217 protein-coding genes and 1 pseudogene (1 of these 218 cut by a window edge) are annotated in these 230,686 nt (G+C 49.8%); 147 read left to right on the forward strand and 71 right to left on the reverse strand.

Annotation, left to right across the window (positions count from 1 at the left end):
* The first annotated feature begins 667 nt into the window (after positions 1 to 667).
* The 10 genes from GBK04_RS31345 (at position 668) to GBK04_RS28665 (ending at position 10,820) form a co-directional block, all read left to right on the forward strand.
* On the forward strand, positions 668 to 823 hold the full coding sequence (locus GBK04_RS31345) for a hypothetical protein (RefSeq protein ID WP_373331500.1): 156 nt from the start codon (positions 668 to 670) through the stop codon (positions 821 to 823).
* A 45-nt stretch (positions 824 to 868) separates the two neighbouring features.
* Complete coding sequence (locus GBK04_RS28625) at positions 869 to 1,051, forward strand: hypothetical protein (protein WP_152766480.1); 183 nt, start codon at positions 869 to 871, stop codon at positions 1,049 to 1,051.
* Positions 1,039 to 1,302: a hypothetical protein gene (locus GBK04_RS28630; protein ID WP_152766482.1), complete on the forward strand. Its 264-nt coding sequence runs from the start codon at positions 1,039 to 1,041 to the stop codon at positions 1,300 to 1,302. Before GBK04_RS28625 ends, GBK04_RS28630 begins: the two co-directional genes overlap by 13 nt.
* A complete protein-coding gene (locus GBK04_RS28635) occupies positions 1,254 to 1,469 on the forward strand; it encodes a type I restriction endonuclease (RefSeq protein WP_152766484.1) in 216 nt (71 codons plus the stop codon). The genes GBK04_RS28630 and GBK04_RS28635 overlap by 49 nt, the downstream gene beginning before the upstream one ends.
* Before the next feature lie 150 nt (positions 1,470 to 1,619).
* Positions 1,620 to 2,747: an HsdR family type I site-specific deoxyribonuclease gene (locus GBK04_RS28640; RefSeq protein ID WP_373331501.1), complete on the forward strand. Its 1,128-nt coding sequence runs from the start codon at positions 1,620 to 1,622 to the stop codon at positions 2,745 to 2,747.
* Positions 2,648 to 3,667 carry a type I restriction enzyme subunit R domain-containing protein gene (locus GBK04_RS28645; protein ID WP_152766488.1) on the forward strand — a complete coding sequence of 340 codons (1,020 nt, stop codon included), beginning with the start codon at positions 2,648 to 2,650 and terminating at the stop codon, positions 3,665 to 3,667. Before GBK04_RS28640 ends, GBK04_RS28645 begins: the two co-directional genes overlap by 100 nt.
* An 8-nt stretch (positions 3,668 to 3,675) precedes the next feature.
* On the forward strand, positions 3,676 to 4,137 hold the full coding sequence (locus tag GBK04_RS28650; protein ID WP_373331502.1) for a type I restriction enzyme endonuclease domain-containing protein: 462 nt from the start codon (positions 3,676 to 3,678) through the stop codon (positions 4,135 to 4,137).
* A 151-nt stretch (positions 4,138 to 4,288) separates the two neighbouring features.
* Positions 4,289 to 9,292: a hypothetical protein gene (locus GBK04_RS28655; RefSeq protein ID WP_152766492.1), complete on the forward strand. Its 5,004-nt coding sequence runs from the start codon at positions 4,289 to 4,291 to the stop codon at positions 9,290 to 9,292.
* A 193-nt stretch (positions 9,293 to 9,485) separates the two neighbouring features.
* Positions 9,486 to 10,061, forward strand: coding sequence for a recombinase family protein (locus GBK04_RS28660; RefSeq protein WP_152766494.1), 576 nt, complete (start codon positions 9,486 to 9,488; stop codon positions 10,059 to 10,061).
* Between the two features lie 27 nt (positions 10,062 to 10,088).
* On the forward strand, positions 10,089 to 10,820 hold the full coding sequence (locus GBK04_RS28665; RefSeq protein ID WP_152766496.1) for an SOS response-associated peptidase: 732 nt from the start codon (positions 10,089 to 10,091) through the stop codon (positions 10,818 to 10,820).
* Positions 10,821 to 10,849: 29 nt separating this feature from the next.
* On the opposite strand, the gene GBK04_RS31350 is transcribed toward GBK04_RS28665, so the two are convergent.
* Complete coding sequence (locus tag GBK04_RS31350) at positions 10,850 to 11,314, reverse strand: DUF4113 domain-containing protein (protein ID WP_373331570.1); 465 nt, start codon at positions 11,312 to 11,314, stop codon at positions 10,850 to 10,852.
* A gap of 213 nt (positions 11,315 to 11,527) precedes the next feature.
* Between GBK04_RS31350 and GBK04_RS28675 the strand changes: the two genes are divergently transcribed.
* The 4 genes from GBK04_RS28675 (at position 11,528) to GBK04_RS28690 (ending at position 18,837) form a co-directional block, all read left to right on the forward strand.
* On the forward strand, positions 11,528 to 15,694 hold the full coding sequence (locus GBK04_RS28675; protein ID WP_152766500.1) for a hybrid sensor histidine kinase/response regulator transcription factor: 4,167 nt from the start codon (positions 11,528 to 11,530) through the stop codon (positions 15,692 to 15,694).
* 221 nt (positions 15,695 to 15,915) lie between these two features.
* Positions 15,916 to 17,307, forward strand: coding sequence for a serine hydrolase domain-containing protein (locus tag GBK04_RS28680; RefSeq protein ID WP_152766502.1), 1,392 nt, complete (start codon positions 15,916 to 15,918; stop codon positions 17,305 to 17,307).
* A 295-nt stretch (positions 17,308 to 17,602) separates the two neighbouring features.
* Positions 17,603 to 17,788, forward strand: coding sequence for a hypothetical protein (locus tag GBK04_RS28685; protein ID WP_152766504.1), 186 nt, complete (start codon positions 17,603 to 17,605; stop codon positions 17,786 to 17,788).
* Positions 17,789 to 17,820: 32 nt separating this feature from the next.
* Positions 17,821 to 18,837 (forward strand): hypothetical protein, encoded by a 1,017-nt coding sequence (locus tag GBK04_RS28690; RefSeq protein WP_152766506.1) that lies wholly within the window; start codon positions 17,821 to 17,823, stop codon positions 18,835 to 18,837.
* A 37-nt stretch (positions 18,838 to 18,874) separates the two neighbouring features.
* On the opposite strand, the gene GBK04_RS28695 is transcribed toward GBK04_RS28690, so the two are convergent.
* From GBK04_RS28695 to GBK04_RS28705, 3 genes are all read right to left on the reverse strand, one after another.
* Positions 18,875 to 19,285, reverse strand: coding sequence for a RidA family protein (locus tag GBK04_RS28695; RefSeq protein WP_152766508.1), 411 nt, complete (start codon positions 19,283 to 19,285; stop codon positions 18,875 to 18,877).
* A 300-nt stretch (positions 19,286 to 19,585) separates the two neighbouring features.
* Positions 19,586 to 20,269, reverse strand: coding sequence for a GNAT family N-acetyltransferase (locus tag GBK04_RS28700; protein WP_152766510.1), 684 nt, complete (start codon positions 20,267 to 20,269; stop codon positions 19,586 to 19,588).
* Positions 20,270 to 20,284: 15 nt separating this feature from the next.
* On the reverse strand, positions 20,285 to 20,722 hold the full coding sequence (locus tag GBK04_RS28705; RefSeq protein WP_152766512.1) for a winged helix-turn-helix transcriptional regulator: 438 nt from the start codon (positions 20,720 to 20,722) through the stop codon (positions 20,285 to 20,287).
* 130 nt (positions 20,723 to 20,852) lie between these two features.
* Between GBK04_RS28705 and GBK04_RS28710 the strand changes: the two genes are divergently transcribed.
* A complete protein-coding gene (locus GBK04_RS28710) occupies positions 20,853 to 21,596 on the forward strand; it encodes an SDR family oxidoreductase (protein ID WP_152766514.1) in 744 nt (247 codons plus the stop codon).
* Between the two features lie 435 nt (positions 21,597 to 22,031).
* Here the strand turns inward: GBK04_RS28710 and GBK04_RS31355 are convergent, their stop codons facing one another.
* Positions 22,032 to 22,160 (reverse strand): hypothetical protein, encoded by a 129-nt coding sequence (locus GBK04_RS31355; protein ID WP_373331503.1) that lies wholly within the window; start codon positions 22,158 to 22,160, stop codon positions 22,032 to 22,034.
* A gap of 532 nt (positions 22,161 to 22,692) precedes the next feature.
* On the opposite strand from GBK04_RS31355, the gene GBK04_RS28715 reads away from it, so the two are divergent.
* Positions 22,693 to 23,094 carry a transposase gene (locus GBK04_RS28715; protein ID WP_373331504.1) on the forward strand — a complete coding sequence of 134 codons (402 nt, stop codon included), beginning with the start codon at positions 22,693 to 22,695 and terminating at the stop codon, positions 23,092 to 23,094.
* An 83-nt stretch (positions 23,095 to 23,177) separates the two neighbouring features.
* On the opposite strand, the gene GBK04_RS28720 is transcribed toward GBK04_RS28715, so the two are convergent.
* The gene (locus tag GBK04_RS28720) at positions 23,178 to 26,213 is read right to left on the reverse strand and encodes a histidine kinase (RefSeq protein ID WP_152766518.1); all 3,036 of its coding nucleotides are present in this window, start codon (positions 26,211 to 26,213) and stop codon (positions 23,178 to 23,180) included.
* On the reverse strand, positions 26,198 to 26,971 hold the full coding sequence (locus GBK04_RS28725) for a LytR/AlgR family response regulator transcription factor (protein WP_152766520.1): 774 nt from the start codon (positions 26,969 to 26,971) through the stop codon (positions 26,198 to 26,200). The genes GBK04_RS28720 and GBK04_RS28725 overlap by 16 nt, the downstream gene beginning before the upstream one ends.
* Before the next feature lie 278 nt (positions 26,972 to 27,249).
* On the opposite strand from GBK04_RS28725, the gene GBK04_RS28730 reads away from it, so the two are divergent.
* The 13 genes from GBK04_RS28730 to GBK04_RS28790 all read left to right on the forward strand — a co-directional run bounded on the left by GBK04_RS28730 (position 27,250) and on the right by GBK04_RS28790 (position 34,375).
* Positions 27,250 to 27,654, forward strand: a complete 405-nt coding sequence (locus GBK04_RS28730; protein ID WP_152766522.1) for a globin domain-containing protein — start codon at positions 27,250 to 27,252, stop codon at positions 27,652 to 27,654.
* Positions 27,655 to 27,946: 292 nt separating this feature from the next.
* On the forward strand, positions 27,947 to 28,126 hold the full coding sequence (locus tag GBK04_RS28735) for a hypothetical protein (protein ID WP_152766524.1): 180 nt from the start codon (positions 27,947 to 27,949) through the stop codon (positions 28,124 to 28,126).
* Between the two features lie 193 nt (positions 28,127 to 28,319).
* Positions 28,320 to 29,213, forward strand: coding sequence for a CPBP family intramembrane glutamic endopeptidase (locus GBK04_RS28740; protein WP_152766526.1), 894 nt, complete (start codon positions 28,320 to 28,322; stop codon positions 29,211 to 29,213).
* Between the two features lie 47 nt (positions 29,214 to 29,260).
* On the forward strand, positions 29,261 to 29,617 hold the full coding sequence (locus GBK04_RS28745; RefSeq protein WP_152766529.1) for a DUF4406 domain-containing protein: 357 nt from the start codon (positions 29,261 to 29,263) through the stop codon (positions 29,615 to 29,617).
* A 44-nt stretch (positions 29,618 to 29,661) separates the two neighbouring features.
* On the forward strand, positions 29,662 to 30,024 hold the full coding sequence (locus GBK04_RS28750) for a hypothetical protein (protein ID WP_152766531.1): 363 nt from the start codon (positions 29,662 to 29,664) through the stop codon (positions 30,022 to 30,024).
* 12 nt (positions 30,025 to 30,036) lie between these two features.
* A complete protein-coding gene (locus tag GBK04_RS28755) occupies positions 30,037 to 30,657 on the forward strand; it encodes a YqhG/Tai3 family protein (RefSeq protein ID WP_373331505.1) in 621 nt (206 codons plus the stop codon).
* A gap of 2 nt (positions 30,658 to 30,659) precedes the next feature.
* Positions 30,660 to 31,100: a hypothetical protein gene (locus GBK04_RS28760; RefSeq protein WP_373331506.1), complete on the forward strand. Its 441-nt coding sequence runs from the start codon at positions 30,660 to 30,662 to the stop codon at positions 31,098 to 31,100.
* Between the two features lie 61 nt (positions 31,101 to 31,161).
* On the forward strand, positions 31,162 to 31,428 hold the full coding sequence (locus GBK04_RS28765; RefSeq protein WP_152766533.1) for a hypothetical protein: 267 nt from the start codon (positions 31,162 to 31,164) through the stop codon (positions 31,426 to 31,428).
* A 22-nt stretch (positions 31,429 to 31,450) separates the two neighbouring features.
* A complete protein-coding gene (locus GBK04_RS28770) occupies positions 31,451 to 32,569 on the forward strand; it encodes a DKNYY domain-containing protein (protein ID WP_152766535.1) in 1,119 nt (372 codons plus the stop codon).
* On the forward strand, positions 32,566 to 32,865 hold the full coding sequence (locus tag GBK04_RS28775; protein WP_152766537.1) for a hypothetical protein: 300 nt from the start codon (positions 32,566 to 32,568) through the stop codon (positions 32,863 to 32,865). The genes GBK04_RS28770 and GBK04_RS28775 overlap by 4 nt, the downstream gene beginning before the upstream one ends.
* 91 nt (positions 32,866 to 32,956) lie before the next feature.
* Positions 32,957 to 33,523 (forward strand): HI_0983 family protein, encoded by a 567-nt coding sequence (locus GBK04_RS28780; RefSeq protein WP_152766539.1) that lies wholly within the window; start codon positions 32,957 to 32,959, stop codon positions 33,521 to 33,523.
* A gap of 302 nt (positions 33,524 to 33,825) precedes the next feature.
* Complete coding sequence (locus GBK04_RS28785; protein ID WP_152766541.1) at positions 33,826 to 34,032, forward strand: hypothetical protein; 207 nt, start codon at positions 33,826 to 33,828, stop codon at positions 34,030 to 34,032.
* Positions 34,033 to 34,042: 10 nt separating this feature from the next.
* Complete coding sequence (locus GBK04_RS28790) at positions 34,043 to 34,375, forward strand: hypothetical protein (protein ID WP_152766543.1); 333 nt, start codon at positions 34,043 to 34,045, stop codon at positions 34,373 to 34,375.
* On the opposite strand, the gene GBK04_RS28795 is transcribed toward GBK04_RS28790, so the two are convergent.
* Positions 34,367 to 34,801 carry a hypothetical protein gene (locus GBK04_RS28795; protein ID WP_373331507.1) on the reverse strand — a complete coding sequence of 145 codons (435 nt, stop codon included), beginning with the start codon at positions 34,799 to 34,801 and terminating at the stop codon, positions 34,367 to 34,369. The genes GBK04_RS28790 and GBK04_RS28795 overlap by 9 nt on opposite strands.
* A 308-nt stretch (positions 34,802 to 35,109) precedes the next feature.
* On the opposite strand from GBK04_RS28795, the gene GBK04_RS28800 reads away from it, so the two are divergent.
* Positions 35,110 to 35,757, forward strand: a complete 648-nt coding sequence (locus GBK04_RS28800) for an alpha/beta fold hydrolase (RefSeq protein ID WP_373331508.1) — start codon at positions 35,110 to 35,112, stop codon at positions 35,755 to 35,757.
* A 14-nt stretch (positions 35,758 to 35,771) separates the two neighbouring features.
* Here the strand turns inward: GBK04_RS28800 and GBK04_RS31360 are convergent, their stop codons facing one another.
* Positions 35,772 to 35,918, reverse strand: a complete 147-nt coding sequence (locus tag GBK04_RS31360; RefSeq protein WP_373331509.1) for a hypothetical protein — start codon at positions 35,916 to 35,918, stop codon at positions 35,772 to 35,774.
* Positions 35,919 to 35,961: 43 nt separating this feature from the next.
* Here GBK04_RS31360 and GBK04_RS31365 point away from each other — a divergent pair, with 43 nt between their 5' ends.
* The 22 genes and pseudogenes from GBK04_RS31365 (at position 35,962) to GBK04_RS28905 (ending at position 52,332) form a co-directional block, all read left to right on the forward strand.
* Positions 35,962 to 36,093 carry a hypothetical protein gene (locus tag GBK04_RS31365; RefSeq protein WP_373331510.1) on the forward strand — a complete coding sequence of 44 codons (132 nt, stop codon included), beginning with the start codon at positions 35,962 to 35,964 and terminating at the stop codon, positions 36,091 to 36,093.
* Between the two features lie 23 nt (positions 36,094 to 36,116).
* Complete coding sequence (locus tag GBK04_RS28810) at positions 36,117 to 36,350, forward strand: hypothetical protein (protein ID WP_152766547.1); 234 nt, start codon at positions 36,117 to 36,119, stop codon at positions 36,348 to 36,350.
* Between the two features lie 292 nt (positions 36,351 to 36,642).
* The gene (locus tag GBK04_RS28815; protein ID WP_373331511.1) at positions 36,643 to 36,906 is read left to right on the forward strand and encodes a hypothetical protein; all 264 of its coding nucleotides are present in this window, start codon (positions 36,643 to 36,645) and stop codon (positions 36,904 to 36,906) included.
* Positions 36,903 to 37,037 (forward strand): hypothetical protein, encoded by a 135-nt coding sequence (locus GBK04_RS31370; protein ID WP_373331512.1) that lies wholly within the window; start codon positions 36,903 to 36,905, stop codon positions 37,035 to 37,037. The genes GBK04_RS28815 and GBK04_RS31370 overlap by 4 nt, the downstream gene beginning before the upstream one ends.
* Before the next feature lie 71 nt (positions 37,038 to 37,108).
* Entirely contained in the window at positions 37,109 to 37,972 is an 864-nt protein-coding gene (locus GBK04_RS28820; protein ID WP_152766549.1) for a DUF4595 domain-containing protein, read from the forward strand.
* Positions 37,973 to 38,252: 280 nt separating this feature from the next.
* Positions 38,253 to 38,651 carry an inner membrane protein YiaA gene (gene yiaA, locus GBK04_RS28825; RefSeq protein ID WP_152766551.1) on the forward strand — a complete coding sequence of 133 codons (399 nt, stop codon included), beginning with the start codon at positions 38,253 to 38,255 and terminating at the stop codon, positions 38,649 to 38,651.
* 291 nt (positions 38,652 to 38,942) lie between these two features.
* The gene (locus tag GBK04_RS28830) at positions 38,943 to 39,881 is read left to right on the forward strand and encodes a hypothetical protein (RefSeq protein WP_152766553.1); all 939 of its coding nucleotides are present in this window, start codon (positions 38,943 to 38,945) and stop codon (positions 39,879 to 39,881) included.
* A 13-nt stretch (positions 39,882 to 39,894) separates the two neighbouring features.
* Complete coding sequence (locus GBK04_RS28835; protein ID WP_152766555.1) at positions 39,895 to 40,932, forward strand: S41 family peptidase; 1,038 nt, start codon at positions 39,895 to 39,897, stop codon at positions 40,930 to 40,932.
* A gap of 339 nt (positions 40,933 to 41,271) precedes the next feature.
* The gene (locus GBK04_RS28840; protein ID WP_373331513.1) at positions 41,272 to 41,616 is read left to right on the forward strand and encodes an IS110 family transposase; all 345 of its coding nucleotides are present in this window, start codon (positions 41,272 to 41,274) and stop codon (positions 41,614 to 41,616) included.
* The gene (locus GBK04_RS31375; protein WP_373331514.1) at positions 41,609 to 41,734 is read left to right on the forward strand and encodes a hypothetical protein; all 126 of its coding nucleotides are present in this window, start codon (positions 41,609 to 41,611) and stop codon (positions 41,732 to 41,734) included. Before GBK04_RS28840 ends, GBK04_RS31375 begins: the two co-directional genes overlap by 8 nt.
* An 809-nt stretch (positions 41,735 to 42,543) precedes the next feature.
* The gene (locus GBK04_RS28845) at positions 42,544 to 43,128 is read left to right on the forward strand and encodes a Crp/Fnr family transcriptional regulator (protein ID WP_152766557.1); all 585 of its coding nucleotides are present in this window, start codon (positions 42,544 to 42,546) and stop codon (positions 43,126 to 43,128) included.
* Between the two features lie 98 nt (positions 43,129 to 43,226).
* A complete protein-coding gene (locus GBK04_RS28850; protein ID WP_152766559.1) occupies positions 43,227 to 43,655 on the forward strand; it encodes a DUF6326 family protein in 429 nt (142 codons plus the stop codon).
* The gene (locus GBK04_RS28855; protein WP_152766561.1) at positions 43,648 to 44,367 is read left to right on the forward strand and encodes a DUF4386 domain-containing protein; all 720 of its coding nucleotides are present in this window, start codon (positions 43,648 to 43,650) and stop codon (positions 44,365 to 44,367) included. The genes GBK04_RS28850 and GBK04_RS28855 overlap by 8 nt, the downstream gene beginning before the upstream one ends.
* 44 nt (positions 44,368 to 44,411) lie before the next feature.
* A complete protein-coding gene (locus tag GBK04_RS28860) occupies positions 44,412 to 44,864 on the forward strand; it encodes a Crp/Fnr family transcriptional regulator (RefSeq protein ID WP_373331515.1) in 453 nt (150 codons plus the stop codon).
* Positions 44,865 to 45,298: 434 nt separating this feature from the next.
* On the forward strand, positions 45,299 to 46,426 hold the full coding sequence (locus GBK04_RS28865; protein WP_152766563.1) for an AraC family transcriptional regulator: 1,128 nt from the start codon (positions 45,299 to 45,301) through the stop codon (positions 46,424 to 46,426).
* 128 nt (positions 46,427 to 46,554) lie between these two features.
* On the forward strand, positions 46,555 to 47,136 hold the full coding sequence (locus GBK04_RS28870; RefSeq protein ID WP_152766565.1) for a hypothetical protein: 582 nt from the start codon (positions 46,555 to 46,557) through the stop codon (positions 47,134 to 47,136).
* 17 nt (positions 47,137 to 47,153) lie between these two features.
* Complete coding sequence (locus tag GBK04_RS28875; protein ID WP_152766567.1) at positions 47,154 to 48,326, forward strand: serine hydrolase domain-containing protein; 1,173 nt, start codon at positions 47,154 to 47,156, stop codon at positions 48,324 to 48,326.
* 208 nt (positions 48,327 to 48,534) lie between these two features.
* Positions 48,535 to 49,242, forward strand: a complete 708-nt coding sequence (locus GBK04_RS28880) for a DUF4386 domain-containing protein (protein ID WP_152766569.1) — start codon at positions 48,535 to 48,537, stop codon at positions 49,240 to 49,242.
* 181 nt (positions 49,243 to 49,423) lie between these two features.
* Positions 49,424 to 50,404, forward strand: coding sequence for a hypothetical protein (locus tag GBK04_RS28885; RefSeq protein WP_152766571.1), 981 nt, complete (start codon positions 49,424 to 49,426; stop codon positions 50,402 to 50,404).
* A 21-nt stretch (positions 50,405 to 50,425) separates the two neighbouring features.
* Positions 50,426 to 51,433 carry a S1 family serine peptidase gene (locus GBK04_RS28890; RefSeq protein WP_152766574.1) on the forward strand — a complete coding sequence of 336 codons (1,008 nt, stop codon included), beginning with the start codon at positions 50,426 to 50,428 and terminating at the stop codon, positions 51,431 to 51,433.
* 143 nt (positions 51,434 to 51,576) lie between these two features.
* Positions 51,577 to 52,002: pseudogene (locus GBK04_RS31380) on the forward strand (GrpB family protein).
* Between the two features lie 30 nt (positions 52,003 to 52,032).
* Positions 52,033 to 52,332 carry a hypothetical protein gene (locus GBK04_RS28905; RefSeq protein ID WP_152766580.1) on the forward strand — a complete coding sequence of 100 codons (300 nt, stop codon included), beginning with the start codon at positions 52,033 to 52,035 and terminating at the stop codon, positions 52,330 to 52,332.
* On the opposite strand, the gene GBK04_RS28910 is transcribed toward GBK04_RS28905, so the two are convergent.
* Positions 52,329 to 52,916: a Crp/Fnr family transcriptional regulator gene (locus tag GBK04_RS28910; protein WP_152766582.1), complete on the reverse strand. Its 588-nt coding sequence runs from the start codon at positions 52,914 to 52,916 to the stop codon at positions 52,329 to 52,331. The two genes, GBK04_RS28905 and GBK04_RS28910, sit on opposite strands and share 4 nt — an antisense overlap.
* A gap of 669 nt (positions 52,917 to 53,585) precedes the next feature.
* A complete protein-coding gene (locus GBK04_RS31385) occupies positions 53,586 to 53,792 on the reverse strand; it encodes a hypothetical protein (RefSeq protein WP_373331516.1) in 207 nt (68 codons plus the stop codon).
* Positions 53,793 to 54,723: 931 nt separating this feature from the next.
* Here GBK04_RS31385 and GBK04_RS28925 point away from each other — a divergent pair.
* The 6 genes from GBK04_RS28925 (at position 54,724) to GBK04_RS28950 (ending at position 60,745) form a co-directional block, all read left to right on the forward strand.
* A complete protein-coding gene (locus tag GBK04_RS28925; RefSeq protein WP_152766586.1) occupies positions 54,724 to 55,341 on the forward strand; it encodes a hypothetical protein in 618 nt (205 codons plus the stop codon).
* Between the two features lie 249 nt (positions 55,342 to 55,590).
* Entirely contained in the window at positions 55,591 to 55,962 is a 372-nt protein-coding gene (locus GBK04_RS28930; protein ID WP_152766587.1) for a DUF6567 family protein, read from the forward strand.
* An 81-nt stretch (positions 55,963 to 56,043) separates the two neighbouring features.
* Positions 56,044 to 56,673 carry a hypothetical protein gene (locus tag GBK04_RS28935; protein ID WP_152766589.1) on the forward strand — a complete coding sequence of 210 codons (630 nt, stop codon included), beginning with the start codon at positions 56,044 to 56,046 and terminating at the stop codon, positions 56,671 to 56,673.
* Positions 56,674 to 56,972: 299 nt separating this feature from the next.
* The gene (locus tag GBK04_RS28940) at positions 56,973 to 57,188 is read left to right on the forward strand and encodes a hypothetical protein (protein ID WP_152766591.1); all 216 of its coding nucleotides are present in this window, start codon (positions 56,973 to 56,975) and stop codon (positions 57,186 to 57,188) included.
* Between the two features lie 168 nt (positions 57,189 to 57,356).
* The gene (locus tag GBK04_RS28945) at positions 57,357 to 59,729 is read left to right on the forward strand and encodes a TonB-dependent receptor (protein WP_373331517.1); all 2,373 of its coding nucleotides are present in this window, start codon (positions 57,357 to 57,359) and stop codon (positions 59,727 to 59,729) included.
* Positions 59,730 to 59,827: 98 nt separating this feature from the next.
* A complete protein-coding gene (locus GBK04_RS28950) occupies positions 59,828 to 60,745 on the forward strand; it encodes a DUF4249 domain-containing protein (protein WP_152766594.1) in 918 nt (305 codons plus the stop codon).
* A gap of 82 nt (positions 60,746 to 60,827) precedes the next feature.
* Here the strand turns inward: GBK04_RS28950 and GBK04_RS31390 are convergent, their stop codons facing one another.
* Complete coding sequence (locus GBK04_RS31390; RefSeq protein ID WP_373331518.1) at positions 60,828 to 60,980, reverse strand: hypothetical protein; 153 nt, start codon at positions 60,978 to 60,980, stop codon at positions 60,828 to 60,830.
* Between the two features lie 575 nt (positions 60,981 to 61,555).
* Positions 61,556 to 61,879 carry a winged helix-turn-helix transcriptional regulator gene (locus GBK04_RS28955; protein ID WP_152766596.1) on the reverse strand — a complete coding sequence of 108 codons (324 nt, stop codon included), beginning with the start codon at positions 61,877 to 61,879 and terminating at the stop codon, positions 61,556 to 61,558.
* A 127-nt stretch (positions 61,880 to 62,006) separates the two neighbouring features.
* Between GBK04_RS28955 and GBK04_RS28960 the strand changes: the two genes are divergently transcribed.
* Together GBK04_RS28960 and GBK04_RS28970 are read left to right on the forward strand one after the other, a co-directional pair.
* The gene (locus GBK04_RS28960; RefSeq protein WP_152766598.1) at positions 62,007 to 62,861 is read left to right on the forward strand and encodes a CPBP family intramembrane glutamic endopeptidase; all 855 of its coding nucleotides are present in this window, start codon (positions 62,007 to 62,009) and stop codon (positions 62,859 to 62,861) included.
* 685 nt (positions 62,862 to 63,546) lie between these two features.
* Complete coding sequence (locus GBK04_RS28970; RefSeq protein ID WP_152766600.1) at positions 63,547 to 63,912, forward strand: VOC family protein; 366 nt, start codon at positions 63,547 to 63,549, stop codon at positions 63,910 to 63,912.
* 934 nt (positions 63,913 to 64,846) lie between these two features.
* On the opposite strand, the gene GBK04_RS28975 is transcribed toward GBK04_RS28970, so the two are convergent.
* On the reverse strand, positions 64,847 to 65,074 hold the full coding sequence (locus tag GBK04_RS28975; protein WP_152766602.1) for a type II toxin-antitoxin system Phd/YefM family antitoxin: 228 nt from the start codon (positions 65,072 to 65,074) through the stop codon (positions 64,847 to 64,849).
* 265 nt (positions 65,075 to 65,339) lie between these two features.
* On the opposite strand from GBK04_RS28975, the gene GBK04_RS28980 reads away from it, so the two are divergent.
* The 11 genes from GBK04_RS28980 to GBK04_RS29030 all read left to right on the forward strand — a co-directional run bounded on the left by GBK04_RS28980 (position 65,340) and on the right by GBK04_RS29030 (position 75,547).
* Entirely contained in the window at positions 65,340 to 66,017 is a 678-nt protein-coding gene (locus tag GBK04_RS28980) for a recombinase family protein (protein WP_373331519.1), read from the forward strand.
* A gap of 478 nt (positions 66,018 to 66,495) precedes the next feature.
* On the forward strand, positions 66,496 to 67,317 hold the full coding sequence (locus tag GBK04_RS28985) for an alpha/beta fold hydrolase (protein WP_152766604.1): 822 nt from the start codon (positions 66,496 to 66,498) through the stop codon (positions 67,315 to 67,317).
* An 84-nt stretch (positions 67,318 to 67,401) separates the two neighbouring features.
* Positions 67,402 to 68,343, forward strand: coding sequence for a ring-cleaving dioxygenase (locus tag GBK04_RS28990; RefSeq protein WP_152766606.1), 942 nt, complete (start codon positions 67,402 to 67,404; stop codon positions 68,341 to 68,343).
* 11 nt (positions 68,344 to 68,354) lie between these two features.
* Complete coding sequence (locus GBK04_RS28995; protein ID WP_152766608.1) at positions 68,355 to 68,654, forward strand: GNAT family N-acetyltransferase; 300 nt, start codon at positions 68,355 to 68,357, stop codon at positions 68,652 to 68,654.
* A 42-nt stretch (positions 68,655 to 68,696) separates the two neighbouring features.
* Entirely contained in the window at positions 68,697 to 69,317 is a 621-nt protein-coding gene (locus GBK04_RS29000; protein WP_152766610.1) for an alpha/beta hydrolase, read from the forward strand.
* 26 nt (positions 69,318 to 69,343) lie between these two features.
* Complete coding sequence (locus GBK04_RS29005) at positions 69,344 to 69,817, forward strand: Dps family protein (protein ID WP_152766612.1); 474 nt, start codon at positions 69,344 to 69,346, stop codon at positions 69,815 to 69,817.
* A gap of 42 nt (positions 69,818 to 69,859) precedes the next feature.
* Positions 69,860 to 70,831: a quinone oxidoreductase family protein gene (locus GBK04_RS29010; RefSeq protein WP_152766614.1), complete on the forward strand. Its 972-nt coding sequence runs from the start codon at positions 69,860 to 69,862 to the stop codon at positions 70,829 to 70,831.
* Between the two features lie 30 nt (positions 70,832 to 70,861).
* Entirely contained in the window at positions 70,862 to 71,572 is a 711-nt protein-coding gene (locus GBK04_RS29015; protein ID WP_152766616.1) for a pirin family protein, read from the forward strand.
* A gap of 29 nt (positions 71,573 to 71,601) precedes the next feature.
* Entirely contained in the window at positions 71,602 to 72,546 is a 945-nt protein-coding gene (locus tag GBK04_RS29020; RefSeq protein ID WP_152766618.1) for a DUF5996 family protein, read from the forward strand.
* 10 nt (positions 72,547 to 72,556) lie between these two features.
* Positions 72,557 to 73,126, forward strand: a complete 570-nt coding sequence (locus GBK04_RS29025; protein ID WP_152766620.1) for an antibiotic biosynthesis monooxygenase — start codon at positions 72,557 to 72,559, stop codon at positions 73,124 to 73,126.
* 111 nt (positions 73,127 to 73,237) lie between these two features.
* Positions 73,238 to 75,547, forward strand: a complete 2,310-nt coding sequence (locus GBK04_RS29030) for a histidine kinase dimerization/phosphoacceptor domain -containing protein (RefSeq protein ID WP_152766622.1) — start codon at positions 73,238 to 73,240, stop codon at positions 75,545 to 75,547.
* A 68-nt stretch (positions 75,548 to 75,615) separates the two neighbouring features.
* Here the strand turns inward: GBK04_RS29030 and GBK04_RS29035 are convergent, their stop codons facing one another.
* On the reverse strand, positions 75,616 to 78,165 hold the full coding sequence (locus GBK04_RS29035) for a sigma 54-interacting transcriptional regulator (RefSeq protein ID WP_152766624.1): 2,550 nt from the start codon (positions 78,163 to 78,165) through the stop codon (positions 75,616 to 75,618).
* 230 nt (positions 78,166 to 78,395) lie between these two features.
* Here GBK04_RS29035 and GBK04_RS29040 point away from each other — a divergent pair, with 230 nt between their 5' ends.
* The 3 genes from GBK04_RS29040 (at position 78,396) to GBK04_RS31400 (ending at position 80,319) form a co-directional block, all read left to right on the forward strand.
* Positions 78,396 to 79,238 (forward strand): helix-turn-helix domain-containing protein, encoded by an 843-nt coding sequence (locus GBK04_RS29040; RefSeq protein WP_152766626.1) that lies wholly within the window; start codon positions 78,396 to 78,398, stop codon positions 79,236 to 79,238.
* 644 nt (positions 79,239 to 79,882) lie between these two features.
* Positions 79,883 to 80,044, forward strand: a complete 162-nt coding sequence (locus tag GBK04_RS31395; protein ID WP_373331520.1) for a hypothetical protein — start codon at positions 79,883 to 79,885, stop codon at positions 80,042 to 80,044.
* A 164-nt stretch (positions 80,045 to 80,208) separates the two neighbouring features.
* A complete protein-coding gene (locus tag GBK04_RS31400; protein WP_373331521.1) occupies positions 80,209 to 80,319 on the forward strand; it encodes a hypothetical protein in 111 nt (36 codons plus the stop codon).
* Between the two features lie 43 nt (positions 80,320 to 80,362).
* On the opposite strand, the gene GBK04_RS29050 is transcribed toward GBK04_RS31400, so the two are convergent.
* Positions 80,363 to 80,584 (reverse strand): hypothetical protein, encoded by a 222-nt coding sequence (locus tag GBK04_RS29050; protein WP_152766630.1) that lies wholly within the window; start codon positions 80,582 to 80,584, stop codon positions 80,363 to 80,365.
* Positions 80,585 to 80,767: 183 nt separating this feature from the next.
* Between GBK04_RS29050 and treZ the strand changes: the two genes are divergently transcribed.
* The 4 genes from treZ (at position 80,768) to glgX (ending at position 89,230) form a co-directional block, all read left to right on the forward strand.
* Entirely contained in the window at positions 80,768 to 82,618 is a 1,851-nt protein-coding gene (gene treZ / locus GBK04_RS29055; RefSeq protein WP_152766632.1) for a malto-oligosyltrehalose trehalohydrolase, read from the forward strand.
* The gene (locus GBK04_RS31405; RefSeq protein ID WP_373331522.1) at positions 82,611 to 84,275 is read left to right on the forward strand and encodes an alpha-amylase family glycosyl hydrolase; all 1,665 of its coding nucleotides are present in this window, start codon (positions 82,611 to 82,613) and stop codon (positions 84,273 to 84,275) included. Before treZ ends, GBK04_RS31405 begins: the two co-directional genes overlap by 8 nt.
* Complete coding sequence (gene malQ, locus GBK04_RS31410; protein WP_373331523.1) at positions 84,209 to 86,836, forward strand: 4-alpha-glucanotransferase; 2,628 nt, start codon at positions 84,209 to 84,211, stop codon at positions 86,834 to 86,836. The genes GBK04_RS31405 and malQ overlap by 67 nt, the downstream gene beginning before the upstream one ends.
* A 219-nt stretch (positions 86,837 to 87,055) precedes the next feature.
* A complete protein-coding gene (gene glgX, locus GBK04_RS29065; RefSeq protein WP_152766634.1) occupies positions 87,056 to 89,230 on the forward strand; it encodes a glycogen debranching protein GlgX in 2,175 nt (724 codons plus the stop codon).
* Positions 89,231 to 89,527: 297 nt separating this feature from the next.
* Here glgX and GBK04_RS29070 read toward each other — a convergent pair whose 3' ends face one another.
* The 3 genes from GBK04_RS29070 to GBK04_RS29080 form a co-directional block, all read right to left on the reverse strand.
* Positions 89,528 to 90,406 (reverse strand): manganese catalase family protein, encoded by an 879-nt coding sequence (locus GBK04_RS29070; protein WP_152766636.1) that lies wholly within the window; start codon positions 90,404 to 90,406, stop codon positions 89,528 to 89,530.
* Positions 90,407 to 90,904: 498 nt separating this feature from the next.
* A complete protein-coding gene (locus tag GBK04_RS29075) occupies positions 90,905 to 91,387 on the reverse strand; it encodes a hypothetical protein (RefSeq protein WP_152766638.1) in 483 nt (160 codons plus the stop codon).
* A gap of 12 nt (positions 91,388 to 91,399) precedes the next feature.
* On the reverse strand, positions 91,400 to 92,554 hold the full coding sequence (locus GBK04_RS29080) for a zinc-dependent alcohol dehydrogenase (RefSeq protein ID WP_152766640.1): 1,155 nt from the start codon (positions 92,552 to 92,554) through the stop codon (positions 91,400 to 91,402).
* Positions 92,555 to 93,046: 492 nt separating this feature from the next.
* On the opposite strand from GBK04_RS29080, the gene GBK04_RS29085 reads away from it, so the two are divergent.
* The 3 genes from GBK04_RS29085 (at position 93,047) to GBK04_RS29095 (ending at position 95,073) form a co-directional block, all read left to right on the forward strand.
* The gene (locus tag GBK04_RS29085; protein ID WP_373331524.1) at positions 93,047 to 93,298 is read left to right on the forward strand and encodes a hypothetical protein; all 252 of its coding nucleotides are present in this window, start codon (positions 93,047 to 93,049) and stop codon (positions 93,296 to 93,298) included.
* A 176-nt stretch (positions 93,299 to 93,474) separates the two neighbouring features.
* Positions 93,475 to 94,527 carry a branched-chain amino acid aminotransferase gene (locus tag GBK04_RS29090; protein ID WP_152766642.1) on the forward strand — a complete coding sequence of 351 codons (1,053 nt, stop codon included), beginning with the start codon at positions 93,475 to 93,477 and terminating at the stop codon, positions 94,525 to 94,527.
* A gap of 3 nt (positions 94,528 to 94,530) precedes the next feature.
* The gene (locus GBK04_RS29095) at positions 94,531 to 95,073 is read left to right on the forward strand and encodes a YfiT family bacillithiol transferase (RefSeq protein WP_152766644.1); all 543 of its coding nucleotides are present in this window, start codon (positions 94,531 to 94,533) and stop codon (positions 95,071 to 95,073) included.
* A gap of 25 nt (positions 95,074 to 95,098) precedes the next feature.
* On the opposite strand, the gene GBK04_RS29100 is transcribed toward GBK04_RS29095, so the two are convergent.
* Positions 95,099 to 96,535, reverse strand: a complete 1,437-nt coding sequence (locus tag GBK04_RS29100; protein ID WP_152766646.1) for an aminotransferase-like domain-containing protein — start codon at positions 96,533 to 96,535, stop codon at positions 95,099 to 95,101.
* Positions 96,536 to 96,620: 85 nt separating this feature from the next.
* Here GBK04_RS29100 and GBK04_RS29105 point away from each other — a divergent pair, with 85 nt between their 5' ends.
* The 4 genes from GBK04_RS29105 (at position 96,621) to GBK04_RS29120 (ending at position 99,415) form a co-directional block, all read left to right on the forward strand.
* Positions 96,621 to 97,607 carry a ketopantoate reductase family protein gene (locus tag GBK04_RS29105; RefSeq protein WP_373331525.1) on the forward strand — a complete coding sequence of 329 codons (987 nt, stop codon included), beginning with the start codon at positions 96,621 to 96,623 and terminating at the stop codon, positions 97,605 to 97,607.
* Positions 97,604 to 98,347: an SDR family oxidoreductase gene (locus GBK04_RS29110; protein ID WP_152766648.1), complete on the forward strand. Its 744-nt coding sequence runs from the start codon at positions 97,604 to 97,606 to the stop codon at positions 98,345 to 98,347. Before GBK04_RS29105 ends, GBK04_RS29110 begins: the two co-directional genes overlap by 4 nt.
* 194 nt (positions 98,348 to 98,541) lie before the next feature.
* Positions 98,542 to 99,096, forward strand: coding sequence for a DUF1572 family protein (locus GBK04_RS29115; RefSeq protein ID WP_152766649.1), 555 nt, complete (start codon positions 98,542 to 98,544; stop codon positions 99,094 to 99,096).
* A complete protein-coding gene (locus tag GBK04_RS29120; RefSeq protein ID WP_152766651.1) occupies positions 99,086 to 99,415 on the forward strand; it encodes a cupin domain-containing protein in 330 nt (109 codons plus the stop codon). Before GBK04_RS29115 ends, GBK04_RS29120 begins: the two co-directional genes overlap by 11 nt.
* 484 nt (positions 99,416 to 99,899) lie before the next feature.
* Here the strand turns inward: GBK04_RS29120 and GBK04_RS31415 are convergent, their stop codons facing one another.
* The 4 genes from GBK04_RS31415 to GBK04_RS29135 form a co-directional block, all read right to left on the reverse strand.
* Complete coding sequence (locus GBK04_RS31415; RefSeq protein WP_373331526.1) at positions 99,900 to 100,025, reverse strand: site-specific integrase; 126 nt, start codon at positions 100,023 to 100,025, stop codon at positions 99,900 to 99,902.
* Between the two features lie 875 nt (positions 100,026 to 100,900).
* Complete coding sequence (locus GBK04_RS29130; RefSeq protein WP_152766653.1) at positions 100,901 to 103,234, reverse strand: ABC transporter permease; 2,334 nt, start codon at positions 103,232 to 103,234, stop codon at positions 100,901 to 100,903.
* A gap of 223 nt (positions 103,235 to 103,457) precedes the next feature.
* Positions 103,458 to 103,604, reverse strand: a complete 147-nt coding sequence (locus GBK04_RS31420) for a hypothetical protein (protein ID WP_373331527.1) — start codon at positions 103,602 to 103,604, stop codon at positions 103,458 to 103,460.
* A gap of 375 nt (positions 103,605 to 103,979) precedes the next feature.
* Entirely contained in the window at positions 103,980 to 106,361 is a 2,382-nt protein-coding gene (locus tag GBK04_RS29135; protein ID WP_152766655.1) for an ABC transporter permease, read from the reverse strand.
* A gap of 284 nt (positions 106,362 to 106,645) precedes the next feature.
* Between GBK04_RS29135 and GBK04_RS31425 the strand changes: the two genes are divergently transcribed.
* Complete coding sequence (locus GBK04_RS31425) at positions 106,646 to 106,930, forward strand: hypothetical protein (protein WP_373331528.1); 285 nt, start codon at positions 106,646 to 106,648, stop codon at positions 106,928 to 106,930.
* Positions 106,931 to 107,313: 383 nt separating this feature from the next.
* On the opposite strand, the gene GBK04_RS29140 is transcribed toward GBK04_RS31425, so the two are convergent.
* The 3 genes from GBK04_RS29140 to GBK04_RS29150 all read right to left on the reverse strand — a co-directional run bounded on the left by GBK04_RS29140 (position 107,314) and on the right by GBK04_RS29150 (position 109,245).
* Positions 107,314 to 107,679 carry a nuclear transport factor 2 family protein gene (locus GBK04_RS29140; protein WP_152766657.1) on the reverse strand — a complete coding sequence of 122 codons (366 nt, stop codon included), beginning with the start codon at positions 107,677 to 107,679 and terminating at the stop codon, positions 107,314 to 107,316.
* A 495-nt stretch (positions 107,680 to 108,174) separates the two neighbouring features.
* Positions 108,175 to 108,597, reverse strand: a complete 423-nt coding sequence (locus GBK04_RS29145; protein ID WP_152766659.1) for a hypothetical protein — start codon at positions 108,595 to 108,597, stop codon at positions 108,175 to 108,177.
* A gap of 57 nt (positions 108,598 to 108,654) precedes the next feature.
* On the reverse strand, positions 108,655 to 109,245 hold the full coding sequence (locus tag GBK04_RS29150) for a nuclear transport factor 2 family protein (RefSeq protein WP_373331529.1): 591 nt from the start codon (positions 109,243 to 109,245) through the stop codon (positions 108,655 to 108,657).
* A gap of 295 nt (positions 109,246 to 109,540) precedes the next feature.
* Here GBK04_RS29150 and GBK04_RS29160 point away from each other — a divergent pair, with 295 nt between their 5' ends.
* The 6 genes from GBK04_RS29160 to GBK04_RS31435 all read left to right on the forward strand — a co-directional run bounded on the left by GBK04_RS29160 (position 109,541) and on the right by GBK04_RS31435 (position 114,758).
* Positions 109,541 to 110,080: a plasmid pRiA4b ORF-3 family protein gene (locus GBK04_RS29160; RefSeq protein WP_152764891.1), complete on the forward strand. Its 540-nt coding sequence runs from the start codon at positions 109,541 to 109,543 to the stop codon at positions 110,078 to 110,080.
* 142 nt (positions 110,081 to 110,222) lie between these two features.
* Entirely contained in the window at positions 110,223 to 110,372 is a 150-nt protein-coding gene (locus GBK04_RS31430) for a hypothetical protein (protein ID WP_373331366.1), read from the forward strand.
* Between the two features lie 258 nt (positions 110,373 to 110,630).
* Entirely contained in the window at positions 110,631 to 111,155 is a 525-nt protein-coding gene (locus tag GBK04_RS29165; RefSeq protein WP_152766663.1) for a hypothetical protein, read from the forward strand.
* The gene (locus GBK04_RS29170; RefSeq protein WP_152764888.1) at positions 111,103 to 111,633 is read left to right on the forward strand and encodes a hypothetical protein; all 531 of its coding nucleotides are present in this window, start codon (positions 111,103 to 111,105) and stop codon (positions 111,631 to 111,633) included. Before GBK04_RS29165 ends, GBK04_RS29170 begins: the two co-directional genes overlap by 53 nt.
* Positions 111,634 to 111,834: 201 nt before the next feature.
* The gene (locus GBK04_RS29175; RefSeq protein ID WP_373331530.1) at positions 111,835 to 112,728 is read left to right on the forward strand and encodes an RCC1 domain-containing protein; all 894 of its coding nucleotides are present in this window, start codon (positions 111,835 to 111,837) and stop codon (positions 112,726 to 112,728) included.
* The gene (locus GBK04_RS31435) at positions 112,632 to 114,758 is read left to right on the forward strand and encodes an HYR domain-containing protein (RefSeq protein ID WP_373331571.1); all 2,127 of its coding nucleotides are present in this window, start codon (positions 112,632 to 112,634) and stop codon (positions 114,756 to 114,758) included. The genes GBK04_RS29175 and GBK04_RS31435 overlap by 97 nt, the downstream gene beginning before the upstream one ends.
* Before the next feature lie 257 nt (positions 114,759 to 115,015).
* On the opposite strand, the gene GBK04_RS29200 is transcribed toward GBK04_RS31435, so the two are convergent.
* Complete coding sequence (locus tag GBK04_RS29200) at positions 115,016 to 115,252, reverse strand: hypothetical protein (protein ID WP_152766666.1); 237 nt, start codon at positions 115,250 to 115,252, stop codon at positions 115,016 to 115,018.
* A gap of 416 nt (positions 115,253 to 115,668) precedes the next feature.
* Here GBK04_RS29200 and GBK04_RS29205 point away from each other — a divergent pair, with 416 nt between their 5' ends.
* Positions 115,669 to 116,298: a flavin reductase family protein gene (locus tag GBK04_RS29205; RefSeq protein ID WP_373331572.1), complete on the forward strand. Its 630-nt coding sequence runs from the start codon at positions 115,669 to 115,671 to the stop codon at positions 116,296 to 116,298.
* A gap of 339 nt (positions 116,299 to 116,637) precedes the next feature.
* Positions 116,638 to 116,874 (forward strand): hypothetical protein, encoded by a 237-nt coding sequence (locus tag GBK04_RS29210; protein ID WP_152766668.1) that lies wholly within the window; start codon positions 116,638 to 116,640, stop codon positions 116,872 to 116,874.
* 223 nt (positions 116,875 to 117,097) lie between these two features.
* Here GBK04_RS29210 and GBK04_RS29215 read toward each other — a convergent pair whose 3' ends face one another.
* Both GBK04_RS29215 and GBK04_RS29220 read right to left on the reverse strand, forming a co-directional pair.
* The gene (locus GBK04_RS29215; protein ID WP_152766670.1) at positions 117,098 to 118,189 is read right to left on the reverse strand and encodes a T9SS type A sorting domain-containing protein; all 1,092 of its coding nucleotides are present in this window, start codon (positions 118,187 to 118,189) and stop codon (positions 117,098 to 117,100) included.
* Entirely contained in the window at positions 118,111 to 118,977 is an 867-nt protein-coding gene (locus GBK04_RS29220; RefSeq protein ID WP_152766673.1) for a hypothetical protein, read from the reverse strand. Before GBK04_RS29220 ends, GBK04_RS29215 begins: the two co-directional genes overlap by 79 nt.
* On the opposite strand from GBK04_RS29220, the gene GBK04_RS29225 reads away from it, so the two are divergent.
* From GBK04_RS29225 to GBK04_RS29240, 4 genes are all read left to right on the forward strand, one after another.
* On the forward strand, positions 118,963 to 119,271 hold the full coding sequence (locus GBK04_RS29225) for a hypothetical protein (RefSeq protein WP_152766674.1): 309 nt from the start codon (positions 118,963 to 118,965) through the stop codon (positions 119,269 to 119,271). The two genes, GBK04_RS29220 and GBK04_RS29225, sit on opposite strands and share 15 nt — an antisense overlap.
* A 56-nt stretch (positions 119,272 to 119,327) precedes the next feature.
* Positions 119,328 to 119,864, forward strand: coding sequence for an RNA polymerase sigma factor (locus GBK04_RS29230; RefSeq protein ID WP_152766676.1), 537 nt, complete (start codon positions 119,328 to 119,330; stop codon positions 119,862 to 119,864).
* The gene (locus GBK04_RS29235; protein ID WP_152766678.1) at positions 119,845 to 120,639 is read left to right on the forward strand and encodes a hypothetical protein; all 795 of its coding nucleotides are present in this window, start codon (positions 119,845 to 119,847) and stop codon (positions 120,637 to 120,639) included. Before GBK04_RS29230 ends, GBK04_RS29235 begins: the two co-directional genes overlap by 20 nt.
* 291 nt (positions 120,640 to 120,930) lie before the next feature.
* Positions 120,931 to 121,353, forward strand: coding sequence for a hypothetical protein (locus GBK04_RS29240; protein ID WP_152766680.1), 423 nt, complete (start codon positions 120,931 to 120,933; stop codon positions 121,351 to 121,353).
* 171 nt (positions 121,354 to 121,524) lie between these two features.
* On the opposite strand, the gene GBK04_RS29245 is transcribed toward GBK04_RS29240, so the two are convergent.
* Complete coding sequence (locus tag GBK04_RS29245) at positions 121,525 to 121,902, reverse strand: hypothetical protein (protein WP_152766682.1); 378 nt, start codon at positions 121,900 to 121,902, stop codon at positions 121,525 to 121,527.
* A 295-nt stretch (positions 121,903 to 122,197) separates the two neighbouring features.
* Between GBK04_RS29245 and GBK04_RS29250 the strand changes: the two genes are divergently transcribed.
* Positions 122,198 to 123,577 (forward strand): hypothetical protein, encoded by a 1,380-nt coding sequence (locus tag GBK04_RS29250; protein ID WP_152766684.1) that lies wholly within the window; start codon positions 122,198 to 122,200, stop codon positions 123,575 to 123,577.
* Positions 123,578 to 123,693: 116 nt separating this feature from the next.
* Complete coding sequence (locus tag GBK04_RS29255; protein WP_152766685.1) at positions 123,694 to 123,900, forward strand: hypothetical protein; 207 nt, start codon at positions 123,694 to 123,696, stop codon at positions 123,898 to 123,900.
* Between the two features lie 317 nt (positions 123,901 to 124,217).
* Here the strand turns inward: GBK04_RS29255 and GBK04_RS29260 are convergent, their stop codons facing one another.
* The 8 genes from GBK04_RS29260 to GBK04_RS31440 form a co-directional block, all read right to left on the reverse strand.
* Positions 124,218 to 124,871, reverse strand: coding sequence for a hypothetical protein (locus tag GBK04_RS29260; RefSeq protein WP_152766687.1), 654 nt, complete (start codon positions 124,869 to 124,871; stop codon positions 124,218 to 124,220).
* A gap of 671 nt (positions 124,872 to 125,542) precedes the next feature.
* On the reverse strand, positions 125,543 to 125,866 hold the full coding sequence (locus GBK04_RS29270) for a hypothetical protein (protein ID WP_152766691.1): 324 nt from the start codon (positions 125,864 to 125,866) through the stop codon (positions 125,543 to 125,545).
* A 143-nt stretch (positions 125,867 to 126,009) separates the two neighbouring features.
* Positions 126,010 to 126,642 (reverse strand): outer membrane protein, encoded by a 633-nt coding sequence (locus tag GBK04_RS29275; protein WP_152766693.1) that lies wholly within the window; start codon positions 126,640 to 126,642, stop codon positions 126,010 to 126,012.
* A gap of 72 nt (positions 126,643 to 126,714) precedes the next feature.
* The gene (locus GBK04_RS29280; protein ID WP_152766695.1) at positions 126,715 to 127,368 is read right to left on the reverse strand and encodes a hypothetical protein; all 654 of its coding nucleotides are present in this window, start codon (positions 127,366 to 127,368) and stop codon (positions 126,715 to 126,717) included.
* A 339-nt stretch (positions 127,369 to 127,707) separates the two neighbouring features.
* Positions 127,708 to 128,445, reverse strand: a complete 738-nt coding sequence (locus tag GBK04_RS29285; RefSeq protein ID WP_152766969.1) for a beta propeller repeat protein — start codon at positions 128,443 to 128,445, stop codon at positions 127,708 to 127,710.
* A 378-nt stretch (positions 128,446 to 128,823) separates the two neighbouring features.
* A complete protein-coding gene (locus GBK04_RS29290) occupies positions 128,824 to 129,354 on the reverse strand; it encodes a hypothetical protein (RefSeq protein ID WP_152766697.1) in 531 nt (176 codons plus the stop codon).
* A 637-nt stretch (positions 129,355 to 129,991) separates the two neighbouring features.
* Positions 129,992 to 130,990 (reverse strand): serine hydrolase domain-containing protein, encoded by a 999-nt coding sequence (locus GBK04_RS29295; RefSeq protein ID WP_152766699.1) that lies wholly within the window; start codon positions 130,988 to 130,990, stop codon positions 129,992 to 129,994.
* Between the two features lies 1 nt (position 130,991).
* The gene (locus GBK04_RS31440; RefSeq protein ID WP_373331531.1) at positions 130,992 to 131,162 is read right to left on the reverse strand and encodes a hypothetical protein; all 171 of its coding nucleotides are present in this window, start codon (positions 131,160 to 131,162) and stop codon (positions 130,992 to 130,994) included.
* Between the two features lie 741 nt (positions 131,163 to 131,903).
* On the opposite strand from GBK04_RS31440, the gene GBK04_RS31445 reads away from it, so the two are divergent.
* The 6 genes from GBK04_RS31445 to GBK04_RS29315 all read left to right on the forward strand — a co-directional run bounded on the left by GBK04_RS31445 (position 131,904) and on the right by GBK04_RS29315 (position 136,365).
* Positions 131,904 to 132,047, forward strand: coding sequence for a hypothetical protein (locus GBK04_RS31445; protein WP_373331577.1), 144 nt, complete (start codon positions 131,904 to 131,906; stop codon positions 132,045 to 132,047).
* A gap of 56 nt (positions 132,048 to 132,103) precedes the next feature.
* On the forward strand, positions 132,104 to 134,512 hold the full coding sequence (locus tag GBK04_RS29300) for an ABC transporter permease (protein WP_373331532.1): 2,409 nt from the start codon (positions 132,104 to 132,106) through the stop codon (positions 134,510 to 134,512).
* Positions 134,513 to 134,515: 3 nt separating this feature from the next.
* Positions 134,516 to 134,761 carry a permease prefix domain 2-containing transporter gene (locus tag GBK04_RS29305; RefSeq protein WP_152766703.1) on the forward strand — a complete coding sequence of 82 codons (246 nt, stop codon included), beginning with the start codon at positions 134,516 to 134,518 and terminating at the stop codon, positions 134,759 to 134,761.
* A gap of 50 nt (positions 134,762 to 134,811) precedes the next feature.
* Complete coding sequence (locus GBK04_RS31450) at positions 134,812 to 134,982, forward strand: hypothetical protein (RefSeq protein WP_373331533.1); 171 nt, start codon at positions 134,812 to 134,814, stop codon at positions 134,980 to 134,982.
* A gap of 164 nt (positions 134,983 to 135,146) precedes the next feature.
* Positions 135,147 to 135,524, forward strand: coding sequence for a VOC family protein (locus GBK04_RS29310; RefSeq protein WP_152766705.1), 378 nt, complete (start codon positions 135,147 to 135,149; stop codon positions 135,522 to 135,524).
* Entirely contained in the window at positions 135,517 to 136,365 is an 849-nt protein-coding gene (locus GBK04_RS29315; RefSeq protein ID WP_152766707.1) for a helix-hairpin-helix domain-containing protein, read from the forward strand. Before GBK04_RS29310 ends, GBK04_RS29315 begins: the two co-directional genes overlap by 8 nt.
* Positions 136,366 to 136,410: 45 nt before the next feature.
* Here GBK04_RS29315 and GBK04_RS29320 read toward each other — a convergent pair whose 3' ends face one another.
* Entirely contained in the window at positions 136,411 to 136,662 is a 252-nt protein-coding gene (locus GBK04_RS29320) for an integrase core domain-containing protein (protein WP_373331573.1), read from the reverse strand.
* Positions 136,663 to 137,061: 399 nt separating this feature from the next.
* Between GBK04_RS29320 and GBK04_RS29325 the strand changes: the two genes are divergently transcribed.
* Both GBK04_RS29325 and GBK04_RS31455 read left to right on the forward strand, forming a co-directional pair.
* Positions 137,062 to 137,526: a MarR family winged helix-turn-helix transcriptional regulator gene (locus GBK04_RS29325; protein WP_373331534.1), complete on the forward strand. Its 465-nt coding sequence runs from the start codon at positions 137,062 to 137,064 to the stop codon at positions 137,524 to 137,526.
* 175 nt (positions 137,527 to 137,701) lie between these two features.
* Positions 137,702 to 138,700: a VOC family protein gene (locus tag GBK04_RS31455; protein ID WP_373331535.1), complete on the forward strand. Its 999-nt coding sequence runs from the start codon at positions 137,702 to 137,704 to the stop codon at positions 138,698 to 138,700.
* Positions 138,701 to 139,072: 372 nt separating this feature from the next.
* Here GBK04_RS31455 and GBK04_RS31460 read toward each other — a convergent pair whose 3' ends face one another.
* The 16 genes from GBK04_RS31460 to GBK04_RS29405 form a co-directional block, all read right to left on the reverse strand.
* Positions 139,073 to 139,834, reverse strand: coding sequence for a nucleoside hydrolase-like domain-containing protein (locus GBK04_RS31460; protein WP_373331536.1), 762 nt, complete (start codon positions 139,832 to 139,834; stop codon positions 139,073 to 139,075).
* Complete coding sequence (locus tag GBK04_RS31465; protein ID WP_373331537.1) at positions 139,804 to 140,514, reverse strand: DUF1593 domain-containing protein; 711 nt, start codon at positions 140,512 to 140,514, stop codon at positions 139,804 to 139,806. The genes GBK04_RS31460 and GBK04_RS31465 overlap by 31 nt, the downstream gene beginning before the upstream one ends.
* A 28-nt stretch (positions 140,515 to 140,542) precedes the next feature.
* The gene (locus GBK04_RS29340) at positions 140,543 to 141,988 is read right to left on the reverse strand and encodes a DUF1593 domain-containing protein (RefSeq protein ID WP_152766711.1); all 1,446 of its coding nucleotides are present in this window, start codon (positions 141,986 to 141,988) and stop codon (positions 140,543 to 140,545) included.
* Complete coding sequence (locus GBK04_RS29345) at positions 141,981 to 143,003, reverse strand: ABC transporter permease (protein WP_373331538.1); 1,023 nt, start codon at positions 143,001 to 143,003, stop codon at positions 141,981 to 141,983. The genes GBK04_RS29340 and GBK04_RS29345 overlap by 8 nt, the downstream gene beginning before the upstream one ends.
* Positions 142,993 to 144,510 (reverse strand): sugar ABC transporter ATP-binding protein, encoded by a 1,518-nt coding sequence (locus GBK04_RS29350; RefSeq protein WP_152766714.1) that lies wholly within the window; start codon positions 144,508 to 144,510, stop codon positions 142,993 to 142,995. The genes GBK04_RS29345 and GBK04_RS29350 overlap by 11 nt, the downstream gene beginning before the upstream one ends.
* Before the next feature lie 13 nt (positions 144,511 to 144,523).
* Entirely contained in the window at positions 144,524 to 145,153 is a 630-nt protein-coding gene (locus GBK04_RS29355; RefSeq protein WP_152766716.1) for a DUF2291 domain-containing protein, read from the reverse strand.
* Positions 145,154 to 145,218: 65 nt separating this feature from the next.
* Complete coding sequence (locus GBK04_RS29360) at positions 145,219 to 146,175, reverse strand: D-ribose ABC transporter substrate-binding protein (protein WP_152766718.1); 957 nt, start codon at positions 146,173 to 146,175, stop codon at positions 145,219 to 145,221.
* Between the two features lie 59 nt (positions 146,176 to 146,234).
* The gene (locus tag GBK04_RS29365) at positions 146,235 to 147,659 is read right to left on the reverse strand and encodes a DUF1593 domain-containing protein (RefSeq protein ID WP_152766719.1); all 1,425 of its coding nucleotides are present in this window, start codon (positions 147,657 to 147,659) and stop codon (positions 146,235 to 146,237) included.
* Positions 147,660 to 147,717: 58 nt separating this feature from the next.
* Positions 147,718 to 148,671, reverse strand: a complete 954-nt coding sequence (locus tag GBK04_RS29370; protein ID WP_152766721.1) for a transketolase family protein — start codon at positions 148,669 to 148,671, stop codon at positions 147,718 to 147,720.
* Positions 148,672 to 148,784: 113 nt separating this feature from the next.
* Complete coding sequence (locus GBK04_RS29375) at positions 148,785 to 150,167, reverse strand: pectate lyase family protein (RefSeq protein ID WP_152766723.1); 1,383 nt, start codon at positions 150,165 to 150,167, stop codon at positions 148,785 to 148,787.
* Between the two features lie 39 nt (positions 150,168 to 150,206).
* A complete protein-coding gene (locus GBK04_RS29380) occupies positions 150,207 to 151,022 on the reverse strand; it encodes a transketolase (protein WP_152766725.1) in 816 nt (271 codons plus the stop codon).
* Positions 151,023 to 151,067: 45 nt separating this feature from the next.
* Positions 151,068 to 152,495, reverse strand: a complete 1,428-nt coding sequence (locus tag GBK04_RS29385; protein ID WP_373331539.1) for an L-fucose/L-arabinose isomerase family protein — start codon at positions 152,493 to 152,495, stop codon at positions 151,068 to 151,070.
* A gap of 25 nt (positions 152,496 to 152,520) precedes the next feature.
* A complete protein-coding gene (locus GBK04_RS29390; RefSeq protein WP_152766727.1) occupies positions 152,521 to 153,288 on the reverse strand; it encodes a DeoR/GlpR family DNA-binding transcription regulator in 768 nt (255 codons plus the stop codon).
* A 231-nt stretch (positions 153,289 to 153,519) separates the two neighbouring features.
* On the reverse strand, positions 153,520 to 155,553 hold the full coding sequence (locus tag GBK04_RS29395; protein ID WP_152766728.1) for an aceric acid hydrolase: 2,034 nt from the start codon (positions 155,551 to 155,553) through the stop codon (positions 153,520 to 153,522).
* 19 nt (positions 155,554 to 155,572) lie between these two features.
* Positions 155,573 to 156,640, reverse strand: coding sequence for a pectate lyase (pelA, locus tag GBK04_RS29400; protein ID WP_373331540.1), 1,068 nt, complete (start codon positions 156,638 to 156,640; stop codon positions 155,573 to 155,575).
* Between the two features lie 115 nt (positions 156,641 to 156,755).
* Entirely contained in the window at positions 156,756 to 158,240 is a 1,485-nt protein-coding gene (locus tag GBK04_RS29405; protein WP_152766733.1) for an FGGY family carbohydrate kinase, read from the reverse strand.
* 393 nt (positions 158,241 to 158,633) lie between these two features.
* Here GBK04_RS29405 and GBK04_RS29410 point away from each other — a divergent pair, with 393 nt between their 5' ends.
* From GBK04_RS29410 to GBK04_RS29470, 14 genes are all read left to right on the forward strand, one after another.
* Complete coding sequence (locus GBK04_RS29410) at positions 158,634 to 161,681, forward strand: SusC/RagA family TonB-linked outer membrane protein (RefSeq protein WP_373331541.1); 3,048 nt, start codon at positions 158,634 to 158,636, stop codon at positions 161,679 to 161,681.
* Positions 161,682 to 161,701: 20 nt separating this feature from the next.
* Positions 161,702 to 163,351 (forward strand): RagB/SusD family nutrient uptake outer membrane protein, encoded by a 1,650-nt coding sequence (locus tag GBK04_RS29415; protein ID WP_152766737.1) that lies wholly within the window; start codon positions 161,702 to 161,704, stop codon positions 163,349 to 163,351.
* A gap of 323 nt (positions 163,352 to 163,674) precedes the next feature.
* Positions 163,675 to 165,096 (forward strand): glycoside hydrolase family 28 protein, encoded by a 1,422-nt coding sequence (locus tag GBK04_RS29420; RefSeq protein WP_373331542.1) that lies wholly within the window; start codon positions 163,675 to 163,677, stop codon positions 165,094 to 165,096.
* A 60-nt stretch (positions 165,097 to 165,156) separates the two neighbouring features.
* Positions 165,157 to 166,587, forward strand: a complete 1,431-nt coding sequence (locus GBK04_RS29425; protein WP_152766738.1) for a DUF1593 domain-containing protein — start codon at positions 165,157 to 165,159, stop codon at positions 166,585 to 166,587.
* Positions 166,588 to 166,594: 7 nt separating this feature from the next.
* Entirely contained in the window at positions 166,595 to 167,896 is a 1,302-nt protein-coding gene (locus GBK04_RS29430) for a nucleoside hydrolase-like domain-containing protein (RefSeq protein WP_373331543.1), read from the forward strand.
* Positions 167,897 to 168,965: 1,069 nt separating this feature from the next.
* Positions 168,966 to 169,307 (forward strand): DUF6686 family protein, encoded by a 342-nt coding sequence (locus tag GBK04_RS29435; protein WP_152766740.1) that lies wholly within the window; start codon positions 168,966 to 168,968, stop codon positions 169,305 to 169,307.
* Complete coding sequence (locus GBK04_RS29440; RefSeq protein ID WP_152766742.1) at positions 169,307 to 171,454, forward strand: TonB-dependent receptor plug domain-containing protein; 2,148 nt, start codon at positions 169,307 to 169,309, stop codon at positions 171,452 to 171,454. The genes GBK04_RS29435 and GBK04_RS29440 overlap by 1 nt, the downstream gene beginning before the upstream one ends.
* 44 nt (positions 171,455 to 171,498) lie before the next feature.
* The gene (locus GBK04_RS29445) at positions 171,499 to 172,122 is read left to right on the forward strand and encodes an HmuY family protein (protein ID WP_152766744.1); all 624 of its coding nucleotides are present in this window, start codon (positions 171,499 to 171,501) and stop codon (positions 172,120 to 172,122) included.
* A 20-nt stretch (positions 172,123 to 172,142) separates the two neighbouring features.
* The gene (locus GBK04_RS29450) at positions 172,143 to 172,994 is read left to right on the forward strand and encodes a heme/hemin ABC transporter substrate-binding protein (RefSeq protein ID WP_373331544.1); all 852 of its coding nucleotides are present in this window, start codon (positions 172,143 to 172,145) and stop codon (positions 172,992 to 172,994) included.
* 18 nt (positions 172,995 to 173,012) lie between these two features.
* Entirely contained in the window at positions 173,013 to 174,092 is a 1,080-nt protein-coding gene (locus GBK04_RS29455; RefSeq protein ID WP_373331545.1) for a FecCD family ABC transporter permease, read from the forward strand.
* On the forward strand, positions 174,059 to 174,892 hold the full coding sequence (locus tag GBK04_RS29460) for a heme ABC transporter ATP-binding protein (RefSeq protein ID WP_373331546.1): 834 nt from the start codon (positions 174,059 to 174,061) through the stop codon (positions 174,890 to 174,892). The genes GBK04_RS29455 and GBK04_RS29460 overlap by 34 nt, the downstream gene beginning before the upstream one ends.
* Before the next feature lie 12 nt (positions 174,893 to 174,904).
* The gene (locus tag GBK04_RS31470) at positions 174,905 to 175,078 is read left to right on the forward strand and encodes a hypothetical protein (protein ID WP_373331547.1); all 174 of its coding nucleotides are present in this window, start codon (positions 174,905 to 174,907) and stop codon (positions 175,076 to 175,078) included.
* 26 nt (positions 175,079 to 175,104) lie between these two features.
* A complete protein-coding gene (locus tag GBK04_RS29465) occupies positions 175,105 to 175,935 on the forward strand; it encodes a hemin-degrading factor (RefSeq protein WP_373331548.1) in 831 nt (276 codons plus the stop codon).
* 321 nt (positions 175,936 to 176,256) lie between these two features.
* Positions 176,257 to 178,434 (forward strand): TonB-dependent receptor family protein, encoded by a 2,178-nt coding sequence (locus GBK04_RS29470; RefSeq protein WP_152766750.1) that lies wholly within the window; start codon positions 176,257 to 176,259, stop codon positions 178,432 to 178,434.
* Positions 178,435 to 178,781: 347 nt separating this feature from the next.
* Here GBK04_RS29470 and GBK04_RS29475 read toward each other — a convergent pair whose 3' ends face one another.
* The 3 genes from GBK04_RS29475 to GBK04_RS29485 form a co-directional block, all read right to left on the reverse strand.
* Entirely contained in the window at positions 178,782 to 179,699 is a 918-nt protein-coding gene (locus GBK04_RS29475; RefSeq protein ID WP_152766752.1) for a helix-turn-helix domain-containing protein, read from the reverse strand.
* A gap of 217 nt (positions 179,700 to 179,916) precedes the next feature.
* Entirely contained in the window at positions 179,917 to 180,426 is a 510-nt protein-coding gene (locus GBK04_RS29480) for a hypothetical protein (protein WP_152766754.1), read from the reverse strand.
* A gap of 9 nt (positions 180,427 to 180,435) precedes the next feature.
* Complete coding sequence (locus GBK04_RS29485) at positions 180,436 to 181,347, reverse strand: SDR family oxidoreductase (protein WP_152766756.1); 912 nt, start codon at positions 181,345 to 181,347, stop codon at positions 180,436 to 180,438.
* Positions 181,348 to 181,847: 500 nt separating this feature from the next.
* Between GBK04_RS29485 and GBK04_RS29490 the strand changes: the two genes are divergently transcribed.
* Together GBK04_RS29490 and GBK04_RS29495 are read left to right on the forward strand one after the other, a co-directional pair.
* The gene (locus GBK04_RS29490; protein WP_152766758.1) at positions 181,848 to 182,411 is read left to right on the forward strand and encodes a carboxymuconolactone decarboxylase family protein; all 564 of its coding nucleotides are present in this window, start codon (positions 181,848 to 181,850) and stop codon (positions 182,409 to 182,411) included.
* A gap of 53 nt (positions 182,412 to 182,464) precedes the next feature.
* Positions 182,465 to 183,316: a sigma factor-like helix-turn-helix DNA-binding protein gene (locus GBK04_RS29495; RefSeq protein ID WP_152766760.1), complete on the forward strand. Its 852-nt coding sequence runs from the start codon at positions 182,465 to 182,467 to the stop codon at positions 183,314 to 183,316.
* A 158-nt stretch (positions 183,317 to 183,474) separates the two neighbouring features.
* Here the strand turns inward: GBK04_RS29495 and GBK04_RS29500 are convergent, their stop codons facing one another.
* The gene (locus GBK04_RS29500; protein WP_373331549.1) at positions 183,475 to 185,214 is read right to left on the reverse strand and encodes a serine hydrolase; all 1,740 of its coding nucleotides are present in this window, start codon (positions 185,212 to 185,214) and stop codon (positions 183,475 to 183,477) included.
* A gap of 47 nt (positions 185,215 to 185,261) precedes the next feature.
* On the opposite strand from GBK04_RS29500, the gene GBK04_RS29505 reads away from it, so the two are divergent.
* On the forward strand, positions 185,262 to 185,639 hold the full coding sequence (locus GBK04_RS29505; RefSeq protein ID WP_152766764.1) for a hypothetical protein: 378 nt from the start codon (positions 185,262 to 185,264) through the stop codon (positions 185,637 to 185,639).
* A 968-nt stretch (positions 185,640 to 186,607) separates the two neighbouring features.
* Here the strand turns inward: GBK04_RS29505 and GBK04_RS29510 are convergent.
* The 4 genes from GBK04_RS29510 to GBK04_RS29520 all read right to left on the reverse strand — a co-directional run bounded on the left by GBK04_RS29510 (position 186,608) and on the right by GBK04_RS29520 (position 190,507).
* The gene (locus GBK04_RS29510; RefSeq protein ID WP_152766766.1) at positions 186,608 to 188,941 is read right to left on the reverse strand and encodes an ABC transporter permease; all 2,334 of its coding nucleotides are present in this window, start codon (positions 188,939 to 188,941) and stop codon (positions 186,608 to 186,610) included.
* Positions 188,942 to 189,163: 222 nt separating this feature from the next.
* Positions 189,164 to 189,325 carry a hypothetical protein gene (locus GBK04_RS31475; protein WP_373331550.1) on the reverse strand — a complete coding sequence of 54 codons (162 nt, stop codon included), beginning with the start codon at positions 189,323 to 189,325 and terminating at the stop codon, positions 189,164 to 189,166.
* A 381-nt stretch (positions 189,326 to 189,706) separates the two neighbouring features.
* Entirely contained in the window at positions 189,707 to 189,976 is a 270-nt protein-coding gene (locus GBK04_RS29515) for an ABC transporter permease (protein ID WP_373331551.1), read from the reverse strand.
* Between the two features lie 117 nt (positions 189,977 to 190,093).
* On the reverse strand, positions 190,094 to 190,507 hold the full coding sequence (locus tag GBK04_RS29520; RefSeq protein WP_152766770.1) for a hypothetical protein: 414 nt from the start codon (positions 190,505 to 190,507) through the stop codon (positions 190,094 to 190,096).
* 582 nt (positions 190,508 to 191,089) lie between these two features.
* On the opposite strand from GBK04_RS29520, the gene GBK04_RS29525 reads away from it, so the two are divergent.
* Both GBK04_RS29525 and GBK04_RS29530 read left to right on the forward strand, forming a co-directional pair.
* On the forward strand, positions 191,090 to 192,619 hold the full coding sequence (locus tag GBK04_RS29525; RefSeq protein WP_152766772.1) for a sensor histidine kinase: 1,530 nt from the start codon (positions 191,090 to 191,092) through the stop codon (positions 192,617 to 192,619).
* An 84-nt stretch (positions 192,620 to 192,703) separates the two neighbouring features.
* Positions 192,704 to 193,387, forward strand: a complete 684-nt coding sequence (locus GBK04_RS29530) for a LytR/AlgR family response regulator transcription factor (protein ID WP_152766774.1) — start codon at positions 192,704 to 192,706, stop codon at positions 193,385 to 193,387.
* 140 nt (positions 193,388 to 193,527) lie between these two features.
* Here GBK04_RS29530 and GBK04_RS29535 read toward each other — a convergent pair whose 3' ends face one another.
* From GBK04_RS29535 to GBK04_RS29545, 3 genes are read right to left on the reverse strand one after another with little or no spacing between them, the layout of a single operon-like run.
* Positions 193,528 to 194,211, reverse strand: coding sequence for a LytR/AlgR family response regulator transcription factor (locus GBK04_RS29535; RefSeq protein ID WP_152766776.1), 684 nt, complete (start codon positions 194,209 to 194,211; stop codon positions 193,528 to 193,530).
* Positions 194,211 to 195,695 carry a redoxin family protein gene (locus GBK04_RS29540; RefSeq protein WP_152766778.1) on the reverse strand — a complete coding sequence of 495 codons (1,485 nt, stop codon included), beginning with the start codon at positions 195,693 to 195,695 and terminating at the stop codon, positions 194,211 to 194,213. Before GBK04_RS29540 ends, GBK04_RS29535 begins: the two co-directional genes overlap by 1 nt.
* A 15-nt stretch (positions 195,696 to 195,710) precedes the next feature.
* On the reverse strand, positions 195,711 to 196,775 hold the full coding sequence (locus GBK04_RS29545; RefSeq protein WP_152766780.1) for a sensor histidine kinase: 1,065 nt from the start codon (positions 196,773 to 196,775) through the stop codon (positions 195,711 to 195,713).
* 387 nt (positions 196,776 to 197,162) lie between these two features.
* Here GBK04_RS29545 and GBK04_RS29550 point away from each other — a divergent pair, with 387 nt between their 5' ends.
* The gene (locus tag GBK04_RS29550) at positions 197,163 to 197,438 is read left to right on the forward strand and encodes a hypothetical protein (RefSeq protein WP_152766782.1); all 276 of its coding nucleotides are present in this window, start codon (positions 197,163 to 197,165) and stop codon (positions 197,436 to 197,438) included.
* Positions 197,439 to 197,569: 131 nt separating this feature from the next.
* Here the strand turns inward: GBK04_RS29550 and GBK04_RS29555 are convergent, their stop codons facing one another.
* From GBK04_RS29555 to GBK04_RS29565, 3 genes are all read right to left on the reverse strand, one after another.
* Positions 197,570 to 198,667, reverse strand: a complete 1,098-nt coding sequence (locus GBK04_RS29555) for a GAF and PAS domain-containing protein (RefSeq protein ID WP_152766784.1) — start codon at positions 198,665 to 198,667, stop codon at positions 197,570 to 197,572.
* 91 nt (positions 198,668 to 198,758) lie between these two features.
* Positions 198,759 to 199,154 (reverse strand): response regulator, encoded by a 396-nt coding sequence (locus GBK04_RS29560; protein ID WP_373331552.1) that lies wholly within the window; start codon positions 199,152 to 199,154, stop codon positions 198,759 to 198,761.
* An 867-nt stretch (positions 199,155 to 200,021) separates the two neighbouring features.
* Positions 200,022 to 200,753, reverse strand: a complete 732-nt coding sequence (locus GBK04_RS29565; RefSeq protein ID WP_152766788.1) for an IclR family transcriptional regulator — start codon at positions 200,751 to 200,753, stop codon at positions 200,022 to 200,024.
* 240 nt (positions 200,754 to 200,993) lie between these two features.
* Between GBK04_RS29565 and GBK04_RS31480 the strand changes: the two genes are divergently transcribed.
* The 12 genes from GBK04_RS31480 to GBK04_RS29620 all read left to right on the forward strand — a co-directional run bounded on the left by GBK04_RS31480 (position 200,994) and on the right by GBK04_RS29620 (position 219,211).
* A complete protein-coding gene (locus GBK04_RS31480; protein WP_373331553.1) occupies positions 200,994 to 202,832 on the forward strand; it encodes a SusC/RagA family TonB-linked outer membrane protein in 1,839 nt (612 codons plus the stop codon).
* Positions 202,829 to 203,989: a SusC/RagA family TonB-linked outer membrane protein gene (locus tag GBK04_RS31485; protein ID WP_373331554.1), complete on the forward strand. Its 1,161-nt coding sequence runs from the start codon at positions 202,829 to 202,831 to the stop codon at positions 203,987 to 203,989. The genes GBK04_RS31480 and GBK04_RS31485 overlap by 4 nt, the downstream gene beginning before the upstream one ends.
* Before the next feature lie 52 nt (positions 203,990 to 204,041).
* A complete protein-coding gene (locus GBK04_RS29575) occupies positions 204,042 to 205,511 on the forward strand; it encodes a RagB/SusD family nutrient uptake outer membrane protein (protein ID WP_152766790.1) in 1,470 nt (489 codons plus the stop codon).
* A gap of 112 nt (positions 205,512 to 205,623) precedes the next feature.
* On the forward strand, positions 205,624 to 207,531 hold the full coding sequence (locus GBK04_RS29580; protein ID WP_152766792.1) for a hypothetical protein: 1,908 nt from the start codon (positions 205,624 to 205,626) through the stop codon (positions 207,529 to 207,531).
* Positions 207,532 to 207,603: 72 nt separating this feature from the next.
* Positions 207,604 to 208,980, forward strand: a complete 1,377-nt coding sequence (locus GBK04_RS29585; RefSeq protein ID WP_152766794.1) for an endo-1,4-beta-xylanase — start codon at positions 207,604 to 207,606, stop codon at positions 208,978 to 208,980.
* Between the two features lie 78 nt (positions 208,981 to 209,058).
* Complete coding sequence (locus GBK04_RS29590; RefSeq protein ID WP_152766795.1) at positions 209,059 to 210,264, forward strand: enolase C-terminal domain-like protein; 1,206 nt, start codon at positions 209,059 to 209,061, stop codon at positions 210,262 to 210,264.
* 19 nt (positions 210,265 to 210,283) lie between these two features.
* Complete coding sequence (locus GBK04_RS29595; RefSeq protein ID WP_152766797.1) at positions 210,284 to 211,696, forward strand: glycoside hydrolase 5 family protein; 1,413 nt, start codon at positions 210,284 to 210,286, stop codon at positions 211,694 to 211,696.
* The gene (locus tag GBK04_RS29600; RefSeq protein ID WP_152766799.1) at positions 211,696 to 212,478 is read left to right on the forward strand and encodes an SDR family NAD(P)-dependent oxidoreductase; all 783 of its coding nucleotides are present in this window, start codon (positions 211,696 to 211,698) and stop codon (positions 212,476 to 212,478) included. Before GBK04_RS29595 ends, GBK04_RS29600 begins: the two co-directional genes overlap by 1 nt.
* An 83-nt stretch (positions 212,479 to 212,561) precedes the next feature.
* The gene (locus GBK04_RS29605) at positions 212,562 to 215,453 is read left to right on the forward strand and encodes a glycoside hydrolase family 2 protein (protein WP_373331555.1); all 2,892 of its coding nucleotides are present in this window, start codon (positions 212,562 to 212,564) and stop codon (positions 215,451 to 215,453) included.
* A 62-nt stretch (positions 215,454 to 215,515) separates the two neighbouring features.
* The gene (locus GBK04_RS29610; RefSeq protein WP_152766801.1) at positions 215,516 to 216,781 is read left to right on the forward strand and encodes a spinster family MFS transporter; all 1,266 of its coding nucleotides are present in this window, start codon (positions 215,516 to 215,518) and stop codon (positions 216,779 to 216,781) included.
* Positions 216,782 to 216,865: 84 nt separating this feature from the next.
* On the forward strand, positions 216,866 to 217,609 hold the full coding sequence (locus GBK04_RS29615) for an RraA family protein (protein WP_152766803.1): 744 nt from the start codon (positions 216,866 to 216,868) through the stop codon (positions 217,607 to 217,609).
* Positions 217,610 to 218,020: 411 nt separating this feature from the next.
* Positions 218,021 to 219,211, forward strand: coding sequence for a TolB-like translocation protein (locus GBK04_RS29620; protein ID WP_152766804.1), 1,191 nt, complete (start codon positions 218,021 to 218,023; stop codon positions 219,209 to 219,211).
* A gap of 656 nt (positions 219,212 to 219,867) precedes the next feature.
* Here the strand turns inward: GBK04_RS29620 and GBK04_RS29630 are convergent.
* On the reverse strand, positions 219,868 to 220,197 hold the full coding sequence (locus tag GBK04_RS29630) for a recombinase family protein (protein ID WP_373331574.1): 330 nt from the start codon (positions 220,195 to 220,197) through the stop codon (positions 219,868 to 219,870).
* Positions 220,198 to 220,388: 191 nt separating this feature from the next.
* Here GBK04_RS29630 and GBK04_RS29635 point away from each other — a divergent pair, with 191 nt between their 5' ends.
* The 7 genes from GBK04_RS29635 to GBK04_RS29665 all read left to right on the forward strand — a co-directional run.
* A complete protein-coding gene (locus GBK04_RS29635; protein ID WP_152766808.1) occupies positions 220,389 to 220,724 on the forward strand; it encodes a PadR family transcriptional regulator in 336 nt (111 codons plus the stop codon).
* Positions 220,725 to 220,736: 12 nt separating this feature from the next.
* Entirely contained in the window at positions 220,737 to 223,394 is a 2,658-nt protein-coding gene (locus GBK04_RS29640) for an ABC transporter permease (protein WP_373331556.1), read from the forward strand.
* 428 nt (positions 223,395 to 223,822) lie between these two features.
* Entirely contained in the window at positions 223,823 to 224,440 is a 618-nt protein-coding gene (locus GBK04_RS29645) for an RNA polymerase sigma factor (protein ID WP_152766810.1), read from the forward strand.
* Between the two features lie 69 nt (positions 224,441 to 224,509).
* A complete protein-coding gene (locus GBK04_RS29650; RefSeq protein WP_152766811.1) occupies positions 224,510 to 225,547 on the forward strand; it encodes a FecR family protein in 1,038 nt (345 codons plus the stop codon).
* A gap of 70 nt (positions 225,548 to 225,617) precedes the next feature.
* Positions 225,618 to 229,067 carry a SusC/RagA family TonB-linked outer membrane protein gene (locus GBK04_RS29655; RefSeq protein WP_373331557.1) on the forward strand — a complete coding sequence of 1,150 codons (3,450 nt, stop codon included), beginning with the start codon at positions 225,618 to 225,620 and terminating at the stop codon, positions 229,065 to 229,067.
* A gap of 10 nt (positions 229,068 to 229,077) precedes the next feature.
* Positions 229,078 to 230,592 (forward strand): RagB/SusD family nutrient uptake outer membrane protein, encoded by a 1,515-nt coding sequence (locus GBK04_RS29660; RefSeq protein WP_152766813.1) that lies wholly within the window; start codon positions 229,078 to 229,080, stop codon positions 230,590 to 230,592.
* A 90-nt stretch (positions 230,593 to 230,682) separates the two neighbouring features.
* Positions 230,683 to 230,686, forward strand: the start of a protein-coding gene (locus GBK04_RS29665) for a sulfatase family protein (RefSeq protein ID WP_152766814.1). 1,445 nt of this gene lie beyond the right edge of the window; the window shows 4 of its 1,449 coding nt (coding positions 1-4); its start codon is at positions 230,683 to 230,685; the stop codon falls past the right edge of the window.

The following is a 230,686-nucleotide window of genomic DNA, read 5'->3' on the forward strand; positions in this document are numbered from 1 at the left end:
GATAATGTTACGTTTAACGGAGCTTTTTTTCCCAAAATGCAGATTTTGCAGGTGAAACTTTCCATAGGATTCCTGACTTCTCATCCGTAGGCTTACCCGATACGCTCGATTTCCGTAATGTAAAATTCGATTTTCCACAGGGCTACTACCTGAATGGAGAAAAATTGAATTTCAGCCGTTCAAGGCTCAGAGCTCCCACACAACAGAAATGCGCGATCCTGATTTCTGGTACGGATGTCGGTCAGTTACTACTCCCGTATGATCGTTTTCAACTCGTTCTTGATTCCAAAGCCACTTATGAAGAAATCGTCAGTACCTATGAGACCATAATTAGCAATTGCAAAAATGCCGGGCTGCTAGAAAGTGTGGAGGGGGATATCGAGTACAGGAAATTACAAATGCGCCATGATCATGACTGGGTGGGGCCTGCAATAAATTGGTTCAATGGGTGGTGGTGGGAATTTTGGCTATGATCGAGGCTTGATTTTATGGCGGTGGTTACCATGCTTCTTTTGCTGTTTCCTGTTAATCAACTACTTATTTATTCCCACACTCTGGAATAAGATGTACCAGGATCCCGAGCTGGGTATCGTTTTTTCGGAAAAACAAAACCAAAGAACCGATCAGGCCACCTGTCAAACATGGTCTACAGCGCTTTCTCTTCACCGTGTTCTATACCGCCGTGATCTACTTTGGCTTCAAACTCCGGCACGAATCGGTCAATTATAAGCATGGAATTTTGATGGCCTATCTCTACTTCATGTACGGGGTAGGTACCATCCACATGGCCTTTGCATTCAGTTATATTTTAAGCGCTTACTAATACGCAACCCAACACGACCCCTTCACGCTTTGAAAGTACCTCTCCGTGGCCAACTACATTTCTGAAAACGACATAGAAGCCGCCTGCTGTGGGGTGCTCATGGATGAGCTGCACTACGACGAGCACCTAAACCTTTGGCAGCTCCCAACGATGGAATACGGCCTTCGCCGCACCGATGCTGCCGACCTGGTCCGGCTGGGTACCCTGCGGCCAGTGTGCGGAAGCTGAATATCGGCATTTCGGAAAAGGTGCTGGCGGAAGCCGTGCAGGAAATACCAAAAGCCGGGCGCACCCTGAGCTTGTTTGAAGCCAACCGGGAAATCACTTCCCTGCTGCGCGACGGCACGAGTACCAACGCCAAGGGCGATTATACCAAAGAGCGGGTGCGGTACGTCGACTTCAATAAACCGGGGCTAATCATTTCTGCGTGGTGCAGCAGCTCACCATCCGGGGCAAAGCTACCCGTCGGCCCGACCTGATCGTATACATCAACGGGCTGCCGATGGTGTTTGTAGAACTGAAAAATGCCATTGAATCCACCCAGCAAGCCTACACCAAAAACCTGAGCGACTACCGGGCGCGACATCCCACGCTGTTTCATTACAACATGGTGGTGTCCTTTCCAACTCCATCGACACCAAGGTAGGCAGCCACACGGCCGATACGAACAGGTTTTCAACTGGGAGAAAATCGCCGACGAAACCGAAACGCCGGTTCTCGAAACCGAAATCGACCTGTTGCGCGTTCTGCGCGGATTATCCAGAAATACGTCCTGATCGACCTGCTGGAAAACTTCGTGCTTTCTACGCCAACTGGGCCAAGATCGTGGCCAAGAACTACCAGTATCTGGCGTCAACAATGCCCTGGAATCCTTCCGCCACGCGACCAGAACAACGGTAAATTGGGGGTATTCTGGCACACCCAGGGCAGCGGCAAAGCTTTTCGATGGCTTTCTTCACCGAGAAGATCCGGCGCAAAGTCAGGGGCCAGTTCAAGTTCTGATCGTAACGGACCGCGAGGATTTGGAGTTCAGATTTACAAAACCTACGTCCGGTCGCAACTTATTGAAACAGGACAAGGAAGTGGAAAACAAAGCGAGGCCCGATTTCGGGTACCCACGGGCGCTTTTCTACCCAAGATGCTGACCGACGCTTCGACCTATGTTTTCACGCTAATCAACAAGTTTCGCGTCAATCCGAAAGACAAAGGGTTGCCTTACCCCAAGATTACCGACAGCAAGGATATTGTGGTGCTGGTGGACGAAGCCCACCGGAGCCAGTACGCCGAGATGGGCGAAAACATGCACCGTGGCCTGCCCAATGCCAATTACATTGCATTCACGGGAACGCCCCTGCTCGATGCCGACGAGAAAACCAAAGAATGGTTTGGCGACTACGTCAGCCGGTACGACTTCGCCGACAACGTGGCCGATGGCTCCACGGTGCGGATTTTCTACCAGAACCGGGTACCTAAGGTCCTCTTGCAAAACGACACGCTGAACGAAGAATACGCCGAAATCATCGAAGACGAAGACCTGAGCGACGAGCAGCAGGAGCGGCTCACCCGGCAGTATGCCAACGTAACCACCGTTATAACCGACAATGACCGGCTGGAAACCATCGCTAAAGATATTGTGGAGCATTTCCCCGAGCGGGGGTACCTGGGCAAGGGGATGGTCATTTCGATTGACAAGTTTACCGCCTTGAAGATGCACGACAAAGTAAAGCGGCACTGGGAGGATCGGATAAGGAACTTCGGGGGCAAATCAACAAGCTGCCGGCCGGCTCGGCCGAACGGGCCCAACTGGAAACCAAACGCCGGTGGATGCGTGAAACTGAAATGTGCGTCGTCGTTTCCTACGAAGCCGACGAAGATAGCAAATTCAGTAAAGCCGTTCTGGATATGCGGCCCCACCGGGCCATAATGAATAGGACGTGGGGCGACGACCACGAAACCATCGAAGACCGGTTCCGGAATCCGGCCGACAAGTTGCGGTTGGTGTTTGTCTGCTCCAAGTGGCTGACGGGTTTCGACGCTCCGTCCGTTTCGACGCTATACCTGGACAAGCCTATGCAGAACCACACCCTCATGCAGACTATCGCGCGGGCCAACCGCGTAGCCCCCGCCTTAAAAAGCGACGGCAGCGTGGCAGTGGAAACGGACGATTTTGCAGACAGCCACGAAAAAAAGGCGGGAATTGTGGTGGACTACATTGGTGTATTTACCCGCTTGGAGAAGGCCTTGGCCAAATATGGCCGTTCTTCAGAGGGGAAAAGCACCTATCCCGCTGAATTATTCGACGACCTGTTGAAGTACCTGGATGCGGCTATTGATGTGGCGGTTGAATTCATGCATAGTCAGGGATTGGACATCACGCAGCTAACCGACAGCACCCAAACTTTCGATCAGTTGACCAATTTTCAGGCGTTTGCGGATAGCCTGTCGCGTACCGAAGAATTGAAAAAGGAATTTTCAGTCTTCCAAAACGCCATCAGTTCATTTTATGAGGCCTGCCGCCCTGAAATCCTCACTGAACGACTGCTGCCCCCGTCGCCCAACAAGGGCAAATACAAACGCACGAAGGAAGTTATCGAGTACCTCCGTAAAATCATCAGTCGCCGGATGGATGAAACGGGAGATTACGACCAGGCCAAGATCAAAGCGGATCAACTCATTGACGAGTCCATTATCTCCATGGGCTACACCATTCAGTCCCTGGCCGAAATCGACCTGAGCGACGTAGACTTTGACGCGTTGCAGCAAAGGTTCAAAGCCAAACCCTACAAGCACCTGGCCATAACCGATATGGTTGATTTCTCAGGGGTCAGGTACAGAAACTGCTGAATAGAAATGTGAATCGGGTGGATTTGGCCCAGAAGCTCAATGACATTATCGCCAACTACAACAATGTCAGCAGCGATGTGGAAGCTTTTTTCAAGGCTTTGAAGGAATACGCCGAGCAACTGCGCGAAGAAGAAAAGCGGGCCGCCGCCGAAGGGCTCACCGAGGAAGAGCTAGAAATCTTCGACCTGCTATTCAAAGACGAACTGAGCCAGGCGGACAAAGACAAAGTGAAACGGGCCGCGCAGCACCTACTGCAAAAATTACAGGATGTTGACACCCGAAAAACGGTGTTAACTGTGGACTGGTATAAAGACGTGATGTTGCAGGGGCGGGTAAAAAAGCTGCTGGGAGACATTCTCGACAAAGAGTTGCCAAACTCCTACGACACCCAGCAATTCACCGAGAAGCGGGACACCGTATACCAACACGTTTACAAACTAGCAGCGCAAGGACAGCGGTACTGGGCGTAATTGATTTGACACTCCAACCTACAATCCTATTTGATAAAGATGACTGGGTAAAAAAAAAGTCTGTCATTTTAAAATAATTATAGTCAAAATCATATTGAATATTTTTATAATATTTATTTTTTAGGTACTTCCACTTTAATAAAAATCCTATATGAACACGGCATTTAATTCTTATATAAAAGATATCTTTATTGAAGTACCAAATTATAAATACAATCATAAGCCATTTTCATCGGATGCATCAAGAAATGAAAGTCACATTTTTATAGGCCGTGAAAAGTTAAAATCAAATTTTCTTCATATATTAAAAAATGGGAGTAAAAATGGCGCATATCTTGTTACTGGCTATCGAGGCATGGGCAAGACAAGTTTAGTAAATAATGTTGTAAGTACCTACGCGAAAGAAAGAAAAGAGGATGAAGTTAAACCGATAAAAATAAGCTTGGCACAATCAAAATTGGAAGAAACAGATGTATTAAGATATATCCTAAAAATATTACATGAAAATATTAGAGAAGAACGATTAAAGTATTATATGCCTTTTATAGATTATCGATCGTTACTTTTTGCAATTTTTAGTTTTTTTACAGGATTAATAATATTGTATAATTTCAAGCTGGGGTTTGAAATCAATGATTTGAAAGATTATTTAAAAGAAAGTTTAAGTTTTTGGGGTATAGTATTTATAGTTTTATGTATAGTAAGCTTTGTTTTAATATATACACTGGCAAAATATTTGTTAGAAGCATTAAATACTTTTGTTAATGAATATGGAAAATTAGAATTTCAATTATTATCAATTATAACAATTGGATTTGCATTAGAAATTCATCAAATGGGTTTTCTTTATACAAATATATTTATATTTATATTTGTATCATATATTGTGTTCATGATTTTTTTATTAATGATATTTTATATAAATAATTACAAAAAAGTATATCAAATATATAATTTATTCAAAAAAATTAATAATTTATATGAGAGAAGTCATTCCAATGTTACAACAGAATCTGGGGAGGCTGGATTGAATTTAACTACTGATTCTTTGTTGAATTTTACAAGGAAAGGATCACGAGCATTCCCTATTGCATCGGCAAAAGAAATTGAATATGAGATAATAAGCATTTTGAAACAATATAGTTTTAAAAAGTTTATTTTCATATTCGATGAGTTAGATAAAGTAGAAATGGAAATGAATGATCAACAGATAAATGCTGCGCTTTTTCAAGATGCAGATAGAACTTATTTGAATGACTTACGAGAACGTAAACAGATAATAATAAAGTTATTGTCATCTCTAAAACATTTATTAACAGAAGCAGAAGCTAAATTTATTTTTATTGCTGGTCGTGAAATGTTTGATGCATCACTTGCCGATATATCAGACAGACAATCGGCTCTTGGAAGTATATTCCATTATATATTTTATGTGGAAAGTTTTCTAAAAGAGACGAAAGTTTCGACTCATTCTAATTCAAATAATCTTGTTGAAGAGTATTTAGGTCAAATATTATTAAAAAACCTATCAACTAATCATAATGAAAACCTATCATTCTTACAAAGATATTGGAAATATCTTGTCGAATTAAAAAAAGGAAAAAATCAAACAAATGAAGAGAATAATTATTTTAGTGCTAACGAAAATGATGAAGATTTAGTTAAGATAATTATTTCTTTACAAAATTTTTCAACTTATCTATGGTATAGGTGTGGTGGATCTCCAAAAAAGTTAATAAAATTAATAGAAGAGAATTTTATTCAATATAAGTCACTGCCAAGCTTACAAAATTATTCAAAATATCCTACAAATGAGAGTAATAAATCTAAGCAAAAGTCAACTTTTATATCGTTCAATGAGCCAGGTATATATTTTGATGATATGAGTATAATAGTATCGAGTAGTTCAAATAGTGAAAATAAAGTATTTATAAATTTTTCTTTTCGGCAACAGTATAAATTTGGCTTTACTTCTTATTTGTTTTATCCATTTATATTAAATCAGAAAACAGTTCTAGAGAATTATAGTGATAGTATAAATGTTTCGACACCATATTTGATGGATAGTATTATTAAATTTCATCCTTTTGCTTTTTCAACTCATAACTTAGAATTGCTTCCAGAACTATTATCCACTAATAAATCACCTGAATTAAGATTTTTTGTACAAAAACTGATAGATTACTTAGGGCAGAATCATATAAGAGAAACAGATTCTGGCCTTTTCAAATATAAGTTTTTTGAAAAAACACATAATGAAATTTCATATATATCAAAAGTCTTTGATGAAGAATCTGCTGCATTTAATTTTAGTCTAGATGAAAGCCACGCAATTCAAAACCATATAGTTCATAAAATTGAATATTTGCGAAACAATTTTAAAGATTACCAAAAAAAAGAAAATGCTTCTATTGAATCATTACTATTCCTAAATGATTTACTTGGGGATAGTCTACTTTTCGATGAATCCTATAAAGATGCTATTATATCATTACAAGATGCCCTACATGATGTTCCTATACCTACAAAAGATACACCTATTGAGATTTTTTTAGTTTGGATGCGCATAAAGCTCAAACTTTCCATGGTGTTCGATAAAATGAAGTATTACGAAATGGCCGTTGGTCACCTTGGACTAGCAATGGAGGTGGCTCTTGGATATTTATCGGCAAGGTATGCCGCTAATAATACATCGAGCAATGAAATTAATCATGAGAGTGTTTCCAATAATATTATATCTAAACTCAAAAGTTCGAATAACGCAAAAATTAGATCAAGCTCAGAAATAATTATTAATAAACTTGAAACTCCACTGTATCGAGAACTATTACATGTTACACAACACGCAATTTTGGGAGCTTTGTATGTTCAAGAAAAGTTTGCGGAGGGTATAACGTTTGCTAAATTGGAGAGCTACCTTAAGCAATATGCCCAAATTCATGAACATGGTGCTTTTAGTGGATATCGCGGAAGAGATATGATGATGGGGCATTTTTATGCCAGTCTGGGGACAATCTTATACTTCAAAAACAAAACTCTCCCATATCGAACAACATTAGATATTTTAGAATTTCGAAATGGTAGGAATGGACTAAATAATGATGAATTATGCGCAGAAATTGCTGATCGTATAAAAAGAACGCCCGTTTTTAAAATAGGCAATACCAATAATAATGGAGATATTAATTCAGAGCTTTCGTTCGCAGATTACGTTGAAAGCTCATACAAAGAGCTCTACGAAGTTTTTAGTATGGATTCGTCAACTTTTCGCTTTTCTTTTATTACATATATTTCTTATAAAAAATCATTAGCTACCTATCTGGCGATGAAGTTTGAGTCAGAAAGTAACAATAATGAGGATAAATTAAAATTATATTACTTATCAAATTTGATTAAAAGTAGTGTTAGACTATTAATTAAATATAAAAATGTCCATGGTGCTAGAAAATTGATTTCTCTGGCAAATATTATAACTAAAATTGCAGATCTATTACTTCCATTGTACAATTCAGCAAACACTAATGAAAAATTATTTGCCAATATTAATATTAAAGATTTTGTTCTTACTGATACTGATAAATTTTTAGATGATATAATGTTCAATAATGAAAACGGGCTTACTGAACAGTTTATTTCATCTCCTTTAAATAATAAAAAATCGATTAATCTTAGTTATTTACTTCAAATGTATTATTTGGCTGGAAGGTTATATGCAAAAGCAGGAAGATGGGTATCATATGGATTTCAACTTAAAAAAATATTAATGGCCATTCATAATACAGGTGTTTTGAAAAATTATCATTATGGTGATCATATAATATTAAATGATTTTTTAGATAAATATATTGTAAAAGAAATATTAAAGCAAAATTCATTGGTCAATAATTCTTCTGATCGTAATCAAATAGCCACCTTAAGATATTATACTGGCCTCTCGAATTTATCACTTCCATTGGATCTTACAAGAATTTTTTACCAAAATGTTTCAAGTAATCCTGATTCAAAGGAAGCTATTCTAATCTATTCTTTAATTACACTTAAAAATAGCAGTATAAATCTAAAAGAAACCATAATAAGAGACAAAAAATTGCAATGTAATTCAGTAAAAGATAAGCAACATATAGAAACTAATGTAAAAGAAAATAAAATAAATAAAGAAGAAGATATTGTTAATGAATATTATAAATATATAAAAGAACTCAATTACATAGGGCAATATAATAGTATTTCACATCGATCTGTTCGTGTTATGGAATTATCATTGCAGATCAGAATCAATCGATTATTATTATATCAAGTTATATCTTCAAATCTAAGGATTAGCTTAAATAATGAGGACATGAAAAACCCCGTCAGATATTGTTATTTAGTTCCTAATAAGTCAAGAGAATCAGTGGATCTTAATTGGAATGATCATCTTCATAAATTAGCTCTGAGAATTAAATTTCCCGTAGATTTACAAGACCTTCATATAGATAATAGCCTAAATTCAGTAATTGGGAATGATAACAATAAAGAATCTTTTATTAATAAAACATATCTTAAAGATTTTTTGGAACAAATTATATTGACTTGCAATGATAAAATAAATCGTAATTACTATTTTTTCAAAGAATACACTAATCTAATTATAAATTCGATTTTTTGTCTTCATCAGTCTATCCTTGATTGTAGAATGTATGGAATAAATTATATACAAGGTCCTGCCTATTTAGGGTATTTTCATAGAAAGATGGGAGATTGGTTAAAACACCTTAATCTTTGTAAGATAATTAATAATATATTGTTGTTACCAAAGTACCAAAATGATGAATATAATAATATTAAAAATATATTAGATATCATGTTTAGGAATATGGATCGTCTTGTAGGCAATACATCATTAAGAAATATTGATGACTTTTTGTCTCATTATCAGATGGCTCTTGAATGTTATAATGATTGCTTACAATTGCATAGTGAAGGCCCAACTTATAAAAATCAGCTAAGTAATATGATTTATCTAGAAGATGACTATGGTGATAATATTAGCCATTTTGGTGCTGCAATTGAACGGCAACTAATAAATTCAGGAAGAATTGAGCAGGTTATTAAAGAACTTGAAAAGGAGCTGAGTGTATCTAAGCTTTATAATTCTGATAACTACTATTCGTAATTTAATCAACTTTATAAGTTATGGTTATTCCAAAAAAACTTAGTCCAGAAAGCTATACCTTTCTGAACCCCGCCCCCAAGCGGTATTTCGTTTTTGAACCCTTCCGAAATCAGGGTTCAAAAAGTAGGTTCATTGCAAAAAGAACGCGTACCTTTATGACCCCTACTTGATGACCGTTACCACGGACCGGCTTATGAAACAGACCTTTGGCTATGCTCGCGTCTCGACGGCCGACCAGAACACCGACACCCAGATCGACGCCTTGCAGGAATATGGCTGCGACCGCATTTTCCAGGAAAAGATTTCCGGCCTGTCGGTCCAGCGCCCTGCCCTGGATAAAATGCTCTCGCTCCTGCGCCCTGGTGATACGGTGGTTGTCTCGCGTTTCTCGCGCCTGGGCCGCAGCCGCGACCACCTGATCAGCCTGATCGGCAGTTTCTGCCAGCGGGGCATCATCTTCAAGGCGTTGGATCTGGGCATCGACTCGGCTACCCCTTCGGGGAAGCTGGTCATCGGCATCTTCGCCGCCCTGGCCGAGTACGACAGGGAGATGATCCTGGAGAAAACCCGCGCCGGGCAGCTGCTGGCTAAAGCCAGAGGGAAGCATATCGGCCGCCCATCCGGTGTGAACCGGGAGAACTACACCAAGGTCAGGAAAGCCCTTGAAAAAGGCTTGTCGGTCAACGAAATCGCAAACCTGACAGGAATCAGCCTATCCAGTGTGAAGCGCTACCGCAAGGCGATGAGTGCCGCAATGCCGCAAGGGTAGCTTCCTACAATCAAACCAGTCCCTGCCATGTGCTACCATACCTCACTGAACGTCAAACAGGCTGTCCTGGAAGCCCGCTACCGGGCCCAGATGCCCGAGGGCAAACGCTGGGATCCCGTAATCCACGCCAACGCCTATGCCGTGCCGGTATGGCCGCTCGTGACGTCTGAGCAACCCCATACCTTCGCTATGCTGATGTGGGGGATGATTCCCGGCTGGGTCAAAACAGTCCAGGATGCCAAAAAGCTGCGCACCATGACGATCAACGGCCGTTACGAGGCCATGTACGAGAAACCGTCCTTCCGGGCTGCAGCGGGTGCGGAGAAAGGCTGCCTGATCCCCGTTTCGGGCTTCTTCGAGTGGCACACCCAGGGCAAGAAGAAGTACCCTTTCTACATCCGCCCCAACCAACAGGAAATCGTGAGCATTGCGGGCCTGTGGGACGAGTGGGCCGATCCGGCCACTGGGGAGGTGCACTCCACCTACACCATGCTGACCCAGCCCACCAACGCGCTGATGGCCAAAATACACAACAGCAAAAAGCGGATGCCGTGCCTGCTGACCCAAGAGCAGGAACGGGAATACCTGAAAAAGTCCTTACAGCAGAAAGAGGTTTTGGAATTATTGGCCGAAGCCTATGCGGCGAGTGCATTGGAAGCCTACTCCGTCAACAAGCTGATTACTTCCCGTACCGAACCGACCGACGTACCGGCCGTGCTGGAACCGCATACCTACCCGGAAATTGCCTATCTGTTATAAGACAAGTACGTATCCTATCTGATTTACAGCTAAATGCCCCAGCGGGTGGTGGGGCACTTCGACTTGCGCTCCTGGCGCATCAGCCAGGAGCGGTCGAAGCCCATGGCCGCCACCTTCACCGTGTCGCGGCCCATGCGCTGGTTGAGCCGGTCCAGCACGGCCATCGCCTTGCGGTCGGCCTCCCGCATGCGCTCGTTCATGGCGAACAGGTCGGTCTGGATGTAGTCCTGGTGCACGATGGCGCTGACCAGGATACCGGCTTTCTTGTAGGCGTACTGCTCGCGGTAGATCAGCTCCAGCGCCTTGGCCGCGCAGGCGATCAGCTCCATGCTCGAATTCGAGCACACCGGCAGGGGCACCGACTTGGTCCCGTAGTACTGGGGCCGGTCCTCCCAGAGTCCCTGCGTAAAGCATTGCCGACAACTCTGGTGTCTTGGCGGTTTTGAACCAACGAGAGATCGTTGGCTCGATTCGCGGTCCGATTTACATGACAGTCAATTTCTTGCGAAGTCATGTTTGTGATTCCTGCATTACGGTCAAATACAGGTCGGACATTTTGTTAGGTTGTACAAAGCCTGCCTGGTTTTTGCCCACCATTGTGTCCGATTTGGATCCCGGCATTTTACCGCCAACTAATTTCCTGCCTATAAGTAGCTGATTTCAAGAAAAAGAGACTAGCTTGTGAGTAAATCCCGCTGACGATCATCATGATCAGGTTCGCTATCCGGCCCTTACTCGGTTTGTCACTCTTCTTATTCAGCGGAGCAAGCCTCTGCGCCCAAAACACGATTCTTGAAACTGTCAGCACCCCTCCGGGCATTGATCCCCACGAGATCGCCGACATTCGCCAGGATAGCCGGGGATACCTCTGGCTAGCCACCGGCTCGGGCCTGCTCCGGTATGATGGCCACACCTGGAGGGTGTACCAGCATGATCCGAAAACCGCAAATTCGCTGGCCGGGGACAATGTCAGAAGCATTTGCCCCACGCGTGATGGGTTGATTTGGATCGGTGGATGGAGCGCAGGCCTAGACTGTATGAACCCGGAAACCGGAAAATTCACGCACTATGAGGTGGTGGAAACAAAGGAATACAGGTATGAAAACAACTCGATCAGTGCGCTTCTGGAAGATCACTTGGGAAATCTCTGGGTAGGCACGGTAGGCGGCTTATATCGTTTTGAGAAAGCGACAGGCAAATTCACTCCTTATAAATCGATTGCAGGCAACCCCGGGACTATCAGTCATCCGCACGTCAGCAGTATTTTCGAGGACAAACAAGGCACCCTCTGGGTCGGAACCGGCGATCAGGGCAGCTTGAAGACGATGGAGGGCGGCCTTAATAAGCTTGACCGGAAAACATCCACATTCACCCGTTACCTGCACAATCCCGCCGATCCGAACAGTCTGATTGAAAACAGGATATTGGCCATTTTTGAAGACAGCCGCGGGACTTTCTGGGTCGGGACGGGTGGAGATGGATTGCACACTTTCGATCGGAAAACCGGAAAATTCACCCGGCATTCTTTTCAGGAAGCACATTCCGACCGGCTCAGCTGTCCGTTCCCAAAAGAAAAAAACCTGCGTTCTTTCCCCACCAATGGAATCAGGTTTTTCCTGGAAGATCCGGCAGGTGGCATCTGGATCGGGACGCTCGACGCCGGGGCGAACCGGTACGATCCGAAATCGGGGCTGGTGACTTCGTACAAAACCGCCGAAGACGGTCTGCCTGATTTCAACCTTCTTTCCGCCTGCCGCACCAGGGACGGTACGCTTTGGGTAGGGACCATACCGGGGCATCTTATCAAAATCACCACAAAGTATAGCCCGATCACGGAAGTGGAAATGCCCTCGGGCATCCATTATTTCGAAGAAGATTCGACGGGTACGTTATGGATCGGGTCGATCGTAGGCTTGCTGACCGGTGATTTTGTTTCAAGAGAAGCATCCAAATGGCTCGTCGAGGCTTCGAAGCAAACTTCACTTTCGACCGATCACGTAACCCGGCTAAACCGCGACAGGCAGGGAAACCGCTGGATTTCCACCTGGAACAATGGGTTATACCGGTATGAGCGCAGGATTGGCAGGCATTCCACCGGGAAATTCACGCATTACCGGCACGATTCATCAGACGTTTCGAGCATCAGTCCGGGCGAGGCGGCTGGCTATTACCAGGACCGGGCCGGCACAGATTGGGTGCTCACCGCAGGGGGTCTGGACAAACTGGATACCCGTTCCGGAAAATTCACGCATTACCGCCATGATGACCGGGATAGCAATTCCATCAGCAATAATTACATTCTGACCGTCATCGAAGACCGTACAGGCGCATTCTGGGTCGGGACCAACGGTGGCGGGCTGAACCTGATGGACCGGAAAACGGGGAAATTCGCACATTTCCTGCCATGGAGCATTGTCACACAGCTGGTAGAGGATGCGGCGGGCACCTTATGGGTGGCTTCCACCGCAGGCTTGCACTACTACGACCGGAAACGCGGCGTTTTCATAGCCTTCACAGACCCAAGCTCGGGCAAGCCGCTTCCTTTTGTAAAAGCATTCATCGAAGATAATCACAGAAATTTGTGGGTGGCCGTCACGAATGGTATTGCCGCAATAAGTGCTGACCGGCGCTCGTTGCGGCTATTTGGTGCCAATTATGGCATTTCGCCCGGTGAAGATTTCTTTTTTGGGGGAAGCTACAAAAGGCGGGACGGCAGTATTTATTTCGGTAGCATGGACAGGTACTTCCATTTCCAGCCGGAAGAATTGTTAAAGAATCGCCCCATCGCACCCTTACTGAATTTTGCCGCTTTCCGGGTACATAACCGCACCATCACGCCTCGCGCCAAATCCGTGGAGCTCGCCTATGACCAGAACGTGTTTTCTATTGATTTCGCGGCCATCGATTTCCGGCATCCGGAGCTTCATTCATACACCCATAAACTTGAAAATTACGACCGGGAATGGCATCCAATCAGCGCGGAACGTACCGCAGATTACGCCTATGTCCCGCCGGGTAATTACCGGTTCCGCGTCCGGGCGGCCAATAGCGATGGTATTTGGGTTGAAAAATCCCTTGTTATCATCATTTCGCCTCCCTGGTGGAGGACCGGCTGGGCTTATGCATCGTATGCCCTGATTTTGGCGGGGCTTTTCTATGTCGGCTGGCAGGCTTTGTTGCACCGTGAACGGGCAAAAACCGCATTGAGGATTCGTGAGCTGAAAGTGCAGCAACTAGCAGAAATGGACCGGCTGAAATCTGATTTTTTCACCAATGTAACGCACGAGTTCCGCACACCACTGACTCTGATTATCAGTCCGTTGGAATATTGGCTTTCGAACATGTCTGAAAGCGATCCGTATGCTTCCCAGTTCCGGAGCATGCTGCGAAATGGCAGGAGCTTGCTGCATCTGGTTAATCAATTACTCGATCTCTCCAAACTGGAAGGTGGTAAAATGCAGCTCGATCTAAAGCCGGGCGATCTGATCCATTTTGTGAATCGTGTTGCCGGTTCGTTCCATTCACTTGCTGAAAGTCACAGGATCGCATTTCGGGTCACGGCGCCGGAAGGGAGTCTTTGGTTAAAATTCGATGCGGATAAGCTGGAAAAGGTTTTAAACAATGTGCTATCCAATGCCTTTAAGTTCACTCCTGACAATGGACAGGTTTCGCTGTCACTGCAATTGTCCTCAGTTTGGGAGAATCAGCAAAAAACCACCGGGGAACCGTTCGTTTTTGTTGAGATAAAAGTCAGAGACAACGGTCCCGGAATTCCGGCTGGTCAGCTTGAATGGATTTTCGACCGGTTCTATCAGATGGATGGTTCACTTGCCCGGGGGCACGAAGGCTCGGGCATTGGTTTGGCGCTTGCACGCGAGCTGGTGGAACTGCATGAGGGAACGATTGCGGTATCCAGTAAGCTAGGCCAGGGAAGTGAATTCAGGGTCTCGCTGCCATTGGAAATGCTTCATTCCGCCCAAAGTGGGCAGCTGGGTAAATCACCAGCCAATGCGGTAACCCTCCAATCCTACGAAACGATCGAGGCGCGCCTCTCTGAAAAGGGAACGCAGGAATGGTCTGATTTACATCCCGAAATTCCTCTGATCCTGGTTGTGGAGGATCATGCCGATCTGCGTGATTTCATAATGCGCTCATTGACGGAAAATGGAATTTACCGGGTTATGGAAGCTGTCAACGGGGCCGAGGGTTACAGGATCGCTCAGGAGCAAATTCCAGATCTGATCATTTCGGATATTATGATGCCCGTCCAGGCCGGACTAGATGGCCTGGAGTTAGGCCGGCGTTTGAAAAACGATGAGAACACCAGCCACATTCCGGTTATCCTGCTGACTGCCAGAACTTCGGTTGAGAACAAATTGCAGGGGCTGGAAACGGGAGCCGACGACTACCTGACCAAACCGTTTGAAGTGCGGGAGCTGCTCATCCGGGTCGGTAACCTGATCGAAGGCCGCCGCAAGCTGAAAGAACTCTATAGACGCGAAGTCGTTTTGCGACCCGCCAACATCACAATTTCTTCCGTCGATGAACAGTTCCTGAGTCGCGCCATGGCAGTTATCGAGCGGTTCATGTCCGACGAGAATTTCAATGTAGAAACCTTCGGTAAAGAAATCGGGATGAGCCGGATGCAGCTTTACCGAAAGCTGCAGGCCCTGGCCGGCCAGTCGCCCAGCGATTTTATCCGGACTTTCCGTCTGCAGCGCGCCGCACAACTGTTATCCTCAAATGCAGGCACAGTGTCTCAAATTGCCGATCAGGTCGGTTTCGCCTCGCATTCCTACTTCTCCAAATGCTTCCAGGATCAGTTCGGCAGAACGCCATCCGCCTTCCTTGCCGAGCTCGACCGCACGCTTTGAGCTGCTCCGATTTTCTGACGTATACACATTCCCGGTTACCAGTCTTACAGCTTTTGTTACGGGTGTTGTAGGGTTTTCGTATCTCAAAAAACCTTGTTTTCCGCACGTTACCGGATTGTTACATTGAGGGCGGATTGTGCTAGCCACCGCCTGCGCCGGCCAGCTACCTTTACAAAAAATCACCGCTTCTTCTTTTTGCATTCAACATACAGTATAAAATCATGAACAGCAAAAGCTTGCTATTCAGCGTGACGATAGTCATTCAGTCACTTACAAAAGCATTCTCACAGTCCCTGCCGCCAAAGACAATCTGGCAGATCGACAGCTTATTTTCGACCTGGACTTCCAACACCAGCCCGGGTTGCACGATCGGTATCGTGAGAAATGACACGCTGGTTTACGCAAAGGGCTATGGCATGGCTAACCTGGAGTACGATGTTGCCAACACCCCGGAAACCATCTTTCACGTTGCCTCGATTTCCAAACAGTTTACAGCCTGGTCGGTCCTTTTACTGGCGAGAGAAGGGAAGCTTAATCTCACGGATGACATTCACAAATACCTGCCCTGTTTTCCGGACCTGAAAGCAAAGATTACGATACAACATTTGCTGAACCACACAAGCGGAATCCGGGATCAATGGCAATTACTGGCCATATCGGGCACAAGGCTCGACGATGTGGTCACGCAGGATCAGATCATCAAGGTGCTAGCCAAACAACGGGCACTGAATTTCACCCCCGGAGACCAGTACAACTATTCGAGCAGCGGCTACACCATGCTCGCCGAAATCGTGAAGTCGGTAACTGGCCAGACACTACGCCAATTTGCAGATTCGGCGATCTTCAAACCATTGAAAATGACGAATACGCATTTTCACGACAATGGCGCGGAGATCGTCAGGAACCGCTCATATTCCTATAACCGCATGGAGGAGACGCATTTCACCAATAGCACTTTGAGCTGTTCTACCGCGGGGGCAACCGGTCTTTTAACCAACATTGTCGATTTAGCTGTATGGGTCACAAGCTTATGTAATCCAGTAAAGGCGGATCAGCAGACCGTTGAAATGCTAACGAAAAAGTTGGCATTAAACAGCGGCGAGCGATTGACCTATGCCAGCGGGATTACCGTGAATACCTTTAAAGGATGGAAGCAATATGCGCATGGTGGCAGCGACGCGGGTTTCCGGACACATATGGCTGTTTTTCCCGAAAAGAAAATGGGCTTCGTCGTGCTCAGTAATGTGGGTGATTTTGATCCCGACGCCAGGGTGCACGCATTGGCCGATCTTTTTTTGGAGGAAAACAAAATGGAGCCGAAAAGAGAATCGGCATACAGCCCGGCTAGGGTGTTGGCAGATACATTGGGACTTGCAAAGCTTGCAGGCAACTACATTGGCGACGACGGGCTCCCTTTGAGCTTTGAAAAGAAAGGCACTGGCTTGTATTCTCATCTTTTTGACCAAACTGCTCTTTTGCAGCAAGATTCACCAAACAACTTTTCACTGGGAGGGGCGGATCGTGCCCGTTTCATTTTCAAGACAGATGGAAAAGATACCACAGTGGATGTCAAGGCGGCAGACCAGTGTTATCACCTCGACAAGTACACATGAAACACATCGCAATCCCTAAACACATTGAAAACGTACCTGGGCGCCTATCACAGCCCGGAGCTGGATTGCAGGTATGAGATCGTCATGCGAAATGGCCAGTTGTTTATCACCAGTCCGAAATACGATTCTCCGATCACCTGCTCAACGGAAACTGGTGGATGAGCCATCTGACGATGTCACGGGATACAAAAAAACGCATCACAGGCTTCGAGGTGTAGGCATTCGGGGTCAAGCATTTGAAATTTCATAAAATAAACAACCAGGAATAATGTCATCCGCAACCATCCCAATTCCCATGAAAACCGACTCGCCCAACCTGGACAAAAAACTGCTGCTAATCCTGATCGCCGCATACGGGATCGTGGTGCTGATCATCTGCTGGTTTGCATTCGACAGCGTGCTGGCATTTTTCAGGTACATTCTCTCCCATACAGCTATCACTTCAAACAACGGCCACGATCTGTTCCTTTCGGGAAAATGATCAGTCCATTATACCAAACCTTCACTAACATCATGGAAATTTCACTAAAAAATACAGGTTCCAAAAGCATCTCCATCCGCAAGGGCCGCTACTTTTTTGTTTCAATGGCCATTCTGTTTCCAATTTTGGCCGCACTTGGCTTTATTCCGGACTATCAGATGTTCGCTCAGGAGAACATCAAATTGCATTGGTTTTTGCATGTTCATGGTCTCATTATGACGGCGTGGTTGGGAATATTTTTGGCGCTAACCCTGCTAGTCGCCAAGGACAATGTGAAACGTCACCGGCAGCTCGGGCAAACTGGATTTGTATTTGGCATCCTTGTCTGGCTGTCGCTGCTCGGTATTACTGTTCGCGCATTGATCGTCAATAATCCGCCCGAGCCAGGCGGCCAGTTTGATATCTTATTCATTCAGTTGTACTTACTGGTTCTTTTCGGCATTTTCTTTGCATGGGGAATACTCGTTCGGAAACAAGCGGCCGCTCACAAACGGTTACTTTTACTGGCAACACTGATCGTCATTCAGGCCGGCATTGACCGGATAAGATTTCTGCCCGGTCTTCAAACAGCCGTATTCGTCCGGTTTATTTATCTCGATATACTCCTGATTCCATTGTTCATTTACGATTGGCTCAGCCTCAGACGTTTTCATTTAATTACCTGGGTTGGCACGTTGCTGATCGTGATTTTTCAAACCAGTATTACGTTGAGTTGGGGCTCGCCCGGCTGGCACCATTTCTGGTATGCTGCAATCACGCCATTTGTGGAGCGGGTACCTGAAATAGAGCTTGCTGATGTGAAAACCGACTTGCTTCTGGGCAACTACGGTGACCAAAAATGGCATTTAACCGTCAGCCGCGAAGCTGGAAAGCTCTACTTGCAATTACCGGGAAATCCCAAATGGGAACTTGGTGCAGCCTCTGAAACTGACTTGTTCCTCAAAGCCGATAACTGGAAACTTCATTTTGTGAAAGGGCCCGATGGCAAGGTGACAAAGCTGGTGAATGACCAGATCTTCAAGGTTTGGGAGGTTCCGAGAATGCAATAAATTATCACAATAAAAATCCTAAATTCCTTTGGAATTGCTATTCTGCAACAACTGCAATGACGTCTATTTCAATGAGCAGCCCTTCAAGCGCCAGTGATTGCACGCCAATCCAGGTGCTGGCTGGAAGGTTCTCGAAAGGAAAAGCGCGTCGGAAAGCGTCGCCAACTACCATCGCATCTTCCTGTTTATAATTCTTTACATAGATATTGATCTTGACAACATCCCTTGTTGTCGCGCCCACAGATCCCAGCGCCAGTTGCAGGTTTCTGAAGGCTTGGTCTGCTTGTTTGGAAAGGTTATTTTCACCGATGAGCTCATTATGCTGATTAACGGAAACCTGACCTGATAGGTAGATCGTCGTCATTCCGCCATTATTGACAGTGGCTATTTGCGAAAATGCCTGCGTCCATTTGGGTAATCCTGGAGGATTAACAAAGCTCTTTTCCAAGGTCAGGGTATCTAATGAAACTATATGCAAGTCTGATTTTCATCTTTTTTAGTTGGAATCGATGAGCTTTGCATTCCAACACCCAATAAGATGGGTAATTGTAAATCAACCGCATCTAGAGCCATTGATTACTAAGGTACGTAAGAAAAGCGGTAATCCTCCTATTGAACCTGCTACATTTGACTGGACATAAAGTTAAGAATGATCTAACTGAATGTCCAGTCAAATGTAGCAGGTTCTTTCTGCCAGTTTCTCGTAAAAATCTACCCCTGTATCCCGAGATGGAGCAAGAGAGGTTGCTTATTGCAAATTTTTCTTCAATATGTAGATGAACATCGCGGCACGTTCTATAAACCCCATTTGTCGGTAGATACCGTGTGCCCGCGTATTGTCCGCTCGCACGTGGAGGTATGGTAGTTTTCCCTCAGCCCGAATATGCCGTATCTGACTATGGATCAATTGCCGGGCATAGCCCCTGCCGGTGTGGTCGGGATGGGTACAAACGGCACTAATCTCCACGTGGGTACCACTGTCAAACCGCCGACCCGCCATTGCTACCAGTTGTCCTCCCTCGTAGATCCCTTCATACCCGCCAAAAGCGATAGTGTCTGCCAGAAAAGGCCCCGGTGGGCTAAGCTGAGTTAGGGCCAGCATTTGTGGCACATCGCTTCTGGAAAGGGCCGGTAGGGGCGCATCTCCCGCATCGGGGGTAGCTCCCTCAAAAAGCATTTGGAAACCATCGATCCGATTAATGATTGTCCACGGTGAATGAGTCAGATTTTGCTCTTTCCTGAACAGAGCGACTGGCTGATTGTCAGGAACCACCTCCCATAAATTGTCAAAATGCTCACGCGTATTTTCGGCCACGGCTGCAAACGGCGCAATCGCCGGCTGGAAATATTTGGCCCCTGCACTGCCTAAGGCCAGATGTTTATTGCCACTGGTCAGTGCCGACCAAACCGGATTATCGAGGGTTTCTATCATATGGTACGCGATAAACTATTCGGTCTGGGAAGTACTGGCCTGGTGAAGTCTTTGCCGGAGTCTAGCCTGAAGAGCTTCAATGGTAGCAGGCTTGTCCGTTTGGAAGGCATGCAGTAATGGACCTGCTAACCCCGGTGGGTTATACTGCGAGCCCCATAAGCTGATTTCCACCAGGATCGGTACCAGACCAATGCCTTTTTCGGTCAAGCTGTATACAAACTTTGACTTCTTATCAGTGGCCACGGCCTTGGTCACAAACCCGTACGTCTCGAGCATATTGAGCCGGTCAGCCAGAATGTTGGTGGCAATCTTCTCTTTTGAGTTAAGGAATTCGCCGTACGTCGATTTATCGAACAGAATCAAGTCCCGTATGATCAGCAGCGACCACTTGTCGCCGAAGAAATCAAGGGTATAACTCAGCGGGCAATCAGACCGGGGTTTTAACTTTTTCATAAACTGAATAAGATTTAACTTGCAAAATGCAAGTTAAATCACATACCTTTGTTCACTTGCATTTTGCAAGCAAATATAAGCGATTTTAAAATCCAATCTAGTTTAACAATCAAACAAAAAGCAAAACAAGATGAATTTATCTGAAAGAACCGTACTGATAACCGGCGGTGGTTCGGGCATCGGCCTGCAAATCGCAAAACTCCTGAGCCAGCGAGGGAATAAGGTCCTGATCGTTGGCCGCGATGCGCAAAAACTGCATCAGGCCGCAGCATCGTCGCACAACACCATCGCCCTGCCCTGCGACATTACGGACACCGGTGAGGTGGATAAGCTGGTCGATGAAATCGGATCCCACTACCCCGAACTGAGTGTGCTGATAAATAATGCCGGTATGGCTTTCAAATACACGCACTCAGAAGATGCCCAGGCCTTTAACAAAGCGAAACAGGAAATGGACACGAATTATTTCTCGCTGATTCGCTTGACTGAGAAGTTGCTTCCTACGTTGAAAAGGCATCCGGAAGCTGCCATCGTCAACGTCAGTTCGATTGTCGCCTTCTCCCCGTTAAGTGTACTTCCTACCTATTCTGACAGCAAGGCGGCCGTCCATTCCTACACACTGGCGCTGCGGCACACGCTGGCAAAAGACACGGCGGTGAAGGTATTTGAGCTGATGCCGCCTACCGTTAATACGGAGTTTTCTAAGGAAATCGGCGGACAACAGCACGGGATGCCCGCCCAGGAGGTAGCCACAGAGCTAATTGAAGGCATGGAAAACGATATGTTCGAGATTTACGTCGGTAGGACCAACTCCTTTCGACAACTTTTCCTGTCTGACCCCCAGGAAGCGTTCAACCTACTGAACCAATCCTGAAAAGGACGGATGGTACCCGAAATTGATCGGCTAATGTGGTATTGAATTTGATTGGGGATATCTAAGGTTACGGATAGTGCTGATGAATCCATTCGTTAAGCTCAATAGGTACTTCTCCTGATCACTGAAATACCATCGCACAGACTTAACGTCGCTCCGGAAAGTACCATGTCGCCACCGGAAAGTCTGCCCGATTCCAAGATTCCCTTGCGTCCACTCACTTTGTATCTGGTTGGCAACTAGTTCAGGCATAAGTCCGTTGTTCATTTCATTCAGGGGCACTCAATGCAGTGAGCATCGTATACGGACGAAGCGATCTACCAAAGGCGGAACTTTTTATGGGTCCGCCTTTGGTTTTTTTATGCAACAAAACCGCTTTTATGCATTTGTCCGGTATTTCCCCTTTCCGGGTTCCAAACTTTGTATTGTCAAATCTTAATCCCCACATCGATATTGGAATTCATGCGGATTGTCGGCCAGCTTGGCATCTTTCAATTGGCCATATACATGGTTGACGGCCAATTCTTGCATACCATACTGATCAATATTGGGGTGGTTTTTCATAAAGCAAAGATTTCTCGCCGCCTAAACTCCAATGTACCCCTTTGGCTTCCCATTGACGATAGTGATCGCCGGGCTACGCCGGTTGAATTTATCTCTCCTGCTCCTTGTGCGCATATCAACCGCCTGGGAAAATACTCCTTCAATACCAGTCCGGATCTTGGAGTCAATGGGTTACGCCCTTTGAGGAAACCAAAACTAAATACTTAGTCCACTAATGCCGCTTTTCGCCCAACTGGATACTGCTGGCGAATTCATTTTGGGCACTAAAACGGTATATTAGAAGATCAATCAAACCGTTTTGATTACGAGCCTTCATGAGCCAACCATCCCCCCCCGTTCCCCTTTAAACTGCTCAGGTTGATTTAGTTGGACCTGCCCGGCAAGACTACAACCGGGGCGGTGGCAGGCAAAGGCAGGGGAAGGCTTCGCAGCTGCCGATTTTCAAGTGGATTGGTCAACCCAGCAAGCGACTTACCCCCAGGGGCATTTGTCTCAATCTTGGATTGTCACTCAGGAAAAGGGCCAGCCTCGTGTGTTCATCAAATTTTCCCGCAAGCACTGTGTACCCTGTGTGGTTCGGAAGAAATGCACCAAAATGAAACGGCGGGGTGTCAAGCTGCGAGCCGATGCCCATTATCAAGCTTTGCAGGCAGCCAGGAAACGGGAGGGGCAGGAAAGCTGGCCCTTGCTTTATTGCCAGCGGGCAGGCATTGAGGGAACCCTTTCACAAGCTGAACGCGGTTTTGGACTGCCGCACCGCCGTACCGGACGATCCCGTTATACGGGATTGACCCAAACCCACCTACAGAATATTTTTGTCGCCACGGCGATCAATCTGTACCGGCTGGTGGATTGGCTCAACGAAGTGCCTTTGACCAAGACACGTCAGGCCGCTTTTGTGCGATTAATTCCTCAGAATCTTGCCCCAAATTGAATTCGCCAACAGTATCCAGTTGTAATGAGAACCTCCAATGGACACCCTATCCGGTGCTCGCTCTTGGAACCGGCACTACCGGATTATAGCAGCGGCACCGAAACCCTGAACTCGGTAGCCGTTTCATCCACGGTGACTCCGCGGGGGCTTAGGTAACGGTACAGTGATTTTAGACTGTTCAAACCCTGCTTATTAGACGTTTCAACGAAACTCTTCCGTTGTAAGCTATTTTGCACGAACAACGTATCGGTTTCGGTGTAAATTAGGATGTTCAACGGACTGTCATCGCTGACGATGTTGTGCTTGATGGCATTTTCGAGCAGGTTTTGCAGGGTTACGGGTACAATCTGCCGGGTTAACGAATCGGGAGTGACGTCGATGCGGATGTGCAAACCGTCCCCGAACCGGGTAGTTTGCAGGTCGATGTAGTTTTGGGCAAACGTAAGCTCGGCCTCAAGGCTAACGAGTTCCGAGTCTTTGTTTTGCAGAATATAGCGGTAAATCACCGACAATTTCCGCAGAAACGTTGAAGCATCTTTGGGCTTGGTCAGAATAAGACTGTTGAGTGAGGTCAGGCTGTTGAACAGGAAGTGAGGATTGAGGTGGTTGATCAGGTTGTGGTACTGGATTTCGGCCTTATCGCGTTCCAGCCTGGTCATCTGGATTTGAAAATGATGCAACCGTGCTGATTGTCGGAGTCGATACCGATACAAACTGTACAGTAAAGCCAGGGCGATAGCCACCAGCAGGGCCTGAAACCAGCGGGTGTTGTAAAAAGCCGTGGCCACGTGAACGCCCAGGGTGGTTTCCCGGCCCCGCAAGTCGCCCGCTATGGCTTCAACCCTGAAAATATAATCGCCACCGGGTAGTTTGGTATAAACGGCGTTGGTTTGGGTACCCGACTCTTTCCAGTCATCGTCGTAGCCTTCCAGTTTGTACCGGTACTGTTGGTTGACCGAAACCGCCAGCGTACTGAACTCAATCATAAACGAGTTGTCATCTGATTTTAGCCGGATGGGGGACGTTTGGCCGTGCAGCAGCAGGGTGCTATCATTCAGCCGGAGCCGGTTCAGCAGCACAAGTTCCGGTCGACGGGCGGGGCTCAGGTTTTCGGGTTTGAACTCGACCAGATGACCTTTCTGGGCCGACAACAGGTGGCCATTCCGCATTGGAAACAGGCAGGCGCTGTACACAGTCGTGTACTCGTTAATAGGTAGCCGGAAGTTGAGAACCTGTTTTTTACCCGCTGTAATAACCGAAATCAGATTCAGGTTAGCCACCCAGGTATTACCGAACCCGTCGGGTCGGGCGGCCGTGCTTTGGCTCTGCGTCATGGCGTCGTTTTCGGCCCGGATGGTATCCCTACGACGCACTGGGTCGTACGTTACCAATCCACCCATATCGGTAGCCATCAAAAAGGAACCGTCCCGGTCTTCGGCTAGTGAGTTAATCGTATTTTCGTAATCAGCCTGGTGGGTATCGGTCACAATAAATTCTTTTCGCTGCGGAGAGAACCGCGCAAACCCTTCGGGAAAAATGTCCAGCCACAAATTGCCCCGCCTGTCGAGCAGGGTTTGACGTACCAGAAACCGAGGATCGGTACTTGCCGACCGAATTGGGTAAGTTTTCCACTGCTGCCGTGTTAGGTCGTAGGCGAACGCCTGTTTGCCATCACCAAAGACCCAGTACTGATTGCCAATAAGCCGAAATGTTCGAAGATGAACCAACTGTGCCGCTGGGTGCAACTCTATAGTCTTAAATTGGTGCGTCAGCATATTGAAGCGATAGACCGCTTTATCAGACCCTATCAATAACTCATTTCCGCACTGTTCGATACCCGTAACGGGCATTCCCCAGGGGTATTGACTTGTTTTATTGGGCAGTCGATAGACATCGAGCCGGTTGGTGGCCGGTACGTAGTGCAGCAACCCCCGGATGGAGGTGCCCAGCCACCACGACCCATCCGGGTCCTCGATATAGGAGATGATGCCCCGCTCGTCTGTCAGGGCTGGGAACAACGCTTCCAGGTCATATACATCGTATAATGTTCTTTCCGGATTGGTGTAGGCCAGGCCATTGGCCGTACCAAGCCAGACGGTCCCGTCGGATTGCTGCCAGCCAGACAAGATGAAATCGGCACCTAACGAAGCGGGTTCGGATTTGGCGTGGTGAAGTGGCGTTACCCGGTCTGTTCGGGAGTCGATATAAAACGTTTTGGCCCCCCAGGTACTCACCCAAAGGTTATGCCGCCTGTCTACGAAAATAGTGGCTACGAAAAACTCGACCTGGTCCTGTGGGGTGTCGGGCCTGATCCGCTTCAGTATCCGCTGGCTGCGCAGGTCATACACCACAATGCAACTGTCCGTGTGGTCCGCAATGAGCAGGTGATTCCCATCTACGGCCAGGGCGGACACATCGTTAGGGTTCAGCACAGGACTATGCCTGGGGTTATTCATGTAGGTGGTAAACTGCCGCCGAACCGTGTCGAAGTAGCGCATACCATGCGCTTCCGCCATCCAGAAACCCGGCCGGTACGGGTCCTCCACCAACCCGTTGGGCAACGTACGCACGCCTCCGGTGCTGTCAGTCGCATAGGCCGGATAGTACTGCACCACTCCGGTTTTGGTGGTGTAGCCGAACAGGCCCAGATCACGGCTGGTAAACCAGATGTTTCCCGCCCGGTCGCAGCGGATATTTTTGCAGATACCCAATGCCTTATTTCCGACGGAGGTAATGTGCTCAAAGCGACCGGTCGCTTTATCGTAGCAACTGACTCCGTTTTCGAACGTTGCCCATATACGGCCCTGCTTATCCTCGCAGAGGGCATACACCTGGTTGTTAAGCAGCGAGTGAGGGTTATTGCGCTGGTGGCGGAACTGGACAAAATGGGTGCCGTCGAAGCGGTTCAGGCCCGTGTTGGTGGCGATCCAGAGGTACCCCTCCCGGTCGTGAAGCAGATAATGGATTTTGCGGGACGAAAGCCCATCCTGCTCCCGAATGTGTCCAAATTCAAAGCGTGGGGGCCGTTCCTGAGCCTCTGTTTGACTACCCAGGCCCATCAGCAACCCAAGCAGCCAAACGCCAAATACGGGAATGTAGGCGCTCATTTTTCCAGCCATTTTCGGAAGGTGGGTGCTTTGTCGCGGCTGATGTCGATGCCAAAGGACTGGTTGGGCGCTTTCAGGACGAGTTGTAGCTTGAGGTTGGCCAGGCCTTTCAGCGTCTGTACGGCATTGATATGAATGAGACACTGCCGACTGGCCCGATAGAATACGGCGGGATCGAGCAGCTGTTCGATTTCGTCGAGGGAATCGTAATCCAGAATGTAGCGTTCGCCGGCGTTGGTCACTAAAAAAATCAGCTGATCGCGGACAAAATAGGCGATGTCGCTTATTTTGACGGGTACCCACCGATTGCGGGCACTGCCCAGGAAATGCTCTTTGAAAGTAGGCTTTAAGGGCGAAGGCAGGTTGAGCGCATCCATTAGTTTTTGCACGTCGAGCCCAGCCTGTCCCATTGGTTTGGCAAACTTCCGGGCCTTACCAATCGCCTGTTTCAGCTCGTCGTGGTCGACGGGCTTGAGCAGGTAGTCGATACCGTTGACCTTGAAAGCCTGAATGGCATATTCGTTGTAGGCCGTCGTGAAGATGACCGGACACGAGATCTGGTACTTACTGAAAATGGTGAAACTGACTCCGTCGGCCAACTGGATGTCGGCAAAGATCACATCGGGTTCGGCGTGTTCGGAAAACCAGGTCAATGCCGTTTTTACACTACCGACGATACCCACCAGGTGAATGGTCGAATCGACCTCGGCAATACTGGCGGCCAATTCTTGCGCTACCAGTTTTTCATCTTCGATAATCAGAGCATTCATGATACAGGCTGGAAAAGGAAATTAAAACTACCTGTAAATCTGTCATTTTCAGCAGTGCCCCGCACTATTTTTGAATACGGGCCGTCGAAAATCGGCCACCAATGACGCGGAACCAGCTTCCAATTGTAATGCCTCTGCTCGTGAGTGGCCTTGAAACCTGACTGAAAACGACTCATTGCTTAAAATTAACGATTCGTTCGGAAATACTGTGTTTAAGATCCCACGTCCACTTCCTTTACTACCCTATCATCCATATCCGACTTGTCATGCCCTTTCCAATGACCCAACAACAAGTCCGACTCGTCAAGCAGACCTGGAAACTACTGCGCGAAGTAAACCCCATTTTGCTTGGCGATGTGTTTTACGGACGGCTGTTTTTCAAATATCCGTTTCTACGCCCGCTTTTCAAAGGGCCGATGGATGCCCAGTACCGGAAATTTTTCGACATGCTCAGCCTCATCGTGGCCCGTATCGACCTGCCCGATACCCTGGGGACGGAAATCGCCGCCTTGGTCCGCAGCCACAATGGCTACGGTGTCCAGCCCTCCCATTACGAGGACGTGAAAGCCGCCCTGCTCTGGACGCTGGAAATGGGGCTGGGCAACGACTGGAACGAGACGGTCAGACAAGCCTGGGAAGCCTGCTACGATGGTTTGGCGCAGTTGATGCTGGCGGAGGAGTGAGCTAGGGAAGTCAGTGTCGTTTTCCGGCTAAAAGCTGGCTCCTGTGTAGGCAGGTTCTCTGCTTTTGGTGAGAATCACACGAAAGCAGAAAGGGAGTTCTTTCCTGTGAACCCCAAATCAACAGCAACAATCTTCCACCTGGAAAATCCGGTTGCGGTCGATTCCCCACGATTCATACCCCAACCGCTACGGTTCGTTGCAAAATTTTTGAAACGTAGAAGGGGCAAACTGCACCTTTGTCTGAAATCGTTCATAGGTCATTCACTCACCTTCCTCCCATCCTCTATTAGCCATGAAAAAACTACTTATCTGCAAATTAGCTTCCCTATTTTTTGGCTTTCTGGCCATTGGCTTTTTTGCCAAAATGCAAACCGTTGCCCTGTACCTGCATCATGGCGATTTGCTGGGCGCCGCACTGGCTTTGCTGAGTGCCATTTTCGGTTCGCAATGGATCGAGACAGTGGATGGATAACACTCCGCCTGCCGCCGACGGTCAGTTGGCCAGTAGGAGGATCGGCACCCAAGCACACCTATACGCCGCTCAAGAGGTGAGGGTAGGAATCACCCAGAACCAGTAGTTTGGTTTGGAGATCCCAGCATGTGCTGAATAAACGGGTTGAACCCTATACCATAAAGATCAATACACCTTAAAAAGCCTCTATATAATGAACACGAAAGCCATCAGCTACCGGATCATGCGTTTCCCCCTGTCACAAATAGCACTTGGCATTACTATCTGCTGTAGCATTGTGGCTATCGGACAGGTGGGCGTTATTCAACTTTTCAAGTTAACAGCACTTGACGTGAATACCGTCAACCTGATAAACGCTGTCGTGGCCGCCATTCTCATTGTTGGCAGTTACGCACTGTGGTTCGGCTACTACGAAAAGAGACCTATTTCAGAATTGTCGTTAACCGGAATGGTCAGCCAGTTGATGATGGGAGTTACCCTGGGCGCGGTTTTGCAATCCCTGACCATTCTGGTCATCTACCTTGCCGCAGACTTCCAGATCATTTCCACTAATTCATTCCGTTTCGTCATTCCCGCACTGGCAGTTGCTTTAGCCGTGGCGGTTGTCGAAGAAATTATCATTCGGGGGATCATATTCCGTATTATCGAAAAAAGGTGGGGAAGTTACGTGGCGCTGCTTCTTTCGGCCTTGATCTTCGGGGTCATGCACCTGGCCAACCCCAACAGTTCCCTGATCGCAGCGCTGGGACTTTCCATACAAGCCGGGCTTTTGTTAGCTTCCGCGTACATCTACACCCGAAGTTTATGGTTTCCCATCGCCATCCATTTTGCCTGGAATTTTACTGAATCAGGAATTTTCGGCGCCAAGGTATCGGGAAGCGCACTGAGCAGGAGTTTGTTAGTTACGAAGATCGACGGAGCCGCGTGGATTACCGGCGGAGAATTTGGTCCAGAAGGATCTGTTCAGGCAACGCTATTTTGTTTACTGGCAACGATCTGTTTGCTACTGATGAGTCACCGCCAAAACAAACTGCTACCGCCTGCCCCTCCCCATGACTTATTATATGGTGACCCAATAGCCCCATAACAAAAATCTGAGCAATTCATCCATTCACCTGTAAACGCATAGCTACCATGATGATTCTTGTGGCCGGGCCATACCGCTCCGGCACGAACGACGATCCGGCTCTGATGGCCGAAAACTTACATCGGCTCGAAGCCGTAATCTTGGCCTTGTTTCGGGCGGGCTACCTGCCCATGATCGGCGAATGGGTTGCCTTGCCGCTCTGGCACCTGGCGGGTGGTCAAACACCCGGCGACGCGGCATGGCAGGAAATTTTGTATCCTGTCGCGCACCATTTGCTTGATCGGTGCGATGCCATCCTGCGTCTCCCCGGCGAGTCAAAGGGAGCCGATGAAGACGTTCGGTTGGCTACTGAACGCGGCCTGCCGGTGTACCATCGGCTGGATGATGTACCGGGGATATCTTAACCCTATAAACAGGTGCTGCCTACACCAGTATCAACCACCAAAACATGACTACGAAAAAAACAATTCTCGATGACTGGTCTGTCAAAGACCTCGAAGACGGTTCTTCCCTGACCGTTACGGTCGTTAACTACCCCGAATTGGGCCATCAGTCGCTGCCCGGCCTTCAGGTACTTTGCATGGGCACTATCCTAAACTATGAACCCGGCATCGTGGAACGCTGGGCGTATCAGGCCAGCAAAGTGGGCGTGGAGGAGTACCTGATCGAAGACAACTCCTGGCTTATGCATGATGACCGGTTTGTGAAAAACTACCTGATTCTCGGCTCGCCCCTAAAAATGAAAGTGTCGGTGAAAACCCGCACCTCCCAGATCGTCAGCCGGGAGTATGACCTACCGTTCGACGTATAAATATTACCGTTTATGAAACGCTATATGAAGCCGTTGCTGATAATCCTGATGCTGGGAAATCTGATGTGGATTGTTCCAACTTGGAACGCGTCGAACCGGACAAAGCGGTCTGATCCGACCATTCGCATGCCCCAACTCGATTTGGTTGCCGATAGCGCAGTTTCCACCGATACGCGGCAGGCCCGGCAAACGGTGGTTCGCTTTCTAACTTGGTATAAAAATCATATTCAGGAAGCGAACCGGATTCCGCTTGTCAACCAGACTGCCGGGAAGCCGTATTCGGTGAATCTGAAAAATGGGGAGCGGTACCTAACTTACCTGAAAAGCAGCCACCGGCTGACCGATGCCTATCTCAATCAGTGGCGGGTGTTTTTTAGGGAACGGCAGGCGGGCTTCCGCCAGAGTCCGCAGTTCGAAGGGCCTCCCACCGGCTTCGATTACGATTTGGTGATGCTGACGCAGGACGTGGATACGCAGCTTGACTCGCTCAAATCCCTAAAAATGGGCAAAGTTACGATTTTAGGCGACCAGGCGACGGTGGGGTTTACGCTGCTCGATGTTTACGAATTTCGGCTCGTGCGGCAGAATAGACGCTGGCTAATCGACGAAATACTCAATCAAAGTCAGGAATAACAATGGAACTATCGACCATGCAGAAACTTGACGATTGGATGACTGCCCACTGCTACCCAGACAGCTACGCCATCGGCAAGCGAATCATCCACGAGGGGTACGGTTTATACCGCGACGGGAATCAGTTCGTGTGGTTTTACACCGAACGGGGTGCGCGCGACAACCTGCACTATTTCCAAACCGAATCAGATGCCGTTGCCTACGTCTTTGCCGCCATAACCAGCGATAAAACGGGAAATAGGCACCTGATTGGACTGGTGACGACTACTCAGGAACAAGTATTGCTCACCGAACTCGACGCGCGCGGGGTACGATATTGGAAGGATGAAATTCCGTTTGGTAGCCTGCACGACAAACGAAGCCGGATTTTTGTTTTCGGCTGCGACATCCGCCGGGTACCGGACCTGCTGGAAAAATACGGAATATGGCAACAGGGGAACTAACAAACACGCACCGATCGGAGGGTTGCACCAGACTATTCGCCCCATTCTAAACCCTGTAAAAATGACTACGGTCAAAATTCTTAACGGTATCAACTGGCTCCTTATCGGGGTGTACGGCGGCCTTGTCGTCTGGGCCTTGCTGCAAAAGGCGAACCCCTACAATGATGCCGGGGGTGGCGAAATGGAGGTCGCCCTGAAAGGTGTCGGCGTTTTTCTGTTCCTTGTATTGGCCGGGCTGAACTGGCTGCCGCATACATGGACAAAAATCGTCACCCTACTGCTCGTTGTATCGCTCCTCCTGTTAATCCGTTACATCAGTACCCACTAAGCCCACTTTACTGACCTCCTCCATGAAACTATTCCATATCCTACTTTCTCTGCTGGGCCTGGGCCTTCTGGCGGCTTGTAAAAAGTCAGGTTACCAGACCAAAAATGGCTTCGTGTACTACAAAGACTACCGGATGGATTCGGCCGATTACAAATCATTTGAAGCGTTGAACAGCGTTTTTGCCCGCGATAAAAACCGGGGTTATTACCGGGGCATTGAACTCGAACCTACGGTCGGAACCAGCTTTACCGCGCTCGACGACTATTATGCCAAAGACCACGCGGTCGTTTACTTCTGTGATAATTACATTGATTTCAAGTTGTTCGAGACTACCCGGAGGAATAAAATAATCCGGGTGATACAGGCCGATGCCGCTTCGTTCGAGGTGATCGGGAATGAATATGCCTACGCAAAAGACAAGTTTCGCGCTTACTATCAAGGGATAGGTTTTGCCGTGGCTGATGTCGCTTCGTTTGTGCCGCTCGACCCCCATTTTGGCAAGGACAGCCGGGTGGGTTATTTCCAACAGGCCCCTATCAGGGGCAGTGACGGAAAGTCCTTTGCCGTGGTAAGCCGAAATTTTGCTAAAGACAAGCGAATTGTTTATTACTGCTGGAGCATTGTAGACATGCCCATTGGTGGCGTTACGTCGGGGGTTCGTCCCCTCCCGAACGCGCTGCCTGATTCGTTCACCGCCGTGGGGCTGTATTATGCCACCGACGATAACCACGCATTTTACAAGGATAAACTCATTCCCGAAGCCGACCCGGCCACATTTGCCCAGTGGGAGGAGTTGTACACTCAATATGCCCGCGACAGCACCCGGATTTACTTCCAGCATCACTGCATCCTAAGTGCCGACCGGCAGACGTTTGCGCTCCTGGCCGATGACTACGCCCAGGACAGCCAAACCGTTTTCTACCAGGACCACCCTCTGGCTAAGGCCGACCGGACCACTTTCACGATGCTGGAATATGGCTACGCCAAAGACGCCCGTCATGTGTATTACGAGGGGGAAATTCTGGCCCGTGCCGATCCGGCCTCGTTCGCGATGGTAACCAACGAAGCCGACCGCGACGCCGCCGACAAAACCCATTCTTACGCAGCGGGCCGCCAAATTACCCAAACCAACCAAGCATGAACTTAAACCAGCACCCTACCCTCGACCAACTTTGCAAACTCGTGGCCAGCGTCGATGACGACCGGTACTCCCACATTCTTTTCGTGACCAAAGATGGGGAAGTCCACCTTCCTCCCCTTAGGGCCGACACCGCCAATGAAGACATCCTTCAGTTCGTGCTGGATTCCTTTATGATTTCCAAAGGGTACCTGGGTTGGCAGGCCGCGCAGGATCCGGAATGGATGGACGAGCTGTTTTCAGAACTGAACGCCCATTGGGTGGAGAAGACAATCGGCTTTGCCTGGCAATCCATCTAGAGTACCCTCCGCACAGCACAAAATCACAAACCCCTAATAAAACAGCCTCATGCCAATCACACCATTATTCATCTCTTTATGGGTCCTACTCATGCTATCCGATCCAGGCTATGCACAGACGCCAAAACCCGCCATTAATTATTTGGGGATTCAGGCACCGATTTCCGTCCAAAAAAACACCTATCGGTTAAGCTGGTCGGCCCACCCGGATGCTTCGCTTTATAAACAGGAATACCTGGTTGCTGGCGATGACTTTCCGAAGTACAAGTCGATGGTGGGTATTGATTGTATGCTGACCGAATCAACGGTAGACCAGGCGGTGGCTGCCAAACTACGCGAACTGGATAAACTGAAACGCACCAATCCGATTGTCAACTACGAAGTGATCAAGAATCCCGCCACGGGTGAAAAAATCATCGACTGCCTGATTGGCAACAATGCCGCCAATGAAAGGGATACTCTGGTGGAGCGGGACGTATTCCGGTTTAAAGCCGTCAAGACTAAATCCGGCCAGCGAGGCATTCTGCTGTTCATGATCAGCATCCGAAAATATGGCTCAGAAATTTCCCCGTTTCTGACTAAGCTGAAAGTCGAAAAACAGCTTTTAGTCAACGAAGTAGCTGAACTATCAATGCCCGAAATTCAATTAAAGAACTAGTGAAAGAGCTTGTCGTTTACTCCAAATTGCTTTTTAGTGCGGATTGGTCAAGTACCGAAATTAAACAGCACTCCCTCAAAAAGCGAACTCTCTTTATGAGTTCCAACCTACTGTATGGGCTTTTGTGTCCCGCATGTACTTTCGACACCGAAGGAATGCATTGGCTTTGGGCCGACACCCCACCAGTTGCCATGCTTTTAGCCTTCGCTACGGGCACATTGGGGGCCTTGTGGGATAATGAAAATAGAAAATTGAGACAAGAAAGGTAAGCTCAAAAAACCATCTAAACCAGAGAAAAACGAATGAAATACGTCGGAATCGGGTTCCTCATCGGCCTGGCAGGCTACATCCTGGCGGCCTTTCTGAGCTACTACCTTATGGGCAAGTTTTCGTCTAATGGGCACGACCGGAGCGTCGAGGCCAGCATGACGAGCATTTTCTTTCTCGGCCCGATTGGTTTCATCCTCGCATTTATTGGGGGATACCTTTGGGCTAAACACACGTTTTAAATCGACTACCATGTCCGAAGATATCTTCTCCTCTAATCGGCAGTATAAGGTAAGTTTTGACAGTTATGAGATGCGGATGAGCCACTGGATCGACCAACCGTCGCTGATTCGGGAAAGCGACAGCGCCTGTCTGTTTTCGATCAACACGGATGACTGGTCGGCCTGGGAGGTGAGCTGGTTGGATGAATCGACCGTAACACTGGTGATGCGGAAATACCCCGGCCTGATTGATTGTACCATCGAACTGAATATCGCTACGAACGAAGGCCAAGCTATAAGCCGAAGGGCTTCGGTAGTGGGCAGTTTTTCATCGGTGAAAGAGTGGGTGTTAGGCCTAACATAAAGGATTATCGGTACTGAATTCCGATGGAGCTGTACCCCTCTTTGGGATCATAAGATGCCTGTGCGTCTCCCCAGCAAACGGGCCTTCGCGCCCCAATTCGTTGCAGAGCCAAACCCGCAGGACAGCCAGCATTTCCAGTTCCCGTTGTTCCGACCACGAATCCCAGCCAGCGGTCAGGTCGAAAGGGTCATGGTACACCAACAACTCGATCTGTTGCAGGGCCTTGGCACAGTAGCCGAGTGAGATAATGACGTAATACTCCTCTACGACCATGTTTTTAATGGTTAGCCATTGCCAACCGTTCCTGTGGTCGACAAACTGCTTAATCTCGCCGGGCGGGTAGGCCGATGTATCCGCCAAAGTATCCCCGGCATGAAGCTGGCAGGTATCCGAAAGACGAATTGAACCCGTTTCTTTATCTATCATACGTATTTAGAAAACACACAACCATGCCAAGCTCAACTCTTTCAGCCGACATAAAAGTAAAACACAGATCCTATTTTAAAGACAAAAAATCAGACGTTGACTATTTTGAAAATTGGGTCAGTCAATTGGAAAAAAATAACGGGAGGACGTACGAACGTCATACCGTCGCAACGTCCTTGGGAGAAACACACGTTTGGGGCTTCAATACCCAACATGACTACCCTGACACACTTGTAATATTTCCGGGAGCACGAACGACGTCGCTCATTTGGGATTTTGACAGGGGCCTGGACAACCTGAACCATCCCATGAAAATCTACATGGTCGAAACCAACGGGTTGCCCAACCTGAGTGAAGGGAACACTCCCGAGATTCACTCGTTGGAGTATGGGTGCTGGGCGACGGAGGTACTGAATGGTCTGAACATCGAAACTGCCTACGTAGCCGGAGCTTCGTTCGGCGGGCTAATCTGTATGAAGCTGGGCCTGCTCAGTCCAGAACGGATCAAAGCGGCTTTTCTGCTGAATCCGGGCTGTTTGCAACCTTTTTCCCTTCGCCTCAAAAACTTATACTACAATCTTTTGCCCATCCTGCGCCCGAATGAAACGAATGTTTTGACATTTTTAGAGCAGGCGGTTTTCTGCAAACCGAATCATCAGCTTTCCCCAACCGCCGAAAAAATGCTGGTCGACTACGAGGTTTTCGCCTTAACCCGGTATAAAGACAACACCCAAAAGCCCTATTACATGGATAGGCAGCTGGCCCAGTTCACGGTCGACACCTTCCTGCTTGAAGGGGATCAGGATTTACTGTTTCCTCACCAAAAGTCCATTGACAATGCCAGAAAACACATGAAGTCACTGAAACAAGTCGTCGTATTTCCTAAGGTCGGGCATGGGATTGAAACTTACGATAAGGCTCTGAATTTCATCGGGAAAACTATTCAAAAATCATGACGGAGCTTACTCCTTCAGCCGACAGCCCAACCGCCGAACCCAGCCCGCACCTGAGCTACTTCCACGAAGGGCGCGGGGGCACGATCCATTACACCAGCCCCGAAACGAGTTTCGATATGTGGTACGAGCTGGCTACCGCCCGCCTTGGTTATCATCGGCATTACAGAACCCAAGTATTGGGAGTACCAAACAAAAACACCCCTTGTGCAGCGCGAAGTCATCCTGCGATTCATCGGTCAGCAGGTGATCAATGATAAGCTTTCAGGAAACGGTTATTTCATATTTGACGACCAGATTATGTCAATTTGTCGGGGTAAAAACCCAGATCCTGACTAACCCATTCGGATTGAAGAATTCCATTGACCGATTCACAACGGGCTGAGCAGGTATTTTATGACGAACAGGATGACCGCCTAGCCAGCCAACTAAATGCATTGATGGCTTCGGCAATCCGGTCACAGCGCATGAAAAACACGCACACCGGCTGCTGTAGATGCTCGAAGGGGAGGCTGGGCAACCACGTAAACCGATACGGTCAAACAAGCGTGGGAGGGCCGCTACGCTACCCCGACCAGTCGAAGCTCACTATGTGAGACACAAAGACGGCATTACTCCAGCAGGTTCTCAGAAGCCCTCCGCCACAGGTACGGAGGTTTTTTTGTCCAGTTATTATGAGAGAACCCGTCGTGAACCGAAGCTCATAAACGACTCACCGCCGTTGACTTACGTTTCAACGCCAAGATTACAGCAGCTCGGGACGAAACTTTTGACGCCCTCCCACACGCCCCCCACCTTTGTATCACAATAAAGCAGGGGAGGCCGAAAACCTGAAATCGAGTAGGCAAAAAACGAACAGTATGTAACATTTTGTAAACCAACAAAGCCATGTTAAACAAAACCCATTTCAAGAGCCTGCTGGCAGGCGCATTCGCTCTGGCCGGTTCGGCCACATTCGCCCAAACGACCTCTGCCCCTGATCAGCTCACCGTTGGGGTGTATCAAACCGGCCAGCCTAACAAAATCCGTCTGTCCGTTGAAAAGCAACCAAACGCGCTTGTCTTTGTGCAATTGCTGGGCCCGGGAGGTAAGCAACTCTACCAGGGCGCCCTACCCAAAAAAGGGACAAGTTCAGCCAGATCTTTGATATGAATGAACTCAGGGACGGGGCCTACACGCTGCGCATCACCCAGGGCAAGGAGGTCATCGTCAAACCGATTCAATTGCATACCGATGCGCCGGAACCCGTGGCTCCATTGCGGGTCGTGACGCTCGGCAAATAAGCCCGAAGTGTTTCAATCGATCCATTTCACGAATCAAAACAAATCCCAATTATTAAATACACCTTGAACCAATGAATATTTCAGTTTTCAAAAATACCCTTTTTCTTGCCTTAGCGATTGGCTCCGTTGCCTGCCAGAAAGACAGCCCGGTGGGGCCCATGCCGCCTGACGCAACCTCAAGAGCCACAGCGCGGCTCGGAAGTGAGGGTATCTCACCCAACTCTCCCCATGTGCACAAGCTCACCAAACACGGTGAGGCTACCCTGACGTACGATAACGATGGCCGACTTCTGAACGTAACCACCCCCGTCCGTGGCAGTTTGGCTATCCAGACCGATTACACCTACAGTCCCGGTAAGATCAGAGCGTTTACGCATCAGGGAAAGATCAGACTGCGGGATGAAACCTTTATGCTGGATGCCAGCGGCCGCTGCACCGAATCTGCCGAAGCGATTACAGTTGTCAACAACAATGTCCCTCTCCATTACTTAAGGGAGTGGAAGTTTGCCTACAATGAGAAGGGCCAGTTAGTGAATTACCAGAATAAAAACAGTTGCGTCGGTGGATTCGGGTACGCTTACAATGCTGACGGCGACATGGTCTCGGCGACGGAAACGACGGGAATATCGAGCAGTTTTGCAACAAAATTCAATTACAGTCCGGCAGGGAGCGACCCGGTCATTAGTGATAAATATCCGTTGAACGTGATAGGGGTGAACGAACATGACGCTTACCTGCGGATTTTCGGTAAGCCGGGCAAGCACCTGGTCACACTCGTAACCCCGCAGGCTTCACTCGATGGCGACTATTACACCTACGTTCTGGACGCGGATGGCTATGTGACCCAACGAAAGCAGTACAAACTGACTGGTGCCGCCCTAGTCGATACCAAGTCGTACGCCTACGTGACAGCCGACCTGGGAATGCCGTTCTGAACTGCCTGCCCGAGAAACCCGGGGCGTACTGCCCCAATTTACGGGACATGTAACCCCGACAAATGCCCTCCCGTGTCCATGCCGGTGGGCTTTCTGTTTTTAGACTACCGGACCAATCCCCTGCCGTTGAGACGTTTGGCCCACTTAACGACTCAGAGTCCATTACCAGCCATTCAAAGCCAGATTACGCCTACTTACGCCAAAATTTTTGAAAGACGAGCCTGCCTGCCCCCATATTTGCTTCATAAGTATACCTGTCTCCTTCTAACACCCCAAAATCATGCATCAAAAAACATCTGCCGCCTTCATGGGCGCGTCATGGCTGGCTCTCGGAGTGGGTATGCTGGGCTACCTGATCGACCTGTGGCGGTCCGACATGCTGCTGAATGAAAAGGGCTTCTACTTCACCGTGCTGATGTACGGCATTTTCGCGATGGTATCGGTTCAGAAAAGTGTGCGCGACCGTTTGGAGGGCCTTCCGGTGACGGACCTATACTACGCTATCTGCTGGTTGTCTACCATCCTGTCTAGTACGCTGCTGACGGTTGGCCTGTGGAACGCAACACTGTTGCCAAGCGAAAAGGGATTTTACACCTCTTCCTTCCTGATGGGTTTGTTCGGAGCCATTGCCGTCCAGAAAAATACCAGGAACAATCAGGAAGTTTCCAGGAAGGATTAATTGGATTCGTAATCACTCACCTTCTTTTCGTGGTACCCATGAAAAAACTAATTATCCGCAAATCCGCCACGCTTTTTTTTATCTTCTGGATATCGGGTTCCTGACCCGCATGGCTTCGGTACCTGCTGTTTTCGGCAATTTTTCCACTGCTTACTGCCTCCGAAATCTATGCCCAAACCAAGGACATGGTCGATAACGACCCTATTTTTAGGGTATAGATTTCTTCTTTTTTCTGGACTAATCTTCCCACTAATTATTACTATCACATTTTTAATCACTTTACAAATTACCATGAAAATGAAAACCATTAATCGAAGCTTAGCTCATGAAATAAAATCTACACTTTTCAAAAAAGCACCCTTCCGCCAATTGGCTATTTACACCCAACGATGTTCTCTTCTGCTTAAACTTTCTTTCGCTTTTTTGCTGGTTGCGGTACAGGTTCAAGGTCAAGGTCAAGGTAGTATTGACGCGCTGCATAAGCGAAACCAATTCCGGATTGGGGTAGGAGCTGATTACATCAAGACGGTTGATCTTTTGTATTCAACAAACATGTTTAAGTCGATCAGAACAGAGGTTCAGCTCGAATATTCACACCAGTCAAAAAAAGGCATTTTCTGGTCTGATCTCCATGTATTTTCAGGGGCGTTAATACCCAATTCTGGGTCTGATGTTGAAATATACGCAAAGGAAACGGATATTAACGGCGTTGAAAGTACTGAACATAAAGTGCTTGAAATTAGTCAAATAGGTTTCAATCTACGGTTGGGCTATTTACACAAAATGCAGCAAGTAAGAAGTTCATCCAATGCATTATACATTGGAGGAAGTTTGGAAGAAAATTTAACCTACATACCCGGATTTATCAATATCGGCTTAATCAATAACGGCTCATTCAATGCCAAAGCACGGTTCGACTATTTTTTAAGAAATGGCAAACCAATCTTTTTAGAATTGGGAGTTCCACTTGCTTCGGTGGTAACCCGGATGCCCTATCATCAGTCGCCGGGAAGGCCCGATGAGTCGGTTTTGAAATCTTTTTTCACGGGTAACAATAAGCTGGAAACACTCAATCATTTTCAAAATGTCCGATTTTCAATAAAGTACCCTTTGTTGGTAAAAAAGCGCATCGCTTTGGATATCATGTACGCAGCGTCCTGGATGCATTACTACAAACCCAATCACCTTACGGAAGCAGGCAGTCAATTATCTCTTGGTTTTACTTTTTAACATATACCTCCTAATGAAAAAGCAAATAACAGTACTCGCAACAATTCTAATGGGCGTACTTATCTCTTTCACCTCCTGTCAGGAAATGATGGTTGCCCCTGAGGTCGACAATTCCAATGAAAACAATTTTCGGCAAATGTGGCAGAAATTTGACAGTCATTATGGACTGTTCCTGGTTAAAAATATCGACTGGAATAAGGTGTATACCTCTCACCTACCGATGGCACAGGCGGCAAGAACCGACGCGGAATTGTTTTCAGTCCTATCCTCGACCGTGCACGTTTTAGATGACAAACATATAAACATCTATACCAACAGTCCAGAGCTGACAGACTATAACAGCGGGGAAAACGGACATATCCCAGCTCAGGAAGATTTCGATTTCAAGGTAGTCCGGGAAAAATATCTGACTGAATACCACGCAGAAACAGACGATTTTGGCTACGGAAAACTAACGTCGGACATTGGCTATATCCATATCAAATCATTCCAGGGCGAGTTTTCGTTTTACGAAAAAAACATGGTCAAAGCCATCGACGCTTTGGCTTCCACCAAAGGAATCGTGTTTGACATACGAGACCACAAGGGCGGCTCCGATCAGGTGAGTAAGTACATAGCCGGCCGATTCTCAAGTTCAAAGAAATTGTTCATGACATCCAGGAAAAGAAACGGTCCAGGTCACGACCAGTTTGATACTGCCGTAAACTGGTATGTAGAGCCGACGGGTAAAAGCCAATATACTAAACCAGTCATCCTGCTGACGACTTCCACTACGATAAGTGCGGGTGAGACCTTCACGTTTGCCATGCTGGAGAATGCTAATGTTACCCATATTGGAACTAAGACAGCAGGTGCGTTTACTGATGTGATCGCCCATCAGTTGCCTAACGGGTGGATTATTACCGTCGGTGTAGGCGACTACCGCGGATCAGACGGCAAAAGCTATGAAGGCATCGGGATTACGCCGAAAATTAGTAGTGAAAATAAGAAGGTCGATGTGATTAATGGCGTGGACAAAACTCTGGAACTGGCCCGCCAAAGATTGGAGTGAGAAGTTTAGTATGGTAGTTAACACACTTGGGACGGTCGGCCGCTCATATCTTTGTATTTGATTGAGATTGTCAGAAAAACCGGGTGCCCGGAGGCGTGCAAATTTTGAATAAGACCTGACAGGGGCAACCAGTACCTGGGATCGGCCCGCTCCGGCGTACCGGCTGAGACACCCGCCGGTGATCTTGACCAGGCTGGTTGTGCTGGTTTCCCTGTCCCTTTCCCACAAGCTCCGACAGTACCCATAGACGCGGCTCGATGCTGTGCTCTGCCATCGATGTGCCAGAGCCGGGAAAGTCGTCGGGTCGGGTTTATGTTTCACCTTCTTATCCATCTAGTTATGAACGATTTTCTGCGTTACTGCGTGGGCCTGGCTATTAACAAGGATACGCTCCAGGTTTGCCTGTCGGTGATTGATAATACCGGCCGGGTTACAGCCAAAGCCACCACCAGAGTGGCCAACAAGCCAGCTGGCTTCGCAGCCCTGCTGGCCTGGGTCGCCCGCCACCGAAAGTTGGGACTGCCCCTGACTTACCTGATGGAGTCGACCGGTGTCTACCACGAGGCGGTTGCCTGGTACCTGTACCAGCAGGACCAGCCGGTTGTTATCTTGCTGCCCAACAAAGCCAAGCACTACTTTAAAAGCTTGGGCTACAACCGGGCAGCCGGCGCTGTCCATGAATGACAAGATCGACGCACAGGGATTGTCGCGGATGGGCCTCGAGCAGCAACTGCCGCTCTGGAAGCCACTTTCCAAAAACCTGTACGCCCTGCGGCTGCTGACACGACAGCACCAGCCGTAAATCTGCTAGATTACTGGACAATCAGGCATGGCTGTCATTCAGGCTATCCTAGCCGGACAGCTTGAACCAGAACACTTATTCCCTTTAAGGAGATAGAATTATAATTTATAAGTATTTGAAAATCATCATTTTACAGAATAAACTGAAAAAATGTTGATTTGATTATCAATAAGTTATAGAATCTAATTTTACGAAAGTATAACCCGAAAGGCAATAACAGGGCTGGTCAGCCAGCGGGTTAAAAAGTCCCGTCAGGAGATTACTGATGCTCTACATACAGGGTTGGTGGCGGGAAGAACTGCTCTTCGAATAACAGGCTTCTCTGGATTTTTACCGACTGTATGAACGGAAGATCAAAGAATGCGACTAAATCATTGAAACGTTTTTGCCGGGCCGCCGGGGCGGTCAAGTATCTGTGTACGACTACGTGCAAAATTCAAAATCAGACCAAGAAACTAGTATTTATGGCCTCACCGTTTAAATCCCGGTACGCTGGAGGCCCCATTTGGAAGAAGAACCCCAGCAAGCTTATTAAAGTAGCTTATGGGACGGTGTACAATTAGGTACAGAAGCTAAAATCAGCAGATAAACTGACTTCTTAGTTTCTTAACGTGTCGAACCGCCCCGTTTAATGAAGAACCCCAGTAACATTAAACTGACTATCGAGCATTCATTGCGTTGGCTAAATGTAGAATGGGTGAAATGAAAAATTTACATTAATCTGTCTATATTTATTGCTGAATATTACTACCTTTTCTTTAATCGTAGCATGTCCACACTTTACTCATATTTTCCTTAATGGTAAATTCATGGAGCTCTACCATCAAAGGTTGTTAGATTTCATCAGCAATACTCTGGTTATTCCGCCATCAGACGAAGCCGCCATCCGGCAGTATTTTGAACCTGTGTTCATGCCTAAGGGTACCCTTGCCCATTCACCCGGAAAGATTCCCGGGTACCATAACTTCATTGTTTCGGGTTACATGCGTAGTTTTCACTTGGATATTGATAACAAGGAAATTACTACGGATCTCAATAACGGCCCGCGGTTTTTTACCTCATACGCTCACTTTATGAACCGCACAGTTTCTCACGAAACAATCCATTGTATAACAGATTGTGAGGTACTTCGGATCAGTCGCGCCAATGTCGAACTTAGGGCCGAGGCAAGTTCTACGCTAAAAGACTATACAATACGTATACTTCAAAAGCGCTTGGCAGAGGAGAAAGAACGTATCTCTGATCTAGCCAACCTTACGGCTGAGCAGCGGTACCTGAAATTTATGAAAGAAAAGCCGAATACAGCAAGACATGTCCCCCTCTCCTACATTGCATCCTACCTCGGCATAACCCAGAGGCATTTAAGTCGATTAAGAAAGGAGGTTTCTGTCTGATTTCAAACACAAAAAAGACCGTCTGTCCCAATTGGACATTTGTCTGACGACTTCCTGCCGGTACAGAGCTAGTTTTGGTAAATACATCGCTCTGACTCATGAAACCATCCTCCTATTTACAGAATGTTGATATCAACATTAAAATCAAACTTTCAGCCCTATGGGCATCGGTCACCTTCCTGTATTTATACGGCGACTACTTTGAGCTGTACGTTCCGCAAAAGGCCGAGGGGTTGATCAGCGGGCACAATCTGCTGGATAGCCCCGTCAAGCTCCTCCTGGCCGCTCTTTTGCTGGCGATTCCGTCGTTGATGGTCATGCTCTCTGTGCTTACAAAACCTCCCTTGAACCGCTGGCTCAACCTCATTGTGGGCACTTTCTACACCACGATCATGCTCCTGATCGCCGCCACCAGCCTGACTCCCTGGCGGGCTTTTTACGTGCTGTATGCCCTGATTGAAAGTACCCTCACTGCCACAATCGTGTGGTACGCCTGGAAATGGCCTAACGCCTCCCGACATGAATAAGCACACCTCAACAGCCTGGGAACCAAGCCGAAAATTAGGCAGAATCGCCGGGGTACTCTACCTCATCATTGTGATCTGTGGCTTCTTGGGCATCATGTACGCGCCTTCGCAGGTCATGGTCAGGGGCGATGCCCCCGCCACCATGCACAACCTGCTGAATCACGAATTCCTTTTCCGGGCGGGCATGGCGAGCCAGTTGTTGAGTTCGGTCGTGTTCATCTTACTGGTACTCGCACTTTACCGCATTTTCCGGGGCATCCACGCACGCCGGGCGCAGTTGATGGTCGTGCTGGTTCTGGTGCAAATCCCCCTCGTATTTTTGGGCGAAGGTTTCCATCTGGCCGCTTTAATGACCGCCAAGGGTGAACTGATGCCCTCGTTGGCACTGATTCAGCGGCAGGAAACGGTGTATTTGTTTCTGCGTATCTACACCTACGGCAGTATCATCCTGCCCATGGTTTTCTGGGGACTTTGGCTCATTCCATTCGGACAGCTGGTGATCCAGTCGGGCTATTTGCCAAAAATCCTCGGAATATGGCTCATCCTGGGCGGGGTAGCCTACGTCATCGAGGTGATCGATTACCTTTTGCTGGCTGAACGCCTGTCGTTCGTGACCGATTACTTTTTTGTGTTTCATTCGGTAGCCGAACTGGGCACGATGGCCTGGCTGCTGGCCAAAGGAATACAGGTTAAAGAAAGGTCCCACTCCTAGCTTTGTTGCTACAACTCCCGCACACAAGGCCCTGCCTGCACCGTATGGAAAACTTGATTTTTGATTTCATTGCCCGATACATGCCGCTTTCGGAAGAAGAAAAGCAGGCGGTCATCGACCTGGCGCTAATCAGAACCTGCAAAAAAGGAACGGTATTGTTGAGCGAGGGTCATCCTGCCCGGGAGGGGTACTTGGTCCTCAGAGGATGCTTGAGAAGCTACTATATCATCGATGGTGAAGATAAAACCACTTCCTTTTACACAGAGTTCGAATTCTTCGCTCCTGCCGGACTCGTGACCCACAAACCGTCGCAACAGTACCTTGCCTGCTTGGAAGACTGCATTCTTGCCGTGGGAAATCCCGATATGGAAAAAGTCATGTTCAAAAGTTTCCCCGTTTCGAAAACTTATGCCGGATCATTTCCGAGCAAATACTGGCCAGGAATCAGGTTTCTTTCGATGATTTCAAGACCTCCACCCCCGAGCAGCGGTATCTGAAATTACTCAAAACCCGGCCCGATCTGGTTCAGCGGGTACCCCAGCACCAGTTGGCCAGCTACCTGGGCATCACTCCACCTTCACTGAGCCGAATTCGTAAAAGATTGGTGGCCGAAGCCAAAACCCTGGCGGTCAACTGAATTCAGGGGTGACCTTTCCCGGTATTCATTCGGACCCCTTTTTTCTTAATTCGGATGAACGGCCCGCGTCGGGAGTTCCACCTATGCCCAAAAACCAATTTCACAATGTGCCGCTAAATCAGACCACCCCATTGGAGTCAAATTTCAGAAAACTACCTTCAGAACCAGTACCCCCCAGGCGGGAGGTGATTGCTCACTTCCCGCCTGGGGGGTACGATCCTATCCGACCATACCGTTTTTCGGCCAACGGTCAATATATCCATTTTCTGCGGGCCCCGTTCTTACCTTTGCGGTATGATCTACGTCATCGGCATCTTCATTTCCGTTTTTTTGGCCTCTCTCCTGCTCACCAAAGCCGGACGACATAGGGCGGATATGATTCTGGGGGTCTGGATGATTGTCGTCGGCCTGCACCTGTTTGCCTATTACAGTCTGCTAACGGGCCTGATGTACGAATACCCGTTCCTGATCGGCTCCACCCTTCCATTTCCTTTCCTGCACGGCCCTCTTCTGTTCCTCTATGCCTTTGCACTCACAAAACCCCGGGCGTTGCGTGTGAGGGTCTGGCTGGTACACTCCCTCCTGCCCGTGGGGATTATCCTTTCGACCGTACCCTTCTTTTTGCTTCCGGCGGCACGGAAAGCGTATGTTTTTCAACATGAAGGGGAGGGCTACGAAACCTACCTGTTGATCACCAATATCCTGCTGAGCCTTTCGGGAATCCTGTACATTTACCTCACCAACAGACTCCTGCAGCAGCACAAGAAGCGCTTGGTGGATATATTCTCGAACCAGGAGAAGGTCAACCTCGATTGGCTGCGGTTTTTGTTTTACGGCATGGGGCTGATCTGGGTTTCAATCATTCTGAGTTTCAGCGATGAGCTAACCTTCAGTCTGGCTACGGTATTTGTGGTTTTGATAGGGTACTTCGGCATCAGACAGGCCGGTATATTCACCAACCAGGCTTTACCAGACGCGGATGAACCAGTTGCCGAAGGGGAGTTTACAGCCCCGGAGGAACCGGAGCCGGCCACCCAAAAAAGCAAGTATGCCAAGTCAGGGCTTACCCCTGACGCGGCCAGCGAACTGCACGCCCGTTTGAAAGACTTGATGGACTCTGAAAAACTGTTCCTTCAACCCGAACTGACCCTGGTGGAATTAGCCAGCCACCTGGACATACATCCCAATTACCTATCGCAGACGATCAATGAAATGGAGGGCGCGAGTTTTTACGATTACATCAACGGCATGCGGATCGAGGAGTTCAAGCGCCGGGTAAGCCTCGCCGAAAACCAGAAGTTCACCCTCCTGGCCCTTGCCTTCGATTGTGGCTTCAACTCCAAGTCGGCCTTCAACCGGGTTTTCAAGAAGGCCACCGGGCTTTCTCCATCGCAATACGCCCAGGCCGCCACCAGGGTCTGATTTTCGGCGTCCCACCCCTCAGGGTGGCACCACCTTCACGATCCAAAACGCTTCCCACCTTACAAGGCTGGTCGTTCGATGGCTATGTTTTACCCAATTTTGCGGCTCAAACAAATCATCAAACAGGTATGTACCCATCAAAATCAATTGTAAGAATCAGCCTGCTGCTCTTCTTGTTCTTTCCCGCCCGGGGGCAAGCCCCAAGGAACCTCAAAGTTTCGGTGCTGAACGAGGCAACGAGCCTGCCTACCCTGAACGCACTGCCACGGCCCCTTCATCCCGGCCTGACCATCGGCTCGGATTTCCTGGTAAGCAGCCGTAATCACTGGCAAAGTACCCTGGGCGCCGACCTTTCCTTTTTTCACCATCGCCTCTCCGAAAATGCACTGATGCTCGACGCTACCTATGGCCTGGGCTACCGGTTTGGCTTTGGCCTGCAGCCCAGGTTTCTGGCCGCGCTGGGCTACAAACACACGCTGGCGGCGGGTGAGGTGTACGAATTGCGCAACGGGGGCTACGAAAAAGCGGCGTACTGGGGTAAGTCCCAATTCAACGCCAGGGTAGGTTTCGGACTGCAATACGCCCTGAACAAAAAGTACAGCCTCACGACCGACTACAAAACGATGGTGGCCCTGCCGTATTCCAAAAAAATAGCTTTTTCCCTGCATACCCTGCTGAGTGTGGGGATTGAGGTAAACCTTCAAAACTAAACATCGAAAAACCCGTCATGAAAACCCTTCCATTAGTCACAGGTCTGCTTTCCACGCTCCTGACCCTCGCTTCCTGCGAGCAAATCAAAGAAACCGTTCCGGCCCAAGCCTGCGAAAAAGGAATCAAAAATCACCCGAATGCCGCCCGGTACCAAAAACTGGCCGACGCCCTGCTGGCCGAGGGCGTAGTGGGCGCGAGCCTGACGGTCATCACGCCGGAGGGTACCTGGAGTTCAGGAATCGGGATGGCCGATCTTAAAAATAAGGTCAAACTGACCCCATGCCACACGCTACGGGTGGGAAGTGTATCCAAGATATTCGCGGCTACGGCCATTCTGAAATTGCAGGAAGCGGGCAAACTCAACCTCGACGACCAGGCGGGCAGGTACCTGCCCGCCGAGTTTGCCAGGAACATCGCCAACGCCGACCAGGCCACCATCCGGCAGTTGCTCAACCATTCCTCGGGCATCGCAGAGTACTCCAGCCTCTCCAATATTCTTCAAATCCTGAATCTATCGGTGGTGAAGCATTCCGCCGAAGAAAATCTGCGATCCATTTTCGGCAAGAAGGCCAACTTCAAAGTCGGGGAGCGGGACGAGTATTCCAACTCCAATTTTCTCCTGCTTGCACTCATCATTAAGAAGGTGACGGGCCTGTCGGCTTACGGGTACATCACCGAGCACCTCTTAAAGCCCAACGGATTTGAAAACCTATACGCCTCCGCGTCAGTCCCAAGCTCCCTCTCGCGGGCCTACTACGATAGCAACGACAACGGCTTCATGCTGGACTTGACCGAAATTGAAAACAATGCCGTCGGCGGAGCCGACATGCTGGATGGCGGCATGATCGCCAACTCCTATGATCTGGCCCGTTTTCACGAAAAGCTCATGACCGGCCAGCTCCTTTCCGCTGCCTCCACGCAGGCGCTCCACGCCTTTACCCCCGTCACCCAAGACGTGGGCGAAGACCTCAAGCACATCAAAGGGTACAGCCTGGGGCTGATGAAACTGGAAACCAATCAGGGGGTGGCCATCGGGCATTACGGCACCGTACATAGCTTCAATGGCATGGTGTTCTATTTCCCGCAGCAGAAAGTCACCATCGCCCTCATCCGGAATTCGGATTCAGCCAAAATCAAAAAGTTCGTCGAGAGCAAGGAGATTTTTGATTATCTATTTCAGCAGAAGTGAATCGGATACCTATTTCTTGACAACAGTCAACAGATGCCTGTAAACCTGAAACTACTAGTTTATGAAGAACGAACAAAACAGCAATCAGGAGATTGAAAATACAGTGGATAAGGAATTTTCCGCACAGGCCACACCCAACCCTAGCCACAGGTTGAAATTTTAAAAGGTAAACATTCTCAAAAGAATGAATCTATAAAGTATAAATTGAATGGAACCGCTTACCGAAATTAACAAAAGAAACGCCATTACCACAAGCCTATGCTTTATAGTGGCGGCGGTGACGTCAATAGTTGGCAAGCTGCTTTATGCCCCCGTTCTGGCAGATCCTGACTATTTGACCACAGGTTTCCTGCATTCAGATCAGGTCGTTTTAGGGGCAGTTTTTGAGTTGATTCTAGCCACTGCAGCCGTCGGCACCGGGATATTCATGTACCCCATCTTGCGCAAAGTCGACGAAAGCCTGGGGTTGGGATACGTGATTTTCCGGACTTTGGAAGTGGTGTTTATCTTAGTCGGATTAGTCGGTGTACTGGCATTGATTACACTTAGCAAATCGTTTACGGCTTCTAGCACGCCCGACTATAAGCATTTTCATTCCATTGGGGAAGTTCTGAAAGGCGTCCACGATTGGGCGTTTATTTTAGGACCCAATTTCATGCTAGGTATCAATACATTCGTGTACAGCTTTATTTTTTACCGGTCGGCGCTACTGCCCAGAAAAATTGCACTGCTGGGCCTTGTAGCCGCAATCCTGATTTGCGTCGCTTCGCTTTTGGAACTGTTCGGTGTCATTCAACAAGTATCGGTAGCTGGCTTTCTGTTTGCACTTCCGATCTTCATCTATGAAATGATTGTAGCCATTTGGCTGCTTTCCAAAGGCTTTGGTTTAAAGCATGGGCACTTAATCAGTTTTTGACTTGGTATATAGTTTGAAAGAATACCGCGCTACTGTGAATTTTTACAAACCAAATCCCAATGAAATGAGAGCCTTTATAAATACTTCCTAAGTGGGTCAAGAACCTCCTTCTTAACCAAAGTTAATAGACGGCAAAATCGCCCTTTCTACTTTTGCCATCACATTTACAAATCTTAAAGCCATGAAAAGAATCATCTTTCTAGTATTACCGCAGTTGGCCAGCATTGCCAACGCCCAAACCACCACGCAGCCATTCCACTTTTCGGTAGTACAGTCGGTCGGCACCAATGGTGCTGACAGCAAAAACCGCAACTACCATTTCTCTCTCAACCTGCTTTCGGGTACAGTCAATAGCATAAAAGGAGTTGAGATTGGGGCGCTTTACAACCAAAATCAAGGCGATTTGACGGGCTGCCAAAGCTCGGGACTGCTTAACGTCACCAAAGGTAACGTCACTGGCTACCAAACGGCGGGACTGACCAATATCTCAGGCGATGTGAAAGGCTTCCAGGAAGCGGGTTTGTCGAACCATGCTCAAAATGTCAATGGCGTGCAGTTGGCCGGACTGGCCAATACGGCCAAAGAGGTCTTCGGTGTGCAATTAGGTGGATTGTTTAATAAGGCTACCCGCCTCAGGGGATATCAGATCGGCCTCATCAACATATCGGATTCCATCGAAAAGGGAGGTGGAATAGGGCTGGTCAACGTCTATAGGAATGGCGGATACCGCGAGGTAGAAGTCTTCTTTGCCGACTACCAGCATGTGGGGTTGAGTTACAAATCAGGGGTTGAATCCCTGTACTCGATCGTCTCGTTGGGCTACAATTCTTTGGATACGCCCCTTTTCAGCGCTGGTTTCGGCATCGGCAGTCTGACCGGGTTGAAAGCCGACTGGTACTTCAAGCCTGAAATCATATGGTACAACTACCTGACAAAAGACCTTAGTTTCAAAACCGCCACCCAGTCGACTCACCTTCGGCTAGGCATCATGAAAAGGATGAATAAGCTGTCGCTTACACTTTACCCAAGTGTTTACTACGCCAACATTCCCAAGGGTCTGGAAGGAAAGTTAACTAAAACAGGCGAGTTTAAGCCCTTCGCGCAGAACAAGAACGGTCAGTTCGGATTCGGACTTGGACTTGGGATAGCGTTTTTGAAGTAAGGTAATATTAAATATTATTCTATGAGATCAAGATTAATTTTGCTGGCTTTCCTTGCTGGCGTACTATGGATTTTTCAGTCTTGCTCAAAAGCTACCGTTCAATTACCCGTTGATACGTCACGTCTTATGCGAATAGAAGATGTGTTGCAGGGTGATGATCACCAACTACTAGATCTGCTTAACATAGTCAGGGGCAGCGTAGGAAAGAGAGGGCCAGGCTCAAAAACCATTTGGAGTACGAAAAACGATTTTGGATTGGGACTTTACGTTAGCGCAAACCATGTGTACGGCCTCAACAGTTGGCGTACGAGGAGTGCCGAATATTTTGATTTGGCAACTGTAAATCCAGGGATTTTTGAAACCTCACAAATCCCACCTGAGAATGGATATAGTGAATTGGGAACTACTTTGACGGCGGACTTCCCCCTCATGCATTTCGATATTTCTGTTTCTGCCACAAATACCACGATTCTGCCTTCTGAGGATTTTTATTTGGGTATCGTTGACAATCAGCGGGTAAAGCAGGGAATGTTTCCACAATATCCGGTCCTGGTGCAAACCAATGCTCCCTTGCAGATGTACGACCCGGGTAATCGCTCGAAAGCTGACCAAACCTGGAATGAACCCATAAAAGGGGAAAGGGCAATCCTGGTAGGCTATCCGCAAGATGTGGTGAATTACCCAAATGGTGCGGTCGCTTACGGGAAGATTCTATCGGACAAAGAAGCAGAATCCATCCTCACCCAATTACGGAGTGCCGGCGATTCAGAAGGCGATATTCCCTACAATTCCCTGATAGAATTTATTGTAGAAGCACCGGGGATAGCTGGTATGAGCGGAGGCGGAGTCTTCAATTCAACAGGGCAGCTTTTGGGCATTATGGTGAGAGGCAGTGAAGTGGAAAATGTGCCCAGGATAATCAGAGCGGTGAAAGTATCCCATATAAATTCAAAGTTGAAGAAGTTTTATAGCAGTTTACCGCAGGCAGACAAGGATAAGATAAGATCCTATGTCAGTGGAGAACTGTAAGCTGAGTACTAAAAACAATGCAAGTCAGAGCTTAAATTCAATCATAACAAAAATTGCAATACAGATGCTTATTTTAATTTTTGATTATGTAAAAAATATGATCGTTATATTTTAGGATTACGAGTCATTTGAAAAAATTTAGAATGATACTCCAAAATTATTCATCAAGTTGGATTGACGATTTCAAAAATATTAAAAGTGAAATCGATATTGCTTTGATTGGAATATTTTATACCATTGAACACGTTGGAAGTACTCCTGTGCCAAACCTGGATTTAAAGCCAATTATCGACATTGATATTATCTATTCAATTCAAGTGGATCTCATTATAATAGAGTTGGGTTTAAAAACCATTGGATACTACCACAATGAAAATCAGGGTATTGAAGATCGAGATGTATTCTAAAGGGATGGTAAAATGAAAAATGGAATCTTAGATACAGTAAATCACCATCTTTATGTTTGTTCGGCTGAAAGTAAAGCATTCGAAAGACATCTTTTATCCCGAAATTATTTGAGGAAAAATGAATGGGCAAGAAAAAAATATCAATTTACTAGCCTCAGGTAATATTCTATTGCCAAAAAAACTTGAAAACACATGGAAAGAAGTGAAGCAAAACTTGATGGTGTTGAACAAATTCAAATAGTCAGAAATTCCGTGATCGAAAACACATTATCGAACCCTGCTCTTATAACAGATACCGACTGTAAAAAATTTATATTTAAAAGAGGGAAAGGTTGGGTATGTGAAATTAATAACCATATCGTTGTGTTCTCTATTGTCGACTTAGAAGGCAATAAAGCTTGGGCATTGTTTTTACAACCTAAATTTGAAAGGCAGGGGATTGATAAGCAAATACATGAAATTATGGTTGACTGGTATTTTGCTCAAAATTAGCAGAGTACCCTCTCTTTTTCGAGAATTCTTGCTCTTAGTCTGCTCAATGATTGAGGTTTGATACCTAAATAGCTCGCTAATTGGTGTTGTGGAACACGTTGTACCAGGTCTGGTCTTTTTTGTATTAAGTTCAGGTACCGTTGTTCAGGCGATGAAGTCTTAAATTCGTCAAAATTAATTTGTTGCTTTACAAATAGCTCTTCGTTTAATTTGCGAAAAAGTAGTTCAAATTTGGGAAATTTTTCAAACATAATAGCTTCCATTTTAGGGTCTCCTTCTGATACAATACAATCTTCTACACAGGCAATATAATATTTAGATGGCTTTTTGTCAACAGCGCAATGCGGATTTATACCCTCTAATTCAGTATAAAATTCAGTAGTTTTTTCTATCCCTTCTGTCAAATAAAAAATTCTTATACAACCCTTTAATATGAAATAGCTTTTATTTGATATTTCGCCTTCTTTTAAAAGAAAAGAACCTTTTTTGTATGATTTAAAAGTGTTTATCTTTATAAATTCTTTTTCTTCTTCTTCTGTTAAAGAAATGTATTTTGAAATAAAATTAAATATTAATTTTTCCATTATTTTTATTATCTAGTTTGTTTTTGTATTTAGTTACACTTGCCACCAACGCCCGGTGGCTTGATTAAGTTGTCTGAGTGAAAACCAAAGGTTTGAACGAATAGCAATTTCATCAAGCCGCCAGTTGTACGCAGTCGGCAGGGTAGATAAGGAAGCAAAAATCCAATATAGCCAGAATGATAAAATATTTTGCAATTATTAATTTGTGAAGTCTATTATCATCGCTTTTGTCTACTTTGGGGCCTCCGATGACAAGTTCCCCAGGCTCCGGAGTTAGACAAAAACTGGCCGTCTGAGATTCCCGTCCTTATTGCGTCGTAACTCCTTTATATACGCAAGTTTAGCACTAGTTTTTGTATTTAGGTGTACCTTTCTTATTTTTCATTGTAATTCTGATGTCTTACTTTTTAAATTTTCATAATTCCCAATATCTTGCTGAGGAGGTTACCAGAACACTCTTTTGACCCATTCAATTCGTTGAATTGGCCTTTAATATTATCGAGCTTACGCCTACTTATGTATGTATATTGCAAGGTAGTATTGATGTCGTTGTGGTCCAACAATTCTTGTATAAATTTAGCAAACGGCTTTCTTATAAAGGTATTTGTTTCGTCATAAACTGAATTAGAGCGTGTTTGGAAATTAAGTTTGGTTATCTAAGTCGATTCGTTACAAGATCATCTGGATATTGGCTAGCATCAGCCAACCAACCGAAGAAGATACTGTAAGCTCGTAATCCTTGACTATTCGGCGGAAATCAAACTCATTAATTTGACCGGCCATATTATAGGTTTTTACTTCAATATGTTGACTACCAGTGTCATTGTACTGCTCATCATCATTCTGGGCTTGGTATGGACGATCAAGCTCGGCCACGAGAAAGCATCCACCTTGTTAAGGCGTCTAAATCGCACGGGTGAGCCCATCCCACTCTCTTTCAAATCCGCTCCATAAGGATCTTAATGAACTAGGCAGGTTTTATAAGTCCGTCTATATCTTCAGGTACAGTAGCCAGGTAGATCTGTGGAAGCCCTGCTCTCCAAAGTGGAAAACGCGAGCCACTTCTTCAAAGGGGTTATGCGAGGCAACCCCTGGGAATTCAACTGGAACGCGCCGCGCCGCGCACCATAACCAGCCTATCGCGGAAGGGTGCAAGCGGCTGATCATAAACTCGATCATTATTACAACCTGCTATTGCATTCCAACTGATATGCAATTGTAAACCGGATAAACACTGGCAGGAGTTGGTGCAGGCTAATTCTCATTCATCGACCCACATCTGTCATCACATCAACTTGCACATGGTCGCCGCTGCGGGGGAACTTGACTACGCTCAGCAACAGGTGAAGACTATTTTCGAAATAGAGGCAATGCTGAGTCTTTACTCCGCATCACGACCTGGGAGGCTGACCGCTTCCACATAGGCTTTGAGTTGGACACCAACTCCGACGAGTTATAGCTCGCCCTGCTGGGGTGGGTCGCCAAGGCCTCGGGTAGCGCAGGCTGATCAACTTCATCCACACGCTCTCTAACTGGCTGCGACCGATCGCCAACTTCGCCTACCAGCGGCTTAATAACGCGGGCCACCCAGGAATTGAGCAAAGTCATTCGGCACGTCAAGCGCATCAGCTAAAGGCGGCCCAAGTCCGAACATCTCATGCTACGAGTCCTGGCTCATACCATGTGACCAAAAAAAATGTCCAAGACCTAAAAAAGACCTAAAACGAATTTCTTAACTTAAGTGAACGGGTTAGTGTATCTCGCCAATCTACTTTTGCAGTCTCGTTTATCATTAATTAAAAAAGATATGAAAAAGAAAGTTTTATGGATTGGACTTGCCATAGTGTTGGCAAACAGTTTTCAGGTGAATGCACAAAATTCCAAACAAGATAGTACTTACAAAAAGTTTTTTGTTGGGAGTTCACTCTTTATGTTGGGAAATTTTTCCAAAATAAATAACCCTGAGTATGTGCAATTAAATTTTGGTTATAGGGTAACACCGAAAGATGTTGTTTCCTTTGATTTTAAAAGATCAATTTATGCCTGGCCAATAGGCATTCCATTTGGTCCATCATTAGATGGACCAGGACTAAACTATCCCGGTCATGCACGAATACTTGCACCTACAATAGGATACCAGCGTTTTTGGTGGAAAGGAATCTTCACATCCGTCCATGCATTGAATGCCTTTGAAAAATATATGGATGAAGATGGTAAAAAAATTGGAAATGGATACACGTTATATCTCAACTTTCATTTGGGTTACCAGATTAAGTTTTTTAAAAACCGGTTCTTTTTTGAACCAGCTATTGGGTGTAGTTATTGGCCAGTAAGAAATAATGTTCCAGAATCTTTTAAATTACTGGAAAATAAATGGCCCAATTACTTTATTCAACCAGGGCTTAATTTTGGCTTTAACTTTTAGAATCCTTATCGATAAATTAACCTTATTCATTACAAAATAATCCTCCCTCTAAACAGAAGCTTCTCCTGTTCAATAATAGATTTTATAGAACGTTCTATCAGGGCGACCTCATATTTCTAAAACACTAACATATCGAAATGATTTAAAGTCCAAAACAAAAAGTGGAAAAAGTACTGTATTGGTGAGTCTATCCTGCATTTCGGATAAAAATTGAATATATATATAAGTAATAAATTTATAGTTACTATTATGAGAAAAATTGGCATTTATTCCGTGTTGTTACTGCTCACGGCATTTTTTAGTTCATGTGGCGTCGGCACCGCCCTTGTTACCAACCATAATCAAAACGCCACCGAGGTACACTTGAGTGGGAACAACTTCAAAGTAATTGATCAGGTAAGCGGAAGTTCGGAGGATTCTTATGTATTGGCAATTGGAGGTATGAAAAAAAGGCAACTGTACCAAAATGCATATTCAGCGATGATGAATAAAGCCAACTTGCAGAACGGTTCCAAAGCCATAATCAACGTGATAACTGAGGAACACATTAGTGGTTTTGCCCCTTTTTTTGTCAGAAGAACTATTACGGTGAGTGCCCAAGTAGTTGAATTTACGAGATAAGTTCAAAGAGATGGGCTGCGTATTTAGTGTATCTCGTCAATCTATATTTGCGGTATCGTTTAACACGATTTAAAAAAAGACATGCAAAAGAAAATTTTATGTTTCGCCTTGACCTTAATGGTGGCAAGCACTCTGCAAGTTAAAGCTCAATATGCTAAAACAGGCAGCACTTACAAACGATGGTTCGTTGGAACCTCTTTATTTGTTTTATTGGGTAATCTCGATACAGAAGACCCGCCCAACTTCGCACAACTCGATATGGGTTATCGGATTACGGGAAAAGACGCAATTAGATTGTCTCCAAAAACCTGGAAATATGGCTGGCCAAATGGTATTCATCCACTTTTAAACAAAGCATACAAGAAGCCAGAAGAAAGATTTCCGGGATATGTTCGTGAGTTTGGCGTAACAGCTTCCTACCAACGATTTTTATGGAAAGGCTTGTATGCCCAACTTGATGTAATGCCTACTTGGCAAAATTTTGTGAATGACAAGGGTAAGAAAATTGACAATGGTTGTCAGATTTTCAATTCATACCGTGTTGGTTATCACATCAAACTCTTTAAGGACAAATTTTTCTTTCAACCATCACTATGTATGACCCATCGTGCTTATCACACAAAATTACCTGATGGATTTAAACAGGTAGATGATAAATGGTCTAAATTCGTCTTTCCAGAACCAGGACTAAATGTCGGGTTTAATTTCTAAAACTATAATGATCAGATGAAGCAGGGCTTTCTTTTAAAAAATAGTAAGGGACAGGCAGCCCTGTCTTTTTGGTTCTCCAGACTACAATCTTGACTTCCACCCCTCGCCAATCCAAAGCTAGTTCCGCACGGGCGCGACAACCGAAGCAAAAAGCATAGCATGGTCCTCGTTCTTACAGGCTAGGCCATCGGATGGCAGCCAGATAAGCCAGGAAACGTGGTACTACGTCAGGAAAGCTCGTCCTGCGAACCGAGGGTAGGACTAGAAACTTTTCGACCCTACCCGCCGGCATTGGCCTCTTGAACCGGGCCGCCGGAGTGTTGACCCATTTCTACTGGGACATGACACTGGCCGAAGATGGCTTGAGAATCAAGAGTCAGCACGTCAGCAGGATAATGAGTAGCATTAGGAAACTGGTGGTCAATTTATTGAAACGCATTAGGCCTAAAAATATGGCTACTCAGATTGATGAGTTTGCCGATGATTTCAATGCCTTGATTTGCTTCTTGACTTAACAAATGATTTTATAAAACCCTTGATCTCGGATATGTCCGGTCGGGTCAATTTCCCGCGCTAGACTTAAAACGTCCTACCTAAGTTTGTGCATTGATTGCCGGGTTTATGATGGAACGAAGGGCCAGATTTGTCCCAGAATGAAGGACAGAAAAGTGAAACATAACTTGATGAATAACTTAGAACGATTGACGGTCTTGGGGCTGATACTGCTGACGGGTACTTTGAACGCTCAGGCACAGGAAAAATACACCGTCAGCGGTTACGTGAAAGACATCGCCAACGGCGAGGGACTAATCGGTGTGTCGGTGTACGTGCGGGAAGGTAGCACGAGCGTTGCCACGAATCCATACGGCTTCTATTCGATTACCTTGCCCGAGGGTGAGTATTCGCTGGTGTTCAGCTGTATAGGCTATCAGAAACTGACCGAGCGCATGACGCTCAATACCGATCAGCGCCGGAATGTGGAAATGACCTCCGAAAGTAAACAACTGAAAGAGGTAATAATCTCTACTAAAAAAGAAGATGAAAACGTCCGCAGCCTGGAAATGTCGGTCAATAAGGTAAATATCAAAACGATCCGCCAGATTCCGGCCCTGCTGGGCGAAGTGGACATTATCCGCAGCATCCAGTTATTACCCGGCGTAACCACCGTCGGTGAAGGCGCTTCGGGCTTCAATGTGCGTGGCGGCGACGTCTCACAGAACCTGATCCTGCTGGATGAGGCTCCCGTCTATAATTCTTCTCACTTATTTGGTTTTTTCTCGGTCTTTAACCCTGATGCCGTCAAGGATGTCAAGCTTATCAAGGGAGGTATCCCGGCGCAGTACGGCGGGCGTATTTCGTCGATTCTGGACGTCAGAATGAAGGAGGGCAATACCAAGAAGCGCGAAATCAACGGCGGAATCGGCACCATTTTCTCACGGTTGACCTACGAGCAGCCTTTCGCCCAGAGCCGGGGCTCGTTCATCGTGGCGGCGCGGCGGTCGTACATCGATGTGCTGGCGAAACCTTTCCTAAAAGGCGATCTGAAAAAAAGCCGCTTCAACTTCTATGACCTCACGGCTAAGGTCAACTACCGCCTCGATGACAAAAATACTTTTTATGCCTCCGGCTACTTCGGGCGCGATGTGTTCGGGGCGGCGGATTTTGGCTTTGGCTGGGGCAATGGCACCGCCACGGCACGCTGGAATCACATTTTTTCGAATAAGCTCTTCCTCAACCTTACAACCTATTACAGCAACTACGACTATTCCATTAATTCGGACCCCTATAATAAAACTCCCAACGACCGCTTTGAGTGGAATTCCAAAATCATTAGTACCAGCGTGAAGCCCGACTTCACCTACTACCTTACGCCCAACAACCAGCTTATCTTTGGCGGACAGTACATCAAATACGACAGCTGTCCTGGTAATGCCGTGGTGGTGTCCAGTGGCGAGAGCCGCAACATCAGCCTTGATTCCCGCTTCGGCGACGAGTCAGCTTTGTACATCGCTAACGAACAGAAAATCTCCGATCGCTTTTCGCTGCAATACGGGCTGCGTTACTCTCTGTACCGCAACGTCGGTCCGGGTCAGGTCTATCAATATCAGGAAATCCAGCCAGATGAGCGCAAACTACCCGTATTACCGGGAACGGCGGTAACGAAAGGCGATGTGATCAAGACATACGGCAACTGGGAGCCAAGGTTTTCTATGAATATCGGTCTGAGTCCGACCGCCTCGATCAAGGCCAGCTACAACCGCACGGTGCAGTACCTGCACCTTCTATCCAACACGGCAGCTACTTCGCCGGTCGACGTCTGGACGCTTAGTACCAATAGTATCAAGCCCGAAATCGCCGACCAGGTGGCACTGGGCTGGTTTCAGAACTTCCGCGACAATACCTATGAGGCTTCCGTGGAAGTGTACTACAAGGATTTGCAGAATCAAATCGACTACGTACGTAACTCCGACCTGCTGCTCAATCGCTACGTCGAAGGCGATTTGCTATTTGGCAAAGGCCGAGCCTACGGAGCGGAGTTTTTCCTGAAAAAGAACAAGGGACGGTTGACAGGCTGGCTCAGTTATACGCTGGCCCGCACGGAACGGCTGGTCGACGGCGTCAACAACGACGACTGGTTTCCGGCTCGCTTCGACAAACCCCACAACGTTACGCTGGTCGGGATTTATAATCTCAACGAACGATTGACGCTATCGTCCACTTTTACGTTTGCATCAGGTACCCCCGCGACCTTTCCTACCAACCGCTTTGTGTATAATGGCTGGGCGTTGCCGCACAACGTATATAATGCCCGCAACAATAACCGAATTCCACCGTACAATCGCCTGGATCTGGCGGCAACCTTGAAGTCCAGGAAAAAACTGTTCGGAGTCGTACGGGGTGAGTGGGTTTTCTCGGTCTATAACGCCTACAATCGCCGGAATCCGTACTCAGTCTATGTCCAGCAGAATGAAGATAATGCGCTGACGACCGAAGCCATTCGCTTCTCAATCATCGGGTCAATAATCCCAGCCGTCACCTACAATTTCAAATTTTGAGAAATCGACAAATTGTGGAAACGCGATTTATCGCGTTTAACGGGCGAAACAACCCGCATTTGGACAATAGCCTCTGATCAATGTAAAGAAAAATAGCCATGAAAAAAAGTACCATGTATTTGTTGCTGAGCCTGTTCGCCGTGTCAGCTCCCCTGACAAGCTGCGAGGATGCCATCGACATCAACACCGAAACCGGTCCCACCGAACTCGTCGTGGATGGCTGGATCACGAACCAACCCGGCCCACAAACGATAAAACTGACGCTATCGGCGGCTTATTTCAACAATGGTCCGGCCGTACCTGCCTTAGGGGCTGAGGTATCGGTAATTGACGACAAGGGTATAGCGTATATATTCACAGACGAAAAAAACAAGGGCTCCTATAAGTGGACGCCCAAATCGGACACGGTGGCCCTGGGTCGTATCGGGGGCAGGTATGCTTTACAAATCAAACACAGCGGCGAGGAATACACCGCCACCAACGAAATCAAGCGGGTGCCAAAGATCGATTCGCTGGTGTACGAAGAGGAAAGTTTCCCGATCAATCCTCCCGAAGGACCCAAAGATGGCTACCTGGCTCAGTTTTACGCCCGTGACTTCGTGGGCCTCAGCGACACCTACTGGATCAAACCCCTGAAAAGCGGTAAACTCTACGGCACCGACCCAGAGGATATTTCGCTGGCCTTCGACGCCTCTTTCAGCCCTGGCTCGCCTTCTGACGGACTGGTATTTATTAAACCTCTACGGCAGTCGATCAACGTCAATAAATTGTTTTCTGCGGGTGATACGGTGGGCGTGGAATTGCACAGCATCAGTATCGAAACGTACTACTTCTTATTTCAGGTCAGGCAGGAAAGCAGTAATGGCGGTATCTTCGCCGTGCCTCCCGCCAATATTCCTACTAATATTTCCAACAAAAACCCCAACGGCAAAAAAGCCCTCGGTTTCTTCGGTACCTCCGCCGTCAGCCGCGCCGAAACGGTGATCAATCCGAAGAAGGCGAAGTTGAAAGAGTAGTTTTTAGGGAATACCAAAGTACCTAAGGGCCAAAAATGGAAGGTGAAATCCAACGGTTTGCTCAGCGTCGCGAACAAGCCTTCTACACCACCCAGCCCGCCGCTTTGGGAGCGTGCGCCTTCGCCAAACAGATGGAAATTACGCCAATGATAATCTGTTTCTGCACGTCCCGATTTGTAATCGGGACGGTTTCCCGCTGGGATACTATCTCCTCGGGTTTGCAACGCGAATGCACTCATGCGCGGATCGCGTTATAGAGGAGTGAATTAACTTATAAAGTACCTAAGTTTCACCCCAGAGGCGTCGGCGGTTAATAGTAAATGTCCTTATTAACCAGTCTTTACACCCCTCCGGGGTGGTGATAAAATGCATTCACCTGAACTATTAACAGATGGCCCCGCTGGGGCAATTACTTTAAGACTTTATTCATCCATCAATAAAACGCGAAGCAGATGCAACACCGATTACAAATCGGGATTAGCGGGAGATTTTTCAGTATTGTTTAAAAGTACCCTGTTAAAAGGGCTTTGTTGCATGGTCTTGATAATCCAGGAACGACTTTAGGTGGCCTGAAAATATTATTTAATAAGTGACTGTTTTTCCTAAAAATATAAACTTGTGAAACTCTAGTTAGGCTCTGCCTAAGTGGAACAAGATTAAAATTAGCCTTTCACAAGCCATGCAACAAAGCCTGTTAAAAGTATAAAAAAAATGAATAGAGTATAGCATAAAAACAAAAAGTACTGCAAAACTTGGGTGTATACCAGAGTTGGTGGCAAGCATACGACAACACCATACGAACTCAAAACTTTAACTTGCTGACATTCGTTTTTCTCCCCAACTTCTCATTTGACTGATAAAAGGGATTAATTCCATTCCTGTATCGGTAAGTGAATATTCAACTTTTGGTGGAACTTCTAAATAAACTTTTCTAATAATCAGCTTATCAGCTTCCAATTCTTTAAGTGTTTGGGTTAGCATTTTTGGAGTTATCCCAACCACAGCTCTGTTTAACTCTCCATACCTGAGACAACCTTCTCTTAATACCCATAAAATCCGCCCTTTATATTTTCCGCCGATTCTTTGAAATGCGTAATCAACAGCACAATACGCCTTTTGAATATTTTTTTTCATTTTTGAAAGTTTAAACCATTGATAATCAGCTTTACTATGTTTTTAGTATGTACCATACTTTATTGTATGTACTTGCTGCAAAGGTATAAAATACTTTTTATTGCAAAAATTTTAAATAAAATAAATTATGAATGCAACTATCAAAAGAATGCTTTATTTTCCAATAACAAAAATTATCATTGGAATTGTGGTCTGTTTTTCTCTATTTGTTTTAATTCAAAACTTTGTATTAAAACCATTTTTTTATAGCATTATTCAAGATAAAAGTATTGCCGTCCCAATTATTCACTGTTTTTCTTTTATAATTTTATTAGCCGCTTATTACTATTTATTCCGTTTATATGATAAAAGAAAAATAACAGAATTATCCATAAAATATTTACTTAAAGAAATGTTTGGAGGATTTTTCTTTGGTTTTTTTACAATTTCCTTATCTATTTTCATTTTATACTTATTAGGGCATTATCGAGCTATTAGTATTTCTACAGTTCACTATTCAATAAAGTTTTTCACATTCTTAATGTTTGCGGCCATAGTTGAAGACTTATTTCATAGAGGGTTAATAGTTCGTGTCTGTGAAAATTGGTTAGGAACTAATTTAACCCTTGTCATTGCAATGTTAGTAGAATTGCAACACATTTATAATCCAAATTCCAACTTATTTAGTCTTTTTTATTATTTGATTTGGGGGTTTACCATGGGAATGATGTTTATCTATACTAAAAGAATTTGGCTACCATTTTTCTTCCATTTAGGTTGGAATTTTGCTCAGCCTTTTTATGGCTCAAATCTCACAGGGATAGATGATATGGGCAATATCATTCAATCAAAATTCAACGGCCCTGAACTATTGACAGGGGGTGCTGTTGGAATTGAGGGTTCAATTTTTACAGCGTCTTTTTTATTGCTTATTGGAATCATACTTTATTATCGAGCAAAAAGAGAGGGTAAAATTGTAAAAAGCAAACTGTTTGAAAGATGAATTAAAAAAATGCGTTAGTAAGCCTTGAAAAATATTTCTCACCAAAGATTGTAAGCGAATTAAATGACCAGTATATTAAAGTTGTAAAGATAAAAGGGCAAGAAGTGCCTTGGCATATTCATGAAGATGAATTATTCTACATTGCAAAAGGAATACTTTTATTGGAAATTTAAAAGCAACCAGACTTAAAATTAAAAAAAGGTGACCTGTTTGTTGTAAATAAAGGAAGAAATCACAGAGTTTCCTCTAAAAAGGAATGTTTAATTATGATTATGGAATCTAAAACAACCGAACATACTGGTTAAGTAAAATCGGCAATAACAAAATCAATAGAGGAGCAACTTTTTTGATATACAAATATTTCGCTCTTATGCGAGTTGACAATTTTTTTTGAAACTATTATTTTTTATAAATATTTTATAGGTCTAACAAAAAGCCTGCCTCCAACATGGGGTTTGCTGCAAGTGTGGCGGGATATTGTTAGCATCGACTTAAGTTCGCTTTTGTGCTTCAGTCTCGGCGGACGGATTGCTTTGGGCCTTCGATTTTTAACTTGTACTTTTAGTTATTTTTTAACAGTAGTTCCGGGCAGATGAAATTCTATTTTCACACCTGCGGCAAGCCCTGTTCGTTGGCTGCGATTTTAGGACATGCTTTATTAAAACGAAAAACAATTTAATCATTAATGAATTTAAATCAAATTACAATACCGTCATTAAATATGGAAAAGTACATTCTGTTTTATCAGGAACTAGGATTAAAATTCATCGTAAAATCTCTGCCTCACTATGCCAGATTTAAATGCCAGGCCGGAAATTCAACATTTTCTCTATACCAAGTAGACCAACTTCCAATGGGAAACGGAATAATCATCTATTTTAAGTGTGACAATCTTGACCATTATGTGAACGAGCTTTTAGGTAAAGGATTTGAATTTGAAGAATTGCCTAACTATAAAAATTGGTTATGGCATGAAGCACATACGAAAGACCTTGATGAAAACCATTTAATTTTATACTATGCAGGCGAAAACAGGCTAAACTCACCCTAAACCCACCCTGGAAATTAACTTAATATGAAACCTGACGATAATTTACAGTTATTTATTCTTTCAAAATCATTGAGCGATAGGGAAATGACTTTATTAAAGCCTGGTACAACTATCGAAGCAAATTTACAAGTTTTCGGGAAATAATGGTTCAAGGTTAGATCAATCTGGCAAGCGATTACATAGTGGTTATGCACAATGGACAGGCAAGGGAACTTTGCAAGATTCGTGTAACACATAATTATAAGGTGCAAAAGAATTTCGAATGCAAGTGCGTGAATGTTGTTCCGAAATCCAAACCTAATACAAAATGAATATGATTATGGATTTATTAAACAAAAGAAGGGCAGTGAATTGAATGCTGAGATCTAAATAAGCACAGGGGTGCCATAGCTTTATAAATATATTTTCTTCTGGTGAAACGGGTCCACCGGAACGGTTTACCAATTTTACTGCGCCACGCCAAATGTACATCGGTACGACGCCCGAAAGGTGGGTGTAAACTGGGCCGCTGGAGCGGGCTAACAAGCAATAGAACTTCTACCGAGCAGCGTACCACTGTACGAAAAGTATTCGTCAGCCAACGTCAGCCACGTACCGTTTTCCTGTATGTACTCTTGGTTCAATTAATTTATTCGTTTCGAGGTACAATAAATCTAGCTGTACTCTGAACAGTACATTAAGGAGATTTGGAAAACTGATCTGTGATGTGGTCTTGTTTGCTTCTGCTACTATGAAGCTTTTGTGGTGTAACCGTGTAAGGGGGTGCGAACCAGGAACCTTACGGATTCTTTATTTTGGTTAATTCAACAACGCGGAAAATGAGGCACATTCTATATTACATTTGCGATTTCTTTACGTCCGATAATCTTGACCTCAAATGAATACCCCCTAAATTCTTATTATTCCCTTTCCCTTTATAAATTTTTTCCCATTTTCACCCTTCGCCTCCGGCATGGTCGGCACTTCCAGCATCCGGTATTTCGCTCGCCTTTTTCAATCGGGTGTACTGCTCCCAGTCCTCGACCGAAATCAGCACGGCTACTGCCTTATTCTGCCGGGTGACCAGGGTCGGCTCCTTGAGGTAAGACGCGCGGTTGAGCAGATCCGAGAGTTGGTTTCGCATCTCTTGTGCGGTCACGCTGTTTATTCCGTCAGTGTCCATGTTTTTGTTAGTTTAGTTATTTCGTAAGAAAGCATGAATTTACTGAAATAATGGAAGCTAGGAAAACTCTTTAAATCAGAAACTGATGAATAATAATAAACTCATGAAATAAATGAAAATAACAAAACTGAAATTATGATGATTAGTAACGAACTTACAAACCTTACAGAAGTGTAAGCAATTTACCTGTTTTACATTTTAAGAACGGACGTTTGTATAATGTAAAATTTGCCTAACTTGCTCCACAAATCAGAATAGACCGCCCGTGGAACACCAGAACGACCAGACCAAGTACGTCGCCTACTACCGCGTCTCGACGCTCCGCCAGGGCGCGTCCGGTTTGGGCCTGGGCGCCCAGCGCACCGGTGTCGAGTCCTTCACCCGCGGCCGCGGGCAGATCCTGGCGGAGTACACCGACGTCGAGTCGGGCAAGCGCGACGACCGCCCCGAGCTGATGCGGGCCATCGCCCGCTGCAAGTCCGAGGGAGCCGTGCTGCTGATCGCCAAGCTCGACCGGCTGACGCGCAACGTGGCCTTCATCTTCACGCTGCGTGACTCGGGCGCCCCGTTCGTGTGCGCCGACATGCCCGAGGCGAACACACTGACGATTGGGGTCATGGCCACCATGGCGCAGCACGAGCGGGAGGTGATCTCCGAAAGGACCAAGAAGGCGCTGGCCGAGAAGAAGAAGCAGGGGTTCGTGCTGGGTCGGCCGGAGAACCTGACGCCGGGGGCGATTGAGAAGGGGAGGGGAGTGCGACAGCAGAACGCCCGCGCGGACGAGAACAACCGCCGGGCGGCGGCCCTGGCCAATTCGATGCGGCAGGCGGGGCAGAGCTGGACAGCCATCGCCGCCGCGCTGAATGACTACGGGTTCCGCACCAGGCGCGGTAAGGAGTTCCGGCCCGTGCAGGTGCAGCGCGTGGTGGCGCTCTTCGTCTGACGGACGGATTCGGGAGGAGTGGTATGGCTGCTTCCGGCAAGGGTACCCGGGCTTTCGCCAAGGTGCGGAGCAACCCGTCCCATTGCCGCTTGACCTCAAACTGCCCCGTAGCGGCGTACCGTCACACTTTTTGACGCACTCGAACAAATCCTACCTGGATTCGCGGGCACCCTACCTAAGAATATCACTTTTCCAAGCAAACGAGCGCCGCTTTGTCGTCCTCCTTGGCCGCATGTACCTCAACAGTCTACAGAGGTACCTCAGAATTTACAAGAAACTCCTCTATACTGCCGCACAGGCAACCCGGTATTCTAGTCTTTCCGTACGGATTATTGATCTAAGCCGGTAAAAAACCGTTAAACGTACCGTATCTCCTTCGATTCATACCGCGGTCGGCAGCCCTGCTCTCACCAACTTTGTAATGATAGTCGAAGGGCATTGAGCCCTTCGAAATTACAAACCAACAAACCTCTACATTATGCCGACGCTAACCATTAAAGACGGTACCCAACTTTACTATAAGGATTGGGGAACAGGACAACCCCTAGTGTTTCATCACGGATGGCCGTTGTCCAGCGACGACTGGGATGCCCAGATGATATTTTTCCTGCTGCAGGGTTACCGGGTAGTGGCCCACGATCGCCGGGGTCACGGTCGCTCCACCCAAACGACGGATGGTCACGATATCGACACCTACGCATCAGACGCCGCTCAACTGGCCGAGTTCCTGGACTTGAAAGATGCGATTCACATCGGTCATTCTACCGGAGGGGGGGAAGTGACACGTTACGTAGCTAAGTACGGCAATGGACGGGTGGCCAAAGCAGTCCTGATCAGTGCGATTACCCCACTCATGGTCGCTAACGAGTCAAACCCCGACGGTGTGCCCATGTCGGTATTTGATGAGATTCGGGAAGGAACCGCTACCCGGCGTCCGCAGTATTTCAACGAATTCACCACGGCTTTCTATGGCTTCAACCGTCCAGGGGCTACCGCTATGCAGGGCGTACAGGATAACTGGTGGCGGCAGGGCATGATGGGGGGAATAAATGCCCACTATCACGGTATCAAGGCCTTTTCGGAAACAGATCTTACGGAAGACCTGAAAAACATTGACGTGCCGGTTCTGATCATGCACGGAGAAGACGACCAGATCGTTCCCATCGGGATTACAGCCCATAAGGCGATCAAGCTTCTCAAAAACGGGAAATTGATCACGTACCCCGGCTTTCCGCATGGCATGCCTACCACCGAGGCTGCTACGATCAATGCTGACCTACTGACTTTTGTCCAATCGTAATCACTTCACCTCTCGTTCCAAAGGCAGAGGGGTTGTGTGCATACCTGCGCTTGCGGTACCTATACGCCCGAAATCATATTCCCTATGAACCAATCAATTTTAGGCCTCCACCACATCACGGCCATTGCCAACAACGCGCAGCGTAACGTTGATTTCTATACCCAAGTGCTGGGGCTGCGCATGGTTAAAAAGACGGTCAATTTCGATGATCCAACTACCTACCATTTTTATTATGGGAACGAAGAAGGTACCCCCGGTACAATCCTGACCTTTTTTCCCTGGGAAGGCATTGGCCAGGGACACAACGGTACCGGTATGGCTACCGAGATCGGATATTCGGTTCCGGCGGATAGTCTGGGAAACTGGGTGGAGCGATTCCGGGAAGCGGGTGTAACAATGGGCGAACAGGCGGACCGATTCGGAGAAAACTACCTACCCTTCAAGGATCCTGACGGTCTGGAATTTGCCCTGATGGTACCCAGGCAAGCCGACGGCCGTCCCGCCTGGGAAACCGGAGAGGAGAAGCAGGACATGGCTACCCGGGGGTTTCACAGCGTCACCCTGACATTACAGAAAATAGACGCTACGGCGAAGGTACTCACCGACATTTTTGGCTACCGGCTGCTGGGGCAGGAAGGGAATCGCTACCGGTTTCAGACGGATAGCGTGGCCGAGGCTGCGATTGTCGACCTGCTGGAAGTACCGGACGGGCAGGCGGGGCGCAATGCCGGTGGCACAAATCACCATGTTGCTTTCCGGGTAGCCAACGAGAGCGTTCAGATGGAATTCCGGGAAAAGATCCTGTCCGGCGGATTACAGATTACTCCCAAGATCGACCGCGACTATTTTTTTTCACTGTATTTTCGTGAACCCGGGGGCGTACTCTTTGAGATTGCAACCGACAACCCGGGATTTACGGTGGATGAGCCGCTGGCCGAACTTGGGAGCCATCTCAAACTACCTAAACAGTATGAAGCCTCGCGAAGCCGCATAGAAAAGGCGCTCCCGGTACTGAAAACCATATAACTGCTTTGAATATGACCAACGTTGAAACAAAGCTGGACCAGAATGGCAAAGGAGCGTTCAAACTGTACGAGGATAAGACAGAACTGGGTGAAATGGTTGTCCGTGTCAATGACGGTAAACTGACCGTCTACCACACGGAGGTCGTACCGGAGGAAGAGGGCAAGGGGAACGCGAGTCAGTTACTGAAAGCTGTGGTCGATTACGCCCGCGCGCAACACCTTCAGGTGGTACCCCTGTGCGCGTACGTTCATGCCCAGTTTCGGCATCATCCTGAGCAGTATGCCGATGTATGGACAGAATCAGCTAATTGAAAAAGGCCACCGTTATTTAACTTCTAGAACTCACTTTCAACCATGCATCCAGAACGTATCGTCACGGGAGGGCAACCGCTCACAACGGCAACAAAAGTATTACTGATGCTTCATGGGCGGGGTGGCAATGCTCAGGATATTCTGTCGCTGGCGCAGCAGCTCGATGTGGATGACTTTGCGCTGCTGGCGCCACAAGCCACTGGCCACAGTTGGTACCCATACTCGTTTCTGGCACCACAGGCCCAGAACCAACCGGCCTTATCCTCTGCCCTGGCGATGCTTGGCGGCCTGCTGCAAAAACTGGAAGCGCAAGGTATCAGCCGAAAAAGTATCTATCTGCTGGGCTTCTCACAGGGAGCCTGCCTGACGCTGGAGTTTGCGGCCCAGAACGCGGATCGCTACGGAGGGATTGTGGCTTTCACGGGTGGCTTAATCGGCAATCAACTCGATCCGGGAAAGTACCATGGGGATTTTGCGGGTACGCCTGTTTTCATTGGTACCAGCGACCCCGACTTCCACGTGCCCGTCGAACGGGTACAGGCTTCGACGGCTTTGCTGAAAAGCCTGGGGGCATCCGTTACGGAAAAAATATATCCAAATCGGGGGCATACCATCAGTCAGGATGAAATTGACCTAGCCAATACCCTCATTTTTAAAGCATAATACAACTAACTTTTCTCTCTATCCTCATGAAAACTACCCTGGGCATATCCGCCGAAAACCGCGAAATTGTGGCGCATGATCTGGCAAAGCTACTGGCCGATGAATTTGTGCTTTACACCAAAACGCTCAACGCCCATTGGAATCTGGAAGGCATGGATTTCCATTCCGTTCATCTCTATTTTGAAGAGCTGTACAAGCAGTCGGCCGAGATCGTCGACGGCGTAGCCGAACGAATCCGACAATTGGATCATTACGCTCCGGCCACTCTGAAAAATTTCCTGCAACTCACCCACCTGACTGAACAGGATGGGGGCGGAAACGATAGCCGGAGCCTGACCGCCAAACTACTGAGCGACCACGAAAGTATTATCGAGTTTATCCGGGGTACCATCGGTGAATTTCAGGAAGCTCACCACGACGCCGGTACGAGCGACTACGTGACGGGCCTGATGGAAACCCACGAAAAAATTGCCTGGATGCTGCGCGCGCATTTGAAGTAAAGTTCCTGTTGATTATCATTACAAAACAAAATCCCGCTTTCCATGAAAGCCGCCGTACTACATCAACTGGGAGAGGTACCCCGCTACGAGGATTTTCCCGACCCGATCCCCGAGAAAGGTCAGCTGCTGATCCACATGAAAGCGGCGGCAATAAAAAACCTCGACAAAGCCAGGGCCAGTGGCAGGCATTACGCCAGTCACCGGGAACTACCCGTTGTTGTGGGGATAGATGGGGTGGGCCTGCTGGAAGACGGTCGGCGTGTATACACCACCGGCCTGTCCGGGATGATCGCAGAAAAGGCCCTAATTTGGCCCGCCAGTGCGCTACCAATTCCCGAAGAGCTTTCCGATGCTACGGCTGCCGCGCTGCCTAATGCCGTTATGGGCGCGGCACTAGCCCTGCTGCACCGGGCCGGGCTCAAAGCCGGGATGGTGGTACTCGTCAATGGCGCTACCGGGGTTACGGGGCGTCTGGCCGTGCAACTGGCCCGCTTCTACGGGGCAAGTCGGATCATAGCTACGGGTAGGAACACGGAATCATTGGAAAAATTGAAAACACTGGGGGCCGACGAGGTTATTTCGCTGCGGCAGGACGACGAGCAGATTAGCCATCAGCTTAAAGCCTTGCATACGGCCACACCCATTGATGTGGTGATCGATTATCTGTGGGGGCGGCCGATGGAAGTACTGTTAAAGACGCTGACGGGTTCGAGCGTCAGTCATTTTTCCCACCCGGTCAGGATCGTTACCGTAGGCAGCATGGCGGGCGAGAGCATCAGCCTTTCATCAGGCAGCCTGCGTAGTTCGGCAATCGAGTTGTTGGGGTCGGGCCTGGGGAGTCTGTCGCCGGAGGCATTCCGGCAGATGAACACCGAAATTCTCCCCAATTTGTTCAAGCTGGCGGCATCAGGGAAGCTGGAATTTGAAACGGAAGTCAGGCCTCTATCTGACGTGGCAGCGGCCTGGGAAGAGGAAATAGCGCCTGGTCAGCGCCTGGTCATTCAAATTTCCTAATTTGCACATGTAGTTGAAAACAACAGTACTATGAAAACAAAAATCTTTGCCGCTGAACAGCGGGGCCAGAAAAACATCGGCTGGCTAATTAGCAACTTTACGTTTAGTTTCTCGTCCTACTATGACCCTGAGCGGGCGGGTTTCGGGCTACTACGAACCTTCAACGACGACTACGTCAAACCCGAGGGTGGCTTTGGTATCCACTCACACGTAAATATGGAAATCATCTCGATTCTGTTGCAGGGAAAGATGAACCACAAAGACAGTTTGGGGTATAGCGAAGTTGTAGAGGCAGACTGGGTTCAGATCATGAGTGCCGGTAGCGGCCTGCGTCACGAGGAGTACAACGTCGGCGATGAAGATGTCAATTTCCTACAAATCTGGATCGAGCCTAAGCAACAAAACATTTCTCCCCGTTACCAGCGGCGATCTTTTCCGGCCGAAAAGCGCAAAAATCAGCTGACTACCGTTGTCAGTTACGAAGAAGGTCAGGCACACTGCTGGATCAACCAGAACGCCCGCTTGATGCTAGGATACTTCGACGCGGACCAATCGGTCACACATTCGTTTCGGCCCCTCAACATGGCCCTGTTTCTGTTTGCCATCGAGGGTACTTTGTGCGTGGGCGATCAAACCCTCAACCGGCGTGATGGGCTGGGTATCTGGGATACCAGTGAGCTGACAATCGACTGCACGACCGACGCCCGTTTTCTGCTGATGGAAGTACCCATCAATCACTAAATTAGCTGAGCATTCTGACCAAGTACCCTATGGCAACAAAAGAGATTACAACGGAACGCTGGCCCGCGCTGCCCTACGCCGAGTGGAGGCAAACGCTTGAAACCCTGCATCTCTGGACACAGATCGTCGGCAAAATCCGGCTCCGGCAAACTCCCTGGATCAATCATTCCTGGCACGTATCGCTTTATGTAACGCCAACTGGGCTTACGACCGGCAGCATTCCCTATGACCTGGGTTTATTCCAAATTGATTTCGACTTTCTGGCTCACCAATTGGCGATCAAAACCAGTACTGGCGAACGGGTCAACATCGGCCTGTACCCTCGGTCCGTTGCCAATTTTTACACAGAAGTACTTGACACATTCCGGCAGTTGGGAATTGATATCACGATTCATGGTGCGCCCAATGAACTACCCATTGCTATTCCCTTTGCCGAGGACCAGGTACACCAATCCTACGATGCCGAAATGGTCGAACGCTTCTGGCAGGCCATTGTGAGTATGTACTCCGTATTTGTGCGGTTTCGGGCGGGCTATACCGGCAAATGCAGTCCAGTGCACTTTTTCTGGGGTAGTTTTGATCTGGCGGTTACCCGCTTTTCGGGGCGCCGGGCACCGCTCCATCCGGGTGGAGCCCCCAACCTGTCGGCTCGGGTCATGCAGGAAGCCTACTCGCACGAGGTAAGTTCGGCAGGTTTCTGGCCCGGCAACGCCCAATTTCCGGAGGCAGCGTTTTATTCCTACTGCTATCCTACCCCACCGGATTTTGGGCAGCAGCCGGTCGAGCCGGCCGGTGCTTACTTTCACCCCGAAATGGGAGAATTTATTCTGCCCTATGAGGTAGTGCGCCAGTCGGCTGAGCCGGAGCAGGCACTGCTGACATTTCTGCAAACTACCTACGATGCCGCCGTGTCGACTGCCCACTGGAACCGGGCCGAATTGGATTGCGACCTGAGTAGCTACGAATACCCATAAATAAGCTAGTATGGATTCCAGCATTTCAATTAACGCCGAAAGTGCCGTTACCACCATTATTATCCAACGTCCTTATAAACAGCAAGTTCAAGCGTATGAAAACTGGTTGCGGGAAATTGTACCGTTAGCCCAGGCGGCCTCGGGCCACCGGGGAGTAAACATTATTCGCCCGCATGGGATGAGCGATGAGTACACGATTGTGTTGCATTTTGATTCAGAGGCCAATCTGCGTCAATGGCTGGAATCCGACACGCGGAAGCGATTGATCGACAAAGTACGCCCCATCTTGAATGACGACGAAAAGGTTGATATCAAGACGGGCCTGGAATTCTGGTTTACTCCGCCCCAGGACCCGCCAGCCGCCCCTCGTTACAAGCAATTTTTGATTACGTTGTCGGCTATTTTCCCATTGGCGTTTCTGATTCCGCCCTTTCTCGCACCGCTGATAAAGTACTTTCCCTTCCTGACCATTCCGTTGATTAAAGCATTCATCACCAGCCTGATTATCGTTGGCCTGATGACGTTTGTCATTATGCCACGCTACGTTCGGCTCGTGGCCCGCTGGCTATACAAATCGTGAGTACTTGAAGTCCATCCAGATACCCCACTCGAGGTACTTATTAAAGTATATTTGAGGGGTAGTTTGGATTTCTAATTTCCAAGGACTCAAGCTTCCTTTAAAAAATAGCCTATGCTGTCAGGTACATGTGAATTTCTTTGTCGACGGTTAGACAAACGGCGGACCTTTTACGGCTTTCGGCTACTGGTCATGTTGTTCGCTTTGGGAATGCACTCCCCGGAAGTATGCGCACAGAATATAAATCGGCAACAGGTAAATAGTCTGCTCGCTGAGTTAGAAACCAGCCGACCCGATGATAAAAGACTTTCCATTTTACTCGAATTAGGTAAATTTCACATTTATAAACCCGGAGAATCCAAGGTTGACCTGGACAGTAGCCGGATGTACCTCGTTCAGGCTAAAAAACTGAGCGACTCGCTGCAATTAGTCACTCGCCAGCATGAGACTCAGACCCTGCTGATTGTCGCCGATCTGGAAGGTGGCAAAACAGCCACCGGACAATCTCGTTTTGCGGCTTTGATTGCCGATTGCCAGCGTTCAGGTGATCAGGAGGGCGAAGCCATTGCACGCTACCGTTTCGGCATCTGGCTACGCAATTATGCTCCTGACTCTGCCCGAGTCCTCACAAATTTTCGCCAGGTAGCCGCAATTTACCGGACGTTGCACAGGCCGATAGACGAAATCAATGCGCTAAAAGAAGTTGCCGTTACGCATCTGTACGAGGGTAAGCTGGTACTTGCCGAGTCGGAACTACTAGACGTTCTCAGTCGCTACAAAGCGATAAACTACCCAAAACTTCATTACACCTACAATCTGCTATCCATGATTGGCCGACAAAAAGGGAATTTGAATGAGGGTTTAAGGTATGGATTACTTTGTATAGAAAGTATGAAAAGAACGGCCGACACCGTTTCGGCAGCGGCTTTTTATGGCGATCTCGCTCAGATCTATGACATAGCTGGTAATCACCCGAAAGCGATCGAATGGTACGAGAAGTCGTTTGCAGCCTGGCGTCAGGAGCGACTACCCAATTTTGCCTTGTACCATACAGCGGGTATCATTGCCAAGGAACTCATAACACAACAAAAACCAGAGGAAGCGCTCCGTTTTTTTCAAAATCTGGTCAAAGAAATTCCGACGAATACGATTATTCAGAAAGGTTGTGTAGCGCAGAATCTGGCGTACTGCTACAATGCCCAGAAAAAGTACGGACTGGCCGAACGCTACTATCAGGAAGCGCTGTACTGGTACGAGCAAAATAAGCTCGATTTTGAAGGGTCACTGCGAATCAGGCAGGAATTGGGTACGTTTTATGTCAAGCAAAAGCGATACAAGGAAGCAGGTTATTATTTAACGAAAGCGCTGACTATTCTCCCCGAGAAAAATGCCTTATCTACGTTGAGAGATATTCATTTTATGCTGTTTAAGGTAGATTCAGCCCAAGGAAACTACTTATCAGCCATTAGTCATTTTGACCTATATAAGACCTTTAACGATTCCCTCTTCAACGAATCCAGAAGCAAACAGTTGACTCAGTTGCAGTTTCAGTACGATACCCGAGCGAAGGAGCAAAACATCGCACTTTTGACCCAGCAAAGTGAACTCCAGCAATCGGCGCTTGAGCGGGCCGAAACAACGCGAAATGCGATGCTGATCGGTGCGGTTTTGCTGGTGGGACTTTTGGGAGTAAGCTACAACCGCTATCGGCTCAAACAACGCAGCAACCAATTGCTGGAAACCAAACAACTCGAAATCAACCAAAAAAACCAATCGCTCCAGGAGATGCTGACGGAGAAGGAATGGATGCTCAAAGAGATTCATCATCGGGTAAAAAACAATTTGCAGATCATTACCAGTCTGTTGAATGCTCAGGCTGACTACCTCCACGATACTACCGCGCTGGCCGCTATTCGGGAAAGCCAGAATCGAGTCCAGGCGATGGCTCTTATTCACCAGAAGCTGTATCAGTCCGATCACCTTTCCACGGTCGATATGGCCGAATATATCAACGAAGTAGTAAACTACCTGCTGGAATCATTTAACTGCCAGCTATCCATTCAGACGGTTCTGAATGTGGTACCTCTCCAGATCGACGTCAACCTGGCGATACCCCTTGGTTTGATTATCAACGAGGCTATAACCAATTCGCTAAAATATGCTTTTCCCCAACCGATGTATAGTGCGGAAAATCCTGGAGTCATCTATATCACCCTCAGGTCAGAAGGTGAACATATTTGCCAGCTTCTTATCCAGGATAACGGAGTAGGCCTGCCAGCCGGGTTCGACCCAAACGAAACGAGTACCCTGGGGCTGACGATGATCCAGGGGCTAAGCCGCCAGATCGGGGGAAAATTACACATTGAACGAGAATCGGGGGTAGGTATACGGTTGAATTTTAGCCCCAACCAAAAAATAGAATAGCCTTAAGGGAGGCATTCTGCTTTGATAGTATCAACATTCGGAAAGGCAGAGTAGTAAGGCCTTAATTCTCAGACATTTGTGTATCTTGGTGGCATGCTGATCCCTAATTTTTTGATCCGGGCTTCCAGAGTTGTTGGTTTGAGATTCAGTAATTCGGCTGCTCCTCCCCTCCCCCGGATGCGCCCGCCCGATTGAGTCAGAGCAGCGAGGATCGCGGATCGCATGGTATCGTCGATAGGCTGTATGTGTTCGATGCGTTGCCCTGTATCCAGTGGACCATTAGCCAGTAAGACCGAACGGAGTGGCTCGGCCAGCTCCAACGTAGTTGATCGTGACAAAATAGCGGCTCTCTCAAGTACATGCTCCAGTTCCCGGATGTTTCCTGGCCAGTCATACGTAAGTAGTTGATTCATGGAATCGGTGGCAATACCAGTCAGAGGTTTTCCTAGCTTTTTACTAATGCCTTTCAGAAAATGCAGAGCCAGCATCTGAATATCTTCGGTCCGTTCGCGCAGGGGCGGTACAAGAATTGGAAACACATTGAGCCGGTAGTACAGATCTGACCTGAATCGCCCCCCGGCTACCTCCTGTTGCAAATTCCGATTAGTAGCTGCAATAATCCTGACATCGATATGTATAGTACTTTTGCCACCGATGCGCTCAATTTCCTTTTCCTGAATAGCCCGTAGGATCTTCGCCTGTAATTCAAGGGGTAATTCGCCAATCTCATCCAGAAACAAGGTTCCTCCATTCGCCAGCTCAAATTTACCGATCCGTTTTTCAGTTGCGCCCGTAAAGCTACCTCTTTCGTGGCCAAACAATTCCGATTCAATTAGCTGAGCGGGTAAGGCCGCGCAGTTGATCTTGATAATGGCATGCCTCTTGCGGGGTGAGCGATTGTGCACGGCACGGGCTACCAATTCCTTGCCCGTTCCGGTCTCGCCCATAATCAACACGGTGGCATCTGTAGCTGCTACCTGTTCGATATGGGTAAATACACGCTGAATGGCTGGGCTGTGGCCAATGATTTCCCCGAAATTGTGGTTAGTCTTGATCTCATCGGTCAGATAGGTTTTTTCCTGCTCCAGCCGCTCACTTAGCCGCTTAATCCGATCAAATGCCAGTACATTATCCAGCACCAGCGCCATCTGGACATTGATATCTTGCAATGTGTGCAGGTCTTTGTATGTAAAGGCGTACGGTGATTTGCTGGCCAGGATAAGCGAGGCGGCTGGTCGGTCGCTGATGAAAATAGGAGCGTACATGATCGACTGTATCCCCATTTCTTTTCGATATAACTCACCAATTACATTATCGATGGCCTGGTTGGTAAATTGAAACCCTACATGTAAAGTAGGTTTGGCCAGACAGATACGTAGTGCCGCCAGAGCATCCTGCCGGGCTGATTGGCTGATTGTAGTGTATAAGAATAAAGACTGAAATTCCAGTGGTTCAAATCGTCCCTTGTTTTTCTGTATTGTCTTTATCCTATCATTTTCAGATGGTTGTTCTTGATCGATTTGGTAGAGTGCCAATAAATCGAGAGGTAACAATTCATTAATCGAGTGAGCCACCCGCACCAGCATAGTATTTACACTTTCCTCAGTCCGATAGGCATTAGCAATCGCCAGTTCGATAGCCTTGATCTGCCGACGTCTCTCGAGCTCCTCATAAGCCAGAAGATTATCCAAAGCTAGTGCAATCTGGGGGCAGATCATACTCACCGTCTGGTAGTCCGTATCCGTAAAGCTAGTAGTAGGCGATGTAGTTGCCAGCGTAATGATAATGAGTGAGTTGCGCTTCAACGCGATAGGGAACAGAGCCATTGAGCGAACATTAAACTTATCCCGATAAGCCCGCGCCATAGCGTACTTCTTACAAAGCTGGTCAAATGAGTCGTCAGTAAACAGGCCGGTTTGTTCTCCCATACGGTCCGGTATCTTGTGATCATGTTTCTCAATTGACGATTCTTCACCATCCTGTGCCAATAATGTCGCTTTATTTATTCGCTTAAAAGTATTGTCGCGGGCTCTTTCCAACATGAGCCAATAGAACGACGATTCTTCAGGAAGATCAATCTGGAAAATAATAAAAGAAAATGGCACAAATCGATTGATCTGTTCCGCGATAGCCTCGCAAAAAAGTTCACGCTCTTGTATGTTTATAATGGCATTGTTGACGGCAATCTGCATGCTTTGCTGTTGCCGCAGTTTGGCTTCTTCACTGTGGGCGTGGCGATAACGGGCAATTTCCAGAGTCGAGAGCACATCTTTCTCCCGGAATGGTTTGGTCAGAAAGCCAAATGGCTGGGTCACCTTAGCTGCTGCGAGCAGGTTGTCTGTCAGATTAGCGGACAGAAATACAAACGGGATGGCCTGCTTGTTGAGCCAATGGGCTAAATCGATTCCCGTTTCCTGCCCGTTGAGGAAAATGTCCAGTAGTATGATGTCGGGCCGTTGGCTGTTTACCCATTCCTTCGCCTCGGGAACGGACCCGGCTACTCCCTTAATCTGGTAGCCCCCCTTCATCAAGATGCGCCGCAGATCATTGGCAATCAGGAATTCATCCTCCACAATGAGCAGGGAAGGTAGGGTACTTAGTTCGGTAACTGGCAGCATATCGGTTCAGTAATGTTTACCGATCATAAAGATACGACTCCAAGGTAACTGCTGCTACCTACTCCAATATATTGGAGAGTCCATCATTTTGGAGAAAAAAAACTTTCATTTATTTATATAAGTTCCTGATTTTTATATGTTTACTGTAAAAACATAATAGTATACTAGTTGTGGTACTGAATTAGTCAATGATACGGAAGTAGTGACTGATCCTTTAATTAGTGTACCTCATGCAACGCTTCCATCTGCAAGAACCTCTGTCGATAAGAACTTTTGAACTCGACCAATGGACTACCCCTGATCGTCCGCCTGACTGTTATACCCTCATTCTCGTTTTGTCGGGGGAAGGATACCATACTATTAACGGAAATCAGTTTGCCTACTTTCCAGGTGATGTTTTCTACCTTAGTGTTCAGGACCAATACAATTTTCGGATAACGCAGCGTACAAAATTCTGTTGGCTCTCTTTCTCTACAGCGCTAGTCAGTAAACTGAGGACAACGGGCGACCATGCGTGGAATTATCTCAATCTGTCCATTTCACCCTGTCCGGGGCCGATTGCTCCCAATTCAGTAGATCAGGGTAATTTACAGGGCCTAGCCGCCATTCTCCTATCAGAAACAAAAAGTCTTCGTCCCTTAATCAGTAATCCTATTATCGAAGGTTTAGTAAAAACACTGCTCAGTCTGGTCGATCGCTTACTCACCCAGCGCGGGGCAGTTGCAATAGCCCAATCCACCTATTCATCGGATGTAATACAGCGGGTAATCGCGTACATCAATCAGAACATTGGCGAGCCACACCGATTGCGAATGGATACCCTGGCTGATGAATTCAACTATTCCCCTGGTCATTTGAATGCGCTTTTCCGACAACATGCCGGTGATTCTATTCGGCAGTTTATCATGAGACACAAACTCAAACTGGTGGCCATAAAACTTCGTAACAGCTCACTGACGGTTTCCCAGATTGCGGACGAATTTGGATTCACTGACGTGTGCCACCTCAACAAGCATTTCAAACGTCACTACAAGCACACACCTACATTGTACCGACAGAGTTTCCCAAAATGAGTGCGCCTGGAGAGCTCATCCCTGCTTAATCGCCTACGTGTAGAGAGGCTACCCTTACACTTATTGTAAGCAGTTCAGGACTTATACTTCAATATTTCATAACGTATTGAATCCACCAACGGCTGCCGGGTGCCGTGAGAAATGGGCTAGGGATTCAAGTCGATAAACTCTTTCCATTTTCCAGGCACAAGGAAGCGTATCAATATACTGAGCGAAGCGGCTACATGTGAAAAGTTGTCTTGAAATCAACTGAAAGCAATTCAATGGTACCGCCTGGGAGGCTTGGGCTGGCAATCGCGGATTTTCTACCAAGGGGCCAATTTTCTCAACTGAATGATAGGTCTAGTACAAAACATTGAAACAAGTGATGTTGTATTGTTCATCAGGTAGACAAGCGCGGTTTGTTATACGCTCCCTCACTCTCCCCGGTCAATGAAAGTAGCCCCCGATTTTATGAGATGGCAGTTTGATACTTGTATCAGGCACTATGGCAGCAGCTACCCTGGCCGTTTACGAATCTCAAAAAACGAGCGGAATGAAAGAAGGCAACTGTTTGGCTTAATACCCTACTTGTATCCTTAGGAATGGGTGCATTGCGCCTTTCAAATAGTGAAGAAAGTATATCGAAAAAATGCTTCTGGACGATGAATGACCCTGAGAAAGGGCTGGCAAGGGACATCAAGCGGATCAGGCTGATCCCCATTATTCCCAACTTGCTGGGCATCACATGCCAGACCACCAACATGGGCTTTGCGCCGGTTGCCCGGATTGGCATTCTGCCGACTGTGCCGGGCGTACCCATGTAGCTAGAGCAACTCTTCCTCCATTTGTTCGACATCGCCATCAGGTTTTCAAAAAACGACGTGCCGCTAGAGATATCCCTCTCCTGCCGGGACTATATATATCCAAGCAGAGCAAGACGTACCCCTACGAAAATCGGTACGTCGAGATAAGGGTCACCGACAACGGTATGGGAATCAAAGGTTCCCAACTCGAAAGGATCTTCGACATGTTCTCCCAACTCTCTTCGGAAGCGGTTCAGGAAGGGACTACTGGGATGGGCCTGAGCATCTGCCGATAAATAATCCGCAATCACGGCGGTCAGATAACCACCTTTTCTGAGACTAGGCATAGGCTCCTCCGTTTCGATCATTCTTCCCATCAGTTAGATGGGCGTTCGCCCCTAGCTCCCTGGCGTTCTTTTCCTGAGCCCTAATCCATCTGTACGGGGCGCCGGGGAATGAGAGTTGAGCCAGGAAAGAGTGCGGGCAGGGAGCAGCATACGCATCGGCGAGAGGAAGGCCCTCCCCTTCCTGATACAGGGTACCCTGTAAAAAACCAGGCACGGGTTGCTCACAGCTGGCAACGTCTGATCCATGGTACCGCACCTGGGTCTTTTCACCACCTGCCCATTATCTAGTAGTTCAGTCATCTGTATAAATGCTAAAAAGGTTCTAACTGGCATGAATTTTATTCCAGGTTGAGGATGTTGTCAAACACACGGAATTAGACTAATCAGCAATAGGCACATGTTGTCCGAAACCCATACCAAAGCGCGAACGCTGGGAGTGAATTTTAGTGATGAGGGTACTGCATCCATCGTTTTGTGGGCCCCTAAGTCCTCTTCGGCTAGCGTATTGATAGAAGCCAAACAGCGTACCATCACTTTGGAAAAGAAAGAATACGGCTATTGGTCATTAGAAACGGAAGAAGTCAAGCCCGGGGACGAGTATTTATTTGTGCTCGATGATGGCAAAGAATTCCCCGATCCGGCTTCGTTATCACAGCCCGGCGGCGTTCATGGCTTGTCCCGGGCGGTCGACTTGAAGTCATTCGCCTGGACTGATGGCGATTGGCAAAACATCGATCTGGAGTCTTACCTCATCTACGAGGTACACACTGGTACCTACACCAGCGAGGGTACCTTCGCAGCAATGGAAGCCAAACTGGATTACCTCGTCGATCTGGGAATTACTGCCATTGAAATCATGCCGGTCGCTCAGTTTTCCGGGGATCGAAACTGGGGTTACGATGGCGTGCTGCCGTTCTGCGTGCAGAACTCGTATGGCGGCGCGGAAGCCCTGCAACATCTGGTCGACAAGTGCCATGAGAAAGGACTGGCGGTTATACTGGATGTGGTTTTCAACCATATCGGTCCGGAGGGAAACAACCTGGATCACTTTGGGCACTATTTCACCGATAAATACCACACGCCCTGGGGCAATGCAATCAATTTTGATGATGCCTGGTGCGACGGGGTCCGGAAGTTTTTCAAAGAAAACGCCCTCATGTGGTTTCGGGACTTTCATATCGACGCCCTAAGGCTGGATGCCGTCCATGCCATCAAGGATTTCAGTCCGGTGCATATTCTGAAAGAAATAAAACTGGAGGTGGAACAACTGATGTGGGAGACGGGTCGGCTACACTACCTGATCGTCGAACTCGACCTGAACGATAATCGCTTTATCAATCCGGTCGATCAGGGTGGCTACGGGATGGACGCGCAATGGATCGACGAATTTCACCATGCTCTGCGGGTGAGTTCAGGGCAGCCCGGGACCGGCTATTATTCCGATTTCGACGGAGTGGCTTCGCTGGCAAAGTCTTACGAAGACGCTTACGTATATGACGGTGCGTTCTCGGAACATCGTAAGAAAAAATTCGGGATCAAAGCCTCAGGAAATGCGGGTCGCCAGTTCGTGGTTTTTTCGCAGAATCACGATCACGTGGGCAACCGGATGCTGGGAGAAAGGTCGAGCCAGCTCGTCAGTCCCTCCATGCAGAAGCTCATGGCCGGGGCGGTTTTGGTGAGCCCGTACCTGCCCTTGCTATTCATGGGTGAAGAGTACGCCGAGCCTAACCCCTTCCTGTATTTTGTGAGCCATACCGATCCCGAACTGGCTGAGGCAGTGCGTAAGGGCCGGAAAAAGGAATTCAGCGCCTTTCACCTGGAGGGTGAGGCACCGGATCCGATGGCCGGAGAAACGTTCAATAACAGCAAGCTGCAGTGGGACTTGCCGGACACAGAACCGCACCGCACCATGCTGGGCTATTATAAAAATCTGATTGCAATCCGGAAAAAATACCCGGCGCTAAATAAACTGAACAGGTGGAATCTGCGCGTAGCGCATGACCCGTCAAGGCAGACTCTAACGCTCATTCGCTCCCATAACGAACAGCAGGTGGTGTGTTTCATGAATTTCTCGAAAGGAAGCCATGAAGCCGAACTACCTGACACACCGGGAACGTGGCACAAGCTGCTGGGTTCTTCGGACCCGCAGTGGGGTGGGCAAATCCTCATGCCGGAATCGGTATCAGGTAGGTCTCTCCTGACTCTGCCGCCTGAATCATTTACACTTTATATTAACCAAAATGAATAATCCGATCGCCACCTACCGGCTTCAGTTCCACAAGGACTTCACGTTCAAAGACCTGCTTGGTCTGATCCCCTACCTGCATGACCTGGGCGTTGGGACCATCTATGCCTCCCCTGTTTTCAAATCAACGGAAGGCAGCACGCATGGGTACGACGGCGTCGACCCGAACCAGATCGACCCGGAGATCGGCACGCTGGAAGAACTGAAATCAATCAGTAATACTATGAAGGAGCTTGGCATGGGCTGGCTGCAGGACATTGTCCCCAACCACATGGCGTTTCATTCCGAAAACCCCTGGCTAACGGACCTGCTGGAAAAAGGCAAGCAGTCGCTCTACTCCTCTTACTTTGACATTGCCTGGAACAGCCGGCTGTTCCAGGGCAAACTGATGGTGCCTTTCCTGGGTTCGGACCTGAATGAAATCCTCGAACAGGAAGCGATCGGGGTGGAATACGACGGCAGGCGGTTTGTATTGAAATACGAAGATGCCACCTACCCGCTCAGTCCGGAATCGTACCTGCTGGTTCTGGATTCGGACATATGCCAGGGTACCCAGGCACTGCAGCAAATTGTTTCGCAAATCAGGCAAATCAACGAAATCGAAGATTCGGCCGTTTTTTCTTCCCGTTGGGACGAGCTGCTGGCGCAGCTTGCTTCTCTTCGGAAAGGAGAAGCGGAAGGGACAATGATCGAGGCCTGTCTGAACAAGCTGAACGCCGATAAAGACTCTCTGAGAAAAGTGATCGACCGCCAATCGTATGTGTTGTGTAATTGGCAAAAAACGGAATCTCAGATCAATTTCCGGCGTTTTTTCACCATCAACGGGTTGATCTGCCTTAACATCCAGAATCCGGAGGTTTTTGCCAAGTATCACCACCTGACTAAAGCCCTCGTGCAGGAGGGTGTGTTTCAGGGGTTGCGAATCGACCACATCGACGGACTTTTCGATCCCGCTGACTACATGACGAAAATCAGGGAGCTGGCGGGAAACGACACCTTCGTGGTGGTCGAAAAAATCCTAGAAAGAGCCGAAGACCTACCCAAAGACTGGCCCATACAGGGTACCACGGGGTATGAGTTTCTGGCCTGGGTCAACAACCTGATGACCGACACCACACGTAAAAAAACGTTCACCGACTTTTACCGGCAACTGACCGGAATGGACGAAACGCTTGAAGACCAATTGATGGCGAAAAAGTCGTCCATCCTCTACGATCACATGGGCGGTGAGCTGGACAACCTGCTCCACCTTTTTGTGGAGCTGGATCTGGTCGAAAAAGAGGTGATCGAAAAATTGGGTAGTGATACCTTCAGAAAAGTGATTGGCTCTTTTCTGATCCATTGCCCCGTGTACCGGTATTACGGCAATTCGTTGCCGTTCAGCCCCAACGAAGGGGCCGCATTGGCGCAGATACTGAATGTGATAAAGGAAAAACAGCCGGAGCTGTTGGAAGGAATATCAGAGTTTGAAAAGGTACTTCTGGAACGGACGGGCTATGGCGATCCGGAATATAACGCCAGGGTTCTCCAGTTCTATCAGCGGTGCATGCAGTTCACCGGGCCGCTGATGGCCAAGGGGGGGAAGATACGCTCATGTACACCAACAACCGGTTTGTGGGCCATAATGATGTGGGCGATTCTCCCGAAAACTTCGGATTAAAGCCAAAGGATTTTCATAAAAAAATGAAAAATCGCCAGGAAAACTGGCCATTAGGTTTGAACGCCACCTCGACCCACGATACCAAAAGAGGAGAGGACGTGCGCGCCCGGCTCAATGTGCTGACTGAATTGTCCACCGAATTTTTTGAACACATCCGTAAGTGGGTGGATCTGAACGCACCCCTGAGGAAGTCGGAAAATATACCCGACACCAATGATGAATATTTGATTTATCAGACCCTCCTGGGTGCGTTTCCTATGGATGCGGAAGACGAAAAGGGTTTTGGCGAACGCATGGAGGAGTATATTCAGAAAGCGCTTCGGGAAGCCAAAGTACATACAAATTGGGCGGAACCGAATGAAGAATACGAGAACGGTGCAAAACGATTCGCCCGTTCGCTACTCGATAAAAAAAGCTCCTTCTGGCAGGACTTCGCCCCTTTTTATCAGGATGTCGCTGAGTTCGGTATCATCAATTCATTGGCACAGACGCTCCTAAAATTCACTTTGCCGGGAACGCCGGATGTCTACCAGGGTTGCGAGCTCTGGGACTTCAGCCTGGTGGACCCAGATAACCGCCGGCCGGTGGATTTTGCAAAGAGAAAACACTTGCTGGCCAAATTTGAAAAATCGGATGATCAGCAGGGTCTTTTAAAGCAACTCTGGCAAGATCGCCACGATGCCGGGATCAAACTCTGGCTCACCCGGCAGTTGTTTCATTTGCGGCGGCAGAACGCGCGCTTATTTTCAGAAGGAAGCTACATTCCCCTCAAAGTACAAGGGGCTTTGAAAGAACACGTTTTTGCTTTTGCCAGGATACACCGGCAGACCGCCCTGATTGTGGCGGTACCTTTACAAACGGCCTCCGTTTGCCGGGCGCAGCAAACCGATTTTTTCGGCATAGACTGGCAGGATACGAAAATCGTCCTCCCTCCCCGGCTGGATTCTCCGTGGGAGCTTGTACTGAATGGCACGCAGGAGAGCTACCAGGACAAGATACCAGTGGCAGGCCTTTTCCAACGGTTTCCGGCCGCAATCCTCAAAGGCGTGAAGCCGGAAAACAAGCGCCGTGCCGGTATTTTGCTGCACATTTCGTCGCTCAGTTCCCCATTCGGAATTGGTGATCTGGGGCCGGAGGCGTACCGCTTTGCTGACTTCCTGAACCGGAGTAAGCAGCGGGTCTGGCAGTTGCTGCCATTGAACCCCACCGAGAGCGGGCAGGGGCATTCTCCTTATAGCGCCCTTTCCAGTCAGGCAGGCAATTCGTTGCTGATCAGTCTGGAATTACTGGCAGAGGCAGGACTTCTCGACGGCGTGGACCTGGCCGATTACCAACTGCCCGAAAGTAAGAAGGTGGATTTTGAAAAGGCGGTGCAAGTCAGGAATGAACTTATGGAAAAAGCGTACAGTAACTTTAAGAGCAAAAACGACGAATTGGCTACCAGGAATTTTGAGAAGTTCTGCGTAGAAAACGAACCATGGCTGGAAGATTTTTCGCTCTATATGGTACTGCGTGACCGGCACAACCAAAAACCGTGGACAGAATGGGAGGAACAGTATCGCCTCAGAGACGCCGGAGCGTTAAGTGCATTTTCATCTGAAAACGCGGATGCTATCAGGTTCGTCAAATGGGTGCAGTTTGTGTTCGATACGCAGTGGAAATCATTGAAAAACTACTGCCACAATCTGGATATCAAACTCCTGGGCGACATGCCCTTCTATGTCAGCTACAATTCATCGGATGTGTGGTCAAACCGGGATCTTTTCATGCTCGATGAGGATGGAAAGATTGCCGGCATTGCGGGGGTACCACCCGATGCCTTTTCGGCTACGGGGCAACTTTGGGGCATGCCGGTTTTTGCCTGGAAAAACCATAAGGAGGACGGCTATCAATGGTGGATACACCGCCTGAAAAAAAATGTCGAGCTTTTTGACATCATACGACTGGATCACTTCCGTGCTTTCGTGGATTACTGGGTCGTACCGGGTGGAGAAAAAGTGGCTACAAACGGTAAATGGGAAGCCGGTCCGGACGCTGCATTCTTTCAGGCCGTGGAGCAAGCCCTGGGGAAGCTGCCTTTTATTGCGGAAGACCTGGGCGAAATAAGTCCGGCGGTGTATGCATTGCGCGATCAGTTCCGGCTGCCGGGTATGAAGGTGCTGCAATTTTCCTTCGATGAAAACATGCCCCAATCCGATCATATACCGCACGCATATTCCCCGAATTTTATTGCCTACACCGGGACGCACGACAACAATACAATGGTCGGCTGGTACCGGAAGGATGCTGACGAAGCAACGCGCGACCGATTTGAAACCTATGCCGGAACTGAAGTAAACGAGCTGAACGTAAGCCGGGTAGCTGCCAGGCTGGTCTATTCGTCTGTAGCCGAGACGGCCATTCTGCCCGCTCAGGATGCTCTGGGATTGGATGAATCTGCTAAGATGAACAGCCCCGGAACCGGTGATAACAACTGGGCCTGGCGCTTGTTGCCCGGACAACTCGATAAAGCCACCGAAACACATCTGGCCCAATGGACGGTTTTGTATGACCGGGACTGAGTCTTGTTATTTTGACGGTAACGCACATGATCGGGGGAATATTAAAAGCACCTCAATGTTTCAGCCAATAGTTTTGATTGCCAAGCGATCTGTTTAGCCTCAGAGTGCATGGATAAAGTCCATGATCTTTCAGGGCTTATGCCAGGGTATTGGCTGGTATGAGTTTTTAAAATCAAGAACCAGAATAAAGGTAGCACACCATAACATAATCATCAAATCATGGATCTATTTATAGATAACCAAATTGAATATCCGGAAAAGCAGAGTACCCTTGAAGTCAGACCCGGAAAACCCTATCCGCTTGGAGCGAGCTGGGATGGCAATGGGGTTAATTTTGCCCTTTTTTCCGAAAACGCCCACAGCGTCGAACTTTGCCTCTTTGAAAGCCAGCAAGCACAGAATGAAAATGTAAAAATAGAAATCCAGGAGGTCACCCATCATGTCTGGCATGTGTATGTGGTGGGCCTGGGCCCCGGCCAGCTATATGGCTACCGCGTCCATGGACCCTATGAGCCCCAAAACGGGCATAGATTCAACCCCAGTAAACTGCTCATCGATCCTTATGCGAAGGCGCTGTCGGGCACCATTGAATGGGACGACTCGCTCTTTGCTTACGAGATCGGTAGTGAGCAGCAGGATCTGAGCTTCAGTACCTCCGATAGCGCGCCCTACGTACCAAAATCGGTTGTCATCGATCAGCAATTTGATTGGGGGGGTGATAAACTACCCAAGATACCCTATCATGAAACCATTATTTATGAAGCACACGTAAACGGTCTGACCAGACTTCATCCCGACATTCCTGAGGAAATACGGGGTACCTATGCGGGTGTGGCTCATCCTGTCACTATCAATTATTTGAAGGAGCTTGGCATTACCGCCATCGAGTTTCTTCCCGTGCACCATTTTGTCGCCGACCGACACCTGCTTGAAAAAGGATTGACAAATTACTGGGGGTACAATACACTTAATTTCTTTGCACCCGATGTTCGGTACAGCAGCAGCGGGACATTGGGGGAGCAAGTGACCGAATTCAAAAACATGGTCAAGGCCCTGCACGAGGCTGGTATCGAGGTGATCCTCGATGTGGTTTATAACCACACCGCCGAAGGCAACCATCTGGGCCCTACCCTTTCTTTCAAGGGCATCGACAATTCATCCTATTATAGGCTCAGCCCGGAAGACTGCCGTTTCTACATGGATTATACAGGAACAGGCAATACGTTGAACGCCAGGCTTCCTTTTGTGCTCGGACTGATCATGGACAGCCTCAGGTATTGGGTCACGGAGATGCATGTCGACGGGTTCCGCTTTGACCTGGCCTCGTCTCTGGCCAGAACCCTGCATGAGACCGACACGCTGAGCTCTTTCTTTAACATTGTCCATCAGGATCCGGTTATTTCCCAGGTAAAGCTCATTGCCGAGCCGTGGGACATCCACGAGGATGGGTATATGGTGGGCAAATTCCCTCCCGGCTGGGCCGAATGGAATGACCGCTTTCGGGATTGTGTGCGCGACTATTGGCGGGGCGCTGAAAGCAAACTTGCAGAATTTGCCCAGCGGTTCACAGGTAGCGCGGATTTATACCAGGGTGGCTACCGGAGTCCTACGGCTAGCATCAATCTAATTACCGCCCATGACGGTTTTACCCTTCATGATCTGGTGAGTTATAACGAGAAGCATAATGAAGCCAACGGCGAGGATAACCGCGATGGTGCCAATGATAACCATTCATGGAATTGCGGCGTCGAGGGGACGACTAATGACCAGGGAATCAATGATTTGAGAAGCAGGCAAAAACGAAACCTGTTGACCACCCTGTTCCTATCCCAAGGGGTACCCATGCTTGTAGCGGGGGATGAGCTCGGCAAGACCCAGCAAGGCAATAACAATGCCTACTGCCACGATGATGAGATTTCATGGATTGATTGGCAGGGCGCCGACCGTTCGCTTCTTGATTTTACGAAGCGTCTGATTTGGTTCTGCAAGGAGCATCCTACCTTCAGACGCAGGCGCTGGTTTCAGGGGCTTCCGGTCACGGGGTCTGAAATAGAGGACATCAGATGGTACCTACCCGAAGGGGATTTGATTGCAGACGAACATTGGGCGAACGACCTGGCCAAATCGCTTGGTATTTATCTGAACGGTAAGGGTATCCGTTGCGAGAATGAGATGGGCGAGAGGATTACCGACGACAGTTTTTATTTGATTTTCAACGCGCATGACCAGCCGCTGGACTACATTCTCCCCGCTGAAAAGTGCGGACGGGGCTGGCACAAGGTTCTCGACACAAGCGATGGGTTCATCGGGGAAGACCCACAGGTATTTTCACAGGGAAGTTCCGTATGTGTGCAGGGTCGGGCGGTGCTGGTACTGATGTGCCATCTTGAATAACAGCCTATCAACCTCATCGACATAAATTTATATTATTGCTATGCTCTTGGGGTAAAAAGCACTTTCTAAACTGAAGAACATTTTTCATTTAAATTAAGGATATAATACAAATTTCTAACCATAAGAAAGCACCGGATGTACGGTGCTTTCTTAGGTTTGGTTTCAAAACTTTGGTGGAGTATTCAGTCCGAATGCTAATCTTAGCCTACCAATTATTTAAAAAAAACGGGGCCAATTACCTGATGGTTGAATCAGGTAATTGGCCCCGTCTCTTGTGGATAAGCCAGTCAGAAAATATTATAACAGTTTATCCTTTACTTTATCCACAAGCCCTCCCAAACCGCCGCTTTCCATTTGCTCTTTCTGCGCGTGACCTTCCGGAATCGGTGGGCCGAGTTTTGGTTCCTGACCATGAGGCTGCGCGTGGTCAAAGGTAAAAGTACCTTTTCCGTCGATCGATGTACCCTGAGTCCAGCGGGTGTTGGGTGAATCAGGGCGGTTGATGTCAGTTGAAATGAATGAGTAGCTAAATGCCGAGTTTTCCTCACTCTGCGGGAAACTGTTGGGGATCGGATGGTTGTTTGCTACGCCTCCTAATTCCTCAAGCACCGCCAGCCACTGATTCTGGTGCATGGTATCGCGGGCAATCAGGAAGGCCAGCATGTCTTTCATACCGGCGTCGTCCGTAGCTTCCCAGAGCCGCGTGGCCAGTACCCGGCCCGTTGACTCCGCCATGACATTGGCCTGCATATCGGCAGCCAGGTTACCGCTACCTACCACCCACGAACCGTTGAAAGGTACCCCGTTGCTGTCCACCGCCATCGCCGCAAGCCCCGAAGACAGAATATGACGGGGATCCATGCCTCCCATGATACCCTCTACCAATGGGTTGTTTGCCGCTACCTGATCCTTCAAGGTGTTAGAAGCGCCTTCCAGGTTGAGGGCCACGGCCGTAGCCAACATCTCGATGTGAGCCATTTCTTCCGTTCCAGTCTCCAGCAGCATGTCGCGGTATTTCACAGGGCCCCGACAGCCCCAGGCCTGAAACATATACTGCAAACAGACTCGAATCTCGCCTTCGATGCCGCCAATGGCCTGCTGGAGCATTCGGGCGAAGGCTGGATTGGGCTTGTCCACCCGTACTTTGTACTGCAACTTCTTATCGTGGTAAAACATAATTAGAAAAGATTTAATGAAAAATGATTATGGATATAACAGCTTCGTGCTGTAATTACCTATTCATAAATTTTATTCCCAAATACCAGAATTTCCGGAAGGCATTTCTAAGTATTGCCTATAAGGAATAACACTTTTTTGTTTGTTCTATCTCTTCCACAATCGTTACGAGATTTCCTCTGAAAAAAATTCTACATTCCGGGGAAATAAAATACATATAATTATGATTTATATAAATATAATTTAATAATTTATTGTTTTTTATTGTATCTATATTCTATAAACATTCAATGAATATAAACCTATTTATTTCTCTCTGCGGGCGTTTCTCGTTGTTGCCATTTAATCATTACAATTCTATCCTGGAAGGCCATTATATTTATCTCTTTTCCATAGGGTATTCTTCAAAAATAGCAATAGCTGGAAATGACAGAAGCCAGACCAGACACTTAACGTGTCTGGTCTGGCTTCTGCTTTCCTACTACCGGAACTTCTATTTTACTTACTCCGGCGGAGGTAGGCTACCACGGCTGTGACCAGCAAAGCTCCCACCGCCACCTTGGTAGCTATAGCTTTAGGATTATGTTTGAACTGGGCTTTCCAACCCCTTTCCGCAAAGAAGTTAGGTACATGGCCTTGCCTAAGATCATCGATGACCCCTTCTATTTCGTCGACGCGGTCGGCCAGCAGTAGCGGAAGCCAGTGTCCGTAGCTGTTTTCGCTGAACTGGAAAGCATACCGACGGATCTTACCACTGAGTCCTTTGGGCGGAAGCGGCGTTCCGAAAACGGCCGTAACGTTGGGTCGTTCGTTGGAATGAAGTATTTCCGTCGTGATTGGCTGCTGCGTGGGGCGCTCCCAATGGTAGCCTTTCTGCGCTTCATCGGTACGGAGCTTGATGGGGTAGGTGGGATCGTTTTTGGGATCGGCGTCTATACCCCATCCTTTGATATGCGAATAATTTTTTTCTAAGTTTTTCATAAGAATTTTTCGTTATGTTCTGGCGGATGGTGGAATAAGGACCGTTTTGATACAGTTGTCGAGCTTATCAGAGAAAATGCGGTAAGCATCCGACACCTCCTCCAGAGGTACCCAGTGGGTAATCATTCCTTTGGGATCGATCCTTCCGTTTTGGACATGGTCGATCAATTTGGGCAGCAGGCGCTTCACCGAGGCCTGGTTGGCCCGGATAGTGATCCCCTTATTCACGACGTTGCCGATGGGAACCAGGTTGTCCGTGGGGCCATATACCCCTACGATCGATACAATTCCTCCCTTTTTGACCGAATTGATGGCCCAGTGCAAGGCCGTGGCGGAGCCTGCCTGTAGCATCAGTTTGCGGCCGGTAATCGTTTGCATGGCATTACCGGCGGCGTCGGCCCCCACGGCGTCGATGCACACGTCGGCGCCCATCCAGTCAGTGGTCTTTTTCACAAATACCACAGGATCGTCCATCGAGCGGAAATCATAAGCCTCACACTGCGCGTAGTTCTTGGCAAATTCGAGCCGATATTCCACCTGGTCAATGATAATGACGCGCCCGGCTCCAAACAGCCAGGAGCATTTGGCCGCCATAATACCGATAGGCCCCGCCCCAAAGATGACCACCGTATCGCCGGGCTGGATACCACCCATCTCGGCGGCCTGGTAGCCCGTAGGTACTACGTCGGTCAGTAATACGGCATCGTCAGGATCCATGCCCGGTGGAATCACGGTGGGCCCCACATCGGCATAGGGCACCCGCACGTACTCGGCCTGTCCGCCGGCGTAGCCTCCCGCCGTGTGTGAGTACCCGAAGATACCCCCTACGGCTGTCGCCTCGGGATTGGATTCGTGGCAGTTTCCGTAGAGTTCCTGTTTGCAAAAGGCGCACTTGCCGCAGGCGATGTTGAAAGGTACCAGGACATTATCGCCCACTTTTAGCTTTCGTACCTCCGAACCGACTTCTTCCACTACGCCTACGAACTCATGCCCAAAAGTGGATCCCACACGTGTATCCGGTACCAGACCATTGTACAGGTGCAGGTCGGACCCGCAGATGCAGGAACGTGTTACCCGCACGATGGCGTCCTCGGGATGCTCGATCTCAGGCATGGGCTTTTGGTCGATACGGACCCGTAGCGGGCCCCGGTAATTCATTGCTAGCATATCTCTTTTTTTTGGGTGGATAAATAATTTACCTCTTTGTACGAATGCTCATACTCAGTATTAAGTACTTATACTCCATTGGTCTGGAAGTATAGGTTATAATAGGTATAAATAGTATGCCATGAAATGGAGCGACATCGAATAGTTGTCTATATGAAAGTAATAGAACCGGCTTGAAAAAGTCACATGAAAAAGGTGCACACATCACGTGGGGCGGGACTTATGCCAACATAGGGAACGGACTCAGAAAGCCTGATGCTTATGATTCTAAATGGCAACCGATCGGTGAAAAGGCGTGAGGGCCACCGTGGCGCGGACTAATTCCGGGCTTAGTTCTGTATGATAGGCCACCGCCACAGGGCGCCCTGCCGCAGTTCACCGCTCACGCCTTGGGATCTTATGGTATTGTACTTTTTAAAGTTAATGATTATCTCACAAATCTAAGGGGCGACCCCGATTGAGGATCTCAACTTTAAGAACGACGGTAAAATTATGCTGCTCATTGCCATTGTTCCGGGCCGCCGGGCGGTAATGGCTTATGTTCTGTCCTTACTTGAGGCATTTGAGAGTGGCTCACTGAAACAAAAGGGGTACCGGGACGGTGGCTCATCGATGGCCGTATCGTTCTTACGCCAAGGCATGACCAGTTTGCGCCGTCATGTTCAGTCATTGGTGCTATTTATCCGCGACTTGGATACCATCACGCAAGCACTCATAACGCCTAAATGGGTCTATGTCCATTAATCTGCAGATTTCCCTGAAATATATTAACCACCCCTTAATTAGGGGAAATAGCCATTTCACCCCAAGCTTTTTTATGCTCTCGGAAAAAACTGCACCCATCGAAAAAGATGAAATTGCGTCTGTTCTCATAGTATGATTTGCATGGATATTTGCAGGTCACCAATATCCAATCATCCATGCAAACCCTGGATTTACCCCAGACAAGCCGCGCGCAGCAGTTTGACTTTAATAACTTCTCGTTTGGAGAAACGCCGACAGATCACCTGTTTCTTGCTGAATACAAAGGCGGTAATTGGTCGAGCCTGGGCGTACAGCCATTTCAAAACCTCACCCTAAGTCCCTTCGCGCTCTGTTTCCACTATGGGCAAACCGTTTTCGAAGGCATGAAAGCATTCAGGCTGGCCGACGGCTCGATCAGCATTTTCAGGCCAGACAAGCATTATGATCGGTTGAGCAAGTCTTTGGATCGAATGTCAATGCCGGTATTGCCAAGGCCCCTTTTCCTGGAAGGGCTTACCGATGTAATCCTGCAAGGCCAGGCCTGGCTGCCGACTGATCGCACGGACATTGCTTTATACATACGCCCGTTTGTGATAGCCACCGAAGCTCGGCTCGGTGTAAAAGTGTCCAGCGAATATCTTTTTGCAGTTGCCTGTACACCTATCGGGGAGTATTATGACAAGCCGCTGAGAGTCAAAGTCGAAACGCAGTATGCGCGTGCAGCCGAAGGCGGCGCGGGATATGCCAAGTTCGGAGGGAACTATGGCGGCGCTTTTTACCCGACACAAAAAGCAGTCGAAGCCGGTTTCGACCAGGTGATCTGGACCGATGCCAAAACGCACGAGTGTCTGGAAGAAGCCGGAACAATGAATATCATGATGTATGTACACGGCACCCTCGTTACCCCCCCAGTCAGCAGCTCCATACTTGATGGTATCACCAGAAATTCAATCATTCAGATTGCAAAGGATCTGAATATTCCATTTGAAGAAAGAGCGATCAGCTGCAAAGAGCTGCAAGGGAATTTTAAGAATGGCGACCGTGTGGAGTTGTTTGGCGTGGGCACTGCAGCCATTGTGTCGCCCATAGCGTGTGTTCAGATTGATGATACCGATTATTTCCCCTTCACAGAAACCGACGCGGTGATGTTCACTCTTAAAAATGAACTTGAAGCGATCCGCAGAGGGAAGAAAAAAGACAAACACAATTGGAACTACCTGATTAGCTGAGCAATGGATACTGAAACATTATACAGGCTCAAATACCCGATAGGCGAATTTGAAAAGCCGGCTGAAATTACCACAGCAATCTTGGACGAATGGATTAACACTATCTCTGATTTTCCCCGTCAGTTATCAAAAGAGCTCGAAATACTAACTGATAGCCAGCTGGAGACGCCCTACAGACTGGGCGGCTGGACAGTTCGTCAGGTAGTGCATCACTGTGCCGACAGCCACATGAACGCCTTTTGCCGGTTCAAGCTAGCTTTGACCGAAGACAGCCCGAGGATCAAACCTTACTTTGAAGCGCTTTGGGCAGAGCTGGCGGATGCCAAGCAGATTCCTGTTGAACATTCTCTTTTTATCCTTCTCGGGCTGCATGCACGCTGGGTTGTTTTGCTTCAAAGTCTTAGCACGCAGGATCTTTCAAGGATCTATATCCATCCCGAACACGGCAGAGAATTCAGGCTGGACGAGGCGATCGGTAACTATGCGTGGCATAGCAATCACCACCTGGCGCATATCAAGAATGTGGTAAAGGTGAACCAGAAGTAGATAGGAAGGAAACTATTCCACGCTTCTAATTTCGTTTCGCAAGTTCTCCCAGCGCTTTCAGCTGAGCTTCTGTCTGCACATTCCACAATAAGCCATAATTCAGCCGCATGCAGCTTTGATATTGGTCTTGAAGCGTGAAAATCTTGCCCGGAGCGAAGCTGATGTTCCGGGCAAGGGCTTTTTCATAAAGATCGACAGTATCAATATTGGGCGGTAGCTCCACCCACAAAACGGAACCGCCCCGCGGCCTGCTGGCTTTGGTGCATTCGGGAAAATAGTCGGCGATGGCACCGGAATACCGGAGCATATTGCCATGCAATGTATGTCGTAGTTTTCGTAGGTGGCTTTCATAACGCCCTGTTTCCAGAAAGCTGCCGATCGTTTCCTGCGTGATCGAAGTGCCGGAAATACTGTGATAAAGCTTCATTCTCAACACATTTTCTTTAAACCTGCCCGGCGCTACCCAGCCCACGCGGTAACCCGGTGCAAGGGTCTTGGAAACTGAGCCGCACCAGAGTACGATCCCGCTCTGGTCGTAAGTTTTGCAGGTCCTTGGCCGGTTCGGGCCAAAGTATACATCGCCGCTGATGTCATTTTCGATCAGGGGCACATTGTATTTTTCTGCCAGCTGCACAGCCGCTTTTTTGTTTTCATCGGGCATGCAGCTTCCCAGCGGGTTGTTGAAATTGCTGATCAACAGGCTGGCTTTTACCTTTTTGTTTTTCAGAGCACCTTCAAATGCATTAAGGTCGACGCCTGACTCCGGGTGTGTGGGCAGTTCGAGTACCTTCAAACCGAGCGCTTCGGCCAGTTGCAGCATCCCGAAAGACACCGGACTTTCCATCGCGACGGTATCGCCTTTTTCAGTGACGGACATCAGGCAATAGGAAAGCGCATTAAGGCAGCCGCTGGTAGTGATGATGTCGTGGTGACTCAGGCTGCATTCCATGTTAAACGCCCAGCGCGCTATTTGTCTTCGCAATCTTTCGTTTCCTTCGGCTTTGTCGTAGGCTACGCCGCTACCTCGCAGCGCTCGGGTTGCCAGGAGTAATCCCTTATTGAGTTTGGCAATTGGTAAAAGTTCGTCGGCAGGAGTTGCCAGTGCAAGCGGCAGGTGCCCGCCTTCCCCAAGATTGTCGTACACTTTGCTTACCAGTAGTTCGCTGATGCCAAAGTTGGCAATGCCCGACGGGCTGCTGGTATCGGGCACCTGCGGGATCCTGGCTCGCGAGTACTTGACATAATAGCCCGATTGCGGCCGGGTCTCAATCAGCATTTTGTTTTCCAGGTGATAATAGGCGCTCAAGGCCGTATTCTGGCTTACACCATATTCGCTACAAATGGTGCGCAACGACGGCAGCTTGTCGCCGGTACGTAAAGTATTGTCCACGATCTGCTGCTCTATAATACCTGCAATCCGGAGGTAAACAAAATTGCCTTTACCGGTCTCTTCTTTTTTCATGCTTAAAAATATCTGCTAGCGGTAAAAATAGCAAAACTGCATCTGCTATCGTATTTTCTTTTTGTTCAAATTTGCCCTTGTCAGTTTGAATCATATCATGCACTTAAAATCAGATCATACCTACATCATCGGGTCCGGCGCGATCGGGAAGGCGCTGGTGGTTTTTCTCAGACTCTCGGGACGAAAAGCGACGCTCATCCGGGGCAGTTTGAACGACGGCAGCCCAAAGGTTGAACCTATCCGCGTGCAAATGCCGGAGGGTACCTTACACGAGGCCGAGGTCACGATTTCAACCTTAAATGCGATACCTACGCTTAACGGCATTATCGTCCTTGCCAACAAATCATTTGGAAATGAGCAGCTGGCGGTTGCATTAAAAAACAAAACCGGCAGCTCGCCGATTGTTTTGCTGCAAAACGGATTGGGCGTGGAGCGACCTTTTTCGGCACAAAGCTTTCCGGAAATATATCGCTGCGTATTATTTGTAACAAGCCAGGTCATCGACGAGACCACGGTCCGTTTCAAGCCCGTTGCGCCTTGTCCCGTCGGTATCGAGCGTGGGAATACCGATCGTTTGCAGCACATTGTCAGGCAGCTGACTACCCCGCACCTGGTATTTGAAAGCAAGGCGCATATCCAGCATACGATCTGGAAAAAGGCCATCGTTAATTGTGTTTTTAATTCGGTTTGTCCGCTGTTGGAAACGGACAATGGCATATTTCACAGAAGTGGACCGGCCATGCAAATTGCCAGGCGCGTGATTGCCGAATGTGCTGGTATTGCAAATGCGGAAGGTATACTGCTCACTTCAAATGATCTAGAAGAAGGTGTGTTGCAAATCAGCCGCGCATCGGATGGTCAACTTATTTCCACCTTGCAGGATATCCGCGCAGGCAGGCGAACGGAAATTGACACGCTTAATTTCGAATTAGCGGGAATGGCCGGGGAGCTGGGATTAGTGCATGACATAGAGGCAACAATGCTACTCGGCGAACTGACCCGGCTTAAAGCCGAGGTCAACTTCAAAAACCATTTAAAAACATCAAAACCTGAACAAATAGCAATGCAATGAAGACAATGCTCATAACAGGCGGAAGCCGGGGAATAGGCGCAGCGACGGCCAATCTGGCCTCTGAAAACGGTTTTGCAGTGGTCGTTAACTATCATCAGAACCAGGCGGCGGCCGAACAAGTGGTTTCGGATATTGTTGAAAAAGGCGGGAAGGCCGCTGCCATTCAAGCTGATATTTCGAAAGAAGAAGATGTTCTCCGGCTTTTCGGCGAAACCGACCGGCTTTTCGGCAGCCTTCATGCGCTGGTCAACAACGCGGGCATACTGGAACGTCAGATGCGGCTGGAAGACATGGACTTGGCCCGACTCAACCGGATTTTCACGGCCAACATCACCGGGCAGTTTCTCTGCGCCCGGGAAGCAATCAAAAGAATGTCAGTCAAGAGGGGCGGGCAGGGTGGTACGATCGTCAATGTGTCTTCAATAGCTTCCAGGACCGGCGCGCCGAATGAATACATTGATTATGCCGCTTCCAAAGGCGCCATCGATGCATTCACCCTCGGGCTTTCGAAAGAGGTAGCCGAAGAAGGTATCCGCGTCAATGCGGTGCGGCCCGCATTCATTTACACCGACATTCACGCGGCTGGGGGTGAGCCGGGGCGGGTCGATAGGATCAAGGAAAGTATCCCTCTGAAACGCGGCGGGCGGGCATCAGAAGTAGCGGAGGCAATCCTTTGGCTTTCAACAGAAAAGTCATCCTTTTCGACCGGCATTTTTATAGACGTGACCGGCGGCAGATAAGAAATGATCATTGGCCCTAAGCCTAAAGTAGCAGATCAGCGTACTTCTATTTGCATTGGTAGTCTTGGTAATACAGCATTATGCCAAAATTCCCACCTCTTTATATGTGCTACTCATGTTGATGGCGTTCAAATCAATTGCTGGATTTGCGGCGCATTGGAATAATCAATCCGGCAAATTGGAATATTGAAATCATGAATACAAGTTACTTAGCCAGCTCGATCAAACAGTTTGAGTATTATAAAATGCTCGGTGAAAAGGCGATGGCGCACTTGCCCGACGAGGCGCTTTTCTGGCAATACAACGCCGAGAGCAATAGTATAGCAGTGATCGTCAACCACATTGTCGGAAATATGCTCTCGCGTTTTACTGACTTTTTAACGACCGACGGTGAAAAACCCTGGCGAAACCGCGATGCGGAATTTGAGGACCCTTTTTCTAGCCGTGAAGAAATCCTATCGCACTGGGGAAAAGGCTGGGCCCAATTGCTAACCACCTTGCGAAACCTTCGCGACGATCAACTGGAAACGATAGTATACATCCGGAATGACGGCCACACGGTAATGGAGGCGGTCAACCGGCAGCTTGCCCATTACCCTTATCACATCGGGCAGCTCGTTTACATTGCGAAAATGGCCGCTAATGAAAATTGGGAAAGCCTTTCAATTCCCAGGAACAAATCGGGCGATTACAATACGCGGAAATTCATTCAGGAAAAATCAAGACGACATTTTACGGATGACCTTTGAAAATAACTTCATCAATAAAATAGAGCAGGAAAAAGCAATCGCCCAGTTAAAAGAATCAGGGAAAGAATTTGTTATCCTTTTCGGAAACAGCATGCTTTCAGTAGAAATATATAAGCCGCATTTAACCGACAAACAATCACCGCACGACCGTGATGAATTCTATATGGTTATTTCTGGTGAAGGAAAATTCACATTACAGAATTTAACCACCAGCTTCAAGCCGGGCGATTTTCTTTATGTCCCAAAATTCGCCGAGCACAGATTTATAGATTTCTCTGATGATTTTATTTGCTGGGTCTTTTTTATTGGACAAAAATAGCCATATCACCCGAGCTTAGCCTTCCAGTCTTTTTTCATCTGCGCATACAGCCAGCTCATTACTTTCTGCCTGCATCCCAAAGGAATGTTAAAAGCATATATATATAATCATTTGTCTTATAATTAGTTAGTCAAAGTGCGTGGCGGATATACGGCAACGGCACGGTACGCCGTCGCGGGACCACCCCAAATGTGTTAGCCACCCCGGAGTTCAGGAAAGACACGAAACTGCTCGTCTCATTCTTTCATTAGAAGGAGGTGGCTTTCTTTACATGTTATTGATAGGTGAATTAAATTGTAAACTCAGCGCAATCCGTCCTTTTCGACCCCGGCGGGGTTGCGTGTATGTAGTGCTTGGTTATCTATAAGCATTTGACCCCATCAGGGTCACAGCCTGCGGACGACTCAAAGTTTACAACTTTGTTCACTTATCAACAATTCACCTATTAAAAACGGCTCACTTTTAGTCTGCAAAAAAGTTTGTCTCACAGGCCCAGCTTCATGGCGGCGTTGTGTCGGACGACCTGCTGCATGCGGGTGTAGCGGTCGATCATCGTGCGGGTTCGGGGCCTGGCCTGCTGCATGATCAGCGAGTCGTCGGCCCCGTTCAATTTAGCAATGGTAACAAAAGAAGCCCGCAGCGAGTGGGCCGAATACCCGGCCCCAGATACGCCTTGGTGATGTGGGCCACATGCTAACCCGGGATGCGCTGGGAAAGCAGGCTATAGTCAAAGTTAGCAAAGAGTAATCGAAGGTTGTTTTCATATAAGCCCCGGCCAATGCGGCCGGGGCTTAAAGCTTATTGGACATAAAAGAATATTCACTTACACTTCAACTTACCATCTCAGTCCGCCTGCTATTGCCCCTGAGGATCATACAAATGAAGGGAATCTTTGAATTGAGCGTAAACGCGCAATTCTCGGGACGACCATTTAAATGTAGCAGCCCCTTGATTTCCCAACAATGGGTAGCAGCGTTTCTGCTTTATGAGGTAAGCGGAGTGCCAATGTCAACGGACCCGACGGCCCGTAGAACACGGCGGCTATGCACCGCACCCTGCCCAGCAGGCCGTACGATATAGCGCGGCGATGAAACCAGGACTGTAAAGCGAAACCGACTTGCGGACGGTATTTCGACGTGCCGTTCGAATAAGGCCTGTAGTGCAAAACCTGTCCACGGTCGTGTGGTTGGAAGGGGCGTGTCTTACGGCATGACCGCTAACGCTTGGCTTTCCGAAGTGGGGCGTTACCCAAGCCGCTTCCTGTGCCAGGAAACCAAACGTAGAACGAAGTTTAAAAAACCTATTACTCACACCCCACCCCACCCTTATGGATACATTTTGTTAGCCACCTTTGCCCTTCTTGTTAGCAACCTTTGCCCTTCTTCTCGCAACCTGTGGCCGGCCGACGCCTGGTCGCCCTGGTGTCGCGGAATAGAACTGTTGGCCCCACCTCCGACAAAAGCCGCCGATGACTGTTTTACCCCTTCACTCTGCCTTTAAGACTTTCACAGGTTCAATTTGCCCAGCCCGAATGGTTTGGGACAGGACAGCCAGAAGCCCGACGAGGGCAACCGAGCCAAAGCCCACGCTTATGTTTACAAGACCCAAATCAAGAGGACTGCCCATTTCCTGCCTCAGCAAATCACCCCCAAACAAGCCTGCCGGAACGCCAATGAGACCGGCAATCAGGATAAGAAGGCCGAAACTTCTGGTAACGGTCCACACCAATTCTGTGCTGGTCGCCCCCAGTACTTTCCGTATACCCAGTTCTTTGGTGCGCGTTTCTACGCAGTAACTGGCTATGCCTAAAATGCCCAGAGCAGCGATGATCATCACAATCAGGGCAGCTCCCCCAAAAATCTCCATTTCTCCACTGATTTCTCCTGAATAATGGTAGTCTTTAAAGTTATAAAGATTTGCTGTTTTCTCCGGAAAATGGTCTTTCCATACCGACTGAACGGCCTTGGTCGCTTCCATTTCGGTATTGGGTCTTAGCTTGATGGTCAGGGTGGCTATTTCATTGGGCAAATACCGGTAAATCAAAGGGATTGTTTGGCCGATAATCTCGTTGGGCATGATGCCAATGACTTGCACAGAGGCAGAGTCCAGCAAGAGGTTTTGCCCCACCAGGGCCTCCGATCGGGATGCCAGTAATTTTGCGGCAGCTTCATTCACCAACACATACTGCTCCGTACGCTGGGGCATGTTTTCAGGGAAATTCTGCCCGGCGATCAAGCGGATGCCTTCGGTTTCAATGGTTCGTGGATCAATACCGACGTAATTCATTTCCAGGGTTTTACCCTTTAGCGTTACAGAATCCTTACCCATTTTAATGGGCTCAAAGTACCAGTTGGTGGCCAAAGTCGTTTCTACCTGACTCAGCTGGTCTATCTCGTTTTGCAGGTTTTGATATTTTTCACCTTTCAAATCCAGGGCCAGAACATGGGATGGCACGGCTGAGCGGATGATGGCATTGTTTTTTATATCATAATCGGCCACCAGGACAACCAATATCATAAACAGGATGGTCACGGAAAACTGTACGACAATCAAGGCTTTGTAAACAGCGACACCCCGGAACAGCTTTACATTCTTCAATTTTCGCAAAACCTGTAGGGGCTGAAAGGCTGACAACAGCCAGGCCGGAAATGCCCCTGCGACCAGGCCGGTGATCGCTGCGTAGGCTGACAGGCACAAAACCAGGGTTATGTCCCAGGAAAATGTCACATCATCCATATCGGGTATGTAGTGGGCCAACACCGTGACACAGGGTACGGTGAACGACATAGCAACCAGGGCGACCAGGGTCGATTCCAGTAGGAATTGACCCACAATTTGTCCTCTTGTTGCGCCTATCGTTTTGCGGACACCTACTTCCTGCGCCCGGGAGAAAGCACGCGCCAAAGCCAGACTGATATAATTGAAAGCGGCCAGGAGGGTTAGAGATAGAATGATGACCAGCTGGGTTTTTACGTCTTCCCAACTAACGCCCGCATTGGGGGTATTTTTGATAGCGATTTTTCCAGGGGTGATATCTTCCAGGGGTTGTGCCCGAAATTGGAGATTGCCCTGATCCACTTTCCGGGTATAGTTCTGGAGCGTTGCATTGAGCTGTGCCAGATTGTCTCCTGATTTCAAACGGGCGTAAATGGCTGCACTCCTGAAGTCCCCCCAATCTTGTGATATGGGGCTGATTGCTCCTTTTTTTTCAAGCATTTCAGCAGAACCGATTGAAAGCATCGCCTCGATGGGCAGGTGGGTTTCCAAAGGCGGGTCCTGGATTATGCCTCCCACGGTATAGGAACCCAGGTTCTCAAACTGGACCGTCTGTCCCAAGGCATTGGTGTTGCCAAATATCTTTTCCGCTGTTCTTTCGGTTAAGAACAGGGAAGTGGGGTTATTGGTAAGGCTTTGTGCATCACCGGATAACAACCTAAAGCCAAAGACATCAAAGAAAGCAGGCTCCGAGAATTTTATGTCAACAGCCACATTACCTTTGCCGGTTTGCAGGTTATGTTTTCCGGCCAGCCGCACTTTCACCGTCTTTTCAACAAACGAGGCGCTTTCCAATTGGGACGCCAATGGTAATGGAGCGGTTGCCCATTGGGTTTGTTCCCCCTCGATGGTTTCCTGCGTGAGTATCCGCACGAGTTGATTCAATTCGGGATGGAAATGGTCAGTATCGTAAGTGGATTTCAGGCCCGTGAAAAGAATGACCCCCACCGCCATACTCAGTGACAGGCTCAGAATATTGACCAATGAGAAAAGTTTGTTTTGCCAGAGTATCCGTATGGCGATTTTCAGGTTGTTCTTTACCATGACTCCAAGTGTTGATTTTTTAATGAAAAATAGGCCAAGTACCACCGGGGGATCCCTCTCGATTCTATGGGTAACGTTGACGTCAAAATGCAACCAATCAATTGTCAATATCTTACACAGATGTCTATCAAAACCTGTCCGATTCCGGTACACCTGATGGATCGATCCGACACAGTCGGGTACATGAATGTCCTACCCACACATGGGACTACGGCACCTGCTTTCAATTCGGTGGGTGTCTGCGGTACGACAGCCCGCATTGCATGTCCAGCCACAGGAGCCGGCAGCAGGCCATCCCGACCCAAAGCCCCAGGATGTTGAGGATCAGGTTCCGCCGGGCAATCATGAGATAATTCCGATACACGGGCAAGGCTTTGGGCTGATGATGAAAAGTGCCTGACGCTCCTCACCCATCAATTCCATGCCAAGAGGCATTGCGTCCTGATATCCAGTGCATTATAAAGCAAATGTAAGATATTATTGTCCGTTACCGGACATACCTGTCCGCCGGTGGACATCGGCAGGCGTGCCGAAGGGGTCAGGCATTGGCATGAGCTAGGGCACCCGTACGCATTCCTCAAGCAAAGGGCGGACCGCAGTGGACGCTGCGCGGGTCGGGGAGCTGATCCGAAATTTTCAAACGGCGTTTTTTCACGTAAGCCATGGTGGGCTTGCAACTATGATCGCCGTATCCTTCAATCACAAGAACTGCGTAATTGTCAACCGGGCCAAGCATCCTGGATCACTAGGAGGATACATTCAGGTTCTCCACCGGATTGGCATTGGCCGCTTTCAGGGTTTGCGACAAAATGGTCGTAAGGCCCAAACCCATCATGATTGCCAGACTTACGGCTACTTCCAGCAGTCCAATCTCCATACTGTAATGCTGGGTGTTGCCCAACAAGTGGTTGAACAGGAAGTAAACCACGGGGATAGTGATCACGCTGGCGACAACCATCAGAATCACGAAATCTTTTGATAACAGCAGGACAAGGCTTTCGGAGGTCGCCCCCATTACTTTTCGGATGCTGATCTCTTTAAGGCGTCTTTTGGTGGTGAAGGTAACCATGCCCAACAAGCCCAGGCAGGCCACGGTGATCGCCAGCAGGCCCAGGAAACTCCATAGCTTCATAATTACGATGTAGAAACTGTAAGCATCCCTGACCTCCTCGGAGAGCAGCCGGGCGGTGAACCGGCCCTGACCGCCGACCTTCTTCCAGAGCCTCTCCATCGCCGTGAGCCCGCCGACTACATCCCTGGTTTCCATTTTAAGATTGGCATACCTGAAACTACCGGGATTATATTCAAGATAGAAAGGCCCAATGGCTTCCTTGAGATCGGAGTAGTGGAAATTTTTCAGGATGCCGGCGATTTGTACCTCCCGTCCGTCCGGCAGGACGAACGACCTGCCCGTGGCGGCCCATGGATTTTTCAATTCCAGCTTTTTGGCAAACTCTTCATTTACCACAATGAGCCGCGTATTCTCCGGGGCGTTGGCCGTGAAATTCCTCCCCGCCAGCAGCTCCAGCCCCATGTTTGGAATGAAAGCCTCGTCCACCGACATGGAGGACGTCTCCACCGAGTCCACCTGATGGGAAATTTTGATGAAGTGTTCCGGAGCGGAGCCCACACCCAGAATATGCGACGAGGCAGATATGCGCTGCACGGAGGAAAGTTTCCCGTACTCGTTCTTAAATATCTGGGGATCGACATTCTGCAGCTCCACATCGAGGACGTTCTGCTGTTCGAACCCCAGGTCGTAGCTCACTGAGTACTGGTATTGCCGCATCATGATGACCACGGCCATGATGAAGCCCAGCGAAAGCATGAACTGGGTGGCCAGGACGATCTTGCGGAAGTACGAGCGGCGGCTTGTCTTCAGCTCTTTGCCTTTCAATGCACCGATGGGCGAGATCCTGGAGAAGTAAACCGCCGGGACTACCCCTGCGGCCACCCCCACCAGGAGGGCGAACAGGAGGAAGCCCGCGAAGGTGGCCAAGGTAGGGGTCAGATCCATGGGGGAGGTTTCCACCATCTGATGCAACAGATCCACCCGTACCAACTCGAAGACGGGATAGGACAGCACAAGGGCGAGCAAAACGATCAGGGTCGACTCCACGATGAATTGCAGGATGATCTGCTTCTTTTGGCCGCCCATCACCTTCCTCACCCCGATCTCCTTCATGCGCTCGAGGGATTGTGAAATGGACAGGCTGACGTAATTGGAACAGGCCGGCACCAGGACGATCAGGGTCATCAGGCCCACCAGGAAAAGCCCCAGGTACCCCCAATTGGGTCCGATCTGGTCATACAGCTCGGGACCGGGCACAATATCGTCCAGGGCCTGGAGCTTGAAAGAGGCCTTGTTCTTCTCTTTCCCGTATTTCTGTTCCGCCACTTCGTCCAGGGAACGCTGGATGCTGGCGGGGTCAGTGCCTTGGGAAAGAAGCATGTAGACATAGGAATTCGAAAACGATTTCCATCCCCCTTCCCCAGGCAGGGAAGCAGCCCGGGTATGGGACGCCAGGGTGGCGTACGAGGCGATGGCGCCAAACTGCATGTGCGAGTTTTCCGGTACGTCTTTGAGAATGCCGCTGATCATGAAATCCCCCTCCCCTTCCAGGTGGATGATTTCGCCCATGGCACCATTTCTGCCGAATATCTTAGTGGCCTCGCTTTCCGTGATGACAAGGCTGTTCGGTTTAGAAAGCGCGGTTGTTCTGTTACCCTCCAATAAAGGGAAGTTAAAGACTTCCAGGAACTCGGGATCGGCGAAATACCCATACAGGGGAATCTTCTTTTCCCCGTAAACGGCATCCCCTCCCAGGGAACCCTGGATACGGACCACTTTTTCCACGCCCGCAATGTCATCCCTGAGCTTTTGGGCCAAGCCCACCGGAGCGGACGCGTAGTGTGGGTTTTCCTCACGGTCGTGCACCTGCGTCGTCACCCGGTGGATCCGGTCTGTGTGGGGATGGAAATCGTCGTAGCGGGAAAGGAAAACCAGCAGCGCGACGAACAGCAGACTGACCGACATACCCAATGCCAGGCCAATGACGTTCAATAGGGTGAAGAACCTGTTCTTGGCCAGGTTGCGGAGGGCGGTCTTGATAAAATTCCTGAGCATGGGCGAATGAGTGGGTTTGAATGGTAGTGGTGGTAGGCCTGAATCCCGGTAATTGACTCCACCCAGCCTCCTGGGCAGGATTTCTCCCCGATGGTTGATCAAGTGCTTTGCGACTGGATTTCACCACAAGATGCTGGCTTTGGCCAACTTGATGACCATTGGATTCTTTGCCATACGTTTTGATCACCAACCTTGTGCCAGAAATGGCTGTGAATTGATTATCAGCCTGTTTTGTATAAAAAGATAAGTCAACGGTGTCCGTTACCGGACATTTTTGTCCGCCGGTGGACACCAGACACCAGCCGGGCGAGTTCTTCCGCCCAGGTACCTCCACCTTGATACCGATAAGCGGATTATTGCATGCCGGCATCATCGCCTTCCCTGGCACCGTCGTGGGTCATGCCCTGGATGGGGCGGTCTGTTTGAGGGATTTCGCGTGCCCAACCGGAAACGGAAGCCAATCCTGGCCTGACGCATGTGAAAGTACCAGCGGTTGGTTTGCGCACCAGCAAGGTGAAATTAACTTCGTAGAAGGTGGCAAGAATGACAAGCCGGCCCCCGTTCGGTAGTCGCCCCTCCGCCCCTTACGTTTATAAGAACCGTGACGAGTCGCTGGGATCGGTTTCGTCCATTGTCCATTCCTGAAATGACCCCTTACTCAGCAATCCACTGAACGCGTAGCCAAGGAGCAGATTTTTCAGGGCAGGGCGTCTAGGGGTTCAGGATCTTCCTGAACCTGCTGACCGGACCCTGGTCCAGGCTGCGAAGGCCGCATTCCGGGGTAGGGGCACGAGCCCTGCCTGCTGGCCCGGCCACGTAGGGCCTTTTGGGCCCTGCCCGTACCGGCAAAAGGGCCGGAGTGTTGCCACCCGACCTTGCACCGGGCTGCCGCCACCGGATTCGGGAAAGACTCCCAACGCCGGCTACCCACCCCCGGTTTCTAGCGGGGATGTCATTGGGCCATGGCAACACAACTTCCCGCGATCACCTGCAGCCTGCCGTCCATCATCTTCCAAACACGCGTATAGCGAAAGTCACCGCCGAATGGGATGCCATCGTAGCGGCCCCCCACCTGCGCCCTGACCGAAACGATCGACACGCTGCCCAGGCTCACAACCAGCCGCTCGCCCGTATCCATGCGGTCAATGGCCAGCTTCCCCGAACGGTGCATCTGCATGTCGGTGGCCTTGTCGACCACCTGCCCGTTGTGGTCGGTGAACAGCAGCTTGTCGTGCAACATGCGGTCCAGGCGCCGGCAGTCACCATTTTTCATGGCGTTCACCAGTTGCTCTTCCGCTTCCGTGATGGCATCATTCATAAGACCTCAGCATAACCCGCTGCTCCCCATGGTGAGAGGAAGCATGTAAATGGAACGCTAAAATAGGAAAGGCTTCCGATGTTTCCATCAAAACAGGAGCCTATGGTTCACAGCAAACGGCAAACTTACAGCTCTGCCAGGCGCGCATTTCTCCGCTTCGGGCGACGAGCCTTTTGCCGCGCCCTTTACGACTGCGAGCTGGCGCCAACGAAATAATTGCCAGGAGGCGACTGCCCTGTACTGGCACCATCCTGTTTCCAGATGCTGTGCGGCAACATCCGGCCTTTCGGGTCGGGGCCGCAGTATCGATACTGTACGGTTTAGAGCCAGATAAGCCGACGGGGCTATTGCCTGCTACCAGATATCCCCGGTCCATGTATTTGTCGGCCGGGAATCCACCAAATCACTGGTTGGCGCCAGCAGTCGGCCCCCAACAAGCTTAGCGGGCATTCCTGAAAAAATACAACCGACTGATTTTGGATATCCACAGCCTCCTCAGTCTTTGGCAATTAGCAGGCGCTTGGGCATTTCGTAAAGCGTCTGCGTGGAAAGGCGGATCTGTCTGGTGATTTCCTCGGCTCCGTTCCTCACCACCACGGTGTAGGTACCGTCCACGGTTTCGGCGAAGTTCAGTAGCCGGGCGTACTTCTGCTGCCTGCGGCCCAGCGACTCCCGGTGCAGCTCTCGGCCCCGCTCGTCTAACAGCATAACCACCAACTGATCCCCCAGTCTTTTCTCAATCAGCAGGTTCATCGTCAGCGAGTTCTTCACGCGGTACATGCCTATCCTGAAGGAGGCCTTCGTGGGCTGGAGAGTGGCTGGATCCGGCTGATGGCCGCTGGCGCGGACAATGGGCGAAAGGCTTACGAGCAGGCCGAATGCGGCAGCGGTCAGGAGATTGTGAACATTTTTTTTCATGGCTTTTCTGAATTTACTATTGTGTAATGGATGAGATGCTCAAAAAAAACGCACCGCCTACTGCGACCGGTGGGCGGACTTGGGGGACGACTGCCACAACACATTGACGATGTACCAGCGGCCGTCCTCCTTCTTCAGGTGGATGTAGTCGATGCCCCAGACGGCCTTTACCCGTGCCGATGCCGTCTTGTCGGCCACCTCGAACACCTCCACCTCCCGCGGCGACGCTTCGTTGGTGCGCTTGCCGTCCTTGTTCCATACCCTGGCCAGGCCAACCAGCGCCGGAAAGGGCATCTCCAGCTGTCTGGAGTAAGTGTTGTCCCTGGCACTGTACGAGAAGCCGCGCTTCTGGAGGCTGGGGTGGATGCTGCGGTAAGCCAGGGTGGTGTCCGCCCGGTAGAAGGCATCGATGTAGTCGCAGCAGGCCTGGCGCACGGCTGTCAATTCCTCCGAGACGTCCTGGGCGAAGCCAGTGGAAAGTACAGTCAAAAGAAGGGTGGTGGTTAATAGTTTTTTCATTGCAATTGGGGTTGGAAAAGTAGCGTATGCTATTGAGTACTTATACAATGAGTGCCAGCTGGCAGCACCCATTGATTTACAGAACTTTATCAGAAAAAAAATGATCTTATAATGTTCGATTCTGAACATTCCTGTACGGCACCGGACCGCCACCCGACCGCAGGTGATTACGAGTGCATCAAAAAGTGTGGGGCAATTGATTCTTTGGTAACTTGATAAGGATTTAAACCCTTGCGGCCCCACCTTGTCATGCAAGCAAAAGATGTCATCCAGCCAGTTGCCGTTGATCCTCGAACTGCCATATATCATTTTAAGGTACACATCCTGAATATATCGCCGATGATCTACCGGCGCTTTATCATTGTCGGCAATACCCACCTAGCTGAGCTGCATCATTTAATACAACCGCGATGGCGGACCGTTGATGATGGGCTGGGAAAATCAGCATTTACACGTTTTTCATATCTGGGGATTGGATTATGGAATTGCCTATGAAGGAGGCACCTATTATCGTGATGACCCCAGTGAGATTTTTATTAAAGATTTAGGTCTGAGGGCTGGCGATAAATTCTCCTATGTGTATGATTTCGGCGATTACTGGCAACACGAGGTTCGGGTGGAGAAGGTTGAGAACGCCAGGCCAGGGTACCACCACCCAATTTGCACAGCTGGGCGGAGGGCCTGCCCTCCGGAAGACGTCGGTGGCCCCTACGCCTACCAGGATGCTTTGATCGGCCAGTTCAGCTGGATCCAGGAAACGTTATCGAATGTAATGGAGAGCATTGACAGGGGGGAGGTTCCAGACCTCGAACTGGATAACGCGCCCTGGTGGTATCTAAAGCATCGAAGCGAAGTGTTCGATAAGAAGAAAATGAACAGGGCTTTGGCAAAACTGTATCAAAAAAAGGGTGACGATAAATTTTGGATAACACTGGGTGGATACGATGAATATTTCGACGACTGAGAGGTCCACTTTCTGTATCAATATCTACGTTTAGGTATCAGTGGGCGTAAAACGGCGTGGCCGACCAGGCCAAAAATTGTGATACCTTCATCAATACGGTGCGTAAAGTCAAAGATTACATTTCCTGATAACCTTGATGATCATGAAATTCAAACTCCAACTGGTGTGTGAGGCCGGGGAAAACGAAACCGCTTGCACCGACGAAATTTTCACCTTTGATAAGTCCTTCGATACTTTTGAAAGCATCGGGATGACCATTGGCGAATCAAAGCAGCTATTGAAGAACATGTAGCAGTCCATCGTCGAAAAGCAACTGGGCGCTTTTATCAAAAGCAAGGGCCTGCAAGGGCTTCGGAAAAATGGGAACTATACGGTCAAGCTCAAGACCCTATTCGGCGATATCGCCTTTGAGAGTCCCAGGTATTATGGCGAAGACAAAAAGACGTTCAGTCCGTTGAATGAATTGCTCCCGAACCATACCACCCCTGAGCTCTTGTTTCTTGAAACCAAATGGGCGTGTTTGATCCCTTTTGAGAAGACGGCGAACTTGTTGAAAGAGGTCCTGCCGGTTGCGGAAACGATTAACGCCACAACGATCCAGAACCACCTGTACGGGTTGGCCCTGGCCCAGGAGCAAGAAGTTGGGGAAGAGCAGTGGATGTACGATTGCGGCAGCATAAACCAGCGGCAGGCGCTGCCAAGGCCGGAAAGAACCATGGTTGTGGGTATTGACGGCGGCTATGTCAGGGACTGGAATGACAAAAAGAGTGTGTTTGAAGTAATAGTAGGCAAGTCTCTCCCCGCTGAGAAACCGGCCAAATGCTTCGCGTTCGTCGGATCTTATGACCTGAAGTCCAAGCGAAGATTTTATAACCATCTGACGTCACAGGGGATGCAGCCCCACCAACAGATTGAATTCTTTTCGGATGGGGATGATAACTTACGGAATCTGCAAACCTACCTTAATGCGGAATCCACCCACATCCTGGATTGCCGGGCCGCCGGTGCGGTTTCACATCACCATGAAACTGACAGTCCTGCACCAGTGTGCATTGGGATTGATCAAAGTGGATGAAAATAGGGGGAGAGCCTCTCAACTTTTGTTGACCCGGATCAAATGGAATTTGTGGCACGGTAATGCTGTAAGGGCCATTGAGCACTGTGATGACCTTGACTTATACCTTACTGATCACCTGGAAGACAAGGCGCAGAAAAAAAAATACGACAAGATTAGGCCCTTTCAAACATACGTTGCCGATTTTGAGAAATACATCGCCAACAACCAGAGCTTTATCGTCAACTACGCCGAACGCTACCACTACGGTGAAGTTGTTTCAACGGGTTTTGTGGAGTCCACGGTCAATTATGTGATTGCCAAACGGCTTTCTAAAAAACAATCCATGCAGTGGACCAGAAAGGGTGCACACCTACTGCTTCAGGTCAGGACCAAGGTTTTGAACAATGAGTGGGAGGAGGTCTTTCGAAAGAGGTATCCCGATTTCAGGCCAATCAAATCCGTAAGCGAACCTATGGCCATCCAGGAAGCGGCATGAATCTCCCACACTTTTTGATGCTCTCAAGCTACGCGCCGACATGATGCAGGCCTTGAAAGAGTACTACGAAAAGCCGTTTTATGAGAAGGATGGATGGTGGGGGTGACAAAAATCATCACTTCTGAGACGCCTGATTGAAACTATATTTTTTTGATAAATGCCTAAAAACTAATCAACTATGTCAGATTAAAATGCATACTTTTGAGTGGGAAATTCCCGAATCCTTTTTCATTTAAATTTTTCTTCCACCCAACCTTTCTTCCACGCATTCTTTATGAAAAAACGCTTTACCCAATTCCGAATACTGTCCCTGCTCCTGGCCAGCCTGCTGGCCGGCGGCCCCTGCTGGCCCAGGACAAGGCCATCAGCGCGGGTAGCTTTAATTCCTTCTTCCTGGGCTTCGATTGCACCGACCCCACCCGCCCGTCAGCCACCGGATTCAATGGCAATGGTCAGCTGGGAGACGGCACCACTACCGATAAAAACAGCCCCGTAGCCGTGCCCGGGCTCACGGGCGTCAGGGCGGTGGCGGCCGGGGGGTATCATTCCCTGTTCCTCAAAGAGGACGGCACCGTGTGGGCCACCGGATTCAATGGCTATGGTCAGCTGGGAGACGGCACCACTACCGATAAAAACAGCCCCGTAGCCGTGCCCGGGCTCACGGGCGTCAGGGCGGTGGCGGCCGGGCAGAATCATTCCCTGTTCCTCAAAGAGGACGGCACCGTGTGGGCCACCGGATTCAATGGCAATGGTCAGCTGGGAGACGGCACCACTACCGATAAAAACAGCCCCGTAGCCGTGCCCGGGCTCACGGGCGTCAGGGCGGTGGCGGCCGGGGGGTATCATTCCCTGTTCCTCAAAGAGGACGGCACCGTGTGGGCCACCGGAATCAATGTCTATGGTCAGCTGGGGGACGGCACCACTACCGATAAAAACAGCCCCGTGCAGGTGCCCGGGCTCACGGGCGTCAGGGCGGTGGCGGCCGGGGGTATCATTCCCTGTTCCTCAAAGAGGACGGCACCGTGTGGGCCACCGGATTCAATGGCAATGGTCAGCTGGGAGACGGCACCACTACCGATAAGAACAGCCCCGTAGCCGTGCCCGGGCTCACGGGCGTCAGGGCGGTGGCGGCCGGGGCGTATCATTCCCTGTTCCTCAAAGAGGACGGCACCGTGTGGACCACCGGATACAATGGCAATGGTCAGCTGGGAGACGGCACCACTACCGATAAGAACAGCCCCGTAGCCGTGCCGTTCGGTGCCTGCGGCGTAGCCCCGCAGATCAGCTGCCCGGCCAACATCACCGTCGACAACCAAACTGGGCAGTGCGGAGCCGTGGTCAGCTTCACCGCCACCGAGACGGCGGGCGTCCCCGCTTCGACTATCACCTACTCCATCCCCCCGGGCAGCTTCTTCCCCGTGGGCACCACCACCGTGAAGGCCACGGCCACCAACGCCTCAGGCAGCTCGGAGTGTACTTTCACCGTGACGGTCAACGACACGGAGAGGCCGGCCATCAGCTGCCCGGCCGACATCAACGCGACGGCCACCAGCGCCAATGGCGCAGTGGTCACCTATACAGCACCGGTTGGCACCGACAACTGCCCCGGTGCAGTCACGACCCGCATCGAGGGGCCGGCCAGCGGCAGCACCTTCCCCATCGGCACCACCACGGTCACCCACCGGGTGCGGGATGCGGCGGGCAACAACCGGCGGTGCTCCTTCACGGTGACGGTGACGGGCGTGGCGCCGCAGATCAGCTGCCCGGCCAACATCACCGTCGGCAACGACCCGGGCCAGTGCGGGGCCGTGGTGAACTTCGCCGCCACCGAGACGGCGGGCATCCCGGCTTCGACCATCACCTACTCAACGCCCCCGGGCAGCTTCTTCCCCGTGGGCACCACCACCGTGATGGCCACGGCCACCAACGCCTCGGGCAGCTCCCAGTGCAGCTTCACCGTCACGGTCAACGACAACCAGCCCCCGGTCATCACCTGTCCGGCCAATATCAACGCGACGGCCACCAGTGCCAGCGGCGTGGCGGTTACCTACACCGCACCCACCGGCACCGACAACTGCCCTGGTCCCACCACGTCCCGGATTGCGGGACCAGCCAGCGGAAGTACCTTCCCCATCGGCACCACGACGGTCACCTACCAGGTTACCGATGCGACGGGTAATTCGACCCAATGCTCCTTTACCGTGACGGTATTGACCGTCACCACCACCGTCCAAACCAACGTAGCATGTTTCGGGGGTAGCACCGGCAGCTTGACCGTTGCCGCCTCGGGCGGCACGAGCCCTTATAGCTACGCCCTCAGTCCCGGCTCGGCCACCAACGCCACCGGTAGCTTCACCGGGCTTTCGGCCGGTACCTACACCGTGACGGCCACGGATGCCAACGGCCGCATGGCCACTTCGGGAACTATCACCATCACCCAGCCCGACGCCATTACCGTGCAAATAAGCGGCAATACGTCGGTGCAGTTTGGCTACACCAATGGCAGCAACTGCACTACCCTGACGGCCAGTGCCACCGGCGGAACGGGCTCGTTCACCTACGCATGGCGGCAGGGCAACTCCTCCATCGGCTCCAAAGCTAACCAGCAGGTATGCCCCACCCAGACGACGACCTACACCGTGACAGCGACCGACGCGGCAGGCTGCTCGGTCCAGAAGCAAATCACCGTCACGGTCGACGACGTGCGCTGCGGCTACGGTGGCGTTAAGGTCTGCCTGGGCGGACGCGAGCAGTGTATTGCCCAATACCTGGTACCCACCTACCTGCGCTTGGGCTACACGCTCGGCGGCTGCAATAGCAATACCCCCGCACGCATGGGCTACGAGGAAACACTTACCGCTAAACCACTGGCCCTTTCGTTGAAAGCTTATCCCAACCCGACCAGCGGCTATGTGACTGTTGAAGTACAGAGTCCTGTGGCGGAGCTGGTCAAGTTTGAGGTGGTCAATGCTCAGGGGCGAGTGGTAAAGCAACATCAGCGAGAGCTTGTTGAGGGATTCAATGAGGTACGCTTCGAACTAACAGCCCAACCCACGGGCAATTACCTGATTCGGGCCATTGACGTCTTGGGCCACCAGGCTGTCGTGCGGGTTAATAAGCAGTAAGTATGAGCTTGTTTCAGAGCTATTAAGGAAACGGCCCGCTACAATGTTGTAGCGGGCCGTTAGTTGGATGGGCGAACCCTACACCAATTCGAGCTTCGGGCATTGCGTGAGCACCTGCTCGAGGTCCCCCCGTTGTGCGTAGTCTTCCGCAGGAGACTGCGTACCAGAAATATTCAGCAGTCTGTTGCCCTACTCAGCCAAACGGCCCGCTCCATGCATGGAGCGGGCCGTTTGGCTAGTGGAGTGGGCTATGTAGATTAAGCCACTTTCAGGTGCGGGCATTGTTTCAGCACCTGGTCGAGATCCTTCTGGCGCTTTTTCTCCGAGTCATAGTACCAGGTGCGGACCAACTGGTCGTTTTCACCGTAGAAACACAGTACCCACAGGTTGGGCTTTTGGTCAAAGGGCGAGTTGAGCTTGACTTTTGACACGTTCGAGGGTTCGACCGCCAGATTGGCGATTCCGCCCTTGTACATGCTTTTCAATAGGGTCATGGCAGGGGATTTCAAGGGTGGTGGATGTAGGCTCGTATACCTGGGAAGGTCGGAAAATGGCGCTATCCTTCCTTTCCCACAGCCTGAATACCCCATTCAGGGCCGACACAGGCTTACTGAATAAAGTACGATCATAGATCGGTTTTGGATTTTTGGAAGTTGCCCCCTTCTTTTTTCCAAAAAAAGCCCGGAGTCAGAGCGGGAATGCTTCTCCGGGCCTAGTCAAACCAATCTTTCGACCAATCCGACCGCTGCAAATGTAGTTACAATTCCCGTAACGGCGGACCATCCCACTTTTTAATGGACCCGTTAATAGCAAGAATCGGATTGTGCCTACCACTGTCCGGGGGTACTTTCGGTGAACAAAGTTTACTGGATAATCAAAAGAAGCCATGCACAAGACTTGCAAACCCGCCATGCTCTATTTTGGCACACCCGTTGTTCTCATAAGTACCACAAACGAAAATGGTACAATCAATCTGGCCCCTATGTCTTCCATCTTTTGGCTCGGTTGGCGATGTGTCATAGGGCTTGGGAGAGGGTCGAAAACAACGGACAATCTAATCAGAACAAAAGAATGTGTATTAAATCTTCCCTCCGTCGACCAGGTGAACGCGGTTGACAAATTGGCTTTGACCACTGGGTCGGAGATAGTTCCGGCAGGAAAAATTAGAAGAGGATACACCTACGTACCAAACAAGTTTGAAATTGCCGGGGTATCACCGGTTGTTTCAGAAGTTGTATCAACCCCCGGTGTCCGGGAATGCCCGGTATGCCTTAAAGCCCTAGTACGGAAAATCCATCCTGTTGGTGAGGACGACGAGGTGATAAAGGGTCGAATTGTCAATATCGAACTGGAAATTGTTAATGTAAGGTTGCATAGCGAAATCCTTCAAGACGGGCAATCCAACAGGATCGACCCAAACAAATGGAGGCCATTGATCATGAGTTTCCAACATTTTTACGGGCTGGGAGATCAAATACACCCTTCTAGGATGGCCGAAATTCCAGAAGGACTCTATAAAATGGACCAAAATAGACCCTAATCCCCAGTTATGCGTAGCCTTCCGAAGGGAGTCATGTAGATTTATGCCCTATGATAAGCCTTGACATTGGGCTTATCGGGGAAGGGGGGACTTAGTTCGATTTTCTAAACCATGGACACTTCGATTCCTGGTCTGTGGAGCTTATTCGAAACCTAATCCGGGCTCTTTGTCCCCACAGAAGTTCTTCCGGGCCTGCTCTTACATCACGCCGTTGATCGATGCCCGGACGCCTTTCGTCGGTGCCCGTGCGCCCTCTAACGATTACGGCTAGTGCGTTTCGGGTAGCTCACCGTCTTATTTATACAAGCACACTACCACCCTCTACGTGAAGATATAGCCATGGCCCTGTTGAAAAGTAAATTCAGTATCGGACTGCACAACCTGACGGTTGAAGAGGCCGAACTTGCCACCATCAGACTCAGTCCGCCCTACCCGGCCAAACCCAACGTGTGGGTCCTCTCTTTTTATGGGACAGACGGCCAGGTGGTGCGCACCTGGTACTACGATAGCGAGAAAAAGCGGAAGCTGGACCTCGATCAGGTGCTGAAACGCTGCCCACGCCTGAAAGTGGAGTAGGCTTACCCTATGATCGGATAGCCTGGATTCGAAAGAATGTGATTACTTGATTTAGTAATCGACAAAGAGGGGAGCCCATGGCTCCCCTCTTTGTGCCAAAAATGGATTTCCTGGAATTCAAAGACAGGGGAAATCCGTAACCCATGACCTTTGTTCACGGCTCAATAGGCCAAAAGGGTTCCGGTGCATCCGGAACCCTTTTCGCCATCAGGGGAGTAAAACCCTACTGCTTCTGCACGCGCACGACGGCCTGGCCGCCGAGCGCATCACGGCAGCGGATCAGGTAGACGCCCTCGGCTGCCTGGCCACCCAGGTCCATTTCGATCTCATTCAAGCCCTCACTGAGCTGCTCGGTGCGCTGCTGCACCGGCCGGCCCACCAGATCCAGCACATCGAGCCGGGCCGGGCCGGCCACCGGGCTGCTGACCTGCAGGGTCAACCGGCCGCTGGTGGGGTTGGGGTAGGCGCGCACCGACAGGCTCAGCACCGGTTCGCCCGACTGCCCCTCGTAGCCGATGCGGGCGGGCACCTGGGTGCGGCACCCGCCCAGCGTGTAGCCGAAGCGCAGGTAGGTGGGCACCAGGTACTGGGCGATGCACTGCTCGCGGCCACCCAGGCACATTCTCACCCCGCCGTAGCCGCAGCGCACGTCGTCGACGGTGACGGTGATCTGCTTCTGGGCCGAGCAGCCCGCCGCGTCGGTGGCCGTCACGGTGTAGGTCGTCGTCTGGGTGGGGCAGACCTGGGTGCTGGTGCCGCTGGCCCCGTTGCTCCAGGCCAGGCAGATGGCGCCTGTGCCGCCGCTGGCGCTGGCCGTCAGGGTGGTGCAGTTGCTGCCGTAGCCGTAGACGACCGAAGTGTTGGGCGAGGTGTTCAGCGTGATGGCCGGGCGCACGGTGACGCTCTGAGTGCTGCTGCTACTGCATCCGTTGACGGTGACCATATAGGTGATTATCCCGCCGTTGCCGGCGTCGGCGGGGGTGAAGGTGCTGCCCGCCACGCCGGGTCCACTGAAGGTGCCGCCCGGCGTGGCGGGCAGCAAAGTCACAGCGGCCGCATTGGCGCAGTAGGGTCCGGAAAGGCCCGTGAAGCTGGCGTCGGGCGGGGCGTTGACCGTCAGCTGGGTGGTGGTGCTGTCCGATCCGTCGGCGGTCGTCACCCTGAGCGTGTAGGTCTGGCTGCCCGTGCCGCTGGCCGTAAGACTCTGGGTGAAGGCAGTGACCGAGCTGGTGCCGGTCAGGGTGCTGCCCGCCCCGTTGGTGAGCGTGTAGTCGTAGGAGCCTGTGAAATTGCCCACCGTGGCGGTGAACTGCACGCTCTGGCCGGCGCAGACAGGTCCGAGACGGTGGGGGCGGTGGCACTCAGCCTGACGACCCAGTAGTCGGCATTGCCGTGGTTGCCACTCACGTCGCCGTCGTTGGATTCTGTGAATCCCGCCACGACAAAGCCCCCGTCATCGCTGGCCGTGATGGCAAAGGCATCATCATAATCCGTTCCGCCCAGGGCCTTCTGCCAGACGATGCCCCCCAAGGAGTCGAGCCTGACGACCCAGTAGTCGGCATTGCCTTGGTTTTCTGCCACGTCGCCGTTGTTTGATTCTGTGAATCCCGCCACGACAAAGCCCCCGTCATCGCTGGCCGTGAGGGCATTGGCAATATCATAACCCGTTCCGCCCAGGGCCTTCTGCCAGACGATGCTTCCCAAGGAGTCGAGCTTGACGACCCAGTAGTCTGAGTTACCGTGGTTTCCACTCACGTCGCCGTCGGTGGAGTACGTGAATCCCGCCACGACGAAGCCCCCGTCCCCACTGGCCGTGATGACCTTGGCTTCGTCATAACCCGTTCCGCCCAGGGCCTTCTGCCAGACGATGCCCCCCGCCGCGTCGAGCTTGACGACCCAGTAGTCTGAGTTGCCGTGGTTTCCACTCACGTCGCCGTCGGTGGATTGGGTGTAGCCCACGACAATGTAGCCCCCGTCGGGGCTGGCCGTCAGGGCAGTGGCCACATCTACCCCAGAACCGCCCAGGGCCTTCTGCCAGACGATGCCCCCCGCCGCGTCGAGCTTGACGACCCAGTAGTCTGAGTTGCCGTGGTTGCCACTCACGTCGCCGTCGGTGGATCGAGTGAAGCCCGCCACGACGTAGCTCCCGTCCCCGCTGGCCGTCAGTACGAATGCATCGTGACCGGTGTCGATCTTCCCTGGGAATGCCTCCCGGGGAAAACTCCGGCAACGGGGGTATGGGTGGTTGGCCGGAGGTTAGATGACGGTGCTGCTGGCGAAATCAGCATCAAATTCAATGGGACGGTTTATAAGGGTTCTTTTAAGCGGATCGGGCGGGGTTATGTTTTTAACTGGCCCTATGGGAGCGGCGTAACCTTCACAACGAAATCCATCTAAGACTCCCAGTCAGGGCGATTGGCCGTCAGAAGCAACCGGTTCGTAACCACAGTCATTTGGATAACCTCGACACGATATTGGCCGGATGCCGGCGTAGGAACCGCCAGAGCCAGGAAAAGCTGTACCGGCGGTTTTACCCCGCGCTGTTCTCTCTGTGCAGGAATTTTTTCGGGCAAGAGCACGATGCCCTGACCGCCCTGAATAACGGTATGCTTAGGGTATTCCAGCATGTCAACCAGTACGATCCGCAGAAGGGCGAATTTTTCAACTGGATGTACACGATCGTGAGGAACGCCGCGCTGACCTTGCTGCGTGACCGCAAGACGCAATGTTTCGAGTATGAGGAAATCGACGACCTAATGGGATTCGAGTCGCCTGAAAACCCCCTCGATGCCCTTACGGCAGGCGACATACAGGTTTACCTCATGCAGTTGCCCGTCGCTACGAGAAGGATATGCGGACTGTTCTACCTGGACGGTTTTTCGGTAAAGGAAATTTCAGACGCGCTGGGCATCCGTGAAGGTACGGTCAAATGGCATCTGAGTGAGAGCAGGACCAGGTTGAAACCCATTCTTGAAAAGGCACTCCGTTAAAATGGTGAAAAAGGCCAACGAAAATATCAACAAGTACCATCATGACCGGCTGCCGGATCCTGAAATTCCGGCTGATGAGGCATGGGCACGAATGGACAGCATCCTGGGTTCAGACCTAACCCCGGTCAAGGGCCCCGGAACTACAGCAAAACTATTGAAATACAAGTGGGCGTTTCTCTCCACCTGTGCAGTGACAATCGTTTCTACGGTCATTTTCATTAAAATCGCACATCATTCCTCTGGCAAGGAAGGTCAGAATCCCGGGGGCACCGATACAACAGGCGCAGCCATGGCCAAAAATGAAAAAGGGGCACGTCGAACGGTTCATGCCCCTGAGCCGGGCAAACCGAATGGAATAGCAATAGGAGCAACCGGACCGGAACCTTTCCAGGGACATCGAAACGGGGCTATCGCATCCGCAGCCATTGATGCTACCCCTCAAACGCGAAAAGCAGGGTTGCAACGGCTAGCCGAATCGGCCCGGCCGTCAGAATCTGCCGTTCCAGAAGGACACAGGGCCGCCAAGCCCAGGCGAAACGCCAAGGACGCGCGGAATTCAGCCTCATGGTGGAAAGGCATCAAGCCAGTCAATGCTTTGAAAAATCATTATTTGCAAAATGACAGGCCACTTTCCGGCAATGGGGAAAACAGCAGGGGGATCTCACCCATGAAAGTAAGAATGAAAGGGCTGAGGAGCTTGCCGACAAACTGGCTATTGTCAATCCGGATAAGAGACCGGGTGCCAGGACCGATCTTCCGACCATTCCTTTCCTAAGGCCGGCCTCAAAGACTATCAAGCCCTATCAACCCGAGACGGCGATCGCCGCCCCCCCCGTACCAGGAAAGCCCGCTTACCCGCAGGCAAATCCGGGGAATACATTTTGGGCCCGAGTGGGGGATAAACAGCCCACTCACGCATACGGACTATCTCTTTACACGAAAGGATAGCGTCAATAGGCCCGCATTGTTGCTCATCCCAGGCATTTTTGTTTCGAAAAGCTGGCTGCGGCATTCGGTATCATTCACCTTTTCCCCTTACCAGCCTTATTTCGGTAATGGTGGAATCGTGGCACATACCCTTGACTCCACCCTGAGTGGCGACTCGTTGAAGACCTACAACAACCTGAGGCTGATGAAGGCATCCGGCCTGAATTTCAGCCTGTACTGCCATTACCAGGTCACGGGTTTTTTTGCTTTGGGGGCGGGCGCATCATACAGCTTTTTCTCACATGCATTGGTAAGGAAGGAGATCGAAAACCGCGAAGGTAGGATACTTCCCGGGGCACTCGTCACTTTGACTGAATCAGCGGGATTGGCGGAAACAGTGAACCCACGCTTTTTTGCTGTAAAGGCGGGGATCCTTTTCAATCCCGGTCGTTTCCAGGCCGGTCTCAATGTGATTGTTCCCATCACCCGTGTTTCCCGGATTAACCGGGAGTCGTTGAAGCCTTTGAATGGACAGCTTTTTCTACGCTTCAACTGCTGGTAGACAGTTGGGAATCTTATAGGGTTGCGTGTTACAACCTGCACCCACTGAGGCATGAAGTCTTTCCAGGCTGAAAAAACGGTAGGCTTATCATGGCTCGGTTGTGCATCAGCGCTCAAAGAAAACAGGAGCATGATGGCGAGGTTAAATGTCGCTTTCATGATTATTTTTGGTTTAGTCGGTCCGATTGTGTATCGATGCGTAAAAAAATGCATTCGCATTCACTACCCCCCAACGCATCTCATCCTGATGAAATTGATATCTGTAATCGAAAGTTATCAGGAAGCGGTCTTGACCCGTCGTACTGCTATGTGACAATGAATCCATCCAGTACTTCTTGGTGAAAGTTCTTTTAGTGGCGTACCCGTATTCTACCGGTAGGCTGCCTCGGAGAAAATGACGATAGCCGGCAGGGACATCAATCGGATGCATGTTTTCACCGTTACCCATGGCAACAGCTTCCCATATGCCCAGAATCCGCTGGCGGTTTTTTCTATCGCCTACGCAACCAAACAGCGAGGAAAGCAGGACAAATGCGACGGGAGCTTTCAAGACAGTTCGATATCGGGTTGAAAGATATTCCGCTGTAAGACGAGCTGTATGGTGCAGGAGCTTTTGTAAAGGTAATATCCATGTACCGCCCCCCAACCGGATGCAATGAAAATTCCCTTATCTTGACGTAGTTTTTACCCATTTTGCTCGTGGCTTCGATTTCACGATTCACCGGGTTGACGCCGGCCACCCCCGGGTAGATCGCCCGATAGGCGGGGTTCTCCGTCGGACAGAATCAATCCGGGCTTGCGCCATCCATAGACCCCAATCCAATCCGTAACCTGAGCTTGCGCCTATGAAATATTTCGTCAATTCTCTTGCCTGGGCCGCACTAATCGCCTTTGTGGTGGCTTGCCAGCCCAAAACGCCCGATCCCGATCAGAACCTGCAAATACTCTCCCTTTATTTCCGTGAGATTCCGGCGGAAGACGTGGCCATCGACCAGGAGAAGAAATTGATTACGGTGAGGGCTCCCGAATATCTGCCCTCGGGCGAAATAATCCCTTACGTGGAATTGAGTGGGCAAGCCGAGCTGAAACCCGTAAACTGGCGGGGCCTGTTTTACGGAGACTGCCCCGAGTGCAGGAAGCTGGAATTGTTCGATAAGAATGCTGCATCCAACATCCCAGCTTCGAGCGGTACACCGCAAAGTACATACACCGTGACGCTGCTTCCGGCGGGACCGCTTACCATCGATGCGACTGCCCTCGCCGCCGACTTCGACCCCCGTGATTACCAGTTAAAACCGACCGAGTACGGCCCCAATTTTTTCTTTTTGCCATTTCGGAATCTTCACGGCAATGACCTGCCGACTCAGGCCAAATTCACCAATCTCGATAACAAGGAAGTTTTCATCGTAAAGGACTCAGACAGTCCCAACGGACCAAGTTCTTCCTTCTTCTTTCAGGGGGCCTCGGCCCGTATCAATCAGTTGGGCATCGAAATCCAATCCATGGAAGAAAAGCTGACGCCCGGTCGCTACCAGGTGGAGCTGACCATGAAGAATGGCGAGGGACTGACCACGCCCGAATTCGTAACCCTCAAACCAGGCCGGCTCCGGGTGAACAACTGGCAACCGGACTACGAGGGGTCCCGGGTGCGGCCGGGAGGCACCTTCCTGCTCACAGGGGGGAATTTGTCCGCAGATAATCTTAAAGTAGAGCTGGCGGATTCCCTAGGACAAGTCACAAAACTAACGGTAGCGGATGCCAGCAAGTACGGCGAAACGGCACGAATCAAACTCCCCGCTTCCCTGGAATACGAACATTACGTCCTGCGGATCAGCGATGCCACCGCCCGATTCGAGTTTTGCCACCAGGTTCACAATAGGCCCGGCACACTCGCCGCGAACGAAATCTATTATATGGGCGACTACCTGTCGTCGTGTTCCATCCAGGAGCCGCTCTTTTTTCCAAGGGACCAGGAGAATTATGTGAGCGTCAACAGCGTGGCCCCCAGAACCCGCCTGAAACTGGTTGGGTTTCAGGATTCGACCAAAACTTATTTTGCCGAATCCGAACTCCGTCACGTGACGCAGGTTGGGGAGTCGGCCTTCGTGCGCTTTCCGGTAGACATCCCCGCTGGCAGATACCGCGTATCGCTGCAAGTGCTGGACGAAGCCGGTAAAGTGAATCAGGAAGGCCCTCCTTACTGGCGAGTGATTGAACTCAAATAAAAAAACTACCTGCCAGGTAAATACCACTGAAAAAAAGGATAAATTTAAATTTCGCGGGTACCACAGAATTTCTTTCAAATTTACAATTTCATGGGAAGGTTTTAAAAGTTCATATTATGTTAAAATATATAGTTAAATACTTAAAAATCATTGCTTTAAGTTGCCTTATTATACTGGCATTATGCGGCGTAGGTTTTGGTGGCGCAGGTCCTATATCGTCGCAAACCAAGGAACGCTATCTGGATAATGAGGTAAAAACAGAAGTTGTACAGGCGAAGAATGAAGAAAGCGGCCTAATGCAAGAAAATATAGTAAAATCATAATCCAGCCTGCCATGATGGTACGTGGGCTACTTATAGCAAACGGACGAAGGATTACTTTAAGAGAATTCGACATTATTTGGCAATTAATCAGCGGCCGACAAAAACGAGGATTTTATGGTCCAACTCGGCCAAAGTGCCAATCAACTAAAATACAGTCTTTAAGTTTCATCATTTATAGAATCTAGCCAAAGTGCAAGGCCCAGCCTTCTCTTGTGAGGGGCCGGGCCTTGCACTATTTAAGGAATTGTCAAATACCTAGTCTTACGTAAAGTGAATATTATAAGAATAGCGATTGTCCGTACCAAGATCAATCGGTATCACAAGTTAGGCTGCGTTTTGATGCGAAACTTGCCCTTAATTTTTTTGTCACCCGACATCCACCCGTCAAAAGAACCTTCTATCCAAATCAAGGGATAAAGTAATTGAGAATTCGTCAAGGTGTCATAATAGACTTTACTGATTGTAAAAGAGCGAGTCTTACTATCTTGTTCAGTCAAGGTTGAGTTACCCAATCCACTACCATCATCTGCCCATTTTACGATTTCAATCACAGCACCCCTGCTACTAGTTAAATGATAGCTTTTATCTTGGAATAAGAAGTCGTACGGTCCTGATTTTAGTAGTTTAGTGGAATTGCCTTGATTGAGTAGCCACTCCTGCCGGGTAAAATGAAGCATAATGGTCCACTGAGTTTTTGTTAGTGAGTCACCAAGGGTCTCACCTAATCCAATTACAGCTGTACCTAGTTTAGCGGCTACTGTATCACTTGAACGGTTAGTAAATGAGATGCCAAGTGATTTGACACCGTTCTGATTCTCAATGAAGTCAAAACGTTCCCCATCATATTCAGCTGAAATAAATGAAAGCCCTTCCGGTGGCTCTGTAAATTCAGGTTCCATTGGCTCCATTTGATTGGTGGAATCATTACAACCTACTAATAGAAGGGCCAAAATTATGAGTAAATTTTTCATAGTTTCCAAACTGTTTTGTAAGTGAAAATATGTCAAGCTACTATCGTTTTTTGCCAGTAATATAACGCAAAAGCCAATCACCACAAAGTTTTTTGTCCGATTATTATCAGCTCTAAATTAGGACCAAAAATCTATCAATGAGCTTTATAGAGTGGTTCCTTGAACCAGCCAATCCTGGTCCAATAGGCAAGTTAGGACTAAATTCTCCCGAGTCGGATGACGATGATGACAAGCCACCTAGAAAATGGCTTATTTGGTTAGCGGTTGTAGTCGGTTTGATTTTATTTGGTGTTGGTCTCTTTTGGGCGTTCCAAGATCTGTCTCATAGAGCGGCCCTGCCAATAATTTCCAGACTATGTTATTTAGCCCTTTACATACTAATAGGCCATCTAATTACTGCTAAGCCTAATTATACCAACGTTGGATGGGTGGGAGGTCTGATTGACAACCCATTCCGTATATCCGACGATTACAATCGATGGTTAGTATTCATAAAAGCTATTTTACTGCCAGGAAAGCTAATAGCTTACAGTCTAATAATGAGTTGGCATCTAAGCAAACATCTCTATAATAAGCTCAACAAGTAGCCCTATAAGCGTGATTCTGTTCGAGACTCTTCCAGAAGCGAAGTGAAAAGCAGATAATTCAGGTTCCTAGGATTTGTATAAAAATCAGTAGCGGCAAGGGCCTAGATCAGGATGAATACGATCACTCAATGAATCAGCATATAAAATACCTTTCTTCGCGGCCACCAAGTCCTCTAAAACGGCTCGATCGACATTTACCCAGACGCAACAAGGCCCGCTGTAGACATCATTCTCAACGCCTAAGCGACCTAACTTTTTATCATACCAAATTGCATACCTTAACTCCCTCTCCTTTTCAGGAAACTGATAAAGTAGTTTATAGTCCCCGCTGTAAAGGTCGTCATACTCACCTAGCAGATGCTCCAGCATTTTTTGTTCAGCTGTAAGACGATCCGGAAATTCATCCATCGAATGATAACCTCCCAAATAACAACTGGAGGTGAATAATACCAGTAGCAATAGGCTAGAACAACGAGTGGGTACCATATTTTATAAGTAAATAGTATGTTGAAGCCATCAAAGTGGTTTGCACTCTTTCCTAAAGCTATTCTTTAGTAGGTGCAGCGTAACATACGCTCACGCTTGTCATTGCCCAAGTACACTTGAAAACCAAAACCAATTCTCAATATATCACGACGACCGTAACTCAGACCCGGTTGAGTTTCGAAATCAAGTCCCTTACTGAAAGCAGTATAATTAGCCAATACATCAAAGCTCACCGCAGGATTCAGAAAGAAAGCTACACCAGCCGTCGCTCCGTATAAGAAGCCGCTATCTGTCTGCACATCATCATAATTGTCAGCAGGACTAACCAGCCGATCGTGGTCAATGCGCCAACCGGCCGACAAACTTCCGAAGGGCTTAACCGTTACATTACTGCCCAAATAGTAGCGCACGAAGGGAGAGACACCGAACTTTGTATTGGAATTGATATACATATCCTCTTTGAGATATGCATACTGAAAAGGAAGTTCTAGCCCTACCACTAAATTCGTACGGATGAATCGACCCAAGGCAGGTTGGAGGATAAGCGTTCTGATGGGTCGGCTATTGTCATTTAAGCTAAAATGACCAACGCTGGTGCCAACCAGGTAGGTGCCGGACTCGATTTGGGCATTCGCCACTGAGGTCAAATTGAGTAAGACTGCTACCGTCAGCCAGTAAGCGGAGTGGGTTGGTTTCATGGAGCAGATGGAAAAAAGATGAACATAGTTGACTCAACTTTGGGTGAGCCCTAGCCATACAGGGAGCAGTCGTTACCGTCTGTTTTTACCTAAATAAATCTGAAAACCTAGGTTAGCCGCCAGCCTATTTGCCTGGTCGTAACCCAGTGCGTTATCCCTGGCATAAAAATCGTCCACAGCTTCTTTATTTGTTTCCGTGTAGCTCAGTGAGAGATCCAGGCTCACCCAACCATTTAAGAAAAAGGCTACCCCTCCTCTCGCCCCGTACAACAGATCAGTGTAAGACACGGTTTCAGTCTTGCCGGGAACGGGTATATATCGGCGGGTGGAAATATAACGTGGGCCTGCCAATACGCTAAGAAAGGGCTTGACCCGCCCCTGACCAATGTAATAGCGCACAAAGGGGGTCAGGGCAATATGGGTGGCTCGATTTAAGGGTTGGGTATTACGCGAATAATAAAAGGGTAGCTCAAGCCCGAAGGCTAAATTGGAGCTTACAAACTTGCCATAAGCTGGACTCAAGGTCATGAAGGAAGCTCGGTTGTCTCGAAGGGAAAAGTTCAACTCCCCCACTTGCATGCCCACTAAATGCTTCCCATTTAGGGTTTGTGCCCAGGCGGGAAAATCTCCGCTTAGTAGACCTACGATTAAAAGGAAACCAATCTTCTGGACTGGATATCTCAGACAATAAATAGGAACAGATAACAAACTCGAAAGAGAAGTCATAAACTGGAAGTAGAAATGGGCAAATTCATGTTATTCGTTTCAAAACAAAGCTTTCTTTTTTTACCAAACCATACTAGTTTACCTACGGTCAATCAATCTTATTATTGTCTACCCTAGGAGACTAAGCAAACTGGTACGTCAAATCGGTCGATAAATCAATAAAAATATCCGCAGTTTCGCCTACGGCCAGTTTACCCAGACCCATCTATCAGCCGCACCGGTTGATATCCAAAACCAGATATACCACCTAATTTAGAGGGCCGAAGGGGTTGCTAACCGGATGCCCGAGCAGGGTAAACAAGCGTTTCGGAAACGACTATTTGCATAATGGGGAAGACATCACGGCAGCGGATTCTTTGAAATATAGACGACCCCTCTACCTTCCTTGCTGTTACAAAACGAAAAGGGCTCACCGGTTTTGCCGCCACGTCCACAGACGGCATCAGTCCCAGCAATGTAAAGGCGTTGCTTACTGTCCAAATACAAACTGCGCAACTGATGAAGTTGGGGGAGGTCAATCCTGCGTCCATCTGACGTAATGACGCCAGGGGTCTCAAAACGACCAGAGGTTGCCGTTGGACTATCCATGAAAACTTGATTGATTTTGTAGGAGGTACCATTCGGCGTTATAACCGGATTGGCGTAAAGTTGCTGATGTGTGACAGGGCCGATAGTAGACCATAGGTCGAAAAAGGGATTGACCTTTCGGTACGGCGTCCAGCTTTTTCCGTCGTCAACGCTATATTTTCCCGCGTTGACAAGGACCTGACTGTCTTGTCCGGTCAATAGCCCATTCATGGCAAACAGTGTATCCCTATATTCAATTATACCAAATATACCGCTTTGCTGAGCATCGACTTCCTGCCAGTTTTTGCCTTGATCGGTTGAGCGGAAAATGTTGAAAGTAGTGGCTATCAGAAGGGTTTTATCTCGGTCCCCCCATACGCCCTGTATATCTTTGTCGATGGGTGATTTGAGCGTGTACCAATCTTGATACTCCGGTTCTACCGTGTCCAGTTCTGCCTTCTTACAGGATAGCACCCCAAGCAGAAGCAGGAGACAAAGCGCAGTTTTCATGGCAATCAGGTTCACGTATTGAGTAAGTCAAAGTTACAGAAACCGATTTGAAGTCAGAATAGATGCGGAGATAATTGTTGCATCACAGGCGGGGCGGGTGTGTTCTGTGGAGGTAGTACGTTGACTGCTTTCCGTGGTTTACTCAAAAACTAGCACAAGCTAGCATGCCCATTTATACAATAGACATGATGGATGCCGACCCTATTCGCCTTCTGCGCGTGCTGATGGATCCGCTTTGGGTATGAGGAAACCTAAAAAGACAGCTTTCGACAGAGGATTACGTCGATTGACCCAAAAAAAAAGTACAACATCTGGCTCTTCGTGAAAGTGAGCCGGATATCATACTTTTTGGAGAATTACTTTATGATTGATCTCACACTATTTACTAAACGAGGAATTGTTATACATCTCACTTCTAATTTCTTTTAGCTCCGTAGAGGGGAATTTTCGGGAACTGATGCTAATAATATGGCCATGTCCATCGGTGACTTCAACTCCGCCTACAAAACTTCCATCACAGTTGAAACTTAACATTAGCCCTGAGTAAGCCCCTCTCTGCTTTGCGCATTCTAATAAGCTTTGACGTGTATACATTCTGCTTTTGGTAAACTCTTCAAAGGGAAGATACTCAGAAATATGCGACAAGTATTCATTGTTGTTCTTTCCTATAATGAAATACCACTCAGCCTGTGACTGGTCTAACTTAACCAATTCGTCGGGGTTAAAAAGACTTTTTATTGATGGTCCTCGATAGGTTCTTCTGAGGGGAACTTGGGTATAATGGCCGAAGTCTTCAGCTAACTCCCAGTTGAGTTGCTTTTTGGAAATATAACTTCCCTGACGATTATACTCGTGCTGAGATGACCAGCTTTGAGCTTCTTGAACTGTTATATCGTATGCTGGCGGCAAAAAGTAGACTAATGGTTTCGTTGCCTGTTGAAGGTTAGCATCTGGCGATATTTTCTGTACACAGCTTACTATGACTAAGCATAAACCGAATGATAGATTTCTGACAACCATTTTTATTATATAAGTAAAGGTAATGTAAACCGAGATCAATTACGCAAGTATTTGCGAAGGGCTTGAATGCCTAAAATGCCTAGTGTTATTCCAATTACATAAGCAATCAGTTTTAAAACCAAGAATAGCCAAGGTAGATAGAGAAAAGTAGGGTTTTGTAGCATAGGCCTTGTTGTATAATCTAATATATGTTGTGTAAGACAAAATTAGGTAAATGTCTTACAGGCTGTTAATCATGTCTTACATTTTCGGTTTTTTGTCTTACATGCCCAAAAATTCACCAATTATGTGTCTTACACAATGTAAGGCACCCTATGAAATATGAGAAAGTATTTTGTCATAAGGATAGTCGAATAAAATAGCCGCTAACGATTCGGGGCTTGCCGAAGGCGGGGGTTTTTAGAACAAATGTTTAATAGCATTACAAGTGTTGAACCTTGCACAAATGCTCAATCGGAGCACTTCATCCCCGCTTTTTGCAAACCGCATGTTAGCGGCTAGCAATAGTCAATGGACTGTCCAAAAATTATTTCACAACCTCGGAACATAATGGTTCTATTATATTCATATAAATATCAGGATGAATATTAGAGCAGAAGGTTAATACTTTTTGGTTTTGGCGATTGAGAAAAATGGAAGAGGAAGAACCTGCTGTTCCACCATTTATTTTTAGAATAGACTCCGTATCAGAGGATTTTACCAACACCCAACCAATTGCCGAATAAACTTCTGGTTTAGCCAAAACAGCATTAGAAACTTGCAGGTCAGTCGTTTTATTCTTCACATCTAAAGTCGCCATTGCAAATTTTGCTAAATCTTCGGATGTGGATATAATACCAATGCAACCATCAAGAATTCCGCCGTCCCAATATGGTGTATAATTCCCTTCTTTATCCAATCCATTAATCAATTTTGTAGAGATCCTATTAATGCTAAATACCGAATGCTGCATTTTCAATGGCTTGAAAATTTTCGTTTCAACTATTCCTGCAAAAGATTGTCCTTGAATCCTCGACATAATATAACTAAGCAAGCCAAAGCCTAAATTTGAATACATTACCCTTTCTCCAGGCTGTGATTCTATTTTAAGGTCATTTTTTAAATAGCTTATTAAATCTTCTTCATAATAATTACTAAAAGGGTTTTCTTTAATGAAATTTCTTCTATCGTCATAACCAATTGGCATTCTTGGAAGTCCAGAGGTATGCATACCTAATTGTTTCAACGTTATAGCTGGATTATCTTTCAGCTCAAAATGAAGGAAATATGAGATTGGGTCGTCAAGACTCACTGTACCTTCAACTACTAATTGAGCTAGTATATTCCCTGTAAAAGATTTAGTAACAGAGCCTATTTCAAATGCTGATGTTTTATTCTTTGGATAAGAAATTTCTTCTCCTTCATTTTTTAATCCATAATAAGTTGCCGTATTATTTTCTGTCACAGAAATAGAGACTTCCGTGTGAACTGGCAAAATTTTAAGAATGGTGGTAATCTTATCTATAAACTCTTCAATACGTGTCATTTTAGGGTTTTGTTGTTTTTTGCTTGCCGCTAACTTCTAAATATACGAAAGTTTTGTCGTGCTTTATGGCCTTTTGATAGGCCTCGTTTTGAATGGTCGGTGTTGGATGATTTTCCTGCCCATGGATTGGATGGAGATACAACAGGCCCACGAATAATAGTAGCGACTTCATAATACAACAGGTTTGGTTGATTGTCAGGCCAAAGTTGATTCAATAGACCCCCAACCCGAAATGCATTCTGCCACTTACGTGATTTTGCCTGCAAAGTACCCCATTTGATCGGCATCTGATCTGTCAGGGTAAAACTTAAATATTTCGCATTGTATTGCCCTTGAACAGCTTGACACAAATCGTGTGTAGATCCGAATAGCAAGAGTTTCTATGAAAACTGCTGAGCAAAAGTGTGAGGCGGGGACACAACGCCGGAGAGTGGGAAAGAAGGAGCAGGCCCAGGGAAGTGAAGGGAATGAGGGGTTGGGGCGGGGGAATGCCGCACCGTGTTTTACAAAGGCCCGTTGGTACAATGCTACAGCCCCTGGCAGAATTGCCCCCTGTTTTATCAAGGATTGATCTTGATAGGTGTGGCGCTACGTTAGACCACCCCACAGAACCAATCGGCTCCATCCGACCTTTACACCCTTTCGTTTAACCGTATCCGGCCTGCTGCCGGCCCCGGTGGGTCGCTGCCTGGCGAATCCCACCCCCGTACCGCTCAGAACGAGATGCGCCCTATTGCCCGATGGCGGACGCAGCCTGTCCGAAAGCGGACACCTGTCCGCCCCAACATGCCCTTAGCAGGGCGTGGCGCGGGTGCGGCGGGCATGGCATAATGTTTGTCTTCCAGGGAGGATAACCCTAATGGCGAATCGATTTCAATGGTACGGAACTACCTTAAGATCGCCTGGAGGAACCTTGCAAGGCACAGCTCCATTTCGCTTATTCAGGTTTTCGGCATGGGCGGGTGGGTTGGCCGTGGGCATCGCGCTGCTGACGGTGAGTTTTCAGAGCGTGAAAGCAGCAATGACGAATCCGGTGAAGTCGCTGAGGAGCGAGTAGGCTTCTTCCAAACGACCTTTAATGACTATTTTTCCTATCCAAATAGTACAAGAGTTATGCTTTTCAACTACTTCAAAATCGCTTGGCGGCATCTGTATCAGAACCGACTGTTGAATTTTATTGGTATCGGGGGCTTGGCGACGGGGCTGGCCGTCACATTGCTAATTGTGCTATACATCGCGCATGAATACAGCTACGACCGCTTCCATCGCAATGCCGACCGGATCGTTAAGGTGGAATTGAAACATACCGACACGACCACGACGTACTCGATCCCCTGGATGTCGTATCGGTTTGGCGAAGCGGTTAAAAACGCCAGTCCGGAAGTGGAGTCTTTTGCCCGTTTCAGTTCGGGAGGTACCCGCAGTATGACGGTGCAGAGTGATGAAGGCCATCAGTTCTATGAGACTAATTTTGCTTTCGCCGATACGGGTTTCGTGCGGATGTTCGACTTTCCCTTTGTAGCGGGAGATCCCGCCACGGCTTTGAGCCGCCCGGCGACCCTGCTCCTTACCGAGCGCATGGCCCGTAAATATTTTGGCTCTGCCAATCCGCTTGGCAGAACGATCGAATATACCAGTCGTGACAATACCAAATTTCTTTTCGAGGTGACGGGCGTATTGCGGGATCCGCCGCCCAACTCGACCATTCAGTTCGGCTTCTTGGCGCAACTCGACGCTGTTCGCGCCATCGACCGGGAAGAGTACGGCGAGGGGTTTGACAAAATCAAGGACGAGGTTGGAGCGGGCGGACGCTACGACACCTACCTGCTGCTCCGTGCCGGTGCTTCGGCAAAAAAGGTGGCGGCCCATATACCGGCCCTACTGACCACACCGAAAGAGGGCCTTGATCCCAATGACAACTATTATCTGTACCCATTGGCCGATATGCACCTCGAAGTCGGGTTAGCCTATTCCAAGAATCGAATGGCGCTTTTCGGGGTATTAGCGGTTTTTGTCCTCGTTTTGGCCCTCATCAACTTTGTTAATCTGGCCACCGCCCGCTCGGTCAATCGGGCCAAGGAAGTTTCTGTCAGGAAAGTAGTCGGAGCCACGCGCAAATCGCTCATTGCCCAGTTCTATACCGACTCCTCCCTGCAGGTTGTCCTTGCTTTTTGTTTGGCGGGGCTACTTTTTGTACTTTTTCAACCTTTCTTTTACGATATTTTACAACTTTCCTTCGATCCGGCATTTCTGTGCAATGCTTTTTTTCTGATGCCCACCTTACTGCTTTTTCTGATTTGTATCCTGCTATCGGGAGGATACCCGGCCCTGTTGCTTTCGGGTTTTTCGCCAATTTTCGGCTTGAAGGGTAAAGCAAACCCATCGCAAGGTACCGCGCAGCTACGGGCGGGACTCACCGTCTTCCAGTTTGTCGTGTCGGTGACCCTCATTATCGGGGCCATCGTCGTCAAGCTGCAGTTGAACCTGTTTTTGAACAAGGATGTGGGTATCAGCCGGAGCCGGGTCGTGACGGTGCCCCTCAACCGCGAGGAAGGCATGGATAAGCACTACGCCGCCATCCGCCGGGAAATAAGCCAATTGCCGGGGGTGGAAAAGGTAACGGCTTCCTCGTTGGTCATGTACGACCATTATATGAACAGTTGGAATATCAAGCGCCTCGACCAGCCGAAGGAGGTTTCCGTCAACACCTTTGCCGTCGATGAAGAATTCATACCGACCCTGCAAATCAAGTGGCTGGTTCCCCCGCGCCCGACGAAAGGGCTTTCCACATCCGGGCAAATCGTCATCAATGAGAGGGCCGCCCGTGAGTTGGGCCTCAACGCGCGGAATTACCAGCAGACACTCGATTTGGGCGATGGGACAAGAAAGGAAGTGGTGGGTATTATGAAGGATTTCAACTACATGTCGCTTGAAAGAGACATCAAGCCCATGGCTATGTATATCGGCAGCGACACCACCTTTCGCGATTATCTGTACGTCAAATTGACCAGAAATGCGCCCATCGAGAAAACCATGGCCGGAATGGGCCATGTTTATGACCGCTATAAAACCGAACACCCGTTCGAATACGCCTTTTTAGAGGAGGTTTACCAACGGTTATATGAGATTCAAGGCAATACGAGCCGCATGATCGTAGCCCTTACCGGATTAGCCATTTTCATCGCCTGCCTCGGCCTATTCGGCCTCGCCACCTTCACCGCCGAGCAGCGCACCAAGGAAATCGGCGTACGAAAGGTACTGGGTGCATCCGTAGCCAGTATCGTCACGCTGCTTTCCAAAGATTTCCTGAAACTGGTGCTGATTGCCATCGTCATCGCCTCGCCGATCGCCTGGTGGATTACCGGCAAGTGGCTGGAGGAATTCGCCTATCGGGTGGACGTCGCCTGGTGGGTATTCATCCTGGCGGGCACCCTGGCCCTGGGAATAGCCCTGTTGACGGTCAGTTTCCAGAGTGTGAGGGCGGCTTTGACGAATCCCGCCAGGAGCTTGCGCAGCGAATAAGCCATGAGACCCCATCCCCCACGCATGGCCGACCGGCAGCCGGAAGGGCTGGTGGCCCCGCAGCTGCTGGAATCCCTGCTGGGCGAGCTGCACGAGGAATTCGACTACCAGGTCGGACGGGTTGGTAAAAAACGGGCCCGCTGGCGCCACTGGCGCGGGTGCTGGGCTTTCTCAGGCCCCGCTTCATCCGCCGACCCAAGTCTATTTATTCATTTCCAAACACGACCGATAGGCTACGCAATTATCTGACCGTCGCTTTTCGAAATCTGTGGCGACACTAGGCTTGCACAGCGATCAACATGGTTGGCTTGGCCGTAGGGCTGGCCACCTGCCTGCTGATTGGCCTCTCCGTGCTCCACGAATTGAGCTACGGTCGCTATCACGTCCACGCCGACCGCATCTGCCGAATGACCTTGTACGGCCATGTGGATGAAAAAGACATGCAACTGGCCTATGCTATCCCATTCTGATTTTTCTGCGGAGAGGGACTTTCACCCGGCGTCAAGACCGTCTGATCTATTTCACCCTCTGCATTTCCTTTGCTCCTCTATGTTTAATTCACTTTGGCAATTTCAGCACATTTCCCCATCCACCTTTCCCCTACTTTTGAATGAACTATTGACTCATCCAATTTATGAAATCCATCTCGCCCAATATCTTCGTCAATGACTTACAAGCAACCATCACCTTTTACACCAAACTCGGCTTTACAGTAGCCGATGAAGTGACTACTCCCGAAGGCGAAAAAGTATTTGCCCTGATGACCAACGGAAGTGTCACCTTCCTGTTTCAGATCTTTGCCGGCATTGATGGCAAGCACCCGATGGTGAGTCGTGCCGACGGAGGATCGCTTTTGTTGTACATCAGGGTGGATAACATCCGTCAGTATTATGATTCTGTCAAAGAACACGTGACCGTGCTCACCGGCCTGGAGAAAACCTTCTATGGTGCTACTGAATTTTCGCTCTGCGACAATAACAATTACCTGCTGACTATCGCAGAGCATGACTAAAGAGGGACTCAATCCGCTGCAAGTGACACCCGCAGAAGTCAAAAAGCTGCGCGCGCTGAAAATCAAGAAGAGCGAAATGCACCTGCACGACCTAGGGGTATTGCAGGAGTTGCTTGGTACTTCACGGATCAGGGCGATGGAGCTGTCTGCGCTATCCGAGTTTCAAAGTCTCCCCTCAGTCGGGATACGCTTCGCGCATGACCTGATCGGGATGGGGTATTATTGCCTACACGACCTGAAGGGAAAGGACGGGGCAAAGCTCACCGATCAATACGAATTGCAAAAAGGGGTATGGACAGACCCATGTGTTGAAGACCAGTTTCGGCTTGTGGTGCATTTTGCCAACCACCCAAACAGCAGACTCAACTGGTGGGACTTCACTCCCGAGCGCAAAGCCTTCCGCGAAAAGAATGGCTATCCTCCCACGCGGCCGAAGAGGCCCTGGTTTGAGTCACCTCAATTCCAAACGGGCAAACGAATACCGGCCACCCACGAGGCCACCCAAAAAGACCTGCATGAAAAACTGAAACTCGCCTTGGCGTACATGACCAAACATGCCGAAGAAAGAATCACCGTCGCTCAACTGGCTGACCTGGCACACCTCTCCCCATATCATTTCATCCGCTGCTTCCGCAGTGCCTACGAACTGACACCACTGCAATACCTCACGCGGCTACGGTTAAAGCAAGCGTCTTTACTGTTAAAGAAATCAGATGCCACCCTAGGCCACATCGTTCCCCAATGTGGCTTTGAGAACGAGAGTGCTTTCATACGCTTGTTCAAAAAAGAATTCAGGATGACACCAATGGCTTACCGGAAGGAGTTTGGGAAGAAGAAGTGAGCCTGCATTCGACTCTGTGTATCTCCCAGAAATAGCTTGACAGATTTAACACCCATTTAGGGTGACCAATATACTTTCCTTTTCTTGTATTTTTTCCATACTCCGGGGTTTGCGTTTCCGCCATCGGCGCCCTAATTCGCCCTCCATTTGGTGAGCCTGAGCAGGGGTGTGATAGTTGCAACCACCGTGAGGACGCAGGTCATTATATTTAACAATGGCCTGACAAATGGCTTCTTCAGCTGCTTCAAATGTAAAAAATTCCCGGTTTCCTAGCATGCTCTCTTTGATCGAGTACATCAATGGAGACCATCAAAAAGTTTGGGGCAGTTAAGAGGCTGTCAGGACGGGCTGCTCCGTAACTTGGCGAAAGCCTGGATACCATTGTTACTAAGCATCTATTGCCCCGCAACGGCGAACCGTCACACTTTTTGATGCTCTCCACCATCATGTCTTCCCCGTACCTATTTAAAGTGGATGGCCACCGTGCGTAAAATAGATGGTCCTAAATCGGTTTGATGGCTGGGTGATCAAGTGAGGTGCCAATCATAGCCACTTCAGGAACCATCATAGTCTCCGACCTCTTCATAATTCCTGACGCTTAGAAAATACATTAGTCAAAAGTAAATAATAAATTTTGTGGAAGATCAAATCTACATATCTTTACAATTAAGATATATAAGTATTAAGATATCCATTATGCTAGCAAACGATTTGACCGAATCGCTCACCGACTTAGGAAAACGATTTTCCGATGCGACGATCCACATGCACGAAGCGATTGCCCAAAAGGCGGAACTCTCAGGTGCCGACCATAAGTACTTGAATTTTTTGATCCAGTCCGGTCCCCTGACGGCCGGCGATTTGGCCAAAGTAACGGGTCTGACCACCGGAGCAATTACCAGTGTCATTGACCGTCTGGAGAATAAAGGCCTGGTGAAGCGGGAATTTCTTCAAAACGACAGGCGAAAAGTGATGATCGTTGCCGATGTCGAAAAGGCCCAAACCCTACTTGGCCCCTCCTTTCAACTGGTGAAAGAGAAAATTTTAAGCCTGGTGTTAGATCTTACCGACCAAGAGGCTATCACGGTGAAGAACTTCCTCAACAACGCCATCCATGCAATGCAGGAAATCACCTTTAGCCTAAGAAGCGATGAAAAATAAGATCCTGCTACTGGTAATACTGAGTCTGTTCCCGATAGACTTGATCGCAGTCCAACCAAAACAAGCCCCGCAGCATGTCAGCCTGAAGCGCGCCTCCGATCTGTCAGCAGCTGGTCCGCCACTTGGGTACGCTCAGACCGGATACGGGCTCTATCTCTCATTAGCCAATTAAACCATGGAACCTACCACGCAAGGTCAGGCGATGAGCGCCTTGGCTCACGGATACCTGAACCGCGCCGGGCTTGCTTTGATCATCACTATCCTGGCTTACTTTTTACTGAACGGAGCGCAGGTATTTGAAACGGCCGTTCTGGTGCCAAAATGGACGGCTAAACCGCCAGCCTCCCTGTCCGTTTTGCAGGGCCTTCATGCTCCGGATTTGAAGACATTTTGGATTGTGGCCCACTCAATTCACGAGATTACATTCCTGATCGCTATTGTATTCTGCTGGCAGCTTCCGGCCATCCGGAACACCTTACTGCTCATTTTGATGCTGCATGTGGCCGTTCGGGTATGGACAATCGTCTATTTCGCCCCCAACATCATGACCTTGCAAAAAGCGGATACCGACCTGGCCTCGCCAGAACTCCTGGCTGCGGTGGGGCGGTGGCGCAGTCTTAATTACGTCCGGGTTACGGCCTTCGTGGGCCTATCAATCTGGACTGCCGGGCTGCTGGCCAACTTCCAGCGCGAGCCTTTGTTAAACCAATCAACCCCTAAACAATTTACTTCCATGGATCAGCGATTTAGTGTCATTACCCTTGGCGTAGATAATCTGCCCGCCCAGCTTGCCTTCTACAAAACGAAACTTGGTTGGGAATCAGTCGCCGAAAACAAAACGATCGTCTTCTTTAAGATGAATGGTTTTTTATTCAGCCTTTTGGACCGTAAAGCCCTGGCCGAAGGCTCCGGCGTCCAGGCTGAGGGGCAGGGATTTCGCTCCATCACCCTTTCGTACAACGTTTCGTCAACGGAGCAGGTTGATCAACTTCATGAACAGTTCAAAGCGAACGGGATTACGATCCTTAAAGCACCGACCGATACGCCATTTGGCGGATATTATTTCACCTTTGCCGACCTGGAGAACAACGTGCTGGAGGTTGCCTATAATCCCTATATCCCCCAGGATGATACCGGAAACATGCTTACCCACTATAATATAGACAATCTGTAGCTGATAATCTGATGCATATTGGTTAGCTCAATAAATGTCCTTTGCCCCCTCAGATCGGCAGACTGACGCATGTCTAGGAGAGCATCAAAAAGTGTGGCCGCACGCCGCTGCGGGGCAACTGATTCTTTGATACCTTGAGAAGGATTTGAACGCCTTGTCATGAAAGCAAAAAATGTTATTCAGTCAGCTGTCGACGGTCCGTCCCACGTTGACGGGTATATTTAAAAAAGGTACACAAACCGTCATAACTTGACTGCGAGCCTTTCCAGTCGCCCTTGGAGCGAACAAATCACTCACCTCGCTCATTTAACAGCATCACCAGCCTGATTGTCTAGATACCTACTTCACGATATTCAAGCAGCATACACTATTTTATTTTATCTCCAAAACTACCCGCTGATACCTGGTCAGTGCCGGCGTGCCGTTATCCGTCACTTCGCATATGACGTGGATGGTTTTTCCTTTTTCTGCATCACCAGGCACCATAAAAGAAGCGTTCTGTTTTTCAGAATCACCGATTTTAACCGTTCCGTCGTACGAATCCGCCTCCTCGTATTGCCACCAGCGGTAGTTCAGCGAGTCTCCGTCCGGATCGGTGGTGCCTTTGGCACTCAGCTTGATTTTCGCACCGGGCCGGACTTTCCTATCTAGAGGATTCGCCAATACCACAATTGGTGGATGGTTTGCTTCGGCGTAAGGCTTTACGCACCAATCGGCCCGGGCGGCGAAATCGTTCTGAAGCGCTGGGGTCCATTGCCACATGGGTTTGAAGTACTCCCGTCGCTGGGCTTCCGTGACTTTCGAGCCCTCCCGCAGGCTGCTGCGACCCCAGCCGTTGCTGCCGTACCAGCGTCCTTTGGGGTACTCATAGCCAGCCTCCGGCACGGGGTCCAGCCAGGTGTTTTCGCGGACTTTCACGTAGCGACCGCCCCAACCGCCCCAATCCGGTGAATCCAGATTGCGCAGGCCCGTCACGATGGTATGCATGAAAGCAGGGGAATCTCCTTCGGAGCGAAAATCACCTTCCTCAAATCCTTTCTCGCCTATTTCGTGCGCCTTGTAGGAAGCACAGAGAGGCCCGTGATTTTCCAGAATATTTTCCTTCATCCACGGCCCAGCGAAGTACTTGTGCATTTCCGCGGGTTGTGCTTGTTCCAGCGGTAGGCAATCGCCTCAAACTGGTCGGAAATAATAGTCAGTATGTTGTACTTTCCCCAGTGCGGCCGGATGTAGGCCTGGTAGGTAGTGTCCTGCTCCCAAATAAAAAAGAAACGCATTTTATTGGCCACGTACGCCATTTTGTCGGGGTGTTGCTCTTCAATCGTTTTCAAGGCGCGGGCGATGGTATTGGTACCGCCCCAGGCCTGAAGCCAGACGGGCCGGTTGTCCGACTCGTCCAGAAGTACCTTCACGATGTGCTGCGAACCGGCCGTAATCGAGTCCATTTCTCCTTCGGTTTCCACGTTGCCCAGGAAGGTGTGCGCCCGCAGGTACTCCGGCGTGGGGTATCCTTTGTCGTGCTTTACCAGATTGGGGTACACCTTGGCGTACGCATCCAGGCTCGGGTCGATCCAGTCGTCCCCGGCCCAATGGTGTCCGTGCCAGTGGTACTGCGAACTCGAGGTGATGATCCCTTCGATGTCCCATTCATTGGCATAAAGCAGAAACCTGACCAGGGAACACTCGTCGTCGATCTCCCCGTCGCTGGTCACGATCACCCGGGTTTTCTCCGATGTACTTTGTTTTTGGGCAAACGCCTGGCTGTTAAGTCCAATTAGACTACACAGCCATAGTAATTTCAAATAGTGATTCATTGTAATATCTAATCTATGGGTTTGATTTTTATTGAATCTCAACTACCACCCGCTGGTACCGGGTAAGCTGGGGGGTACCCTGATCGGTCACCTCGCAGATGATATGGATCGTTTTTCCTTTTGTCGCATCACCGGGTATCTTGAACGAGGCCGCCTGTTTCTCAGAGTTCGTAATTTCAACGGCACCTTCGTACGTATCGGCTTCCTGATACTGCCACCAACGGTAGTTGAGGTGATCCCCGTCCGGGTCAGTGGTACCTTTGGCACTCAGGTTAATCTTCGCTCCGGGCCGGGCTTTCAGGTCCAGAGCGTGGGCCAGAACTACCACCGGTGGATGGTTGGCTTCCTCGACTGATTTCACGCACCAATCGGCGCGGGCGGCAAAGTCGTTTTGCATAGCTTCCGTCCATCGCCATTGCGGTTTCAGATAAGCGGTCAGCTCCTGATCGTTCGGAATTTCTTTTTTGAGGCGCTCCCGTCCCCAGGCCGAATTGCCCCACCACCTGCCTTCGGGATACTGGTAGCCCGGCTCGGCAACGGGGTCCAGCCAGGTGTTGTCGCGGACTTTCACGAAACGACCGCCCCAGCCACCCCAGTCAGGAGATTCCATGCTGCGCAATTCCGTGGGGATGGTATGCAGGAAAGCCGGGGAGTCGCCTTCGGAACGGAAGTCACCTTCCTCAAACCCCTTGTCCCCCTGCTGATGAGCCTTGTAGGATGCACACAAGGGACCGTGATTTTCCAAAATATTTTCCTTCATCCACGGTGCCGCCAGAAACTTCTGTTGCTCCTGAGGCAGGTACTTTTTCCAATGATAAAACAGGGCAATAAACTGATCGGAGATGATGGTCGGGATGTTGTACTTGCCCCAATGCGGCCGGATGTAGGTCTGGTAGGTTGCATCCTGCTCCCAGATCAGGTACAGGCGTATTTTACTGGCCACGTACGCCATTTTATCGGGATGCTTTTCTTCGATTGTTTTCAGGGCGCGGGCGATGGTATTGGTACCGCCCCAGGCCTGAATCCAGATGGGCCGGTTGTCTGATTCATCCAGAAGTACCTTCACGATGTGCTGCGAACCGGCCGTAATCGAGTCCATTTCTCCTTCGGTTTCCACGTTGCCCAGGAAGGTGTGCGCCCGCAAATATTCCGGTGTGGGGTACCTTTTGTCGTGCTTTATCAAGTTGGGGTACACCTTGGCGTAGGCATCCAGGCTCGGGTCGATCCAGTCGTCCCCGGCCCATTTGTGCCCGTGCCAGTGGTACTGCGAACTGGATGTGATGATCCCTTCAATGTCCCATTCATTGGCATAAAGCAGGAACCGGACTAGGGAGCACTCGTCGTCGATCTCCCCGTCGCTGGTCACGATCACCCGGGTTTTCTCCGGGGTACCCTGTCTTTGGGCGAACGCCTGATCAATACAGAAGTACAGACTTAGTAAAATCACTAAAAGTACTTGATGTGGCTTACTCATCGCTCGAATTGGCTTTATCGATGATGACGGCCAGCAAAATCACCAGCCCCTTAACTACCTGCTGCCAGAAAGGCGACACATCGAGCAACACCAGCCCGTTGTTCAGGACACCAATAATAATGGCCCCCTGCACCGTACCGATGATACTACCCCGGCCGCCTGAAAGGGAAGTACCCCCGATCACCACGGCCGCAATGGAATCGAGTTCATAGCTGATGCCGGCGTTGGGTTGGGCCGAGTCCAGACGGGCGGTCACGAGTAAGCCGCCAATGGCCGCCAGTGCTCCGGCGATGGAATACACGATGATTTTCACCCGTTTTACATTGATTCCTGACAGCCGGGAAGCACTTTCATTGCCCCCGATCGCGTAGATGTAGGTACCCAACTGGGTCTTTTTGGTAATAAAAATTGCGACCAGAACGAGTACCGTCGTGATCCAGACCGGCACGGGTATGCCCAGAAACCAGCCCGCGCCCAGATACAGAAAGGTGTCGCCCAGGCTGCTGATGGGAAAGCCGCCCGTCCAGAGCATGGTGAGGCCCCGGGCTACGGTCAGCATCGCTAACGTAGCCACAAAGGGAGGTACTTTGAACCGCGTGATGGAAATGCCATTCAGCGCACCCAGAAAAGTACCACACAGTATTCCCACCAGGATGGCCCCCAGAATTGTAAACCCGATGAACAGATTTTGGGTAGGTAGTTCGATGCCGTTTTTCAACAATCCGGCTGTGATGGCTCCGCTCAGTGCCAGAATTGACCCTACGGAAAGGTCGATTCCGGCCGTAAGTACCACCAGCGTCATCCCGATGGAAATGCAGATATTCACCGAAATCTGCCTTAGTACATTCCACAGGTTGGATACCGTCAGGAATTTGTCGGACAGCATCGTAAGCGCCATACAAAGCAGAAATAACGCGATGAGCGATTGAAACCGGAGGAGTTGGGCTTTATCGAACCGTACATTCATTTCCAGAGGGCGAGCAGGAGTCGCGAGTTTTTGCGTTTCAGTTTTCATAAATGGATTTTGGAATAGCAGCTTTCAGAATAGCGTCTTCCGTGGCATCACATCCCTTGATGTTAGCCGTCATTTTGCCTTCCGACATGACCAGTACCCGGTCGGAAACGGCGAGAATTTCGGGTAGTTCGGAGGACACCACCACAATACCCAGCCCTTGCGCGGCCAGTTCTATAATGAGTTTGTAGATTTCACTTTTGGCGTGGATGTCGATGCCCCGGGTGGGCTCGTCCAGCAGCAGCAGGAGCGGATTGGTCGCCAGCCATTTGGCCAGTACGATCTTTTGCTGATTTCCTCCGCTCAGGTTTTTGGCTTTCTGTCCGTCACCTGGCGTTTTTATGCTAAGCTCCTGAATGTACTTTTTAGCCAGTTTGGCAACCCGTCCGACCGGGATAGTCCCCCAGGTTTCCAGTTCTTTGAGCAGCGTGAGGCTGATGTTGGTTCTGACATCCATCCCAAGTACCAGGCCGTCTTTTTTTCGGTCCTCCGGTACCAGCGCCATCCCCGCCCGGATCGCATCCGCCGGGCATTTGACACTGATTTCCTGACTATTTATATGGATTGTCCCGGTCAGATTTTTGTGATGCAGCCCAAACAGGCATTCCAGCAACTCGGTCCTTCCCGCGCCCATTAATCCGAAAATGCCGACAATTTCACCTTTGCCTACCTGAAAAGAAATGCCTTTCAACAACGAATCGGCTGGTTTGCGAGGATTCCGGAGGGTCAGGTTTTCGACCCTCAGCGTAGGTACTTCGTTGGGGTTATCCTCGGTTTGTTTGCGCAGGAGTTCAATCTTCCGCCCTACCATTTTCTGGATCAGTACATCCTGCGTAACGCCCTGCATGCTACCCGATTCGATGGACTTGCCGTCGCGAAGTACCACGTAATGATCCGCGATACGAAACAGCTCGTCGAGTTTGTGCGAAACGTACACGATGGCCTTATTTTCCCGAATCAACTCTTCAATGATCCCGAAAAGGACATCCACCTCGCTACCCGTAATGGCCGAAGTCGGTTCGTCCATAATGATCAGTTCGGCATTGGTTAGTAAAGCCTTGGCAATCTCCACCACTTGCTGCTGTCCTACCTTCAGGTCGGCGATCCGGGCGTTGGCGGATACGTTCAGCTTTAATTTTTGCAGGAGAGCGGTCGTTTCGCGGTACATGGCTTTTTTGTCCACGGTACCCAAACGGGTCAAAGGCTCCCGACCCAGGAATATGTTTTCGGCAACGGAAAGGTGAGGAATCAGGTTGAGTTCCTGATGGATAATGGCGATGCCGTGCTGCTGCGCGTCTTTGGTATTGGTAAAGCGAACGGGCTGCCCTTTCCAGACCAAAGTACCCTCGTACTCGGGATACACACCCGACAGGATTTTCATCAGCGTCGATTTCCCGGCGCCGTTCTCGCCGATCAGCGCCGTAACTTTCCCGGCCTCGATGCGTAGGGAAACATCGTCTAAGGCAAGTACCCCCGGAAATCGCTTGGTGATATTATTTACTGTCAGCATTTTATAAAACCCATTACTGCTTTTCCACGGACAGACTGACCGGAATAATTTCGATTGAGCTGAAATTCAGGTATTTCTGATTCAGCTCGATGGCACCCGTAAACTCGACGCGATCTCCGGTTTTTACCTGGCCTTTGAAAGGGGGTATTACCTTAGTCCGGATGATGTTATTCAATTCGGCCGATACGGTATTAAAGTCCATGGTGTTGGTAAAGGCGTTGATATCGATTTGCCCGGAGGCATCGCGCACCGCATTGCCGAAAATATATTCAGTGGCTATGGTTAGCTCCGTGCCGGCGGGTTGGGCGTCGAGGGCTACCTGCACTTCGTTTTCCCTGACGTTTTTTACGGTAGCCACTCCCTTCACCGGGAAGTACTTGATATTGCCAATACCCAGCGCGTGGGAATGGGTGGCAAATGCCTGATCTGGGTTCGTTTGCAATTGCTGCAACAACGCGGATAAATCCACCCCTTTCTCCATGGCAGGCGTCAGCTTTTCGGACCAAAACGTAGTGGCATAGGCTGCGCCATCAAAGCCAGCGGTTGTCGCCTTCACTTCATCCAGTTTTTTAAAGTACACCGAATTATATGCTACCAGCAGGATCAACACGCCCAGTACTCCTTTCTGCCAAAGTTTATTCATGATGTGTATTCGTTTTGTTCAGGGCTTACTAATTCAAATTTACTGTGATTGTAGCGCTGCCGTTGCTATTTTTTTGCCCCGTAAGCCACATAATTGCCGACGTTTTTCGAGGTCACCAATTCCACAGCTACCGGCATTTTTTTGGGGAAATCCCGCTTGCCTTTGAAGTATTCGTCGGCGAACGTGGCGGCGGTTTGGGCCATCACGGCCGGGAACTGCATGCCCGTGGCGACGATTTTTCCGTCCTGAATGGAATTGACCACATCCTCCGCTCCGTCAAAGCCAAACACTTTCACCTTATCAGCCTTTCCGGCGGCGACCAGCGCCTGATAGGCACCCATCGCCATGGCATCGTTGCCACAAAATACCGCGTCGATGTCCGGGTTGGCTTGCAGGACGGACTCCAATACTTCCATGGCCTTATTGCGATCGAAATCCGCGCTTTGCTGCGCTACCATTTTCAGGTCAGGATAGTGATCGACCACGCTATGGAAGCCTCGGGAGCGGTTCCATGTATTATTATCGCCCACCATGCCCAGAATTTCCACGTAGTTCCCTTTTTTATTAAGGGATTCCACAAATTTCTTAGCAATGGATACGCTGCCGGAATAGCTGTCGGACAATATCTGGGAAGTAGCGGCATCGGGATCATTGACTTCGCGGTCCATGCAAAAAACGGGTACTCCTGCGATTTTAGCATTCTTGACATTCACAATGGAGCCATCGGCATCGGTCGGGTTGAACAGGATCGCGTCATAACCGGAGGCCAGGGCATTTTCAAAATGGTCAGTTTCCTGGGCGGTGTTGTTTTGCGAATCGAATATTTTGGCTTCGTACCCCAGCTCGTTGGCTTTTTCTTTGGCCTGTTCAGCCAGAAAAACGAACCATGGATTGTTCAGAGTCGAAACAATGATGGCCACCTTATTCGCCTCCTCCTTCTTTTCTTTTGTTTTACAACCAAATAGTGCAAGTGCAAAAACGGCGCAAAGTAAGAGAGATGAAATGGTGTTTTGTTTGAACATAGTCAGGAAGGAATTAAGCCAGGCAGTTCAGTCATTGAAGTACCACAGCGTACAAATGATTAGGCGTCTTTGGGATAAACCGTCAGGATTACGCGCTGATAGCGAGTCAGGCTGGGTGAACCATTGTCCGTTACAGCCAGAATGATATGCATCGTTTCGGGCTTGGCTACCTTCGGAGCCACCAACGTGGTGGTACTGCCTTCGGGATTTTTGAATACCAGCGGTTCTTTACTCGGGTTGGTACCCGCTTTGGGATAGTAGATCCACTGGTACGAAAGCGCATTTTTGTCCGGGTCCGTGGAATTTTTGCCATCGAGGGTCACAGTCTCACCGCTCTTTGCCGACAGCCGGTTACTGTGGGTCAGTTTGGCTACCGGAGGATGATTGGCTTCTTTGTAGGGTTTGATGTTCCAGTCCATGCGGGCGGCAAAATCGTGCTGGAAAGCTTCGCGCCACCGCCACAAAGTGGCTTTGTTGCTTGTATGAAAATTTCCATCTGCGCCCTTCACTTCGTCCATGGCGTCGGTATAGATCGGACGCGTTTCGGGTTCATAAAAGTACCTGAGCGTGTGGGGCGTATACAACTCGTACCTTCCCCCCCAACCGCCGTATTCGGGATGTTCGGCATCGTTCAACCCGTTGTCCATCAATCCCAGAAACGAAGGGGTATCTCCTTCCATCAGGAACTTGGTAAAAGGGTACTCTGCGCCCAACGGGCCGTGGTTCCTGACGTTTTCATCCAGCCAGGGATTATCCACAATTGCAAAATCAGCTCCCACAAAACGCCCATGAAATTTGTCGCCGCTGATGCCCGACCACGTAGCGTAGTGGTAGGCCCCCGCCGCATGGTAGCCGGGGCTGCCTACATAAAATAGGTCGGGGAAGGTCTTGCGAATCCAGGGACCGGTATCGTCCTGATCCGAAATGGTGTACATTCTGATTTTGGACACAAACTTTTTGACATCTTCCGGCGAGCGGGTCATCTGCACTTTCCACAGGGCCTGCGCCAGGCAGTTGGCTCCTCCCCACACCGGAATCCAGACCGGGCGGCTGTCATCCTTATCAAGTACCTTAATGATCCATTCCGAGCCTTCCGAATCCTTCCCCGGACCAATGGCGCCCATGCCAAATTCGGGTATGCTCTGTTTGGTGACGCTCAATAGGTAGCTTACCTCAGGGTACCCCTTCTCGTGCAGCAGCAAGTTGCTTCTTACCTTGCCGTAGGCTTCAATCAGATGCCGGATTTTTTCGGGAGCTACCCGGTTTTTCTGGTGCACAGAGGTAGTTGCAATCAATCCTTCGATATCCCACTGGTTTGAGTAGGTCAGGAAACGAACCATCGACTGCGTGTCATCGGGTTCGTTCTCAATATCGGTCAGGATCAGTACTCTTTTTCGCTCGTTTGCAGCCTGTCCGTAACAGAGACTCTTTCCACCCGTTGTGCAAAAAATCAATGAGAAGATAAGGATTATAACGTGCTTCATTGATGTCGATTGTTTAGCTATTGCCCTATCAGATCCGGGCTGTAAGAATGCTGTTGGTTTATAAAATTTCTTTCGCTACTTCCGCGATTCCGTTTTCGGATATCCCGTAGTGGTTGAATATTTCCGATTGCGAACCGGTTACTGTGTATTCATCGGGAATAGCCACAATTCTGAACCGATTGTGAAGGCCACTTTGCATTAAATAGGATGCGCACGCTTCACCCAGACCACCATACACGCTATGTTCCTCCACGGTGATGATGGGTTTGCCGTTGGCCGCAAATTCGTGCAGTAATTTGTAGTCCAGGGGTTTGATGGTGTGCATGCTGATAACCGCCGCCTGAATACCCGATTCCATTTCCAGCTTCTGCGCGGCTTTCAGGGCTGGCAGTACGGTTTCTCCCGTAGCGATGAGGGTTAAATCACTGCCATTTTTGATCACCCGGCCTTTGCCAAATTCAAAGGTTGTTTCTTCGGCATTGAGGAGCGGCATTGCCTTTTTTCCAAAACGCAAATACACCGGATAATCAGCTTCGGCGGCCAGCCGAATGGCCTGTTCTGTTTCGAAGTTATCAGCCGGGGCCACAATGGTGATGTTGTTGATGGTTCGCAACACGGCGAAGTCATGCAAACTATGGTGCGTGGTACCCAGTGCACCGTAGCTCACCCCCGCACTGATACCGACCAGTTTCACGGGGTTGTCGGAGTAGGCCACGTCGTTTTTAATTTGTTCCAGCGCCCGTGCCGTGAGAAAACAGGCTGGGGAGACAGCGAAGACCTTTTTGCCGGTGGAGGCAAGCCCGGCCGCCACACCGACCAGATTTTGTTCAGCGATGCCTATTTCCACGATTTGTTTGGGAAATTTGGTGCCAAAAGGACCTAGTTTTCCCGATCCACGCGAATCACTGGTTACGACCAATATGTCCCGGTCGTATAGGGCCAATGACTGAAGCGTTTCCGAGAATACTTCCAGATTGGCTTGCCCTGCGGCTACGGATTTTTCTACTAGCATTTCCACGCTGTTACTATTTATAATGTTCTGGTTGGGTCAACTCGTTTGTCATGATCAGGATTTTGCACAGGCACAATCGAATGCTTTGTTCCATGTTTCGTGCCGACGTACCTTTATTTGATACTGTTTAGATATTTCTCCAGCATCGTATAGCCATCCGGGGCTACGGTATTTCTGTCGTCAGGATTGTCTTTGTCTAATTTATTTTTTTGCTCCCAAGAATCAGGCATTCCGTCATGGTCGGTATCAAGTGGAGCGGGTGAACTATGGAGTACCGGCCAGCCTCCCACATCTTTCTGCGTATCAATTATTCCACTTTTCTTGGAGGAGTCAGCCACCTTATTCTCCACTTTATAACTTTCCCCCTCGAAAGTGGCGAAACCCCCACGGGCTTCATTGATGATTCGCTGGTCGACTGCGTCTCTTTTGGGTAGCGTGGCCCCTGCATTGTCAAGCACAATGGTGTAGGCTCCTTCTGCCGTTTGCTGCTTAATCGGCATGGACGGCCAGGCTTTGTCAAGCTTGATTTTTTCAGAAGCAATTTCGGTTTGTACACCCCCATTCCAATTGTTGGCGGAAACACTCGCATTGCCTTCTATGACATTATCGGCCACAAACCATTTTCCAAGATCGTTCGCCTCATCTCTGTAAGAGGGATTGGCTATTCGGTATGAGACTTCGCCTTGTTGCGTGGCCGGACCGGGCTTATAATAATTGGCTACAATATTGAAGTTTGAGAAATTGAATTTGTCATTTCCCTGTTGGGCCTTTTCTCCGCCGTAGAGACTTTGATAACCCCAGTTGTAGAGTACATTATTCCGGTAATCGGTATTGCCTGCGCCCGAAGCCATTCTGGGATTGCGGCTTGAATGGTGAGCCAGCAGGTTATGATGGTACGTTCCGTAATTACTGCCCCAAATTCCGCCAAACCCATGGGTACCTTTTACGTGATTGGATTTGCTCATACTTTCGGAAATAATGCACCACTGAACCGTTATGCTGTCGCAATGGTACACTGAAAAGCATTCGTCAACGCTCCAGCTTGCCGATAGATGGTCCAGAATGATGTGCTTGGTATATCTACTTGACACAGCGTCATAATCCTCCCCTGATTCGTCTCCCAACCTTACCCGCAAGTATCGTATCACTACATGATCTGCCCCGATGGTAAGAGGATGTTTTCTGATGCAAATCCCATCACCGGGAGCTGTTTGTCCTGCGATGGTAATATAGGGATGCTTTATACTCAGTGGACTTTCAAGCGTGATTGTCCCTGACACCCTGAAAACAACAGTCCTCGGTCCGGAAGCTTCGACACCCGCTCTCAGGCTACCTTCGCCGCTATCATTCAGGTTCGTTACCTCGTATACAACCCCTCCACGACCCCCTTTTGAATATTTTCCGTATCCTTCGGCCGTAGGGAAGGCCAGTTGCTGGGACCAGGAATTCAAGAGGGTCAATACCGAAATGAGTACTGTCAGGGTTAGCTTTCTCATTTTAAGGATTTTATTAGTTTTTATTTATTGCAATACGCTTTATAGCACACCGCCCAGCTCTTCCATGGCCAGTTCATACTGTTCGGCAGAAGGTACCCCGTGGTGCCATTTCAACTGATTTTCCATATAGCTGACACCTTTCCCTTTGATGGTATGGGCAATGACCATACTTGGTTTTCCCTGTTCAAACGGAAGTGCCGCAAACGTATCCTGCAATTCTTTCAGATTGTGACCATCCACATGCCGCACCGACCAGCCAAAGGCTTCAAATTTGGCGTCCAGTGGCTCGGTGTTGCATACCTCGGCGGTAGGGCCGGAGATTTGCAGCCCATTGCAATCGATGACGGCGCACAGGTTGTCCAGCTTGTAGTGCGAGGCCGTGAGGGCAGCTTCCCAGTTGGAGCCCTCGGGTAGTTCACCGTCGCCCAGCAGCGTAAATACCCGGAAGTCTTTATCGTCGAGTTTGGCGGAAATGGCCGTACCTACCGAGAGTGACAGGCCGTGACCCAGCGCTCCCGTGTTCTGCTCCACCCCGTGTACTTTGCGGGTAGGGTGCCCGATGTAGTGGGATTTGTACTGGCAAAGCGTTTCCAGGTCTGATTCCGGAAAAAAGCCTTTGTCAGCCAGCACCACAAAAAGTGCTTCCACGGTATGTCCTTTACTCTGGATGTAGCGATCCCGGTCGGCCGAACTGAAATTTTCCGGACCTACGTTCATCGTGTCGTTGTACAATACATTCAGGATATCGACACAGGACAAACTACCTCCGGTATGCCCGGCCTTAGCCTTATAAATGTATTTCAGGATTTTTTTTCGGTATTCTACCGACAATCGGGCAAGTTCTTGTTCAGACATGATTTCAAAATGATAGCCTAAGGTTGACGTGTTTTAAGCCTGCAATCAATGAAAGGTTGCTACTTCCCAGCCCATGTAGTTACCCAGTGCTTCTTTCAGTCTTCCGGCCGTTTTTGAGGCATTCATCACGACGTGATGCTCAAAACCGTTTCGGCAAATGTATTGCATGAGGTCCTGCAGGTTCGGGATTTGGGCCACGGCCCGGTTACCGAATGTTTTCAGGGTATCGTTGGTAAGTTCGCCTTCCCCTACGTAGGCTTTGATGATTCCCTTGGGGTCGTCGGTACTGATGCGACCGTAGGTAAGCGGCATGGCCGGCGTACGACCCGACAGCGCTCCGTAAGTATTTTCTTCCCCTACCGTGGTACCCAGGATGGGGGCGGTACTTATTTCTATATCGGGTAAGAATGATTTTGCCCAGTTGCCGCAGTGGAACAGCACGCACTTATTGTCATCCTCGGCGTAGTTGTTGTTCCAGTCGACGAGCGCGCTGGGAGAACCGGAGGCCAATTGCAGGGCATACATGCTCAAAGTACCTGTCACATCCACCTCACAACCACTGGGCATCATGTTTTCGCTCATAATGCTCATGCTGGTACACACGTTACAGCCGTAGTTGGTCTGCACGGAAGTCCAGCACTGGATGGCCGTGGCATCGAGGGCATTGGCATTGACAAAATCAGACAGGGCTACATCCAGTTTGGCCATCTGAATCAGGGCTTCGTCGGGCGTACGGCCCGTAGGAGCATAATCCTTGATTCGTTGCAGGCGCTCTGCTACGGAACTATCGTGCTGGGTAAGCTTATTGGCATGACCCAGAATTTCGGATAGATCGACCGTAACAACCGAAATGCCGTTTCGCTGCAGGATTTTCTCGCTGTACCGTACCGTGTTGAAGCCTCCGGGCCGGGCGCCGATGGCTCCGATCCGTACTTTCCGCAACCCTTTGGTAATCCGGCAAACGCCCATGAAGTCGAGCAGATCAGCCTTGAAGGAGGGGTCCTGCGGCCGTACGACGTGCTTGGTCGTAAGGGTATATTTAATGCCGAATTGGTACAGGTTATTGCAGGCCGAAATTTTGCCGCACCAGGAGTCGCGCCGACGGGCTACGTCCAGCTTGTCCAGATCGTCAGGATAGCCCTGAACCAGAACGGGCACGTTCAGGTCGGCCAATTTGAGCGTTTCGGCTACGCCGCGCTCATCGCCGAAGTTGGGCAACACCACCAGTACCCCGATAATTTCGTCACGGTGGTCCGCAAAAAGCCGGGCGCATTTTTGGGCGTCCTGAAAGGTCTCCACGCCGCCCAGTTTGGTAGCTTCGGTGTCGAGCATCACCGGATTAATACCCATTTCCTTGAATAGCTCGATGATTTCGACCCGTGCTTCTGAAACCAACCGATCGGGGAAGAAATCCCGGTTCCCAATGATCACCCCTATACTCCCAGCCTGTGCCATACCTTTATTCTGAACCATTAAATCGTGTAGTCTATCTTTTTATTTAATCTGCTATGATTACCTCTATTTCGTTATCGTGGAAAAGCTGCTTGTGTTTTTCCTGAATCCCGCCATCGGTGATGATGTAATCAATCAGCGACAGGGCACCCAGGCTGGCAAATGCGCTCTTGCCAATTTTGGTCGAGTCGGCTACCAAGTAGGTAGTTTCCGCTGATTCGATCATTGCTTTCTTCACGACCAGATCGCTGATGCTCGGGTACGTTAGCCCGGCCTTCAGCGAGAGTCCGGCTGTGGCCAGAAACAGTTTTTGGGCATTGAGTCCCTTGAAAAAATCCGCCGCCTTTTGTCCGGTCAGCGACAGGGTCGGGGGCTTGAATTCTCCCCCGGTCATGATCACCTCGATTCCCGTTTCTACGCCTAACATGAGCGCGATATTCAGCGCGTTGGTGATGACAGTCAAGACCCGGTTGTTCCCGGCGAGTTGCTTGGCAATTTCAGTGGTGGTAGAGCCGGAATCCAGAATAATGGTATCGCCATCATCGATAAATTCCAGACATTTGGCGGCGATCAGTTCCTTTTTGTCGAGGTTCTCCTGATTGGCCAGGGCAAAATTGCGAACCTGATCCTCAACGTTTTTCAGAAACGCCCCGCCGTGTTCTTTTACTACCAAACCTTCCTTATCCAGTTTATCCAGGTCCTGCCGAATGGTTACTTCGGTGACTTTGAACAAACGGGCCAGATCGACTACCTTGGCCGAGCCATCTTCTTTGATCAATTCTAAAATCTTTTCTCTTCGTTGGTTTGCTAGCATTTGAATGTATTTTTAATTCTCTATTCCGAAAAATTACTTAAAAGTAAAAGGAATTAAAAATACAACCTAAGCTCATAAATCAGAAATGGACCGAAATGAATCGCTTCGAATTTCTATATGGCAAATGTACGAAAATAAAAGAAGATAAAACAAAGATTTTCGAAAATAGATGGGATTTTCAATTTGACCATTTATGAATGAGCGCCCAGATTTATGCACCCACACATTGTGCTAGCGGGCCAAAGGCATCCACACCGACATGTCGGTGTGGCCACGGTTTCCCCAGGCATAGTAAGGCACCAGCTGAACGGGTACTTTTTTGTCCGGCGTGCTGGTAATCGGCTGATATAGTTTCTTGTCCCAGTTGGTGTTATTGGCCAATACGGCATCACCCTGCAGTACCATTACCGGACTATTTTCAATGCTGATCCGGGAGGGTTTCAAATTATTCTCAATAGCGATGGCTACGTCAAAAATGGTTCTGTCCTTTGGTAAATCGATGGATTCCAGGCAATAGACGACCGGGCCGCGTTTTACGGCTATCTGGTTACGGGTTTCTTCCACCAGGGGATTTGACTCAATAAGCTGCACAGGCATAGGAAGATCCAATTCAACCACATCACCCGCCTTGAAGGTCTTCTTCAGCTGAGCGTAAGTACCTGGCGCTAATTCCATAGACTGTACTTTCCCATTGAGAGAAAGCCGGGCACCCGTACACCAGGAAGGAATTCTCAGGAAAAGCCCAAAGGGATCGGCCGGTACTTCGGTTAGCTGGATTCTTATTTTTCCATCCCAGGGGTAGTCGGTGGTCTGGAGTATTTTAAGATTGCCTTTTTTGAATTTTGTGTCCAGCGCATTGCCCCCGTACAAATTGACATAGACCCCTTCATCGGACAAGCTATACGCATACTGGCTTACCTCGGCAATGGTACGCACGGCATTGGGCGGGCAGCAGTTGGATTTTGAAATGTAGCTCTGGCGATCCTTCGACCAACGCTGCTGAAACGGTAGCGCGTCGGAGTAAGCTAAGGGGTTGGTATACAGAAATTTATTCCCCTGCAAATTGATCCCGGACAACACGCTGTTGTAGAGAGCCAGCTCCACCACATCGGCGAATTTGGCATCGCCCGTGATCTGAAGCATCCGCCAGTTCCACAGCACATTGCCGATATTCGCGCAGGTTTCATTGTGGGCCGTGAAGTTGGGTAGTTGGTAATCACGGCCGTAGGCCTGATGTGTTTTCTGTACCTCGTCGGTCTTGTACGAAGTACCATCCGGCGATACGCCATCGTAGAGCGAGCCACAACCACCCGTTACGTACATTTTGTGCTGCGTGAGGTCGTCCCACATGGTATTAAGCTTAGCCAGTAAAGCTGCGTCGCCCGTTTCGGCGTAGACGTCGGCTACGCCGGCGTACAGGTAGTTGGCCCGTACGGCATGGCCCATTACCTTGGTTTGGTCCAGAAACGGAATGCGGTCCTGATTGTCGTCGGTACCTTCGGTGGCCCCTTTGATAGCTACCAGATGCTTGACCAGGTTGAGGTACCTGGCGTCGTTCGTAGAGCGGTACAACTCCGACAACCCCATGTAGTGCGAGGGACAAATGGCGTTTCTGGATTGCTCAGGCGTAGCGGAGGCGTAAAATCCGATCAGGAAATCGGCGGCTTTTTTCGCCACGTTAAGCAGCGACGTTTTTCCGGTGGCCCGGTAATGCACGCAGGCCGCGGTCATGAGGTGCCCAAAATTATACGCTTCAAAACTCAGCCGATTATCAAATAGCCGGGCTTCGCCGTTCTGTTTCTGGAGGATAATCTCTTTGGTATAAATGTACCCATCGGCGCGCTGCGCTTTGGCAATCACGCCGATAGCGTGGTCCATCAGTTCATCAAGATGCGGGTCCCTGGTCGCGGCGTACATGCTGGCCACAGCTTCAAAGGTTTTGTAGAAATCCCCATCATGGAAGGATGGTCCCTTGAATTTTCCGGTTTCGACCCCGGCGGCAATCTCAAAATTCCGGAACGAATGGCTGATTTCCGGATCGGTGTATACTTTCCAGAGCGCAGGTACCATATTGTCGCGGCATACCTGAAAACGGTCCGCCCAAAAGCCCTGCGTCCATTTGACCGCATCCATGTCGGTGCCGTGCAGTTTGGCGTAGCCGCTTTGGGAGGTGTTCACTAGGGCTCGGTCCTGCGCTTTCGCTCCCAAAAATGCTGATGACAGCGTTAAGGCAAGTACTATCGTTCGGCTTGTATTGCGGTACATATTTTTGTGGTATTTAAAGTTATTTCACGTTCACCCGATTCTTCCACTCCGGGTAGTTTTTCAACAGGGCGGCCGGGGCATTGGTATACCAGCTGTATCCGTTGCGGCGTTCGGAGCCGATGTCAGCCAAGGCGTTCCGCTTGATGCCGTCGCGGTCGCAGAAGTAGGGCTTGCTGGTCTCGAGATCGTAGAAGCGCCCCCAAAGCGGTGGTGCATTTTTGTCAGCCACGACTACGACATTCTTTTTTCCATCCTGATCGAGTTCCCTTTCTAACTTGATTCCCTCCACCTTATTTGCTTCAAACCATTTTACAGCCCCATTTATTGAGGCTATGATTTCTTTTGAAGGATTCTCTAGGCTCATCAATAGCCTGGTGATGCCCACCGATTCGGCACCGCTGAACGATTCGAGTTCGTATGCCCGGGCTTTGGCCGGAGCCAGCGTTTGTTCATCGTGCTGGGCGCACCATACCGTCGGTTGCCCATCAACCACAATTTGGGTATTCAGGATGCAGGTAATTCCCTTGTCAAAAGCCTTTTGTGCCTTTAATTTCGCATCATTAGGTAGTTGCAGGGAAGAGAATTCTTTGCGATCAGAAAACACGTCACGCAGGAATTCCATGGTATTGACCATCGCATTGTCGTTGTAGGTGATGTGGCCCGAATACGCTACGCTTCCACTGCGAACCGGATAGAACTGTGGCCACCCTCCGTTTTCATACTGCGACAGGAAGATGTAATTCAGCCCTTTTTCAAAAGCTTCCCTGTACCTGGTGTCCTTGGTCCGGGAATACATATTGGCCAGGAACTTCAATTCCGTGATGGTAGCTCCATTGTCGAAAGTCGCCCCGATTTCGGACTTTCCTTTCATGTACCCCGCCTTCTCTGTCTCCGACATCGGATGATGGTACGGCTTGTTCTTTTCCCAACCCCCGATACTCTTTTGGCTTACTAACACATTTTCTGCCACCCGTTTCGCTTCATCGGAGCCATACCAGGCAGCAGGCATACCGGTGGCTACCTGATTCCAGCTCTTGCTCAGGTAGTCAGCGGATTTTTCCTGCTTCGTGTCCTGAGCTGAGACCAAAGAGGTGATCAGGGTAATCAGTAGAAAAATTAAAGACGCGACTTTCATATAATAAGTATCTTAATATCAAATAGTTATAATAAATTCTCTATGAAAAACCATTTTGTCGAATCGCCTACCCAATGGCTTCGAGCCAGCCCTGATGTTGCGTTTTTGCCTTCGCCCCATTCTTGTTTGGTGCCGTTACCTGAGTCGTACCTCTGTGAAGGGTATTTAGGTAGTCGATGCTTGGGTACACGCCCGACTGCAGTCCGGACAAATAGGCTGCTCCCAGGGCCGACACTTCCGCCAGCCCCAGATTGACGACTTGCTTATCCAGCAGATTGGCCAGCAGTTGCATCACAAACTCGTTGGAAGTCAGGCCTCCGTCCACATTTAATCCTTCCAGGCTAATTCCCGTATCCGCTTCCATCGCCATGATAACATCCGTGATTTGATAGGGAATGGACTCCAGCGCCGCCCGCACGATGTGATTTTTATTGGTACTGAAGGTCATGCCGGTAATAGATGCCTTGCGGTTCATGTCCCAATGCGGCGCGCCGAGCCCGCTGAACGCCGGAATGAAATACACGCCGCCGCTATCCTCCACTGCGTTGGCCATCGCTTCGGTTTCCCGGCTTTCGGCAAACAGGCTCAGGTTGTTTTTCAACCACTCGATGGTGGCCCCACAAGTGACGATGACTCCTTCCAGAGCATATTCCACGTGGTCGCCCCTGCTCCATCCAATCGTCGTTACCATGCCCCGCTCAGAAAAGCGGGGTGCGGTACCTATATTCATCAATATGGAGGAGCCTGTTCCCATGGTCGCTTTGGCAATTCCGGGTGAGAAGCAACCTTCTCCGAAAGCCGCGGCGTGTGAATCGCCGATCATGGCGGTAATAGCCAGCTGATTTTCAAAAAGTCCGCCAAAATCAGTTATGCCAAATTCTGACGAAGATGCCTGTATTTCAGGTAACTGAAGCCCGGTTAGGCCATAGTCGGAAAGCAATTCCTGATCCCAGGACAACGTATGCAGATTAAAGAATAAAGTACGCGACGCATTGGTATGGTCGGTAAGGTACTGCCTGCCTTTGGTCAACTTATATAAAAGCCAGGTATCGACGGTGCCGAAAAATGCTTCTCCAGCCACGATCGCCTTTTTCACGGTCGGATCATTTTCAAAAAGCCAGATTGTCTTGGAGCCCGAAAAGTAGGGGTCGATCAGCAAGCCGGTCCGTTCTTTGATTTTCTGATCCAGACCCTTTTCCCGCAGGCGATCGCAAACTTCTGTAGAACGTTTACATTGCCACACTACGGCATTATACAAAGGCTCACCCGCTTTGTCCCAAAGCACGAAGGTTTCCCGCTGGTTGGATATGCCACACGACTTGATGTCTTTCAAATCACCCCCCTGGTCCTTAAAATCTTCCAGGCACTTATTTACGGATTTCAGTACATTCTCATAAATCTCCATCGGCTCCTGCTCCACAAACCCATTTTCAAGGTAGTGAGTGGTCAGCGGCTCGATACCTTTTGCAACTATTTTTCCTTGTTCGTTAAACACCACCGTTTTGGTACTACTCGTACCCTGATCTACCGCAATAACGAATGAGCCTTTCATTTTTTGAACTTTTTATAGCGTCTTGGTTAGTGAGAAAAGTACTATAAAAACAAAGGAAAGAAAAATAATCGTAAAAAAAGAAAGATAATATAAAATTAACACTTTATATTTGGCATTATTTCTTTATTGATTGGTATTTCTGTGCGTCTAATCGGAAATTAGAAAGAAAAAGAAAATAAATACTCTTGCTCGCTGAATAGAGAAAAGAATGGCAGGTCATTCGATAAGCTAAGTGTCCCGAGCCAATTTGTTCTACACCTAATGACCGCTTACAGCAGAACCTTTTTGAATATAGAATCCAATAAGCAAGTACCGCCTGCGCTCCAGTCCGGCCAAGGTAAAGGAGTACAGGCGGATGTAAAACCTAAGTTTCACTCTAAAATTAGACAAGCAATGCAAAAAAAACTACTGATCGGTGGTGCATTTGTGTTATGGGGCCTCGGCGCTAACCCTTCCGCGCGGCTCTATGCTCAACAATACGCCCGACTGGAAAAACCCTCAGTCACCACCGAGGTTCAGCCCAGGAAAGCTATGAATGCCATAGCCCCGCAAGCACAAAAAGTGAGTGGCAGCGTAAAAGACGAGAAAGGAGAAAACCTGCCGGGAGTTAGTGTCTTGGTGAAGGGAACCCAGCAGGGTACCTCTACAGATGCTTCAGGCAAGTATCAACTTACCGTCCCCAACGAAAAATCAACCCTGGTGTTTTCCTTTGTCGGGTACGAGAAGCAGGAAATCGTAGTGGGTGATCGTAAAGAAATCAACGTTAGCATGAATCCTGATGCCAGTTCACTGGATGAGGTGGTCGTTATCGGGTATGGTGCAGTCCGTAAAAAAGACCTGACCGGCTCTGTGGTACAGTTGAAAGGAGAAGAGTTGAAAGAGGTACCTACCGCCAACGTGCTTGAAGCGACCCAAGGCAAAATTGCCGGGGCCGACATCACCCGCAGCAGTGGGCAGGCTGGTGCCAGAGTGAACATCTCGATTCGCGGCAACCGCTCCATCGGTGGAAACAACTCCCCGCTCATTATCGTGGACGGTATTCAGTACAGCAACCTTGAGGACATCAACTCCAATGATATCGAAACCATGGATATCCTGAAAGATGCCTCCTCAACCGCCATCTACGGTTCGCGTGGAGCAAACGGGGTTATTCTGATTACGACCAAAAAGGGCCGGACGGGCAAGCCGGACATCTCCTTCAATGCCTATACGGGAATTTCAAAGGTGACGATGTACCCTAAGGCGATGGACATCAATGGTTTTCGTGATTTCAAGCGGGAGGCCTGGCGGGCCGCCGGCATCTGGAACAGTCCGGCGGACGACCCCAAAATCTTTGCCAACGTAGCCGAGTACCAGGCTTTACAAAACGGCCAGTGGATCGACTATCAGGACGAACTCATTCACGACGGGGTGCAGCAGGACTACCAGTTGGGGCTGCGGGCCGGAAACGACCGCCTGAAATCCTATGTCTCGGTTGACTACTTCAATGAGAAGGGAATCCTGAAGCAAGATGAGCTGAAACGCTACACCGGCCGCATCAACGTCGACTACTCCCTCAATGACTGGATGAATATCGGGCTCAACACCCAGCTCACCTACTACGACCAGAGTGTTCGTCGCGATCCGCTGAACCAGGCCAATAAAATTACACCTTTGGGTACCCTCTACGACGTCAACGGTAATTTTAACTACATCATGATTGATGGTACTTCAGCGAATCCGCTGTCGGACGAGCAACCCAATGCTTACAAGAATTCGGTGCTGACGACCCGAATTCTGACCAACGGGTACGTGGAACTGACTCCCTTCAAAGGATTTACGGCGCGGAGTACCGTAGGTGTGAACCTTGCCTCTTCCCGTAACGGAATATACGCATCTCCCAAATCCATTGACCGTACCCTGACCGGCAAATCACTGTCATCGTACGGGGCCAACAATGGTCGGAGCATCAACTGGGAAAACGTCCTGACCTATCAGGGGAAATTTGGTCAGCATAGTCTATCGCTGACCGGGATCGTAAGTTACCTGAGCAACTCTTCCGACAACGTCTCCGCTACCGGGGTGAATCAGCTCCTGCCTTCCCAGCTTTTCTACTCGTTGGGCAGCAACTCCGAAGAGATCAAAATCAACTCAGGTTATTCAAAAAGCAACCTGTTGTCCTTCGCAGGCCGGTTAAACTACTCCTTCCGCGACCGCTACCTGCTGACCCTGACGGCCAGAGAAGATGGTTCTTCCAAATTGGCAGCGGGTAACCAATGGACCTTCTTCCCCTCGGCTGCCTTTGCCTGGCGGATCATTGAGGAGGACTTTATGCCCGAAACGAATGTGCTCACCGACCTGAAAGTGAGAGCCAGTTACGGGGTGGCTGGTAACGATCCATCCGGTCCTTATGCCACGCAGACTACCCTTACCCGCATTGCTTTTGGCTATGACGACGTCGCAGCTCCGGCTTACACGTTCTCACGTAATGTGGGTAATGCCGCACTGGGCTGGGAGCTTTCAAAGACTCAGAACTTCGGCCTTGATTTTGGGCTTTTTAAGGGCCGTTTTAACGGTACAGTCGATTATTACGATACCCGTACCTCCAATTTGTTGCTCGACCGGGGACTGCCTCCAACTACCGGTGTAACAACTGTTAAGCAGAACATAGGCAAAACCCGGAACCGTGGGGTGGAAGTAACCTTAGGTACCACCAACGTACGGACCAACAACTTTAACTGGACCAGCAGCCTGACTTTCACTAAAAACAAGGAGGAAATTACGGAACTGGTAACGGGTGGCGACGACATCGGAAACGGCTGGTTCATCGGGCAACCGATCAGTGTGTTCTATGATTATGAGAAGCTGGGTGTATGGCAAACCGGCGAGGTTGATGCAGCTGCCGCCATCCTGCCGAGCCAAAAGCCCGGCGAAATTAAGGTTCGGGATCAAAATGGAGACGGGAAGATCGACGCCGTTAATGACCGGGTTATCCTGGGCAACCCTCGTCCCAAGTGGAGCGGAGGATTTGACAACAATTTCAAAATCAGAGGCTTCGATATTAATGTGTTCCTCTACGCCCGCGTTGGCCAGATGATCGACGCTGACCGCTATGCCAAATTTGACCAGCAGGGAATTGGTAACAGCACGGCCGGACTGGACTACTGGACGCCGGAAAATCCGACCAATGCCTACCCGCGTCCCAACAAAAACGGAGGCCTGAAGTACCTCTCTACGCTGGGGTATCAGAACGGTACTTTCGCCCGGATCAGGAATATTTCACTGGCGTATAACGTACCAGCCAAACTGCTGGGTACTAAGGTGATCCGTGGGCTCCGGATCTACGCCACAGGCAAAAACCTGTTCACCTTCACCAAGCTGAACTATGACCCGGAACGAGGCGGATCGGAGAACTTCCCCATGACCAAGCTGTATGTATTCGGTATCAACCTGAGTCTTTAATTTCTAACTTCTAATACGACATGAAACTCAATTTCATCCAAAAAACGGGGTTGGTAGCTGTGCTGCTTTTCTCTCTGGGATCCTGCACGGATGTCCTGGAAGAATACAACCCCAGCGGTCTGACCGCCGAATCAGTCTATACATCTCCCGAAGGATTCGAGACGCTGGTCAATGCAGCCTATTCCTACCAACGCTGGTGGTATGGCAAAGAGGAAGGCTATAACATTTCCGAAACCGGCACCGACATCTGGACGAGTGCCGCCGGGGATGTCTGGCGGGATCTGACGCAATACCTGAACCTGCAGGGTAACAATGCCGCCCTTATCAATGAGTGGAGGGAGCTGTATGCGGCCATCAACTTGTGCAATGGAGGCATCAACCGCATTGGCGATGCGGGACTTTCGGCGGCTTTGCGGCCTGTCCGCGAGGGTGAACTGCGCTTCCTGCGTGCCTTCTACTACTGGCACATCGTAGAAACCTGGGGTGGCGTGCACTTCACTACCCAGGAAACAAACGGTATCATATCAACGGCCAATAAAACACCTGTCGAAACCATTTATGCCCAGATTTTCGAGGACCTGAAATTTGCCACGGCCAATTTGCCCGCTACCCAGCCGCAGTACGGGAAAGTAACCAAGGGGGCCGCGGAGGCCTTTCTGGCCCGCATGTACCTGACCCGGGGTATGAACAAGGAAGCCCTCGAAATGGCCGAAGCAGTGTTAAAAGGCAACTATGGCTACAAGCTGGAAGCAAACTACGCCGATCTGTGGAAGATGAGTAATCTCAAGACCAAGGAGGCGATTTATGTAGTCGATTATTCAACTAACCTGGCTCTCAATGACCTGGCCAATTCAACCTTTAACCCTTACGGTCACTCACGGGGTAGTAATAGCGGTCACCTGCTCTTTCTGATGAAGTATGATGACCGGCCCGGCATGGCCCGCGACCTGGTGAACGGTCGGCCCTTTAACCGGTACATGCCTACCCGCTTTTTGCTGGATTTGTACAGCGATGAAGACGCCCGTTACGAAGGGTCGTTTCAACAAGCCTGGTACGCCAACGCCGCCACCCGTCCAGTTGGTATGAACCTGGGTGATACCGCCGTATTTTGTACTCGGAAAGAGATTCCTGACGCTTTTGAAGCTACCCGTAAGTATTTGACCGTCGACCGCAGCAAAATCTATAATGCCAACGGAACCGTGAAGGATAACCTGCGCTACCCCACGCTGTCGAAGTTCATGGACCCAACCCGCGCCAACTTCAACGAAGCACAAAGCGCCCGCGACGTGTTTGTGATCCGCCTGGCTGAAGTGTACCTAATTGCGGCCGAAGCCCAAATGAAGTTAGGGAATCTGCCGGCGGCGGCCGATTACATCAACGTAGTCCGCACCCGGGCTGCCAAATCGGGTAAGGTCGCCACTATGCAAATCACACCCGAACAGGTAACCCTCGACTTCATTCTGGATGAGCGGGCCCGTGAGTTTGCCGGCGAGCAAATGCGCTGGTTCGACTTGAAACGTACAGGCAAACTGCTCGAGCGTATCCGCACCTATGCTCCTGACAATGCCGTCAATTTGCAGGAATACCATGTAGTACGTCCCATACCGCAAACACAGCTGGATGCGGTGACCAACAAGGCAGAGTTCAAGCAAAACCCTGGTTATCAATAGGGATCAGGCCGTTTTCTCTGCTATTTTTTCAATCAAAAAATTCAACGACCTTCCCTCGCTGTGTTTTCGGGGGAAGGTTAAAATCATCCTATGATAAATCGATCTCTTGAGTACAGCCTTCTGATCATGCTCCTGTCGGTATTTTTCGTCCAGGCGCAGACAACTTCGCCGTACAGTTGGGCCAATCTCCCGAAGGTGGCCCAACCAATCTTTCGGAACGACACCATAAACATACTGGCGCATGGTGCCAAACCCGACGGCGCCACCCTGAATACAAAGGCAATCAATGCAGCCCTTCTTGCATGTAGTAAGAAGGGGGAGGCGTGGTACTTGTTCCGTCTGGCCTGTGGCTTACCGGCCCCATCGAGTTGCAAAGCAATGTCAACCTGCACCTGCAACGGGGCGCTACGCTACTATTCTCCCCTGACAAAAGCCAGTACGCCCTAGTGGAAGGATTCTACGAAGGCAAGCGTGCCGCCCGTAATCAATCCCCAATTTCGGGAAAGAACCTGGTCAATATAGCCATCACCGGTCAGGGTATTGTGGACGGTAACGGGGATGTATGGCGGGCGGTGCACAAAAAGCAATTGACCGAAGACGAGTGGAAGAAAAAGGTAGCCTCGGGAGGCGTACTAAAAGCCGATGGCAAAACCTGGTACCCCAGTGAGCAGTTCAAATCGGCCAGTGAAGAGAACAAGAGCATGCTGATTGGAGAAGGCCAGAAACCGGGAGATTTTGCCGGAATGAAAGATTTCCTGCGCCCCAACCTGGTCGTGCTCAACGGCTGCAAGAAAGTACTGCTGGAAGGTATCATTTTTCAGAACTCGGGCGCCTGGTGTCTCCATCCGCTAATGTGCGAAGATCTGACCTTCCGGAACATCACGACCAAAAATCCCGACTACGCCCACAATGGCGACGGGATGGACATCGAATCCTGCAAAAATTTCCTGATCGAAGGCTGTACCCTGGATGTGGGTGACGATGCCATCTGTATCAAATCCGGCAAGGACGAAGAAGGCCGTCGGCGGGGAATACCCACCGAGAACGGCATCATTCGTAACAATACAGTCTATGCCGGCCATGGAGGTTTCGTGATTGGCAGCGAAATGAGCGGAGGAGCCCGCAACCTCTTCGTCGAGAACTGTACCTTCATGGGCACTGACAAAGGCCTTCGCTTCAAATCGGTTCGCGGCCGTGGTGGGGTGGTCGAGCATATTTATGCCCGGAATATTTTCATGAAAGACATCGTCGATGAAGCCATTTTCTTCGATATGTACTACTTCGTAAAGTTTGCCACCGACGGCGAGCGCGATATGCTTCAGGTAGTGAACGAAGGTACCCCCATTTTCCGCAATATGAAATTTGAGAACATCGTCTGCAATGGAGCAAAAATAGGGGTGTTTGTCCGGGGGCTTCCCGAAATGCCCATTTCCAACATCACCCTTGAAAACATGGTTTTGCAGACCGACAAGGGCATTGAGTTGATTGAAGCCAGCGGTATCAAGATCATCAATGCTGATTTCAAAACCAAAGAAACCCGGCCTGTTGTACTTGTTGAGAACAGCAGTCAATTGCTTTTCGACGGTCTGCAGTACAACGCAAACACAGATTTGCTATTTGAGATAAACGGTATCCGCAGTCAGGATATCAAAGTGATCAACACCGACCTGAAAAAAGCACGGTCGAAAGCGGAATATGGTCAGGGTGCGCCGGAAAAAGATTTGAAATTATTTACTGCTAATTAACTGAAACAACAATTCTGGTCTGAATATCCCTTCCAAACTAAACTTGCCCTCAACTACTCCATGAAAGTTAAGCCCTTTCTGATTCTCTTTACATCAATCCTCTTTGGTCAATCAATTTGTGCCCAACCCACTCAGAAAAACAGAGTAATTATCCTCTCCGATATTGAGGCCGAGCCCGACGATTTAGAGTCATTCGTCCGTTTGCTTCTCTACGCCAATGTGATTGATCTGAAAGGCTTGGTAGCAACCACTTCCGTTTGGAAAAAAACAAGTGTGGCACCTGAATCAATAAAAAAAATAGTTCGGGCCTATGGGAAAGTACAGCCTAACCTGGTAAAGCACGAACCTGGTTTTCCAAAAGTTGAGACGTTGCTTGGTCTTGTAAAGCAGGGATTACCCAAATACGGGATGCTGGGCGTTGGCGATGGTCAAGACTCAGAAGGCTCGGAATGGATTATTAAGGTACTGGAAGAAAAAGATGAGCGTTCCTTGTGGGTATCCGTCTGGGGAGGGGTGAATACGCTGGCGCAGGCACTCGATAAAATCAAAAAGACCAGGACCGAGGCAGAAGCTAAAAAGTTGATTGCAAAACTTAGAGTTTATACTATTTCGGATCAGGACGACAGTGGCATCTGGATCAGGAATAACTTTCCTGACCTTTTTTACATTGTCAATCCGGGCGATAATTACGGGACTGCCACATGGAGTGCCATCAATACGTTCGTTAAAGGCATTAACAATGAAAAAATCAGCAATAGCTGGATCGCCCAAAATATTCAGCAAGGGCACGGCGCCCTTGGTGCCGTGTACCCTGACGTAGCTTGGGGCATGGAAGGCGATACACCCTCTTTTTTGTCTCTAATCCCCAACGGTTTGAGCGACCCGGAGCATCCCGAATGGGGTGGTTGGGGTGGTCGCTACGAACTTTACAAACCGGATTTCTCCAAGGAGAAAAAAGGAAACTCGGGGGTGCCGTTTGAAGCCGAGACCCGGCCCATCTGGACGAGTGCCACAGATAGCTACACCCCTTACCTGCCCAGCGAGTACGGCCGGGCAGTCAAGAAAGACACGGCCACTTTCACCAGTAACAAGGCAAGTTTGTGGCGCTGGCGTGATGACTTCCAAAATGACTTCGCCGCCCGCATGGATTGGTGCGTCAAGCCCTACGCCGAAGCCAATCACCCGCCGGTCCCGGTTCTGGATCATGCTGAAGATTTCACCGTGAAATCAGGACAGGGCTTCATGCTGGATGCCGACAGTTCCACCGACCCCGATGGTGATAATCTTAGTTTTCTCTGGTTTCAATACCCCGAGGCAAGTACTTACAAGAAACCGATAGATATGGGCGCAGAGAATGTACACGGGGTTTACGTGACAGCTCCTCAGGTTGAAAAACAGGAAACGCTACATTTTATCCTGAAACTTACGGATAAGGGAATACCTGCCTTGTCGAGATACAAAAGAGTCATTGTGAATGTGGTACCAAAATAAATAACAAATGCAGCAAGTCATCATAAGAATTTCGGTAATGTATTGCTTTACAAGTATGGTAGCCATTCTGGCCTTGTTTCAATGCAACCCTGAGGTACGGGCGCAGGCCAAACCCCGTATACTAATCAGTACGGATATTGGTGGAACCGACCCCGACGATTTCCAATCCATGATCCATTTGCTGATGTACGCCGACCGGTTTCAGATCGAAGGTTTGGTTTCTTCTCCTTTCGGCAATGGCAGGAAAAAAGATATTTTGGACATAATTGATCTGTACGAGAAAGACCTTGGCAAGCTAAAAAAACATTCGTACGGCTTTCCTGCCCCCGATGCGCTCAGGAAGATTTGTAAGCAGGGAGCCATTCTGGAAGCACCCTATAAAGGCTATACTACCGCCACCGAAGGCTCGGATTGGATCATTAGCTGTGCGAAAAAGAAGAATGACCAGCCTCTGTGGGTGCTGCTCTGGGGTGGAATTGAGGATTTGGCCCAGGCGCTGCACGATGCCCCCGAGATCAAAGAAAACATCAGGGTGTACTGGATTGGGGGGCCGAACAAGAAATGGAGCATCAACCCGTATGCCTATATTGCCGAGCACCACCCTAATCTTTGGATGATTGAAGCCAATGCCACGTACCGGGGATGGTTCATGGATCCGGAATCGCCGAAAAATATCACGAGCAAAGCCTTCTACGGAAATTATATTCAGGGCCGGGGAGCCATGGGAAAAGACTTTATAAACTACTACAAGGGCGATATAAAAATGGGCGATACGCCCTCCCTTGCCTACCTGATGAAAGGAAATCCGGATAACCCCACTGGTGAAAGCTGGGGCGGTAGTTTCACTCCCATTGATCGGAGTTCCAGAACGATTTTTGAGCGAAACACCACGACTGCCGACACAGTAGCTACGTACAGTGTGGTGGAATGGTGGTTCAAAGGCCCAAAACTTGCTATCCCTGCGGATTCAGCCTGTTTTACGTTAGACGTAAGCGGACAGTCATGGCCGGGCTACTATTTGGGAGATGGTCAATACGGAGTTCGCTATTCTCCCAAACAGGTAGAAGTCGGCGCGTATATGACCCATAGTTCAATTTCGGAATTGGATGGACAAAAAGGAAAATACGTGAGTGTGGCACCCTGGCCGGGAAAACCTAGCCCGGACGACTACATCCTTGGCCGCAATTGGTACGGCGACCGGACAGAGCCGGAGTTATTCCTGGGTACGCAACAGGGCGCGAAAACTGTATCGAAACATCGGGAGGAGTATCTGATGGACTGGGCCAAGCGTTGGGAGTGGCTAAAATAACGTATACCACAAGAGTTCTTGGTTCACTAGCCCAATTTCATCGCTGCATTGTCCCGTACGACCTGTTGGACGCGGGTGTAGCGGTCGATCATCTGCGGATGCGGTGTTTGGTCTATTGTATGATTTGCAAGTTTTTGGCCTGGTACAACTTTGCGATGGTCACGAAGCAAGTGAACTGAGTAGTTGTTGCCCAGGTCAGCTTTATTGTTCCGGACTACCTGCTTGTCTGGCAGCCGGTTCTGGACGATTTACCTCGTCTGAGGATGCGGCCGAACAAACGCCTAACTACCCGATCTACCAAGGCCTGACGGGGCAGGTGTCAGGATTGGGACTGAAGAACAGCGCTTTCTGTTCGAAGAAACCATACTAATTGACCTTGCTGCCACGGCAAAAGATGACCGCCCCTCACAAATGATTACGGGTTCCGCACAAGGCGCGACAAGGAGTTCGAGCCCGTGCAAATGCAGCGTGGGGTGGCTGCTTTCGGCAACGGTACCCGGGCTTTCGCCAAGTTGCGGAGCAGCCCGTCCCGATTGCCGCTTAACCTCAAACTGTCCCGTGGCGGCGTACCGTCACACTTTTGGATGCTCTCTCTTCAGGCTGTTCTCGGTTTTGGAATACGAGGCCCTCGGTATACGGAATCGGCCAAAACCCTCCAACTAAAAATTTTTGTTGCTACGGCGATGAAGCTGTACCCGCTAGTGGATTGGCTTAACGAAGTGCCTTGGGCCAAGACACGTCAGGCCGCTTTTGTGCGGTTGATACTTCAAAATATTGCCACTGTTTGAATTCCCCAACAGTATCCATCTGAAGAAGAACCCCTTTTACGTCTGCTTTAAAAAATATCGTGGCCAGCTTCCCAGTGCCTCCCGATAGGTCAACGGGACAAGTATTCTAGTTCCTTATTTATAATTTTTCTAAATAATTGTTGCATTTCCCACAACCTTCCCTTAGCTTTGACCATTATTTATACTTAGTCTAAATAAATAATGAGTGCAGAACTGACGAACTGATTTACCCAGTCTGCCTCCTCAGCTCCCAGGCATTCACAAAACCAAACCCACGACGTATGGACCATACCGATCATCGCCCCGTTACCCTGGCGCTCACACCCAATGGCCAGGTGGCCTTATGCCGGGGTTGCCTACAGGGCATTACGGTGGAATTCGGACCGATCCTGCAGCTGTTCGCCCGGAAGGACTTCCTGCGGCTGGAATACAATATGCGGTACATGTGTCCGGCTGAGTATTTCCGGGGCCACCCCGGCCGTTCGAAAATCATCGTGAATACGACGGCACCCGACCTGTACTTTGCCTTTACCGAGACGGAGTTCCTGGAACTCCAGGAGCTGCTGGGCCACGGGCTCAGCAAACTGCAGCTCATCGAATCAGCCGATCGGCATTTGAACTGATGAAGTACTTCTGCCCCTCTTTATCCCCCCTGCGCTCACTGGCCCTTTGCCTGGTAATTGGGCTGGAAACCACCCTACCCGGCCTTGGCCAGACCGTGGATACACTGTCTACGAACGAGAAAGCGCTGGACGAGCTGGTGGTGACGGCCACCCGCTCCGAACGCGAGCTGGGCAGCCTGCCCCTGCCGGTCACGGTGATTCCCCGGCAACAGATACGTCAGATGGGTTCCCTGCGGCTCAATGATGTGCTGGCCGAACAGACGGGGCTGTTCATGGTCAATGACCACGGTACCGGGGTGCAAATACAGGGGTTCAATCCCGACTACACGCTCATTCTGGTGGACGGTGAGCCGCTGATCGGCCGTACGGCAGGTACCCTGGAATTGTCGCGGGTGGCGGTAGGAAACATCAAGCGCATCGAAATCGTAAAGGGTCCGTCGTCGAGCCTGTATGGCTCGGAGGCCCTGGCGGGGGTCATCAACATCATCACCCAAAATCCCGACCGCGCCAATAGCGACCTATCGGTGCGTTACGGGGCCAACCGTACCCTCGACCTTTCGGCCAGTGCGGGATTCCGCCGAAAGCGGCTGGGTCTCCAGCTCTTCGGCAACCGGTACGCCACCCAAGGGTACGACCTTTCGCCCGATACCTTCGGCAGCACGGTGGCACCTTTCCACAACTTCACCATTCAACCCAAGCTGACCTACCAATTTTCTGAACGCACAAAGCTGGCGGTGAGCCAGCGCATTTTTGGAGAAATCCAGCAGAACAGTTTCGCGATCAGCGAAGGAGGTACCAGCCGGGAGGTAGCCGGGGAGGGCAGGGTACACGATGCCAATACCACCGCCACGCTGACCCACAGATTCGACCAGCATTTCCGATTGCAGGCCCGCACCTACTTTTCGCAGTACCGCACCGAGTCCAGTCTGGCCTACCGAACGGATGGCGTTATGTACGACCGGACTTTTTTCCGGCAGTCATTCCTCCGGCCCGAACTACAGGCCGACTGGAGCATCAACGCGAAGAATCTGTTTACGGGCGGTATCGGCCACATCGCCGAAGGCGTGGAAGCCACCCGGTACACGCAGCCGCAGCGGTTTGGCTCCTACTACGCTTTTGCCCAGTACGAATATTTTCCCACCAATGCCCTGCAGATCATTCTGGGCGGACGCTTCGACGCGCACAGCGCCTACCGCAACCAGTTTTCGCCCAAGCTGGCGGTAGCCTACCAGTTGACCGACCGGCTGCTCCTGCGTGGGTCGGCGGGGGTGGGGTTCAAAGCCCCGGACTTCCGGCAACTGTACCTGAACTTCACCAACGCCGTGGCGGGGTACAGTGTGTTCGGCTCGCAGGAACTGGCCGCCGGGCTGCTGCGCCTCCAGCAGCAGGGGCAAGTGGCGGAGGTACTGAGCGATCCTTCGGCCTTCGGCCTACTTCGGCCCGAAAGCTCACGGGCGGTCAATCTGGGAGCCCAATACCGGACAACGTCGGGCTTCGGGGCATCTGTGAATCTGTTTCGGAACGACATCCGCGACCTGATCGAAACCCAGGCCGTAGCCCAAAAAACCAATGGCCAGTCGGTGTTCAGCTACCTGAACCTCAACCGGGTATTCACCCAGGGAGGGGAAGTCGAGGCGTCGCGGCGGTGGGAAGCGGGACAGTCCGGGCTGACCCTGTCGGCGGGGTACCAGTACCTGGAGGCCAAAGACAAGGAGGTCTTGGAAAAGATCAGGAACCACACCCTCTTCCGGCGCAACCCCGAAACCCTGGCCACTGAGCGCGTACCGCGCGCCGACTACGGCGGGCTCATGGGGCGGTCGCGGCATTCGGCCAATGTCAAACTATTCTATCAATCCCCGAACGGATTGAGTGCCTCGCTGCGGGGCATCTACCGGGGGCGCTACGGCTTTGGCGACCGCAACAGCAACACCATTCTGGACAGCCCGGACGAGTACGTGCGCGGATATGTGCTGTGGCATGTTTCGGCGGCCAAGACACTCGGTTGCCTCATGTTACAAGCCGGTGTGGACAACCTGCTCAATTTCAGAAATGCCGCTTTCATTCCCAGTCAGCCGGGGCGGCTGGGCTGGCTGCGGTTGAGCGCGACGCTGACGTCCCGGGCACCCGAAAAAACGCCTGAACCCTGATTCCAAAATCGTATCTTTTCATTAATCAATAAATCACAAAGCAAATGAACCTGACCAAACTATCCGTTGCCGCCGCGTGCCTGACTCTTTCCCTGGTTGCCTGCGATAAGTCGGAAACTATTGACACAGAACCCGTCAAAGCCGAAACGGTGAAAGACATCCCGGCCGATCCCCCCACGGGGGTCGACGCCTCGGGCCGCCCTACCTCTTCGGGAAAATACACCTTTTTCAGCTTTCAGAACGGGATCGTGCCCTCCGCCGATTCCGCCTCGATGAAATGGGACCTGGCCCTGAAAGGTACCACCCTGCTCACCAATGGGGGTGCCTCCGGCCCCGGACAAGGGGGAGCGGTGGTGTTGGACGGTATTTTCGATGAAACCCAAGCCCTGCCCGCCAGCGCGGCCATTCAGTCGGATACCAAGGCTCTGCCGGCCATTCCCACGGGCTCGGGAAAAGGCTGGTACAGCTACGATCCCCAGACCCACCTGATCACACCCACGGCGGGCAAGGTCATCGTGGTGCGCACCGCGGACGGCAAGTACGCCAAAATGGAAATACTGAGCTATTACAAGGGTGCCCCGACGGCCCCAACCCAGACGAGCGAATCGAGCTACTACACACTGCGGTACGTCTACCAGCCCGATGGTACCCCTACTTTCACAAACTGATTCCTGAGATGCCTTTCCCAATGAATCGAATCCTCCGCGCAGCGCTCCTGCTGATGCTGCCACCCGGCCTGGCGTTGGCCGTGCGGGCCCAGCACCCTCCCCGCATCGTCTCGCTCGATGGTACGGTAAGCGAAATAATCTACGAGCTGGGGCTGGCCTCCAGGCTGGTGGGTGTGGACGTGACCAGCACCTACCCCGAAAGCCTACAGAAGCTCCCCAGGGTGGGTCACAACCGCAATATCGGGACCGAAGGCGTATTGGCCCAGCGGCCTACCCTGGTGCTGACCACCGACCAGGCGGGTGTAAAATCGCCCGTCCTCGATCAGATCCGGCAGGCGGGTGTGGAGGTGGTTTCGTATAAGCAAGAGTTTTCGGCCGCCGGAGCGCGGCAGTTGATTTCGGAAGTGGCCAAAACCTGTAGGGTACCTGCCAAGGGGGAAGCGCTGATCAAGCGTATGGACGCCGATCTGGCGCAGGTCAAAAAAGCCAGTGGGCAACCGAAGGTACTGTTCATCTATGCCCGGGGGGCGGGTACCCTATTCGTGGCCGGGAGCGGTACGCCCGTCGAAACGATGATCGAGCTGGCGGGTGGCCGGAATGCCGCCACGGGGTTCGCCGATTTCAAACCCCTTACCGCCGAAGCGCTGGTAGTGGCCAATCCCGACGTGATCCTGCTGTTCGATAGCGGCCTGGAAAGTCTGAGTGGTGCGGGTGGCTTGCTCGGTATTCCGGGTATTGCCCAAACCCAGGCAGGTAAAGACAGACGCTTTATCACCATGGACGGCCATCTGCTCACGGGTTTTACGCCCCGATTGGGGAAAGCCCTGGCGGAACTGGCCCGCAAAATCGGTTCAAAAGAAGGCAGTTTTTAGGCTATGTCTGTAGAAACCATGGCCCCAAAAACCGCAGAACCTGTTCCCACCCGCGTCGTATTCGGCCCGGTACGGAACCGCTGGCTGTATCCGCTGCTGGTGGTGCTGCTGTTCGTAACGACCGTAGTTTCCATCGGAGTAGGAGCCGTCTGGATCTCGCCCGATGAGGTACTGGCCATTCTGGGCAATCAGGTAGGCCTGCGGCTCCCGGCCGACGAAATGAAGACGTCCATCATGACCGTGATCCGTCTGCCGCGTGTGTGCCTGGGGCTGTTGATCGGCTCCGGGATTGCAGTAGCGGGTGCGGCGATGCAGGGCTTGTTCCGAAATCCGCTGGCCGATCCCGGCCTGATCGGTATTTCGTCGGGCGCCATGCTGGCCGCTGTGGCGATGATCGTCTTGAAAACTGCCTTGTTCGACCAGATGCTGGGCCTTCTGGGCTACTATGCGCTCGCGCTGGCTTCCTTCGTCGGGGCCTGCCTGACTTCCCTGCTGGTGTACCGGCTGGCGCGGGTCGCGGGCCGGTCGGTGGTGACGACCATGCTACTGGCCGGGATTGCGATCAACGCGCTGGCCGGTGCACTGACCGGCCTGCTGACCTCCATGGCCACCGACGAGCAGTTGCGGACCATCACCTTCTGGACTTTGGGCAGCCTCGGCGGGGCCACCTGGACTACGGTGCTGGCGCTGCTTCCCTTTGTGGGTGTAGTGCTGGTAGGGCTCCCCCGGCTGGGCGGAGCGCTGAACGGCCTGGCGCTGGGTGAAAGCCAGGCCCAGATGCTGGGGGTGGATCTGGTTCACCTCAAACGCTGGGTGATCATCCTGGCCGCCCTTTCGGTGGGAGCTTCGGTGGCCGTGGCGGGTCTCATCGGTTTCGTGGGCCTGGTCACGCCCCACCTGATCAGGCTGGTGGCCGGAGCCGACCACCGTCGGGTACTCGTCGGTTCAGCGCTCGGTGGGGCCACCGTGCTGACGGCCGCCGATGCCCTGGCCCGGACGGTGGTTGCGCCCGCCGAACTACCCATCGGCGTGTTGACCGCATTGCTGGGGGCACCCGTATTTTTATGGCTATTGATTGGCCGAAGAAACGCCGCCTGACGATGCTGAAAGCCGACCAACTTCATTACAAAATCGGAGCCAGAAGCCTGATCCGCAACGTGTCGCTCCGTGTCAGGCCGGGCGAGCTGCTGGCTATTGTGGGGCCGAATGGCGCGGGCAAATCCACGCTCCTTAAGCTGTGCGCGGGAGAAATTGTGCCCCAGGCCGGGACGGTCACCCTGAACCAGCAACTCCTTTCCCGCTATACCCATCGGCAGCTGGCCCGGGTTCGGGCGGTACTCCATCAGCAAAACACCCTTTCGTTTCCGTTTCGGGTATCCGAACTGGTGCTCATGGGGCGCTACCCGCACTACGACACCCAGCCCGATGCCCACGATTACGACGTAGCGGAGGCGGCCCTGAATTCAGTAGGCATGGGACGTTTCGCCGGTCGATATGTGGCTACCCTGTCGGGCGGTGAGCAGCAGCGGATACACCTGGCCCGTGTCCTGGCGCAGCTTTGGGAGGTTCCCGATGCCCTGCTGCTACTGGACGAACCGACCACGGGTCTGGATTTGCTCCATCAACAGCAGATCCTGGCTACTGCGCGGCAAATGGCCGAGCGCGGCTACGCCGTAGTGGCCGTACTGCACGACCTGAACATGGCCGCCCAATACGCCCACCACCTACTGATGCTGAAAGACGGCACCACTGCCGCCACAGGTTCCCCCCGGGAGGTGTTGACAGCAGCCAATGTGGAGCGCGTTTTCGACCTGCCCGTACAGCTGATCGACAGTCCTTTGCACGATTTTCCGTTGATCGTTCCACTCCCTGCCACGAATCCTATCATTTTGTTTTAACCAAACCAACCCATGATTATATCAGAACAACCTCTCAAGACCCGCTGGGCCGACTTCCGCGCCGAGAATCCCAAAACCCGCATCCGTGACGCCGCCCGGCAGCTGGGCGTGTCCGAAGCCGAACTGGTGGCAACGGGCATAGGCGAAACCGCTACCCGACTGGGGGCGACTTCCGTGAAATCATAAAGACCGTTCCGACACTGGGCTACGTGATGGCCCTGACGCGCAACGACGCCCTGGTACACGAGCGCAAGGGTATTTACCAAAAGGTATCGTTCAATAAGCACGTAGGGCTGGTACTGGGGCCAGACATCGACCTGCGGCTGTTCATGAGCCGCTGGCAATGGGGCTTCGCCGTGAGCGAAAACGGCCGTAACAGCCTGCAGTTTTTCGACTCCCACGGCGAGGCTGTCCACAAGATCTACCTGACCGACCAATCGGACAAAACGACCTATGAGGCCCTGGTAGATCGGTTTTGCGAAGAAAATCAGTTTTTGGAATTAGCCATAACGCCCGCGCCGGAACCGGCTGTCGACCCGCCCGACGAGGCGATCGACGTGGCGGCTTTTCAGCAGGGCTGGCTCAACATGACGGATACACACGAGTTTTTTGGACTTTTACATCAATATGGTGTTGGCAGGCGGCAGGGGCTGCGGCTGGCCCCGGATGGGCACGCCCGGCTTTTGTCGATGGAGGTACTTAAGCAGATTTTCGCTACCATCGCCGAACGGGAGGTACCCATTATGGTTTTTGTCTCGAATCCCGGTTGTATTCAAATCCACTCCGGGCCCGTAAAAAAACTCGTGCAGATGGGCCCATGGTACAACGTGCTGGACCCACAGTTCAACCTACACCTGAACGAAACCCTGGTGGATCAGGTCTGGCTTACTAAGAAACCCACCGCCGACGGCATCGTGACGGGTGTGGAACTATTCGACAAAAACGGCCAGAACCTGGCCCTGGTCTTCGGCGAACGTAAGCCCGGCAGGGCCGAACTGGAAAGCTGGCGGTCGGTCATTGCCGACGTGGTCGGACACGATTGACCGCCAGGAATTGCCTGAAAACAAATGAAAAGTCATAAGGCGGGTGGGGGCCTGGGAGAGGATCCGTCGTGTTTAAAAAGTGATGCGGTGTTTTGTCCAGGGAAATTGGGTAATTCTTGGTGACACCTGGCCCCCTACCCTGTAATAACCGCCGCCCACGTTCGATTGGATTGATTATTACTACTTTTGCTATGTAAATTCAATATACTACGCCGCCAACGGCAAGGCAAACCCGGCCTTTTCCCGATTAGGTTTCTTCCCAACCCAAACGGGAATTAGCCATATTAAAAGTAGGGTGCCCCTACCAAAAGATTGAACTCCATGAAAAGAATTTACCTTGTTTTGTACATTCTTGCCCTCGTGCTTCCGGCCCTGGCTCAAGAAAACCCCGTCCGTACCCTTACGCTGGACTCCGTCACCGTCGAGGGCCTTCGCAACCGGACCGACCTTTTGCACCTGGCTCCGGTTCAAAACACCTATTTGTTCTCAGGCAAGAAAAACGAGGTCATCGAGCTCACCCGCAAGGATGTGGCCCTGACCGAAAAGTACGGACGGCAGATCTTCGCCAAGGTACCCGGCGTGTTCGTCTACGACATGGACGGCACGGGAAACCAGGTCAACATAGCCACGCGCGGCCTCGACCCGCACCGGGGCTGGGAGTTCAACATCCGCAAGGACGGTGTCCTGACCAACTCGGACATGTACGGCTATCCGGCCAGCCATTACAACATCCCCATGGAGGCCGTCGAGCGGATCGAACTGGTGCGTGGTACCGGCTCATTGCAGTACGGCGCCCAGTTTGGCGGCATGCTCAGCTACGTCAGCAAGCAACCCGATCCCGATCGCCCGCTGGCTTTCGAATCGGTCAACACCGTCGGGTCGTACGGACTGGTGAGCACTTACAACTCCCTGTCGGGAACGGTGAGAAAATTCCGGTACTCGGTATGGGCCAACAAAAAGAAGCTGGACGGCTACCGGCAAAACAGCCGCTCGAACTACGACGCCGAAAACGTTTCATTATTCTACGATGTGTCCAAAGACCTGCACCTCAAACTGGAATGGACCCACTCCAACTACCTCATCCAGCTGGCGGGCCCGCTGACCGACGCCATGTTCCGGCAAGACCCGCAGGCTGCCACCCGTAGCCGTAACTACTATAATCCCGACATCCACGTACCCTCCTTCACCCTCGACTGGAACCTGGGCGACCACACCCAGCTGAAGCTGACGACCTCCGCCGTGCTGGGCTCGCGCGGCAGCGTCCTGTTCGACAAGCCGGCTACCGTGGCCGATACCATCAACCCCTCCACGCTGCAGTACAGCAACCGGCAGGTGGACCTCGACCAATACCATAGCTACACCACCGAACTGCGCCTGCAGCATTCCTACCCGCTCTTCCACCGCCGCAGCACGCTCGTCGGGGGAGTACAGTACATGAACAATGACCTGCACCGTCGGCAGATGGGCCGGGGTACCACGGGCACCGACTACGACCTGACGCTCGTGTCGCCCGGCTGGGGGCGGGACCTGCACTTCAAGACCAGGAACCTGGCCCTGTTTGCCGAAAACCGCTGGGCGCTCTTCAAGGGTTTCTCACTCAATACGGGCCTCCGCGTCGAGACGGGACAAAGCGACATGCGGGGTACGATCACCTACTACCCCGCCAATGAACTGCCCACCACCATCCGCCACCGCTTCCCGCTGCTGGGGGTCAACGCGGAATACAACCTCAACAAAGCCTTGAACCTGTACGGCGGCTGGTCGCAGGCCTACCGCCCGGTGATCTTCAAGGACATCGTCCCCGGCTCGGTCTACGAGGCTACCGACAAAAACCTGAAGGACGCCTACGGCTACAATCTGGAAGCGGGCGTGCGGGGCAAATGGCAGAACCTGAGCTGGGACGTGACGGCCTTCCGCCTGGTCTACAACAACCGGCTGGGCACGCTGGCCTCGACCGACGCGGCGGGCAACCTGACGGTCTTGCGTACCAACACGGGTGACTCGCACACCCATGGCCTGGAGATGCTGGTGCAGGGCGATTTCCGGCTGGGGGCCAAAAGTACGCTGAATGTGTTCACGGCCACCTCGTTCATGGATGCCCGCTACCGGAACGCCCGGGTCAAGTCGGGCCAGGACAACGTGCGGGTGGATGGTAACAAGGTGGAAAGTGTACCGAACTGTATTTCCCGCAACGGGGCCACTTTCCAGTTTTCGTTTTTCAGCCTGACGGCCCTGTACAGCTACACGGCCGACAGTTTTGCCGATGCGCTCAATGCCGTGGAACCTTCACCCAGCGGCGCCACCGGACTGGTATCGGCCTACCATTTGTTTGATCTGAACATTTCGCTGAACCTGAGTAAACGCCTGCGCCTGCAGCTGAACGGCAACAACCTGTTCGACGCGCACTATTTCACCAAGCGCCCCCAGTTCTATCCGGGACCGGGCATCTGGCCTTCCGATGGCCGCACGCTGTCGGCCACGGTGGCCGTCAAGCTGTGACGAAAAAGCACATTTCTTACTTCTCCCAAGTTGCTACTACCTGATCGGAATGCCAGCGATTCAGGTAGCAACCCATCCATGTTCGTGTAAGGTCATACCAGGGATGATACGATCCTTTTAACTTTTGGCCTGAACGGGTGGCAGCTACCCAATGATCGACCGCTACACCCGCGTGCAGCAGGTCGTCCGCCACAACGCCGCCCTGAAGCTGGGACTGTGAGACATAATTTCCGCTATATGTATAATTAAGGACCCAAAGATTTTTCCATTCGGTTTAATGATGAAATACTCAAAATCGCCAATTTAAAATAGTAAGCTTACGCTTTTGAATGTGAGGACAGAACAAATCAGTTGAACGACCGCCTGAACACCAAGGGTGAAAGTTTCTCTTTTGCTTTGAAGAGCTTGCTGAACGATTGTAAATGTTCAAAACCCAGTCCATAGGCAATTTCGCTCACGGAAAGGTTCGTCGTGGATAGTTTCTCTTTTGCTTTTTCAAGTAGTTTGTCGTGGATGTGCTGCTGTGTGCTTTGTCCGGTAATCGCTTTTAGCAGACTGCTTAGGTACTTTTGTGATACGTTCAATGTGCCGGCAACATATTGAACTGTTGGCAAACCCCTTGAAGCCAAATCATCGCTGTTGAAATAGTCGACAAGTAATTTTTCCAAACGTTCCAAAATCTGCTGATTGGATTTCTCTCTTGTTATGAATTGACGATTGTAAAAACGCAGGGAATAGTTTAGTAGTGTTCCTATGTGAGAGATGATAATCTGTTTGCTGAACTTATCAATATTGGTGCGGTATTCCTGATTGATGTTTCCAATGATGTTGTTAATGGTCTTTTCTTCTTTGTCCGATAAGAATAAAGCTTCATTGACTGTATAATCAAAAAACCCGTATTGCTTGATTGTTTTTGCAAGCCATGTATTCCAAAGGAAATCGGGGTGCAAAAGCAACATCCAGCCTGAGCGCTTTTCATGTGTAGGTTCTGGTTCTATTCTGAAAACCTGATTCGGTGAACTAAAAAACATTATACCCCCGTCAAAATCGTAATGCTGCTGACCGTATTTCATTTTAGCATTCATGCCTCTTTTCAGGGAAATTTGATAGAAATCAAATACCCAATTCGTCTCACTGATATTTGCAGGCCTCACAACTTCGCTGTAATCAATCACACTGATGAGCGGGTGCTGCGGTTGGGGTAATCCACGCAAGCGGTGAAATTCACTAATGGTTTTTATTCTTACCGTTTGCCGTTGGTCCATATTGTAAAGTCAGGAATTGGTCTTTCATTTAGTGCCAAAAGCCCTTGGCTTTTATCTGGCTTCCGTCTATGCCGTGATTTTTTAAAAGCCTTCTGATGGAGACAACCAGTCCGGCATTGCCTACGGTATAAAAAACGAAACGGTCTTTTTGTTCCCCGTTGTCATCCAACCATTTTCTTGTTCGGAAATAAATATCATCTGGAAAGGAAACAGCCTGTTAGTGCAACCAAGCACAGTTTTTAGAAAATTCATCAGCCGTCAGTTTGTTGTCAAAGGCAATGAAGCCACTGGTTTCCACATTTTTCTCTGCCAACTGTTGAATAGAACAGAAGTGTCCGATACTTGTCTGGTCGCCAATAAAAACAAGGCTTTTACCCGCTATTGGGAAATGTTCTTCAACTTCTATTTTTGCATAATAAAAGCTATTGCCCGCACGCTGTTTTCTTGCCCAGACACTTCCTTGTCCCCTGTGGCTTGTGTCTATGTACAAAGTGCATTTTTTTGCCACAATGTCCCATAACGCAGGAGTATAATCCGCGTAATGCAAAGCTGAAATTCTGCATTTGATGGACCGGGCCTTGTCCCACTTTTCAAATTCGACATCAGGCAAATGAATATCGAGTTCATGCAGGTCCCCTCCATTCCAAACCCGAATGGCCGTTATCTTTCCCGACTTGATGAATAATTTCTCAAGGCCGGATAGGCTTCCCTTTTGCACTGCTTCCATATTGGGAATCTATTCGTTTCCTGAATTGTAAACGACAGCAAATTCTTTCGCAAAGTCAGCCAACTTTACTTTACCCAGTGTTGGTTGGTTTCGATAGTAGTCTTCGTATAGTATTCCTGTTCCTTGGCTTGCCTGCAGCTCTATGAATCCTTTGGCAACTTGTTCATTAAAGCCAATGTTTAGCCAATTGGTCAGAAGCTCACTGTCGGGAATGACTTTCCATTCCAAATCTGGCTTATCGATTTCTTTCCCTAATGCTTTTGCTATTTCGTTCGGTGACACTTCGTCACTGGCCACATAGCGAACTGTTCTTCCTGAAAATGGTTCTTCCATTTCTTCAGCAATTACATCCGCAACATCAAAAGGAGACACCCATGGTTCCTTTGTATCGCCCCCATAGTTGGAAATGATGGCACCTCTATGTTTGATTGATTTCACAAACGAAAACATATTTATATAAAAGCCAACCGGACGAATGAATTTAATGGCAACATCATCCGGCAGTTGTTTCAAAATGTTTTCTACATTGTAATGGAAGATGAGAATGCCAATACCTCTATCAGTATGGGCACCAATACTGCTCAAATGGATTACTCTTCCCACACCCGATTGTTCAATAGCTGTTTTGTAGTTATGGCCGATTCTGTTGATGGTACCGGTGAAGTCAACCGATTTGTCAAACATATCACCGGCAGCTTCCATTGTTTCCATTAAATAGACAAGGTCTGCGCCTTTGAATGTGGCTGTCAAAAAATCAGCATCAAACATACTGCCGATAGCGGCTTTTGCACCCAGTGCTTCAATGGCCTTTTTTCTTTCGTCATTACTGCTGATGACTGTTATTGTGTGCCCTTTTTTTACCAACTCCGTTGTGAGCGGTCTGCCTATGTTCCCAAGAGAACCTGTTAATACGATGTTCATTCTTTTCTGTTTTGATTCGTTGATGCAAAGTTGCACCGACTCCAGAGAACAGATTTAGCCGAATGTCTGATTGTCTTAGCCAAAAAGGAAAGTTATGGGTGGGCTTGTTTGATGTCTGTTATCGACAGGTGGGTCAGATTGTCAAGAATCCGACTTCCCTTTTTCGGAAGAAGGACGAGGTCTGTTTGGGGTTTTCGCTCAATACTTCCGCCTCAGCCAGTACGGCATCACCAGTCTGCGCCGTCACGTCCAGTCCCTGGTGATATTTATCCTCTATTTGGAAACCATCGCACAAAAGCTCATAACGCCCAAATGGGTCTATGTCCCGTAATCTGAAACATTTTCCCGGAATGTTGGCAGCTACCCTATCGATCTCCAGCCATATCCTTCCTGAAGGTATCTGTAACGGAATAACCGGTTTGAGGGGCATTGAAAATATTTACCAATCACTTGTCACAAAACCCGGCTTTTCCGGTCTTAGCTGTAAAAAGCCAAAGAAAATGGATACTCCGTTCCTTGCCCCCATTGAAAAGCCCAAAAGCTTCTCCTGGAAATTGCTCTACTACTTTACGCGCAAACGTTTCGGCAAAGTAATCACTCCCCTGAAAGTCATGTCGGTCCGGATGCCGGTTGCTTTCGGCTCTTTTTCCGGGAAAATAAGCCAGCTCGACAAAAAGCTGAAACTGCCGGCGGAAACGGTGATGCTGGTGCGCCAGCGGGTGGCCCAGTTAAACGTGTGTCTTTTCTGTACCGACATTGGACGGGCGTACTCGATCAGGGCCGCTATGGACCAGGCCAAATTCGATGCCTTGTCCGACTACGCCAACAGCCCGCTTTTCTCGGAAAGAGAGAGGGCCCTGCTCGATTTTGTCACCCGGCTGACACGCGACCGCAGGATGGACCCACCCCTCTTCCAAAGGCTTGCCCAATATTTCGATGAACGCGAAATCTGTGAGATAAACTGGATCATAGCCACCGAGTTTTACTACAATATGGGTAATATTGGGCTTAACATTCACTCCGACAGGCTCTGCGATATCGCTAAGAAAAGTCAGTCGAATTGACCCGAACTTGGCCGTTTAATGGTAAACGTCCATCGACCTGACTTCAACCGCTTATGGTAATCACCGATCAAGTGCTCCTGCTTCGTCCCTACCTGTTGGGCATTGCCTATGAAATGCTGGGCGTTGTCCAGGAAGCAGAGGACATCGTCCAGGACGTCTACGAGAAATGGATGTCGGCCCGTGACGTCGACCATCCCAAAGCCTATTTGGGAAAGATGACGGTCAATAAGAGTATCAACCGGCTGCAGGAGCTGAAAAAGCAGCGGGAAAGCTATACCGGCCCCTGGCTGCCCGAACCCTACATCACCCTGGATGCCGACCAGCCCCCCACCATCGAGTACGGTCTGCTTTTTCTGCTCGAACGCCTGAACCCGGTTGAGCGGGCTGTGTTCGTCCTGCGGGAGAGCCTGTCGGAGGACTACCGCCACGTGGCCGAACTCACCGGCCTGTCAGCCGACAACTGCCGCCAGGTATTGCATCGGGCCCGTCTGAAGCTGGCTTCTCCCAAACCCGGACCCGGGTCAGGTGACCTACAGAGATCCCTCACGCAGGCATTCCTGACGGCGTTACAGGACCAGGACCGTGAGACACTCAACCGGCTGCTCCGCTCCGACATTGAATTGTTCAGTGATGGGGGAGGCAAACGCCCGGCCAATCTGAAACCGCTGTTCGGTCTCGGTAAAGTGGTGAAGTTCCTGTTGGGGATTGTGCGGCTTCCGGAAAACAACGGCAGCGAATTCATCCACCGTCCCGCTTTTGCCAACGGCCATCCCGTCTCGCTTATTTTCCGCCAGCAGACCGGCGAGCTGGATTCTATGGCTTATGTTGCCCATGACGCCAGGCAAATCACCCGCTTGCTGTACCTGCGCAATCCTGATAAACTGCGTATTCGGGAAATGAAGTGAGCCGTCTGCGAAACGAAGCCGGTAATGGTTGAATAGGCCCTCAAGCCCATTTACACACGGTCAGAAGCGACCATCGCAATGCTTGAACGGGGAAAGCAGCACCGGGAGAAAATTATTGCCGGCAACGGAGCGCCTGCATGATTCGCTTCAAACAGCTATTATTTTTCAACGAGATCCCAATCCGTAACCAAGCCGTCGGAGGTCAGATGGACCAGTATGTAGGTGTCCGGCCGGTTGGACTTCAAGCGGTAGGTCACTATTTCGCTTACGTCGCTTCCATGGCGTTGAATGCCCCGGCCTGCGACGTTTTCCGAATGAATGAAAGTCAGTGATTTCAAAGTTTCCGGCTCGGGCATTCCTCCTGCAAAATCGCGTTTGGCCCCCAGAGTGAGGCCTGATGCTTCTTCCAATGTTTTACCCCCTTTTACCATAGCCTGCAAAGCCGCCATGATTCTAGGTGTGCGGGACGGATCAGGATCGGCAGTGGTCTTATGGGCATTGGCAAGCGGCCCGATTCGCGGTACTGTCCGCTCATAACCCTGGTCCTTGTCTTCAAGCGTGAAGCCGGTCACATTTCCATCAGCGTCGGCAGTGAAGGTCACGGAAACATTGCGGTCAGTAGAGGTGAACGTATTCGTAGCGACGGGTACGAATTCTTCATCAACAAAACCATCTTCCAGGGTAAAAAGTCGCTGGTTTTCAGCCTCAAAAGTGACCATCCGATTATTGAATAATTCATACCGGCCCTCGAAAGCCGTTAACGTTTCGGCATCCACAGCCACGGCGGCCGGTTTTGCCCTTACAGGAAACCCATCCCAGTGGAAATAGTCAGCGATAAAATCGACAATCCTGCCCATCATGAGCGAGTTATCATTCGCATTGATCATGATCACAACGCCTTGCCCTTTGTCCACACTGGCGGTCAATAACGCGTCAAAACCCTCGTCGCGCCCACTGTGACCGAAGCGGAGGGTAGTACTGTCACCCTGCAGAAAGACACCAAGCCCATCCCTGTTTTTCTGATCGGTCAACATTTGGCGGGTTATGGACTGGGACAGTACACTTCCCGGTTTTCCAGCATAAGCATTCTGAATGCCAATCGCGAACCGGGCCAGGTCGGACGGCGTAGTCCACAAGCCCGCGGCTGCCATCTCGGGATAAACGTGCCAGCGGCCTTCCACCACACGTCGATTGGCGTAGTGGCCGTTTGCCGTCAATTTGGCCAGCTGTGGAGGTAAGGGTTGCTGGTAGGTGCTGTTTTCCATACCCAGTGGCGAAAGCACGTTATCTTTCATGAATTCCGGAAAACCAGCGCCCGTCACATCCACCATCAGTTGCTGCATGACGGTATAACCGCCCCCCGAATACCGCCACCGGGAGCCCGGAATAAAGTCCACGCGAACCGGTGGTGTATTGGCTGGGGCGATCCCATCCAGGATCTGAACCACTGAGGGCATCTCCGTGCCCACGGCGTATCCCGGGAATCCGTGCACGGTAAGACCGGTGGTATGGCTGAGTATCCCGCGCAGTGTGACCTTTTTGTCATTTGTAAATTCATTATCGGGGACTTTCCAACTTTTAAGTCTTGCGTTCACATTCTCATCCAGAAGAAGCTTATTCTGCCCAACAAGATACAGAGCGCCCATGGCCGCGACCGATTTACTGACCGAGCCTGCCTGGAACAAGGTATTCGTCGTGACCGGCACCTTTCCATCCTTATCAGTGAATCCATAGGCCCGGGCCTTCAGGATCTTTCCGTCCTGAATGATGGCCAGGGACAGCCCGGGAATACCCCGCTTCTTCATTTGACTCCGGATGAAATCGTCCAGACCATCCGCGTGGACGTGGAATACAACCACTAGAAAGGAAAGAATCAGAAACAGGCGTTGGTTTTTCATGGAGGGTTTGCTCGGAATGGTCATTTGTCTCAAATGTTCAATTAAAAATGGTCACGGCAGCGGCACGGTACACCGGAGCGGGTCGCAGGAAGCACCCGCATCAGCCGTCCGAAAAGATCTCGCATAGCGAAATTGGAGCAGTCTACACGAACCCAGTTCTTCTATTTCCTTATTTGTTTTCAAGGATTTCAACCAAAGTGGTGGCCGCCACTGCAGTGGATCGCAAAACTAGAATGATTTATCCTGGCGTCTGTAAAGGCCCGGTAAAAGATGGTCAAAGAAATGTAAAAGTTGCCGCTTCGGCCTTTAGAAATGACAACTATCATACGGCTTTAGAAAAGAGACAGTCCTGGCGATTAATTTTATTACGTCCGACCGCTGACAGCCGCCATCTTCCTCCGCAAGCTGGAAGCGTATCAGCATAGGCGGACTGAATGGTCGGCCGTTGACAGTCAAATAAAATACGATACGCCATGGGCCACGGTTGATACCTTTGCGGAGAAGGTCGGTGCTACCTGGGCTGGCTGGCATCTGCCGGGTATTCCTTTCACCCTCTTCCCAGGAAATGACCGGGTTCTGTTCGGTTTTTGCTTTGAGTATCTTGCTGAACGATTGAGGAGGGAGTGGCTGTCAACATTCCGGGAAAATGTTTCAGATTACCGGACATAGGCCCATTTGGGCGTTCTGAGCCTTTGCTCTATGGTTTTCAAATAGCGGATAAGTAAACCTTATCGGACGTAAAAGAATATTCACTTACACTTCAACCTGCCATCTCAGTCCGCCTGCTATTGCCCCTGAGGATCACACAAAGGAAAGGAATCTTTGAATTGAGCGTAAACGCGCAATTCTCGGGACGACCATTTAAATGTAGCAGCCCCTTGATTTCCCAACAATGGGTAGCAGCGCTTCTGCTTTATGAGGTAAGCGGAGTGCCAATGTCAACGGACCCGACGGCCCGCAGAACACGGCGGCTATGCACCGCACCCTGCCCAGCAGGCCGTACGGTATAGCGCGGCGATGAAACCAGGACTGTAAAGCGAAACCGACTTGCGGACGGTATTTCGACGTGCCGTCCGAACAAGGCCTGTAGTGCAAAACCTGTCCACGGTCGTGTGGTTGGAAGGGGCGTGTCTTACGGCATGACCGCTAACGTTTGGCTTTCCGTAGTGGGGCGTTACCCAAGCCGCTTCCTGTGCCAGGAAGCCAAACGTGGAACGAAGTTTAAAAAACCTATTGCTCACACCCCACCGTACCCTTATGGATACATGTTGTTAGCCACCTTTGCCCTTCTCCTCGCAACCTGTGGCCGGCCGACGCCTGGTCGTCCTGGTGTCGCGGAATAGGACTGTTGGCCCCACCGCCGACAAAAGCCGCCGATGACTGTTTTACCCCTTCACTCTGCCTTTAAGACTTTCACGGGTTCAATTTGTCCAGCCCGAATGGTTTGGGACAGGACTGCCAGAAGCCCGACGAGGGCAACCGAGCCGAAGCCCACGCTTATGTTTACAAGACCCAAATCAAGAGGGCTGCCCATTTCCTGCCTCAGTAAATCACCCCCAAACAAGCCTGCCGGAACCCCAATGAGACCGGCAATCAGGATAAGAAGGCCGAAATTCCTGGTAACGGTCCACACCAATGCTGTGTTGGTCGCCCCCAGTACTTTCCGTATTCCCAGTTCTTTGGTGCGCGTTTCTACGCAGTAACTGGCTATGCCTAAAATGCCCAGAGCAGCGATGATCATCACAATCAGGGCAGCTCCCCCAAAAATCTCCATTTCTCCACTGATTTCCCCTGAATAGCGGGTTTCTTTTAAGTTATAAAGATTTGCTGTTTTCTCCGGAAAATGGTCTTTCCATACCGACTGAACGGCCTTGGTCGCTTCCGTTTCGGTATTGGGTTTTAGCTTGATGGTCAGGGTGGTTATTTCATTGGGCAAATACCGGTAAATCAAAGGGATTGTTTGGCCGATAATCTCGTTGGGCATGATGCCAATGACTTGCACAGAGGCAGAGTCCAGCAAGAGGTTTTGCCCCACCAGGGCCTCCGATCGGGATGCCAATAATTTTGCGGCAGCTTCATTCACCAACACATACTGCTCCGTACGCTGGGGCATGTTTTCAGGGAAATTCTGCCCGGCGATCAAGCGGATGCCTTCGGTTTCAATGGTTCGTGGATCAATACCGACGTAATTCATTTCCAGGGTTTTACCCTTTAGCGTTACAGAATCCTTACCCATTTTAATGGGCTCAAAGTACCAGTTGGTGGCCAAAGTCGTTTCTACCTGACTCAGCTGGTCTATCTCGTTTTGCAGGTTTTGATATTTTTCACCTTTCAAATCCAGGGCCAGAACATGGGATGGCACGGCTGAGCGGATGATGGCATTGTTTTTTATATCATAATCGGCCACCAGGACAACCAATATCATAAACAGGATGGTCACGGAAAACTGTACGACAATCAAAGCCTTGTAAACAGCGACACCCCGGAACAGCTTTACATTCTTCAATTTTCGCAAAACCTGTATGGGCTGAAAGGCTGACAACAGCCAGGCCGGAAATGCCCCTGCGACCAGGCCGGTGATCGCTGCGTAGGCTGACAGGCACAAAACCAGGGTTATGTCCCAGGAAAATGTCACATCATCCATATCGGGTATGTAGTGGGCCAACACCGTGACACAGGGTACGGTGAACGACATAGCAACCAGGGCGACCAGGGTCGATTCCAGTAGGAATTGACCCACAATTTGTCCTCTTGTTGCGCCTATCGTTTTGCGGACACCTACTTCCTGCGCCCGGGAGAAAGCACGCGCCAAAGCCAGACTGATATAATTGAAAGCGGCCAGGAGGGTTAGAGATAGAATGATGACCAGCTGGGTTTTTACGTCTTCCCAACTAACGCCCGCATTGGGGGTATTTTTGATAGCGATTTTTCCAGGGGTGATATCTTCCAGGGGTTGTGCCCAAAATTGGAGATTGCCCTGATCCACTTTCCGGGTATAGTTCTGGAGCGTTGCATTGAGCTGTGCCAGATTGTCTCCTGATTTCAAACGGGCGTAAATGGCAGCACTCCTGAAGTCCCCCAAATCTTGTGATATGGGACTGATTGTTCCTTTTTTTTCAAGCATTTCAGCGGAACCGATTGAAAGCATCGCCTCAATGGGCAGGTGGGTTTCCAAAGGCGGGTCCTGGATTATGCCTCCCACGGTATAGGAACCCAGGTTCTCAAATTGGACCGTCTGTCCCAGGGCATTGGTGTTGCCAAATATCTTTTCCGCTGTTCTTTCGGTTAAGAACAGGGAAGTGGGGTTATTGGTAAGGCTTTGGGCATCACCGGATAACAACCTAAAGCCAAAGACATCAAAGAAAGCAGGCTCCGAGAATTTTATGTCAACAGCCACATCACCTTGGTCGGTTTGCAGGTTATGTTTTCCGGCCAGCCGCACTTTCACCGTCTTTTCAACAGACGAGGCGCTTTCCAATTGGGACGCCAATGGTAATGGAGCGGTTGCCCATTGGGTTTGTTCCCCCTCGATGGTTTCCTGCGTGAGTATCCGCACGAGTTGATTCAATTCGGGATGGAAATGGTCAGTATCGTAAGTGGATTTCAGGCCCGTGAAAAGAATGACCCCCACCGCCATACTCAGTGACAGGCTCAGAATATTGACCAATGAGAAAAGTTTGTTTTGCCAGAGTATCCGTATGGCGATTTTCAGGTTGTTCTTTACCATGACTCCAAGTGTTGATTTTTAATTAAAAATAGGCCAAATGCTACCGGGGGGTCCCTCTCGATTCTATGGGTAACGTTGACGTCAAAATGCAACCAATCAATTGTCAATATCTTACACAGATGTCTATCAAAGCCTGTCCGATTCCGGTACACCTGATGGATCGATCCGACACAGTCGGGTACATGAATGTCCTACCCACACATGGGACTGCGGCACCTGCTTTCAACTCGGTGGGTGTCTGCGGTACGACAGCTCACTTTGCATGTCCAGCCACGGGAGCCGGGAGCCGGCCATCCCGACCCAAAGCCCCAGGATGTTGAGGGAGGAGAAGGATTTGTTGCGGATCAGGTTCCGCCGGGCAATCATGAGATAATTCCGATACATGGGCAAGGCTTTGGGCTGATGATGAAAAGTGCCTACCGCTCCTCACCCATCAATCCCATACCAAGAGGCATTGCGTCCTGATATCCAGTGCATTATAAAGCAAATGTAAGGTATTATTGTCCGATACCGGACATACCTGTCCGCCGGTGGACATCGGCAGGCGTGCCGAAGGGGTCAGGCATTGGCATGAGCTAGGGCACCCGTACGCATTCCTCAAGCAAAGGGCGGACCGCAATGGACGCTGCGCGGGTCGGGGAGCTGATCCGAAATTTTCAAACGGCGTTTTTTCACGTAAGCCATGGTGGGCTTGCAACTATGATCGCCGTATCCTTCAATCACAAGAACTGCGAAATTGTCAACCGGGCCAAGCATCCTGGATCACTAGGAGGATACATTCAGGTTCTCCACCGGATTGGCATTGGCCGCTTTCAGGGTTTGCGACAAAATGGTCGTCAGGCCCAAACCCATCATGATTGCCAGACTTACGGCTACTTCCAGCAGTCCAATCTCCATACTGTAATGCTGGGTGTTGCCCAACAAGAGGTTGAACAGGAAGTAAACCACGGGGATGGTAATCACATCCAGGATGAATTGCAGGATGATCTGCTTCTTGTGGCCGCCCACCACCTTCCTCATCCCGATCTCCTTCATGCGCTCGAGGGATTGTGAAACGAACAGGTTGACGTAACTGGAACAGGCCGGCACCAGTACCGATCAGCCTCATAAGGCGGCTTTGGCAATTGGATGAATCTGGGCCCAGCAAATCCTTCAGTTCTGGACAATAAGCTGTCTTTTGGGCATTTCGTAGAGTGTCTGCGTGGAGAGGTGGATCTCTCGGGTGATTTCCTCGGCTCCGTTCCTCACCACCACCGTGTAGGTGCCATCCCTGGCTTCTTCGAAATTCAGCAGCCGGGAGTAATTCTGTCGCCTGCGGCCCAGGGCATCCTTATGCAAAACCCGGCCCCGCTCGTCCAGGAGCTCGACCACTAGGATATCCCCCGGTCTTTTCTCGATCGAAAGGTTCATCGTAAAGGTGTTGACCTTACGGTACATGCCCACCCGGAAGGAGGGCTTCTGGGCCGAGGTGGGCCGGGTGTCGGTCAGTTGGGCATGGGCGGTGGGGGAGAGGGTAAACAGCAGGCCCAGTACGGCGGCCGTCAGGATGATTCTGGCTCTTTTCATGGTTGATATAAGGTTGTTGAATGATAAACTGGGATAAATGAGATGCAATGGATTGGGTACCGGATTTCACGCTGGGGCCGACTGATGTGGGCGGAACCTGACCGAATCGACAGGTTGTGAGAACTATCCGCTTTTAAGGAAGTCAGATTCAGGTGTTGATTATAACTGGGTGCAAGCTTACGCAGTACCCTCCACTCTCTCAATTTAGTGGGATGGAAGGGCAGGAAGTAGGGATGAAACGGCAGGCCTGCGAACGCTCCCCAACGGAAAGGGCAGATCGGATCGGGACAGAAGATGAAAAACCAGGTCGTTGAAATTTCCTTTTAAAAGCAATTTGCATTTCAATGTGCATTGGTAAAAAAACAGAAAGCCCATTACCGCCATATGCTAGGATTCTGCATCCGCCCCATTTTTCCGGGTTTTCGTCCCAGCTATTTCATGGCGTGGGACATGTCGATTAATCTTGTCCCACCGAATCCGGATCACCCGCCAATCCGTCCGTCGCGTTGCATCCATTAGCCCAATTGATTTACCGGTTTCCTAACGACCATTTCTTCCCATTGCCTGACCGAACCGTCCATCATGATTGAACTTTTGAAAAGACCGGATACCGTCCGTAAGGCGGAGGTAGGGGTCGCCGCCTTTGTCTACCTGTTCCTTGTTTTCTTCCTGCTCACCGGCGGGCTGGGTGATACCCCCAAGTACCAGTTCGACCAGGTCCGGCTGCCTTTCGGCTACTACGAGAATTACCTCTTTCCCAATCTGGTCCGCTATACCGTCCTTTTCGGGGCTTTTCTGTTACTCCACCTACGCGTCATTCCCCGGCTGTTAAGGAGGGAGGAGGTTTTCTCCCATGCTGTCTTCACCTTCCTGATTTTCCTGGGTATGGGCCTGGTGCTGGGCGTGGCGGATACCTACCGCCGGTATTACCTCTACGGCACCCCTCTGGCCGAAGATGCCTCGTATAGCGAAGGGGCCTTTTACGGTATCGTTTTTCGCGACAGCTTCGTGGATGGCTTTATCCTCATAGTCATGGTTGCCGTCTACAACATTCTCAGGCACCTGGCCCTGCGACTGCTTGCCGAGCCCGACTCCATTCCGCCCCGATACCGCCCCGTTACCAGGGATGGCCTTGGGGCGCTGGCGGTGTGGTTTGCCAGCCTGGTGCTGCTTCTGCTGGCCCAGGTGCCGGGCGAGCTGGTCCTGGGGTGGGGGACCATCATTCCTACCGGCACCGCCCTGTACGGCCTGGCGTTCTTCCGGCTCATACCGGCCTCACTCGGGAAGAAAAGGCCGCCGCTGGCCTACCTGTTGCGGATCGTGCTGACGCTCGTGGCTTCCGTAGTGCCCCTGTTCCTGCTGCTGACCGCGCTATCCAACGACGCCGAAACCGCCCTGGGCATCACATCGTTTGCCGCCGTTTGCCACCTGGTGATCACGGCGCCGCTGGCCTGGGTACTTTTCGGGCGTTACGCCCGGGGCAACGAGGAATTGTTCGTGCTCAAGAAGGAACTGGGCCAAACGCACGCGAACGTGGATTTCCTCCGTTCGCAGATCAACCCCCATTTCCTGTTCAACGCCCTGAACACCATTTACGGGACGGCGATTCAGGAAAAGGCCGAGCGTACCAGTGAGGGGATCGAAAAACTGGGGGATATGATGCGGTTCATGCTCCAGGAGAATATGCAGGAAAAGATACCCCTGGTCCGGGAGGTGGAGTACCTGACCAATTACGTCAGCCTGCAGAAGCTGCGCACCGACCCCAATCCCAGCATTCGCGTCCAGGTCGAGATCCAACCGCCCCTGCATCCGGTCCAGATTGCGCCCATGCTGCTGATCCCCTTCGTGGAGAACGCCTTCAAGCACGGTATCAGTTTTCGGGAGCCTTCCCATATTGTGATTTCACTGGAAGTAAGGGAGGGTACCCTGGATTTTGATGTCCATAACAGCAGGCACACCCGACAGGGGAGCGATCCTGAGAAGGACCACAGCGGGATAGGGCTACCCAATGTGCGGCAACGGCTGCAGCTGCTGTACCCCGGTCGGCACGAGCTGATGATCCGCGAGACCGCCCGGGAGTTTTTCGTACACCTGACTCTCCGCTTACAGTAAGAGGGTACAGGAAGCCGCTGTTGATTCGTAGGGCGTGTGCCGTATCTTTGTCCAAAGCTGATCATCCTGTTTTGTTTGCAAGTCATGATAAAGTCCATTGCCCTTGATGATGAGCCCATTGCCCTGGAGGTTGTGAAAGCACACGCGTCCAAAGTACCGTTCCTGCGGCTGCAGGCCGAATTCACGGACGCTTTCAAGGCCATGGAGTACCTGCAGCACGAGAGCGTGGACCTGATCTTCCTCGACATCAAGATGCCCGATATTTCCGGCATTGAGTTTTTCCAGAGCCTGAGCCGGAAGCCCCTGCTGATCTTTACCACGGCCTACCCGGAGCATGCCGTGACGGGTTACGAGCTGGATGCGGTGGATTACCTGCTGAAGCCTTTTTCACTGGCACGCTTCATGAAGGGCTGCAACAAGGCCCTGGAGCTGCACAACCTACGGAACTCACCCGAAGAGCAGAATCACCTGTACGTCAAAACGGGCTATGAGCAGCAGCGGGTACTTTTCGAGGATATCCTCTACCTGGAGGCTACGGGCAACTACGTCAACTTTGTGCTGAGGGATAAAACTGTGCTGTCCCGCACGACTTTCCAGGAAGCCATCCAGCTGCTGCCCGCCGACCGGTTTGTGCGGGTGCATCGTTCCTACGTGGTGGCCCTGGACCACATTGAGAAGGCGGAACGGCACCAGGTGACGCTGGGACGGCGGACGGTGCCCGTCAGTGAGGCCTACCGGCTGAACCTGATGGCGGTGCTCAACCGGTAGGTGGGGATCGATCCATGCCCCCGATCAGACTTTTCCTTCCTGCTGATACCCCATAAATGCTAACTGGCCGACGGTGCGTAAAGCCCACGGGACTCCCTTTATTCCAATTTTTCAAGGGCTGCTTTTGTTGGAATGCGGGCTCAGCTGATCCGGCCCACCAGTGGCTGGCGGTAGGGGTTTGACAGTGGTATTTGGATTCCGGCCACCGTCACCTGGTGCCGCTCGATTTTATCAAGGTGCCTCAGCGAGACGATATAGGATTTGTGGACGCGGATGAACTGGTTTTCCGGGAGCAGGCCCAGGGCTTCGGTGAGCGTCATCCGGGTGAGGGTGGCTTGCCGGCCCTCAAAAAAGGTCAGGTAGTTGTCGTCAGCCTTCAGGTACAGGAGTTCCGAAAGATCCACCCGCACCCAGTCGTGGCCAGCCTTAACGAACAAGCCGTTTTCCAGTTCCATCTGCAAAGGCTGCACCCGGTCGCACGCCTGAAAAAAACGCTTCAGGGAAACAGGCTTGAGCAGGTAGTCGACCGCAGCCAGCTCAAAGCCATCGACCGCGTAATCGGGATAAGCGGTCGTGAAAATGATCCGGCTCTGTGTCCCGATCAGTCGGGCCATCTCCAGCCCGGGAAGATCCGGCATTTCTATATCCAGAAACACCAGATCAACGGGCTGCCTACGTAAGTAGTTCATGGCCTCGGTGGTGCTGGTGAAGCAGGCCCGCAGGTCCAGATAGGGTATTTTGGCGGCGTGTGCTTCAATGATACTCAGGCCAATAGGCTCATCGTCTACGGCAATACAACTGATTTTCTGATGGTTGCCCGGCATTATAATAACTGTTCGATTTGTTCATACAATTTTTCCTGATCCGACGGACGAGGGGCTTGGATTGTGACAATCTTCCCGGCCTTATCCACTAAGATATAGGAGGGAAACTGGAAATTCCCAGTTTGGGTGTACATATCCCGCAGCGATTTCTCCAATTCCTTTCCCGCCAGTACGTGATCTCCCGTCAGATCATAAAATGCGATGGTGTCACGCCACCGTTTCTCCGCTGCCGGACTATGTTCAACGGCGATGTACACGAAATCGACGGGCAGATCTTTGAACCGGTCCTTCAATTCCTGAGTATACGCAAATTCAGTACGGCAAGGGCCACACCAGCTGCCCCACATGTCCACGTAAACCACCCGGCCGCGGTGGGCAGCCAGCACGGAGTCGAGGGAAGGGATTTCTTGCGAGCCGGGGACCAGATGAATACCCGGCTGTTCGTTTTGCGCAAGACTGGTCAGATAGGGCTCCATGGTAGTTTCAACTTCGGGCCGGTACCGGCTCGTGGGGAATCGCCGGATGAAATCCTCGTACGCCTCCCGCAGGTATTCCAAATCTCCGGTCACGACACCCCGCCGCAGAAAAGCGGCCAGGGCATGCTCCCGGGCGATCCCCTCAAGCCCATAGTTCAGAGCCGCATACTCCCAGTAACGTTGGCCTTTCTGCTTCACCTCGTTTTTCACTTCGGCAAAGGGCTTGTGGAAAATTTCTTCTGCCAATCGCATGAACTCCTCTTTGGTAGCTGACCTGTACTCTAGAAAGCGCGGGTAGTAGGCCATGGTGGTTTGATAATGATAGCTGTCCAGGGCCAGGGTATCCGACAGGTTCAGGTTTTGGTGGGCCTTCACCAGCGCAACCCGCCACGCATCTTTGCTGAAACCAGACTTGTTTTCCGTGGTCCAGACCCCGTTCTTCCAGGCCAGGTCCCACATCTTGCTGGAAGCAAAGAATTGGATGTCAGCCTTCGTAATCCGCCGGAAGGCCGGGGACATGGATCCGGCCTTCCCCGACAATTGTTCTGCGGCGGTCACCTGATTTTGGCGAATTATGTCCAGTATCTCTACGGGTGGGGTAAGCGTATCATTCCAGCTTTGAGGCCCCAGAAGATTGAGACTCAAACCCAGCTGGTGGCGGAGCTGATTTTCCCCGCCCAAAGTTCCTCCAAACCGCAGGCTATCTACCCCACTGGATTGAATGCTGACCGACAGGGACGCGTCCGGCTCGGCGTACAGAAAAAGCCGCTGTCCCCGGTAATCCAGGAAAAAGACCTGGGGTTTGTTCACCGGTAGCACCAGGGAAAACCGCCCCTGCGCATCCGGCTTGATTCGGGTAGAATTGGCAGCGTCATACCAGCAATCATAGGGTACATTCACCACTAGGTCTGACTGTAACTCAACCGGGTTAATCCGGCCTGAGAACGTCATTTGCGCCTGCGCAACCGTACTTGCCACCAGGGCGGCACAAAAGAATAGTAATCGCATAAAATAAACTGTTTATTAGGAATAAAGTTGAATGTGTAGTTCCACTCGGTAATAATCCGGACTCTCGCGCATAACCAGCTGATGGGTGCCTGGATACAGCAGGTCCAGGCGTTTCTGGACATTGACCAGCCCGATCCCCTGCCCTTTTAGCCTTTCTCTTCCGGGTAACACACTGTTTTCCAGCACAAAGGTCAGCTCCCTATTCTCTACGGTCAGGCGGAGAGACAAAAAACAGGAGTGATCCATGCTGATGCCGTACCTGAAGGCATTTTCGACGAACGGAATCAACAGCAACGGGGCTATGCGGGCAGGTTGTCCATCGTAATGAGTTTGGGTATCGATCCGAATCGTTTCTTTAACGGGCAGCCGTACCCGCTGCAGCTGCAGGTAGTCCCTGATGAAATCCATCTCTTCCTGGACCGGCACATGTTTCTGCTGCGCCTGCCGCATCGTGTAGCGCATCAGGCCCGACAATTGTTCTATGCTTTCGGCCGTGCGTTCGGCCTGTTCGTCAAGGGCTGTGCCATAGATGTTGTTTAGGGCATTGAAAAAGAAATGGGGATTGATCTGGGCTTTCAGGGCATTGACTTCTGCCTCCGATTGATGCACCCTCTGCTCGGACCGGTCCAGGCGCTGCTGCACAAAGTTCCGAAGCAGGGCGTGAAAGCAGGCATACAGTATGAAGGCGAGAAACGGGCCGAAGGTGAGTGCGGGCTGTACCCCCAGCTTCCATCGATTGAACAGGAAAAGGAACGCCTGAAAGACAACGCCCGCCAGCAGCGTGCTACCCAGGAAAAACCTGAGCGTGCGCCTCCGGAAGGACAGGTGGTAGTTGGCCTCGATGAACCCCGTCCCCACCAGGATCACTACCCAAACGCTCTGATTGTAGTTGTGATTGGCGAACCGGTCCCACTGGGAGTAGGGGCTTCCGTCTGGATTAAAGATGTAGGGACCATTTCTTTGGATTTCCAACCAGTAGGATACGGAATCATTCAGATTCAGCAGAAACCACGCGATCAAGGCGTGGAATAGCCATTGGTACCCTAAGGAATACGGATGAATGTCTGTCTTGAAACGCATAGCTGATTATTTGTTCCAAAGTAACCCTGCCGTCATGAGACCTGAAAATAAAAGGGGTGAAGGCCATCAACTTTGGGGTGTAAGAAAGCTTGCCGGGGACCCTACGCGCCTTATTTGATCTTCCTGTTCCGCTTTACCTGCCGTTGTGTAGCTGTCAAGGCAATGTAACAGTGATGTTACCTATTCCGAAGTAGTGGGCGCCCTGATCATTCGGGGCCATTTGAGCCTGTCAAATATCACTGGTTTACATTTTTCCTCACACGGGGCCACATTTCCGGGAACGATTGACATTAGGCCGTTAGTCGATTTGCAGACGCCTTTCGTCGGTGCCCGTGCGCCCTCAAACGATTACGACTAGTGCGTTTCGGGTAGCTCACCGTCTTATTTATGCGCGCACACTCCCACCCTCTACGTGAAGATATAGCCATGGCCCTGTTGAAAAGTAAATTCAGTATCGGACTGCACAACCTGTCGGTTGAAGACTCCGAAGTTGCCACCATCAGACTCAGTCCGCCCTACCCTGCCAAACCCAACGTGTGGGTACTCTATTTTTGTGGGACAGACGGCCAGGTGGTGCGTACCTGGTACTACGATAGCGAGCAAAAGCGGAAGCTGGACCTCGATCAGGTGCTGAAACACTGCCCACGCCTGAAAGTGGAGTAGGTTTACTCTATGATCGGATAGCCAGGATTCGAAAGAATGTGTTTATTTGATTTAGTAATCGACAAAGAGGGGAGCCATAGGCTCCCCTCTTTGTGCCTGGACACGCCCGCCGTACCCAGGGGCGGACGCATTCATTCCTCCAACAGCACCCCGGAAAGATCCCGGGTGACTTTGGTGAAGCCAATTACTTCGCCGTTGTAGCCATGCATGGCCGTAATGACGGTACTGCCCCAGAACCGGGTACCATCCTTACGGACCCGCCACCCCGTATCCCGGGCCCTTCCCTCTCTAATTGCCCCTTTTATCAACTCCTGGGGGCGATGGCTCCGTTTGTCCTCCTCGGTATAAAATATGCTAAAATTTCGGCCGATGATTTCCTTCGCCTTGTACCCTTTGAGGACTTCGGCCCCTTTGTTCCAGTTTTCGACATTTCCCTTCTCGTCAAGAATAAGAATGGCATAGTCTTCGATCTCCTCGACCATCTTTTGATTGCGCAAATACCTGAAATCATTGATTCCGAGGGAATCCGTGACGACTTCGTTTATTTTGCCATCCAGGATATGGGCTTCATCGACCAGCATATCGATCCATTCATCGTCTACACCCAACTGGCCTTCCTTCACCAGGTCCACCAGACCGAGGATATTGGTGAGCGGGTGCCTGATCTCGTGCGACTGCATGAAGGAGATTTTCCTGAGCAGCTCGTTCTTGACCAATGTTTCGGCCACCTGCTGCTCGAGAAGGGTCTGGCTCATCTGCAGTTCGAGCACCAGGGTGGCCTGCTTGGAAAGAACCAATAATCCTTTGGCTTGTAAGGGAGTCAGACTGCCTGGTTTTTGATCAAGCACGCATAGGGTTCCCAATTTCAGGCCGTTCTGCAACACCAGGGGCACCCCCGCATAGAACTGTACGCCCTGATCGCTAACAACGTAGGGGTTATCCTGGAAACGGGAGTCCCGGGTGGCATCGGAGACGACCATCACCTCATCCTGCTCAATGGTGTACCGGCAGAATGATGTAGCACGGGGCACAGCTTCAACCTTGATACCGGCGGCTACTTGCAACCAGTTGGTCTGCTCGTCCAGCATCGTCAGGAAGGCCAACGGTTTTTCGCAAAGTTCAGCCGCGAGGCCGACGATCTCCTGTAGTTCGGGGTGCGCCATCAAATCAAGGCCCATGAATCTTCTGACCTCCTGCAACCTCAATCCCTCGTTATTTGATATCTCCATACAGTATCGGGTTTAACTTACACTGGGTATCATACAATTGAATTCTGGAAAAATAGGGTAAAAACACCAGCTCTGCGAGCCTAATGCTTGGTCAGAGTTCCGCCAGGAGGCCTTCGATAACGGTCATCTGTAAAGGCTTGGTCAGGTATCCCTTGATTTCGGGGTAGGTGGCGGCCGCATCGATATCTTCCGGGGAATTGGAAGAGCTTACGATATAGATGGTGGGGCGGTAGGTGGCAATCCTGATCTTTCTCAGCTCATCGAGGAACTGCCAGCCGTTGAGATTGGGCATGTTGATGTCCAGCAATATGAGCCCAGGCAGTTCTGAAGGTTGATCCCGCCTAGGCAGCATGAAATCGATGGCCTGCTGACCATCGTGTAGTTCAATCAGCGTAGCCCAGGGAGCGGCCCTTTGAATCAGTTTTTTGGCGATGAACCGGTAAACCTGGTTGTCATCGATGATGGCTACTCTCATGGGTGGTTTCATCGTAGTAAAAATTGTCATGGAAGTACGGGCTTCCAAGGATTGGGATGGACTGTCGGGTACGGGTCCTTTTTGACCAATCAACAGAACCGGCTTACAACTTAGTCCTAGGTCACAGGCGAAAGCCCGGTTCGAGTTGCCCAGGCTGGGAAATTGAGTGCCTTTCAACAGGCCTTTACGAATTGATCAGGAAAACACACGAAGTTACAACAAATAGCATGCCCTTTGTTCTTAAAACTAAGATGGGCGCATAAATATATCCCAGAATCGACCCCTACTGCTTTGTTTTCTGCCCTCAGAAGCTCCATTTACCCGATGTCAGTATTTTTTTGTATTCACCTACCTTTGCTACAAGGCATAAATGGCACTGTATGGTTACCGTTTTTTTATCATAGATACAAAAATAACTCTTTGTTTTAAAAAAAATCGGAAGCAGCTCGGGCCTCGGCTTGATTTCCGCTCTGACGGGGGATGGAGTCTGGGATGTCTTGTCCTGGGTTACCTTGGGAGTACCCGTGGGTACGGTATTCTGCTTTTTGAATAAAACCGGAGAACCGGAAAAAAAGCAGCCTGACAGAGCATAGAGTCAGCGTGTTTTCCTAAATCAAACAAGCAGTAACAGCGGTTGGCATAAAAAGGTCTTGAACCTAACGATGGAAGAATAACACCTTCGAATATCGGTTTGGTTATTATGATCGTTGGTTCTCAATCCAAAATCGCCCAGCCGTGTGATCTGTGGGATAGCCAGAAACTGATCACCTTCTGTGTAGTCGATTCCATACTAAATCAACAAAGCGATTGAGAGTTCCTTTTGGGGAATCACTAAAATTACCTACATAGATGAAACAAACATCTGCATTTACCACTTGGCTATAGCACCTGTTCAATCCGCTCTGTAGCTTGCTTCAAGTGTGTAATTACCTCAAGTGCTTTCTCCGAGGTGTGGCGGTAAGTTGGCAGATAAACACTCAGGCTACTAACCACTTCCTCTTCCCTGCGAATGGCCATCGCATAGCCCACTACTTGCCGACTGGTTTCCTGAAAGGCATATCCCTGTTTTCTTATGAGTTGCATCTGGCTATAAAAACCAGGTTCAGTGATGGCTTCTGGCCACACGTCTTCGGTCGGCAGGCCATACCGGGATTTAAACTTGACCAGATCTGTATCGTTCATCATGCCCACCAACAATCGGCCCGATGCCGAATCGTACACGTGCTTTTCGTCGGAAGTATGTACCTGCAATGAATGGTCACAGAGTTCCCGATGAATAATCAACCGCTTATTGCCATTTAGCACAGCCAGCACACAACTCTCGTTGAGCTGCTTCATTAAATCAACCATCGCCGGACGGGCGGCTTCTAGAATATCTTTCCTATAAGCGCTATTACCCGTTAACAGATAGGCTCTGGCTCCCAAAGTGTACCCCTTTTTTACTCCCACCTGATCCAGATATCGCCGGCTGACCATTGTTTTCATGATGTTGGCACATGTGCCTAAATTCAGGTTCACGGCCTCGGCTACTTCGGAAAGTAACTTAGGGCGGGTAGGCTCTACGGATACATATTCCAGAATATCAAAGGCCCGGTTGAGTACTTGTATCATATTATTATTTTTATATTGTAAAGTTATATTTTCTATTGTTATAAAAACAATTTATATGGTTTAATTTTTTTTCAATATATAATAGATTGATTTACAAAGATTTATTATATATAATTTTAATATTTATAACTATTTAAAGTAAAAATTACAGTATTAGTTTGGAATATTCATTTATATAAATCAATATTCAATCATTATTATAATCAATTTTATATAATTGAATTTAATCATTCTCATCTTATGCAGAAAGCACTTTACAGAATGATGGGCAGTTTTTATGTCATGCTCTGGTTCACTAGCCTCTCCACTGGACAGGGGCTAGCCATCGTCGGTCGCGTTTTTATGGCAGAAAACCAACAGCCACTACCAGGCGTGAATGTTTTGGTGGAGGGTACTACAACTGGCACTACAACGGATGCCGAGGGTCGTTACGTGCTTGCATTGCCTTCGGCCAATGCAGCTATTGTTTTTTCCTATATCGGCTACGTTTCACAGCGTATTGACGTGAATGGCCGGACTCAATTGGATGTCTTCCTCGAAGAGGATAACAAATCGCTTAATGAAATAGTCGTGGTGGGTTACGGAACGGTCAGGAAATCGGACTTAACGGGTTCCTTAGCCTCCGTCAAAGCCAAGGAAATTAATGCTTTTCCGGCTACGAATGTATTGCAGGCACTTTCAGGACGTGCTCCCGGTGTACAGGTGACGCAGAACACTGGCGCGCCGGGTGCCTCCGTCAGCGTCCGAATCCGGGGAACCAACTCGGTGCAGGGCAGTAACGAACCGCTGTACGTAATTGATGGCTTTCCGACTTCGGGTAGCAACCCCACTGTACTTAACAATTCTGACATTGAGAGTATTGAGATTCTGAAAGATGCTTCTGCTACGGCTATTTACGGGTCGCGGGGTGCAAACGGTGTAGTATTGATCACAACCAAACGCGGCACTGCGGGTAAAATGCAAGTGGATTATGAGGGTAGTTACAGTACCCAGTCCCTTCGTAGGAAACTTGACCTCATGAACGCCAAAGAGTACGCTCAATTTTATAACGAACAGGCCGCCAACGATAATGTGAACCCCTACTTTACTCAGCAACAGATTGACAGCTTCGGAGAAGGCTTTGACTGGCAGGATCTTGTATTTCGCAAGGCACCCATGCAAACCCACAATCTGACCGTGAGCGGTGGCAACGAAAAGACCCGTTTCTCATTGGGAGGCAGTATTTTCAATCAGGAGGGTATCATTAAAGGCAGCGATTATAACCGCTATTCACTGCGGGCTAATGTCAACACCGACATCAGCAAACTATTCAGCGTTTCGTATGGAGCTACCCTGACCAACGTCAAAACCAGTCAACGAAATAGCGCAGGGGGAAACCGCGGCGGTACTATGATTGCCGCCGCCATTTCGGCGCCACCCACGCTCACACCCTATAATGAGGACGGTTCGTACCGGGTACTAGCCACGGCCTATCCGTTTATCTCCAATGTATTAACCAATCCGCTGAATCACATCAATGAACAGTCTAACGATGTGAATTCCAACAAGGTGCTGGCTAATGTAGCGCTAACGTTTAAGCCTTTCGACGGCCTGGCCATTAAAGTGGCAGGGGGAATTGAAAACACGGACGACCGCACTGACGGCTACACAACCACCAACTTCATCAATTCGCAGGGATCAGCCAGTGTATCCACTTCACAGTTCAGAAGCCTGCTGAGCGAGAACACGATTAGCTACACCAAAACCCTGGGCGATAAGCATAATATCTCAGCGGTGGCTGGTTTTACTTACCAGGATTTCGTGAGTACGTCATTGAGTGCTTCGGGTGTTGGGTTTTTAAGTGACATAACCGAAACTGCCAATCTGGAGGGAGCCACTACGCCGGGCATTCCTAACTCGGGCTACTCTAAAAGTGTACTGCTCTCGTATCTGGGCCGGATTAATTATAGTTACAACAGCAAGTACCTGGCTACCGTCAGCTTCCGGGCCGATGGTTCTTCTAAATACAGCGAGGGGGGAAGTGGGGGTATTTCCCTTCGGCAGCCCTGGCGTGGCGGGTTTCGGAAGAAGAGTTTTTGAAAAGTAACTCCCTGATTTCTGATCTGAAAGTACGTAGTAGTTGGGGGCTGACCGGTAGCCAGGCTATCGGGGCTTATGCTACGCTCAACAACCTTAATGGCAGTAAAACTGTCTTTGACGACGCGCTCTACAATACCTTCGCCCCCGGCACCCGCCTGCCGGGCAACCTGAAATGGGAAACCACTGAGCAAACCGACTTCGGCATCGACGCGGCCTTCTTCAACAATCGCTACCGGCTGACACTCGACTATTATATCAAGAACACGCGCGATTTGCTCAACACCGTGCAATTGCCGATAGGTTTCGGCTTCACCAGCACCATTCAGAATGTGGGCCAGATTCAGAACAAAGGGGTTGAGGTCGCTCTGGATGCCAGAATTATCGATAAAGCCTTCAAATGGGATTTGGGGGGCAATATTTCCTTTAACCGCAACAAAGTAGTCAAGCTGTACAATGGGGACGATATTCTGGGAGGAAATATTGGGGTAACTCTGATTAACGACGCGGCCAATCTGTTGCGCGAAGGAGAACCCATGAGTGTGTTCTACGGCTATATCCGGGATGGGTATACAGATTTGGGCAAAGAGAAATACATAGACCTGAACGGCGATGGAGTCATTAACCAGTTTGACAAAGCCATTATCGGAAACCCCAACCCTAATTTCATCTACGGTATTAATTCGGCTATGTCATACAAAGGCCTGGAACTGACTTTATTCATTCAGGGGACGCAGGGTAATGATATCCTGAATGTCAGTTCGGTAAATAATACACTCGATTATGGTTTTGGGTTGAACATGCCGCGCGAGGTATTCTATGACCATTGGACACCCACCAATACCAACGCCAAGTATCCGGTCATTTCCCGGTCTAACTCTTACAACTACTCCGACCGACTTGTTGAAGATGGATCGTATTTACGGCTACGGACTATCCAATTGGCATATAACCTGCCTCTGCAGCAATGGGGAGTAGGTTGGTTACGATCGGCCCAAGTGTATGCCAGTGGCCAGAATCTGCTGACCCTCACAAAATACTCTTGGTGGGATCCCGAAACCAACTCGCAGGGTGGGGCCAATTCCATTGGTCAGGGTATCGACCATTACAGCTACCCCACGTCCAAAGCCGTTACGTTTGGCGTGCGGCTGGGCTTCTAAATACTTACTCAAAAAAGTAAGGCAGTAAACCATCTTTAAGCGTAAAAAAACGATGAAAAATATACAAAAGAAATTAGTCTTTATTATCCTAACACTCTTGGGGCTGGTAGGTGTTTCCTGCCAGGATTTGCTGGTCGAAGCTCCCAAATCCATAGCAGTTGAGACCTTTTACAATACGGCTTCCGAAGTAGAATCTGCGGTCAATGCAGTCTACGAACCTTTACGGGCTACCAACAACATCAGCGGTCAGTTGGGTGCACAACTTGAAGCCTATACCGATTACAGTTACGGGCGAGGTAGCTATGGCGTTCTGAGCGATTTTCAGGGGTTGAACAGTACCAACATTCCCCGTACCGACGAAGGCTGGCGGTTATTTTACCTTAGCATTCGCAACGCAAACTTAGTTATTCAGAATGCTCCCAATGGCTCATCCATCAGTTCTGCTGATATAAAGAAATACGTAGCCGAAGCAAAATTCCTGCGGGCCTTTAATTACTTCTGGCTCGTCAGGAACTGGGGAGGAGTCCCTATCCGTACCGAGGCAACGCTGAACGAACCCAACATCAAGCGCAACTCAGTGGAGGAAGTCTACACGCTTATAGTGAATGACCTCAAAGAAGCAGAAGCCAATTTGCCCGACAAGCCTGCGCAGATTGGCCGCGTGACAAAATGGGCTGCTAAGGCGGCACTGGCTGAGGTGTATTTTACCCGAAATCAATATGCCGAAGCCCGCGACAAGGCCGATGAGATAATCAAGTCAGGGCAATTTTCGCTTGTTCCCGTAACCGTGGCTTCTGATTTTGAAAAGGTTTTTGGCCCGACGGTCATCAATACGCCCGAGGAAATTTGGTATTTGAAAATGACCCGTCAAAACGCGCAAGGTATGTACCTCGCTATGTTTGCCCATCACCCTGGCTCCAGACTTCACGGGGCTGGCGGATTCTACGCCCACTATTCAGATTCGCAAGCAAACTTGGTGCAAAAGAACTGGGAAAGCGGCGACCTCCGCAAAAGTGCCTTTTGGTATGCGTGGAACATCGGTCTAGGAGCCAACAGCGTCCTCTGCAAAAAATTCTCTGACCCGTTAGCACCTACGAGTACCGGGGCTGGAAATGATTTTCCGATCTACCGTTATGCTGATATTCTGCTGCTTTACGCCGAAGCGGCTTCCCGCGCCGGGAACGGCCCAACCCCAGCAGCGCTTGAAGCGCTCAATCAGGTTCATCGCCGGGCTTACGGCCAACCAGCAACAACGGCTTCCCCGGTAGATTTCAAACTGACCGACTTCACGGCATCAACCTTTAACGACCAGGTTATCAAAGAGCGCGGCTACGAAACGCAGTATGAAGCCAAACGCTGGCTGGACCTTAAGCGACTCGGCATTCCTGAGCTCAAACGCCGGATAAAAGAAGCGACGGGTAAGGATGTGGCCGATAAACACCTGTTCTGGCCTATTCCCAATGGCGAACTAAATTTCAATACAGCCCTGGATGCCAGCAAGGATCAGAATCCGGGGTATTAATAAAGTGAATTAGGGAGGAGCGATAGGTACCAGCTCCTACTCCTCCTTTTACACGCTTCACATGATGTATAAACAAGGAGGTTTGTTAGCGAATCAGTAGCTTTTTTTAAGAATGAGAACAACATTCACATATTTAATAATCTGTTTCTTTTTTGCCTTCTGGGCAAAAGCAGATGCTTTTACTCATTTCATCACAAGGGACGGCGATCAGCTGAAGGATGGAGAAAAAGTATTCAGATTTATTTCGGTAAACACGCCCAATATTAACGGTCATTACGATGGTTATAAAAACACGAATCCCGCGAGTGGCTACGTGTATGACCCTATTGAACTTTCCTACGAAATGGAAGCCCATTTTAAGGATATGACTCAAATGGGCGTCACCGTAATCAGAACGTGGGGAATTACGGTTGCTGATGGCTCGGGCGAATTTGAAGCTTTGGTTACTGGCCCTGACTCATACAATGAAACTGCATTCAGGCGCATCGATAAGATGCTGGAATTATGTAACAAGTACCAGATCAGGGTAATCCTCTGCCTGGTAAAAGAAAATAAATATTGGGGGTCCACTGCCTCTTTTAGCAAACTCTACGGAGGTGGGGACTACTATGCTTCACCAGCCGTTAAAGACGGTTTTAAGGATTTGTTACGGGTATTTACAAATCGAAAAAATCACTTTACGGGAGTAAGCTATAAAAACGATAAGGCAATCCTTGCCTGGGAATTCGGCAATGAAGTTCCCAACTCAAAAGGAGCTTGGATCGCTGAAATGGCCGACTTCCTAAAAGGCATCGACCCAAAACATCTGATAGCCGATCCCCGCCGGGCAAACGGCGTGCAGCAGATGCAGGAAATTGTGAACGATGTGCTAGTCCGTAGCGATAAAATAGATATTGTAAAAACCCGACAGTACCCCAACTACCGAAATACCGTGACCGAACTATGGAATGAATGCAAAGGGAAACGGCCCATGATAATCGACGAGTTCCAACGATTGGACGGATTTGAAGAGGTACTTCAGCAGGTCTGCAACACGGGTACGAGCGGGGCGTTGCTTTGGAGCCTGATGAAACCGCAGTATAACGGAGGCATAGGTAGTCATGCCCTTTTTCATGCCTATTCCTGGGGAGGCAGCCGCTGGCCCGGATTCGACAGCGGAGATTATTTCAGGGAAAGAGAAAACCTGATGCTTATCAGATCATATGGCTATAAAATCAGAGGGGAGCATGTCCCGCCATTGCCTGCCCCGACCGATGTGCCCTATCTGTACCCGAGCGTACGAAGTGACGCAGTGGCGTTAAAATGGCGGTGTTCTCCCGGAGCCAGATACTATTACGTAGAAAGGTCCGCTTCCTTAAAAGGTCCCTGGCAGAACATCAGCGGGGATTTGGACATTAGCTATCACCTGTACTTTTATCCGCTGTTTACGGATACCAGCGCGGTTCAGGGCAAATCTTATTATTACAGGATAAAAGGGAAAAATGAATCGGGTGTTTCTCCTGCGTCCAATGTACTTGGTCCTGTAACACCAATAACCAGGATGGTGATGGATAACCTGAAAGACTACTCATTGAGCTACTCCCATTCCGAAAACCTTCGGATCAGCGCCGAAACATGGCCTAGGCTTAGACAAACGGAAGAAGATTTTTTCCAGGCAGAAAGAGTTGCCGGAAGTGGTTCAGGAGAACTGGTGTATAGGGCAGACGCTGTAAAATGGGTTGAAGTTTTCGCTTTTAGCGATAAAGTAGATAGTGTTGGTCTAATGTACTCAACGGATGGATCCACTTGGAAAGTGCTGCCTGAAGGAGTATTGGTCAAAAGCCACCGCATGGCCTATCCAAGCCAGATTTCCGGGAATAAGGACAACCCAATCGATAAATATACTTACATGGTCCCGGTGCTGCCGCATGGAACTGTTGCGGTTAAGATCGTGACGGGTAATGCTCAGGCCGAGAACACCTATCCCTGGATCGCGCGGGTTCATATAGGGTTCAATGGATCATTTAATACAAGCAAATAAGCTAAACCGAAAAAATCAGAATTTTCCTTAGACCTTCTAACCTGTCGATTTCTGACCGACTGACATTTCACAATGAAAAAAGTTATCACTGCCACGTTACTGGCGTTATCTACCCTGCAAGTATCAGCCCAGCTTTCCGACGATTATAAAAATCAGTGGAACGACCCCACTGTACAACAACGTATTGATGATGGTATCCGCCAGAATCGAATGGGTGACTTTACGGTTCGATTTACCGATAAGGAGGACAATCCGGTTTCACCCGGGGATGTTACGCTTACCCAAACCCGCCACGATTTTTATTTTGGGGCAAATGGATTCATGGTCAAAGGGTTTAAAAACCCGAAAGAGGACGCGCTGTATGAAGAGCATTTTGCAAAGCTGTTCAATTTCGTCACCATACCCTTTTACTGGCCCGAACTGGAGCCGGAACCAGGACAACTACGTTTTGGGAAAGACAGCCCCTACAGCTACCGCCGGCCCGCTCCTGACGTCGTGATGGAGTTTGCTCGTAAATACAACCTCACTCCCAAAGGCCATACGTTGGTATGGGACAATCCGCGCTGGTCCCTTCCTACCTGGCTTCCAAAGGATGAAAAAATAATGGAGCAGAAAATCAGCAAACGTATCGAGCAGATCGCTCAGCGATATGGTCATGACATTCAGATCTGGGATGTGGTCAATGAAGTGACCGACCGACACTCCGATGTGCTAATGCCTAAGGATTTTGCCTTCAAAACATTCAAGGAGAGTGAACGGCTCTTTCCAAATAGCAATGTGTTCACACTCAATTTTACCACCGGGATCTGGGGACGCAGCAATAAGCGGGAATATAGTGCCGATTATCTGTTGACTGAAAATCTGCTGCTGCGAGATTCTAAAATCAATGCCATCGGAATGCAATTTCATAACTTCAATGAAGCAGAATATGACCGGATTATTGAAGGAAAAGCGATGACCCCGACCACCTTATTTAATACGCTGGATTTGTATGCCGATTTTGATCTGCCTATTCACATTACCGAAATTACCGTTGCGGCTCTGTCAGACAAGGGGCCAGATTACCAGGCTGTAATGACTGAGAATTATTATAAACTCTGGTTTAGCCACCCAAAGGTAGAAGGCATTATCTGGTGGAATCTTGTGGACGGGACAGCCGCCCCCGCCCGTATCAGGCCAGACGGAACTGTGGTACCCGGCGAAGACAAATGGAAAGGCGGGTTATTAAACCGCGATTTTAGCAAAAAGCCGGCATTCGATGTACTCGACAGGCTAATTAATAAGGAATGGCGAACAAACGTAACGGTTTCTCCCAAAAATAATGCGGTGAGCTATCGTGGTTTTTACGGCACGTATAAACTCGTCACCCAGCGAAACGGAAAAAAGTACGAAAAGGAGGTTCATTTCCCCAAAAGCGGTACGCGCGAATTGGTAGTGGTTCTGGATTAAAAAAGTTTAAACGCCGACTGTCCGAATGGTTCAGGCCTTCGGAAAATTAATAAATTCGTATTCATCAGAGGTTTAATTATGAAAATTATTGACATCCGCACCCGCTGCGTGGCCATTCCACTCAATGCCCAACTTCGCCATAATACCGGTGTCCACCCCGGCTACTTCCTGCGTACTATCCTTGAAGTCATCACCGACGAAGGAATTGTTGGCCTGGGCGAAGTTGGCGGGGGTGACCAACGGGGCGCTTTGCAGAAATTGAAGCCACGCATTGTAGGTGAAGATCCCTTTCATCTCGAGAAAATCAAATTGAAGGTGCTGCGGAGTATTTACTACATGTCGAATGCCCGACTTTATGCAGCCATAGAAATGGCTTGCCTTGATATTCAGGGCAAAGTGTTAAACCGCCCCATGAGTGACTTACTGGGCGGGCGCGTGCGTGACGAAGTGCCGTTTATTGCCTATTTGTTCTGGCGCTATGACCGCCCCGGTGGAGGTGGTACGACATCCCGGCACGATGAAACAGCGGAAGATTTGGCTGATTTCTGCGTAGAACTGCACGAAACGCTGGGGGTAAAGTCCATGAAACTAAAAGCTGGTGTGAAGGCACCGAGAGAAGAAGTGCGCGTTTTGGAACTTTGCCGCGAGAAACTGGGCGAAGATTTTGGCCTGCGTATCGACCCGAACGGGCTTTGGTCGGTACAGACTGCCGTGCAAATGGGCCATCGGCTGGAACACCTCAATCTCGAATATTTTGAAGACCCCTCTTGGGGGCTGGAAGGAAACGCCGCCGTCCGTAAACAGATACGGATTCCGGTTGCCACGAATATGTACCCCGCCAGATTTGACGACCTGGCTCCAGCCATTCGGATGGGATCGGTGGATATTGTGCTGACCGACCTTCACTACTGGGAAGGGCCGCGTGGGGTGAAAGACCTGGCAGCCGTTTGCAATACCTTCAATCTGGGGGTAGCCATGCATTCCGGAGCCGAATTTGGTATTGAATTAGCTGCTATGATTCATACCGCGTCAACAATTCCACAAATGAATTTTGCGGGCGATGCGCACTACCATTACCTGACCGACGACATCATACAAGGTGGTCTGATGAAGTACGAAAACGGCTGTATCAAAGTCCCCTTGGGACCTGGTTTAGGGGTCTCGCTGGATGAAGACAAGATGAAGCACTACGAAAAATACTACGAAGAAAAAGGGGATTACTACGCCCGTTTTCACCAGGACCCCTACCGGCCAGACTGGTATCCGACGGTAGGGGGGATGTAAAAAAAATTAGCTTCCTATTATGCTGTATTTTCTGATTCGCTGCGTATGGGTACTGTTAATATTCGACAGTATGGGCTGTGCGGCCCAGACAGACGGATTTGTACGGGTAAGTAAGACCAACCCAAGGTACCTGGAGCTTTCCGGCAAAACTTTTATTCCGGTAGGGCCCAATATTTGCTTCGCCCGATCGGTCACTGATGCTGACAGTCTGCTGAGCTATTACGACCATTATTTCGGCCGGCTTGCAGAGAATGGTGGGAATTTTACGCGTATCTGGTTAAGTACCCCGATTCTCGAAATCGAAAAACAGCAACCCGGCAGGTTCGATCAAAAAACCGAAGCGTTGGTTGATGGACTGGTAAAACTGGCGGAAAAACATGGCATACGTATCAAATTTTGTCTGGAACATTTTCGAAAAATCACCGGTGCGCCAGCTCCTTTTCCGTCGTCAGTCCCTTTTGACAAGCCAGTGTATGCCCGTGTGCTTTCTTCAATGGATGAATTTTACCGTACCGAAAAAGGCAGACAACTTTACCTGAATCGCGTGGCTTTTTTCGCTGAAAAGTACCGCGATAATCCTACCATCTTTGGTTGGGAATTATGGAATGAACAGAATTCGGTAAGTGTCAATGATAAAACCTTGTTGTTGGACTGGACCACCGGGATGCTCGATAAAGTGAAGCAACAGTTCCCCAACCAATTCGTGATGCAAACGCTAGGGAGCTTCGATTCGCCCAAACAGCTCGATTTATACCGGAGCTACTCGGCATTGCGTGGTAACGAAATCGCTCAGGCACACCGCTATCTGGATCAAGGCGCAACACTGCCCATCTGCCAGGCGCCGATGGATGAGTTAACCAGCGATGCAGTCAATACCCTATTGGCCTTTGCTCCGGCAAAACCTGTTCTGTTATCGGAAGTTGGCGCCGTAGAACCTCATCACGCGGGTCCGTTTAAGCTTTACCCGAATGATACCGAGGGCATTTTACTACATGACCTGTTGTTTGCCCCCTTCTTTTCGGGTGCTGCCGGGCCGGGCCAAAGCTGGCACTGGGATTTCTACATCGAGAAAAATAATCTCTGGGGGCATTTTGCCCGATTTAATGAAGCCATCAAAGGTTTTGACCCAGTAGCTCAGAATGCCATTCCACTTCGTAAATCAGAAGAAAACAATTTAAAAATCTATGGTTTACGAGGTGAAAAAACGGTGCTGCTATGGATAAGGGATGGAGCATCTGACTGGAAGAGCGAACTGGTGGAAAACCGGCCACCTGCTGTCATTTCGGGGCGAATTATAAAACCGGGCCTTCCCCAGCCCAAGCAGCTTTCTTTTTATGATCCGTGGAGAGGAGTCTGGACGAAAGGCGCTTCGAACGAGGCCATTTCGCTACCTGCCTTCACCCGATCAATCATCGTAAAAATGGACTACTAATGGTGGCAAAAAAAGCATTGGTTACAGGAGCCTCTAGCGGTATCGGGAAAGCCATCGCCTTGCGTCTGGCTGAGGATGGTTATGAGGTAGTGGTGCATTTTCATGAGAAACGCGACGAAGCTGAGGCGGTTGCCGAAGCGATTCGCCAAAAAGGTGTGCTGGCTCATCTATTACAGGCTGATCTCTCTGAAACAGCACAAGCCATTCGGCTTGGTGAGCAGGCCTGGGATGTAGCGGGTGGGCTTGACGTCTTGGTAAACAACGCGGGCATATCGTTTAAAAAACACTTTCTGAACGTAACAGAGACTGATTTTGAACAGTTTGCCGGCGTCAACTTCCGAGGCACTACCTTCCTGACTCAGTCCATCGCCCGTAACATGGTAAAACATAAGGTAGCTGGCAGTATCTGGACCGTTACGTCGGTAAACGGTATCCGGCCGGGACTTGGGCTGTCGCTTTACGGAGCCACAAAAGGTGCGCTGGAAACGCTCATGAAAGGGGTCGCCATGGAGTTAGGACCACACAACATTCGGGTCAATACATTGGCGGTGGGGGCTGTTCGGACCGACATCAACCGAGGGGTCTGGGAAAACCCGGTGCTGCTTCAGGAAGTGAACAATGGTATTCCCGCTGGTCGCCTGGGTATGCCGGAAGAAATCGCCAATGTACTCGTCGATATGATCGCATCAGGAAGCTATATGACCGGTTCGACCATTACCATAGACGGTGGATTACTGCTGATGCGTGGATATGGGAAATTGAAACCCTACGGGGACTCTTAACCGTGATCACTTCATCAGTACATGTTCAATAATCCTAATCAAATAGCATTAGTCACAAACCCAGCTTAAATCACTTGTTAGCCTTGACAAAAAGCATAAGAAATACACCAGGTATAGCCGCGCTTCTCTTATTAGCGAATATAACCTTTGCCCAGACTGACTCGATCATTACAAAACTCTGGCAACCCTACCGCATTACACCCCGGACCGGAATGCAGCATATCGACCTGTCGGGCAGCGGGTGGACGCTGGGGCATACCAACCAACCGGTTCAGACAACAAGTGATATTGCCAAAATCGAGGATGTATTCTTAACCAGCATTCCCAACTCTGTGCAATGGTCGTATTTCAAGGCAGGGAAGCTACCACATCCTTATTATCATCTTAATTCGCTGCAATACACGTTCACGGACGAAAAGGTATGGTATTATCAGAAAGACTTCCCGATGCCGGCCAGGAAATCTTCCGATCTGGTTTTTCTCTGTTTCGATGGCGTGGACTATTTTTCAAAGGTCTGGGTAAATGACTCACTCATAGGTGCCCACGAGGGTATGTTTGGCGGACCAATCGTTGAAATTAGTCGGTTTCTCAAAGCTAAAAATAAATTAGTTGTTGAAGTGAAAGCCGCCAACTGGGGTAACAAAGCCACCTCCCTGGAAGATCTGCCCCGCACGGCTTCGGGCGAGCGGGACTATTCCAAACGCAGAGGGTACAATCCTCGGGCCAGTGGGCCTATCGTCAAGCCCTGGGTTATTTCGGGAGGGAGTGGAGGCGAGCCTTTTTTCAGCGTGGGGATGTGGCAGGGTGTGCGGCTGGAAGTTGTTCCGGAATTTCATCTGGAACGCCCCTATCTGACAACCCAAACCGTTGCCGGCAATGAAGCAAAACTTCATTTGTCTTGTGAGGTATTCGCTAAAACGCATTCCCTGCAAAAGAGCCTCCACTCCTGGAAAAATACGCAAATCAACCACCCCAGTGCCAAGGGAACCGTGTATAAGCCTGTAGAGGAAAAGCTTACTGTACTGGTTGAGATAAGGCCTAAATCCGGGTCTGCGATAACCGCAAGTCTGGCACCTGTACTGATGAAAGAATATCCCCTTAATTTATTTGAGGGGCAAAACTGGCTCGAACAAGATCTTACGGTACCCAATCCTAAACTTTGGAACCCAAATGGTCTGGGCGAAGCAAATCGGTACGAAATCAAACTGACGTTGAAAAAAGATGGGCAATCTATTGACCAGATGGCTTTCGACTACGGTATCCGTACCATTGAGCGGGTACCCACGGCGGGGCCCCGAACCTTCGACCGCTGGGAGGATTGGCAATTTGTGGTCAACGGACAGAAGATTTTCGTTAAAGGGATGAACTTCATGCCGCAGGATATCTTGCTTGATCTACCTCGCGAACGCTACCGCTGGACGCTGGAGGCCGCTAAGAAAATGGGTGTACAACTCATTCGCATATGGGGAGGGGGATTGCTAGAAACTGATCATTTTTACGATCTCTGCAATGAACTGGGCATCATGGTCTGGCAGGATTTCCCGGTTGGTAATCAGGATACGCCTGACTACCCACAGGATATCTGGGAAGCTGAAGTGGTGCAGAACATCGTCCGCCTCCGCAATCACCCTTCTCTGGCAGTATGGTGCGGGGGTAACGAATTCAACCCCTATTCAACGGGCAATGCAGCCACTTTGGGCATCCTCGAACGAAACCTCGACATTTTCGACAAATCGCGCTTTTACGTTCGAACTACCCCCGACGACGGTTCCATGCACGCCTACCCCGATATGGACCCAACCTGGTATAACCGCAGCTACAAGTACGAGGCATGGGTCTCGGAAACGGGTATGCACTCTATGCCCGAAGCAAGCGTGTTTCGCGAGACCGTTGATAACAAAGAATTTTTTGATCTGGGAAAGATGTGGGAACAGGATTTTTCCCGAACCCACCCGGAATTTATCCACCATTTTACCGAATACGGCCCGGCCCGCGTACCCCGGATGCTGAGCCGTGCGTCGCATATTATCGATGTAACAAATCCTGACATCGATGCCATCACTGAAGCCACCCAGGTGGGAGCCGGGGAATTTTATCAGATATTTTCCGAAAAAATGCAGGGTAACTACCCTGTAACGGCGGGTCTGATGCCCTGGGTATTCAAGCGACACTGGCCCGTTATTGCCATTCAGCTGATGGACTGGTTCGGGCAGGCGGCTGCGCCTTATTACTTTTTAAAACGGACCTACGAACCCACCCACGTAGCAATTGACCTACCGCGCCTGCTCTGGAAAAAGGGAGAGAAAATTCCCTTGAACCTTAAAATTACGCACGCCCTGCCGACTAATCTGAACGGTAAGGCGACCGTTTCGGTGTATGATGACGGGTTCAGGAAAGTTTACGAAAAGCAGATTACAGTGAGCCAGAATGCTACCAGCCGAGCTACTGTGACACCCCTTCTCACTGGGGGCGACTTCCAGATTCCCGTTGATTACGAGAACCGTTTCGTCTTCCTCGTGGCTGAGTACCGTGATACAGCGGGCAGACTGGTTTCACGTTCCTTTTACTATCCGCGCGTTCTGTCTATGATGGCCGACCCGGTTTTTTACAAAAAATACCTGGACGAACCCATCGACTGGGTTACGCTGGAAAAAGGGCCCTTCTTACAACCTACCGTGGCCAAAACTGCGACAGCATTGAGCCTGAAAGTTATTGACAACCAGCTTATTTCCAATGACCGAAGCCAGATCTCGGTTCGTGTTGTGAATACGGGAAAAGTACCCGCTTTTATGACTCAAATCGACATTACTGGTACGAAACGGGCTTTTACTGCTAATGACAGCTACACCTGGCTGGCAGCAGGCGAGAGCTGCGATATTATGTTGGATGTACTTTGGCGTGAACCCGAAAACAAGGGTAACGCCAGGGTTAAAGTCTGGGCATGGAACGCCCCCAATATTGAAACTAAATTGTAATTGAAACTTCGGCACTCCGCACCGATCAGGGAGCCGATATATTCCCTTAATATAACCAAGGTATGATTGAAACCCCGAAACCTGCTACTATAAATCAGCCCGTAACCCGCTATAAATGGGAGTTGTTGGCCCTGCTCTGGTTGGCTTTTTTTCTCAACCAGGCCGACCGGCAGATTTTCAGCGTCGTGCTGCCCCTCATCCGCGATGACCTGGGCTTTACCGATGCCCAGCTGGGCCTGATTGCCTCGGCTTTAATCTGGACCTACGGACTGTTGGTACCTATTGCAGGTTTCATAGGTGACCGATTCTCGCGCCGCAATATTGTCGCTTACTGTCTCTTATTCTGGTCTGTTGCCACTTTATTCACGGGTCTGTGCAGTACACTGGTACAATTCATTTTGTTGCGAGGCGTGGCCACAGGAGGCGGGGAGGCTTTCTACGCGCCTTCTGCCAATGCTTTGATTGGCGAAAATTACCCCAAAAACCGGGCCTTTGCGCTTTCCATTCATCAAACTGCCGTGTATTTTGGAATCATCATGAGCGGCCTGATCGCGGGCTACATCGGTGAGAACTACGGCTGGCAAAACGCTTTCTTTCTCTTCGGAAGCCTGGGCGTGGTGTTGTCAATAGTCGTCTTCCTGCGCATTCCGAAGGACAATCCACTCCTTCTGACGGCCAAAGAATCGCCCAGCGGCGCGGAACTGTGGGCCACCACGAAAATCATCCTCCGTAAGCCCACGGTAGTAATGCTCACGCTGGGTTTCGGATGCATGGTATTTGTCAACGTGGGGTTCCTCACCTGGATGCCTACGTTTCTAGTGGATAAATTCGGGCTGACTTTGACCGAAGCGGGATTTTCATCGCTTTTCTATCACCATGTCGGCGCTTTCCTCGGAGTCCTGTGGGGCGCCAGGTTGTCGGATCGCTACGCTACCCGGAACCCCAAAAGCCGATTGGTTGTCCAGAGCCTCGGGCTGCTGATCGGCGCTCCCTTTATTTATTTGATGAGCGTGAGCGCTACGCAGGCCGTGACATATTTTGCCCTGTTCCTTTTTGGCGTTTTCCGGGGCTGGTACGATTCCAATATTGTCGCCTCGCTCTACGAGGTAGTCTCCCCCAAAATTCGCGCGTCGGCCTATGGCCTGGTGTTGGCCTGCGCTTTTCTTATTGGAGCGACATCCCCCTACATACTTGGCGTGCTCAAACCCACATTGGGGCTTTCGGCTGGCCTGGCCAGTTTGTCGGTGATGTATGTACTCGGTGCGGCATGCATTGGAGCCGGAGCATGGTTTTTCTTCGACCGGGATAAGGAGACCGGTACCGCATGAAAGCAAAACTGCTACATGTAAACAACGGATATAATAGGTATTGATTTATTTAATTGATTATAAACTATTTAAAAAAAGAATAACATGAGTGTGGATCAGTATAAGAAAGAGGTCGGATTGATGAATCTGGAGAATTTGATCGAAGAGCGTGAAGGCATTTCCGGCACCACGTTCCCCATCCCCGGCAAAGAATTACTACAGCGTTTTGAACAGCTCTACACCGGAGCCGTCAATGATGTACTGCGTGAATTTTGTCTGCTGAATCAGGCATTGCCTGGTCATATTCTGCCGTTGCGCGAGTACAGGACCGTGGCTGGTTTTGCCTTTACCGTTAAAAGTGCGTCGAATGCCCTGATTCGGGGCGAAATGGAATTTCGCACCCAGATGCTCGAAGAAATGCACGAAGATGCGTTTGTAGTTTGGGACACTACCAATGACAGTAAAGCTACGCTCTGGGGTGGCGTAATGACGGCCACCGCCAAAGGCAAGAAAGTGAAAGCAGCATGCATTGACGGGGGCATCCGCGATACCCACCAGATTCTGGAGGCTGATTTTCCGTTGTTTTACAAGTATCGTATTTCGAACGGAAGTTTGGGTCGCTGCCTGATTACCCATTTTCAGGTCACGATTCAGGTGGGCGACGTAACCATTAAGCCTGGCGACGTTGTGTTGGGCGATATTGACGGTGTGCTGGTAGTTCCGCGTGAAATCGCATATGATGTATTGATGCGAGCCGAAGAAATTATCGCTAACGAAAAGATTATTTTCGGATGGGTTCAAGACGGGCAATCTATTAAAGAAATCACCGAAAAAGGCGGGTACTTCTGATTGCCTTACTCCCACGATATCCGGTTAATTACCGGCACTTTATTTCAGCCTGACTAAGGGTATACCCTGCCTGATGCATTACCTTATTGAGCTGTATTTCTGTTTATAGGGTGCTTCGTCAGGCAGGGCAATTGCGATTTATATCACCAAAAAATACAATAGCTCGGTCCAACCGGTTGAACCGGAAAAAACATCTGATTGACAGGACGGCAGACCGTTTGGGCTGACTCATATTGGCCACAAATATTCCATTCCGGGTCTTGTTCGCATCTATTGTCGGCCAGAGGTCAGCGCCAGAGAAGATTTATAAAGTGCGTTTTTGAAGTACATGTGCACGAACAGCCGTTTAGCGAAAAGTACTACGTGGTCAGCCAGCTTAATTTGCAACCATATATACAATTTCTTCTTCCAATGGTATCCTCAGAAGTACTTAAAAAAGCTTTATTATTTGTCCTGCTCATTTTCGGTTTTGAGGCGATCGCTCAAAAGGATTACACTGGTTTCGTGAGAGCAGTTTATAACGGGAAAGAAAGCACGGCCCTGAGCATTTATGACACTAGCCCAGAAAGTCCTGACGGTAAATACATTTGTTTCATTAGGTACCCCGCTATTGCACAAGGCGGGCATCTAGCCCCTCCCGTACGGGCAGAAGTAATGCTAAAAAATAGACAAACTGACGTTGTCATAAAGATTAAAGATATATCATGCAACAACCATAATGGGGCTAATGCACTTTGGATCAATGACTCTCTTATTGCATTTCAGGAGAGCTACTTTAAGGATTTTGAAATATATGATGTGAATTCCCGCACATCCGTATTCGGAAAAATTGCCGGAGAGTTAGGCCATAAATCGTTCGGAAATGTCCTTTTTTATTCCAAATGTAATGCCAGACTTTTGATACCCGACCCATCACGTACTCCGTATGATTTGGAGGAGGAAGGTATCTATGTCTTTGATTGCCTTTCGGGAAAAAGTACTCAGATTATTCAGCAATCAGAAGTTGTCACTGCTTTCATGAAGCAAAATGAAAAGGTCTCGGATTTTGAAACCAAAATCTTACATCTCGAGCCAAACGTTTTGAATGATAAAATCATGTTTGATTACCGCTATCGGAGTGACTCGAAGGATAGTTGGCATGAGCTCCATGGAATCGTCTCGGCAGATGGGAGCAACCCAACGTGGATCAAGGTACGACCTATGCACGTGGTCTGGTTTGACACTACCAGTATGTTTGGGGTAGATACTGAAGATCAAGAAAATAGGATATTCCGTTATGATCTGAATGGCAAAAAAAAGGAATTGCTGGGAGGGACCTCCACCCACGTGGGAGTGTCACCAGACAAAAAATGGTACATTGGGGAAAGTGCTTTTTATAGACCTGAGGCGGATGGTTTTACCAGAGTATATTTATACAAACGAGGTGAAACTCGACCTTATGCACTATTGGCGCAATGGAAGAATGCAAAAATAACATGGGAATGGGTAGCGCATGTAAACCCATCTTTTTCATTTGATGGCAAACGTGCCTATTTCATCAGGGCGATTGATGAAAAGGATAAATTCGAATCCGTTAGCATTCAACTTCCAGAATTTGAATAACATATTGGTTGGTGTAATCGAGGTCCTCGTTAAAGTGGATACAGTTAACGAATTCTAATAGAGGCAGAAGAATCAATCGCACAAAAGCGCTCTAATTCGCCCGGTAGGGTATAATCAAAAAAAGTACAAAATCCGTCGGCATTGGCCGACCGAACGGCTTGGCTGTCAGCTTATCGAGTCGCCTTCGGTGCGTATAGGTAAGCGCATCAAGGTGTGGTTTCGGTACATGGACACGTTTGGCCCCCGGTCCTCAACAATGAGTTGGCCAAGCAGGCCAAAGGTCTGATTCTATCGCGATGAGAATTCAATGGATCCTCCGAGTCCAGACGCTTTTCGTATGGACAATTCTCAACGGCCGTATTTAATCCAAATCTTATCAAACACTACACATAGGTAGGTCCAGCGGTACAAACCAGCGCATCATAAGCCCCGACTTCCCTGTACATAATTTCGATGGATTCTGGGGAAGTAATATCTACCAGGACATCGGGGGGGCGCCCACATTCGTACCAAATGTTCCATCAGGCATGAATCGTCCATAAAATCAGCATGTTACGAGACTAGTAAAGAAACCGTTCGTTTTCTTTACTAAATTAAAGTTTAACAGATTGAATGCTTTTGAATCTTTTTTCTGGGCAATAAACTCGGTCAAACATTCAAAGTAAACCTTCAGCCATTTCAAGTTGGGTAATTTTACCTGCAGAATTGGCTTGATGGAACATTCCGTACGGATGTTGGCCACTCCCCGTTAGCCGGTCGAGCTTGGCGATCAGCAGCACGGCTCCCTCGGCCTTGCAGCGGGAGATGGCCCGCATCAGCTCGGGACGGTCATTGCGCTTGCCTGACTTGACGTCGGTGTACTCGCTGACGATCTGCCCGTGGCCGGCCCCTTGGGCATTTTTTCGAAATATTTTTGAGCATGAACCCAGGCCATTATAAAGCGGATAATCCGCATAAGCTGGGCAGTCTGGCGATCGGAGTACAATCTTTCAAACAGATAAGAGCTCCCTCCTGATGTGTTCACAAATGAACACAAACTGTCCGATAATGAACAATAGTACCGCCCCCAACGGGCGATTCCAGCATGGAATTGCCCGTTGGGTTGATGGCAAAGTATTTTCTATACGGAAATAGAAGAAACCCGAAGACAATCTACTTAACCCTTACCCCTTGACTTATGCGACGGAGTGATCTGGGCGAATTTGAAGAAGTAGTTTTACTGGCCGTGGCTGTACGCTCACCGCAGGCTTACTCGGTGGTTATCGCCGAAGAGCTCGAACGGGAGACGGGACAGACAGTCAGTACCGGGGCGGTACATGCGGCCCTGCAACGGTTAGAAACCAAAGGCTACCTCATCTCCCAGTTGGGGGAGCCCACCCCCGAACGCGGAGGACGGCGTAAGCGCTTGTTTACCGTCACCGCGCTGGGTGGACGCATCCTGAGCGAGGTGCGGCAGGTCCGTACCCGCCTTTGGGACCGGATTGTGCCACAGATCATATTGGAATGGAACTAGCTCATATCCCCAATGGCCCCAACCCAACCTGACCGTCCCCAGAGTTCTACTCCCCCACCCTGGCTCGACAAGCTGCTGATGTGGGTGGTGGCACCCCACCTGCGGGAAGAAGTGCTGGGCGACCTGCACGAACGTTACCATCGCCGCGCCCGGCGGCTGGGTGAGCTTCATGCGCGGCATACGTACTGGCGTGAGGTAGTGGCTTACCTGCGCCCCGCATTCATCAAACGCAAACCAAGTGAATATCCCCAACCCTTTTTTCTACATCCTGATATGCTACGCAACTATTTCAAGATCGCCTTACGTAACCTCGCCCGCAACAAGGGCTACTCTTTCATCAACATCAGCGGCCTGGCCGTGGGTATGGCGGTGGCAATGCTCATTGGACTTTGGGTCTACGACGAACTGACGTACGACCATTACCATAAAAACCACGATCGCATTGCGCAGGTATGGCAGAGCCGCACTAGCAATGGCGAAATCAACACGCTCATCACCGTGCCCAGGCCGCTGGAAATGTCGCTGCGCAATGAGTATGCCGACTATTTCCAGCATATCGTAATGAGTAGCTGGACACTGCGCGGAGTGGTGGCTTACGGCAATAAGCGCTTGGTGAAAGAAGGCAACTATATGCAACCTGCCGCTCCCGAGATGCTGAGTCTGGAAATTCTGGCGGGCCTAAAGGAAGGCTTGCAGGAAATCAACTCGATCATGCTGGCGGCTTCCACGGCGAAGGGGCTTTTTGGCGATGAAGATCCGATTGGTAAGATTGTAAGGTTTGACAACAAGCATGAGCTGAAAGTGACGAGCGTTTTCGCCGATATTCCAGCCAGCGATTCTTTCCACGAAACTACCTTTATCATTCCCTGGGAGCATCTGGTGGCCAATACCGACTGGATCAGGAATGCAGTTGACCAATGGGGAAACAATTCGTTTCGGCTATTCGTGCAGCTTGCCGATAATGCGACGATGTCAGAAGTAAGTGCCAAAATAAAGGATATAAAATTAAAGGCCAACCCCGAGATCGCTGAACAAAACCCGCAGTTCCTCCTGCTGCCGATGAACGACTGGCATCTGAGATCCACATTCGAGAACGGTGTGCAGGCAGGTGGAGGAATCGAAAACGTCTGGCTGTTTGGCATCATCGGGGCGTTTGTCCTGTTGCTGGCTTGCATCAATTTTATGAATCTCAACACGGCCCGTTCCGAGAAACGGGCGCGGGAAGTCGGCATCCGCAAGTCGGTGGGGTCAGTGCGTTCGCAGTTGGTGAGCCAGTTCCTGAGCGAATCCTTCCTGGTGGTCGGACTTGCCTTTATGGTCGCCATGCTGCTGGTACTACTTTTGATTCCCGCTTTCAATACTTTGGCGGACAAACAAATTACTTTTCCCTGGGAAAATCTTTATTTCTGGGGTATTTCCTTGTTCTTCATTGTTGTCACGGCGATGCTGTCCGGCAGCTACCCGGCTTTGTACCTCTCCTCTTTCCAGCCCGTTAAAGTCTTGAAGGGTACTTTTAGAGTAGGTCGCTACGCTGCTTTACCCCGCAAGGTACTGGTCGTGCTGCAATTCACGGTGTCGGTGGCTTTGATTATTGGCACGTTGACGGTTTTCCGGCAAATCCAGTTCACCAAAAACCGTCCCATCGGCTACGACCGCGCCGGACTGGTGCAAATTCCGCTGACCGAGGGCGCATTCGACGGCAAATATGCTTTCATCCGTAACGAGCTGATTAATTCTGGGGCTGTCATAGAAATGTCCGCCACCAGCAACCCGACGACGGAGGTGTACTACGGTCGGGGCGGCTTCAAGTGGGCAGGCATGCCCGAGGATTTTCAGGCCAGTTTCGCCTGGATCTGGGTTTCCCCCGATTATGTAAAATCGCTTGGTATGAAAATTATCACGGGCCGGGACTTTTCGCCGGATTTCCCATCCGATTCCAGCGCGGTACTTTTGAACAAAACAGCCGTGGAATACATGGGCCTGAAAGACCCGGTTGGCACGGTGCTCCGGGATAGTGATGAACAAGACCCCGGCAAAGGGATGAAGGTGATCGGCGTGGTGGACGACATGGTGATGGACTCTCCCTACGAATCGGTTAAGCCTACCGTGTATGATTTCAACCCGGGACCCGTCCGTTTTTATCACCTCCGGCTAGCCCCTAACCAAAGTGCCAACAAGAGTATCGCCACCGTCGAAGGAGTTTTTAAGAAAAACTTTCCCGATCTGCCCTTTGAGTACAAGTTTGTAGATGACGAGTACGCCGCTAAGTTTTCGTCCGAAGAGCGCATCGGTAAGCTCGCCGGCGTCTTCACCGGACTGGCAATTCTGATCAGCTGCCTGGGTTTGTTTGGCCTGGCCTCTTACGTAGCCGAGCAGCGCACCAAGGAGATCGGCGTCCGAAAGGTACTAGGTGCCAGTGTCGCCAGTTTATGGCGGCTGATGTCAAGGGATTTCGTGCTGCTGGTTCTTATCGCCCTGCTGATCGCCGTCCCGCTGGCGGTGTATTTCTTGGACGGCTGGCTACAAAATTACACCTATCGTACGGAACTTTCGTGGTGGATTTTCGCGGCGGCAGGTGCCGGGGCATTGGTATTAACGCTGCTGACCGTCAGCTTCCAGGCAATAAAAGCCGCACTGGTAGACCCGGTGAAGAGTCTGAGAAGCGAGTAAGCAGAAAGCGGTGTCTGCCCCCGGGACCAATACCGGGCTAATATGAACCGCTGGAAATATCTAAGTGGAGCCTGAGAGCTTTTAATGGCTGGCACTCTATTGGAATGGTATTCCTATACCCCCCAAGGAAAAGTCCAATACCCCACTGATACTTCAGCCCCCACCCCAACCTATCAACTCCTTTTAGTAGCATAGAGCATGCGCCAGGAACACCAAATTTCAGTAAATTCCGGCTTGCATAGAGCCGAGTTAACGATTTATATTAAGCCCCATTTACTCCGCTAATGGACTTGGATGATTATTTCATTAACTTGCCAGCTCGAAGCGTATGGGTCTCTGAGGCTGTATTATTTGGTTCTTATCCTTCAATATAACCGATTTATCCGCTCATACTTATAAAAAACAGCTTCAAATACCCAATTGGTCCAATGAATTCAAAACCAATTGATGAAAAACAGCTCTGGCAGGAATTTCAGGCCGGTAGCCATCAGGCTTTTCAGCAATTACACCAGTATCACATTCGACACCTGCTCAACTATGGGCTCCGGATACACGGCTCACTATCAGCAGTAGAAGACTGCATTCAGGATGTCTTTGTTCAACTGTGGCATTATCGACAAGGAATTACCCGACCTACCTCCGTCCGTTTTTATCTGCTTAGAGCTTTGCGTAATCAACTGCGGACGCAATACCGCCGGGATCGGCCATTTGTATCCGGATGGGATGATGATGGCGAACAGGCCGGACAAAACCGTATCCCTTTTGATACTGAACCCTCAGCAGAAGATCAACTTATTTCTCTCGACATTGACGCCGAACGGAAAGCACTTATACACCAAACACTTCAGACACTCACGGCCCGGCAGCGCGAAATTATTTATCTGCGCTACTTCAATGATCTGACCTATGAAGAAATCTGCGAGGTTATGCAGGTCAATTATCAAACAGCCCGATCCCAGATTTATACCGCGATCAAATTGATCCGTAAAGAACTGAAAGACAGCGATATGTTTCAAATACTGATTTTATATTTCTTGTTTCAATAAAAAAAGTTCTCCTTTTCATACTACAAAAAGGGGGATAAGCTTCACTGTAGGGTAGATAAGCACTACTTTATGAAGCAATACGCCGATTACGCCCCCTTTGGCGCTGACGATTTTCTGACCGATCCCCTCTTTCGAGAATGGGTAGCCCGTCCCACCCCGGAAATAGATGCCTACTGGCGCGGACTACTAAAAACATGCCCCCACCTGCGCAGCCCGTTTGAGCAGGCCCGCCTGCTGGCGCAAGGAATGCAGTCCACCTGGACGCCTTTCTCGGATACCTACACCCAAGCGCTCTACCAAAAATTACAGGCGGAGTTGTCTGAGGATAAAACCTCAGTTGCGCCGAAGCGGCTATTTCGGCTGGTACCAAAGTGGGCTTACGCGTCAGCAGCATCACTGTTGCTGGCGGCGGGTCTTTCTGGCTACTGGTACTTCTTCCGGGAGAGACTTATACAAACCGGCAATGCCGAACTGACCACGGTGATGCTCTACGACGGTTCGGTGGTGACGCTCAACGCAAATAGTCAACTGCGGTTACCCGGGCGCGCTTCGTGGCGGGGGCAGCGGCAGGTATGGCTCTCTGGTGAAGCTGCGTTTGCCGTGCGCCGACAGCCCGGTGACCGGACTTCTTCCTTCCGCAAGTTCACTGTCCATACCCACCGGGCCGACGTGGTAGTACTGGGAACGCATTTCACGATTTACACCCGTCCCCAGCGTACACAGGTGTTGCTCGAAGAAGGCCGTATTGCGCTGGCCGACCCCGCCACCCGTGAGATCCAGACCATGCAGCCAGGGCAGTTGGCGGCCTATACGGGGGAAGAAAACGCTCCCCTGGTTGCTCAAATCGCTCCTGACCGCCAACGGACGCTGACGGCCTGGCGTGAGAATCGGCTCGTATTCGACAATGCCAGCATGACCGAACTGGCCCGGCGGTTTTCCGAAGTGTACGGATTGAAGTTGATCCTGAATGATAAAGCCTTTATCGGCCAGGAGTTCCGGGGCGAGCTTCCGGTCGACAATCTCGATAAGGCTCTGTTGATCGTAGGTGAAACGTTTGCGATGAACCCCGTGCGAGCGGATGACCAAGTCTATTTCGTGCCTAAGTAGTACCATTTAATAAGCCCCGCTAAGGGCAATCATTCCTAAACTAATTTTTCCGCCAAAACCCACCTACCCGATGCAAAAATCCTTACTTATCTTTCGTGTAAATCTGCTCACCGCCCTGCTGGTGTTGAGCAAGGTGAGCGATGTGGAAGCCCAAACGATGGCCTGGGCTAACCAGCAAACGCCCGCTGAACAGTCCGCCACGGCGCACGCCCGGTCTGCCCCAATTGAGCTTCGCCAGCTGCTCAACCAATTAGAGACCACGTATCAGGTACAGTTTAATTACAAAGCTTCATTGGTGAGCGGAGTGGTGGTCAGCTCGCCAGCTTTAATCGACTATGAAGGCCATATTGCTGATCAGCTCAACGCCTCGCTGGGCCCTTCCCGTCTCCGGTGCCGTGCCATTGATGCCCATACTTTCGTTATACAACCCCAGGCCAGCCCTAAAAAAGACGATTCGAATACACGTAAATCGACGCCCCTGGGTGGTCAGCCCTTACTCCATGCTGTTGGTACAGAATCCCTCCTTCAAAGCGATCTTGCGCCTGACCGGGTTCTGTCGGGGCGCGTGACTGACGGCAATAACGGCGAAGTTCTGCCTGGTGTCAGCGTGGTGGTGAAGGGTACTACCAGAGGCACAGTTACAGACGTCAGTGGACTTTATTCCATTACAGTGCCGGATGATAGCATCGTGCTGGTTTTTTCCTACGTGGGCTTTCTTTCGCAGGAAACAATTGTCGGTAATCGCTCCACAATAGATGTACAGCTGCTGCCCGGCAACAATTCGCTCGATGAAGTTGTCGTCATTGGCTACGGGACGCAGAAAAAAGTAAATCTTACCGGAGCCATCTCCACGGTTGATCTCAGTAAGCAGGAAAACGCCCCGATAACGAATTCGTCCCAATTGCTACAAGGCGTTGATGGGGTTTATGTTAACCAGCCCGGTGGACAACCCGGCCGCGATGTCGCTACGATTCGGATTCGTGGCGTGGGTACACTGAATAATAGCAACCCATTAGTGCTGGTAAATGGCATTGAGTTTCCTTTGGAGAATGTAAACCCAGCTGATATTGAGAGTATCTCGGTACTAAAGGACGCGGCCTCAGCTTCCATCTATGGGTCACGGGCAGCAAACGGGGTAGTGCTCATCACTACAAAAGGGGGCAAAAAAGGCAAGTTCACGGTTGATTACAATTACTACGCAGGTAACCAATACGTAAATTATTTGCCAGATTTTGTGAAAGATCCCGTGGAGTTCATGCAGTTCCGTAACCTGGCCCAACGGAACGAAGGGCGAACAGCAGTAGACTATTCAGATGCGCTAATCGAAGAATACAAACAGGGCGTTCTGAAAGATCCAAATATATACCCGAACAACGATTGGTATAACATCATGTTCAGGCCCGGTAGCATGCAAAATCATGATATTCGCTTTTCAGCCGGTACCGACAAACTCACCTATTCCCTATCCCTGCGCTATCTGACGCAGGAAGGCGTGCTACTCGGTACGAGTTCAAAGAATTACTCCCTCAACTACAATACCGTGGCCCAGGTCAGTGAACGCTTGAAAATTGGTGCGCTGATTAATGCTTCCTACAAAGACATTAAGGAGCCAGTGGCGGGAGTAGCTAACCTGATGGAAATGACCTTTAAAGCTCAGGCTTTCCATCCCACTTACCTTCCCGATGGTAGTTACGCCAACACCTTTATCCGAACCCCGGGCCACAATGTATTCCGCAATCCGCTGGCACTGGCCAACGAGGGAAAAAACAATACGACTCTCCAGCAGGTGCTGGTTAATATCTTCGCGGAATATCAGCTTCCCCTCAATATCAACTTTAAAATCAATGGCGCAATAAACAAAGCGGACAACCTCACGGCTCAGTTTGTCCCGGAGGTGTATACCTATCAGGTAAAAAACGGCGATCCGCAGCTCATTCCTTTCGATGGGCAGGGCAACCGGGGTACCCGACAAACCAATTCCGGGGCGCTCAATACCACTCTTTTCAATACGCTTACGTGGGAAGGGCTCATCGGCAGCAAACACAGCCTGAAAGCCCTGGCGGGTTATAGCCGTGAATCATTTGGCAGTCGTAATTTTTACGCCCGGAATGAAGGGTATCTTGGCAATACGCTTCAGGAACTGAACGCCGGCTCTGCAAACCCGGCGGTAGGAGGTACCTCTTCCGAGTCTCGCCTTCAATCATTCTTCGGTCGCGTGAACTATATTTTCAACGAAAAATACATTGCGGAAGCTAATTTCAGGTACGACGGCTCTTCCCGTTTTGCCCCGGGACGACAGTGGGGATTTTTTCCTTCCGTGTCGTTAGGATGGCGGATCAATGAAGAAAATTTTCTAAAAAACGTCCCCTGGCTTGATGAATTAAAACTGCGGACATCTATTGGCCAGCTGGGCAACCAAAATATTGGCCTTTTCAGGTATGTTAACCTGGTGGCACTGGGCGAGGATTATCCTTTTGGTAACACCATTTCGTCCGGCGCGGCGGTAAATGCTTACAATGACCCAACTATAACCTGGGAGACCACCACTGTGAGTAACATAGGGCTTGATGTTGGTCTATTTCGGAACAAGGTTACTTTCACGACAGAATTTTTCAAAAAGCGCACTACAGATATATTGAGCACGGTGCCCATCCCGGCTCAGGTGGGTTCGCTGGGCGGCCCGATACAAAACATTGGTACCGTCGACAATACGGGTATCGAGTTAAGCGGTGGCTTTACGCAAAATATCAGGGCATTCAAGGTGAACATGACGGGTGGAATCACCTATGTGAAAAATAAAGTAGTCGATCTGAAAGGCAGCGTGATATATGGTAATCGCACCATAATAACGGAGGGTTCACCCATCAACTCGTACTATCTCCTCAATGCTATTGGCATATTTCAGAGCCAGGAGGAGATCGATGGCTCTCCGGTGCAGAACTCGAATACCAAACCCGGTTATTTGAAATATCAGGACGTAAATGGGGACAATAATATTGCCGAGTCAGACCGCGTTATCCAGGGATCGAACATACCCAAACTGACGTACCAGTTCAACGCGAACCTCAGCTACAAACGCTTTTCACTCAGTGCTTTTTTTCAGGGCGTTGGCCGGGTTTACACTTTCACGGAGCGAATCGGCGCCATGCCTTTCTGGTTTGGCACCTCTGTCACCAGGGAATGGCTTACCAATGCGTGGACACCCGACAATCCCAACGCAACGCTACCAATCATAACGACCTACGAGGGAAGTACGGCGGAAAACTACCGTGATTCAAATTTCTGGCTCAAAAATGCTTCCTATCTGCGATTGAAAAACGTTCAGCTCAATTATGACCTGCCCGTCGACTGGGTGAGCAAAATCGGCATTCAGAAAGTCAAGCTGTTTGTCAACGGCCAGAACCTGCTCACATTTACGCCCCTCAAAGGATTTGATCCCGAGAAAAATCTCAACGGAACCAATTTCTATGAGTTCCCAACGGTCAAAACGTTCACCGCTGGTATCAATTTAACGTTTTAAGCTTACACTCATGAGAAAATTTATTACAGCATTTTTCGCTATTACACTTCTGATTTCTTTCCAAAGCAGCTGTACGAATGATTTGATTATCAACCCGCAGGATCAGTACAGCGAAGTTACCTTCTGGAACACCCAGGCCGACGCGCTGGCCGGCCTGACGGGGTGCTACAATACGTTGCTTGACTGCCAGAACTGGTTTTATGAAACAGATCTGATTACCGCAAATGGCCTGGCCTATAACGAATCCAACGGCACGGATCTTATAGCACGGGGGGTGCACACGCCTATAACCGACCTGATAGCCAGCCGTTGGGTGCAGGCGTATCGAGGCATCGGCCGAACGAATACTTTTTTGGCGAAAATTGACGGTATACCCAATATGACTGACGCCCTGAAGAACCGAACCATTGGCGAGGCGAAATTTCTGCGTGCCTTCTTTTACCAGGGGCTGGTTGATGTTTACGGCGGTGTGCCCCTGATCGTTGATCAGCCCGACTTGGCTACTCAAGCGAATCTGCCCCGCAACTCAAAAGAGGAGGTATTGGCCCAGATCATTAAAGATCTAGACGAGGCGATTCCCGCTCTTCCGGACAAGTACAGCGCAGCAAACGACCTTGGCCGTGTTACCAAAGGTGCTGCACTGGCCCTTAAATCGCGGGTTTTACTCTACAATGGCAGATGGGCCGAAGCCGCGACAGCTGCCAAAACCGTAATTGATAGCAAAACGTACACTTTGTTCCCCAGCTACCGGAATCTCTTTCTGCTTGCGAATGAGCGCAATGTGGAGGTTATATTCAATGTGGAGTATCAGTTGCCGCGCTTTTCGCACAGCCTGGACTACGTCAGTTACGTACTCAACCGCCCGGCCCCAACCCGCAATCTAGCCGATGTTTATCTGATGACCGACGGAAAACCCAAGGAAGAATCACCTCTTTACGATCCGCTGAAACCATATGACAATCGTGATCCTCGCCTGCTTCAAACAATGTATCCCGTAGGATATAAGTTCAACGGGCGGATAACGATTCCCAATAATGTGCCGACCACCGGCTTCGGCCTGAAAAAATATACGAATCTCACCGACGAAGACGCGCAGCCGGCCCCTGCCCAAAATAGAAATGAGATCAATCTCATTCTCATACGCTACGCGGAGGTTCTGCTTACCTACGCGGAAGCCCAAAATGAAGCGGTCGGACCGGATGCCAGCGTATACAGTGCTATCAATACGATCAGACGCCGACCATCGGTCAATATGCCGGAACTCCCCGTTGGTCTCACTCAGGCTGAAATGCGTAGCCAGATACGTCGTGAACGACGGGTTGAGCTGGCTTTTGAGGGCTTATATTACAGCGATACAAAACGCTGGAAGACCATTGAGATCGAAAACAACCAACCCGTTTTAAATTACCTGAACCAATCCATCCGTCAGCGTAATTTCGACAAAAACAGGGACTACTTGTGGCCTGTACCCAGTAATCAGATCCAGTTCAATGCAAATCTGAAACAAAACCAAGGCTGGTTTTAAAGAAATGGTGGCACAAGGATCAAACTAACTCAGCCCGATTGCTTATTCGCCAAGGGAAACTATCCAGAATCTTTTGAAAATCGAAACTATATGA

Origin of the sequence: Salmonirosea aquatica, from assembly GCF_009296315.1 — a bacterium.
In the GTDB taxonomy this organism is placed as follows: Bacteria; Bacteroidota; Bacteroidia; order Cytophagales; family Spirosomataceae; genus Salmonirosea; species Salmonirosea aquatica.

Excerpts from the sequence above, each read along its gene's own strand:
- GBK04_RS29475 (WP_152766752.1), bottom strand. The coding sequence starts at position 179,699 with ATGGACCAACGGCAAACGGTAAGAATAAAAACCATTAGTGAATTTCAC.
- GBK04_RS28685 (WP_152766504.1), top strand. The coding sequence starts at position 17,603 with ATGAAAACCGACTCGCCCAACCTGGACAAAAAACTGCTGCTAATCCTG.
- GBK04_RS29040 (WP_152766626.1), top strand. The coding sequence starts at position 78,396 with ATGCAACGCTTCCATCTGCAAGAACCTCTGTCGATAAGAACTTTTGAA.
- GBK04_RS28750 (WP_152766531.1), top strand. The coding sequence starts at position 29,662 with ATGACTACGAAAAAAACAATTCTCGATGACTGGTCTGTCAAAGACCTC.
- GBK04_RS29530 (WP_152766774.1), top strand. The coding sequence starts at position 192,704 with ATGATAAAGTCCATTGCCCTTGATGATGAGCCCATTGCCCTGGAGGTT.
- GBK04_RS29380 (WP_152766725.1), bottom strand. The coding sequence starts at position 151,022 with ATGTCTGAACAAGAACTTGCCCGATTGTCGGTAGAATACCGAAAAAAA.
- GBK04_RS28945 (WP_373331517.1), top strand. The coding sequence starts at position 57,357 with ATGAATAACTTAGAACGATTGACGGTCTTGGGGCTGATACTGCTGACG.
- GBK04_RS29410 (WP_373331541.1), top strand. The coding sequence starts at position 158,634 with ATGCAAAAAAAACTACTGATCGGTGGTGCATTTGTGTTATGGGGCCTC.
- GBK04_RS31475 (WP_373331550.1), bottom strand. The coding sequence starts at position 189,325 with ATGTATCGGAATTATCTCATGATTGCCCGGCGGAACCTGATCCGCAAC.
- GBK04_RS28960 (WP_152766598.1), top strand. The coding sequence starts at position 62,007 with ATGAATGCAACTATCAAAAGAATGCTTTATTTTCCAATAACAAAAATT.
- GBK04_RS28885 (WP_152766571.1), top strand. The coding sequence starts at position 49,424 with ATGAAAAGAATCATCTTTCTAGTATTACCGCAGTTGGCCAGCATTGCC.
- GBK04_RS29650 (WP_152766811.1), top strand. The coding sequence starts at position 224,510 with ATGAAGCAATACGCCGATTACGCCCCCTTTGGCGCTGACGATTTTCTG.
- GBK04_RS28725 (WP_152766520.1), bottom strand. The coding sequence starts at position 26,971 with ATGAATGCTCTGATTATCGAAGATGAAAAACTGGTAGCGCAAGAATTG.
- GBK04_RS29020 (WP_152766618.1), top strand. The coding sequence starts at position 71,602 with ATGGCAACAAAAGAGATTACAACGGAACGCTGGCCCGCGCTGCCCTAC.
- GBK04_RS29580 (WP_152766792.1), top strand. The coding sequence starts at position 205,624 with ATGAGAACAACATTCACATATTTAATAATCTGTTTCTTTTTTGCCTTC.
- GBK04_RS28865 (WP_152766563.1), top strand. The coding sequence starts at position 45,299 with ATGATCTACGTCATCGGCATCTTCATTTCCGTTTTTTTGGCCTCTCTC.
- GBK04_RS28760 (WP_373331506.1), top strand. The coding sequence starts at position 30,660 with ATGGAACTATCGACCATGCAGAAACTTGACGATTGGATGACTGCCCAC.
- GBK04_RS29115 (WP_152766649.1), top strand. The coding sequence starts at position 98,542 with ATGAATACAAGTTACTTAGCCAGCTCGATCAAACAGTTTGAGTATTAT.
- GBK04_RS29255 (WP_152766685.1), top strand. The coding sequence starts at position 123,694 with ATGTTAAAATATATAGTTAAATACTTAAAAATCATTGCTTTAAGTTGC.
- GBK04_RS28785 (WP_152766541.1), top strand. The coding sequence starts at position 33,826 with ATGAAATACGTCGGAATCGGGTTCCTCATCGGCCTGGCAGGCTACATC.
- GBK04_RS29355 (WP_152766716.1), bottom strand. The coding sequence starts at position 145,153 with ATGAATAAACTTTGGCAGAAAGGAGTACTGGGCGTGTTGATCCTGCTG.
- GBK04_RS28710 (WP_152766514.1), top strand. The coding sequence starts at position 20,853 with ATGAATTTATCTGAAAGAACCGTACTGATAACCGGCGGTGGTTCGGGC.
- GBK04_RS29260 (WP_152766687.1), bottom strand. The coding sequence starts at position 124,871 with ATGAAAAATTTACTCATAATTTTGGCCCTTCTATTAGTAGGTTGTAAT.
- GBK04_RS28755 (WP_373331505.1), top strand. The coding sequence starts at position 30,037 with ATGAAACGCTATATGAAGCCGTTGCTGATAATCCTGATGCTGGGAAAT.
- GBK04_RS28745 (WP_152766529.1), top strand. The coding sequence starts at position 29,261 with ATGATGATTCTTGTGGCCGGGCCATACCGCTCCGGCACGAACGACGAT.
- GBK04_RS29200 (WP_152766666.1), bottom strand. The coding sequence starts at position 115,252 with ATGACCCTATTGAAAAGCATGTACAAGGGCGGAATCGCCAATCTGGCG.
- yiaA (WP_152766551.1), top strand. The coding sequence starts at position 38,253 with ATGCATCAAAAAACATCTGCCGCCTTCATGGGCGCGTCATGGCTGGCT.
- GBK04_RS29395 (WP_152766728.1), bottom strand. The coding sequence starts at position 155,553 with ATGTACCGCAATACAAGCCGAACGATAGTACTTGCCTTAACGCTGTCA.
- GBK04_RS29430 (WP_373331543.1), top strand. The coding sequence starts at position 166,595 with ATGCAGCAAGTCATCATAAGAATTTCGGTAATGTATTGCTTTACAAGT.
- GBK04_RS29415 (WP_152766737.1), top strand. The coding sequence starts at position 161,702 with ATGAAACTCAATTTCATCCAAAAAACGGGGTTGGTAGCTGTGCTGCTT.
- GBK04_RS28775 (WP_152766537.1), top strand. The coding sequence starts at position 32,566 with ATGAACTTAAACCAGCACCCTACCCTCGACCAACTTTGCAAACTCGTG.
- GBK04_RS29440 (WP_152766742.1), top strand. The coding sequence starts at position 169,307 with ATGAAGTACTTCTGCCCCTCTTTATCCCCCCTGCGCTCACTGGCCCTT.
- GBK04_RS29120 (WP_152766651.1), top strand. The coding sequence starts at position 99,086 with ATGACCTTTGAAAATAACTTCATCAATAAAATAGAGCAGGAAAAAGCA.
- GBK04_RS31400 (WP_373331521.1), top strand. The coding sequence starts at position 80,209 with ATGGGAATCAAAGGTTCCCAACTCGAAAGGATCTTCGACATGTTCTCC.
- GBK04_RS28680 (WP_152766502.1), top strand. The coding sequence starts at position 15,916 with ATGAACAGCAAAAGCTTGCTATTCAGCGTGACGATAGTCATTCAGTCA.
- GBK04_RS29575 (WP_152766790.1), top strand. The coding sequence starts at position 204,042 with ATGAAAAATATACAAAAGAAATTAGTCTTTATTATCCTAACACTCTTG.
- GBK04_RS28930 (WP_152766587.1), top strand. The coding sequence starts at position 55,591 with ATGAGAAAAATTGGCATTTATTCCGTGTTGTTACTGCTCACGGCATTT.
- GBK04_RS31460 (WP_373331536.1), bottom strand. The coding sequence starts at position 139,834 with ATGCACAAGTACTTCGCTGGGCCGTGGATGAAGGAAAATATTCTGGAA.
- GBK04_RS28955 (WP_152766596.1), bottom strand. The coding sequence starts at position 61,879 with ATGAAAAAAAATATTCAAAAGGCGTATTGTGCTGTTGATTACGCATTT.
- GBK04_RS29560 (WP_373331552.1), bottom strand. The coding sequence starts at position 199,154 with ATGAAACCACCCATGAGAGTAGCCATCATCGATGACAACCAGGTTTAC.
- GBK04_RS29555 (WP_152766784.1), bottom strand. The coding sequence starts at position 198,667 with ATGGAGATATCAAATAACGAGGGATTGAGGTTGCAGGAGGTCAGAAGA.
- GBK04_RS29275 (WP_152766693.1), bottom strand. The coding sequence starts at position 126,642 with ATGAAACCAACCCACTCCGCTTACTGGCTGACGGTAGCAGTCTTACTC.
- GBK04_RS28890 (WP_152766574.1), top strand. The coding sequence starts at position 50,426 with ATGAGATCAAGATTAATTTTGCTGGCTTTCCTTGCTGGCGTACTATGG.
- GBK04_RS28910 (WP_152766582.1), bottom strand. The coding sequence starts at position 52,916 with ATGGAAAAATTAATATTTAATTTTATTTCAAAATACATTTCTTTAACA.
- GBK04_RS31430 (WP_373331366.1), top strand. The coding sequence starts at position 110,223 with ATGAAATTCAAACTCCAACTGGTGTGTGAGGCCGGGGAAAACGAAACC.
- GBK04_RS31355 (WP_373331503.1), bottom strand. The coding sequence starts at position 22,160 with ATGAAAAACCACCCCAATATTGATCAGTATGGTATGCAAGAATTGGCC.
- GBK04_RS28770 (WP_152766535.1), top strand. The coding sequence starts at position 31,451 with ATGAAACTATTCCATATCCTACTTTCTCTGCTGGGCCTGGGCCTTCTG.
- GBK04_RS28835 (WP_152766555.1), top strand. The coding sequence starts at position 39,895 with ATGAAAAAGCAAATAACAGTACTCGCAACAATTCTAATGGGCGTACTT.
- GBK04_RS29090 (WP_152766642.1), top strand. The coding sequence starts at position 93,475 with ATGCAAACCCTGGATTTACCCCAGACAAGCCGCGCGCAGCAGTTTGAC.
- GBK04_RS29585 (WP_152766794.1), top strand. The coding sequence starts at position 207,604 with ATGAAAAAAGTTATCACTGCCACGTTACTGGCGTTATCTACCCTGCAA.
- GBK04_RS28985 (WP_152766604.1), top strand. The coding sequence starts at position 66,496 with ATGCCGACGCTAACCATTAAAGACGGTACCCAACTTTACTATAAGGAT.
- GBK04_RS29565 (WP_152766788.1), bottom strand. The coding sequence starts at position 200,753 with ATGATACAAGTACTCAACCGGGCCTTTGATATTCTGGAATATGTATCC.
- GBK04_RS28995 (WP_152766608.1), top strand. The coding sequence starts at position 68,355 with ATGACCAACGTTGAAACAAAGCTGGACCAGAATGGCAAAGGAGCGTTC.
- GBK04_RS29600 (WP_152766799.1), top strand. The coding sequence starts at position 211,696 with ATGGTGGCAAAAAAAGCATTGGTTACAGGAGCCTCTAGCGGTATCGGG.
- GBK04_RS29205 (WP_373331572.1), top strand. The coding sequence starts at position 115,669 with ATGCTCTATTTTGGCACACCCGTTGTTCTCATAAGTACCACAAACGAA.
- GBK04_RS29610 (WP_152766801.1), top strand. The coding sequence starts at position 215,516 with ATGATTGAAACCCCGAAACCTGCTACTATAAATCAGCCCGTAACCCGC.
- GBK04_RS28795 (WP_373331507.1), bottom strand. The coding sequence starts at position 34,801 with ATGATAGATAAAGAAACGGGTTCAATTCGTCTTTCGGATACCTGCCAG.
- GBK04_RS28845 (WP_152766557.1), top strand. The coding sequence starts at position 42,544 with ATGGAGCTCTACCATCAAAGGTTGTTAGATTTCATCAGCAATACTCTG.
- GBK04_RS29405 (WP_152766733.1), bottom strand. The coding sequence starts at position 158,240 with ATGAAAGGCTCATTCGTTATTGCGGTAGATCAGGGTACGAGTAGTACC.
- GBK04_RS28975 (WP_152766602.1), bottom strand. The coding sequence starts at position 65,074 with ATGGACACTGACGGAATAAACAGCGTGACCGCACAAGAGATGCGAAAC.
- GBK04_RS28800 (WP_373331508.1), top strand. The coding sequence starts at position 35,110 with ATGAAAATCTACATGGTCGAAACCAACGGGTTGCCCAACCTGAGTGAA.
- GBK04_RS29390 (WP_152766727.1), bottom strand. The coding sequence starts at position 153,288 with ATGCTAGCAAACCAACGAAGAGAAAAGATTTTAGAATTGATCAAAGAA.
- GBK04_RS29305 (WP_152766703.1), top strand. The coding sequence starts at position 134,516 with ATGAGACCCCATCCCCCACGCATGGCCGACCGGCAGCCGGAAGGGCTG.
- GBK04_RS29325 (WP_373331534.1), top strand. The coding sequence starts at position 137,062 with ATGCTAGCAAACGATTTGACCGAATCGCTCACCGACTTAGGAAAACGA.
- GBK04_RS28875 (WP_152766567.1), top strand. The coding sequence starts at position 47,154 with ATGAAAACCCTTCCATTAGTCACAGGTCTGCTTTCCACGCTCCTGACC.
- GBK04_RS28820 (WP_152766549.1), top strand. The coding sequence starts at position 37,109 with ATGAATATTTCAGTTTTCAAAAATACCCTTTTTCTTGCCTTAGCGATT.
- GBK04_RS29550 (WP_152766782.1), top strand. The coding sequence starts at position 197,163 with ATGCGCGCACACTCCCACCCTCTACGTGAAGATATAGCCATGGCCCTG.
- GBK04_RS31480 (WP_373331553.1), top strand. The coding sequence starts at position 200,994 with ATGCAGAAAGCACTTTACAGAATGATGGGCAGTTTTTATGTCATGCTC.
- GBK04_RS28925 (WP_152766586.1), top strand. The coding sequence starts at position 54,724 with ATGAAAAAGAAAGTTTTATGGATTGGACTTGCCATAGTGTTGGCAAAC.
- GBK04_RS29445 (WP_152766744.1), top strand. The coding sequence starts at position 171,499 with ATGAACCTGACCAAACTATCCGTTGCCGCCGCGTGCCTGACTCTTTCC.
- GBK04_RS28870 (WP_152766565.1), top strand. The coding sequence starts at position 46,555 with ATGTACCCATCAAAATCAATTGTAAGAATCAGCCTGCTGCTCTTCTTG.
- GBK04_RS29135 (WP_152766655.1), bottom strand. The coding sequence starts at position 106,361 with ATGCTCAGGAATTTTATCAAGACCGCCCTCCGCAACCTGGCCAAGAAC.
- GBK04_RS28860 (WP_373331515.1), top strand. The coding sequence starts at position 44,412 with ATGGAAAACTTGATTTTTGATTTCATTGCCCGATACATGCCGCTTTCG.
- GBK04_RS28645 (WP_152766488.1), top strand. The coding sequence starts at position 2,648 with ATGCGTGAAACTGAAATGTGCGTCGTCGTTTCCTACGAAGCCGACGAA.
- GBK04_RS29510 (WP_152766766.1), bottom strand. The coding sequence starts at position 188,941 with ATGGTAAAGAACAACCTGAAAATCGCCATACGGATACTCTGGCAAAAC.
- GBK04_RS29035 (WP_152766624.1), bottom strand. The coding sequence starts at position 78,165 with ATGCTGCCAGTTACCGAACTAAGTACCCTACCTTCCCTGCTCATTGTG.
- GBK04_RS29540 (WP_152766778.1), bottom strand. The coding sequence starts at position 195,695 with ATGCGATTACTATTCTTTTGTGCCGCCCTGGTGGCAAGTACGGTTGCG.
- GBK04_RS29615 (WP_152766803.1), top strand. The coding sequence starts at position 216,866 with ATGAGTGTGGATCAGTATAAGAAAGAGGTCGGATTGATGAATCTGGAG.
- GBK04_RS29345 (WP_373331538.1), bottom strand. The coding sequence starts at position 143,003 with ATGAAAACTGAAACGCAAAAACTCGCGACTCCTGCTCGCCCTCTGGAA.
- GBK04_RS29640 (WP_373331556.1), top strand. The coding sequence starts at position 220,737 with ATGGCCCCAACCCAACCTGACCGTCCCCAGAGTTCTACTCCCCCACCC.
- GBK04_RS29460 (WP_373331546.1), top strand. The coding sequence starts at position 174,059 with ATGGCTATTGATTGGCCGAAGAAACGCCGCCTGACGATGCTGAAAGCC.
- GBK04_RS28765 (WP_152766533.1), top strand. The coding sequence starts at position 31,162 with ATGACTACGGTCAAAATTCTTAACGGTATCAACTGGCTCCTTATCGGG.
- GBK04_RS29590 (WP_152766795.1), top strand. The coding sequence starts at position 209,059 with ATGAAAATTATTGACATCCGCACCCGCTGCGTGGCCATTCCACTCAAT.
- GBK04_RS28880 (WP_152766569.1), top strand. The coding sequence starts at position 48,535 with ATGGAACCGCTTACCGAAATTAACAAAAGAAACGCCATTACCACAAGC.
- GBK04_RS29030 (WP_152766622.1), top strand. The coding sequence starts at position 73,238 with ATGCTGTCAGGTACATGTGAATTTCTTTGTCGACGGTTAGACAAACGG.
- GBK04_RS29620 (WP_152766804.1), top strand. The coding sequence starts at position 218,021 with ATGGTATCCTCAGAAGTACTTAAAAAAGCTTTATTATTTGTCCTGCTC.
- GBK04_RS29360 (WP_152766718.1), bottom strand. The coding sequence starts at position 146,175 with ATGTTCAAACAAAACACCATTTCATCTCTCTTACTTTGCGCCGTTTTT.
- GBK04_RS28730 (WP_152766522.1), top strand. The coding sequence starts at position 27,250 with ATGACCCAACAACAAGTCCGACTCGTCAAGCAGACCTGGAAACTACTG.
- GBK04_RS29535 (WP_152766776.1), bottom strand. The coding sequence starts at position 194,211 with ATGCCGGGCAACCATCAGAAAATCAGTTGTATTGCCGTAGACGATGAG.
- GBK04_RS28665 (WP_152766496.1), top strand. The coding sequence starts at position 10,089 with ATGTGCTACCATACCTCACTGAACGTCAAACAGGCTGTCCTGGAAGCC.
- GBK04_RS29295 (WP_152766699.1), bottom strand. The coding sequence starts at position 130,990 with ATGACACGTATTGAAGAGTTTATAGATAAGATTACCACCATTCTTAAA.
- GBK04_RS29425 (WP_152766738.1), top strand. The coding sequence starts at position 165,157 with ATGAAAGTTAAGCCCTTTCTGATTCTCTTTACATCAATCCTCTTTGGT.
- GBK04_RS29280 (WP_152766695.1), bottom strand. The coding sequence starts at position 127,368 with ATGACTTCTCTTTCGAGTTTGTTATCTGTTCCTATTTATTGTCTGAGA.
- GBK04_RS29145 (WP_152766659.1), bottom strand. The coding sequence starts at position 108,597 with ATGAAAAAAAATGTTCACAATCTCCTGACCGCTGCCGCATTCGGCCTG.
- GBK04_RS29080 (WP_152766640.1), bottom strand. The coding sequence starts at position 92,554 with ATGCTAGCAATGAATTACCGGGGCCCGCTACGGGTCCGTATCGACCAA.
- GBK04_RS31375 (WP_373331514.1), top strand. The coding sequence starts at position 41,609 with ATGAATGACAAGATCGACGCACAGGGATTGTCGCGGATGGGCCTCGAG.
- GBK04_RS28815 (WP_373331511.1), top strand. The coding sequence starts at position 36,643 with ATGTTAAACAAAACCCATTTCAAGAGCCTGCTGGCAGGCGCATTCGCT.
- GBK04_RS31455 (WP_373331535.1), top strand. The coding sequence starts at position 137,702 with ATGGAACCTACCACGCAAGGTCAGGCGATGAGCGCCTTGGCTCACGGA.
- GBK04_RS29095 (WP_152766644.1), top strand. The coding sequence starts at position 94,531 with ATGGATACTGAAACATTATACAGGCTCAAATACCCGATAGGCGAATTT.
- GBK04_RS31360 (WP_373331509.1), bottom strand. The coding sequence starts at position 35,918 with ATGCCGATGATAACCAAGGCGGGCGGTAGCCAGCTCGTACCACATATC.
- GBK04_RS29370 (WP_152766721.1), bottom strand. The coding sequence starts at position 148,671 with ATGCTAGTAGAAAAATCCGTAGCCGCAGGGCAAGCCAATCTGGAAGTA.
- GBK04_RS29010 (WP_152766614.1), top strand. The coding sequence starts at position 69,860 with ATGAAAGCCGCCGTACTACATCAACTGGGAGAGGTACCCCGCTACGAG.
- GBK04_RS29000 (WP_152766610.1), top strand. The coding sequence starts at position 68,697 with ATGCATCCAGAACGTATCGTCACGGGAGGGCAACCGCTCACAACGGCA.
- malQ (WP_373331523.1), top strand. The coding sequence starts at position 84,209 with ATGTACACCAACAACCGGTTTGTGGGCCATAATGATGTGGGCGATTCT.
- glgX (WP_152766634.1), top strand. The coding sequence starts at position 87,056 with ATGGATCTATTTATAGATAACCAAATTGAATATCCGGAAAAGCAGAGT.
- GBK04_RS29320 (WP_373331573.1), bottom strand. The coding sequence starts at position 136,662 with ATGTACTCGATCAAAGAGAGCATGCTAGGAAACCGGGAATTTTTTACA.
- GBK04_RS29375 (WP_152766723.1), bottom strand. The coding sequence starts at position 150,167 with ATGAGAAAGCTAACCCTGACAGTACTCATTTCGGTATTGACCCTCTTG.
- GBK04_RS28990 (WP_152766606.1), top strand. The coding sequence starts at position 67,402 with ATGAACCAATCAATTTTAGGCCTCCACCACATCACGGCCATTGCCAAC.
- GBK04_RS29660 (WP_152766813.1), top strand. The coding sequence starts at position 229,078 with ATGAGAAAATTTATTACAGCATTTTTCGCTATTACACTTCTGATTTCT.
- GBK04_RS29495 (WP_152766760.1), top strand. The coding sequence starts at position 182,465 with ATGGTAATCACCGATCAAGTGCTCCTGCTTCGTCCCTACCTGTTGGGC.
- GBK04_RS29100 (WP_152766646.1), bottom strand. The coding sequence starts at position 96,535 with ATGAAAAAAGAAGAGACCGGTAAAGGCAATTTTGTTTACCTCCGGATT.
- GBK04_RS31465 (WP_373331537.1), bottom strand. The coding sequence starts at position 140,514 with ATGAATCACTATTTGAAATTACTATGGCTGTGTAGTCTAATTGGACTT.
- GBK04_RS28655 (WP_152766492.1), top strand. The coding sequence starts at position 4,289 with ATGAACACGGCATTTAATTCTTATATAAAAGATATCTTTATTGAAGTA.
- GBK04_RS31440 (WP_373331531.1), bottom strand. The coding sequence starts at position 131,162 with ATGAAGTCGCTACTATTATTCGTGGGCCTGTTGTATCTCCATCCAATC.
- GBK04_RS29285 (WP_152766969.1), bottom strand. The coding sequence starts at position 128,445 with ATGAAAACTGCGCTTTGTCTCCTGCTTCTGCTTGGGGTGCTATCCTGT.
- GBK04_RS29645 (WP_152766810.1), top strand. The coding sequence starts at position 223,823 with ATGAATTCAAAACCAATTGATGAAAAACAGCTCTGGCAGGAATTTCAG.
- GBK04_RS29500 (WP_373331549.1), bottom strand. The coding sequence starts at position 185,214 with ATGAAAAACCAACGCCTGTTTCTGATTCTTTCCTTTCTAGTGGTTGTA.
- GBK04_RS28850 (WP_152766559.1), top strand. The coding sequence starts at position 43,227 with ATGAAACCATCCTCCTATTTACAGAATGTTGATATCAACATTAAAATC.
- GBK04_RS28830 (WP_152766553.1), top strand. The coding sequence starts at position 38,943 with ATGAAAATGAAAACCATTAATCGAAGCTTAGCTCATGAAATAAAATCT.
- GBK04_RS28970 (WP_152766600.1), top strand. The coding sequence starts at position 63,547 with ATGAATTTAAATCAAATTACAATACCGTCATTAAATATGGAAAAGTAC.
- GBK04_RS29025 (WP_152766620.1), top strand. The coding sequence starts at position 72,557 with ATGGATTCCAGCATTTCAATTAACGCCGAAAGTGCCGTTACCACCATT.
- GBK04_RS31370 (WP_373331512.1), top strand. The coding sequence starts at position 36,903 with ATGAATGAACTCAGGGACGGGGCCTACACGCTGCGCATCACCCAGGGC.
- GBK04_RS29270 (WP_152766691.1), bottom strand. The coding sequence starts at position 125,866 with ATGGATGAATTTCCGGATCGTCTTACAGCTGAACAAAAAATGCTGGAG.
- GBK04_RS29505 (WP_152766764.1), top strand. The coding sequence starts at position 185,262 with ATGGTCACGGCAGCGGCACGGTACACCGGAGCGGGTCGCAGGAAGCAC.
- GBK04_RS31395 (WP_373331520.1), top strand. The coding sequence starts at position 79,883 with ATGAATGACCCTGAGAAAGGGCTGGCAAGGGACATCAAGCGGATCAGG.
- GBK04_RS29490 (WP_152766758.1), top strand. The coding sequence starts at position 181,848 with ATGGATACTCCGTTCCTTGCCCCCATTGAAAAGCCCAAAAGCTTCTCC.
- GBK04_RS29450 (WP_373331544.1), top strand. The coding sequence starts at position 172,143 with ATGAATCGAATCCTCCGCGCAGCGCTCCTGCTGATGCTGCCACCCGGC.
- GBK04_RS28905 (WP_152766580.1), top strand. The coding sequence starts at position 52,033 with ATGGAAAGAAGTGAAGCAAAACTTGATGGTGTTGAACAAATTCAAATA.
- GBK04_RS29140 (WP_152766657.1), bottom strand. The coding sequence starts at position 107,679 with ATGAATGATGCCATCACGGAAGCGGAAGAGCAACTGGTGAACGCCATG.
- GBK04_RS29385 (WP_373331539.1), bottom strand. The coding sequence starts at position 152,495 with ATGGTTCAGAATAAAGGTATGGCACAGGCTGGGAGTATAGGGGTGATC.
- GBK04_RS28705 (WP_152766512.1), bottom strand. The coding sequence starts at position 20,722 with ATGAAAAAGTTAAAACCCCGGTCTGATTGCCCGCTGAGTTATACCCTT.
- GBK04_RS29085 (WP_373331524.1), top strand. The coding sequence starts at position 93,047 with ATGCTGCTCATTGCCATTGTTCCGGGCCGCCGGGCGGTAATGGCTTAT.
- GBK04_RS29485 (WP_152766756.1), bottom strand. The coding sequence starts at position 181,347 with ATGAACATCGTATTAACAGGTTCTCTTGGGAACATAGGCAGACCGCTC.
- GBK04_RS29015 (WP_152766616.1), top strand. The coding sequence starts at position 70,862 with ATGAAAACAAAAATCTTTGCCGCTGAACAGCGGGGCCAGAAAAACATC.
- GBK04_RS29340 (WP_152766711.1), bottom strand. The coding sequence starts at position 141,988 with ATGAGTAAGCCACATCAAGTACTTTTAGTGATTTTACTAAGTCTGTAC.
- GBK04_RS29070 (WP_152766636.1), bottom strand. The coding sequence starts at position 90,406 with ATGTTTTACCACGATAAGAAGTTGCAGTACAAAGTACGGGTGGACAAG.
- GBK04_RS31450 (WP_373331533.1), top strand. The coding sequence starts at position 134,812 with ATGGTTGGCTTGGCCGTAGGGCTGGCCACCTGCCTGCTGATTGGCCTC.
- GBK04_RS29635 (WP_152766808.1), top strand. The coding sequence starts at position 220,389 with ATGCGACGGAGTGATCTGGGCGAATTTGAAGAAGTAGTTTTACTGGCC.
- GBK04_RS31470 (WP_373331547.1), top strand. The coding sequence starts at position 174,905 with ATGATTATATCAGAACAACCTCTCAAGACCCGCTGGGCCGACTTCCGC.
- GBK04_RS28675 (WP_152766500.1), top strand. The coding sequence starts at position 11,528 with ATGATCAGGTTCGCTATCCGGCCCTTACTCGGTTTGTCACTCTTCTTA.
- GBK04_RS29075 (WP_152766638.1), bottom strand. The coding sequence starts at position 91,387 with ATGAAAAACTTAGAAAAAAATTATTCGCATATCAAAGGATGGGGTATA.
- GBK04_RS29465 (WP_373331548.1), top strand. The coding sequence starts at position 175,105 with ATGGCCCTGACGCGCAACGACGCCCTGGTACACGAGCGCAAGGGTATT.
- GBK04_RS28660 (WP_152766494.1), top strand. The coding sequence starts at position 9,486 with ATGAAACAGACCTTTGGCTATGCTCGCGTCTCGACGGCCGACCAGAAC.
- GBK04_RS28790 (WP_152766543.1), top strand. The coding sequence starts at position 34,043 with ATGTCCGAAGATATCTTCTCCTCTAATCGGCAGTATAAGGTAAGTTTT.
- GBK04_RS29480 (WP_152766754.1), bottom strand. The coding sequence starts at position 180,426 with ATGGAAGCAGTGCAAAAGGGAAGCCTATCCGGCCTTGAGAAATTATTC.
- GBK04_RS31405 (WP_373331522.1), top strand. The coding sequence starts at position 82,611 with ATGAATAATCCGATCGCCACCTACCGGCTTCAGTTCCACAAGGACTTC.
- GBK04_RS29110 (WP_152766648.1), top strand. The coding sequence starts at position 97,604 with ATGAAGACAATGCTCATAACAGGCGGAAGCCGGGGAATAGGCGCAGCG.
- GBK04_RS29470 (WP_152766750.1), top strand. The coding sequence starts at position 176,257 with ATGAAAAGAATTTACCTTGTTTTGTACATTCTTGCCCTCGTGCTTCCG.
- GBK04_RS28720 (WP_152766518.1), bottom strand. The coding sequence starts at position 26,213 with ATGGCTGGAAAAATGAGCGCCTACATTCCCGTATTTGGCGTTTGGCTG.
- GBK04_RS28735 (WP_152766524.1), top strand. The coding sequence starts at position 27,947 with ATGAAAAAACTACTTATCTGCAAATTAGCTTCCCTATTTTTTGGCTTT.
- GBK04_RS29310 (WP_152766705.1), top strand. The coding sequence starts at position 135,147 with ATGAAATCCATCTCGCCCAATATCTTCGTCAATGACTTACAAGCAACC.
- GBK04_RS28950 (WP_152766594.1), top strand. The coding sequence starts at position 59,828 with ATGAAAAAAAGTACCATGTATTTGTTGCTGAGCCTGTTCGCCGTGTCA.
- GBK04_RS29300 (WP_373331532.1), top strand. The coding sequence starts at position 132,104 with ATGCTTTTCAACTACTTCAAAATCGCTTGGCGGCATCTGTATCAGAAC.
- GBK04_RS29130 (WP_152766653.1), bottom strand. The coding sequence starts at position 103,234 with ATGGTAAAGAACAACCTGAAAATCGCCATACGGATACTCTGGCAAAAC.
- GBK04_RS29655 (WP_373331557.1), top strand. The coding sequence starts at position 225,618 with ATGCAAAAATCCTTACTTATCTTTCGTGTAAATCTGCTCACCGCCCTG.
- GBK04_RS29525 (WP_152766772.1), top strand. The coding sequence starts at position 191,090 with ATGATTGAACTTTTGAAAAGACCGGATACCGTCCGTAAGGCGGAGGTA.
- treZ (WP_152766632.1), top strand. The coding sequence starts at position 80,768 with ATGTTGTCCGAAACCCATACCAAAGCGCGAACGCTGGGAGTGAATTTT.
- GBK04_RS29315 (WP_152766707.1), top strand. The coding sequence starts at position 135,517 with ATGACTAAAGAGGGACTCAATCCGCTGCAAGTGACACCCGCAGAAGTC.
- GBK04_RS29455 (WP_373331545.1), top strand. The coding sequence starts at position 173,013 with ATGGCCCCAAAAACCGCAGAACCTGTTCCCACCCGCGTCGTATTCGGC.
- GBK04_RS28740 (WP_152766526.1), top strand. The coding sequence starts at position 28,320 with ATGAACACGAAAGCCATCAGCTACCGGATCATGCGTTTCCCCCTGTCA.
- GBK04_RS29210 (WP_152766668.1), top strand. The coding sequence starts at position 116,638 with ATGGCCCTGTTGAAAAGTAAATTCAGTATCGGACTGCACAACCTGACG.
- GBK04_RS29595 (WP_152766797.1), top strand. The coding sequence starts at position 210,284 with ATGCTGTATTTTCTGATTCGCTGCGTATGGGTACTGTTAATATTCGAC.
- GBK04_RS29250 (WP_152766684.1), top strand. The coding sequence starts at position 122,198 with ATGAAATATTTCGTCAATTCTCTTGCCTGGGCCGCACTAATCGCCTTT.
- GBK04_RS29520 (WP_152766770.1), bottom strand. The coding sequence starts at position 190,507 with ATGAAAAGAGCCAGAATCATCCTGACGGCCGCCGTACTGGGCCTGCTG.
- GBK04_RS29350 (WP_152766714.1), bottom strand. The coding sequence starts at position 144,510 with ATGCTGACAGTAAATAATATCACCAAGCGATTTCCGGGGGTACTTGCC.
- GBK04_RS29170 (WP_152764888.1), top strand. The coding sequence starts at position 111,103 with ATGAAACTGACAGTCCTGCACCAGTGTGCATTGGGATTGATCAAAGTG.
- GBK04_RS28780 (WP_152766539.1), top strand. The coding sequence starts at position 32,957 with ATGCTATCCGATCCAGGCTATGCACAGACGCCAAAACCCGCCATTAAT.
- GBK04_RS29005 (WP_152766612.1), top strand. The coding sequence starts at position 69,344 with ATGAAAACTACCCTGGGCATATCCGCCGAAAACCGCGAAATTGTGGCG.
- GBK04_RS28855 (WP_152766561.1), top strand. The coding sequence starts at position 43,648 with ATGAATAAGCACACCTCAACAGCCTGGGAACCAAGCCGAAAATTAGGC.
- GBK04_RS28935 (WP_152766589.1), top strand. The coding sequence starts at position 56,044 with ATGCAAAAGAAAATTTTATGTTTCGCCTTGACCTTAATGGTGGCAAGC.
- GBK04_RS29435 (WP_152766740.1), top strand. The coding sequence starts at position 168,966 with ATGGACCATACCGATCATCGCCCCGTTACCCTGGCGCTCACACCCAAT.
- GBK04_RS28700 (WP_152766510.1), bottom strand. The coding sequence starts at position 20,269 with ATGATAGAAACCCTCGATAATCCGGTTTGGTCGGCACTGACCAGTGGC.
- GBK04_RS29365 (WP_152766719.1), bottom strand. The coding sequence starts at position 147,659 with ATGAAGCACGTTATAATCCTTATCTTCTCATTGATTTTTTGCACAACG.
- GBK04_RS29160 (WP_152764891.1), top strand. The coding sequence starts at position 109,541 with ATGATGGGCTGGGAAAATCAGCATTTACACGTTTTTCATATCTGGGGA.
- GBK04_RS29545 (WP_152766780.1), bottom strand. The coding sequence starts at position 196,775 with ATGCGTTTCAAGACAGACATTCATCCGTATTCCTTAGGGTACCAATGG.
- GBK04_RS28840 (WP_373331513.1), top strand. The coding sequence starts at position 41,272 with ATGAACGATTTTCTGCGTTACTGCGTGGGCCTGGCTATTAACAAGGAT.
- GBK04_RS29515 (WP_373331551.1), bottom strand. The coding sequence starts at position 189,976 with ATGAAGGAGATCGGGATGAGGAAGGTGGTGGGCGGCCACAAGAAGCAG.
- GBK04_RS29150 (WP_373331529.1), bottom strand. The coding sequence starts at position 109,245 with ATGTTCAGAATCGAACATTATAAGATCATTTTTTTTCTGATAAAGTTC.
- GBK04_RS28690 (WP_152766506.1), top strand. The coding sequence starts at position 17,821 with ATGGAAATTTCACTAAAAAATACAGGTTCCAAAAGCATCTCCATCCGC.